The organism is Alteromonas sp. ABH4_453, from assembly GCF_056160665.1.
Genome location: NZ_JBSWXP010000009.1, coordinates 1 through 191470 on the forward strand (window position 1 = coordinate 1; position 191470 = coordinate 191470).

Annotated in this window: 174 protein-coding genes, 3 tRNA genes and 1 rRNA gene; 96 read left to right on the top strand and 82 right to left on the bottom strand. The window is 45.0% G+C overall.

Annotation, left to right across the window (positions count from 1 at the left end; all coding sequences use genetic code 11):
* Together rrf and ACXAGV_RS16825 are read left to right on the top strand one after the other, a co-directional pair.
* Positions 1-81: ribosomal RNA gene (gene rrf, locus ACXAGV_RS16820) — 5S ribosomal RNA — on the top strand; the annotation flags it as partial.
* Positions 82-583: 502 nt separating this feature from the next.
* Entirely contained in the window at positions 584-1585 is a 1002-nt protein-coding gene (locus ACXAGV_RS16825; protein WP_474805818.1) for a branched-chain amino acid aminotransferase, read from the top strand.
* A gap of 66 nt (positions 1586-1651) precedes the next feature.
* Here ACXAGV_RS16825 and gpmA read toward each other — a convergent pair whose 3' ends face one another.
* Positions 1652-2398, bottom strand: a complete 747-nt coding sequence (gpmA, locus tag ACXAGV_RS16830) for a 2,3-diphosphoglycerate-dependent phosphoglycerate mutase (RefSeq protein ID WP_474874239.1) — start codon at positions 2396-2398, stop codon at positions 1652-1654.
* A 177-nt stretch (positions 2399-2575) separates the two neighbouring features.
* On the bottom strand, positions 2576-3037 hold the full coding sequence (locus ACXAGV_RS16835) for a cupin domain-containing protein (protein WP_014947971.1): 462 nt from the start codon (positions 3035-3037) through the stop codon (positions 2576-2578).
* A 488-nt stretch (positions 3038-3525) separates the two neighbouring features.
* Between ACXAGV_RS16835 and acnA the strand changes: the two genes are divergently transcribed.
* Entirely contained in the window at positions 3526-6243 is a 2718-nt protein-coding gene (acnA, locus tag ACXAGV_RS16840; protein WP_474874240.1) for an aconitate hydratase AcnA, read from the top strand.
* A 79-nt stretch (positions 6244-6322) separates the two neighbouring features.
* On the opposite strand, the gene ACXAGV_RS16845 is transcribed toward acnA, so the two are convergent.
* On the bottom strand, positions 6323-6817 hold the full coding sequence (locus ACXAGV_RS16845) for an SEL1-like repeat protein (protein WP_474874241.1): 495 nt from the start codon (positions 6815-6817) through the stop codon (positions 6323-6325).
* A gap of 109 nt (positions 6818-6926) precedes the next feature.
* Positions 6927-9143 carry a GspE/PulE family protein gene (locus tag ACXAGV_RS16850; RefSeq protein ID WP_474874242.1) on the bottom strand — a complete coding sequence of 739 codons (2217 nt, stop codon included), beginning with the start codon at positions 9141-9143 and terminating at the stop codon, positions 6927-6929.
* A gap of 430 nt (positions 9144-9573) precedes the next feature.
* Between ACXAGV_RS16850 and rpsJ the strand changes: the two genes are divergently transcribed.
* The 11 genes from rpsJ to rpsQ are packed head-to-tail and all read left to right on the top strand — an operon-like array spanning position 9574 to position 14511.
* Positions 9574-9885: a 30S ribosomal protein S10 gene (gene rpsJ / locus ACXAGV_RS16855; protein ID WP_010179497.1), complete on the top strand. Its 312-nt coding sequence runs from the start codon at positions 9574-9576 to the stop codon at positions 9883-9885.
* A gap of 18 nt (positions 9886-9903) precedes the next feature.
* Complete coding sequence (rplC, locus tag ACXAGV_RS16860) at positions 9904-10542, top strand: 50S ribosomal protein L3 (protein WP_014947975.1); 639 nt, start codon at positions 9904-9906, stop codon at positions 10540-10542.
* Between the two features lie 18 nt (positions 10543-10560).
* On the top strand, positions 10561-11166 hold the full coding sequence (gene rplD, locus ACXAGV_RS16865; RefSeq protein WP_118490523.1) for a 50S ribosomal protein L4: 606 nt from the start codon (positions 10561-10563) through the stop codon (positions 11164-11166).
* Positions 11163-11462 carry a 50S ribosomal protein L23 gene (gene rplW, locus ACXAGV_RS16870; RefSeq protein WP_012516959.1) on the top strand — a complete coding sequence of 100 codons (300 nt, stop codon included), beginning with the start codon at positions 11163-11165 and terminating at the stop codon, positions 11460-11462. Before rplD ends, rplW begins: the two co-directional genes overlap by 4 nt.
* Positions 11463-11476: 14 nt before the next feature.
* Entirely contained in the window at positions 11477-12301 is an 825-nt protein-coding gene (rplB, locus tag ACXAGV_RS16875) for a 50S ribosomal protein L2 (RefSeq protein WP_012516960.1), read from the top strand.
* 15 nt (positions 12302-12316) lie between these two features.
* Positions 12317-12592 carry a 30S ribosomal protein S19 gene (gene rpsS / locus ACXAGV_RS16880; protein ID WP_012516961.1) on the top strand — a complete coding sequence of 92 codons (276 nt, stop codon included), beginning with the start codon at positions 12317-12319 and terminating at the stop codon, positions 12590-12592.
* Between the two features lie 11 nt (positions 12593-12603).
* Positions 12604-12936 (top strand): 50S ribosomal protein L22, encoded by a 333-nt coding sequence (rplV, locus tag ACXAGV_RS16885; protein ID WP_012516962.1) that lies wholly within the window; start codon positions 12604-12606, stop codon positions 12934-12936.
* Positions 12937-12945: 9 nt separating this feature from the next.
* Positions 12946-13650, top strand: coding sequence for a 30S ribosomal protein S3 (rpsC, locus tag ACXAGV_RS16890; protein WP_014947978.1), 705 nt, complete (start codon positions 12946-12948; stop codon positions 13648-13650).
* A gap of 2 nt (positions 13651-13652) precedes the next feature.
* Positions 13653-14063, top strand: coding sequence for a 50S ribosomal protein L16 (rplP, locus tag ACXAGV_RS16895; RefSeq protein WP_012516964.1), 411 nt, complete (start codon positions 13653-13655; stop codon positions 14061-14063).
* Positions 14063-14254, top strand: coding sequence for a 50S ribosomal protein L29 (gene rpmC / locus ACXAGV_RS16900; protein ID WP_012516965.1), 192 nt, complete (start codon positions 14063-14065; stop codon positions 14252-14254). The genes rplP and rpmC overlap by 1 nt, the downstream gene beginning before the upstream one ends.
* Complete coding sequence (gene rpsQ, locus ACXAGV_RS16905) at positions 14254-14511, top strand: 30S ribosomal protein S17 (RefSeq protein ID WP_012516966.1); 258 nt, start codon at positions 14254-14256, stop codon at positions 14509-14511. The genes rpmC and rpsQ overlap by 1 nt, the downstream gene beginning before the upstream one ends.
* 95 nt (positions 14512-14606) lie before the next feature.
* Here the strand turns inward: rpsQ and ACXAGV_RS16910 are convergent, their stop codons facing one another.
* Both ACXAGV_RS16910 and ACXAGV_RS16915 read right to left on the bottom strand, forming a co-directional pair.
* Complete coding sequence (locus tag ACXAGV_RS16910) at positions 14607-15713, bottom strand: glycosyltransferase family 4 protein (RefSeq protein ID WP_474874243.1); 1107 nt, start codon at positions 15711-15713, stop codon at positions 14607-14609.
* A 1-nt stretch (position 15714) separates the two neighbouring features.
* Positions 15715-16788: a glycosyltransferase family 9 protein gene (locus tag ACXAGV_RS16915; protein WP_474874244.1), complete on the bottom strand. Its 1074-nt coding sequence runs from the start codon at positions 16786-16788 to the stop codon at positions 15715-15717.
* Between the two features lie 129 nt (positions 16789-16917).
* On the opposite strand from ACXAGV_RS16915, the gene waaA reads away from it, so the two are divergent.
* Positions 16918-18228 (top strand): lipid IV(A) 3-deoxy-D-manno-octulosonic acid transferase, encoded by a 1311-nt coding sequence (waaA, locus tag ACXAGV_RS16920; RefSeq protein ID WP_474874245.1) that lies wholly within the window; start codon positions 16918-16920, stop codon positions 18226-18228.
* Positions 18229-18500: 272 nt separating this feature from the next.
* Here the strand turns inward: waaA and ACXAGV_RS16925 are convergent, their stop codons facing one another.
* Positions 18501-20309 carry a cation:proton antiporter gene (locus ACXAGV_RS16925; RefSeq protein WP_474874246.1) on the bottom strand — a complete coding sequence of 603 codons (1809 nt, stop codon included), beginning with the start codon at positions 20307-20309 and terminating at the stop codon, positions 18501-18503.
* 208 nt (positions 20310-20517) lie between these two features.
* Between ACXAGV_RS16925 and ACXAGV_RS16930 the strand changes: the two genes are divergently transcribed.
* A complete protein-coding gene (locus ACXAGV_RS16930) occupies positions 20518-21372 on the top strand; it encodes a hypothetical protein (RefSeq protein WP_474874247.1) in 855 nt (284 codons plus the stop codon).
* A gap of 199 nt (positions 21373-21571) precedes the next feature.
* The gene (locus ACXAGV_RS16935) at positions 21572-22159 is read left to right on the top strand and encodes a hypothetical protein (protein WP_474874248.1); all 588 of its coding nucleotides are present in this window, start codon (positions 21572-21574) and stop codon (positions 22157-22159) included.
* A 60-nt stretch (positions 22160-22219) separates the two neighbouring features.
* Here ACXAGV_RS16935 and ACXAGV_RS16940 read toward each other — a convergent pair whose 3' ends face one another.
* From ACXAGV_RS16940 to ACXAGV_RS16950, 3 genes are all read right to left on the bottom strand, one after another.
* The gene (locus tag ACXAGV_RS16940) at positions 22220-24130 is read right to left on the bottom strand and encodes a methyl-accepting chemotaxis protein (protein WP_474874249.1); all 1911 of its coding nucleotides are present in this window, start codon (positions 24128-24130) and stop codon (positions 22220-22222) included.
* Between the two features lie 382 nt (positions 24131-24512).
* Positions 24513-26702 (bottom strand): M3 family metallopeptidase, encoded by a 2190-nt coding sequence (locus ACXAGV_RS16945; protein ID WP_474874250.1) that lies wholly within the window; start codon positions 26700-26702, stop codon positions 24513-24515.
* A 69-nt stretch (positions 26703-26771) separates the two neighbouring features.
* Positions 26772-26957, bottom strand: coding sequence for a hypothetical protein (locus ACXAGV_RS16950; protein ID WP_474874251.1), 186 nt, complete (start codon positions 26955-26957; stop codon positions 26772-26774).
* Between ACXAGV_RS16950 and ACXAGV_RS16955 the strand changes: the two genes are divergently transcribed.
* Both ACXAGV_RS16955 and ACXAGV_RS16960 read left to right on the top strand, forming a co-directional pair.
* Positions 26956-27474: a YgjV family protein gene (locus tag ACXAGV_RS16955; protein WP_474874252.1), complete on the top strand. Its 519-nt coding sequence runs from the start codon at positions 26956-26958 to the stop codon at positions 27472-27474. The genes ACXAGV_RS16950 and ACXAGV_RS16955 overlap by 2 nt on opposite strands.
* Before the next feature lie 22 nt (positions 27475-27496).
* Positions 27497-27979, top strand: coding sequence for a hypothetical protein (locus tag ACXAGV_RS16960; RefSeq protein WP_474874371.1), 483 nt, complete (start codon positions 27497-27499; stop codon positions 27977-27979).
* Between the two features lie 81 nt (positions 27980-28060).
* On the opposite strand, the gene purU is transcribed toward ACXAGV_RS16960, so the two are convergent.
* Positions 28061-28915, bottom strand: a complete 855-nt coding sequence (purU, locus tag ACXAGV_RS16965; RefSeq protein ID WP_474809134.1) for a formyltetrahydrofolate deformylase — start codon at positions 28913-28915, stop codon at positions 28061-28063.
* 263 nt (positions 28916-29178) lie between these two features.
* Positions 29179-29832: an RNA 2',3'-cyclic phosphodiesterase gene (gene thpR / locus ACXAGV_RS16970; protein WP_474874253.1), complete on the bottom strand. Its 654-nt coding sequence runs from the start codon at positions 29830-29832 to the stop codon at positions 29179-29181.
* A gap of 185 nt (positions 29833-30017) precedes the next feature.
* Here thpR and ACXAGV_RS16975 point away from each other — a divergent pair, with 185 nt between their 5' ends.
* Together ACXAGV_RS16975 and ACXAGV_RS16980 are read left to right on the top strand one after the other, a co-directional pair.
* Positions 30018-32741 carry an ATP-dependent RNA helicase gene (locus ACXAGV_RS16975; RefSeq protein WP_474874254.1) on the top strand — a complete coding sequence of 908 codons (2724 nt, stop codon included), beginning with the start codon at positions 30018-30020 and terminating at the stop codon, positions 32739-32741.
* Positions 32742-32920: 179 nt separating this feature from the next.
* On the top strand, positions 32921-33733 hold the full coding sequence (locus ACXAGV_RS16980) for a DUF4198 domain-containing protein (RefSeq protein WP_474874255.1): 813 nt from the start codon (positions 32921-32923) through the stop codon (positions 33731-33733).
* Between the two features lie 87 nt (positions 33734-33820).
* On the opposite strand, the gene ACXAGV_RS16985 is transcribed toward ACXAGV_RS16980, so the two are convergent.
* A complete protein-coding gene (locus ACXAGV_RS16985) occupies positions 33821-35107 on the bottom strand; it encodes a lytic murein transglycosylase (RefSeq protein ID WP_474874256.1) in 1287 nt (428 codons plus the stop codon).
* A 268-nt stretch (positions 35108-35375) separates the two neighbouring features.
* Here ACXAGV_RS16985 and mrcB point away from each other — a divergent pair, with 268 nt between their 5' ends.
* A complete protein-coding gene (mrcB, locus tag ACXAGV_RS16990) occupies positions 35376-37727 on the top strand; it encodes a penicillin-binding protein 1B (protein ID WP_474874257.1) in 2352 nt (783 codons plus the stop codon).
* Positions 37728-37993: 266 nt separating this feature from the next.
* Here the strand turns inward: mrcB and ACXAGV_RS16995 are convergent, their stop codons facing one another.
* From ACXAGV_RS16995 to ACXAGV_RS17005, 3 genes are all read right to left on the bottom strand, one after another.
* Positions 37994-38278 (bottom strand): hypothetical protein, encoded by a 285-nt coding sequence (locus tag ACXAGV_RS16995; RefSeq protein ID WP_474874258.1) that lies wholly within the window; start codon positions 38276-38278, stop codon positions 37994-37996.
* Between the two features lie 372 nt (positions 38279-38650).
* Positions 38651-39574, bottom strand: a complete 924-nt coding sequence (locus ACXAGV_RS17000) for a DUF808 domain-containing protein (RefSeq protein WP_474874259.1) — start codon at positions 39572-39574, stop codon at positions 38651-38653.
* 211 nt (positions 39575-39785) lie between these two features.
* A complete protein-coding gene (locus ACXAGV_RS17005; RefSeq protein WP_474874260.1) occupies positions 39786-41429 on the bottom strand; it encodes an endonuclease in 1644 nt (547 codons plus the stop codon).
* Positions 41430-41657: 228 nt separating this feature from the next.
* Here ACXAGV_RS17005 and ACXAGV_RS17010 point away from each other — a divergent pair, with 228 nt between their 5' ends.
* Complete coding sequence (locus ACXAGV_RS17010) at positions 41658-42377, top strand: helix-turn-helix domain-containing protein (RefSeq protein WP_474874261.1); 720 nt, start codon at positions 41658-41660, stop codon at positions 42375-42377.
* A gap of 49 nt (positions 42378-42426) precedes the next feature.
* On the opposite strand, the gene ACXAGV_RS17015 is transcribed toward ACXAGV_RS17010, so the two are convergent.
* Positions 42427-43242 (bottom strand): hypothetical protein, encoded by an 816-nt coding sequence (locus ACXAGV_RS17015; protein ID WP_474874262.1) that lies wholly within the window; start codon positions 43240-43242, stop codon positions 42427-42429.
* Between the two features lie 281 nt (positions 43243-43523).
* Here ACXAGV_RS17015 and glnK point away from each other — a divergent pair, with 281 nt between their 5' ends.
* From glnK to ACXAGV_RS17035, 4 genes are all read left to right on the top strand, one after another.
* On the top strand, positions 43524-43862 hold the full coding sequence (glnK, locus tag ACXAGV_RS17020; protein WP_012516988.1) for a P-II family nitrogen regulator: 339 nt from the start codon (positions 43524-43526) through the stop codon (positions 43860-43862).
* Positions 43863-43894: 32 nt separating this feature from the next.
* The gene (locus ACXAGV_RS17025; RefSeq protein ID WP_474874263.1) at positions 43895-45142 is read left to right on the top strand and encodes an ammonium transporter; all 1248 of its coding nucleotides are present in this window, start codon (positions 43895-43897) and stop codon (positions 45140-45142) included.
* Positions 45143-45363: 221 nt separating this feature from the next.
* Positions 45364-47055 carry a gamma-glutamyltransferase gene (gene ggt / locus ACXAGV_RS17030; protein WP_474874264.1) on the top strand — a complete coding sequence of 564 codons (1692 nt, stop codon included), beginning with the start codon at positions 45364-45366 and terminating at the stop codon, positions 47053-47055.
* 184 nt (positions 47056-47239) lie between these two features.
* Positions 47240-48166: a Dyp-type peroxidase gene (locus ACXAGV_RS17035; protein ID WP_474874265.1), complete on the top strand. Its 927-nt coding sequence runs from the start codon at positions 47240-47242 to the stop codon at positions 48164-48166.
* Between the two features lie 87 nt (positions 48167-48253).
* On the opposite strand, the gene ACXAGV_RS17040 is transcribed toward ACXAGV_RS17035, so the two are convergent.
* The 4 genes from ACXAGV_RS17040 to ACXAGV_RS17055 form a co-directional block, all read right to left on the bottom strand.
* Positions 48254-49330 carry an adenylate/guanylate cyclase domain-containing protein gene (locus ACXAGV_RS17040; RefSeq protein WP_474874266.1) on the bottom strand — a complete coding sequence of 359 codons (1077 nt, stop codon included), beginning with the start codon at positions 49328-49330 and terminating at the stop codon, positions 48254-48256.
* Between the two features lie 168 nt (positions 49331-49498).
* The gene (gene hemL / locus ACXAGV_RS17045) at positions 49499-50779 is read right to left on the bottom strand and encodes a glutamate-1-semialdehyde 2,1-aminomutase (protein ID WP_474874267.1); all 1281 of its coding nucleotides are present in this window, start codon (positions 50777-50779) and stop codon (positions 49499-49501) included.
* 4 nt (positions 50780-50783) lie between these two features.
* Complete coding sequence (locus ACXAGV_RS17050; RefSeq protein ID WP_474830538.1) at positions 50784-51797, bottom strand: aspartate carbamoyltransferase; 1014 nt, start codon at positions 51795-51797, stop codon at positions 50784-50786.
* A gap of 138 nt (positions 51798-51935) precedes the next feature.
* Positions 51936-52589: a TetR/AcrR family transcriptional regulator gene (locus ACXAGV_RS17055; protein WP_474874268.1), complete on the bottom strand. Its 654-nt coding sequence runs from the start codon at positions 52587-52589 to the stop codon at positions 51936-51938.
* Positions 52590-52718: 129 nt separating this feature from the next.
* Between ACXAGV_RS17055 and ACXAGV_RS17060 the strand changes: the two genes are divergently transcribed.
* The 3 genes from ACXAGV_RS17060 to ACXAGV_RS17070 all read left to right on the top strand — a co-directional run bounded on the left by ACXAGV_RS17060 (position 52719) and on the right by ACXAGV_RS17070 (position 57864).
* Positions 52719-53858, top strand: coding sequence for an efflux RND transporter periplasmic adaptor subunit (locus tag ACXAGV_RS17060; protein WP_474874269.1), 1140 nt, complete (start codon positions 52719-52721; stop codon positions 53856-53858).
* The gene (locus tag ACXAGV_RS17065; protein ID WP_474874270.1) at positions 53858-57004 is read left to right on the top strand and encodes an efflux RND transporter permease subunit; all 3147 of its coding nucleotides are present in this window, start codon (positions 53858-53860) and stop codon (positions 57002-57004) included. The genes ACXAGV_RS17060 and ACXAGV_RS17065 overlap by 1 nt, the downstream gene beginning before the upstream one ends.
* 164 nt (positions 57005-57168) lie before the next feature.
* Positions 57169-57864, top strand: a complete 696-nt coding sequence (locus ACXAGV_RS17070) for a DUF2982 domain-containing protein (protein WP_474874271.1) — start codon at positions 57169-57171, stop codon at positions 57862-57864.
* Between the two features lie 41 nt (positions 57865-57905).
* On the opposite strand, the gene ACXAGV_RS17075 is transcribed toward ACXAGV_RS17070, so the two are convergent.
* Entirely contained in the window at positions 57906-61025 is a 3120-nt protein-coding gene (locus ACXAGV_RS17075) for a hybrid sensor histidine kinase/response regulator (protein ID WP_474874272.1), read from the bottom strand.
* A 352-nt stretch (positions 61026-61377) separates the two neighbouring features.
* Between ACXAGV_RS17075 and parC the strand changes: the two genes are divergently transcribed.
* The 3 genes from parC (at position 61378) to ACXAGV_RS17090 (ending at position 66444) form a co-directional block, all read left to right on the top strand.
* Positions 61378-63663, top strand: a complete 2286-nt coding sequence (parC, locus tag ACXAGV_RS17080) for a DNA topoisomerase IV subunit A (protein ID WP_474874273.1) — start codon at positions 61378-61380, stop codon at positions 63661-63663.
* A gap of 63 nt (positions 63664-63726) precedes the next feature.
* Positions 63727-64263 (top strand): heme NO-binding domain-containing protein, encoded by a 537-nt coding sequence (locus ACXAGV_RS17085; RefSeq protein WP_474874274.1) that lies wholly within the window; start codon positions 63727-63729, stop codon positions 64261-64263.
* 12 nt (positions 64264-64275) lie between these two features.
* Complete coding sequence (locus tag ACXAGV_RS17090) at positions 64276-66444, top strand: putative bifunctional diguanylate cyclase/phosphodiesterase (RefSeq protein WP_474874275.1); 2169 nt, start codon at positions 64276-64278, stop codon at positions 66442-66444.
* Positions 66445-66509: 65 nt separating this feature from the next.
* Here the strand turns inward: ACXAGV_RS17090 and ACXAGV_RS17095 are convergent, their stop codons facing one another.
* The 8 genes from ACXAGV_RS17095 to rpe form a co-directional block, all read right to left on the bottom strand.
* Positions 66510-67316, bottom strand: coding sequence for a DUF1338 domain-containing protein (locus ACXAGV_RS17095; protein ID WP_014948018.1), 807 nt, complete (start codon positions 67314-67316; stop codon positions 66510-66512).
* A 117-nt stretch (positions 67317-67433) separates the two neighbouring features.
* Positions 67434-68903 (bottom strand): succinylglutamate-semialdehyde dehydrogenase, encoded by a 1470-nt coding sequence (gene astD / locus ACXAGV_RS17100; RefSeq protein ID WP_474874276.1) that lies wholly within the window; start codon positions 68901-68903, stop codon positions 67434-67436.
* A gap of 13 nt (positions 68904-68916) precedes the next feature.
* On the bottom strand, positions 68917-69954 hold the full coding sequence (astA, locus tag ACXAGV_RS17105; RefSeq protein WP_474874277.1) for an arginine N-succinyltransferase: 1038 nt from the start codon (positions 69952-69954) through the stop codon (positions 68917-68919).
* Between the two features lie 20 nt (positions 69955-69974).
* Positions 69975-71183 carry an aspartate aminotransferase family protein gene (locus tag ACXAGV_RS17110; RefSeq protein ID WP_474874278.1) on the bottom strand — a complete coding sequence of 403 codons (1209 nt, stop codon included), beginning with the start codon at positions 71181-71183 and terminating at the stop codon, positions 69975-69977.
* Between the two features lie 529 nt (positions 71184-71712).
* A complete protein-coding gene (locus ACXAGV_RS17115; RefSeq protein ID WP_474874279.1) occupies positions 71713-72879 on the bottom strand; it encodes an HDOD domain-containing protein in 1167 nt (388 codons plus the stop codon).
* Between the two features lie 292 nt (positions 72880-73171).
* Positions 73172-73756 carry an anthranilate synthase component II gene (locus ACXAGV_RS17120; protein WP_474874280.1) on the bottom strand — a complete coding sequence of 195 codons (585 nt, stop codon included), beginning with the start codon at positions 73754-73756 and terminating at the stop codon, positions 73172-73174.
* A gap of 92 nt (positions 73757-73848) precedes the next feature.
* Positions 73849-74856 carry a tryptophan--tRNA ligase gene (gene trpS, locus ACXAGV_RS17125; RefSeq protein WP_334060219.1) on the bottom strand — a complete coding sequence of 336 codons (1008 nt, stop codon included), beginning with the start codon at positions 74854-74856 and terminating at the stop codon, positions 73849-73851.
* 38 nt (positions 74857-74894) lie between these two features.
* The gene (rpe, locus tag ACXAGV_RS17130) at positions 74895-75572 is read right to left on the bottom strand and encodes a ribulose-phosphate 3-epimerase (RefSeq protein WP_474874281.1); all 678 of its coding nucleotides are present in this window, start codon (positions 75570-75572) and stop codon (positions 74895-74897) included.
* Positions 75573-75877: 305 nt separating this feature from the next.
* Here rpe and ACXAGV_RS17135 point away from each other — a divergent pair, with 305 nt between their 5' ends.
* The 3 genes from ACXAGV_RS17135 to ACXAGV_RS17145 all read left to right on the top strand — a co-directional run bounded on the left by ACXAGV_RS17135 (position 75878) and on the right by ACXAGV_RS17145 (position 77395).
* Positions 75878-76705, top strand: coding sequence for a TorF family putative porin (locus tag ACXAGV_RS17135; RefSeq protein WP_474874282.1), 828 nt, complete (start codon positions 75878-75880; stop codon positions 76703-76705).
* Positions 76706-76879: 174 nt separating this feature from the next.
* Positions 76880-77188 (top strand): hypothetical protein, encoded by a 309-nt coding sequence (locus ACXAGV_RS17140; RefSeq protein WP_474874283.1) that lies wholly within the window; start codon positions 76880-76882, stop codon positions 77186-77188.
* 9 nt (positions 77189-77197) lie between these two features.
* The gene (locus ACXAGV_RS17145) at positions 77198-77395 is read left to right on the top strand and encodes a DUF2970 domain-containing protein (protein ID WP_474809090.1); all 198 of its coding nucleotides are present in this window, start codon (positions 77198-77200) and stop codon (positions 77393-77395) included.
* Between the two features lie 73 nt (positions 77396-77468).
* Here ACXAGV_RS17145 and ACXAGV_RS17150 read toward each other — a convergent pair whose 3' ends face one another.
* The 9 genes from ACXAGV_RS17150 to pilM form a co-directional block, all read right to left on the bottom strand.
* On the bottom strand, positions 77469-78353 hold the full coding sequence (locus tag ACXAGV_RS17150; RefSeq protein ID WP_474874284.1) for a Dam family site-specific DNA-(adenine-N6)-methyltransferase: 885 nt from the start codon (positions 78351-78353) through the stop codon (positions 77469-77471).
* 227 nt (positions 78354-78580) lie between these two features.
* Entirely contained in the window at positions 78581-80098 is a 1518-nt protein-coding gene (locus ACXAGV_RS17155; RefSeq protein ID WP_474874285.1) for an SPOR domain-containing protein, read from the bottom strand.
* 120 nt (positions 80099-80218) lie between these two features.
* Positions 80219-81286 carry a 3-dehydroquinate synthase gene (gene aroB, locus ACXAGV_RS17160; RefSeq protein ID WP_474874286.1) on the bottom strand — a complete coding sequence of 356 codons (1068 nt, stop codon included), beginning with the start codon at positions 81284-81286 and terminating at the stop codon, positions 80219-80221.
* 30 nt (positions 81287-81316) lie between these two features.
* On the bottom strand, positions 81317-81832 hold the full coding sequence (gene aroK / locus ACXAGV_RS17165) for a shikimate kinase AroK (protein ID WP_118490478.1): 516 nt from the start codon (positions 81830-81832) through the stop codon (positions 81317-81319).
* A gap of 268 nt (positions 81833-82100) precedes the next feature.
* Positions 82101-83876 (bottom strand): type IV pilus secretin PilQ, encoded by a 1776-nt coding sequence (locus tag ACXAGV_RS17170; protein WP_474874287.1) that lies wholly within the window; start codon positions 83874-83876, stop codon positions 82101-82103.
* A gap of 2 nt (positions 83877-83878) precedes the next feature.
* A complete protein-coding gene (locus tag ACXAGV_RS17175; RefSeq protein WP_474874288.1) occupies positions 83879-84406 on the bottom strand; it encodes a pilus assembly protein PilP in 528 nt (175 codons plus the stop codon).
* A complete protein-coding gene (locus tag ACXAGV_RS17180) occupies positions 84403-85014 on the bottom strand; it encodes a type IV pilus inner membrane component PilO (protein ID WP_474874289.1) in 612 nt (203 codons plus the stop codon). The genes ACXAGV_RS17175 and ACXAGV_RS17180 overlap by 4 nt, the downstream gene beginning before the upstream one ends.
* A gap of 2 nt (positions 85015-85016) precedes the next feature.
* Positions 85017-85595 carry a PilN domain-containing protein gene (locus tag ACXAGV_RS17185; RefSeq protein WP_474874290.1) on the bottom strand — a complete coding sequence of 193 codons (579 nt, stop codon included), beginning with the start codon at positions 85593-85595 and terminating at the stop codon, positions 85017-85019.
* Entirely contained in the window at positions 85583-86650 is a 1068-nt protein-coding gene (gene pilM, locus ACXAGV_RS17190; RefSeq protein ID WP_474874291.1) for a type IV pilus assembly protein PilM, read from the bottom strand. Before pilM ends, ACXAGV_RS17185 begins: the two co-directional genes overlap by 13 nt.
* 136 nt (positions 86651-86786) lie before the next feature.
* Here pilM and ACXAGV_RS17195 point away from each other — a divergent pair, with 136 nt between their 5' ends.
* The 4 genes from ACXAGV_RS17195 (at position 86787) to yghU (ending at position 92917) form a co-directional block, all read left to right on the top strand.
* Positions 86787-89450, top strand: a complete 2664-nt coding sequence (locus ACXAGV_RS17195) for a penicillin-binding protein 1A (protein ID WP_474874292.1) — start codon at positions 86787-86789, stop codon at positions 89448-89450.
* Positions 89451-89528: 78 nt separating this feature from the next.
* Complete coding sequence (locus ACXAGV_RS17200; RefSeq protein ID WP_474874293.1) at positions 89529-91220, top strand: NAD-dependent malic enzyme; 1692 nt, start codon at positions 89529-89531, stop codon at positions 91218-91220.
* A 309-nt stretch (positions 91221-91529) separates the two neighbouring features.
* Entirely contained in the window at positions 91530-91787 is a 258-nt protein-coding gene (locus ACXAGV_RS17205) for a hypothetical protein (RefSeq protein WP_474874294.1), read from the top strand.
* A 272-nt stretch (positions 91788-92059) separates the two neighbouring features.
* Positions 92060-92917: a glutathione-dependent disulfide-bond oxidoreductase gene (gene yghU / locus ACXAGV_RS17210; protein WP_474874295.1), complete on the top strand. Its 858-nt coding sequence runs from the start codon at positions 92060-92062 to the stop codon at positions 92915-92917.
* 135 nt (positions 92918-93052) lie between these two features.
* On the opposite strand, the gene ACXAGV_RS17215 is transcribed toward yghU, so the two are convergent.
* A complete protein-coding gene (locus tag ACXAGV_RS17215) occupies positions 93053-93580 on the bottom strand; it encodes a hypothetical protein (RefSeq protein ID WP_474874296.1) in 528 nt (175 codons plus the stop codon).
* 383 nt (positions 93581-93963) lie between these two features.
* Here ACXAGV_RS17215 and ACXAGV_RS17220 point away from each other — a divergent pair, with 383 nt between their 5' ends.
* On the top strand, positions 93964-95439 hold the full coding sequence (locus ACXAGV_RS17220; RefSeq protein ID WP_474874297.1) for a catalase: 1476 nt from the start codon (positions 93964-93966) through the stop codon (positions 95437-95439).
* A gap of 51 nt (positions 95440-95490) precedes the next feature.
* Here ACXAGV_RS17220 and ACXAGV_RS17225 read toward each other — a convergent pair whose 3' ends face one another.
* The gene (locus ACXAGV_RS17225; protein ID WP_474874298.1) at positions 95491-96069 is read right to left on the bottom strand and encodes a TetR/AcrR family transcriptional regulator; all 579 of its coding nucleotides are present in this window, start codon (positions 96067-96069) and stop codon (positions 95491-95493) included.
* A 124-nt stretch (positions 96070-96193) separates the two neighbouring features.
* Here ACXAGV_RS17225 and ACXAGV_RS17230 point away from each other — a divergent pair, with 124 nt between their 5' ends.
* Together ACXAGV_RS17230 and ACXAGV_RS17235 are read left to right on the top strand one after the other, a co-directional pair.
* Positions 96194-97609 carry an NAD(P)-binding protein gene (locus tag ACXAGV_RS17230; RefSeq protein WP_474874299.1) on the top strand — a complete coding sequence of 472 codons (1416 nt, stop codon included), beginning with the start codon at positions 96194-96196 and terminating at the stop codon, positions 97607-97609.
* Between the two features lie 16 nt (positions 97610-97625).
* Positions 97626-98738, top strand: coding sequence for a DUF2855 family protein (locus tag ACXAGV_RS17235; protein WP_474874300.1), 1113 nt, complete (start codon positions 97626-97628; stop codon positions 98736-98738).
* Positions 98739-98803: 65 nt separating this feature from the next.
* On the opposite strand, the gene ACXAGV_RS17240 is transcribed toward ACXAGV_RS17235, so the two are convergent.
* The 7 genes from ACXAGV_RS17240 to argC form a co-directional block, all read right to left on the bottom strand.
* Positions 98804-99700, bottom strand: coding sequence for an alpha/beta hydrolase family protein (locus ACXAGV_RS17240; protein WP_474874301.1), 897 nt, complete (start codon positions 99698-99700; stop codon positions 98804-98806).
* A 171-nt stretch (positions 99701-99871) separates the two neighbouring features.
* Positions 99872-101182 (bottom strand): amino-acid N-acetyltransferase, encoded by a 1311-nt coding sequence (gene argA / locus ACXAGV_RS17245; protein WP_474874302.1) that lies wholly within the window; start codon positions 101180-101182, stop codon positions 99872-99874.
* An 18-nt stretch (positions 101183-101200) separates the two neighbouring features.
* Positions 101201-102583: an argininosuccinate lyase gene (gene argH / locus ACXAGV_RS17250; protein ID WP_118490460.1), complete on the bottom strand. Its 1383-nt coding sequence runs from the start codon at positions 102581-102583 to the stop codon at positions 101201-101203.
* 74 nt (positions 102584-102657) lie between these two features.
* A complete protein-coding gene (locus ACXAGV_RS17255; protein ID WP_474809056.1) occupies positions 102658-103863 on the bottom strand; it encodes an argininosuccinate synthase in 1206 nt (401 codons plus the stop codon).
* Between the two features lie 37 nt (positions 103864-103900).
* Positions 103901-104812 carry an ornithine carbamoyltransferase gene (locus ACXAGV_RS17260; RefSeq protein ID WP_474874303.1) on the bottom strand — a complete coding sequence of 304 codons (912 nt, stop codon included), beginning with the start codon at positions 104810-104812 and terminating at the stop codon, positions 103901-103903.
* Entirely contained in the window at positions 104809-105639 is an 831-nt protein-coding gene (argB, locus tag ACXAGV_RS17265) for an acetylglutamate kinase (RefSeq protein WP_474874304.1), read from the bottom strand. The genes ACXAGV_RS17260 and argB overlap by 4 nt, the downstream gene beginning before the upstream one ends.
* A complete protein-coding gene (argC, locus tag ACXAGV_RS17270) occupies positions 105636-106649 on the bottom strand; it encodes an N-acetyl-gamma-glutamyl-phosphate reductase (protein ID WP_474874305.1) in 1014 nt (337 codons plus the stop codon). Before argC ends, argB begins: the two co-directional genes overlap by 4 nt.
* Before the next feature lie 653 nt (positions 106650-107302).
* Here argC and ACXAGV_RS17275 point away from each other — a divergent pair.
* A complete protein-coding gene (locus ACXAGV_RS17275) occupies positions 107303-107713 on the top strand; it encodes a methylglyoxal synthase (protein WP_474828188.1) in 411 nt (136 codons plus the stop codon).
* An 85-nt stretch (positions 107714-107798) separates the two neighbouring features.
* Here ACXAGV_RS17275 and ACXAGV_RS17280 read toward each other — a convergent pair whose 3' ends face one another.
* Entirely contained in the window at positions 107799-108629 is an 831-nt protein-coding gene (locus tag ACXAGV_RS17280; RefSeq protein WP_474874306.1) for a Spy/CpxP family protein refolding chaperone, read from the bottom strand.
* Positions 108630-108841: 212 nt separating this feature from the next.
* Between ACXAGV_RS17280 and ACXAGV_RS17285 the strand changes: the two genes are divergently transcribed.
* The 5 genes from ACXAGV_RS17285 (at position 108842) to ACXAGV_RS17305 (ending at position 113067) form a co-directional block, all read left to right on the top strand.
* Positions 108842-109585 carry a response regulator transcription factor gene (locus tag ACXAGV_RS17285; protein ID WP_334060253.1) on the top strand — a complete coding sequence of 248 codons (744 nt, stop codon included), beginning with the start codon at positions 108842-108844 and terminating at the stop codon, positions 109583-109585.
* The gene (locus tag ACXAGV_RS17290) at positions 109585-110943 is read left to right on the top strand and encodes an ATP-binding protein (protein WP_474874307.1); all 1359 of its coding nucleotides are present in this window, start codon (positions 109585-109587) and stop codon (positions 110941-110943) included. The genes ACXAGV_RS17285 and ACXAGV_RS17290 overlap by 1 nt, the downstream gene beginning before the upstream one ends.
* 60 nt (positions 110944-111003) lie before the next feature.
* Positions 111004-111972, top strand: a complete 969-nt coding sequence (locus ACXAGV_RS17295; protein WP_474874308.1) for an alpha/beta fold hydrolase — start codon at positions 111004-111006, stop codon at positions 111970-111972.
* Between the two features lie 66 nt (positions 111973-112038).
* A complete protein-coding gene (gene trmL, locus ACXAGV_RS17300) occupies positions 112039-112503 on the top strand; it encodes a tRNA (uridine(34)/cytosine(34)/5-carboxymethylaminomethyluridine(34)-2'-O)-methyltransferase TrmL (protein ID WP_039219267.1) in 465 nt (154 codons plus the stop codon).
* A 171-nt stretch (positions 112504-112674) separates the two neighbouring features.
* Entirely contained in the window at positions 112675-113067 is a 393-nt protein-coding gene (locus tag ACXAGV_RS17305; RefSeq protein ID WP_474874309.1) for an NAD(FAD)-dependent dehydrogenase, read from the top strand.
* 90 nt (positions 113068-113157) lie between these two features.
* Here the strand turns inward: ACXAGV_RS17305 and gpsA are convergent, their stop codons facing one another.
* The 4 genes from gpsA to ACXAGV_RS17325 form a co-directional block, all read right to left on the bottom strand.
* Positions 113158-114189 carry an NAD(P)H-dependent glycerol-3-phosphate dehydrogenase gene (gpsA, locus tag ACXAGV_RS17310; RefSeq protein WP_474874310.1) on the bottom strand — a complete coding sequence of 344 codons (1032 nt, stop codon included), beginning with the start codon at positions 114187-114189 and terminating at the stop codon, positions 113158-113160.
* A 10-nt stretch (positions 114190-114199) separates the two neighbouring features.
* Positions 114200-114709, bottom strand: coding sequence for a protein-export chaperone SecB (gene secB, locus ACXAGV_RS17315; RefSeq protein WP_012517046.1), 510 nt, complete (start codon positions 114707-114709; stop codon positions 114200-114202).
* A 61-nt stretch (positions 114710-114770) separates the two neighbouring features.
* Entirely contained in the window at positions 114771-115031 is a 261-nt protein-coding gene (gene grxC, locus ACXAGV_RS17320; RefSeq protein ID WP_014948069.1) for a glutaredoxin 3, read from the bottom strand.
* Between the two features lie 12 nt (positions 115032-115043).
* The gene (locus tag ACXAGV_RS17325; RefSeq protein ID WP_474874311.1) at positions 115044-115469 is read right to left on the bottom strand and encodes a rhodanese-like domain-containing protein; all 426 of its coding nucleotides are present in this window, start codon (positions 115467-115469) and stop codon (positions 115044-115046) included.
* Between the two features lie 253 nt (positions 115470-115722).
* Here ACXAGV_RS17325 and ACXAGV_RS17330 point away from each other — a divergent pair, with 253 nt between their 5' ends.
* From ACXAGV_RS17330 to ACXAGV_RS17340, 3 genes are all read left to right on the top strand, one after another.
* The gene (locus tag ACXAGV_RS17330) at positions 115723-116886 is read left to right on the top strand and encodes a murein hydrolase activator EnvC family protein (RefSeq protein ID WP_474874312.1); all 1164 of its coding nucleotides are present in this window, start codon (positions 115723-115725) and stop codon (positions 116884-116886) included.
* A 180-nt stretch (positions 116887-117066) separates the two neighbouring features.
* Positions 117067-117975, top strand: coding sequence for a divergent polysaccharide deacetylase family protein (locus tag ACXAGV_RS17335; RefSeq protein ID WP_474874313.1), 909 nt, complete (start codon positions 117067-117069; stop codon positions 117973-117975).
* 156 nt (positions 117976-118131) lie between these two features.
* On the top strand, positions 118132-118560 hold the full coding sequence (locus ACXAGV_RS17340; RefSeq protein WP_014948073.1) for a MerC domain-containing protein: 429 nt from the start codon (positions 118132-118134) through the stop codon (positions 118558-118560).
* A 122-nt stretch (positions 118561-118682) separates the two neighbouring features.
* Here the strand turns inward: ACXAGV_RS17340 and ACXAGV_RS17345 are convergent, their stop codons facing one another.
* From ACXAGV_RS17345 to rsgA, 4 genes are all read right to left on the bottom strand, one after another.
* On the bottom strand, positions 118683-119375 hold the full coding sequence (locus tag ACXAGV_RS17345; protein ID WP_474874314.1) for a glycerophosphodiester phosphodiesterase: 693 nt from the start codon (positions 119373-119375) through the stop codon (positions 118683-118685).
* A gap of 32 nt (positions 119376-119407) precedes the next feature.
* Positions 119408-120283, bottom strand: coding sequence for a DMT family transporter (locus ACXAGV_RS17350; RefSeq protein ID WP_014948075.1), 876 nt, complete (start codon positions 120281-120283; stop codon positions 119408-119410).
* Between the two features lie 3 nt (positions 120284-120286).
* Positions 120287-121234 (bottom strand): archaetidylserine decarboxylase, encoded by a 948-nt coding sequence (asd, locus tag ACXAGV_RS17355; RefSeq protein ID WP_474874315.1) that lies wholly within the window; start codon positions 121232-121234, stop codon positions 120287-120289.
* Between the two features lie 248 nt (positions 121235-121482).
* Complete coding sequence (gene rsgA / locus ACXAGV_RS17360) at positions 121483-122526, bottom strand: small ribosomal subunit biogenesis GTPase RsgA (protein ID WP_474874316.1); 1044 nt, start codon at positions 122524-122526, stop codon at positions 121483-121485.
* Between the two features lie 86 nt (positions 122527-122612).
* Between rsgA and orn the strand changes: the two genes are divergently transcribed.
* The 10 genes from orn (at position 122613) to ilvN (ending at position 132894) form a co-directional block, all read left to right on the top strand.
* Entirely contained in the window at positions 122613-123158 is a 546-nt protein-coding gene (gene orn, locus ACXAGV_RS17365; RefSeq protein ID WP_014948078.1) for an oligoribonuclease, read from the top strand.
* A 101-nt stretch (positions 123159-123259) separates the two neighbouring features.
* A tRNA-Gly gene (locus ACXAGV_RS17370) sits at positions 123260-123335 on the top strand.
* A 163-nt stretch (positions 123336-123498) separates the two neighbouring features.
* Positions 123499-123574, top strand: a tRNA-Gly gene (locus ACXAGV_RS17375).
* Between the two features lie 224 nt (positions 123575-123798).
* Positions 123799-124584, top strand: a complete 786-nt coding sequence (locus ACXAGV_RS17380; protein ID WP_474874317.1) for a hypothetical protein — start codon at positions 123799-123801, stop codon at positions 124582-124584.
* A gap of 467 nt (positions 124585-125051) precedes the next feature.
* Positions 125052-127523, top strand: coding sequence for a TonB-dependent receptor (locus tag ACXAGV_RS17385; protein ID WP_474874318.1), 2472 nt, complete (start codon positions 125052-125054; stop codon positions 127521-127523).
* A gap of 93 nt (positions 127524-127616) precedes the next feature.
* Entirely contained in the window at positions 127617-129185 is a 1569-nt protein-coding gene (locus ACXAGV_RS17390; protein WP_474874319.1) for a tetratricopeptide repeat-containing sulfotransferase family protein, read from the top strand.
* Positions 129186-129332: 147 nt separating this feature from the next.
* The gene (locus ACXAGV_RS17395) at positions 129333-129794 is read left to right on the top strand and encodes a hotdog fold domain-containing protein (protein ID WP_474874320.1); all 462 of its coding nucleotides are present in this window, start codon (positions 129333-129335) and stop codon (positions 129792-129794) included.
* 233 nt (positions 129795-130027) lie between these two features.
* A complete protein-coding gene (locus ACXAGV_RS17400) occupies positions 130028-130405 on the top strand; it encodes a MaoP family protein (protein ID WP_474874321.1) in 378 nt (125 codons plus the stop codon).
* 273 nt (positions 130406-130678) lie between these two features.
* Positions 130679-132397, top strand: a complete 1719-nt coding sequence (locus ACXAGV_RS17405) for an acetolactate synthase 3 large subunit (RefSeq protein ID WP_474874322.1) — start codon at positions 130679-130681, stop codon at positions 132395-132397.
* Positions 132397-132894 carry an acetolactate synthase small subunit gene (ilvN, locus tag ACXAGV_RS17410; protein ID WP_014975513.1) on the top strand — a complete coding sequence of 166 codons (498 nt, stop codon included), beginning with the start codon at positions 132397-132399 and terminating at the stop codon, positions 132892-132894. Before ACXAGV_RS17405 ends, ilvN begins: the two co-directional genes overlap by 1 nt.
* 79 nt (positions 132895-132973) lie before the next feature.
* Here ilvN and ACXAGV_RS17415 read toward each other — a convergent pair whose 3' ends face one another.
* Positions 132974-134035, bottom strand: coding sequence for a hypothetical protein (locus ACXAGV_RS17415; RefSeq protein WP_474874323.1), 1062 nt, complete (start codon positions 134033-134035; stop codon positions 132974-132976).
* A gap of 177 nt (positions 134036-134212) precedes the next feature.
* Between ACXAGV_RS17415 and tatA the strand changes: the two genes are divergently transcribed.
* The 7 genes from tatA to hemB are packed head-to-tail and all read left to right on the top strand — an operon-like array spanning position 134213 to position 139773.
* Positions 134213-134458 carry a Sec-independent protein translocase subunit TatA gene (gene tatA, locus ACXAGV_RS17420; RefSeq protein ID WP_474874372.1) on the top strand — a complete coding sequence of 82 codons (246 nt, stop codon included), beginning with the start codon at positions 134213-134215 and terminating at the stop codon, positions 134456-134458.
* Positions 134458-134757 carry a Sec-independent protein translocase protein TatB gene (gene tatB / locus ACXAGV_RS17425; RefSeq protein WP_014948087.1) on the top strand — a complete coding sequence of 100 codons (300 nt, stop codon included), beginning with the start codon at positions 134458-134460 and terminating at the stop codon, positions 134755-134757. Before tatA ends, tatB begins: the two co-directional genes overlap by 1 nt.
* Positions 134758-135513 carry a twin-arginine translocase subunit TatC gene (gene tatC / locus ACXAGV_RS17430; protein ID WP_474874324.1) on the top strand — a complete coding sequence of 252 codons (756 nt, stop codon included), beginning with the start codon at positions 134758-134760 and terminating at the stop codon, positions 135511-135513.
* A 25-nt stretch (positions 135514-135538) separates the two neighbouring features.
* Positions 135539-136078 (top strand): hypothetical protein, encoded by a 540-nt coding sequence (locus tag ACXAGV_RS17435; protein ID WP_474874325.1) that lies wholly within the window; start codon positions 135539-135541, stop codon positions 136076-136078.
* Positions 136079-136855 (top strand): TatD family hydrolase, encoded by a 777-nt coding sequence (locus ACXAGV_RS17440; RefSeq protein WP_474874326.1) that lies wholly within the window; start codon positions 136079-136081, stop codon positions 136853-136855.
* A gap of 12 nt (positions 136856-136867) precedes the next feature.
* Positions 136868-138766, top strand: a complete 1899-nt coding sequence (locus tag ACXAGV_RS17445; RefSeq protein WP_474874327.1) for a sensor domain-containing diguanylate cyclase — start codon at positions 136868-136870, stop codon at positions 138764-138766.
* The gene (gene hemB, locus ACXAGV_RS17450) at positions 138763-139773 is read left to right on the top strand and encodes a porphobilinogen synthase (RefSeq protein ID WP_474874328.1); all 1011 of its coding nucleotides are present in this window, start codon (positions 138763-138765) and stop codon (positions 139771-139773) included. The genes ACXAGV_RS17445 and hemB overlap by 4 nt, the downstream gene beginning before the upstream one ends.
* Positions 139774-139865: 92 nt before the next feature.
* On the opposite strand, the gene ACXAGV_RS17455 is transcribed toward hemB, so the two are convergent.
* Together ACXAGV_RS17455 and rhlB are read right to left on the bottom strand one after the other, a co-directional pair.
* Positions 139866-141377 carry a Ppx/GppA phosphatase family protein gene (locus ACXAGV_RS17455; RefSeq protein ID WP_474874329.1) on the bottom strand — a complete coding sequence of 504 codons (1512 nt, stop codon included), beginning with the start codon at positions 141375-141377 and terminating at the stop codon, positions 139866-139868.
* 35 nt (positions 141378-141412) lie between these two features.
* A complete protein-coding gene (gene rhlB / locus ACXAGV_RS17460; RefSeq protein WP_474874330.1) occupies positions 141413-142702 on the bottom strand; it encodes an ATP-dependent RNA helicase RhlB in 1290 nt (429 codons plus the stop codon).
* Positions 142703-142802: 100 nt separating this feature from the next.
* Between rhlB and trxA (ACXAGV_RS17465) the strand changes: the two genes are divergently transcribed.
* From trxA (ACXAGV_RS17465) to ACXAGV_RS17480, 4 genes are all read left to right on the top strand, one after another.
* The gene (gene trxA / locus ACXAGV_RS17465; RefSeq protein ID WP_012517074.1) at positions 142803-143129 is read left to right on the top strand and encodes a thioredoxin TrxA; all 327 of its coding nucleotides are present in this window, start codon (positions 142803-142805) and stop codon (positions 143127-143129) included.
* Between the two features lie 271 nt (positions 143130-143400).
* Complete coding sequence (gene rho, locus ACXAGV_RS17470; protein ID WP_014948094.1) at positions 143401-144666, top strand: transcription termination factor Rho; 1266 nt, start codon at positions 143401-143403, stop codon at positions 144664-144666.
* A 228-nt stretch (positions 144667-144894) separates the two neighbouring features.
* On the top strand, positions 144895-146193 hold the full coding sequence (locus ACXAGV_RS17475) for an amidohydrolase (RefSeq protein WP_474874331.1): 1299 nt from the start codon (positions 144895-144897) through the stop codon (positions 146191-146193).
* Between the two features lie 22 nt (positions 146194-146215).
* A complete protein-coding gene (locus ACXAGV_RS17480) occupies positions 146216-149047 on the top strand; it encodes an ATP-binding protein (RefSeq protein WP_474874332.1) in 2832 nt (943 codons plus the stop codon).
* Here the strand turns inward: ACXAGV_RS17480 and nhaA are convergent.
* Positions 149009-150283: a Na+/H+ antiporter NhaA gene (gene nhaA / locus ACXAGV_RS17485; protein ID WP_474874333.1), complete on the bottom strand. Its 1275-nt coding sequence runs from the start codon at positions 150281-150283 to the stop codon at positions 149009-149011. The genes ACXAGV_RS17480 and nhaA overlap by 39 nt on opposite strands.
* Before the next feature lie 278 nt (positions 150284-150561).
* Between nhaA and purE the strand changes: the two genes are divergently transcribed.
* The 6 genes from purE to ACXAGV_RS17515 all read left to right on the top strand — a co-directional run bounded on the left by purE (position 150562) and on the right by ACXAGV_RS17515 (position 154989).
* Entirely contained in the window at positions 150562-151056 is a 495-nt protein-coding gene (gene purE, locus ACXAGV_RS17490; protein ID WP_014948098.1) for a 5-(carboxyamino)imidazole ribonucleotide mutase, read from the top strand.
* Positions 151053-152189, top strand: coding sequence for a 5-(carboxyamino)imidazole ribonucleotide synthase (locus tag ACXAGV_RS17495; RefSeq protein WP_474874334.1), 1137 nt, complete (start codon positions 151053-151055; stop codon positions 152187-152189). The genes purE and ACXAGV_RS17495 overlap by 4 nt, the downstream gene beginning before the upstream one ends.
* Before the next feature lie 60 nt (positions 152190-152249).
* A tRNA-Thr gene (locus tag ACXAGV_RS17500) sits at positions 152250-152325 on the top strand.
* 66 nt (positions 152326-152391) lie between these two features.
* Entirely contained in the window at positions 152392-152937 is a 546-nt protein-coding gene (locus tag ACXAGV_RS17505) for a copper chaperone PCu(A)C (RefSeq protein WP_474874335.1), read from the top strand.
* A 186-nt stretch (positions 152938-153123) separates the two neighbouring features.
* Positions 153124-153597, top strand: coding sequence for a Dps family protein (locus ACXAGV_RS17510; RefSeq protein WP_014948101.1), 474 nt, complete (start codon positions 153124-153126; stop codon positions 153595-153597).
* Between the two features lie 210 nt (positions 153598-153807).
* The gene (locus ACXAGV_RS17515) at positions 153808-154989 is read left to right on the top strand and encodes a PQQ-dependent sugar dehydrogenase (protein WP_474874336.1); all 1182 of its coding nucleotides are present in this window, start codon (positions 153808-153810) and stop codon (positions 154987-154989) included.
* Positions 154990-155082: 93 nt separating this feature from the next.
* Here ACXAGV_RS17515 and ACXAGV_RS17520 read toward each other — a convergent pair whose 3' ends face one another.
* Positions 155083-157185, bottom strand: coding sequence for a S9 family peptidase (locus ACXAGV_RS17520; RefSeq protein WP_474874337.1), 2103 nt, complete (start codon positions 157183-157185; stop codon positions 155083-155085).
* Between the two features lie 281 nt (positions 157186-157466).
* Positions 157467-157799: an Mpo1-like protein gene (locus tag ACXAGV_RS17525; RefSeq protein WP_474874338.1), complete on the bottom strand. Its 333-nt coding sequence runs from the start codon at positions 157797-157799 to the stop codon at positions 157467-157469.
* 252 nt (positions 157800-158051) lie between these two features.
* Between ACXAGV_RS17525 and trxA (ACXAGV_RS17530) the strand changes: the two genes are divergently transcribed.
* Entirely contained in the window at positions 158052-158921 is an 870-nt protein-coding gene (gene trxA, locus ACXAGV_RS17530; RefSeq protein WP_474874339.1) for a thioredoxin, read from the top strand.
* 151 nt (positions 158922-159072) lie between these two features.
* On the opposite strand, the gene ACXAGV_RS17535 is transcribed toward trxA (ACXAGV_RS17530), so the two are convergent.
* Complete coding sequence (locus ACXAGV_RS17535; protein ID WP_474874340.1) at positions 159073-159492, bottom strand: hypothetical protein; 420 nt, start codon at positions 159490-159492, stop codon at positions 159073-159075.
* 264 nt (positions 159493-159756) lie between these two features.
* Between ACXAGV_RS17535 and ACXAGV_RS17540 the strand changes: the two genes are divergently transcribed.
* The 5 genes from ACXAGV_RS17540 (at position 159757) to ACXAGV_RS17560 (ending at position 165127) form a co-directional block, all read left to right on the top strand.
* Positions 159757-160935 carry an aminotransferase class V-fold PLP-dependent enzyme gene (locus ACXAGV_RS17540; protein WP_474874341.1) on the top strand — a complete coding sequence of 393 codons (1179 nt, stop codon included), beginning with the start codon at positions 159757-159759 and terminating at the stop codon, positions 160933-160935.
* A gap of 56 nt (positions 160936-160991) precedes the next feature.
* Positions 160992-161174 (top strand): DUF2065 domain-containing protein, encoded by a 183-nt coding sequence (locus tag ACXAGV_RS17545; RefSeq protein WP_474874342.1) that lies wholly within the window; start codon positions 160992-160994, stop codon positions 161172-161174.
* 504 nt (positions 161175-161678) lie between these two features.
* A complete protein-coding gene (locus ACXAGV_RS17550; protein WP_474874343.1) occupies positions 161679-162977 on the top strand; it encodes an adenylosuccinate synthase in 1299 nt (432 codons plus the stop codon).
* A gap of 315 nt (positions 162978-163292) precedes the next feature.
* Positions 163293-164699, top strand: a complete 1407-nt coding sequence (locus tag ACXAGV_RS17555) for an aldehyde dehydrogenase family protein (RefSeq protein WP_474874344.1) — start codon at positions 163293-163295, stop codon at positions 164697-164699.
* Positions 164700-164710: 11 nt separating this feature from the next.
* Positions 164711-165127: a VOC family protein gene (locus ACXAGV_RS17560; protein WP_049588357.1), complete on the top strand. Its 417-nt coding sequence runs from the start codon at positions 164711-164713 to the stop codon at positions 165125-165127.
* 126 nt (positions 165128-165253) lie between these two features.
* On the opposite strand, the gene ACXAGV_RS17565 is transcribed toward ACXAGV_RS17560, so the two are convergent.
* On the bottom strand, positions 165254-165961 hold the full coding sequence (locus ACXAGV_RS17565; RefSeq protein ID WP_474874345.1) for a PepSY domain-containing protein: 708 nt from the start codon (positions 165959-165961) through the stop codon (positions 165254-165256).
* Between the two features lie 89 nt (positions 165962-166050).
* Here ACXAGV_RS17565 and ACXAGV_RS17570 point away from each other — a divergent pair, with 89 nt between their 5' ends.
* Positions 166051-166521: a LabA-like NYN domain-containing protein gene (locus ACXAGV_RS17570; protein ID WP_474874346.1), complete on the top strand. Its 471-nt coding sequence runs from the start codon at positions 166051-166053 to the stop codon at positions 166519-166521.
* A gap of 128 nt (positions 166522-166649) precedes the next feature.
* On the opposite strand, the gene ggt (ACXAGV_RS17575) is transcribed toward ACXAGV_RS17570, so the two are convergent.
* A complete protein-coding gene (ggt, locus tag ACXAGV_RS17575) occupies positions 166650-168368 on the bottom strand; it encodes a gamma-glutamyltransferase (RefSeq protein WP_474874347.1) in 1719 nt (572 codons plus the stop codon).
* 76 nt (positions 168369-168444) lie between these two features.
* Entirely contained in the window at positions 168445-169821 is a 1377-nt protein-coding gene (locus ACXAGV_RS17580; RefSeq protein ID WP_474874348.1) for a Na+/H+ antiporter NhaC family protein, read from the bottom strand.
* 220 nt (positions 169822-170041) lie between these two features.
* Between ACXAGV_RS17580 and ACXAGV_RS17585 the strand changes: the two genes are divergently transcribed.
* Together ACXAGV_RS17585 and ACXAGV_RS17590 are read left to right on the top strand one after the other, a co-directional pair.
* Positions 170042-172015: a glycoside hydrolase family 3 N-terminal domain-containing protein gene (locus tag ACXAGV_RS17585; RefSeq protein WP_474874349.1), complete on the top strand. Its 1974-nt coding sequence runs from the start codon at positions 170042-170044 to the stop codon at positions 172013-172015.
* Positions 172016-172121: 106 nt separating this feature from the next.
* Positions 172122-173192 (top strand): mechanosensitive ion channel family protein, encoded by a 1071-nt coding sequence (locus ACXAGV_RS17590; protein ID WP_474874350.1) that lies wholly within the window; start codon positions 172122-172124, stop codon positions 173190-173192.
* Positions 173193-173351: 159 nt separating this feature from the next.
* Here the strand turns inward: ACXAGV_RS17590 and ACXAGV_RS17595 are convergent, their stop codons facing one another.
* Both ACXAGV_RS17595 and murQ read right to left on the bottom strand, forming a co-directional pair.
* Complete coding sequence (locus ACXAGV_RS17595) at positions 173352-174899, bottom strand: exo-beta-N-acetylmuramidase NamZ family protein (RefSeq protein ID WP_474874351.1); 1548 nt, start codon at positions 174897-174899, stop codon at positions 173352-173354.
* Positions 174900-174917: 18 nt separating this feature from the next.
* Positions 174918-175931 carry an N-acetylmuramic acid 6-phosphate etherase gene (gene murQ, locus ACXAGV_RS17600; protein WP_474874352.1) on the bottom strand — a complete coding sequence of 338 codons (1014 nt, stop codon included), beginning with the start codon at positions 175929-175931 and terminating at the stop codon, positions 174918-174920.
* 190 nt (positions 175932-176121) lie between these two features.
* Between murQ and alr the strand changes: the two genes are divergently transcribed.
* Entirely contained in the window at positions 176122-177198 is a 1077-nt protein-coding gene (gene alr / locus ACXAGV_RS17605; protein ID WP_474874353.1) for an alanine racemase, read from the top strand.
* Positions 177199-177623: 425 nt separating this feature from the next.
* Here alr and ACXAGV_RS17610 read toward each other — a convergent pair whose 3' ends face one another.
* The 4 genes from ACXAGV_RS17610 to ACXAGV_RS17625 form a co-directional block, all read right to left on the bottom strand.
* Positions 177624-178349: a YitT family protein gene (locus tag ACXAGV_RS17610; RefSeq protein WP_474874354.1), complete on the bottom strand. Its 726-nt coding sequence runs from the start codon at positions 178347-178349 to the stop codon at positions 177624-177626.
* A 222-nt stretch (positions 178350-178571) separates the two neighbouring features.
* Positions 178572-178883: a hypothetical protein gene (locus ACXAGV_RS17615; protein WP_014948122.1), complete on the bottom strand. Its 312-nt coding sequence runs from the start codon at positions 178881-178883 to the stop codon at positions 178572-178574.
* A 93-nt stretch (positions 178884-178976) separates the two neighbouring features.
* Positions 178977-179363, bottom strand: a complete 387-nt coding sequence (locus ACXAGV_RS17620; RefSeq protein WP_474874355.1) for a VOC family protein — start codon at positions 179361-179363, stop codon at positions 178977-178979.
* A 49-nt stretch (positions 179364-179412) separates the two neighbouring features.
* Positions 179413-179754, bottom strand: coding sequence for a Rho-binding antiterminator (locus tag ACXAGV_RS17625; protein WP_474874356.1), 342 nt, complete (start codon positions 179752-179754; stop codon positions 179413-179415).
* Positions 179755-180011: 257 nt separating this feature from the next.
* Between ACXAGV_RS17625 and ACXAGV_RS17630 the strand changes: the two genes are divergently transcribed.
* From ACXAGV_RS17630 to ACXAGV_RS17645, 4 genes are all read left to right on the top strand, one after another.
* On the top strand, positions 180012-181130 hold the full coding sequence (locus ACXAGV_RS17630; protein WP_474874357.1) for a hypothetical protein: 1119 nt from the start codon (positions 180012-180014) through the stop codon (positions 181128-181130).
* 19 nt (positions 181131-181149) lie between these two features.
* Positions 181150-181947: a substrate-binding periplasmic protein gene (locus ACXAGV_RS17635; RefSeq protein ID WP_474874358.1), complete on the top strand. Its 798-nt coding sequence runs from the start codon at positions 181150-181152 to the stop codon at positions 181945-181947.
* 181 nt (positions 181948-182128) lie between these two features.
* The gene (locus ACXAGV_RS17640) at positions 182129-183400 is read left to right on the top strand and encodes an NRAMP family divalent metal transporter (RefSeq protein ID WP_474874359.1); all 1272 of its coding nucleotides are present in this window, start codon (positions 182129-182131) and stop codon (positions 183398-183400) included.
* A gap of 233 nt (positions 183401-183633) precedes the next feature.
* The gene (locus ACXAGV_RS17645; protein ID WP_474874360.1) at positions 183634-184101 is read left to right on the top strand and encodes a hypothetical protein; all 468 of its coding nucleotides are present in this window, start codon (positions 183634-183636) and stop codon (positions 184099-184101) included.
* Between the two features lie 7 nt (positions 184102-184108).
* On the opposite strand, the gene glyA is transcribed toward ACXAGV_RS17645, so the two are convergent.
* A complete protein-coding gene (gene glyA / locus ACXAGV_RS17650; RefSeq protein WP_474874361.1) occupies positions 184109-185365 on the bottom strand; it encodes a serine hydroxymethyltransferase in 1257 nt (418 codons plus the stop codon).
* Between the two features lie 171 nt (positions 185366-185536).
* Here glyA and ACXAGV_RS17655 point away from each other — a divergent pair, with 171 nt between their 5' ends.
* On the top strand, positions 185537-186394 hold the full coding sequence (locus tag ACXAGV_RS17655) for a LysR family transcriptional regulator (RefSeq protein WP_474874362.1): 858 nt from the start codon (positions 185537-185539) through the stop codon (positions 186392-186394).
* 87 nt (positions 186395-186481) lie between these two features.
* On the opposite strand, the gene ACXAGV_RS17660 is transcribed toward ACXAGV_RS17655, so the two are convergent.
* The 5 genes from ACXAGV_RS17660 to ACXAGV_RS17680 form a co-directional block, all read right to left on the bottom strand.
* Complete coding sequence (locus ACXAGV_RS17660; protein WP_136783469.1) at positions 186482-186811, bottom strand: zinc ribbon domain-containing protein YjdM; 330 nt, start codon at positions 186809-186811, stop codon at positions 186482-186484.
* Between the two features lie 24 nt (positions 186812-186835).
* A complete protein-coding gene (locus ACXAGV_RS17665; RefSeq protein ID WP_474874363.1) occupies positions 186836-187291 on the bottom strand; it encodes a GNAT family N-acetyltransferase in 456 nt (151 codons plus the stop codon).
* A 50-nt stretch (positions 187292-187341) separates the two neighbouring features.
* Positions 187342-187770: a GNAT family N-acetyltransferase gene (locus ACXAGV_RS17670; protein WP_474874364.1), complete on the bottom strand. Its 429-nt coding sequence runs from the start codon at positions 187768-187770 to the stop codon at positions 187342-187344.
* A 97-nt stretch (positions 187771-187867) separates the two neighbouring features.
* Positions 187868-188302, bottom strand: a complete 435-nt coding sequence (locus tag ACXAGV_RS17675) for a hypothetical protein (RefSeq protein ID WP_474874365.1) — start codon at positions 188300-188302, stop codon at positions 187868-187870.
* A gap of 115 nt (positions 188303-188417) precedes the next feature.
* Complete coding sequence (locus ACXAGV_RS17680; protein WP_474874366.1) at positions 188418-188699, bottom strand: hypothetical protein; 282 nt, start codon at positions 188697-188699, stop codon at positions 188418-188420.
* A 379-nt stretch (positions 188700-189078) separates the two neighbouring features.
* Here ACXAGV_RS17680 and ACXAGV_RS17685 point away from each other — a divergent pair, with 379 nt between their 5' ends.
* On the top strand, positions 189079-189321 hold the full coding sequence (locus ACXAGV_RS17685; RefSeq protein WP_474874367.1) for a type II toxin-antitoxin system ParD family antitoxin: 243 nt from the start codon (positions 189079-189081) through the stop codon (positions 189319-189321).
* Positions 189318-189620: a type II toxin-antitoxin system RelE/ParE family toxin gene (locus tag ACXAGV_RS17690; protein ID WP_474874368.1), complete on the top strand. Its 303-nt coding sequence runs from the start codon at positions 189318-189320 to the stop codon at positions 189618-189620. Before ACXAGV_RS17685 ends, ACXAGV_RS17690 begins: the two co-directional genes overlap by 4 nt.
* Before the next feature lie 131 nt (positions 189621-189751).
* Here ACXAGV_RS17690 and ACXAGV_RS17695 read toward each other — a convergent pair whose 3' ends face one another.
* The 3 genes from ACXAGV_RS17695 to ACXAGV_RS17705 all read right to left on the bottom strand — a co-directional run bounded on the left by ACXAGV_RS17695 (position 189752) and on the right by ACXAGV_RS17705 (position 190848).
* A complete protein-coding gene (locus tag ACXAGV_RS17695) occupies positions 189752-190093 on the bottom strand; it encodes a hypothetical protein (RefSeq protein WP_474874369.1) in 342 nt (113 codons plus the stop codon).
* Between the two features lie 67 nt (positions 190094-190160).
* Entirely contained in the window at positions 190161-190418 is a 258-nt protein-coding gene (locus ACXAGV_RS17700) for a YrhK family protein (protein WP_474874373.1), read from the bottom strand.
* Positions 190419-190560: 142 nt separating this feature from the next.
* Positions 190561-190848, bottom strand: coding sequence for a hypothetical protein (locus ACXAGV_RS17705; protein ID WP_474874370.1), 288 nt, complete (start codon positions 190846-190848; stop codon positions 190561-190563).
* Between the last annotated feature and the right edge of the window lie 622 nt (positions 190849-191470).

The window sequence follows — 191470 nt, forward strand, 5'->3', positions numbered from 1 at the left end:
CATTCCGAACTCAGAAGTGAAACGTATTAGCGCCGATGGTAGTGTGGGGTTTCCCCATGTGAGAGTAGGACACTGCCAGGTCCCATTAAGAGAAACCCGCCTAACGGCGGGTTTTTTGCGTTTGGAAGAAAGAAAAATGCTGGGGTCAGAGTACATTAATCCCCATCACCCCAAACAAAACCTCAAAATGGGGTCAGAGTACTTTATTACTTTAAGCATCAAAACATAGTCATTCCCTTACCCCCAGTGCCGTTAAATCAGAGAAATGTACTCTGACCCCATTATTGTGGGCTAACTAAATAATCCGAACTCTTTAACTCTCTAGGGCATGTAATAGGCAGTTTGAAAATACGGTAGATAGGTACATGTAGGGTCAGTGTACTTTAAAGCGTTATCTTTTAAAAAGTACTCTGACCCCAATTTTCGGAATGTACTCTGACCCCATTATGTTTGTGTTGTCAGTATTTCTAGACATTCTTATTCGATAAAAGCCTTAATAGAATCGACTTACTTTTAGCAATGTGCACGTTTTTTGGTAAACTCTTGCGAATATTATTTAAGTTGAAGTAAATAGGACGAACTAATGGCCGTATTCGGTACAGTATTCATGCCACAAATGGCACTTGCTACCTTTGTCAACGATAAGTGGACTGACACCGAATTTGTCAGTGCAGATAGTATTCAGCTGCACCCTGGTGCACACGTGCTTCATTACTCAAGTACATGCTTTGAAGGATTGAAAGCATTTAAGCACGAAGATGGCAGCGTCAACATTTTCAGAATGGATAAGAATATTGAGCGCTTTGCTCAAAGTAGCCGTCTACTTAACTTGCCTGAAGTAGACAAAGCGCAAGTCGAAAAGATGATCATCGATATTGTTGCTAAATATGCGTCTGAAGTACCAGAGCCTCCAGGTTCTATGTATATCCGCCCTACGCATATCGGCACAGAAGCGTCTATCGGTAAAGCGGCAGCGCCATCGGCAAGTTCTATGTTATACGTCCTGTTATCGCCGGTTGGTGATTACTTTGCTGGCGGTTTGAAGCCACTTCGCTTGTTGTTAGACGAAACAGGCATGCGCTGTGCGCCGCACATGGGAATGGTAAAAAGCGGTGGTAACTACGCCAGTGCGTTGCCTCCTATTCTTAAAGCGCGTGCAGAAGTTCAGGCTGATCAAATTCTGTTTTGCCCTAATGGCGATGTACAAGAAACCGGAGCTGCTAACTTCCTGCTTATCGATGGTGATGAAATCATTACCAAAGGGTTAGATTCTAGCTTCCTACACGGTGTGACCCGAGCAACGATTCTTCAAATTGCCAAAGACCACGGCATGAAGGTGAGTGAGCGTGATATTACTGTAGAGGAACTACTAGAGCGTTCAGCTAAACCGAACACTGAAGCAGCGCTGTCTGGTACAGCGGCTGTACTTACACCGGTAGGTACTTTTATTCACAATGATAGAGAGTATCAGGTGGGTAACGGTGAAGCTGGCCCTGTAACGATGAAGCTAAGACAGGCGTTAAATGATATCCAATGGGGTAAGGCCGAAGACACTCACAATTGGTTGGTGAAAGTGCCAAACTAGTCTAATCAGACACCCATTAAAAAAGCCTGCGAACGCAGGCTTTTTCGTTTCTAAAAAGGCAATCGATTACTTCGCTTTGCCTTGCTTAGCGACTGCATCCATCATTGCTTTGATAGCGTCAGCATCGCCAAGATATTCTTTAGAGATTGGCTTAAGGTTTTCATCTAGTTCGTATACTAGCGGTACACCTGTAGGAATGTTTAGACCCAACACTTCTTCGTCTGACATACCATCAAGGTACTTAACAAGAGCACGAAGACTGTTGCCGTGCGCAGCAATAATTACGCGCTTGCCTGCTTGGATGTCTGGACGAATAACGTCGTGCCAGTATGGTAGTACACGTTCGATAGTTAGTTTTAGACTTTCACCACGTGGCAGGATGTCAGCATCTACATTGTTGTAACGTGGATCATGACCTGGGAAGTGCTCGCTGTCATCTTCAACGGCCGGAGGTGGGATGTCGAAGCTACGACGCCAGATTTTGACCTGATCTTCACCATGCTTAGCGGCAGTCTCTGCTTTGTCTAGACCTGTTAACGCACCGTAGTGACGCTCGTTCAGACGCCAGTGACGCTCAACTGGAAGGTAGTGCTGACCCATCTCTTCAAGTGCAATGTTAAGTGTTTTGATTGCGCGAAGAAGTACAGACGTATAAGCCTGATCGAATGTAAATCCAGCATCTTTAAGAAGCTGACCTGCGGTCTTTGCTTGTGCTACACCAGTGTCGGTCAAGTCAACGTCGTGCCAGCCTGTGAAACGATTTTCCAAGTTCCACTGACTTTCTCCATGACGAATAAGTACCAATTTATACATAGTTGGGTTACCTGCGGCGTTAGAGTGAAATAGTCTGAGATAATTCCTGAAATTGGACGTTCAGACGTATATTTAAAAATCTGCTGTTATCATCCTTGATTGGCGCTTAAAAATCCAGTTTATGCTGGTACAAAATCGCAGGTAAGACGTGTGTTTATCACTATAACTTGGGAATAATTATATAAAACGGGTAAGGTCTGGATGAGCAACTTTTATCCACTCTTGCATTGATGGCTCTTCAATAAAGCTAAAGTCTTCGAAGTCGAAGCCAGGTGCTACTGTACAACCGACAAGTGAGTAATCACCCATAGTTGCGGCTGCCTGAAAATTCCCCGCTTTAACAACTTCTACATAGTCAGTGCTTTGCCCACCAATGCGACGTTCCCACAACTGTTGTTTTTCAAGTTGAAACAGTTGTAGTGGGGCCCCTTCGTAGTGATTCCACACTTCATCATGTAACACACGATGAAAACGACTAACTTGTCCCTTTAACAGAAGAAAATAAATATGAGTAAGCGCGGGTCGACTAGCATTGTGCACAAACGATTTAGTTTCGTTTTCAGAACGGAAAACTTGACGATAGAAACCTCCCTCGGGGTGAGGTGCAAGGTTGTACTTCTTAACTAGCGGGTGTGTCATGATAACTTCGTTATTATTGTTATTGCTTACTACTAATGCTTGTATATCTCAAAGCTTTCCTAAGCATGTATTAAGACATTTAATGTTTAACCTTCTTTTAAGCATACCGTTTGGTGCGTTATAAGAAAATAGAAATGTTGCATATTTGTAAACCATCTTAATCAGCAAGTACTCTGTGCATACGCGAAGTTTTCTTACCAATTAGCCTCAATATAAAATGTGCCAAGCTTACTTACCAATAAGCGCTATCTGCCCTAGTCAGCTTTTTCCAACTGTTACAGCGCTTCTTCATAATCCGTCTGTTTAAACCAATAATGAGAAATAGCTAAAAAAGCGATGCCATTACTAATAGTAGGTGAACTTTTTTTCATGTTAAGGCCGTACAAATTGGAAAATAAGGCGACGAAAAACACGTTGCTCGTTTCTAGCGTTGGCAAAATTGAAACGTACACAATATTCACGAACAGGCAAAGAAGGATGGTGAGCGTATGACATATAAGTCTTTTTCGCAGCTTGAAGTTAACGGCAAAAACTTCAAGGCGGTTAATTTTGACGGTATAGGCAGTAAATATGCGCTCGACAGGCTTCCGTTTTGTATCAAAATTCTTTTGGAAAACCTGATTCGTCATGAAGACCAAGAGTTTGTTAACAGCAACGATATTGAGCAAGTAGCAAAGTGGGACACAGATAATCACGTTGATCACGAAGTGTCTTTTGTTCCCGCACGCGTCATCCTCCAAGATTTTACGGGTGTGCCTGCTATTGTTGATTTAGCAGCCATGCGCGATGCGGTTAATCGTTTAGGTGGCGACGCTCAGGCGATTAATCCACTCAACCCAGTAGAGCTGGTTATTGACCACTCAGTAATGGTAGATCATTTTGCTGAAGACGATGCGCTTGAAAAGAATACCGACATTGAAATCCAGCGAAATAGAGAGCGTTATCAATTTCTAAAATGGGGTCAGTCGAGCTTTGACAATTTCAAAGTGGTTCCCCCTGGTCGCGGTATCGTGCATCAGGTTAACCTAGAGTATCTTGCTCGTTGCGCGTTTACTAAGGAACAGGATGGGGAAACCTTGGTTTACCCAGATACCCTAGTAGGAACAGATTCGCATACCACTATGATCAATGGCCTTGGCGTACTAGGCTGGGGTGTGGGCGGTATTGAAGCTGAAGCGGCAATGCTTGGACAGCCAGTTACCATGCTGTTGCCCAAGGTCGTTGGATTTAGGCTGTCAGGTAAGTTACCTGCTGGCGTAACCGCCACCGACATGGTGCTAACTATCACACAACAACTACGTGAACATGGCGTTGTTGGAAAGTTTGTAGAGTTCTATGGACCGGGTCTTAAGCATCTTACTACGGCAGACCGTGCTACTATAGCAAATATGGCTCCTGAATACGGGGCTACTAGCGGAATCTTCCCTATTGATGATGTAGCGCTAGATTACCTGCGACTCACCGGCCGAGACGAAGATCAAATTGCCCTTGTGGAGGAATATGCAAAGTTCAGCCACCTATGGCACGACGACCACTCAAAAGATGCCCAGTATCATGAGACCCTGGAACTTAACTTAGATGAGGTGGTTCCTTCACTTGCTGGACCTAAGCGTCCTCAAGATAGAATTGCCCTTGATAATGCGGCCGAAGCATTTGAAGAATGGCATCGTTCGCAAATTGACGTGAAAGTACTTGATGAAGAAACCGATCTCATCGCAGAAGCGGGTTTGGGTACAACAGACGAGGTGGACGAAGAACACGACTCATTCGTGGAGTTCAGAGGAAGCAAGTTCAACCTTGAAGATGGCGCTATTGTAATTGCTGCTATCACCAGCTGTACTAATACGTCAAATCCATCAGTACTCGTTGGCGCAGGCTTGCTTGCGAAGAAAGCAGCGGAAAAAGGGCTAACTCGTAAGCCGTGGGTTAAGACTTCATTAGCACCTGGTTCTCAGGTTGTTACTCAGTATCTAGAAGATGCAGGTCTTATGGACCCGCTTGAAGCACTGGGCTTTAACTTGGTTGGCTACGGCTGTACTACGTGTATTGGTAACTCTGGACCGCTACCTGATGCCATTACCGACGCCATAAGAAAAGCGAAACTTACGGTTACCTCGGTTTTATCTGGTAACCGCAACTTTGAAGGGCGTATCCATCCCGATGTGGCTGCAAACTACCTTGCATCACCACCACTGGTTGTTGCATACGCGTTGGCTGGGAACATGAATGTAGATATCACTAAAGAGCCGTTGGGGCAAGCGAGTGATGGTTCTCCGGTATATCTAAAAGACATCTGGCCTACCGAAGACGAAATTCAGCAATATATAGCTGAAAACGTCACCGGTGATTTGTTTAAAGAAAAGTATGCAGATGTATTTAAAGGAAGCGGTGAATGGAATGAGCTGCAGGTGAGTAAAACATCGGTCTACGACTGGCCAGAATCAACCTACATTAAGCATCCACCTTTCTTTGAAGTAATGGGTAAAGAGCCAGAGGCTCTAACTGCAATTGAAAACGCACGATGCTTGGTTAAGGTGGGCGATTCGATTACTACCGACCATATTTCTCCAGCCGGCGCCATCGCAGAAGATAGCCCAGCCGGAGAGTACCTGCAGGCCCAAGGGGTTGAGCCTAAAGACTTTAACTCTTATGGATCGCGTCGTGGTAACCACGAGGTTATGATGAGAGGTACGTTTGCTAACGTGCGTCTTCAAAACCAATTAGCACCCGGCACAAGAGGCAGTGCAACCACACACTTCCCAAGTGGCGATAGTATGTCTATTTTCCATGCTGCTATGCGTTACAAAGATGACGGCGTACCAGCCATTGTCATAGGTGGAAAAGAGTACGGTACTGGCTCAAGTCGAGATTGGGCAGCTAAAGGCCCTTCTTTGATGGGGGTGAAAGCAGTATTAGCCGAGAGCTACGAGAGAATTCACCGCTCTAACCTTATTGGAATGGGGATTTTGCCACTTCAATTTAAATCAGGTGACAGTGCGAGTTCGTTAGGGCTCAAAGGGAATGAGTCGTTTTCTATTGATGCTGTTGTTCGCGGACAAGATGAGGTAGAGGTTAAAGCAATTTCTGATGATGGGGAAACCACTTCATTCATGATGGATATCAGAATTGATACATCGAATGAGTTTACTTATTTCGAAAACGGCGGGATCCTTCACTACGTTATTCGAGAGTACCTTAAGAAATAAGCATTTATTTTAAAAACGTAGTAAAGGCTGTGTTTTCACCGCAGCCTTTACTCCAGTTTGAACTGAATTTAGTTAACTATTAGTAGTAACGTTTTTCGCAAATGATTTCTTTTATATGTGAGCCGATAGCCGAACGCTTTTCACATCTTAAATCTTGCGCTTCCGCACCGTAAAGGTTGATATATTCTTCGACGTAAGGTTCTAGCGCTTTAATATACTCTTCAGGTAGGGCGTCTTTGATTTGACGATAAGAGCGATTCCACTCTGCTGTTTTCTGTTCCATAGCTACACTTAGCCATAGCCAGCCTTCTTCATAATTAACGGGTGTTCCCCAACCTTGGAAGTACATTTGCGCGAGATAGTACTGACCTTCTTTGTTACCCATCTTGGCAGACTCAGTAAGCTTCTCCAGCGCTTTCTCATACTTTTCTGCCTTTAGCGCATGTAGCCCTAAATCCAGCGTTGAAAGATACTCCGACTTCCAAATGTGATTCTTGGTTTTGGACTGCGCTAGCACAGGTGAAGACAAAGTAAGACAAGATATGGCCGTAAAGGCAACAATAAGCTTTTTCATTGGTTTCCCTCCCTTTTTTGCTTAGTTATACGATAATTTTTATTTTTTAACAAACCGTGTTTAAGTACAGATTATTAATTGTTTACAGCATGACTTTCTTAATAAAAAATTACTCACCGCCAATAATTTGGACTTGTGCTATATCAGTATCGCCTTTTAACACTTTGAAAATTGCATCTTGCACAAGGGTGCGCATACCATCTTTGGCAGCTTGTGATTTCATTTGTGAAACGCTGGCTTCTTTATAAACCATTGAGCGAAGTTCTGGTGTCATCCCCAATAATTCGTGCACACCTGTTCTGCCTTTATAACCTGTATTTCCACATTCTTCACAGCCTTTGGCTCTGTAGAGTTCAAGTGGGGCCTGAATGTTCAGTTCTGACAAGTGTTCTTGACCGTATTGGCGTTCGATAAACGCCATATCTTTCTCGTCAGCCACGTACTTCTCTTTACAGTTCCCGCACAAGGTTCTTATAAGTCGCTGGGCCAATATACCTACGCATGCGTCTGAAAAGTTTACCGGATCAAGACCTAGGTCAAGTAAACGGGTGATGGTTTCTGGCGCTGAGTTAGTGTGCAGCGTTGAAAGTACTAAGTGACCAGTTAGTGAGGCTTCAATGCCAGCGTGAGCGGTTTCCTTATCACGCATTTCACCAATAAGAATGATATCTGGGTCTGCACGTAAGAATGCCCGAAGGGCTGCGGCAAAGTTAAAGCCAATTTTAGGGCTTACCTGAACCTGCTGTAGCCCTGGCTGGGTGATTTCTACCGGGTCTTCAGCCGTCCAAATTTTCTTTTCAGGCGTATTCAAATATCCTAATATAGCGTGGAGCGTAGTGGTTTTACCGGAACCTGTGGGGCCTACAACAAGCAAAATGCCGTGTGGCTTTTTAATCATTTCTTCCAACCTAGTGCGGTTGGTAGGGGCCAGGTTCATCTTGTCGATAGGCATCGCACCGCCTGATGCCAAAATACGCATTACTACACCTTCACCGGCAACGGTGGGAATAGTAGCCACACGCACCTCTACGAGTTTACCGTTCATTCTGAATGCAAGCTTGCCGTCCTGAGGTACGCGCTTTTCGGCGATATTAAGGTTCGACATTATCTTAATACGCGCAATTACTGCGTTATGGTGCGAGTGAGGTACCTGGTTCATATCGCGACATACGCCATCCACGCGCATGCGAACACGAGTAGGAGCATTCTTTTCAGGGTCTATATGAATATCTGAGGCGTTTAAACGTTTAGCATCGTGCAATATACGACTTACTAAGCGGACAACTGCTGGGGCATCGTCTGAAAGCTCATCAATCTGATCTTCATTTTCGTCGGTGGATGAGCCAATTTCATCAAGGATGTCGCTCATTTCACCAGGGCCGCCACCTCCGCTATTCTCCCCCAGATATTGAAGAATAAGGTTGGGTAAGCTTACCGCGATTTCGTAGCTATCTATGCCCATAGCGCTTTCAATTTCCATTAAGAGCGCGGCATTGTTTGGCTCAGCCATTAGCACAATGGGTTTATCTTGTGCATCGGCGATAACTGCAACATAGTTTCGCTTAAGGTAAGAAACGTTTAGGCGACTTTCGTTTTCAAATCTGTGATATTTTTCCGGCAGGTAAGAAATGAACGGCACTTGATAGTGAATTGAAAGAGAGTTACCAATTTCATCTTCCGATATACGATGTTCAGATACTAACCGCTGCACCAAAGCGCGAATGTCTGGTGTGGTCGCTTGTAAATCTGCAAGGGTCGCTTCTTCTAGTAAGCTTTTGTGAACCAAAAGGTCAAATGGGTTATTGGTGCCGCCTAATTCAAACCTGAATTTATCACCAAGAATAAGCGCTAATGCATTCCCACGTTTGAGGTCCTCTTCGGTAAACCCGCCGCTTGCCTTATTGATGATCTGAATAACACCCATTAACACCCCAGCGTTCATTATTGGTACGCAAAGAATGTTTTGAGTTCTAAAGTCATTGTCTTTATCGAATTTATCGGCAAATCGAAGACGAGGGTGAATGCTTTGAAGTAGGGTAGGGTTGTACGGGTCATCAATGACAACAGGCTTTTGTGAAAGCGCAACGTAGCCAGCAATAGACATGGGGCTAATCGGTACTTTTATCTCTAGGGTTTCTTTACCTGTTTTAAATCTGGCGACTAGGTCTTGGTGTTGACGACGGCGTTGAAAAATACTCATGCGTGTGGCGTCAAACAAGCCAAGTATCATAGGTTCTAATAGGCCGTAGGCATCTAACAACGTAGAGTGGTTATTTAAGATGCGCTTTATTTGTGCATATGTTTGCTGGTTATTTACTACTTCCATATTCTCGCTACTAATAATGTTGGCGCCTATTCCTTTACGCTTTTGACGCTATAAGCATGTTTTACGCTAGGGTATCAAGATATCCTGTTACCATAAAACCAACAATACTACTTATAGACAGTTACATACACTGTTATAGCGTAAAAATATGTGTATAAAAAGCAAACTGCCTCTTGCATTGCCCTCTGCTTTCTGTATAATTCGCGCCCACTGCCCAATTAGGGTATGAAGTTTTTAGCCGCAACCTCACTGCTTTTAGGGTGGTTGCCGAAGTAACGGATTCATCATTACTGATTAGCCTGTTGCTGGCGTGCTAGAAAAAAGAACAGGGTTCCGATAGGGAACCATCGGTTTACGCACATCTTTTCTTTCCGGAATTAATGGAAGAGAAAAGGTGAATTTTTTTGTTCTTTCGATTGGAGCTTAATCGATGCCAAATCAAAGAATTCGCATTCGTTTGAAAGCGTTTGATCACAAGTTGATCGATCAGTCTACGGCTGAAATCGTTGAAACTGCGAAACGCACTGGTGCTCAGGTAAGTGGTCCTATTCCTCTACCTACTCGCAAAGAACGCTATACAGTTCTGATTTCTCCGCACGTTAACAAAGACGCGCGTGATCAATATGAAATCCGTACTCACAAGCGTTTGGTAGACATCATCGAGCCAACTGATAAAACAGTTGACGCGTTGATGCGTTTGGACTTGGCTGCTGGCGTTGATGTTCAAATCAGCCTGGGCTAATAAGAGAGGGTTATAACAATGGCGATTGGTCTAGTCGGTCGTAAAGTGGGTATGACTCGCATCTTCACTGAAGATGGTACGTCTATCCCTGTGACTGTTATTGAAGCGACCCCAAACCGCGTTACTCAGCTTCGTACTGAGGAAACTGACGGTTATCGCGCTCTTCAGGTTACTGCTGGAACTAAGAAAGCTAACCGCATCAACAAAGCTGAAGCAGGTCACTTTGCTAAAGCTGGTGTTGAAGCTGGACGCACTCTAGTAGAATTCCGCCTAGAAGAAAACGAAGGTGCCGATATTGAAGTAGGCAGTGAAATCACTGTTGAAATCTTTAACGACACTAAAAAGATTGATGTAACTGGTACATCAAAAGGTAAAGGTTTCCAAGGTGCTATCAAACGCTGGAACTTCAGTTCACAGCGTATGACACACGGTAACTCTTTGTCACACCGCGCACCTGGTTCAATTGGTCAAAACCAATCACCAGGTAAAGTATTCAAAGGCAAGAAAATGGCTGGTCAGCTTGGTAACAAGCAAGTGACTACTCAGTCTTTGGAAGTTGTACGTGTTGACGTAGAGAACGGCCTTATCCTAGTTAAAGGTGCCGTACCTGGCGCAACTGGCAACGATGTAATCGTAAAGCCAGCTGTTAAAGCGTAACGTCTGGGGAGTGAACTGATGGAATTAACATTGAAAGACGCGCAAAGCGCTCTTGAAGTATCCGAAGCGACCTTTGGACGTGAATTCAACGAAGCCCTGGTACACCAGGTAGTTGTAGCTTACGGTGCAGGCGCTCGTCAGGGTACAAAAGCGCAGAAAACTCGCGCTGAAGTTCGTGGTGGCGGTAAGAAGCCATGGCGTCAAAAAGGTACTGGCCGTGCACGTGCTGGTACAATCCGTAGCCCGATTTGGGTTGGCGGTGGCCGTGCTTTCGCAGCAAAGCCTCGTGACTTTGACCAAAAAGTTAACAAGAAAATGTATCGCGGTGCACTTAAGAGCATCCTGTCTGAACTAATCCGTCAAGACCGTTTGGTTGTTGTAGAGAAGTTCGGTGTTGACGCACCTAAGACTAAAGCTCTTATTTCTGCACTTAACGAATATGAACTAAATGATGTTCTAATCGTTACTCCAGAAGTTGATGAGAACTTGTTCCTAGCGGCGCGCAACTTGTACAAAGTTGACGTACGTGACGTAGCAGGCATCGACCCAGTGAGCTTGATTGCATTTGAAAAAGTGCTAATTACTGCTGATGCGGTTAAACAACTTGAGGAGGCGTTAGCATGAAAGAAGAACGTCTACTGAAGGTGCTAGTAGCACCTCACGTTTCAGAAAAGTCTACAATGGCTGCTGAAGCGAACAACACAGTTGTATTTAAAGTAGCTAAAGACGCGAACAAAGCTGAAATCAAAGCTGCAGTTGAAAAACTGTTTGAAGTTGAAGTTGAAGGTGTTCGTACTGTGAACGTTAAGGGTAAAACCAAGCGTCACGGCATGTCTTTCGGTAAGCGCAGCGACTGGAAAAAGGCCTACGTGGTTCTTAAAGAAGGTCAGGACATCGACTTTGTCGGTGGTGCTGAGTAAGAAGGGGATTAGAAATGCCATTATTGAAAGCTAAGCCAACTTCTGCCGGTCGTCGTCACGTTGTTCAGGTCGTAAATCCTGACCTGCACAAAGGTGCACCGTACGCACCTTTGCTTGAAAAGAACAGCAAATCTGGCGGTCGTAACAACAATGGTCGTATTACCACTCGTCACATTGGTGGTGGTCATAAGCAACACTACCGTGTAATCGACTTTAAACGCAACAAAGACGGCATTCCAGCCAAAGTTGAGCGTTTAGAATACGATCCAAACCGTTCTGCAAACATTGCACTAGTATTGTACGCAGACGGTGAACGTCGTTACATTCTGGCTCCTAAGGGTATGAAAGCAGGTGATGCAATCCAGTCTGGTTCGGGCGCTCCGATCAAGTCTGGTAACACGCTACCTATGCGTAACATCCCTGTAGGTACTGTTGTACACGCAATTGAAATGAAGCCTGGCAAGGGTGCACAAATCGCACGTTCTGCTGGTGCTTACGCTCAGATCCTAGCACGTGACGGAAACTACGTTACCCTACGTCTACGCTCTGGCGAAATGCGTAAAGTTCTTTCTGATTGCCGCGCCACCATTGGTGAAGTTGGTAATGCAGAACACATGCTTCGTTCACTAGGTAAAGCTGGTGCTACACGCTGGCGTGGTATTCGTCCTACCGTTCGTGGTGTTGCCATGAACCCGGTTGATCACCCACACGGTGGTGGTGAAGGTCGTACATCAGGCGGTCGTCACCCAGTAACTCCTTGGGGTGTTCCTACCAAAGGTAAGAAAACCCGAAGCAACAAGCGTACTGATAAGCTTATCGTACGTCGTCGAAACAAGTAATAGCGAGGATTCACCATGCCACGTTCTCTCAAGAAAGGTCCTTTTATTGACCTTCACTTGCTGAAGAAGGTAGAGGCTGCAGTGGAAAAGAACGAACGTAAACCAATCAAAACTTGGTCTCGTCGTTCTATGATCATCCCAGATATGATTGGGTTGACCATTGCGGTCCATAACGGTCGCCAACATGTACCTGTCATTATTAGTGACGAAATGGTCGGCCACAAGTTGGGCGAATTTGCGCCAACGCGTACTTACCGCGGCCATGTCGCGGATAAGAAAGCTAAACGTTAAGGGGTAGGAAGATGGAAGCATTAGCTAAACACCGTTTTGCCCGCACGTCGGCTCAAAAGGCACGCTTGGTTGCGGATCAAATTCGCGGTTTACACGTAGAGAAAGCTTTAGAAGTTCTTGCGTACAGCCCGAAGAAAAGCGCAGCGCTAGTAAAGAAAGTTTTGGAATCTGCGATTGCTAACGCAGAGCACAACGAAGGCGCGGACATCGACGAGCTAGTCGTTGCCAAGGTTTTCGTTGACGAAGGTCCAACTATGAAACGCATCAAGCCACGTGCTAAAGGCCGTGCTGATCGTATCTTTAAGCGCAGCAGTCACATCACTGTGGTTGTAGCGGATAACTAGGAGTAGATAATGGGACAGAAGGTACATCCTACAGGTATACGCCTGGGTATCAGCAAACCATGGACTTCTACCTGGTACGCTAATACTGCAGACTATGCAGACAACCTGTATAACGATCATCAGGTACGTCAGTATCTGACTAAGCAACTAAAGAACGCTTCACTTTCTAAAATCGTGATCGAGCGTCCTGCTAAGAGCATCCGTGTGACTATTCACACTGCTCGTCCAGGCGTAGTAATCGGTAAGAAAGGTGAAGACGTAGAGAAGTTGCGTAACTACGTATCTAAGCTAGCCGGTGTGCCAGCTCAGATCAACATCGCTGAAGTACGTAAGCCAGAGCTAGATGGCCAGCTAGTAGCTGACAGCATCTCTAGCCAGCTAGAGCGTCGTGTTATGTTCCGTCGTGCTATGAAGCGCGCAGTTCAAAACGCAATGCGTCTAGGCGCGAAAGGTATTAAAGTTGAAGTTAGCGGCCGTTTGGGCGGTGCAGAGATTGCACGTTCTGAATGGTACCGTGAAGGTCGCGTTCCTCTGCACACTTTCCGTGCGGACATCGATTACGCAACCTCTGAAGCGTCAACTACTTACGGTATCATCGGCGTTAAAGTATGGATCTTCAAAGGTGAAGTTCTAGGTGGTCTACCTACAACTCAAGAGCAAGCACCAGCTGCTCAACCTAAGAAGAAAGGCCGCAACGCTAAGCGAGAGGGCTAATCATGTTACAACCAAAACGCATGAAGTTCCGTAAGATGCACAAAGGCCGCAACCGCGGCTTCGCAGCGGGTAGCACTGTTGCCTTTGGTACTTACGGCCTTAAAGCAGTTGGCCGTGGTCGAATGACTGCGCGCCAAATCGAAGCAGCGCGTCGTGCTATGACTCGTCACGTTAAGCGTCAAGGTAAAATTTGGATTCGAGTTTTCCCTGACAAGCCAATTACTGAGAAGCCTCTTGAAGTGCGTCAAGGTAAAGGTAAAGGTAACGTTGAGTACTGGGTATGCCAAATTCAGCCTGGTCGTGTTCTTTACGAGATGGAAGGTGTTCCTGAAAATCTTGCACGCGAAGCGTTTGAATTGGCAGCGGCTAAACTGCCATTTAAAACAACCTTTGTAACTCGGACGGTGATGTAATGAAAGCGACTGAACTGAAAGACAAAAGCGTAGAAGAGCTGAACGCAGAGTTGATTAACCTGCTACGCGAACAGTTCAACCTACGCATGCAGCACACAACAGGTCAGCTTGAAAAAACTGATCAGTTGAGAAAAGTACGTCGTAACATCGCGCGTGTTAAAACCATTCTGACTCAAAAGGCTGATGCGTAATGACTGAGCAAAAAATTCGTACAGTACAAGGTCGTGTGGTTAGCAACAAGATGGACAAAACCATCACTGTTGTAGTTGAACGTTTTGTTAAGCACCCTATCTACGGGAAGTTCATCAAGCGCTCTACTAAGCTTCACGCCCACGACGAAAACAACGTGTGCAACCAAGGTGACGTAGTAACAGTACGTGAATGTCGCCCGCTATCTAAGAACAAGTCTTGGATGCTAGTTGACGTTGTTGAAAAAGCTGGCGTTTAATCGCTAACTTTTTTCAAAGTCTTAAAAAAGCCGCTTTCGAGCGGCTTTTTTGTTTTCTTTGACCTGTCCAAAAAAGCACTCACGCTTCCTTTCACTTACGCGTTCACAATCTGGTGGTAAAGCGCGGCATACTCTCTTGCCATATTCTCTATGCTAAAGTGTGTTATCACATGCTGATGAAGTGCTTTGCCTAACGCTATCTTTTGCTCGGGTTCCGCTATCAATGAGCTTACTGCTTGCACAAGCCCGCTGACATCTCCAGGACTTACCATTAAACCCGTTTCCTTGTGTTTTATAATTTCCGGAATTCCGCCAACGGGGGTTGATACAACAGCACATTTGCTTATCCCTGCTTGAAGAAGTATGACGCCAAGGCCTTCAGCGTAAGCGGGGTGAACCAGAGCGTCTATATTAGGCAATATGCTAGCAACGTCGTTTGTAAACCCGCACAGCTTTACGCTACTGTGCAGGTTGTAACTGTCGATCAACGACTTATAGTGCTCTTCTTGCGAGCCCTTACCAAAAAGAAGGCAAGTTAGGTTATTGAATTGCGTTGTTAGTTCCCGCATAGCGAGTATCAAATCGGCCTGCCCTTTACGGGGGATATATTGTGCAAAATTAGCGATAATGAAGTGATGCTGAGGAATATTAAACGTACTTCTTAACCACTGCTGGTCAACCGGCTGTCCGTATTCTTCTTGGTCGACGGCAGAGTGAATAACCCCTTGGTATTTTACTTTTTCGCAATGCTCTGAGACAACTCTGTACACACCCTCCGATATGCTTATAACAGCTTCGTATTCTCGATATTTAAAGCGAGCGAATATACTTTCAGTGTTATCTACACGTCGGGTACATACCGCCGGTATTCCAGTGAATTTTGCTGTAAGTGCGCCCCAGACATCAGCGCCTCGTCTACTATGTACGTGAATCACATCGGGCTTAGTACGTTTTACAGCATTAAGCAAACGCTTAAAGCCTATTAGGTCGGTATCGCCTTTGTAGCCTATAGGGTGGGTATTACAGCCGTGAAAATCGTAACGACTGATTTCGCTATTAGCGGCACAAACAAGATGTTGGGTAAACCTACTGTCTTTATCTAGCGCATCGATAAGATAAGTTACTTGCTTCGCACCACCGTATAAATGCCTTCCTAATTCGATATGCAACACGTTAATATTGAAAGAATGCCTGTTGCTCATATTAGTGGTTTATATATGGTTTAAGCTGATTAAAGACATGGTTAGGTGTCACTCGCTTCATGCAGTCAAAGCGCCCATTGCACGTGGGTTTTCGTTTGCATGGTGCGCAAGGCATATCTTCAAACAATACATGGGTATCTGCATTGTCAGTGATAGTGTAGGGTCTCGTAGAACCAAAAATGGCAATAGTAGGTTTTTTATAGCTTGTTGCTAAATGGGTAAGACCCGTATCTACACCGACAAACGCATGGCAAAGCGATAGCACGCTTACAGACTCCTCTAAACTAATTTTTCCTGCCAGCGAAACTACCCCGTTACATTCAAAGGTTAAGGCTTCAGCTTTTGCAGTATCTCCAGGGCCTCCCAAAATAGCGATAGGTAAACTAGAGTGTTTGCGTATCTTGTGAATTAAATTTTGCCAGTGTTCACAAGGCCAATGCTTTTGAGGGCGAGTGGTAAAAGGCGCGATGGCTATAAAAGGTTGTGTTAAACCTAAATGCCTAGTTTTTGATATCGCTGACTGCATGGCAGCGCTACTTGATCTAATGCACATTTCATAGCCTGAGCTATCATTATTTTCAGTGCTGCAAAGTGAATATAGTGTTTTAGCAAGATGTCGATATTCGCTGCTAATCTGTTGTGATGTTGGTTTATCTACCGCGAGCGTAAGTAATCTTTGGCTATTTTCCTTGCTTTTAAAACCTACGCGCTCTGAAGCACCACTGATGTAAGCGAACAAGGAACTTTTCAACAGACCTTGTGCTTCAATTGCCACTTTGAAGTTCTTTTCTCTGAGCTGCTGTCTAAACGCTTTTATAGTTTTAAAAAGCGCCCAGTATTTTTTAGCCTTTAACAGAGAGCGCCATTCGTTTTTGGGCCACAGAATAACGTGGTCGACATAGGGGTGGCTGCTAACTAATTCGGCATAGGGGGCTTCTACTAGCCAGGTTAATTCAACAGTCTTACCACTTTGGGAATAACTTTGCTTAATGCTAGACGGTAGGCCAGAAGCCATTACAATATCGCCAATTGCGCTAAGCCTGATAAAAAGAATTTGTTGTACGTCTTTAGGCATTAGAATAGGCTTTCGAAATTCACGTGAAGCTAACTAGCTAGCAATAACATCACAGTTTGACGACACTTTAATGACGCACATTGTATTAACGATTATGTATGCGTTTATTTTTACCATTAAGGACAATTTATGTTTGCTGCCGAGCGTAACGGCTACAAACCCACACTAATAGAAGATATATGCCGATGGGGATATTCGCTGATATTGGTGTTCATTATTCCCTTCGCCTTTTTGCAGCTGATGTTAAGAGGTGCTACCAGAAACAAAGACTATAACCGAAGAAGGTTTGAACGTTTTGGCTTCGTCGCCCATGCGCCTAAAAAAGACGGTTACTTATTTCACTGCGTTTCTGTGGGAGAGGTAGTTGCAGCTTCTTGTTTGATTAAGCGTATTATGCAAGAAGAACCCGATTGTCAGATTACGGTGACTACCACTACGCCTACAGGCTCTGCGCGTGTTCGGGCAATATTCGGTGGCAGTGTGCATCACTTTTATTTACCTTACGATTTACACATGGCCATGGCAGGAATGCTAAAAAGAATTCAGCCCAAAGCTGTGCTAATTACCGAGGTAGAGTTATGGCCTAATCTCATCCATGCATGCTGGAAACGAGATATACCTGTAATGGTCGTCAACGCTCGCATGACCGATAGGTCTGCCAGACGTTATAAAAAGATTGGTAAGTTGTTTAACCCTATGCTCGCTAAGCTTTACCATATATGCGCCCAAGGGCAGCGCGACTACAAAAATTACGCATGGCTTGGGGTGCCTGATAAAAAGCTTACGCTTACTAACAACATCAAGTTCGACCAAGTTGCCTCTGCTACAGTTCCGGGCCATTCGTTCTTAGGTTTGAATCAAGCAGATTACCCTATACTTGTTGCAGGAAGTACTCACGACCTTGAAGAGGAAGCAGTACTTAAAGCGGCCAAAGAGTTGTGGCAAAAAAGTCCTTCCTTAAAAGTAATTATTGTTCCGCGTCACCCCGAGCGATTCGATGTAGTAGCGAAACTTATTGAAGCTAAATCACTACCCTTTGTGCGAACTTCTCAGGTGCAATCTGTACCAGAAGATACCAATGTGGTGTTGCTTGATGAGATGGGGAAATTAAACGATGCCTATGCGGTAGCTTCTTTCGCTTTCGTTGGCGGCTCAATAGCTGATAGAGGGGGACACAATGCCCTTGAACCTGCAAGCTTTTCCATTCCGATAATAATGGGCCCTCACACTTATAATAATCCGGTTATCTGCAGTTACTTAGAAGAATGCGGCGCCTTGGTAAAAGTTGAAAGTGGAGAAACAATATCAACGGTTCTTAGTAGATGGTTACATAACCCGAGTGAGCGAGAAAAGGCAGGACGAGCTGGTCGTAAAGTCTTGGAAGAAAATAGCGGTGCTCTCGAGTCTACTGTTAAGTGTATACGAAAATACGTTAACTAATTGTTTTATGGTTAAAAAATGGGCCCCTAAATAGTGCGCATTGTGCACTTTAATGGGGGCTTCTTTGAGATGGCTGCAAAGCTAGAACGTGTAAATTAATATAAGTGGTTGTAAGATATGCTTTTTATTAGTTTGGTCTACTCTTTGCTATAGAGACAACGACAGTGTAACAACAGTAAAATCCAAATAACTACGCACTTTTAAAAAGGGCACTGTGTTACGTGTTCTCCAGGGAGAGACCTCCTGCCGGCTGGCAGGAGGTTTTCTTACTTTTACTCTTCTACATTTTGTTCAGGCTCTGGCTCAATCAAGCTGATAACACGCCAGCCAGCTTTCGGCTGAATGCTGTTTCCGTTAATAAAGGTGTAGCTTTTACCTTCGGCGTTAATGGCAATAAGTGGCGTAGCGCGCTCGCCATACTGCTTCGTATACTGCTCAAAGGTAAACTCTTCTGAAAGACGGGTAGTTTTAACCGCAGATTCACGGGCTATAGCAGACGCTAAGTAACCATAAGTTACACCTTCATCAAATAACGTTAGCTTTTTAGCGTACTGTTCGCTTACTTGGTGACTAGGTCGCGTTGACTGCTCGTTATTAGTAAGCGCCCACACTTTGTCCTTACCCATAGTGTATTCAAAGTGATAGGCAATAAGCGGGTTCAATTGTTTGTAGGGCGACATTATTAATACAGTGCCAAAGGTGTTTAAATCGAGGTGTCGGGCTGCATGATCGGACATAGGGTTTCCGAAATACACCGGAATATCCATCATGCGCGCTTCTCTAATGGCATCCCAGTTGGTATCTGCAATTGTCACGTCTAATTTTTGATTTAGCATTTCACACGCCAAGGCGCGGTTAAATTTGCTGCCACCAAAAATGAGGTAGCCAGTTGGAGCAGGGGCACGTACTTTAAGTAACGACGCAACGGTGCGTGATGTAAGGCTCTGTACCACAACTGTCGCGATAATCACCATGAATACGATAGGCACTATAATGCCCGCTCCTTCGTAGCCGATTTCTTCAAGCTTAAGAGAGAACAGGGCTGAGACTGCTGCAGCAACGATACCACGTGGGGCAATCCAACTTAGCAACGCTAATTCATTAAGCTTAAGCCCAGTACCAATGGATGATGCTAATACTGACAGAGGCCGAGCTACAAACATAATAGCGGCTAGCACCACAATCGAGCCCCATCCTACATCGATGACAGACTGTAAGTTCAGTCGGGTGGCAAGCAATATGAACAAGCCTGAAATAAGTAACACGCTTAAGGTTTCTTTAAATTCGAGGATGTCTTCTACATCAACATCTTTCATATTGGCTAACACCATGCCAGAGATGGTCACAGCCAAAAGGCCCGATTCATGTGCTACGTAATTTGATGCAGCAAATACACCTAAAATAACGGTTAACACAGCGGTGTTGAGCAAATAGTGAGGGATCCATTCCTTACGAATAGATAGACCCAGTAAATAGCCTGAGGCAAGTCCCAATACAGACCCAATACCAACGGTTTTTCCAAAGGCAATGAGCGTATGTGTGATAGCTGTTTCTTGTGACGCTACGATAAATTCGAATACCAGCACCGCTAGCAAAGCGCCAATAGGGTCGATAACAATCCCCTCCCAACGTAAGATATTGGCAAGGTTAGTTTTTGGTCTAACTGTCCTTAGCATGGGAACAATAACGGTAGGGCCAGTTACAGTAACGATAGCACCGAACAAAAAGGACAACTGCCATGAAAGGTCTAGGCTATAGTGTGCGGCTGTCGCGGCAACCACCCAGGTGACTAATACACCGATAGAGCATAGATTCCTCACCATATTGCCATGGCCGGCAATATCACCAAATTTTAGCGTCAGTGAGCCTTCGAACAGGATAATGGCGACAGAAAGAGAAACAACCGGAAACAGTAGGTCACCAAATAGATCGTCTGCATTAAGCACACCAAACACTGGTCCAACAACGATACCAACAATTAACAATGGCAGAATAGCGGGCAACCTAACTTTGTAAGCTAAGTATTGGCAGGTAATGGACAATAGCCCTACTGCAACGAGTGAGAGAAGCGGGTCTGACAAAGTGAATCCTTAAGAAGTTGTTATTATTCCATCGTATATTAGCTTAATCATTTATCATACTGAGACTTTAGAACAAGTTAAGCTTACAGCGATATACGCTTGGGTAAGAAGTTTAGACCAATAGACTGTCTTTAGCGTTGTAATATGCATGTTGATGTTTCAAGCTTTGTTATTATTTGTACTTATCGTTTATTCTGGAGTTATTTTTTTGAGCCGCTTTTTTAAACTTACGCTTTTACCGTTAGCGCTTTTGCTAATCTCGGCATGCGCGACTCAATATCCCACTCCAATTGCTTCATTGATCGTGAACAGTACTGTTAAATTACCTGAAGAACTGTCAGAAACCTCTGGTTTATTTTGCGACGTCGATAGCATGTTTTCGCTCAACGATTCCGGAAATGCGCCCGTTATTTATCGCATTAACTATCAAGGTGAAATAATTGAGCGCACGCGCTTACCGCTTACTAATAGAGACTGGGAAGCCATAACGGCTGACGACACGTCGTTTTATATAGCCGATGTCGGAAACAACAAAGGCAACAGAGAAAAGGTAGAGGTTCACAAAGTAAGTCGCCGTAACGCAAATGAAATTACCACCTTTACGCTAAAATATGCGGGTAATAACGCTAACATTAATATCCCATACGCTCATGATTTTGATTCAGAAGCAATGGTTAAGCATGGTGATGAACTTCTCTTGTTCTCGAAAAGCTGGAGAACGGGCATAACTCATGTTTACAAAGTTAACGAAGGGGAGATTGAACAAACTATCAGCCCTTTTACATCAATTGATGGCCTGCCTGGTGTGGTTACGGGCGTTGACTTCGACCGTCATCAAGGCAAGTTTGTTATCACAGGTTATAAATCAGACCCCTTTGGCAATTTTGCTACGTTTATCGCACAAATCTCGCAAGACTATGCGCTTCTTAATGTTTGGCCAATAAAACAATATAAGCAAGTTGAAGGTGTGTGTGTGGATACTAACGGCACCTATTGGTTTAGCGAGGAAGCGACGGAAGAGCGCAAAGCATCTCTATCTAGCTCACAGGTTGTATCAAGGTAAGCACCCCCTGATATGTCAGCGCGGCTAGCTTATCGTGTGCATACGTCGTCACTGGTTGTGTGACTTATCATCATTCCTTTAAAGTTATCTTTTAGTCCATGTTAGTAAAATGGCTAATACCCAACTGGCCGTACTACCGTCTATACTCAAATTGTGACTGAACAAGTTGTAGCCAACCACAATTTCAGAGGCAATCAAAATGAGACGTTTACACCAGTCCTTTTTAGTAATGTGTGTTTGCCCATGTCTATTAATGGCAGGAGCAGCTAATGCCTCTGTGGTTGAAAAGGCTCAGCAATGGCTCAACAAATATTCAGACAGCGATGATACCTTCTCTCTGACCCTCACCAAAAATAAGATTAAATTTAAAGGCTGTAAGCAGAAGCAATATCAATTAGCGTTCAGCCAAAAAATAGCGCCGATGTTTAACGTTGAAGCGATTGTGCACTACAACAAAGGTCTTCTTGACTACGGAGTTTTGTCGCAGCGTGTCAGAAGTCATGAATTTGAAGTAGTTAGCTGGTGGGATAGAGGGGGCTATCGTGTAGGATTTAGCCATAAAATACGCCCCCGCCATGAGATGCGTATACCGGTTGCCGATACGATAAGACTACCAACTAGCTCAACGGCTGGCTTATATGTTGAAGTTCCATTTAACGAAGATAAGCACTTACTCACCGTAGGCGCTATGCGAGAGTCGTGGGAGAGTGGTGATGCGTCACTTCAACTACCATGGCGTTCAAGCCGTGATAATCAAGTAAAACTGCAATACGCCATCACCTTCTAAATGATGGCGCATAAGGTTGTGTTATCTCAACGATTTGTACGTAATGCGGTTTAAGTAAACTTAAAGCTTAAATCGGCTTACTTCAGACGAGAGTTCTTGTGCCAGTTCGTCGAGCTTGTCACTCACGCTAACCAAAATTTTGGTCGCATTCAGGGTCTCTTCACTTGATGCACTAATGTCGTTAATGTTTCGACTAATATCTTCAACCACAGTTGCTTGTTCTTCCGTAGCCGTCGCTACTTGCGTATTCACATCATTGATATGAGCAATCTCTTCGGCAATATCTTGAAGCAGTTTGTCGATTTCATTGGTTGCGGTTACCACATCGGTTGTGCGCGCACGGCTTGACTCCATTTGCGAAACTGCTGATTTGGAGTCTTGCTGAAACTTATCAATTTTAATCTGTATCTCATCAGTCGCTTGAGCGGCACGTTGGGCTAGAGTGCGAACTTCATCCGCGACGACAGAGAAGCCTCGGCCATGATCGCCAGCCCGCGCTGCTTCAATAGCCGCATTAAGCGCAAGTAGGTTGGTTTGCTCCGAAATGCCCCTTATCGTGTCAAGGATTCCGCCAATGGCTGCTGTGTGTTCATCTAGGGACTGAATAACCCGTGATACATCTTGAATTTGCTCTGACAAGCCGTTTATCGCATGCACCGCTCGCTGGGTAATTTCACGACCATGAGCCGAGTTTGTGGTTGCTAAATTCGCATTTTGTGCCGCATGGGTCGCAGACTGGGCCACTTCATTTACCGTACTGCCCATCTCGGTTAACGCGGCTGCTGCCTGTAAGGTCTGATCGCGCTGGCTCTTGGTGGAATTCTCAGTTTGATGCGACTGTTTCGCAACGTCTTGTGCCGATGCTTTTAATGCATGGCTTGTTTTAGCTACCTTAGAAATAGTGCCGTGTAGATGATCGATAAAGTTATTAAACCCCTCTACTAAGCGGGCAATTTCTTTTTGTTCTGGCATAGGAATTCGCGAGCGCAAATCGCCTTGTCCTCTGCCAAGTTGCTGGAAAACATCGGCAAGTGATTCAAGTGGTTTAGTTAGGGTGCCAGCCAGCCATATTCCGATAAATGCAAAAGCACCGGCTATTATCAACGCCCAAATAATGATTTGGCGACTACCAGCATCTAAAGATGCATAGAGTTCGTGCTCGGGAACTTGAGCTACTACGTACCAACCGGCTTTTTCCACATAGGTACTGGCAAACAGTTGTGTGTCACCAGCAGAGTCGCTGGTAGACATGGCAAAGCTCTGACGGTTAAGTAATTGCCCTGCAGTGCTTGAATCGCTGATTGACGCTAATTTGGCTTTGCCTAATAACTCGGTATTGGGATGAGCGATAATAGTGCCGCTACCATCAACTAGAAAAACAAATCCGGTTTGCGCAATTTTGACGGCGTTGATAATACCCAGTAACTCATCTACCGACTTAGCGACACCCGACATACCTCTGCCGTTTACTTGTTGATAATTCGCAAACAGGCGGTAACCCTGTCCAGGTTCATTGTATAAACTCAGCGAGATGGGCTCGCCACTATTCTTATAAGCGAAAAACCATCCATCAAATTCGTCGTTTTGAAGTTCACGCAAAAAGCCATCTTGGTTCCAATATTTGTAGGTGGTTCTGTCTACAAATGAGGCTACGGTTAAATCATTAAATTCAACGATATTATTTAGATAGCCCAGTAGACGACGCTCGCCTGCCGAATCGGCGCCGGCTGATGACCAAGCAAGAATATCCGGGTTAGAGGCAATGCTGTGTGCTACGGTAAGCATCACGCTAGCCTCTCTGTCTACGCGGTTGCCAACCTGTTTCAGTAAAGAAGGAAGCTGTAGTTCTTCCATGTTCTCTTTAACGAGATCACGGGCAATCCATTGGCTAATTGAACCTACAAGAATAGCTGCGGCAAGTACTGCCACAATAAGAGAAATAATGAGTTTTTGTTTAATACTGAAAGTCATGACTTTCGACCACGTAAGTTAATGCTGAAAATTAATAGATTAAAGGTGACGTGGCATTGCAGGCACAGCAACGTCTGATACTGGATCCTAAGCTGGCCAGTACTACTTTATGATTCTTACGCTAATGCTTTTATTATTTTTAATGCGCAGAGAAGTTATCGACCTATTCCCAGCAAAGTTTATACTTTTTGCCGATAAATAAATCATAGTGATTGTGAAGCATAATTGACCAACAGGTCAATAGAAACATTATCCATTATATATGTAGGGGATAAATAAAAAGGCTCTCGTATTTGCCGAAACAAATACGAGAGCCTAACATTTAGAAAAAGGATTTGGTCAGTCGCAGACGTGACTTATCCCGCTGCTGTCGCCATTTCGCTTATTCTTTATTTTCCTTAGGAATAGGGAAACCGCGGTCACGCATTAGAGCGTCTACTTTGGCATCGCGGCCACGGAATTTGCGGTAAGCTTCGGCTGGGTCCATAGCATTACGTACGGCGAATAGGTATTTCACTAAGCGATCGCCTACTTCTTTATCGTAGAAACCACCCGGTGCTTCCATAAAGGCTTCTGCTGCGTCAGCTGTCAGCACTTCTGCCCACATGTAGCCATAATAGGCTGCGGCATAACCTTCGCCTGAGAACACATGCCCGAAATGAGGTGAACGGTGACGCATTACGATTTCTTCTGGCATATCAAGCTTTCTAAGCTCTTCACGCTCAAAAGTGTCAGGGTCAATCTTGCTAGGATCCGTTGTGTGATACTTCAGATCCATAATGGCAGAAGCCATGTACTCGGTAGTTTTAAAGCCTTCGTTGAAGGTTGAGGCCTTCTTAATCTTTTCAACTAGTTCTGCTGGAATTGGCTCGCCTGTTTCATGGTGAACCAGATAGTTGTTGATTACCTCATCGGTGGTCAACCAGCGCTCTAATAACTGAGACTGGAACTCAGTGTAATCGCGCACGCCAGAATGCGAAGACGGGTATTCAACATCAGACGCTAAGAAGTGAAGGGCATGACCAAATTCATGGAAGTAGGTTTCAGCGTCATCCCACGAAATAAGCGTAGCTTCGCCATCAGCACCTTTCACGAAGTTCGAGTTGTTTGAAGACAATACGGTCTTCTTGCCATCGAAAGTAGTGTAAGAGCGATACGTAGTTGCCCAAGCACCAGAGCGCTTACCTTGGCGTGAGAATGGGTCAAGGTACCAAAGGCCGATATGCTCACCGCTGTCTTTGTCAGTTACTTCCCATACTTTCACGTCTTCGTGGAAAACCGGTACTTTGCCTTCTTCAACAGGTGTGAAGTTGAAGTTGAACAAGCGACCTGCAACGTAGAACATCGCTTCGCGAAGCTTATCAAGCTGTAAATACTGCTTAACTTCGTTTGAATCTAGGTCGTATTTCGCTTGGCGCACTTTTTCTGCATAGAAGCGGTAGTCCCAAGGTTCAATCGTGATGTCTGCACCTTCTTTATCGGCAATAGCCTGCATGTCAGCCACTTCTTCTTCAACGCGAGCAATGGCGGCAGGCCATACTTTCATCATCAGATCCATGGCGTTTTCTGGGTTCTTCGCCATGCGATCTTCTAAACGCCACTGAGCATAATTTTCGTAACCTAGCAGCTCAACGCGCTCGTCACGAAGAGTTAAGATACGTTTAATAATGTCGTTATTATCAAACTCGTCAGCATTGTCGCCACGGTTGTAGTAGGTACGCCAAACTTTCTCGCGAAGCTCTCTGTTTGTAGAGTAGGTCAAGAACGGGTCCATCGATGAACGCGTATTGGTGATCGCGTAGTTACCTTCTTCGCCGCGAGACTCGGCCGCCGCTTTAGCTGCCTTTACAAACGAAGCGGGTAGGCCGTCAAGCTGGTCTTCAGTAATAAAAGTAACGTAGTTTTCTTCGTCTGCTAGCACGTTGTTAGAAAACTTGGTGTGCAGCGTAGCAAGTTCTTGGTTAATTTCAGCGTAGCGCTTTTTCGCTTCGCCATCTAACGTCGCACCGTTGCGCGCGAAGCTATTGTAAGTCATCCACGTAATACGCTGTTCTTCTGGCGTAAGTGAATCTAACTCGTCAGATTCGTATACCGTTTTGACTCTCTCAAAAAGCTTTTCATTTTGCGTAATTTGAGTGAAGAAAGCTGATAGCTTGGGTGACATCTCGGCCTGAATTTCGCGGAATTCAGGGCTAGACTTGTTCGAGCTCCAAATGCCGTAATACGTGAATACGCGTCCAAGCTCTGCACCTGCACGCTCCATTTCAACAATAACGTTTTCAAACGTTGGTGGCGCTTCGTTATTTGCGATGGCTTCAATTTCTTTAAGATTCAGTTCCATGGCTTTTTCTAGCGCAGGCTTCAAATCTTCCAAATTCATTTTATCGAAAGCAGGCACACCGCCGTACGGGCCTTTAAACTCTTGAAGCAGCACGTTATCAAACTGTGCTTGTTGAGATGTCGCTGTATTTTGAACATCTGTGCTGGTGGTCTCAGGTGCTTTTTGTTCTGAACATGCACCGAGTGCAACCACAACCGCCATAGCGGTGAGTGATGATTTAAATTTACCCATGAGTTTTCCTGTCTGTTTTTATCTATAGGTTTTTTGACAAAAACCATCTTAAGATAATGTAAAAATAAGTTAAATGCTCTTTAACGTAATTCCTTGCAGCACAGCGGTTTGAAGAGCAATCGCGCTGATATGCAATTCGTCGAAATTGGTCAAATTTTGATTGGCTTTATGCTGGTTGGAAATTACACTGCGCGCGTTCTGAATAGCTGTCTTCCGCAGCTCGTAAACCACTGACTTTTTTACTGTGACCATCATGTTTGAATTACTTCTTCACGCGTTTCCCGTTGCATTCGCTTTGGCCTCTTTTTGGTCGAACACTGAACGTAAATTACTGCTACTGAATTTAGGGTTATGTATTGCTATCGGCTCACTTTTGGTTTTCGAGCAAGCGTGGGGAGGTGCCGTAGTTATTACGGTGGCAGGGCTGAGTACCAGTTATCGTTTAATAAAACAAAAGCTACTGTCTCCTGTTGCAACCTACATTACATTAATCTCTATGATGGTTATTGTGCTGACGGTGAATAACCTAACCGGTAAAACATCGTTAGTTGAAGCTATGCCGGTGTTAACTTTTATGGCATACCGGTTTGGTGAACTTCACTGTAAGGAAGCGGGTTTAAGGGTATGCATGATTATTGGCTCCATCAACTTCACTGCGTACGGAATAATTACGCAAACGTGGGGATTAGCCATTACTGAAGCCCTGTTTGCAGCCTCGAACCTGTGGTATTACATGAAGCTAAGACGTGCCATGCGTACCAGCCCAATTTAGTTGAATATATAGTCGTTTTGTGATGTATTTATTGTCAAACGGAATTGAATCCACAGGCAAGGTAATGCAACGCAAACCCATCGACAAAGCTCTATTTTTCGGTGCTCCGGCTCTTTTACTCGCTCTTTTTATTTTTAACATAAATGCAGATGGTGAATTAAAGCTCCCGTCTACTATCGGTAGCGTAGGGTTATGTATTGGCTTTTTCTCTTATTTAAGAAGTAGACGCTTTGGTAATAAATACCCCATTGAAAAATTGATAGAAAAAGATGGTGATTTTGCAGTGTTTCACTTTTTACATGGATTTGATCGCCAGCCCCTCAGGGTTAACGCCAATACTATCTATGCACTTAACTTCTCTCACCATTACCTTGGCGTTATCTTGGAAAGCGGCAACGGCAAAGGGTTTGATTTTCACTATCCTCATAAGGAAGCTGTGATAAAAGCGAGGCTTTTAGAGGTGCTTGGTGAGGATGGGTTTAACAACGTCAAAGTTAACGTGTAGATAGAGCAAAGCTAGTGTTAAATAGAAAGCCCGTTAGTAACTTTGACTAGCGGGCTTTTTTAATTTCATCAGTGTGAAGACTTACGCGAATACCACGGTTTTGTTTCTGTGAATAATTACGCGGTCTTCTAAATGGTAGCGCACACCGTGAGCCAGTGCGGTTACTTCACAGTCTTTACCTTTGCGCACCATGTCAGCTGCGCTGTCGCTATGGCTGATACGTTTAACGCTTTGCTCAATGATTGGGCCTTCATCTAAATCTTTGGTGACGTAATGACAGGTTGCGCCAATTAGTTTTACGCCGCGATCATAGGCTTGTTGATATGGCTTAGCACCGGCAAAGCTAGGTAGGAAGCTGTGGTGAATATTAATGGCTTTACCTTCCAGCTCTTGGCATAGCGTATCAGGTAAAATCTGCATGAAACGGGCAAGCACGGTCAAATCAATTTTGTATTCTTGAAGTAAGGTAGTGATTTGCGCGAACGCCGCGTCTTTGCCTAACGCCTTAAAGTCTACCCAATGGAAAGGGACTTTATACCAGTCGGCAAACTGTTTCATTTGCGGGTGGTTGCCAATAATCACTGGAATATCACAGTGTAGTTCGCCAGTGTGCCAGCGGTGAAGCAGGTCAACTAAACAGTGAGATTCAAGGCTCGCTAACAAAGCAACGCGCTGCTTTTTGTCTGAATCACTGAGTTTCCAGTTCATCTGATACTCGTTAGCAAGTGGGGTGAACTCTTTAACAAAGCTTTGGTGATCTAACTTAAGCGAATCGGTACTAATTTCATGGCGCATGAAAAAGCGGCCGGTTTGTAAATCGGTATGATGGCTGGCTTCAACGATGGTTGCGTTGTGGTCGGCTAAAAATTGCGACACGCTGGCAACTAGCCCGATTTGGTCGGGGCAGTCTATAACTAATCTAAATGTTTGTTGCATGTGGGCAGTTTGAATAGAAAAACAGGCTATCTTTTTACCCGTGACGCTAGGCGTTGTAAAGGTTATAGGCAATTTAAAACCAGCTTAAATTGCTATAACTCATAATCACTCTCAGTCATTGCTCTCAGTCATTGCTCTCGGTCATTGCTCTCAGTCATCAAGGCTGCTTAGCTATAAAAAGGTATTTTTATAGCGGTACAGATGCGGATAACCCAGCTCGGCAGTACATTTTTCTTAGTTCGCCGCTCTTTACTAGCCTCTTTTTACTCATCTGTAATACCGCGGCGAAGTTTCTCTCTTACCGACATATTGTGTTTTAACGGCCAAGATTGACGAATAGGGTAGGTCACCCCCTGCGGCGTAGTCACAGATTCAAATAGGTGAAATGCCGAAACGTGAACGTCTACATTGGGGCTGTAAAGCGGTAGCGGCAATGTCGACGTAGCCTTTCTTACAAGCGTAACGTGAGGCTTATACTCTCTGCTTTCTATTTCGATTGCTGCTTTACGGGCCGCTTTTCTCGATAATTTAGCGAGTTCATTAAGTGCCTTTGGTGTTTCAGTGGGCGCAGCAAAGAGTATTTTAGGTCCATTCCATAACCCAGTGGCATTGAGAGTTAGAGAAAAGGGTTCACTGACGAGCTGATCGAGTTCATACACAAGCGCCTCGTGCTGACGGTGATTTATTTCGCCTAAAAAGCAAAGCGTGATATGAAAGTTTGCTGCTGGCACTGCATAAGGTATTGCAGGCCCTTGATTGTTGATGTGCTCGTTACGCTTGTTGCCAGACTTACGAGTACGAGTCACCTCGCTTTTCACCCATTGACGGGGCATTACTTCAGGCAACGCCTGTTGACGCCAGCTATCTAGAGCAAGTTTTTCTGTGGCGCTAAGATCTAAACCAATAAAGCTTCGCATAGCTTTCCTCCTTTAAATTTGCCCTATCTTTGTACATACGTAGTGATGCTGCCCATAAGCTTAAGAAGGCAACGAACGTCCGTACAATAATAAGTTTATCATGGCGCTGCGGACGAGTTCCAAAACAAGTCGCGCGTATTGAATATTTACCAAATTTAAAAAAATAGCTGTGATGTTCGAGTGCATTGTTTACATCAGGTACACTATACCCACCAACTTATAACACCTTTATGCCCTTTATGTTACAGCCGTTTTCTCACCTACCCGCTTATGAACTTGTTACGCCGCTACAAGAAGCCGTAGCTACTAACAACATCATCATAGGGGCGCCTCCGGGGGCAGGGAAATCTACTGTACTGCCTTTGTCACTGCTGCAATCTTCGCTAAAGGGAAAAATACTGCTTATGCAGCCACGCCGGGTGGTGGTAAGAAATCTTGCTGACCACTTAGCAAAACAGTTAAATGAAAGTGTGGGTGAAACAGTTGGTTATCGTATAAAGGGTGAGTCGAAAACATCGCCTGCTACTCGGCTTGAGATAATAACCGAGGGCGTGTTAACACGCATGATTCAGCAAGACCCAGAGCTTACCGGTGTGGATGCTATTGTCTTCGATGAATTTCATGAGCGCAGTATTCATAGTGACTTTGGTTTGGCACTGGCACTTGAAGTCCAGTCTGGACTTCGCGATGACTTACGCCTAGTGGTGATGTCGGCTACTTTGGATATTACGCCACTTCAAACATTGCTTGATGCGTTTAGCGTACTGCCAGTAGCGAACTTAGAAACTCAAGGTCGTATGTTTCCTGTTGATGTTCGCTACACCCAAGATGTGCAGGCTTATGAGTTGATACCGAAAACCAGTAATCTCTTAAAACAGGCAGTAAGCGAGCACGATGGTGATATTTTAGTGTTCCTTCCCGGCCGAGGTAGCATAAATGCTGTTGCCAGAGAAACAAAAGGATTAGCTGAAAGTGCGGACATAGCCGTTCACATGCTCTACGGTGCTTTAGGAAAATCAGCGCAACAAGCAGCCATTGCGCCAGACCCACAGGGCAAGCGAAAAATCATATTATCTACCAATATTGCAGAGACAAGTTTAACCATTGAAGGCGTGACAGTGGTTATTGATAGTCTTTGGGAAAACAGTGCTCAGTATCATCCGTCCAGTGATATAACTGCGCTTACCCAGCAGCGCATTTCGCAAGCATCTGCCATTCAAAGAGCAGGACGCGCGGGGCGTGTAATGGCCGGGACCTGCTATCGTTTGTGTAGCAAAAGCAGCTTCGAGCGTTTGGCGAAACACAATGCGGCGCAAATTGAAAAAGAGGATTTAAGCAGCTTCTTGCTTGATACCTTAGCCTGGGGCAGCAGCCCAGAGTCCTTGGCATTGTTGACGAAGCCTACACCAGCGCAGCAGCAGGTGGCACAACAGAAGCTTCAGCGGGTTAATGCTATCTCACAATCCAGCATCACTCCCTATGGAAGAGCGCTGGCCCAGCTACCTTGTCAGCCTCATTTAGCCCATTTATTGCTAACGACAAAAACAGGCATAGGCGGGTTAAGTGCTGATGACAACGACGCGCTTCGCCACGCTGCTCCCTTTGTTGTGGCAATGAGCGAAAGTAATATCAGTGTGGGTGGCGCAACAAATGTCATGAATGCGCTGCTCCACGCCAACAGCAACACGCGCAGTCAGCTTACACAGCAAGCTTCCCGTTATGCGCGCTACGTGCAAAATAATGAAGGAAAAGCACAACGCTTTAAGCCTGATATTAACGAACTAGACGAGCAAGCCCTTGGACTTTGTATCGCCATCGCATTTCCTTTGCAGGTGGGCTATAGGCGCAGTGCGCCGAGCGGTAATAGCGGTAACTCTGGTAATTCGAAAGCCGTAATAAAAGGAGCTACACGAAGCAGTGCTTCTCAGTCTCATATTATTGAGTACAAGTTGGCGAGTGGGAAGGGGGCTGAGCTAACCGCTACAGCCGGTAATACATTTTCCAATGAAAGCGAGAAAGATAATGAACCTTGGATAGCGGTGCTTGAGGGGCAGCTAATTAAAAGCACGGTGACAATACGCCTGGCTCAGCATGTTCCCGAACGCTTGTTGCGTTTAGCTTTTCCTGACGCATTTAGCGAAAAGCGTAGCGTTATTCTTAACAGCGACACTGGCGTAATGGAAGCCAGAGTAAGTACGGGGTTTTATGACATAACGCTAAATAGTGCGCCAGTATCCGGACAGGAAAAAAGTCGCGAAAAAGCGTTTTGGGACGATGCGTTATGCAACGCATGGTTCGCGTATCTTGATGCACTTCCTCTATCGAGCTGGCCGCTTTCTGACGCAGATTGGCAATGGTGGCGAAGAGTTCAAATGGCCGCAAAGCTAAATCTGCCGCAAGATAAAGCCTTCGATGAGCCAGATCCCTGGCCATTGTCATTGAGCGACCTGGTGCATAGGGCAAAAGATAGCCTAGCGCCTGTTTTAAAAAGCTGTAAAAGTATTAAAAACCTTAAGCAGTTACCGTGGAAGACGGCCTTAAATAATGGGTTATCTTGGCCTCTGCAAGACGCATTAGCCACGCTTTTGCCCACTCACATGACTATTCCTACGGGCAGAGAGGCTAGCCTAGATTATCGCGACAATGGAGATGTAGTGCTGTCGGTCAAAATGCCAGAATTGTATTCGCAAAGCACTCCACTAACCTTAGCGGGTGGGCGAGTGACTGTTGTGTGCGAGCTGCTGTCGCCAGCAGGCAGGCCACTGCAAACCACCAGTGATTTAGGTGCGTTTTGGCAAGGCAGCTACAAGGAAATACAAAAAGAGATGAAGGGACGTTACCCCAAGCACTTTTGGCCGGATGACCCTGCCAATGCATTGCCGACCAGTAAAACAAAAAAACATATGTAGCCGCTACTGCGGCCATACCTCTTACGGTTTTCAAATGATTGTTGTGTATTACAAACACCAGCCATTGCTTATACACCAGTTTCTTACACAGTCTGTTTTTAACGACAGTGGTCACACAATAAAAACTAAGCTAAGTTGATGGTAGCAATTACAAACTTTTATTCAGGTAACCTTACGCTATGAAATTATCCAGTTTAGCTACCGCGGGCTTTCTGTTTGCTACATCTTTAAGCGCTCAGGCTCACGATTTTTGGTTAGAGCCAGCAAACTACCGTTCACAAGAGCCAAATGCTGTTGCCTTGCAGTTTAAAGTGGGCCATAAAGAAGATACCTCTCATTGGAACCTTGCGTGGGATAGAATAGTCGCGTTGCGTACCTATTCATCTGACGGTGTGACTGATATGGCCGCCAGCGTAGTACCTAAAACGTCAATGCTACCGGGCATGGCTAAAACGGTCGAGCTTTCACCTGGCACTCACGTTATAGGGTTTGAGAGCTACCATGCTACTAGTGTACTAAAAGCGAAGAAATTTAATCAGTATGCAAAAGATGAAGGCTTAACTGAGATATTGAGCTATCGCGAGGCGAGAGGGCAGAGTGATATTGCCGGAAAAGAGCTTTATTCAAGGAAAGCAAAAACCATTGTGCAAGTGGGTGAGTCAACAACGGATAATGCGCTAAAACCCATAGGCCATACGCTAGAAATAGTGCCCCTTGAACACCCTTATAATCTTGAAGATAACACTCTATCTGTTCAGGTTTTGTTCAAAGGAAAGCCCTTAAGCAATGCACTTATCGATGCAGCATCATTGGTTGACCACAGCGCCGAAGTACAAGCGATTCAAACTGACAGTGAAGGGAAGGCGACGTTTAAACTTAATGTCGAAGGGCCGGTGATGCTAAATACGGTTTGGGGCGTACCCCTTACAAATAGTTCTGAAACAGATTTTGAAACTTACTTTTCAAGCCTAACGTTTGAATACGTTCAGTAACCAATAAGCTGAACGGTTTTTATCTTACCGGTCACTGAAAATACCAAATGATTAATGCGCCCCGAAAGGGCGCTGTTTTCATCAAGACTACGAGGTAGTCTTGCTTGCTAGGTCAATATTTAGTGCTGCCATCACTTCCAGGCCTGGAAACCCGTCTGCGATCATATTGTTACTAATTTGGTAGTTGCGAATACCTTCGCGAGTGGCAGGGCCAATAATGCCGTCGGGTTTGCCCACATCGAAGCCTAAATTATTCAGCTTACTTTGAAGCGCAATAATGTCTTTGCGACTGTAGGCGGGGAGATCAGGTAAGGTTGCTTTAATACCAGACGCCCCAGCTATGCGGTCAGCCAATACGCCAACGGCAATGGCATAAAACTCAGAGTTGTTCCAGCGCATAATAACGCGGAAGTTTTTGTAGGCGATAAAAGCGGGGCCGTTGTGACCTGCAGGGACGATTACATAGGCCGTAGTGTCGTCATCGCCCAACTTAGAACCATCAGCTTTTTTCACGCCTTGGGCATTCCATTCGCTAAGAGATTTTCTATTTTTATAGCCTGACACTTGGTAGTCAAAGTTCTCAGGCAATTGCACTTCACGTCCCCAGCGGAAGCTGCGCTCCCAACCCAAGTTGGCAAGGAAGTTTGCCGCAGAAGACAACGCATCTTCTTCACTTGCCCACAAATTAATTTGCCCGTCGCCGTCGCCGTCAATGGCATAGTGGGTATAGGCCGAAGGCATAAACTGAGTGTGGCCCATAGCGCCAGCCCACGAACCAATCATGTCCTCTTTTTGCAGCTTCTCTCGTTCCATCAGCTTCACGGCCACAAGAAACTCTTGGGTAAAGTACTTACTTCTTCGTTTATCACAAGCCAGAGTAGCAAGAGAATCGAGTACCGGCATTTTGCCTTTATAAGAGCCAAAGTTTGTCTCTAGCCCCCAGAAAGCAAGCAGGTAGTGGGGAGGCACGCCGTATTTTTCACTTAGCTTATGCAAAAGTTTTTCATGCTTTGCATACATCTCTTTACCTTTTTCGGTACGCCAATCGGTAACGCGCTTGCTGAAGTACCCTGGAAAGGTTTGTACAAATTCTGGTTGGCTTCGGTCTAGCTCAATCACACGGTCCTGGTGAACAAGACGAGGAAACACATCATCGATAGTCTGCTGGCTAACCCCTTCCTGCTTGGCTTTGTCGGCAAGCACTGCAGTGCAGCTAGCGAATTGTTCATTGGCTAGCGCTGAATTCATTGTCGCACCCGCTAGAAGCAGCGCCATAGACGTGCGAAGTGACGGTCGAAGAAATGAGGCGTAAGACTTGGCCCCTTTAGGCGAACGAGTAGAGAAAAAAGAAGACTTAAATGAAGCTAAGCGCATAGTACGGTTCCTGTGTTACTTGCCAGCATGCTATCGCATTGTGACCGTGAAACGCGAGTAAAATTCATTTTAGTCCTTCAACATATTAGCGCCATGGGACGTTTCAGAAGTATACAAATTCGGAGTGTGCATATTTGGAAACAGTTGTTGAGAGGTGGCCCGAATGGTAATGTTAACAGTATTAGAACTAACGTTTTAAAAGGCGTTCGTTAAATCCATATCGCAATATGTGCGATGTCATCCTCAATGATCTTCATGGCGTTTTCACGTGGCAAAAAGACAGACAAAAGACAATTCATCTTCAAAAAGTAACGCATCAAGCAATGGTAATGGCTCTGCCAAGCGCTCGTGGTTTTTCAAACTGTTCTGGCGAGTCACTTTAATTGGCTTGGTCGTGCTTGGGGCTTATGCCTTCTACCTTGACGCACAAATTAAGCACGCGTTCTCGGGGAACAAGTGGGAAGTCCCCGCTCAGATCTTTGCCCGCCCGTTGGAAGTCAGTAAAGGTGAAGAGATAACGCCCCAAGAAGTCATTGATGAGCTCAATTTGTTGGGCTACCGCAAGGTAACCTTTGCCGACAGTAGCGGTGAATATAGCTATCAAAATAAAGTTCTGACTGTGCAGCGCCGCGCCTTTCAGTTTCCTGAAGGCGCTGAGCCTCTTCGACACTTAGTAATAACGTGGGAAGGTGCACGCATTGGGGAAATCTATGACAAATCGCAAGGGCGCCCTTATGGCTCTGCAAAACTTGAACCTTGGTTAGTAACGCGTATGACAAGTGGCTCCCAAGAAGACCGAATGTTGGTGACCCTTGATACTATTCCTGAAATGTTACCTAAAGCGCTAACGCTAGTGGAAGACCGCAATTTCTATAATCACCATGGCGTTGCACCACTTTCAATATTGCGAGCGCTAATGGCGAATATTGCTGCTGGTCGTACGGTTCAAGGTGGCAGCACGCTGACGCAGCAGCTAGTTAAAAATATGTTTTTAACCCGTGAGCGCTCAATTGTGCGTAAGGCAAAAGAAGCCATTATGGCGGTGATTATAGACGCACGTTACAGCAAATCAGAAATTATCGAAGCGTATTTGAACGAAGTGTTTCTAGGTCAAAATGGTGACATGGCCGTACATGGTTTTGGACTTGCCAGCTATTTCTATTTTGACCGACCAGCTAACGAGTTAAGTACACCAGAGATAGCCACACTGGTTGCCATAATCAAGGGCCCTTCTTATTACAACCCACGCAAATATGCTGAGCGCACAAAAGAGCGTCGTGACTTAGTGCTGCGCATGTTGTTTGATGAAAATGAAATTGGCCGCCAAGACTACGAACGCTTTGTGAATATGCCGTTAGGGCTTGCCAGTGGTGCAAGCTTAGCAAGCGGTAAACACCCGGCTTTCATGGAGCAAGTACGTCGAGAGCTTAATGAAATTTTAGCAGAGCCAAGTTTAAGAGACTCGGGCGTAAAAGTGTTCACAACACTTGATATCGTAGCTCAGCGCCGTGCAGAAAGTGCATTGTCAGGCACATTAGACGGTTTGCAAAAAGATAGGAAAGTGCCATTACAGGGCGCAATGGTCGTCACAGACAGCGCAGTTGGTGAAGTACGCGCTATTGTTGGCGGAAAAGACTTTGCGTTTAAAGGCTTTAACCGAGCGCTTGACGCAAAACGCCCAATAGGCTCGCTGATTAAACCTGCGGTTTATTTAACCGCGCTAGAAGATCCAACACAATTTAACTTGGCAACACCGCTTAAAGACGAGCCCATTACCCTTGAAAGTCGAAATGGAAACACGTGGTCGCCGCAAAACTACGATAAAGAGTTCAGAGGCCAAGTGCCTTTACTTCAAGGACTAGTTGAGTCTTTGAACGTGCCAACAGTTAATTTAGGCATGCAAATAGGCCTAGATGCGTTGGCCGATACCATTGAGCGCTTAGGGGTTACTACTCCGATAGATAAAGTGCCGTCGTTGACCCTTGGCGCCTTCGAACTAACGCCGTTTAGTACCAATCAAATGTATCAAACCTTATCGAACGATGGGCGTTATATCCCTCTTCATACGGTGACTTCCGTAGTAACAGCAGATAACGCGCTGCTTTGGAAAAAAGCGGAGTTTTTTGCTCAGCGCACTGATGAAGCGGCGACCTATTTGCTCAACTATGCCTTGTATAAAGTAACTACCGAAGGTACTGCGAAGCGTATCGGCTGGAATTTTGGCAATGTGAATATGGCTGGCAAAACGGGCACCACAGACGATTATCGCGATAGCTGGTTCAGCGGTTTTGATAGAAACAATGTGGTCACGGTTTGGGTCGGCAACGACGATAACCAACCGGTTAATTTAACCGGTGCAGGTGGCGCCTTGCCCGTCTTTATTAACTATATGAAGTCTCAGTCGCCCAAGTCCTTATCAAGGCGTTTCCCCAAAGGCTTAGGTATCGCACACTTTGACGCCAAGACAGGTGCGGTTGTGGTCGCAGGGTGTGCAGGCAGTTTAAGCGTACCGGCTATTTTGGATGTGCTTCCTCCACCGCAACAAGACTGCTCAGGCCGTCCTGTAGATGAAAATAGCGATAAAGATGAAAAAAGTTGGTGGGAACGCATATTCGGGTAAAAAAACTCCAGTAAGAAGATAGAAAACACAATCACTTGGCTGGGATACTGTCAGTGCTTTCTATCTCCCTCTGGAGTAAAAGGCCCAGGGAGGCAAATTTGTTAGCGGTAGTCGGCAAGGTTCCTATTTGTTTTTATTGCGTTTTCAGTGACCTTTCTGAAGGAATAGGCGCGCTGTTGAAAACACCAGCGCACTGACTACAAACGCAATAACCGGACCGAGTACCACCATAAATAGGGTTGCGGCGGTTAACATGTGCATTCTCCTTATGCGTCGTTATCGTCTGAGCTGATAGGCTCAATCGGCGTAATAGTAATGTCAGCAACCAATGCATTTGCTTCTTCTACTTCTGGCTCAAACGTATGGCTTGCAGTTAACACGTCGTAAGTCACGCCTAGGTCCAAGTTCTGCTTTACGTCGTGCATGGCGCTTTCAACGAAAAAATCTGTATGCGAAACAATGTTGTTCTGAGTGTCGTCAGCGAACGCTGAAGCGCCCAATACGCTAGTTGCTAAAGTTAGTGCAGTGAAAGTTTTGCGACCGATAAACATAGTAATCTCCAAAAATTAAGTTAGACACTGCACTTGAACATACTGCGTGGCAGCTATCATGTTGCTAAAGGTTTCGATAATAAGTCGTTATCAATTAACAATTAGTTTATAGCGAGGGATGTGCCAACTCGTAAAAATAAGGTAAGTATATGAATTTAATGAATTTTAACTTTTAGTGAAAAATGAAGGTGAAATTGAGGAATTAAAGAAATACTAAAATTTAGCGAATTTAATGTAGAGGTGGTCAAAATGACTAACGCAAATTTTCTAACATTTGTGCAGCGACACTGGTGACCATGAGAAAGGTCAAAAATAGGGGCGCTAGTCTATAAAAAAGAACAGCGCCGCCAATGTATAAAAGAGTGAATAGGTTTAGGGCGCTTTACTTCTAAATTGTGAAACCATTGTCACTACTAGCGCAATGATCACACCAGCAGCAATACCAACAACACCATCAGCAAGTATAGACATAACCAGCGATGCGTCTGGGATAAGTGCAGTAAACCAGTCGGTAATAACGTGCAAAAAGCCAATGCTGTGTGTGAGGATGCCACCACCGACTAAAAACATAGCAACAGTGCCTACAACCGCAAGGGTTTTCATTAGTGCGGGGGCGGCAACTAATAACGCTCTGCCAATAAATCGTTGAAGAGTGTTCATTGAACCTGTTAACGACTTGCGAAGCATGTAAAGCCCAACATCGTCCATTTTAACGAGTGCCGCTACCAGCCCATAAACGCCAAGGGTAATCGCTAAGCTTAGTGCCACTAGTACACCAATTTGCGTAGTAAGTGTTGCATCGGTCACTGTGCCTAATGCAATTACAATGATTTCAGCAGACAGTATAAAGTCTGTGCGTATAGCGCCTTTAATTTTATCTTTCTCAAAAGCTACCATATCCACATCTTCGTGGGTAAGCGCTTCTATTCTGGCTTCTCGTTTTTTTTCTTCATCTTCGTGGGGAAGATATTTGTGCAGCAGTTTTTCTGCACCTTCAAAACATAAATATAACCCGCCCAGTACCAAAAGGACGGTTATAAGTGAGGGCACAAAAGCACTGATGGCTAATGCCGCAGGAACCAATATCGCTTTATTAATAAGTGAGCCTTTTGCTACTGCCCATACAACAGGTAGCTCTCGGTCTGCTTTAACGCCTTGAACCTGGTCGGCGTTTACCGCTAAATCGTCGCCCAAAACGCCCGCTGTCTTTTGCGCAGCGACTTTCGACATGGTTGCGATGTCGTCCATTAACGTTGCTATATCATCAAGTAGGGCAAGTAAGTTAGCTGCGGCCACGTCGAATATCCTTTGTTATGTATTACAGTTAGAGTAATCCCCAGTAAATAGCAGCTTAGCGTACTTAAAACATGGGTGATATACAATCAGGAATAATGCTGATAAATCACAGTTCTTTTTAGGCAATTTTCAGGGCTATCACCAACAGAAAAGGCGAAATCAGAGGAAGTGTGAGTTGAGAAGAGCACGCCGTGCTCTTCTCATGTTGAAGTTAATTACCCCAAATGTTGTTTACCAGTTCTGGATGATCAACGAAAGGGTTTCGATTGTTCTGGAAATTGAAGGCAGCGTCATTCCTATCGATTTCCTTTTGGCTTACAGGGTCTTGAGAATGCCAGCTTAAAAGCAGAGTTAAGAACCAGCTTTCGAATACTTGATCACTCGTACCATCCAATACTGCGTCACCATAGGTGCTATTTGTTTCCCAATTTGCAATGACGTTTTCATAACGTGTCGCCATGTAGAAATACGCTCTAGCGAAGTCACCTTTGAACTCGTCGATGGGCTCAAAAACGGTGCCTGTATATCCAGAAGCAGAAGAGCCAGCGCCCAGTTTGGAACCATTCGATGACGTATAAGTAGCACTTGCGACATCACCGTACGGATAGCTACTTCGGCGACCGTTAACGTAGCCGTCGGTTGCAAAAACGTGGTGAACATCAGTATTCATTGGTGAGATTGCACCGCCAAACCAGCTGCGCGGGAAGGCGTGTTCGCGGTTATAGCAACTGCCTTCTCCACTATAGCTGCCACACTGGTCAGAACCAGCCGTGTAGCTGTAAGCGTCACTGCCATTTGGGTTTTCTGAATACATGTCCAAAATGGAGCCGTCATTTTCATAGTAGCTGTCGCTTGTGTATGAAATATAGAATGTCCAGAGGTCGCCATAGCTTTGTGTATTATGATTTTTGATAATGTTGTAAAGCTCGGTTTTTAACGTATAGCCTGACAGACCGTTGGCACTTGCATAGTAACCAGTGAGTTCTGATGAACCACCACCACTGCCACCGCCACTCGTTGTGCCAACGCTAAAGTTGGTGCTTTCACTCGCGCCGAAAGAACCGCCATTAGCAACAGACACGCCCTCTATTAGCAAGTTATAGCTTCCAGAGCCATAGGAGCAGCAGATCCCATCGCCATAGGCATCACTTATGGTAAAGGTATATTCTCCATCGGTAAGGCAAACCGCTTCTGTGTAGCTTTGATTACTTGCGTAGCTGCTGCCAGAGGCTTCAACTTGGTTGTTTGAGTTAGTTATTTGCCAACTGGTTTCACTGCCGTAATTGTCGGTAGTTAAATTCAAAACGCCTGAATGGCTAGCACACGTGCTTCCACCGCCGTTATTGCCACCTGACCCAAGCGTAGTCGGCTCGAATGCGTCTACATAGACGGTTTCTGAACCATCAAAGCCAGTCTGATCATAAAAGCGTAAACCCACCTCAATCTCTTTTGACGCTGTAGCGGAATAAGAGAAAGTAAGCTGTTGCCAGTTTCCAGTTAATGAGTTGTCAGAATAACCTTGATAACCGTCTACATATAGGCGCGCTTTTACAGCACCTTCAGTGTGATATAGCCTCACTGAAAATTCATAATTTTGACCGGCGGTTACATTGATTGTCTGACGGAAGTCAGTTGAACCTTGCGTTGTCGTATTGACGGTAACTGCAGCAGACTTGCTTCCCGAGAATGAGTAGACCGAGTTTTCAACTACACTAATGCCGGAGTCGATAGTTGACCATGAATTAGGTGCGCCAGACGTCCATGTTTCAAAGTCTCCGTTGGAGACCTGACCCATGGCGATAGCGGGTAACAACGCACCTGCCAAGCCGACTATTTGACGTAAGTTTATATTCATTTATTTTCCGTTATTGTCTTTATTTTAAATGTATATTTATTCCTTAAACGTAGTGTTCGACGCCTTCCTAGGCGTATCAAATATTGCACGTATTTGTGACAAAATGAATAAAAGTGCTTAATCTAACGGCAGAGAGTACTGAGTTAACGGCAAGGAAATAGATGCAAATAAACGGTGAGTTAAGCAAAAGTTCAGTACTACCTTATATGGACTGTTGGGAGCAATAAAATGACTGATAGCCCAATTCCATCGCTATCCGTACGCTCATATACGAAGCAAACGTGCCGCCATAAACACAACTACTTTCAGTTAGTGCTGCCCATCAACGGACATATCTTGATAGAAATCGATAACTTTAGCGGGCGAGTAGGCGTAGGCGAAGGCGTATGCATAGCGCCGAATGAGGTCCATTATTTTAGCGCTAACGAACTGTCAAAATTTATTGTGGCGGACTTGGAGTATGTGCCAGTTAATTTAAATGACAGGTTGCACCCGATATTTCAGGTAACGTCAGCATTACAGGCGTTTTTATCGTTTGTAGAGATTCAAATTAGTCAGTTTGCTGACCAAGGCCACGAAGAAATACTGGCGCTATTTTTAACCTTGTTAGAAACATCCTTGAAAGGATGCAGCATGGATAAGCGAATGACTCCTGTATTAAGCCATATTCATCGCGACCTTGCCCGAGGCTTTACACAGGTGGAGTTAGCACGGATAGCCTGCATGGGAACAACGCAATTCAAAACACGCTTTAAAGAAGCCACCGGGCATAGTTTACGAGATTACCTTGTAAAAGTGAGGATGGAAAAGGCCAAAGCACTACTTAGAAATACCGATACACCAATGTTGGGTATAGCTCAGCTAACAGGGTATGAAGATGTTGCAGCATTCAGTCGCCGGTTCAAAGCGCATTTCGGGCAACCTCCTAAGTTTTTCAAAAGAAAGTAGCGGTGATAAGGGCTTACCTGATATGACGGTAAATCGTTGGTAGAGACAACTAGTTCATCTCTTCGTCTTTAGGAAGTTTATTGACTCTAGCGTCTATAAAACGTTTGTGGTCGTCCATTTTGGTGCATTCTAAGGTACCACCTGTAAAACCACTCAATATCGCCAAAGTTTTATTGGTCGTACTGCTACAGTTTACGCGTTTTGAAGGGCGTCTACTTTCATTGGCTTGTATTTGCTGTGTGCTTGGTCCGCTGAGCACCGGGCTAACTTTACGTTTTTGAAATGCTGTTGCTGCTTGTTCAGCGTCTTCAGCAACTTTGTCACTGTGATACTTTTCAAAGTAAAGAGCCGCGCCATCTTTTACCGATAGATTCAACGAGCCTGCGCGCCGATTTGCGTCTTTTGAAAGGGTAGGCGTTGGTGACGTATTTAATGGCTTATTTTCAACGGGTACCTGCTGTATATCGGGTTCAGTATTTTTCTTCTGCTTGGGCGCAGGGCTTTCCACAATTTTATTTTTATTATCAAGTGCTTCAGTGGCTTTGGTTGCGTCAGGCTTCAACTCAATTTCTTGCCTTTTAGGGGAAACATCGATTGGTTTAGTTTCTTGTGGTTTAGCTTGGGCAGGAGGGCGTGGAACGGGGGGATAGTACAGTCTGGCGCTTATCTCCGGCGTTCGCTCCAAAACATTTACTCGTGCTTTTTGGTTGTTGATGCCTATTTGAGAAAGTATGACCACTACGATGACCCCAAACACATGTGCACAGCCCGAAATTAATAGTGGGCGCCACGCCGTTTTCTTTGCAACGGAATGGTGTTCAATGCTGCGCTCAGGCGCAAAGAAAGATGGGGTGATAGTCGTCATAGTAAACAACAGACCATGGGCCCTATCGAATAGTTCCGTCCTAATTTCATCGCACTTTTTAGTCCTCTCACCTTACCGCAACCTCATACCGCTTCAAAATTGGGCAAATTTTTAACAGTGCACCATTAGTGTGCATTATTTTTGTGCGTTCATGAAGCGTTTGCATGTATGTATTTGATTTATTTAGCTAATAATTTGTGGCATGGCTCTTGGTTTATCTTCCCATAGTTGGAAACACGACCATAAATCACAGAATAACCAAAACAAACTGGGAGCAACTCATGAAACTAGTCACAGCGATCATCAAGCCGTTCAAGCTAGATGATGTTCGTGAAGCCATTTCAGAAATCGGTATCGACGGTTTGACCGTGACCGAAGTGAAGGGCTTTGGACGTCAAAAAGGACACACTGAACTTTACCGCGGAGCGGAATATCAGGTGGATTTTCTACCTAAAGTCAAACTGGAAATTGCTGTTCAGGATGATCAAGTAGAGCGCCTGGTAGAAGCCATCGTTGGCGCTGCCAAAACAGGCAAAATTGGAGACGGCAAGGTGTTTGTTTATGACCTTGAGCACGCCGTTCGTATTCGAACTGGTGAGTCGGATAGCGACGCGCTGTAAGCCACAACGATATATTTGCGGAGAAAACCATAATGGAAATCACTTTTGAACTTGGGTATGCGCTAGATACCTTTTATTTTCTAATCTGCGGTGCACTGGTTATGTGGATGGCTGCAGGTTTTGCGATGCTTGAAGCTGGTCTTGTTCGAGCGAAAAACACCACAGAAATTCTAACTAAAAACATGGCACTATTTGCAATTGCTTGCACCATGTACATGATTTGCGGCTACGGCATTATGTACGGCGGTGGCGACTGGGGTCCATTCCTAAGCGGTATTATGGGTGACGGCGCAACAGGTGTAGCTGAAGATCCAGCAACCTATGCACCTTCTGCTGACTTCTTCTTCCAAGTAGTATTTGTTGCGACAGCAATGTCTATCGTATCTGGTGCGGTTGCTGAGCGTATGAAGCTTTGGGCATTCCTAGCGTTCGCAGTTGTTATGACGGGCTTCATCTATCCAATGGAAGGTGCTTGGACATGGGGCGGCGAAGCAGTATTCGGTATGTATACGCTTGGCGACCTTGGTTTCTCTGACTTTGCAGGTTCAGGTATTGTTCACATGGCCGGTGCGGCTGCAGCGCTTGCTGGTGTACTTGTGCTTGGTGCTCGTAAGGGTAAATACACCGCTGACGGTAAAGTAAACGCGATTCCAGGTGCAAACTTACCGCTTGCAACTTTAGGTACATTTATCCTGTGGATGGGGTGGTTTGGCTTCAACGGCGGTTCAGTACTGGCTACTGCAACTGTTGAAAGTGCAAACTCAGTAGCGATTGTATTTATGAACACAAATGCTGCAGCTGCTGGTGGTGCAATTGCTGCACTTATCGTAGCACGCATTCTATTCGGTAAAGCTGACCTAACTATGGTACTTAACGGTGCACTAGCTGGTCTTGTTGCTATCACGGCAGAGCCATCTACTCCAACGCCTCTTCAAGCTACTCTATTTGGCGGCTTAGGCGGTATCCTAGTAGTGCTTAGCATTGTTGCACTAGATAAACTTAAGATTGACGATCCAGTGGGCGCAATTTCAGTTCACGGTGTGGTTGGTCTACTAGGTCTTATCCTTGTGCCTTTCACAAATGACGGTTCGAGCATTTCTGGTCAGCTAATTGGTGCAGCGACTATCTTCGTATGGGTATTCGTAGTGAGCCTAGTTGTGTGGCTAGTGATTAAAGCGGTGATGGGTATACGTGTGAGCGAAGAAGAAGAATTCGACGGCGTAGACATGAGCGAATGTGGTCTGGAAGCATACCCAGACTTCACAAGCAGCCGTTCGTAAGAGAGTCTCGATTAGGCAACGAAACAACAATAACAATAATGCCTTATTACTTCGTTTAAGCCCCGCTAATGCGGGGCTTTTTTCGTTTCATGCAATGTGTTTTAAGACCATTACTGAGCTTAGGAAAAGAGCCTAGGCGTAATGTGACAATAACGCTACACTATGAATCGATAGACTAACGCTAGATTTATTATCGGCAACGTTTTAGTAAAAGGACGGTTATGATTGCAAGTGTGCGACTTCTACCTTTGATACTGGCTTTCTTTAGTATCAGCTGTTTGGGCTATGACAGAATAACGGGGCATCCCTTTGCAAGTCGCTCAGAAGTTATTGCAAAGAACGGCATGGCAGCAACAAGCCAACCATTAGCTACGCAAGTGGCTTTGGATATTTTAAAGCAAGGTGGCAGTGCGGTTGATGCAGCTATTGCAGCCAATGCCATGTTAGGTTTAGTTGAGCCTACAGGCAGCGGTATTGGCGGCGACTTATTTGCCATTGTGTGGGATGCAAAAGAAGAAAAGCTAGTTGGCTTAAACGCTTCTGGCCGTTCACCCAGACAGTTAACCAAAGCGGTGTTTGCCGAGCGTGGTTTGCATCAAATTCCAAAATTTGGTCCGCTACCTGTTTCTGTCCCTGGCGCTGTAGATGGCTGGTTTGCACTACACGAAAAATTTGGCAAGCTGCCCATGTCTACGCTGCTTACGCCATCTATCAAATATGCCCGTGAGGGGTTTCCTGTTTCAGAAGTCATTGCCTATTACTGGCAGATGAATCAAGAGCGAATTGGTCACTATGACGGCTTTACAGAGACTTTTCTTATCGACGGGAAAGTTCCGCAAAAAGGCGATGTTTTTAAAAACCCTGGCTTAGCCGTGACCTATGAAAAGATTGCAACAGGCGGGCGAGATGCTTTTTATAAGGGCGATATCGCACGCACTATCGATGCTTACATGAAGTCCCAAGGCGGCTTTTTGTCATACCAGGATTTGTCATCGCATACCTCGGAGTGGGTAGAGCCCGTTTCTGCTAACTATCGCGGGTATGATGTGTGGGAACTTCCGCCCAACGGACAAGGCATAGCGGCCCTACAGATTCTTAATGTGCTTGAGCACTATGATATCGAAGGAATGGGGTTTAACTCAGCAGACTACATCCATACCTTTGTTGAAGCCAAGAAGCTCGCCTTTGAAGATCGCGCTAAGTTCTATGCGGATCCAGACTTCAACGATATTCCAGTCGACTGGCTAATTTCGAAAGAGTACGCGGCTAAGCGTCAGAAGCTCATAGATAATGAACGCGCAGCGAATCGCGTGGATGCGGGTATTTATGAAGGGGATACCATTTATCTGACCGTTGCTGATAAAGAGGGCAATATGGTGTCCTTAATTCAAAGTAACTACCGCGGAATGGGCTCAGGCATGACACCTCCAGGGCTAGGTTTTATTCTTCAAAATAGAGGTGAGATATTTACGCTTGAAGAAGGGCACTTTAATGAATATCGCCCAGGAAAGCGTCCATTTCACACCATTATCCCGGCTTTTGTAACCAGAAACGGTAAGCCAGTGATGAGCTTTGGCGTGATGGGCGGTGGAACTCAGCCCCAAATGCATGCACAAATTATTGTAAACATTCTCGACTTTGGAATGAATTTGCAGGAAGCGGGGGATGCTCCACGCATACTGCACAGTGGGTCGAGTAGCCCAACGGGTGCGTTGATGACTGATGGTGGCTATGTGAGCTTAGAATCAGGGTTCAGTGAAACCGTTCAGCGAGAGCTCATGGAGCGGGGGCATAAGCTTCAACGTGTGGTAGGCGCGTTCGGTGGTTATCAGGCCATTGCTTGGGACGAGCAGAAAGGTGTCTATTTTGGCGCTTCAGAAACGCGAAAAGATGGACAAGCCGCGGGCTATTAAGCACACTAGTGTAAATAATAAGCGGTGGAGTTAATTTGTTCCCCCGTTTGCTGCTTCGCTTTAAAGGGTTTCAAAGTTTGAAGCAGCCGCTACACTTTACAATAAGGTTCGCACAACAAAGCGCGGCGATTGATCGCCAGCAGCGAAACGTCAGAACAAGGCGTTAATAACAACAAGAGCGGCAATGACACAACCACAAAAAGGCCTCTGCGCTGAGCCAAATTTACATGCACAGTATTTGTTACTGAACGTCATTGATGACGATAGCCAAGCCGTGCGCGCCAAATTATCTCGCGTGCTGGATATATTCGAACATTTTGAGAATGAGCACTACGAGGCCATGGTAACTGGCGTTGTCGCTATTGGTACCGGTTACTGGGCTGAGGTATATCCTGGTCTTATCCCTGTTGAGCTTGCCCCTTTTCCTGACATGCAATGTGAAGATCGAAGCGCACCCACTATGCCTTGCGATCTCTTCATTCAAATTCGCGCTGATAGGTTAGATATTTGCCACGCCGTTGGTATTGAGGTCATGGATTTGTTACGCATACACGTGGAACTGGTAGAACAGATAAGAGGCTTTAGGTACTTAGATGGCCGCGACCTTAATGGTTTCTTGTATGGCGCAGATAACCCACGTGGAATGAAGCGCAGAGAAGTGGGTATTATTGGCGAGGATGACCCGGACTTTAGTGGTGGCAGCTACGTGCACATACAGCGCTATCGCCATGATTTAAGACGCTGGAACAGCCTTTCAAGTCGCCAACAAGAGCAAGTGATGGGCACAACACAAGAACATAACCTGGTAAGTAGCGAACAGTCTGAATCTTCACACAATGTCAGGGCAAGTACAGTTGCGCCGGATGGTGACGAGCCAAGACTTATTAAGCAAGGCATGCCATACGGTGATATGGCCTCTCAGGGCTTATTCTTTGTAAGCTGTAGCGCAAGTGCACGGCCTTTCAAACAGATGCTTCACAGCCAAATATATGGCAACGGAGAGGGCGACTACGACCGCTGGTTGGACTTTACCAGTGCTGAAACAGGTGCTGCGTTTTTTGCTCCTTCGATCAGCTTTATTCGTCGGCAGGCAAAGCTCTCAGAAAACTAAGAGCATTGAATAAGAGCAGATCTTCATCGGAAGAAGTAAATGCTTCAACACCCAGTCGACCGACGAAAAAAGTCAGTTTTATAAACGCTAGAGAACTAAAGCGCCGTCCCAATCAGGCGCAAGGTCTAAATTTCTATAAATTCGGCACACATCAACATGGTGGTGTACAAGAGAGTCATTGGGGCTAATCGCTAGCGCTGTCTCAAAGTACGCGATAGACTCGTCCCACTGCTGATTAATTCTACACGCCAGGCCCGCTGCAATCTTCGTTTGCACGGCAAGTTTTTTATCTTGCTCATGCTCTGGAAGGTGGCTAAGAATTTCATAAATTTCGATAGGTGCTTTTCGTCCTTTTACCCTCACCCAGTCAAGTAGTCGGGTTTTGATAGGAAAGCCAGGCCCTATCATTTGAAGTACTTGAGCGCTTACGATTATATCGGCCTGATACTTAGGTGTTAGGGCTTCTAACCGAGATGCGATGTTGACACTATCACCTATCACCGTTGTATCCATCCTATCTTCTGAGCCTACGGTGCCCATAATGACTTGGCCGAAGTGGATACCTATACCCATATTGATAGGTTCATAGTCACAATTTTTTCTGTGCCCGTTATAGATGGTTAACGCCTTGCGCAAATCTAATGCCGCTTGAACTGCATCCAATGCTTTTTGCTTAGAGGTTCCGCCTTGATGGTCGAACAGGGCCATGATGCCGTCGCCCATAAACTTATCAATAAAGCCTCGGTTTTGGTGGATAGGGTCATTCATTCGCGTGAAATATGAATTCAGAAAATTCATCAGTTCTTGCGGGGTTATACTTTCGGAAAAACCTGCAAAGCCACGAATATCACAAAACATGATAGCGACATCGTTTTCAGCTGCGTAGCCAAGCTCTAGTGAATCCATGTCGGTCGTAGCCATGTGCTCAACGAATTGACGGGGTACAAACTTTTGAAAAGTTTGAGTGAGCTTCAAGGCTTCGTCGGCGGCAGCCTGAAACCGAACCTCATCAGCAGCCTGAAGCGTGGCTTCATACTTACTGGTGTTGCGTGAAAGGGCTTTTCTCAGTCGATATTTGAAGCGCCTGCTGCGCCTGATGTAAAGAGTGCTTATAACAGCGCTATACACAATAAGAGCGCTTAACGCACTTGTTTGCCAATCCATTGTTAATCAAACCTTTCAATTTCCCACATAAAAAACAGCACAACGGGAGTCGAAACCTATGCTGCCGAGAAAGTATCAAAGAGGATTCGGCGTTAACACATTACTTTTGATTACATTTACGAAGCGTGTTAGCGCCGAGCTTGGATTAACAGTAAAGGGCAATTTAATTTATAGGGTTGAGAACACTTTATCTGCTGCAGCAAGAGTTTTTTCAATGACCTCTGCATCGTGCGCTTTAGAGACAAAGCCTGCTTCGTAAGAAGCGGGAGCTAAGTAAACACCTTGCTCTAACATACCGTGATAAAACTTATTAAACTGCTCTGTATTACAGTTAATCGCTTGCTTATAGTTGGTAACTTTCTCTACGTCCGTAAAGAATATCCCAAACATACTGCCGGCAATATTAGTAGTTAGACTAATATTGTGTTTGTCAGCCAGCGCTTGGAACCCATCAACAAGTTTTTGTGTATTCTCAAAGATAGAGTCGTAAAGATCTGGCTGTTTAATTTGAGTTAATGCAGCAAGACCTGCGGCCATGGCAACTGGGTTACCTGAAAGCGTACCTGCTTGGTAGATAGGGCCGGTTGGCGCGATATGAGTAATAATATCACGGCGACCACCGAAACAGCCCACTGGCATACCACCGCCAATCACCTTACCTAGACAGGTTAAGTCGGGTTTAACCTTGTAGCGCTCTTGTGCGCCGCCACGGGAGACACGGAACCCTGTCATCACTTCATCAAAAATAAGTACGCTGCCGTACTCGTCGCAGATAGCGCGAAGCCCTTCAAGGAACCCTTCAACGGGAGGAATGCAGTTCATGTTGCCAGCGACTGGTTCAACGATAATGCAGGCGATATCATCGCCGTGCGCTTCAAAAATATCTTTAACGCTATCTAGGTTGTTATATTCAACCGTTAGCGTATGCTCGGCAACATTGGCAGGGACACCTGGTGAGCTAGGCACACCAAGGGTTAATGCGCCAGAGCCAGCTTTCACTAAAAGTGAGTCTGCATGTCCATGATAGCAGCCTTCAAACTTAACAATTTTGTTTCTGCTGGTGTAGCCGCGAGCAAGACGAATAGCTGACATGGTGGCTTCTGTGCCAGAGTTCACCATGCGCACCATCTCCATGGATGGAACCAGTTCGCTAACCAATTCAGCCATAATCACTTCAGCTTCAGTAGGCGCGCCAAAAGAGAGGCCGCTGTATGATGCTTCAATTACGGCCTCGCGAATTTTTGCATTATTGTGACCTAGTACCATCGGCCCCCAAGACTGGATGTAGTCAATGTATTGCTTGCCATCCGCATCCCACATGTAAGCGCCGTCAGCTTTAGTAATGAAGCGGGGTGTACCGCCTACCGCTTTAAATGCGCGAACAGGTGAGTTTACGCCACCAGGAATGGTTTTTTGGGCGCGGGTAAATAGGGCTTCAGATTTTTGCATGTAATTACTTACTCTTATTGCTGTACCAAACTACGTCACGCTCATACTTAGTAAGAAGGTTTTCTACACCTAGAGTAAGCGCAAACAAAGCCATTCTTACAAGCACCCCATTGTCGGTTTGCCTAAAAATAGCGAGGTTTGGATTGAGGTTTAGATCGTTATCTAATTCATTGGCTTCCATACGTGAATCTCGTGGAAGTGGATGCATGATAACGGTCTTCGACTGAAAATGTTTCGTGTAGATTGACTGGTTTAAACGGAACTTACCTCGGTATTTATTCGCTTCTTCTTGAGAGGGAAAGCGCTCTTCTTGGATACGTGTTTGATAGCATATATCCGCATCCATATTTCCTTCGAGCGTGTCCGTGATAGTAAGTTGATGTCCAGCGTTTTCTATTGCGTCAATAATTGGTTGAGGCATGGCCAGCTCTTTCGGCGAAATGAGCGTAAAGCGAATGTTTTTAAACAAACATAACAAGCGAGATAATGAGTGTACCGTTCGACCGTATCGCAGATCGCCAATCATTGCGATATGTAAACCATCAATACCGTGACCGTTGTACTCCAGCTCACGTTTAATTGTGAATAGATCTAAAAGTGCTTGGGTGGGGTGTTCGTTTGCGCCGTCTCCCCCATTAATTACAGGCACTCGACTACCTTCTGCAAACTCAGCAACAGAGCCGGCTGCAGGGTGTCGCATGGCAATAATATCAGAGTAGCCGCTGAGCACGCGGGCGGTATCATAAAGTGATTCGCCTTTAGCAAGTGCAGAACTAGACATGCCAGTAGTTTCTCTTACTTCGCCGCCTAAAAGATTAAAAGCAGTGCCAAAGCTCACGCGGGTACGCGTGCTAGGTTCAAAGAATAGATTGCCGAGAATTGCGCCGTCTAATACGGTCGTGCGCTTTTGTCGCTTGGCATAAGGCTTCATGGAATTGGCGACTGAGAAGACTTTCTCAATGGCGTCGCGATCGAATTGATTAACCGAAAGAATGTGGTTACCGGTAAAGTCAGACATGCGCTTCTCAATCATCAACGAAAACGGCGCTAGTTTATAATACCGCTGATATTAAGTCATTAGGACAAGGTTAATCTTGTATCACGTTTTGCAAAGAATGGGCGACGGTAAAACGTCAGTTATGCTTTGCAAGAAGCATCAGCGTTTGCCGCTTTGCTCGGTATAGTGAGTGAAAAGTAAAAGAATCTTTTCAGCTGCGCTATTTACGTGCGCTGTAATCTCGTCGTCTTTCAGTGGAGATTGAATGCCGCATAGCATCATGGTGTGATACTCACCCTTTAGTAGTGCACAAAAGTCCACAGCAAGTTGTTGTGCAACCTTAGCGTTCAAGCTGCCTTGTCCAAATTTCTCTATGACTGAACTCAGGGTTGCGAGCGATGCTTCAGGGCCTGCTTGATAAAAAAGCGTAGCCACGTGCGGGCTGTTTACTGCTTCGGCTATAATCACGCGGAATATGGCGATGGCTTCAGGGTCTTGTAGTAAACGAACAAACTGGCACCCCACTTTTTGTAAGCATTCAAACAGTGAAAGTGAGCCGGAAGTGGCATCAATGAGTTGTTGAGTGTCGAGTTGATAAGATCTGCATTTAGAGGATATAGCAGCTTTAAAAAGTGCGTCTTTGCTCTCAAAATGAGAGTAAACGGTCTGTTTTGATACGCCCGACGCCTTAGCCACAGTGTCCATTGACGTATTTGCAAACCCTTCTTTTAAAAACAGGCAAGACGCTGCGTGCAATACAAGGTGGTATTTCTCTTCACTTTTAGGACGGCCTTGCTTTTTGTTGGTTGCCACGTGCGTTCTCGCTTTATTGCAGAATATTTAAATATCAAACTGGACGGTCTAGTATTTATATACTAGCATAGCACAATAAGTATGCAAATATAGCCTAAAGCATTCGCTAAACTGGTTAAAGGAACTATTATGACTGCTGTAAATACACCATCTAAAAGTGGCAAATTCACGTTACTTATTTCGATTGCCGTTTTTACAGCAGCACTGGTGGTATTGCTGATGACGGCCGGTTTGGGCAACGCAACACAAACGCCAGAAGCAAAGCTGCCGGTGGCCGTGTCTACTGGCCAAGTAAAGATTCAGTCAGGCTTTGAAACACCTATCAATGTGTTCGGCTTAGTTGAATCACCTAAGGCAACGTCGTTATCGTTTGACGTCGCTGGTCAAGTAACTCGAATGCTTGTTGAAGAAGGCGATGTAATAAAGAAAGGCGACATGCTTGCGCAACAAGACATTGCGCGTCTTACAGCGAGAAAAAGAGAACTTCAGGCTGCAATTGAACGCGCAAAGGCAGACCTTGCTCTTGCGAAAGTAAACAGCGATAGAACCACGTCATTGGTAGAAAGAAAGCTAGAATCTGCACAACGATTAGATGAAGCAAAAGCGAATTTAAATGTTGCTAAGGCCCAGTTGAGTGAGATGCAAGCCGCCCTCGAATCTCTTAATGTGGAGATTAGAAAAACCACACTTTTTTCACCGTTCGATGGTGTCGTAAATCGCCGCTTTTTCGATGAAGGCAGTGTGGTGAGTGCAGGCAGTCCAGTGTTTGGTATTACAAGCAGTGAAAATTATCAGGCGCGCTTTGCGGTGCCTGCTGACGTTGTAGAGCAATTTGAAGTAAATGAACCTGTGCTTGTACGCGTTGGAGATATAGATGTAGCAGGGACGGTATCCCAGCGCCTTCCTACGCGCAACGTGCAAACTCGAACCGTAGATATCCTTGTTACCCTTAATAGCAATAAACGTGTGCGCCCCGGCGATATGGCCATTTTGTCTGCGTTCCGCTCTCATTCTGAAGTGGGCGCATGGCTTCCAGTTAACGCACTGAGTAATGGGCTTAGGGGTCTATGGCGTGTCTTTGTGTTACCAAAAGAAGGAAACGCCACCTTGCAAGCACGTGTGGTAGAAGTGGTATACACCGATGGTAACAAGGCGTTTGTTCGCGGCGCACTTGAAGACGGTGATATATATGTTGATGAAGGGACGCATAAACTAGCGCCAGGGCAGATGGTAGCCATTCCCAGTCAACAGCAAGCTGGGGCGCGTTAATGAAGTCATTCAATGTCGACACCGATAAACCCTATCCTTGGTACACGCTGTTTTATCGACGTGGCCATTTGCTTATTTTAAGCTTGTTGATTTTGATCACCGCAGGCTTATCAGCATTGGGCTCTTTGCCACGTATTGAAGACCCTCGAATAGATACAAGAAATGCGTTGATCATCACTCAATACCCAGGTGCATCAGCCGAGCGGGTTGAAGCCTTAGTCAGCGATGTGTTGGAAGACAGGTTAAGAGAAATATTTGAGATTAAGGAAGTAAAATCTACGTCTCGTGCGGGTATTTCTATTATCTTAATTGAGACTCAGGACTGGATTAATAACACCAGTAACGAGCAGCTATTCAGTGAAATTCGCGATGCAATAGGTGCAGCCGCTCAGTCTTTTCCACAAGGCGCAATGGCGCCAATATTTGACGAAAAACGCGGGGCAACCGCCTTTACCCTGTTGCTTTCTCTTCGTGCAGACCATTTTGAAAATACCCCAATCACACTAACTGCTCGGCTGGCTCAGGAACTGACAGACCGCCTTCGCAACGTTAACGGAACTGAACTCGTGCGTGTATACGGCGCACCGCAGGAAGAAATCAGTGTCAATATAGACCCCATTAAGCTTGCCGCCACAGGACTTACACTACAGCAGGTTAGCAACACAATTAGCCGAGCCGATCCCAAGTTGCCAGCTGGCATGTTGAACACCGAGCAAAGCAACGTGCGCTTCACAGTGGGGGAAGGGTTAAATGGCGTCAATATGATAGCGTCAATTCCTCTGGTGAACGCGCAAGGCCGCTACTTGAGGGTAGAAGATGTGGCGTCGGTAGAGCGCAGTTACACCACGCCTAGAGGCGAGGTAGCCTTTTTAAACGGTGAAGAGTCAATCTTCGTAGCAGCCCGTATGCAGCCTTCGCTACGTTCTGATGTGTGGACTAAAAATGCGTTAGCAGTTGTCGAGCAATTTAATAAAGATTTCAGCGGAACTCTGACTGCGACAGCCGCATTTGAGCAAAACGAATATACGGCGAACCGCTTGGCTGACTTGTCGATGAACCTGCTTATGGGTTGTGCCGTTGTCATGATGGTCATTCTATTGTTTATGGGATTTCGAGCGGCGTGGATTGTGGGTTTAGCACTTCCATTGTGTGCGGCCTTTGCCCTGTTTTCGTTAAGCTTTTATGACGAGCAGATACATCAAATGTCAATTTTTGGGATGATTATTGCCATCGGCTTGCTTATTGATAACGCCATTGTAATCACCGATGAAATACGCATTAACCTACAAGATCCCAACTTAACTCGGGTGGGAGCAATGGCTAAAAGTGTTTCTCACCTATTTGCACCTTTATTGGCTTCTACACTTACTACCATTCTCGGCTTTATGCCTATTTTCCTTCTTGATGGAAATATCGGTGATTTTGTAGGGCCCATTGCGATTAGTGTGGTTATGGCGCTGATTGGTTCGCTGTTTATCTCTTTGACCATTATTGCTGCGTTGGCCGCTCGCTTTTTACCCAAACACGACAGTGACTCGTTCCGCGAAAAGACATCACAGCCTTGGTGGAAAGTTGGGTTACAAGCTCCCCAGCTTAGTCTGGCTTTCAAAAAACAGCTAGGTCGCTGGATTAAACAGCCTATTATTGTGCTACCTGTTGTTACCTTACTTTGCTTGTCAGGTTTTGTACTCTCTTCAACACTTGCTAACGTGTTTTTTCCAAGCGCAGATAGGGATCAGTTTGAAGTGTATCTGTGGACGAAAGAGGGAAGCAGTATCGATAACACTACACAATACGTTAAAAAGGTTGATACCGCTATTCGTGACGAGCGAGGGGTGAAGCAAGTCAGTTGGTTGGTGGGTGGATCAGCACCGTCAGTGTATTACAATCAAATGATGACCCGTGACAACATGCCGTACTTTGCTAACGCGGTTGTGTCAACACACACGGTAGAGGATGCCGTAGCGCTGGTAGGTAAGTTGCAACACTCCCTCGACAGTGCTTACCCAGAAGTACAAATTGTAGTACGGGCGTTTGGTCAGGGCCCCCCTATTGCCGCGCCTGTTGAAGTAGAAATCTTCGGTCCCGATCTTAATATACTGAACGACCTAGGCGATAAGGTGCGTATGCTGATGTCACAAGTTGACGGCATATCTCAGTCGATCACCAGTATTTCAATGGGTGAGCCTGAGCTTAAAATAAACGCTGATAGCGATAACCTGTCTTACCTCGGTTTAACGCTTTCTGAACTTGCCAATCAGATGCAAATTAACTTCTCAGGGATTACAGGCGGCTCTGTTCTGGAAAGTACAGAGGAAATTCCCGTTAGAGTGCGACTTGATGAGGCATACAGACAAAATGTAACGGGTGTAGATGCTATGCCCATACCCGTAGCCGGTGATCATGCTATTTCTTGGTCGCCTTTGGCCGCAGTGAGTAATTTAACACTCCAGCCTGCAACTAGCAGCATTACCCGTGTAGATGGAGAAAGGCTCAATCGCATCCAAGCGTTTTTGCTTCCTGGTGTACCAGCAATTGACGCCAGTAATCAGTTAAGAGATTTGCTTGAAAGTCGATTGGTGTTGCCAGAGGGCTATAGGATCCATTTGGCGGGTGATGCGGATGAACAACAGCAAGCGTTAGGTAAGCTTGCTACCTATGCACCGGTTTTATTAGTGCTGATGGTTACCACGCTCATTCTGACATTCACTAGCCTGCGTATGGCAGGCGTTATTGCACTTGTTGCCATTCTCTCGGTAGGGTTGGGAATGTTCAGCTTATGGATCTCCGGTTTGCCCGTAGGATTTAACCCTCTCCTTGGCTGCGCGGGGCTTATCGGCGTCGCAATTAACGGCTCGATCGTCGTTATCGCAGCTATTAATGCTAATCCTGAAGCAAAGCGAGGTGATACAAAAGCTATCGTTGAAGAAACCATGAGCTGTAGCCGGCATATTCTGTCGACAACATTTACAACGGTAGGCGGCTTAATACCGCTGCTGTTGTTCAGTGAAGGGAGCTTTTGGCCGCCGCTGGCTGTTGTCCTTGCAGGTGGTGTAGGTTTCTCTGTTATCTTATCGCTAGTTTTTACTCCGACTATAGTGGCGGCATTTCAGCGGTATCGTTATAGAAATAGCACATTAGCTTAATTTTAGGGTTAAACTAACCCTTTTTAATGAGCGTATAATAAGGGTGTATCAGCGTATGCGAAAATCAAACCCAATATTGCGCTGGTGGCATACTGACTGCGTGAAATGCAAGCGCGTCAGACTCTATATTGTTTGGGCCATAATTATGTTGGTGGTGTACTTGTATGTCTGGCAATAGTGTTGAACCTATCTATATCCGAGCTGCGTCAAAAAGTAACGGCATTACTAGCCTAGTATTGGGCTGTGTAGGTCTTTGTGTTGCAGCGTTATGGCTGGCATTTTTACCTGATTGGTTGTTCCTGGCGGGAATATTTTTGACGAGCGCTGCACTGGTGTGTTTACTGGTCGGCTATTTTAAGGTTCGCGAGCCAGACTTCAGCTTAGAGATAGCGAAAGATTATATTACTTATCGCCATCGCCTTGGCAGTTGGCGAATTCACTGGGACAACTTACAGCGTGCAGATTGCCCCCGTGTGCGGCATGGGCTTGACCATGTTCCTCTAGAAACAATCGGTTTTAAACTGAAAAGCTATACTGATTTTCTAAATACAATCTCACCTAGGCTCGCTACACACTTACTGATGGAGCAACGACCTTTGTTAATGCAAAATACCGATGAGGGGTGCGCATCGGGAAGCTGCTATGAACAATCAATGTTTGATGACAAACAGTATGTCATGGAGGACGGTACCGTTATTAAGGGAATAAAAGCCATGCTAGCACACCGCATGGTAGAGCTAAGGAAAAGGCTGGGTTTTGACATTTTTATCGCAAGCTCAGAGTTAGACAGAGACGCCAGCGAATTTGCTACTCTAATTACCCAATGTCAGCAAACACGCCAGTCTTCTCTAGACAGTTAATCAGCAATACACGCTTTACTTAAAGCTTAAGAAACGCACCGTTAAAGGCTAGATTTACTCTCTCGTAATATTTTTTCGGCTTCCGCGATAAGTGCAGGTAAATGCTCATTCACAAGGTTATGTTGGCCTAGTTTAAGCGCACTTTCGGTTTCATGTGCAAGGTGCTGCATAAGTGGAAGACCAGTATAGCAACACGCACCGTGTAGCTTGTGCACTTCGGTTTTAAGTTCGTCGTAATCTTGTCTCTGCCAAAGTGTTGAAAGCGTATCGATACATTCTGGTAGCAGAGCGACGAAGCCATCTAACATCTCTCTTGCGGTATCTTGATTTTGATTAGCACGCTTTAATGCGAGCTGCCAATCGAGAGAGGGCAATTCAATTTTTCCTGGTTCAATATTGTGACACCATGACTTAATAAGATTAATTAGCAATTCTACTTCAATGGGTTTAGGTAGGTAGTCGTCCATACCAGAAGCAAGTAAGCGCTCCTGTTCCTCTTTGAAAGCATGAGCAGTAACGGCAATGATGGGGGTGCCCATATTTATAGGAGACTTACGAATCTCTCTGGTAGCTTGTATGCCGTCCATCCCCGGCATCTGAACGTCCATCAAAATCAGGTCGAATTCTTGTGTTTGACACTGGTTGACGGCGTCTTGTCCGCTAATTGTCGTGATAAGCTCTACGGGTGATTGATCAAGCCATGTATGCAGGAGCTTTAAATTCATTTCCATGTCATCAACGGCTAATATTCTTACGTTAGGTAGGCTGCCAATCTTCTCCTGCATCGCATTTTTTGCCGGCGTCGTGTGCTGATTCACCAAACTATCTAATTTAGTCAAGGTAATGGGCATGCGCACTTGGGAATGGAAATGTTGCGAAAGGGTGGGATATTGAGCAAACGGTTCGGGTCCAGAGTACCAGAGAATTCGCTTTTGAGCCGGGAATTGTACAAATCGGCTAAGAAAAGTATCACGTAGCGGCATTTTACTTACCGGTACCGTTGCCATGAAAAAATCATACTGACCATCTAGTGTAGCTAGGTAGTCCAAAGACTCCACTGAAATAATATTCGCGCCCAAAATCGATAACATGTTAGCGCTTGAGCGACGGGTTGCAGGAATGGGATCGAATATCACAACGCTTTTCCCTTTCCAATCGTTGCTACTTATCAGCGAATACTTTTGGCTTAACTGATTCATGCGAAGGGATACGCTAAATGTTGAGCCCTGTCCAAGAACGCTTTTAAGGGTAAGGTCGCCGTTCATTAGACGAACTAACTCTCTGCTAATAACAAGGCCCAAACCAGTGCCTTGATAGTTGCGATTGAGCGCATCATCTACTTGTGAAAATGCGTTGAAAAGCTTTTTCCTGTCCTGTCGGCTAATGCCAATACCCGTATCTTCAACGGTAATATTTAACTCGTGGATGCCGTGCGGTAACGAGCGCCCACTTGCTGAGAATGTAATGGCTCCACTGGACGTAAATTTTAATGCATTACTGAGCAGGTTATTTAGCACCTGTTTGATGCGAAACACATCGCCAATGAGCTTTTCAGGTAGCGGGTTTAAGTTAAAAACGAATTCAATACGCTTACTGTGAGAAGATTTAGCCATGATGGTGACCATCTCTTCGAGCAATTTATTCGGTGAAAACGGTTGATTGTTTATTTGCAATTTACCGGCTTCAATTTTCGAAAAGTCGAGAACATCGTTAACAATAGTGAGTAAGTTTTCAGCGGCAGTATTGACGATTCGCACTTGCTCCTGTTGATCTGTTGGCAAAGGCGCGTTGTTGAGTTCTTTGCTGAAACCTAGTATCGCATTCAGCGGAGTTCGAATTTCGTGGCTCATGTTTGCTAGGAACTGAGACTTCACGTTGCTGGCTTTGATCGCATCTTTTCGCGCAATGTCTAAGCGCGCGTTCTGCTCTTCAATAAGCTCAACGTTGTTGCGCAAATCGTTAGTGGCTTGCTCAACTTCACTTTCAAGCTGACTTCTGCTTTTCTCCATAAGCGCGAAAGAAAAAAGCCCAGCCTCTAGGAAAACGCCAACCTGAAAACAGTAGGTAGTAAAATCATTAGAGGGCAACACGCCAATAAGGCTTAACATGCCAATAATAGCGCCGGTGGCAAGCATGCTCCATGCAAAGATAAAATAGCGTGCAGGTTTGAAATTGTTAAAGAAGGCTTCAAACCCTGCGTAGATATAGCTCAAAATAGCTACCAGGCCTACACCATATACAAGGTTGTTCTTCCATATAGAGGGGAGAAGGTCGACAAAGCACACTAGCCCTGTTAATACCTGGCATACCAATAACAGGTTGATAATGGGATGGGCAGTGGGGGAATGTTTTTCGGTTTCTAAAAACGTCATGGTAAATAAGCCTGAGCTTATTCCAATAATGACGAATATTAGCTCTGAATGACCAACCAGCCATGATGGAATGCCTTGTGTGAACAATAGGTGTGTATGCCCGCCCCACACAAACTGCCACAAAATTACCGCCAGTATATAGCCGACATACGCAAGTAGACTCTTTTCTCTTACGCCAAAAAACAGCGCTAAATTGTAAATCGCAAGAATGAGTAAGCCACCGTAGAAAAAGCCCCACAGCAAACTGTCCATCTGAAAGTAACTGCTATGAAGAGGTTCTGCTTGGATGCGAAGCGGGGCAATTAGACTGGATGAATGGCTTTCAATGCGAATGTAAAGGTCGACGGGGTCGCTAGTAGGAAGTTCAACACGAAAGGTCGGCACGCGAAAAAGTTGTTCCTTTTGTGCTTTTCCCTGATGACTTTGACTAATGACCTTTCCATCTTTTACTAAGTAAAAGTCAACGCTATCCAGCTGGCTAAAGTTGATTGAAAAGACCCAGTGTTTGTCGTTCGACACATTGGTTACTGACGTAAGCAGCCACATGCCGTTATTACGAAAACCAAAATTGGGGTTGCCGTGTGGATGCATCAAAAAGTCGCTTCGCCTTCTTGATACATCACCAATGGTAAGTTGGTAATCGGTTTCGAATAGAAAATACAGTGAATCTGACAAATCAAGCGTACTTTGTTCATCAAAAAGCTGCTCGATATGCTGGGCATGTAAGTATGAGGGCAAGAAGCTACCTAACAAAACAAGCAGGAAAAAGAATACGCGAAATATTGCCATATTAATCTGTACTTTAATTACTGTCTAAATAAGGGTTTTATTATTTTTAGGGTGAAAATTGAACGGCAATATTCACCCTTCCCTATTTAACCACTCTATGTACGTAATGACAAAATATTGCGCCACAGCAGTTAATCGCTAGGTTTGGTTTATTACGCAACAAAGGTAAACAGCCTTTTTGAGCGCTCAAATGTTATGACAAATGTTTTCAAGGATTGCACACAATTGCGGTTTACCCCACAATAGCTTTATTGCTCGCGTGAATTCAATATGTGGTGCGCTAAACCACCCATAAACGACCGCCTCACTAGTACGAGCCTATTGGTATTAATAACAAAACGAAAAAACTATCATGAGTGACGAGATCATCATTAATCGCGATGGGGTAGAGCAACTTCCTCTTCGACGTTTCACCGAAGACGCATATCTAAACTATTCTATGTACGTCATCATGGACCGTGCCCTTCCGCATATTTCAGATGGTTTGAAGCCGGTACAGCGACGCATTATTTATGCAATGTCAGACTTAGGCTTAAGCGCGAACGCAAAGTACAAAAAATCGGCAAGGACCGTCGGTGATGTATTGGGTAAGTTTCACCCTCATGGAGATTCTGCATGTTATGAAGCGATGGTGCTTATGGCGCAGCCTTTCTCTTACCGTTATCCGTTGGTCGATGGGCAGGGTAACTGGGGGGCGCCAGATGATCCTAAATCGTTTGCGGCCATGCGTTATACCGAAGCGAAGCTTTCTCGATTCTCGGAAGTGCTGCTTAACGAGCTCGGCCAGGGTACTGTAGACTGGGTACCAAACTTCGACGGTACGTTAGAAGAGCCTAGCGTCTTACCTGCACGCTTACCTCATATTCTCCTAAATGGTGTGACGGGTATCGCAGTGGGCATGGCGACCGATATTCCACCTCACAACGTAAGAGAGCTGGCTAACGCGTGTGCTATGCTGTTGGATAACAGCAAAGCAGAACTTAGCGATGTGTTAGAGCATGTGAACGGGCCGGACTATCCCACCGAAGCAGAAATTATTACGCCTAAGGCTGATATTCAAAAACTTTACGAAACTGGTCGTGGCTCAATAAAAATGCGTGCTGTATATGGCGAGGAAAACGGTGACGTTGTTATAACTGCCTTGCCACACCAGGCCTCCGGCGCAAAAATTTTGGAGCAAATTGCTGCCCAAATGCAGGCGAAAAAGCTGCCAATGGTGAGCGATCTTCGCGATGAGTCAGACCATGAAAACCCCACTCGCTTAGTGATAACGCCTCGCTCAAACCGCATTGATGTCACCCAATTAATGCAGCATTTATTCGCAACTACCGACCTTGAGAAAAACTATCGCGTTAACCTGAATATGATTGGTCTAGACGGCCGTCCGCAGGTTAAAGACTTGCGTACTATTTTATCTGAGTGGTTGCAGTACCGAAAAGATACGGTAACGCGTCGTTTGCAGTATCGCTTAGATAAAGTATTGGCGCGTCTACATATTTTAGAAGGTTTGTTAATTGCGTTTTTGAATATCGATGAAGTTATCGAAATTATTCGTACTTACGATAAACCCAAGCCTGAGCTGATGTCGCGTTTTGGATTAAGTGATAAGCAAGCTGAAGCTATTCTCGAACTTAAGCTTCGTCACTTAGCCAAACTGGAAGAAATGAAAATTAAAGGTGAGCAGGACGAGCTTGCCGCAGAGCGTGACAAACTACAGCAGTTGCTTGGCTCAGATCGCCGTCTTAAAACGCTTATCAAAAAAGAAATACTTGCAGACGCTGAAAAATATGGTGACGACAGACGCTCGCCAATTGTTGAGCGTGGCGAAGCTAAAGCCTTATCTGAAAAAGAGTTAGTGCCTGCCGAATCAGTAACGGTAGTGCTTTCAGAAAAAGGCTGGGCACGTTGTGCGAAAGGTCACGATATCGATGCGGAAGGTTTAAGTTACAAAGCGGGTGATGCCTACTTATCCAGCGCTGAAGGAAAAAGTAACCAGCCAGCCGTGTTTATGGACAGTTCTGGTCGCACTTTCTCTTGTGACGCTCACGGGTTGCCGTCTGCACGAAGTCAGGGAGAACCGCTAACAGGGCGCTTCAGCATTGTGGGGGGCGAATCCTTCCAGCACGTCATTATGGCGCAAGATGAAAGCAAATTCTTAGTGGGTTCTGATGCCGGTTACGGTTTTGTCGGCACATTTAAAGACATGGTAAGTAAGAACAAGGCAGGTAAGGCTTACCTATCTTTACCTACTGCGGCAAAAGTAATGAAACCCATGCCTGTGACCAACCCAGACTCCGATTGGTGCCTGAGTATTTCCAATGAAGGTCGCATGCTCATGTTTCCGCTTCGCGACTTACCAAGTTTAGGCAAAGGAAAAGGAAATAAGCTAATCAATATTCCTTCAGCAAAATCACAGTCCCGTGAAGAGTATGTCAAAGTGCTGACCGTCGTGCCTGACGGCGCGGCCATTAAGGTTGGTGCAGGGAAACGCAGCATGACGTTGACCGCTGAAGATCTTACCCATTATCAGGGTGAAAGAGGCCGTAGAGGGAATAAACTGCCACGTGGCCTACAGCGGGTTGATAGCGTGGATGTAGTGCCAACGAATAAGGGCGAAGCACCAGAAGATTTATCATAAAGTTTAGGTTGTTCTTGTGCTTAGGTGAACTACACTCATAATGTGAATGAATGAGGAGTTTACATGTTAGGCATAGTTTTTACATCGTTAATTGATATGCTCGAAGAAAAAGTTTCCCCTGAGTTTGCTGACGATGTCATCATGGAAGCTGAGTTAGAAAACGACGGCGCTTATACTGCGGTGGGGTATTACCCGTTTGAGCAAATGCAACGCCTGGTAGGCGTGCTAGTAGATAAAACGGGTAAATCTGCCAACGAGTTATTGTACGATTTTGGTGTCTATCTGTTTGGAAAGCTGGCTGCGGTGCATGGCGATGTACTGGCAAACACAGACGATATACTCGATATGCTGGAGCACTTAGACGGCGACATTCACGTTCAAGTAAAGAAACTCTATCCTGATGCAGATCTCCCTCGTTTTAAAGTGATATCTCGCAGCGATACAACCATGCGCCTACAATACTACTCAGAACGGGAGTTATATCCGCTAGCCGAAGGTTTGATGGATGCCGCCGCAGCTTTTTATAATTGCAAACTTGAAAGGGAAACTCACCAGCTACAAACGCCGCATACCTACGAATTTAGCCTGTCTCTTGTTTAATGAGGCCGCGTAATGTCAGGTGAAACATCACGCGGTACTTCGTATACCCTGGACCAGATTGCTCTGCTAGAGAGGCGTTTTAAGCGAGAGCGAAATGCCAGAGAGCAAGCTGAAAGGTTGCTTACAGAAAAAACCCAAAGTTTGTATGATTCGCTTCAAAGAAGCCAGCGAGCACAAAAGGACTTGGAGCTTGCTTTGTGGGCCTCACAAGAATCTTTTTGGAGTTGGGAAGCGCATAATGACATCATGGAAATTCGCTCTTTCTCGCTCTTTTCGGAAACTGTATCTACTTGGTCTGGCACGTTAATTACGCTTTCAGAGCGCGTTCATGAAGACGATTTAGAAGGGCTTCAGTTTCACTGGACTATGGCACTTCATGGCAATCGGGATCGGGTCGAATTCTCCTTTCGTTTGATGCTAGATGAAAGCTACCAATGGATAAGGTTACGTGGTCGCGTATTACAGCGAGGCAGTGCCGGTGAAGCGCTGCACATTGTGGGGACCACTAAAGATATAACGCAACAGCGAAAATCTGAACAATCTTTTCACCTAATGGCATCAGCTTTTGCCAGTTCACGAGAGCCAATGCTAGTACTCTCTCCTGATCTGGCTATCACGGAATGTAATGATGCTTTTATTCGGTTAATTGCTGTCTCGGTGAAGGAGCAATGCATTGGGTTGGACTTCAACCAAATATTCATTGCTGAAAAAGTGGATAAAGCCCAGTTGGCCCTCGATAAGCAGTTGCGATTTGAGTCAAAGATAAAAGCGCAAAGTGGCGAGATAAAGGTTGTAGATATTTCTATTGCTCTGTTCGAGACCTATCAACAAACCTCGTCCTATCTGATTGCGACCATGCGAGACATTACCGATAGAAAGCGCAACGAGGCCAAACTACGTCAATTAGCCTTACACGATGAACTAACGGGCCTATCCAATCGAAATTCGCTACGTGAGTCCATCGCTGACTTGGTACAAAAGAAGAAGCACTTTATTTTGGTCTTTATCGACCTAGATGGCTTTAAAGCTGTCAACGATAACGCCGGTCATGAAAAAGGAGACGTTGAGCTTCAGCGGGTGGGAGCATTACTTACGGCTATGTTCGGCCCCATTGGTGAAGTTGGCAGGTGGGGAGGGGATGAGTTCATTGCTGTATTACCAGAGCAGAATTTAGAGGGTATCAGCGAACGCGCAGAGCTGCTCATTAGCCAAATAGAAGAAGACGTTATCACCGTAAAAGCGGTTGAGTACGTGTTATCGGCCAGTATAGGTATTGCCCATTTTCCAGAGCACAGCGACAGTATAGAAGGCTTAGTGCAGTGTGCCGACGCCGCTATGTATCGCGCCAAAGAACTTGGTAAAGGACAAGCATTCATTTACGAGCCAGGGCTTTACGAAAGTATGACCCAGCAGGTCAGCATGATAAATGACCTGCGAAGAACAGTAGAAAATCATCTTCTCGATTTCTATATTCAGGGTAAATATGATTTACATGGCGAGTTAAAAGGTGGTGAAGTGTTGTGTCGCTGGATTTCAGGGTTACACGGTGTGGTATCTCCAGCCGTTTTTATTGCTATCGCAGAGGAGCGTAAATTAGATAGCGCCATAGGGATTCAAGCTTTGGATGCGGCGTGCGATTACATTTCTATAATGGAATCGCAGCAAGGTGAGGCTATTCCGTTGTCCGTAAACATAAGCGCTAATCAAATGCTTGACCCTAAGTTTCCTGATCAGGCCGTGTCTATTTGCATGGATAACAATGTTTCTCCTGAGTTTATCGAATTAGAGCTTACTGAGTCGGTCTTTATTCGCGACGAAAAATTAGCGCTTAGAGCCTTAAATACGTTAAGAGAGCATGGGTTTAGACTGTCTCTAGATGATTTTGGCAGCGGTTTTTCGTCCTTAAGCTACCTGCGAAGCTTTCAGTTTGAAGTAGTTAAGGTGGATAAAAGCTTAATTCAAGGTATTCATCAAGACAGTAAAGCAAACGCGCTTTTTAATGGCGTGATAGCCATGTTAAAGAGCTTGCAAATAGACGTGGTGGTTGAGGGCGTAGAGTTGGAGTCCTATCTACCATTTATGGTACAGGCCGATATTCAGTTAATGCAAGGGTTTTACTTCGATAAGCCGATGCCTTACGATCAGTTTTTAGCGAGACATACCACTGAACCTAATCGGTAACGTCTTCAGCTAAGCATAAACAAAAAAAGCCCTATCGGGCTTTTTTTAATGACTAAGCAAGCTCGTTACTTAGCGTTGGTGCTTTCAAAAATTTTATCTGCCGATGCGGCAACAAAGCCTTTGTAAAGCTTACCATCAGGCATTTCATAGCGTTGTGCAAACTCGTAGAAGCAGCTTGGAATTGCCACAGTTTCGTCGCTAAACGCTACGTCAGCACGGTCAGCCATCGTTGATGACTGCGCTAAAAATACGTCTGGACCACCTTTAATTTCGCCGCCAGAGGTGTTTAGCACAAAGCCTGCTTCTTTAAGCAATGTGTTTACGTCGGTAAGCTCGTCAGTACGGGTTAAGTGATTAACACTTACCGTAAAGTGGTTTGCACGAAAGCCCCATGCCGCCATCCAAGCCGCGTATTCTGATTCGCTAAGCAGTGTGTCGTATTCTGCTTTAGTAACGTCCCAATGCTTACCCGAGTACAAGAAGTTATCTGCATCCACTACAGACTCAGGCATTTGATCAACCATCTTCTTGATAATGGCTTGAGCAGTTTCAGAAAGCTCATTTACACGAAGCTCACTAATAAATACTTTTGGTTTAGTATCGTCAGGGTGCTCGAAATGCTTTGCAGTAAGCTTTTTCGCTTCAAAGTCATAGTCGCCTTTCGCTTCATAACCCAATGCTAAGAAGTGCGCAGCAAGCTTGTCTAAGCGGGTTTTATCAAGAGCAAAAGTTCGAAAAGCTACATGGTCGTTAACGATGTCGTTCGTGTTTTCTTCACCCGCTAAAAGTGCATGAATTTTATGCGCTGAGGGAGTGATGGTAACGTAATCGTCCCACATGTTGCTAAACAACGTATCGATGTTGCTATGCATGGTGGTAGGGTCCTTTCTGTCGTTGACTATTTTTAAACGAATAGTTCGTATAGGGTTGGTACTAAACTGGCCGACACAAAAATCATGTCGGCCTTTTTGTAACGTGAAAAGCTTGGGTTACATCGACAAGCCTGGGCTTAATTTGCCCGGCATAGTGACTTTATCAAGTTCAACTGACGCAACTGGGTATGCGCAGTAGTCGGCTGCATAAAACGCGCTTGCTCTGTGATTACCACTGTCGCCCACACCGCCAAACGGCGCAGCGCTGCTTGCACCGGTAATAGGTCTGTTCCAGTTTACGATGCCCGCGCGAATGCGTGCGAAGAAGTAACGATAATCTTCTTCGCTGTCGCCCAGAAGACCCGCTGATAAGCCAAAGCTGGTGTTGTTCGCTTCTGCGATAGCTGCGTCAAAATCGCTGTAACGAATCACTTTAAGTAGTGGACCAAAGTGTTCTTCATCAGGCAGTGAAGCAAGCATGTCAGTCACATCAATAATGCCTGGAGTAGCAAAACCTTTGTTTTCGTCTTTTTGTTCAAGGCGAACCAGTACTTTACCACCAAGGTTTTCAAGTTCTTGCTGTGCTTTAACCATAAGTGCAGCGGCGTTACTTGATATCATAGCGCCCATAAACGGCTGATCTTCAGCGTCATAATCACCAACGTTAATATTCTTGGTTACTTCGATTAAGCGAGCAAGAATTGCATCACCCTGTGCATCTGCTGGTAAGAATAGACGACGTGCACACGTACAGCGCTGACCGGACGTTATGAAAGCAGATTGCACGATATCGTGTACTGCCGCATCAACATCTGCCACATTTTTCACGATAAGTGGGTTGTTACCACCCATTTCAAGAGCCAAGATTTTACCTGGGTGACCTGCGAACTGCTCGTGCAAGATTTTTCCTGTGCGTGAGCTACCTGTGAAGAAAAGACCATCGATATCGTTATGCGACGCCAAGGCTTTACCTGTTTCAACTTCACCTTGTACTAGGTTAAGTACGCCCGCTGGCAGGCCAGCAGCATCCCATAGTTTCACCATTTCTTGTGCAACCATAGGCGTCAAATCGCTTGGCTTGAATACAACTGTGTTGCCCGCAATAAGCGCAGGAACTATGTGTCCGTTTGGCAGGTGACCAGGGAAGTTGTATGGGCCAAATACGGCAACAACGCCGTGAGGCTTGTGACGAATGAAGGCTTTACCTACAGGCATTGGGTTTTCAATGTTACCCGTGCGTTCAAAATAGGCTTTTTCAGAAATACCAATTTTGCCCATCATGGCGCCAACTTCAGTGGCAGTTTCCCACTCTGGTTTGCCCGTTTCTTTAGCCATAACTTTGGCAAGGTGCGCTTTAGCTTCTTCTAGCTTAGTGCCGTAAACCTTAATAATTTCAAGGCGCTCTTCAACGGTTTTCATGCTCCATGCTGGAAGTGCAGCACGAGCGGCATTAATTGCGTCATCAATTTGAGCGGCAGTCGCAGACTTACCTTCCCAAATTACTTCGTTTTTTGCAGGGTCAACTGACGTTAAGTCATGACCCTGTCCGGCAACCCATTCACCGTTGATAAAATGTGTATGTAGCATAGTGGGTGTCCTTTTAATCTCTGAATGTAACAGGGGCGAAGCGTACGTGCTCTCCCTCTTTGACATTCAATGCAGCAGCGGCTTGGCGAGATAGTACGGCAACTTGCTTTTCTTCGCTTACCGTCATCTCAGTGGCAACTGCACGAAAATCAGATACTGATGTATTAATGATATAGTGCGTTTGCCCTTGAGCAGCAGCGCTATCGTCAATCAAAACAGGCAGTTTTAAACTCGACTGAGCCGTGCGAATGTGGCTCAAGTTTGCTTCTACCGTCGGGCCTGCGTCGAAGATGTCTACGTAGCCGCGGCAAGAAAAGCCTTCTTCTTCAAGAAGCTGAAGAGCAGGGCGTGTTTTGTCATGGACTTCGCCAATGACTTCTTGCGCTTCTTTGCTAAGCAGATTTACGTATATCGGGTACTTAGGCATAAGTTCAGCAATAAACACTTTATTACCAATGCCAGTTAAGTAGTCGGCAGTAGGAAAATCCATAGAAAAGAAATGGGTTTCCAACCACTCCCAAAACGGTGATCGTCCTTCTTCGTCACTCACGCCGCGCATTTCAGCAATAACTGTCTCTGAAAAGCGTTCCCGGTGCTCCATCATGAATAAGAATCGAACTTTCGAAAGGAAGCGGCCGTTAATTCCACCACGGGCTTGTTCGCGAAGAAACAGCGTACATATCTCAGTAACACCGGTGTAGTCATTACAAAACGTTAGAATGTCTACCGTATTGTGAATGTTAAGCTCGCGTGAGGCGTGCACTACTTTGCTTAGGTGGTAATGATAGAACGCATCGTCTATACCAACAGCCGCTTCAATACCTGTTGTTCCCACTACCTGTCCGGAAGTGGTATCTTCCATTACAAACAAGTATGACTCATCGCCAGGTTCAGTTACGTTTGGTTTGTTAAACGCAGTTTCTGCACGATCAATTTTACGCTGCAGCAACTCGTCGTTGACAGGTAAAGACGTAAAGCCAATACCTGATTCAACGGCGATTTCTTTAAGCGCGTTATAGTCGGCCTTTGTGATAGGGCGAATGATATTCATGTTCGCTACTCGTGTTGTAATTATTCGGCGTTTACAACGGCAGCAACGGCGCGTTCAAAACGTGCAAGACCTTCTTTAATGTCTTCATCAGGGATAACCAGTGAAGGTGCAAAACGAATAACGTTCATGCCAGCAACAAGACACATTAGGTTTTCTTTGGTTGCAGCCATCATGAAGTCACGTGCACGGCCTTGGTATTTCTCATTTAACGCACAACCTAACAGCATGCCTTGACCACGTACTTCTTCAAATACGTTGTACTTTTCATTGATAGCACCTAGTAGTTCACGGAATAGGGCTTCTTTCTTAAGTACACCTTCAAGCACTTCTGGCTGGTTCACGATATCTAGCGCTTTTTCTGCAACCGCACAGGCTAGAGGGTTACCACCGTAAGTACTACCGTGGGTACCAGGCTTTAGGTGTGCAGCAATATCATTTGTTGTTAGCATGGCGCCAATTGGGAAGCCGCCACCGAGTGACTTAGCGGTAGTTAAAATATCAGGTGTTACGCCAAGACCCATGTAGGCATAAAGGTGACCAGTACGACCCACGCCCGACTGAACTTCGTCAAAAATAAGTAGTGCGTTGTGCTTGTCACAAAGTTCGCGAACGCCTTTTACGAAATCTACATCAGGTGGAATAATACCGCCTTCACCTTGAAGCGGTTCCATCATTACCGCACAGGTTTTGTCAGAAATTAGCGCTTCAAAGGCAGCTAAATCGTTGTAGTCACAGTGGTCAACAGCGCCAGGCTTAGGGCCAAAGCCATCAGAGTATGCAGCTTGACCACCCACTGTTACAGTAAAGAATGTACGGCCGTGGAAACCTTTGTTAAAGGCAATGATTTGGTTTTTATCTTCACCGTGCTTATCAAGCGCCCAGCGACGGGCTAATTTCAACGCTGCTTCGTTAGCTTCTGCGCCTGAATTTGCAAAGTAAACTTTGTCAGAAAATGTCGCATCGTTAAGTTTTTTAGCAAGACGAAGCGCCGGCTCATTTGTGAACACATTGCTTAAATGCCAAAGCTTGCTCCCTTGTTCGTTGAGAGCTTTAACCAATTCTGGGTGGCAGTGACCTAAAACGTTTACTGCAATACCGCCTGCAAAGTCGATGTACTCAGCTCCATCTTGATCCCATACGCGCGAACCTTCACCTCGAACAGGTACCATACCTGCTGGGTTATAGTTAGGAACCATTACATCATCAAATGTAGCGCGAGTTACGTTCATCTTTGTTACCTCTGCGTTGGGCGCCAATCACGTAATGTGAGTTTGCTTGTTGAATCAACGAGTACGTTTTATTCGTACTGTGAGTGATAAAAAGCATCAATTGGGCGCATAGAAACTAATCGGATTTGTTTTACAGTATGCCATTTTTTTTAACATTTGTCTTCTATGTAAAGGGCTGTAGCCCTTTATTTATAAGGACTGTGGCTTAATTTGCAGGAAAAGTGAATAACTATTAACTACTGGTCTATATCAATTAGTAATAATCATTTTTTACGCTAAGAAAAGCGCTGCTTGGTGGTTTTATTATGCTTCACGATAATTTTCATGCTGTAGTGGACGATACTCAAGTTACCTTTCAATAGCGCTAAAATCAGTCGAGTCGTTGAGTAATCGTCAATATTTCAGTGTATTTACTATGACTGCTAAATTAAGTGCATAACGAGTGCATGAATATCCACAAAATATTTGAGGTTCTCCGTGTTTTTATGCACGAAATTTGGCCTAAATGAGTGAAAAAGGCAAACTTAGCCTATCTTTCATCTTCGCTTTTTACCAACGGCAGGGTGAAAATATCCATACCTTTAAGTTTCTCAAGTGCACCCGCAGGATAGCGCTGTTCTGAAAAAAGCGGTTTTACCTCTTTTATATCGACGAGCTTCAGCTGGTGTAGCATTCTTATTTGTGTATAAGCGCGAGCTTGATGCAGAATTTTACTTAATGTTTTGGGTTGAGTAGGCTGTTTATCTGCACAGTCTCGCATGGGCTGTGCAATGGGTAAGCGTTTGAAGTGCATCCATTCTAAAATGTCAGCGCTTACCGCGTCGGCGAATTCTTGTTGCAGAGCGATAAGATGGTTAGCCGACGGCGCAATTTTTAATAAAGCCTCATGGCGCTTTTGTTCTTTGTCTTTCTGACACTCCTGTAGTAAATGCAGTTGAATTTTATCGAACAGTTTAAAATAAAGTCGTGTCACGGCACAGCGGCCTAAATTACTTATCATTGCCAGCGTGTACGCTTGATTCTTATTTAGGTCATTCAGTGCAGCTAGGCGCTTTGCAGTAAGCGCAACGCCTGTTGAATAATGCGTTAGTTTTTGTTTGATAAGCGGGTAAGGATCGGTAATTTGAGGCATAGCGCGCTTTAATATCAATGAAGGTATTAGCGTGCGCAAGTTTTCTATTCCCAAAAAGCTTAAAGCGGTGCGCAACGTCTCAACAACGATTATACGCCCTCGCGAATCTTTGCGTCTGAATTGAGGCGTATTTACAACAACTATTAATTCATCATAAAGCCATGGCATGGTGGCGGCTATAGGCTCTAACTTTGAAACTGAGCATGCTTTTACCGATAGAGCATCTAAAAGTTCGCCAATATTTTCAGGTAAGTTAAGCACGTTCTGAACGAGTTCGTCGGTATAACTTAGTTGCTCAGTCAATTCACCAAGTAAAGTCTCGTGAAGATGGTGACTTACAGATTCTAGGTAAGAGGCTTCAGTTTTTTCTTGCAGGCGCTTATTTTCAATTGCGACTTTCTCAACGTGGAGTAAAAGTCTGCGCGCGTCTCCTTGCTCTGACTGTTCGAAGCTAACTTGACCTATCTTTTGCTTTCCTAGCATTTCAAGAACACGTTCGGGTGATATGATCAGATTTTCGAAACGATCATCTATCGTGGGCGGTGTGGTTGCCCCCATTGTCATTTTAAAAGCACTCCTGCTCATAACTTTTCGGTGAACGGCAATATTATCGTACATCAGAGCCTTATAACTTTCGCTACGCTAATGGTGAAAATGATAGCTAATACTTGAAAGTATGGTTTTTGCTCAGCAACGTGAAGTATCGTTTATATTGCTCTCTCTTTAACATTAACTCAGCACAGTGACTGAATTGAATTATCAAAAGTTAAACGAAAAATCAGTGAATTGCGAGTTTAACCGGCTTTCAAGCGTAAGCTTTTATGCTATACGGTGTATCGGCACTCATTTCATTTCCTTAAACCGTTTTAACGCGAAGAAAGGCTTCAAGCACACTATGGCCGTGTTCGGTAAGTAGTGACTCTGGGTGGTACTGTACCCCCCAAATCGGATAGTGGCTGTGCGAAACCGCCATAATTTCTTTCGTGCCCTGAGCGGTTTCACACCATGCATCTACATGCAGCGATGGCGGCAAAGACGTAGGGTTTAATACCAGCGAGTGATAACGAGTTACATTAAACGAACTAGGTAGCCCGTTAAATAAGCCCGTATTGCCGTGTGATAATACGGACACCTTTCCATGCTTGATTTCTTGTGCGCCTGCCACTTCAGCGCCAAATGCTTGGCCGATTGCTTGATGACCCAAGCAAACCCCCAAAATTGGAATTTTACCAGCAAAGTGCTTAATCGCCGCTAGGCTAATACCCGCCTCGTTAGGCGTGCAAGGGCCCGGAGATATAACAAGGTGAGAAGGCGTTATGCGCGAAATATCGTCGATGCTGACAGCATTGTTTCGCACCACTTCGACGTCTGCACCAAGCTCTGTGAAATAGCGAGCAAGGTTGTGAGTGAACGAATCGAAGTTATCAATTAACAGCAACACAGCAGCGTTAATCCTTGGTATTTCTGTAAAACAACGGTTGTAACATGAAGCGTTCTATCAACGCTTCATGTCTTTTTAGTGCAACCTTTAACTTACGGCTTTGGAATGAAACCAACGGCTTTGTAAACTTTGGCAAGCGTCTCTGCTGCACGGGCTGATGCTTTCTCTGCACCTTGGCGCATAACGTCATCAAGGTACGCTCTGTCTGCACGAATTTCCGCGTAGCGAGTTTGAATAGGCTCAAGTAAAGATACCACTGCATCTGCAACATCACCTTTTAAGTGACCGTACATTTTATCGGTATATTCAGGCTCAAGCTCTTTTACGGTTTTACCCGTTGCTAATGAAAGCAGAGTAAGTAAGTTAGAGACACCAGGTTTCTCGGTTGGATTGAAGTAAATATTGGCTTGTTCGTCAGAGTCGGTTACCGCGCGTTTAATCTTCTTAGCCAGTTTCTTAGGGTCTTCAAGCAACCCAATAAAGTTATTTGGGTTGTTATCTGACTTAGACATCTTCTTTTCTGGCTCTTGAAGGCTCATGATCCGAGCACCGAACTCTGGAATATATGGGTCAGGTAAACGGAACACATCGCCATATAAGTTATTCACTCGGGTAGCAATATCACGTGTTAACTCAAGGTGTTGTTTTTGATCTTCACCCACAGGTACCTTATCCGCTTGATAAAGCAAAATATCTGCTGCTTGAAGAACAGGGTAGCTATATAAGCCCACATTTATATTGTTCTCGTTTTTCGCAGATTTATCTTTAAACTGCGTCATGCGGTTTAGCTCGCCCATTTGTGCATAGCAATTTAATACCCAAGACAGCTGTGCATGTTCAGGCACATGTGATTGCAAAAATAACGTACTCTTTTGTGGGTCGATGCCGCAGGCTAGATAAAGAGAAAGGCCGTCTAAACAGGCTTCAGCAAGCTGCTTTGGATCTTGTCTGACCGTAATCGCATGCAAATCGACAATCATGTATAAGCAGTCGTGATCGTCTTGCATGGAAACCCACTGTTTAAGTGCACCCATATAATTGCCAAGGGTAAGTTGTCCTGAAGGCTGACAGCCACTTAATACAACGGGTTTATTGCTCATTTCTATTTACCTGTAATACGTTAAATTCTGTTAAAAAACTAAGCTTGAGATAGCGATAAAAGTTCATCACGCATCTGCGCAATTACATCGCCATAATCGGGTTGAGAAAAAATGGCCGAACCAGCCACAAACATATCTGCACCAGCTTCTGCTATTGCGCGAATGTTATCGACTTTTACGCCACCGTCAATTTCAATTCGAATATCATAGCCGCTTTCTAGTACACGCTGCTTCACCGCACGTACTTTATCTAGGGTGCTGGGAATAAACTTTTGGCCGCCAAAGCCAGGATTCACCGACATTATAAGAATATGGTGTAGTTTATCCATAACATGATCTAAGTAGTGTAGCGGCGTGGCTGGATTAAATACCAAGCCGGGTTTGCAGCCTGCATCAATTATAAGCTGAAGAGACCGGTCTATGTGTTCAGACGCTTCTGGGTGAAAGCTGATATAGCTTGCGCCCGCGTTGGCGAATTTCTCAATAAGATCATCTACTGGCTTTACCATAAGGTGAACATCAATCGGCGCGGTTATGCCGTATTTTCTCAATGCTTCGCAAATCATTGGCCCAAACGTAAGGTTAGGCACATAGTGGTTGTCCATCACATCGAAATGCACCACATCGGCGCCTGCGTCTAATACTTTTTCTACGTCTTCACCAAGTCGAGCAAAGTCGGCAGAAAGTATTGATGGGGCAATTAAAAAGGGTTTCATTGCGTGTCCTTCAAGTCAAAAACAACAAGGTGCGTTGCCACTTACGGTATAAGGTAGCGAAAGTTTACCCAAAACCATGCTTCTTTACTATGTAAAGGGCACATCAAGGATGATTTGACATAAATTTAAGTCAGACAACCGTAAAGCGTGACGCTGCCCAATTTTGGTGAGCCTGCGTTTTGTTGGTGCATTTTTAAACTGCACTTCAACTGATTAAATTACAGAGGTATTAAGTGGCGAATTTATAAATTGTTTATTATCAATGCCTTATAAATAAATTGGCAAGCATTTTTAATGAACCATAAATGGGCATCAACTTTGCGTTACCCAGTCCAAAAAAGAAAACACAGACAGAAAAAACGAATTACAACAAGTTTGAATTTGACTGGAGAACACACATGAAAACATCTACAAAAAGAACTCTACTTGCCGCTGCTATTTCTTCAGCGTGTCTACTAACTGCTATGCCTAGCTATGCAGAAGGTGAATTTACTGCGAATGCTGGCGCGACCAGCAATTACATTTGGCGTGGTCTAACCCAAACTGTAAACGAAGCTGCTGTTCAAGGCGGTATCGACTATGCGCACGAAAGTGGTTTTTATGCAGGTACATGGGCGTCGAACGTAAGTTATGCATCAGATGATATTTACTCATACGAGCATGACGTATATTTTGGTTACTCGGGCGAGTCTGATGGTATTGCTTATGACTTCGGTTACCTGTACTACAACTACGACGCTGAAGCAGAATTTGATTTCGCAGAAATCTATGGCTCAGTTGGCATGGGTGGTGTGAGCGTAACAGTTTACCTACTAGCGCACACTGAAGCTGACGAAGCAGAAGGTCAAGATTTCGGCTTTGGCCAGGCTTACTACGCATCTCTTGACTATACTACAGAAATTTTGAACGGCACTGAGTTGACTCTACACGCTGGTTATCATGACGGTGACTTTGTTGATGCTTTTAACTTTGGCGACGGCACTGATAGCTATGCCGATTACGGCGTAACTATTGCGAAAGACGGTTTTAGCTTTGCAGTGACAGGCACTAACCTAGATGATGTTGGTGCTGACGCATTAGATAACGACGAGTTGAAATTCACTGTAGGTTATTCAGTAGATTTCGAGCTTTAATTTTTCAAAAAGAGTCCGATGGAACGAGCTCTTTATTAAAACGTTGAGTAGTAAAAGCCTAATGCAATTACATTAGGCTTTTCATTTTAAATAGCAACGCATTTTTAACTTGTTCGTTACCTGCTTTTGATTATAATGAGACTAAATTTTAGACGAGTGTAAGGGGTATTCAGGATGAAAGTTCTTCCTTTTTTTGCGATTTGTGGAGCCGTTGCCCTAGTGAGTGTCGCTGTTACAAACCCGCCAAGCTCTCGTTCGTCTGTTTGCGAATTCCAACCTGTTACTGAATTTAACCCTAAGTTGCCAGCAAGCCACATTCAAAATCAATGCGCCCGTCATCAAGAAGGAGTGGAAGAAGTTAGTTGGCTATCGTGGATAGCAGGGAATTCACCGTCCTTCCAGTTTCACTTTTTAGATTTACTAGAGTTGCTTCACAGCGACGATGGTAACCGCGACTTCACTTCACCCTCAAACGATTCTTAAGGGGAAATTATGCAATCTGGTACTGGTTTTTGGTCAGTTCTAGGTAGTGTAGTGGCAAGTTTGTTTGGTGTTCAAAGCCATAAAAATTATGAACGTGACTTTACTAAAGGTACCTTTATCAGCTTTGCTGTTATAGGTGTTATTTTAGTCGTGGTATTTGTGGTATCACTTTTCATGTTTGTAAAGTGGTATACAGGCTACGGCTGATAGCCCCCTCACACTGAGTAAAAGCGCTTCATTGCTTCTAATAGGTGTTCTCTAACCTTTCATCTCGCAATAATTATTCAGCAGAAGCCGACTGAGCTACTTTTTTCTTACGTGTTTTTCGCTTGGGAACAACTTTCGCGGGAGGGAAATAAGCCAATATCTCATCTACTGGCTGTCGCTTCGCGCCATTTTGGCTAATCGAGCGTTTAACTGACAGCATGCTAAAGTCTGCGCCTTGATATAAAGCACGGGTTAGCGGTAAATCGTGGTTTGATATCAACACAGGTATACCACGCTTTTTAGAAGCTCGGGTGGCCAGTTCTGCTAGCTTTTCTTGTGACTCTTGCCCAAAACTTCGTGCCGCATAACTGGTGAAAGCTGCTGTCTTGCTAATAGGTGCGTAAGGTGGATCGCAATAAATAACGTTGCCTCGCCTAGCCCTTGAAAAAACCTTTTCAAACGGTAAGCAGGTAAAAATGGCCTTTTGTGATTTTTCAGAAAACACAAACATTTCGTCTTCTGGAAAGTAGGGCTTTTTATAGCGGCCAAACGGCACATTAAAACGACCTTGTAGGCTATAGCGACACAAACCGTTGTAGCCGTGGCGGTTCAAATAGAGAAAAAGAATAGCGCGATAGTACTCGTCTTGTGTACCGTTGAACTCTTCACGCAGGTCATAATACATTTTCTCTTCATTGCGGCTTCCATCAAAAAACGCACGCGCGTCGTTAATAAGCGCATCGGGTTGCGCTTTTAAGAAGTTGTACAGATTAATGAGATCAGGGTTAATGTCATTAAGCAGGTAACGTTTGTATTGCGTATTCAGAAATACAGAGCCGGCACCAACAAACGGTTCTATAAGTTTGTTAGCTTGCGGTAATCTGGCCTGAATATGCTCAACCAAGCTGTATTTGCCACCGGCCCATTTTAAAAAGGCACGGTTTTTTTTCTGCATCATGCTTAAACGTTACTACCTAGACGGAATGAAGACGGTGGTTTTTCCGTGCGCCGCCGTTCCAAGGGAAAGGGTCGTCTTTATACTTTTATGCTGATCAGTATCAGATATCACCACGCTAAAGGTAGATTGTAACTTTCATCAGTAAAACGGACAACCAACAAGTGTCGCAAGAGTGGAATTTAGCTAAATAATCAGAACTAAATGGTTGTTTTTGACTTTGAATCGGCTTAATTTTGCGCGGTGTCTATTTCCGAGAGAATTTGAGCCCCACGCTTAATAAAAGCATTCTGTTTCCCCGGATATTGGGGTAACGCCGCTCGCGCTTGCTGTGCTTGCGATAGTGAGGGATAAACTTCTCGGAACACAACTACAAACCAGTCGCCACCGTAGCGTTCAGTTTTGTAAATGCGGGTTTGCTCTACAAGATTGTTTTCACGCAAGAACGCATTGAGCACCGACTCGCTTTTCATCGCTAACATCTGGATGGCGTAATCGTTATCGCTAATCCACAGGCCTGGCTGCACTGATGTTTGATTCGTACTTTCGCTACCAGACACTGTATCAGTGTTTTGCGGGTTCGTTACTGCTGGTTGTGCATTATCTTGAGCCCTTTGCTCACTGCTTTCACCTGAATTAGTATCGACGGAGAGAGAATTACCGCTTTGTGGCCTTGAAATAATATTGCTTTTGCTGTCTTCTGATTCAGTTAAAGAGCCTGCGTCAGGCAGCGATGATACTGCGCTTTCCCAGTCGGTAATCAGAGAGTCTTTGTCTGCTGTTTCATTTTTCGCTGGCGTATCAAGGGGTGATTGGCTCGGTGACTCAGGTGTGGCACTTGGTGTCGAGACAATTTCCACATTACCGGTTTGTGCGCTAACGTCACTTTGCATTTCAGCAGCTGTGACTTCTCTGCTTTTTTCCTCGTCAGCAGTAAGCCTTTCGTCATCATTGCCGTCAGCAATTAGCTTGTTATAGGCTGAACCCGGCTGAACCTGAGTTTCCTTAGCTTCAAGAGTTTGATGGCTAATAGGAGAAAAAATAGATGATAGTTTTTCCCCGTATTGCCAATAAATAAGGCCTGAGAATGTGACCAGAAAGACTAGCGCCACACCTAAATAAAACCACTTTGTTTTAAGTGGGTTAGTGAATGTCTTGGTGTTTTCACGTTGTCTATTTTCTAAGTGAGCCTGAAACGCTTCTCTTCGTGACGCGATCATTTTGTCGAGCTCTGACTCGAAATTTGGCTGCTCACTAATGACAGATTGGCTACTAATAATAAGCGGCGTTTCAGTATTTTTCGCAGGAAGCCACTGTTTGGCGCGCTCAGCCCACTCATTATTGGCAAATAAAAGCACGTTCAAATGTTGTTTATTGCCAGCAAATCTACTCTGTAACACCAAATCCCATAGCTCTTGTAACAGAGTATCAGGAAGGTTATGCGCTTGGGTAATAGCGATAAGGATGGGGCCTTCGTGATTATTTAAGCTAGACAGTAATTCGTTGAGGGGGCGAACAAAGCTACCCACTACTTGACCAAGTAGCTGCCGACAAAGCTGTCTACGATAGTCAGACGGCTCCATATTATCTTGCGCGGTTAAATACGCAATTTCGGTATCATCGTGCTGTTGGAAGACAAAGGCTTCAAGGGTTTTTTGCTGTTGAGCAATAGACTCACCGCTGACAAAGATCAGCTGAGAGGAATAGTTAACCAGATATTCCAAACGTTCATGCAGTTCACTTTGCATGGGAGTTTGCCCTTATTCACCGTTGCTTTCAAACTAGTCTAGCAACGCACTTTGTTATTAGTCCCTAAGTCTCGGGAATAATGAAAGGGCACGCTGCCAGTTTTTCGCGAACGCGATTGATTAAGAGAGAATGTCAGTAAGGATGGCGTCGGTGACGTCTTTAGTAACAACCGCTTTGCCAATGCCTTGAGGAAGTACAAATCGAATACTGCCTGCTTCCACTTTCTTATCGCGTTTCATGTGCTTAACATAGTCGTCTTTCGTCATGCTACCAGGCCCTGCAATAGGCAGTGCAAAAGCTTCAAATAGCGCTGACACGCGTCTTGTTTCTGACGCTTCAAACCATGATAATGCTTCAGCAGCTTTACAAGCAATTATAGTACCAGCGGCTACCGCTTCTCCGTGTAGCCAGTTACCATAGCCTTGTTCGGCTTCAATGGCGTGACCAAAGGTATGGCCAAGATTAAGAATGGCGCGTAAGCCACCTTCCCGTTCATCTTTCGCAACAACGTCCGCTTTTATTTCGCAGCAGCGAGAAATGGCGTAAGTAAGGATTTCAGTATCAAGTGACGTAAGTGCATCTACGTTATCTTCGAGCCACTTAAAAAACGGGGCGTCGTAAATAATGCCGTATTTAATGACTTCTGCCATGCCAGCAGCGAATTCTCTTTTCGGCAAGGTACCTAATGAATTGGTATCGATAGCAACATAAACCGGTTGGTAAAAAGCACCAATCATGTTTTTACCAAGAGGATGGTTTACCGCCGTTTTTCCGCCTACCGATGAGTCTACCTGAGAAAGCAGGGTAGTAGGTACCTGGATAAAAGGCACACCGCGTTGGTAGGTGGCTGCCACGAATCCTGTTAGGTCGCCAATTACACCACCACCAAGGGCTATCAGTGTCGTGTCTCTTGCCGCATTCAATTCGAGAAGACGGGTCATGACAACTTCGAATTGTTCTAAATTCTTATACTGTTCGCCGTCTGGCAGAACGATGGTTTCAACGCGAACGTCACCACAAGCTGCTTTGGCGGTTTCTAAGTAAAGTGGCGCAACGGTTTCGTTTGTTACGATAACGGCCAGTGGACCTTTAATATAGGCACTAAAAAGGCCGGGTTGCGAAAGCAGCCCAGCCTCTATCTGTATAGGATAGCTACGTTCTCCAAGTTCCACAGTTAAGGTTGACATTGGCGTAGCACCTCCTATTACATATTTAATTTATAGACCGATTTTACTGATAATTTGATTTGCTACAGCACGCGCGCTCTGGTCGTCTGTATCAACAATGTAATCAGCTACTTCTTCGTAAAGCGGGTTGCGCATTTCTGCAAGATCGCGAAGAACTTGTTCTGGATCTTCGTTTTGTAGCAAAGGGCGACGTTTGTCGCGTTGTGTACGTGCAACTTGCTTATCGATTGTGGTTTGAAGGTAAACGACAATGCCGCGAGCAGATAAACGATTACGCACCGCTTTAGTTACAATAGAACCGCCGCCAGTGGCAAGTACAATACCTTGCTTATCTGTCAAATCGTTAATGACGTTTTCTTCACGATTACGGAAACCGTCTTCGCCTTCTAAGTCGAAGATCCAGGCGATATCTGCACCTGTACGGCGCTCAATTTCCTGATCCGAATCAAAAAAGTCTAGGTGAAGTTCGTCTGCCAGATGTCTACCGATGGTACTTTTGCCAGCACCCATTGGGCCAACTAAAAAGATATTACGTTTTTCAGCCATATTTGCTTATATCACAACTTAATCATGTTAGGGGCAGTGCACTGTTGCCTTACCAGCCTACCCATTGACTCGTGCCTATTTAGTGTCCAATAAGCACCACTCCTTAAACCTCGCTTAAATTTCGAGGCGGGGATTATCTCAGTTTCATGCAAGGCGTTGCAAGTTTTGTTACTAACAAATAGCGTATACCTGTAAATTTAGTGATAAAAAAGGTCTAAAAACAAAAAAAGCGCATTAAGATGCGCGATTTTTGAAGATAAAACTGTTTTTATGGACGTTCAGTTACAATTTTGGGTGTAACAAAAATGAGTAACTCTCTCTTCTGCTGAAGTTGTGACGTATTTCTAAATAAGGCACCCACAACGGGTAAGTCACCAAATAAAGGTACCTTGGATACGCCATCAGAACTTGTTTGCTGGAAAATCCCACCAAGTACAATGGTTTCGCCGTTTTCAACCAATACCTGCGTTTTAATTTCCTGTGTATCGATAGCAACTGCATCACCGGTTGATGTAGATACAGTTTCACCACGGGTATCTTGGGTTACCACTAAGTCCAAAATAATGCGATTATCTGGCGTAATATGAGGGGTAACTTTTAGCGATAGAACCGCTTTTTTAAATTCAACCGATGTAGCGCCGCTTGACGTTGCCTGCACATAGGGTATTTCCGTACCCTGTTCAATATAAGCTTCATGTTGATTGGCCACAGTAATACGAGGACTTGCAATAATTTCTCCTTTGTTTTCCGACTCTAGTGCAGAAAGTTCAAGATCTAATATTGTACCGTCTACTAAGCTCGCAATTTGAAAGCCGATGCTTCCCGCAGCGCTGGTTACAGGCAGGTTCACATTAAGGCGATTATCAATGCTAGGCACTATGCCGCCGGCAATGGTGTCTGCGGCCTCAAGGCTTCCCGACACACCATTATCGTCTTGACGGTCGCTGAAACCCCAACGAACGCCAAGCTGCTCGTCTACATCGTCAAGCACAGTAACCATACGGCTTTCAATCAGCACTTGCTTCACTGGAATATCTAACGCATTGATGGTTTTTCTTGCTTCATCGATAGAGGCTAACGTGTCGCGTATAAGTAGGGTGTTGGTTCGCTCATCTACCGTAACACCGCCACGCTCGGAAAGAATACCGCCTTCGGCAGATTTCAGAATAGTAGCCAATGCAGAGGCTTTAGCGTAGTTAACTGAAATATTTACCGTATGCAAAGGGGCTAAATCTGAGACTTGTTTCTTAGATTGCAACGCTTGAGTTTCACGAGCAGACAATTCTTCTGCCGGCGCAATCAATAAGATGTTGCCCTCTAAACGCTTGTCTAGTCCTTTAACACGCAAGATCATATCTAAGGCTTGATCCCAAGGAACGCCAGATAAACTGATAGTAACATTGCCTGATACTGTGTCTGTCGTGACGAGGTTAAAGCCATTAACTTGCGCAATAATTTGCAAAACTTGTCTTACAGGTACATCTTGAAAATCAAGAGAAATAGGGTCGCCAGTATACTTCTTCTCTGCCTCAAGTGCTTCTTGCTGTTCACTGTCCATCGGTGAAATTGCTACGCGTAATACGCTATCTTTTACCGTGTTTTTGACGGTAACTGGGCCCGAGTAGTTTATCTCAATACGGGCGGCGTTTTCGTCTTCAAAGGTTTCTATGGTCGAAACGATAGTGCCGAAGTCCGCCACGCTTAGTTCTACTAGCTGATCTTCAGCTAATGCAGTATTGGTGAGTGTAAGTGTCACCTTTCCTTGAGATTCAATAAGCTGCGCCTTTGGTGCTGTGCCCACAAATTCTACTAAGGTAACTGCAGTGCTATTTGCTGCTTGGGTAAAGTCTATATTCGTAATGGTGGTAGTTGGGGCCGTTTCACTTCTCTTCGCGTTAGGATCTACCAGTAGTGGCTCTTGTGCTTTGACAGAATGAGAAACCAGAAGGGTGAACGAAAATATTGCAGCGACAACGAAGGCCAGCCAATACCATCTAGGCGCTCTACGATTGAGAGATTTGTTGAAAATATATCGTTCGGCCATGCTTACTCTCCCGCCTTCGATGCTGTAGTCATTGTTGTTGTTTTCCTTTGCCAGCAGCCTGCACCATCAGGTAATAGTTGTTCAATAGTAATTGAGTCGGTGTCAATTTGCATAATTTTGCCATAAAACAATCCGATACGGCTCCCTAATTTCGCTTTATGTAGCGCGCCGTCGTTGCTTTTTAGTAATGCCCATTTCACTCCTTTAACCGCAAAATTGCCGGCAAGCGCGAGGGCATCTACGCCATAGGCCTCCAATGCTTCCTTTGGACGTTGAAAGTTAGGCTGTAGACAATTTTCCACGCGAGCTTTAGCTACCGGGGCTGCATTGTTGCGCGGGCGATCAAACGGGCTCCTAAGTGCGCTTGCAGTGTAACTAAATGGCGGGTGGGTTTTAAACTCTGGGTAGGGCTCGATTTGAGGCTGTGCACGCGATTTCACACTTTGCGTGTAGGCTTGAAGGTCATTCAGTTTTGGCGAGCAGCCCGCAATAAGTAACAAGGCCAAAAGAGAAATAAGTGCACGAATCATTGCTCATCTCCTTCAAAATCAGAGGAGTTTTCAGAACGATAGGTTTTGGCTTGAAGTTTAAGGGATAGCCCGTTGGCTTCCCGTTTAATATCAAAGTCATGCAGAGTAACTATACGAGGTAAGTCCGCCACTTTAGACACGAATTCCCCAAAGTTGTGATATCCGCCGCTGACTTCCATTTCTATAGGTAGCTCAGTGTAGAATTCTTTCGGTACTTCTTGTTGCCAGTTAAGTAGTTCAAATGTCAGACCTGCCGATGTACCGACATAAGTGATGTCGTCAAGCAAACCTGGCGTTTCGTTACTGGTGGGTAAGCTCTTAAGCATGGAAGAAAAATCTTCTTTAATTTTCGCGAGCTGCGCTTCATAAGCTTCTAAATTCGCCGCGATACGGTACTTCGCTTCAAACTGTAGCTTAAGCTCTTGTTCTTTCAGCTCAGCTGCATCCTTGATAGGGAGCTTCGGGCTTACCAACGTATAATAGCTAAGGGCGCCTACTAATATTGCGACGAATGCAGCAACGACGATGCGAACCTCATTCGGCCAAATAGCAATCTGTTCAAAATCGAGTTCGTTTAATTCTTTAAGTTTCGAAACGTCAAACTTCATAATTATGGCGCCTCACTACTAGCGCTTTTTAGGGGAGCAACATTCGGCGCGATAGAAAATGTAAGGGTAAAGTTGCTAATAGCTCTTGCCGCGCTGCTGTCAGACTTAATCGTAGAGAGTTCTGCGCCCACAAATACTTTAGAGTTATCTAAGGCCCGCATAAAATCTGATAAGCGATTATTAGAGTCGCTTATCCCTTCTATTTTGATGCTGTTATTACTTCTTGTCATTGATTCAAACGCCACACCTTGAGGTACCAATTTGGCTAGTTCATCAAACACAATAGGCGCGACATTACGGCTGGCCTGAAGCTGTTCAATTAAGGTCATACGTTGTTCAACAGCGTTCTTTTTGTCTTTTAGTTTCTTGATTTCGCCGATCTGTGCATCAAGAGTTGCGATTTCGCGTTCAAGATATTGGTTACGTGAGTTTTGGTTATTAATCTGCTGGTCGATAGCTTGCCCTATAAACCAAAAAATTAAGCCTACAATAGCCGCAACGGCAATCAAGCCAACTAAGTATTGTTGTTTTTGATGTTGACGTTGCTTTTCTCGCCACGGAAGTAAATTTACATGTGCCATGGCGTAAAGCTCCGGCTCGCCAGACCCGCAGCAATTGCAAGCTGTGGCGCAATTTTGTTAAGTCGAGTAGTGTCAAGTTTTGGGTTTATCGTCATATTGCTGAACGGGTTAAAGCAATCTACCTCAAGGCCTAAGTCTTGTTTCAGAATATCTACCAATGGTTCGATGGTCGCTGCGCCGCCACTTAATAGAATCTTACTTGGGCGCTCTGAATGTAGCGTGCTCATATACATCTGAAGCGCCCGGTTTATGTTCTGCTGAAGGTTAGCTGCAAAGATGGGGAGGGTATCTTCTACCCAGTTGCCTGAAAGCGTGCCGTCTAACAGCTGACGCTCTGCCGCCTCTCGTTCTACCATATGGATGGCACTAATATCATTGATTAATTGGTTAAGCCCAAACGCATGCTCTTTTGTATAAATTACGTCACCATTTTTGATCACGCATATTTGAAGTAGCGAGGCACCCACATTAATGCAGCAAAGTGGCTCATCTTCTGGCTGAGGGGGGTGAAAAAAGTCTAACGCATTACCAATGGCGTAATTTTCCATATCAACAATTTTAGGCTCGAAATTGGCTTCTCTTGTTAGAAGCAAACGGCTATCTACCAAGTCTTTATGAGCAGCGGTCAGCAAGACGTTTACTTTGCCAGTATGGGTTGTACTTGGCCCCATTTCTTCAAAATCTAAATAGACTTCTTCAAGAGGATAGGGAATTAGACTGTCCGCCTCTATTTCTATTTGATTTTCAAGATCATAATCGTTTTGTTCAGGATCCATGTACACGATTTTGCTAATGACTGAAGTTCCTGCCACCGCAACATTCGCCAACTTTAATTTTGTCTTCAGAGATTTGCGAATTTTTTTCAGCGCAATGCTTACCGATTCATAATCTTTGATATCTCGCTCTGAAAAAGCGATCTTAGTGATCGGCTCGCAGGCATACCCTTGAAGGACAAACCCGTCTTTTGATTGTTCTAGCCATACCGCTTTTATTTGACGCGTGCCTATATCTAAGCCCACAATGGGCGGCAGCTTTTTTTTGAACAGCGATTTCATGTGCAAGTGTCCAGTTTCAAAGGTAGTCGCTCTAAAGTACAATATTACTCTATTAGTATTGTGCGTATGGTTCTACAGATAACACATACGTATAGAATATACGTCATTTCAACAAAATGTCTTGGTATCCGTTACAGTGAAGTACATTAAACCACTTATTTTATTTAGCTTTCTATCAGGCCTTCTTGGTTTTGCAGCACTGGTAGGTATTTACTTTTATATCAAACCTGACCTGCCAAGCGTTACTGTACTTAAGGATGTAAGGCTGCAAACCCCCATGCAGATATACACCAAAGACGGAAAACTCATTTCGCAGTATGGAGTTAAACGGCGGATCCCCGTAAAACTTGAGGAAGTTCCACAAGAATTAATTGACGCCATACTCGCTACCGAAGACAGTCGATTCTACGAACACCATGGTATCGATCCCATTGGTATAATGCGTGCAGCAGTAAGTTTAGTCTTAACTGGCGAAAAGCGTCAGGGAGCAAGTACGTTAACCATGCAGCTAGCGCGAGGTTTTTTCCTGAGCCGTGAAAAAACCTATATTCGTAAGATAAAAGAAATATTCATTGCATTGCACATGGAGCAGGAGCTTTCTAAGCAAGAAATTCTCGAACTATACCTCAACAAAATTGAGTTAGGTCATAGAGCTTTTGGTTTTGGTGCGGCTGCTCAAGTGTATTACGGTAAACCGCTTAACGAGCTTTCATTAGCTCAAATTGCTACTATTGCCGGCCTTCCAAAGGCACCATCAGTGCTTAACCCTATCAGCGGGCCGCAACGCTCTGTTGAGCGCAGACGAGTGGTGTTACTTCGCATGCTTGACGAAGGATACATCACTAAAGCGCAGTTCGATGAAGCTGCAAATGCGCCAGTTTCAGCAAAGAAACACGGTGCCGAAATTGAAGTTGATGCCCCTTATTTAGCTGACACCATTTACAATGAAATGGTCGAAATTTATGGAAAAGAAGAAGCGGAAACCGGTGGTTATCAGGTATTCGCTACTGCATCGTCGGACCTCCAACTAGCTGCCCAGCGTGCTGTGGTAAGAAACCTTCATGATTATGATGAGCGTCATGGTTATAAAGGCGCACTCGGGTATTTATGGAATATTCCTAAGCTAGAAGGTAAAGATGACGTAATTCCCCAGCTTTCGCTAAGTTTTGATGTAAGCAATAGAACATCTCGTGAAGAATGGGATGATGAATCACTTATACGAGTGCTTGAAGAAATCCCTCACATCAAGCCTTTGTTACCTTCTGTGGTAACAAAGGTAAATGAACAGTCAATCGATGTGCTTGCCGTAGATGGAAGAACGATTACGGTAGAGTGGGATGGATTGGACTGGGCTAGGCGCTATATTACGGATTTTAGGCAGGGTAGTGACCCTAAAACCGCGTCAGATGTTACCCAAGAAGGGGCGGTAGTTTATATCAGACAGCAAGAAGGGCAGTGGCGCATTTCGCAAATCCCCGAGGTAAGCGGAGCCTTTATTGCACTTAACCCGAAAAACGGCGCGGTTGAAGCCGTGGTTGGCGGTTATAGCTTCTACCAAAGCCAATTTAATAGGGCTACCCAGGCTAAGCGCCAAGTGGGTTCAAACATCAAACCTTTCGTTTATTCAGCTGCAGTAGACAATGGTTACACCCTTGCGTCTATTATCAATGATGCGCCTATTAACCAATGGAATGCCGCTACAGGTGTCGCCTGGCGCCCGCAAAATTCGCCGGCTGAATACGATGGCCCAATCAGAATGCGTAAAGCCTTGGGTAAATCGAAAAACGTGGTATCGGTTCGATTACTTCGTGGTGTTGGTCTTAGAGAAACGGCTGATTATCTAACGCGTTTTGGATTTAATAAAGACGACATTCCGTTAGATGAAACTGTGTCTCTTGGTTCGAGTTCGCACACGCCACTTGAAGTGGTAAGAGGCATGTCGGTCATCGCTAATGGCGGTTATTTAGTAAACCCTCATTTCATAAGCAAGGTACTTGACGAAAACGGTGACGAACTTTGGAAAGCAAACCCTGTGTGGGCGTGTAATCGTTGTGAAAGCCAAAGCGAACAAGAAATTCTGCCTGAAGACGAAGACGCGGATATTGAAGCCTTACTTGCCGCAGAATTAAATCAAGACATTTTGCTTGGTGACGTCGATGGTGATGAAAGCGAAGAAAAAGTGATAGCGCCACAGGTAATCACTGCACAAAACGCCTTTTTAGTAGCAGAGATGATGCGTACAGCGGTTAGAGCAAACGGGAATTGGAGTAAAAAAACCTATTGGCTAGGCACAGGCTGGCGTGCTCGCAATATTCTTCAGCGTACTGATATTGCTGGCAAAACAGGTACAACGAATGATTCACGAGATACCTGGTTTAGCGGCTTCCACAAAGACTTGGTGGCAACTACTTGGGTCGGGTTCGACAATATGGGTCGTCAGTTAGGACGTGCCACGCGTAATCAAAATTTGATTAATAAGGATCCTGAGAAGTTTAACTGGATAGGCAACGCGCTAATTGGTACCGAAGATGGTGCTAAAGCTGCAGGTCCTGCATGGATCAGATTTATGCAATTTGCTTTGAGAGACAAACCGCACACGCCCATGCCCGTACCCGAAAATATAGTACGTGTTCGCATTGATCGTACCAGTGGAAAGTTGACCAGACGAACAGACCATACGACACTATTCGAATATTTCCTGCAAGGTACTGAGCCAACTACTTACGTTCGCGATGACGAAGTGTTAGATCCAGCCACGCAGGACAAGACAACTGCGCCAGAGCCAGAAGAAATATTTTAATTATAAAAAAGCACGCTGTATGCGTGCTGCTTCAGGCGAAGGCGATGTATTTGCCCTGAACACATTATCGGAAAACCAATGTCAGAAGATTCACAGCGATATCTTTATATTCCTCATGCCGGCCCTTCACTGCTGGAAACACCCCTACTGAATAAAGGCAGTGCCTTCACTGCACGCGAAAGAGCTGCGTTTAACCTAACCGGTCTTGTGCCTCCACGGTACGAAACTATTGAAGAGCAAGTTGAACGTGCTTACATGCAGTACAGCAGCTTTGATGAAGCGCTAAATAAGCATATCTACCTGCGCGCTATACAAGACAACAATGAAACCTTGTTTTACCGCCTTATTCAAAAGCACATAGATGAGATGATGCCAATTATCTACACGCCAACAGTGGGTGATGCGTGTGAACAGTTCTCTGATATCTATCGCAGTTCTCGCGGCTTGTTTGTGTCTTATGAAGAGCGCCATCAACTAGATGATATCGTTCGCAATGCGACTAAACGAAAAGTGAAAGTTATTGTTGTGACCGACGGTGAGCGCATTCTAGGCTTGGGTGACCAAGGTATAGGAGGTATGGGCATTCCTATAGGAAAGCTGTCGCTATACACAGCTTGCGGTGGTATTAGCCCGGCGTACACGTTGCCTGTGATGTTAGATGTAGGCACTAACAACGAAAAGCTACTAAACGACCCGATGTACATGGGGGCGCGCCATCCGCGTATAGGACAGGAAGAATACGACGAATTCGTAGATATGTTCATTAACGCTGTGAAGCGACGTTGGCCTGATGTAATGATTCAGTTTGAAGATTTTGCGCAGCCAAACGCTATGCCGTTATTAAACCGCTATCGCAACGACGTATGCTGTTTTAATGACGATATTCAGGGTACCGCTGCCGTTACCCTTGGTACTATTCTGGCGGCGTGTAAAACCAAACAGCAAAAGCTACGCGACATGAAGGTGGTGTTCGTGGGGGCGGGTTCTGCGGGCTGTGGTATTGCTGAAATGCTTATTCAGCAAATGGTGTTTGAAGGCCTTACTGACGAACAAGCACGTAAGCAAGTGTTCATGATTGACCGTTTTGGCTTGGTATCAGAAGGCATGGAAGGTTTACGCGACTTCCAACAAAAACTACAGCAGAAGAATGCTGACTTGGCAGATTGGACATTCAGCGGTGACTACGCTTCTTTGCTAGATGTGATGCACTGCGCGAAGCCAGACGTACTTATTGGTGTTTCAGGTCAGCCAGGCTTATTCACTGAACAAGTTATTCGTGCCATGAAACAAGGCTGTGAGCTGCCAATCATCTTCCCGTTGAGTAACCCTTCTCGTCAGGTTGAGGCGCGCCCCGAGCAAGTAATTGAATGGACCGAAGGTGAGGTAATTATTGCAACAGGTAGTCCGTTCAAGCCTGTTGAGTACAATGGCAATATTATCCCTATTGCTCAGTGTAATAACTCGTATATTTTCCCTGGCATCGGCCTTGGTGTTGTCGCATCAAAAGCCAGGCTTATCAGTGATGAAATGTTAATGGCTGCAAGTAACGCGCTAGCGGCAGCGTCGCCATTAGTCAACACAGGTCAAGGTTCGTTGTTGCCACCACTTGCAGCAATTGCAGAAATTAGCCGTGAGATTGCTTTTGAAGTGGGCAGAGTAGCGATGGAGCAGGGACTAGCCTTGGAAATGTCTGACGACGCACTGCGCGCCAGCATTGAGCGAAACTTCTGGAAAGCAGAGTATCGTCCTTATAAGCGCGTTAGCATTTAGTAAAATGTAATGGCAACAAAAAAGCAGGCTAAGCCTGCTTTTTTTGTGCCTGTAGATTAGGTTTTCTTCATTACTTCTCTAGCATTAACAGAAATAAACAAATGTAATTTGTTCGCTTTTCATACATCTCGCGAGTAATCGTTAACAAATGTAAAATAGTGTTGCCTATGCGCAACATTTCCTTCATTCATTATACTGCCTTTACCGTCTCGCGTTTCTTAAAGTACTGATAAATATCGATTAATTTTAGTTGGCACAATGATTGATACTCTTCCTACTAGTTACAACAAGGAGCAAGAGGTGTTATTGATGACAAAGTTAAAGAGCAAGACTAATCCCTTCTGTGCGCAAGTTATGAAGCGCTCATTCTCTACGTCGTTAGTTATGGCAGCTCTTGCAACACTGTCTGCTTGTGATGCAACTAATATTGATGTGGTAGCACATGATGAAAAGGCTACGGAAAAAGCTACCGAACCTGCTTCAGAAAGTACCCTAGATGAACAAAGTGAAATGTTTGTTTATTTGGATGAATCCGACCTAATTGACGCCTATTACAAGGTCAAGTAACTCACGATTACACGCTATCGATATAGACACTGCTTTTTCCTTTGAAATCTTAACGGTGGGTATCGAATAGTTCCAGTTTGCGGGCAATGGACTGCTCGCCTTTTATTATTAAGGCCGTGCTTTGTATCTTAACAAAGTGCGGCTTTTTTATGTCAGTAACCGTATATCACCGTTTATTAGTCGACAGTGATGAGCTATAAGTCTTTAAAAGCTGTTCTTAGTAGCTATGTATTGCACTAACCTTAACGATAAAGTCATTTAAAGGAATTGCTATGTCGACAGAAAGTAACTACACGCCACCCGAGGTTTGGACTCAGGCTGAGGATGATGGCAACAAGTGGGCCAGTATCAATCGCCCTGTGTCGGGGGCTACCCATGAAAAGGCTCGCCAGAATGGCGAACATAGTTTGCAGCTTCACTCGTTAGCCACACCTAACGGTCAGAAAGTTACTATCATGCTAGAAGAGTTGTTGGCCGCTGGCGTGAACGAAGCAGAATACGACGCTTGGCTAATAAACATTGGTGAGGGCGATCAGTTTTCCTCTGGGTTTGTTGACGTTAATCCGAATAGCAAAATTCCAGCTATGGTCGATACTACAACGGCACCAGAAACCAAGCTTTTCGAGTCGGGATCAATCTTAGTTTACTTGGCGGAAAAGTTTGGAAAGTTTATTCCCCAAGACGCCCATGCAAAGGCAGAGTGCTTCAATTGGCTGTTCTGGCAGGTGGGGTCAGCGCCATATTTAGGTGGTGGTTTCGGGCACTTCTACAGCTACGCGCCGTATCCAATGGAATATCCTATCAATCGCTTTACCATGGAAACTAAGCGTCAGCTAGATGTGCTAGACAAGCACCTAGCAAACAACGAGTACATGGCAGGTAGCGAATACAGTATCGCTGATATGGCTATATGGCCGTGGTACGGCAATTTAGTGCTCGGAAATCTGTATGATGCAGCAACGTTCCTTCAAGTGCACGAGTACACCAACTTAATCCGCTGGGCTAAACAACTAGAGCAGCGCGAAGGTGTAAAGCGTGGCCGTATTGTCAATAAGACTTGGGGCGATGACGGCCAGCTAGAAAACCGCCACAGCGCAAAAGATATCGATGACGCCCTCGCCAACACCTAAACAATGGGGTCAGAGTACATTACTTTGGTTAATCGCCTTTTTAGCATCAGAATGGCTAACGAAGGGCATCAACATAAAACGGGGTCAGAACTTACTCTGGCCCGAAAGCTTAAAAAAGTACTCTGACCCCAATTTTCAGATGAGCTCTGCCACACTCTTTAAATAGGCTTGTTGAAGTGGAGTGAAATCCCATTCATTTAAGGCTTCATCGAATTCAAAGTCGCCCACACGACCACGCCACCTTTCTGTAGGTGCTGTTGTCCAGTTTTTCATATATACCAGCTTTCCATGAAGGCAGTGTAACACTTCAAGTTTTGGGGGTTCTGCCGAACTGTAAGCTACCCGCTCCGAGACAATGGCGCCTTCTTCACAGTCTTGGTCAAAAAATACAAAGCCGCGATAATTTCCGTTTTCAGTGATGGTAATAAGAGAAGCATACTCTTTACTCTCGGATACTTTTCTCATCGCAGGCAAATAACTGTCTGCACGCTTAATTTGAAGCCCTTGTGATTTGTTATGCCACTGCCAACCCGAACTGCCCATAAAAGTTAGTTCGTTATTTTTGTCGTTAAACTCCATAAGCGTTTCAAAAGTCTTCCAAGACGCAAAAGCAATCATGCACAACATTATGAAACCGGTGATGAATATGAGTGGCTTTGTCATGGTGCAAGCCCTTAGTCGATTGCGAATATTTAGTTTTCTATTTACGAAAAAAGCACATCGCTAGACTTTCATTGCAAAAAAGTAATTCGCTCTTTTTAGTCATACAAAGCTCGCCGACGCTGATTTTCGTTGTTCGATGCCCCGACAATATTAATAAATATGTAAAGGCTACCACCTGATAACGAGTGCCTCATTGTGATTTGAAATAACGATTAGCATTATCTATTTTGTTTACTTTAATTGCGTTGATGAATCAGGGATTATCTCTTTAAACGAAAAAGGTGATTAACAAAACATTGTTAATTGCGCATGTAGTGCCCAGTTTTAGCGAGACTATTAGTAAAGCTGAAAAGAGGGCGAGAAAAAACTAGAAGGAATTCGCAATGAGTAAGTGTCCATTTTCAGGTACAGCTATAAACCCTACCACGCTAACATCTAGCAATGGTGCGCCCGTTGCTAATGACAATCAAAGTCGAACTGCAGGCCCGCGCGGACCTGTTACTTTCGATAACCACTATCTATTCGAGAAGCTTGCGCACTTTAACCGCGAGCGAATTCCAGAGCGTGTAGTTCACGCCCGAGGTAGTGCAGCGCATGGGACTTTCACGCTAACTAAAAGTTTGTCTGACTATACTATTGCTGACTTCTTGCAAAAAGAAGGGCAAAAAACCGATGTGTTCTTGCGATTTTCTACGGTAGGTGGCGGCCAGGATTCAAGTGATTACGCCCGTGATCCTCGTGGTTTTTCGGTGAAGTTTTACACCGCGCAAGGTAACTGGGATATGGTGGGAAATAATACGCCTGTGTTCTTCTTGCGAGATGGTATTAAGTTCCCTGATTTTATACACAGCCAGAAAAAGAACCCACGCACTAACTTGCCAGATCCTCAAGCGGTCTATGAGTTTTGGGCGAACAACCCGCAGTCGCTACACCAATCAACGATTTTGATGTCTGACCGCGGTATACCGCTTTCCTATCGCCACGTGAATGGCTATAGCTCACATACTTTAAGCTTTTGGAACAACGCAGGTGAGCGCTATTGGGTAAAGTGGCACTTTAAAACTAACCAGGGTATTAAAACGCTCACTAACGAAGAAGCGGAAAAGATGCCTGCCTATGGCGCTCAGCAAGATCTGGTTGAAAGCATTGATAAAGGCGATTTCCCATCATGGACAGTAAACGTGCAGATTATGACCGAAGAGGAAGCACGTAATTATCATATCAATCCGTTTGATCTTACCAAGGTATGGCCGCACAGCGACTTCCCATTAATTGAAGTTGGACAGTTGGAGTTAAACCGCAATGTTGATAACTACTTTGCAGAAACTGAGCAAGCGGCGTTCGCGCCGAGCAATTTGGTACCGGGTATTGGCGCATCGCCAGACAGAATGCTTCAAGCGCGACTAATTGCCTATCAAGATGCACACAGATACCGCATTGGTGCAAACTACAACCAAATACCGGTAAATGCACCACGTTGTCCGGTACACAATTATCAGCGAGATGGCGCTTTTGCAGGGATTAACCCAGCACTTGCGGGAAGTGGAGCAAACTTCTATCCAAATAACCGTGCTCGCATTGGTGAGCCTGCTGAAATGTCAGAGGTGCAGGAGCCACCGATGCCATTAGAGCAAGATGCATGGTTAGACATTTATGATAACCGTGATGAAGACAACTACTCTCAGGCAGGTGATCTGTACCGCATTATGAGTGAAGACCAAAAGCAGCAGTTGGTAAACAATATCGCTGATGGTTTAAGCCAAGCGACTCAAGATGTTCAAGAAGCCATGTTCGTTCAATACGACTTAGCAGATAGCGACTACGGGGCTCGTGTTAGAAAGGCGGTAGCCAGCAGATAAAGTAAATGGGGTCAGAGTTAATTTTGGAAAATGTACTCTGACCCCGCTTTGTTACTGGGTAGCGACTAGGGCATAAACGTGTAAGCGAATGGCCTGAAGTGCGCGTTCTTTCCAATTGTTCCAAGTAATCCGGTTGCTAATTTCGTGCTGGTTTAAGGTAATGTACCCGTGATTAAGCGCCCAAACCTGCATAGCCACATCTTGCTTTTCTTCAACAGACAGATCTTTTTTGATTAACGCCGCGGTAAGCTTAGTTAGCGTGATAAAGGCTTTTTTACCTGCCTCGATAGCTTCATCTGATGGCGTATAGTCTTTCAAATTAGAGGCGAAAATTAACCGATAATGGGCAGCATGGGTTTCTGAAAACGTTAATATACGCTCACAGCCATTAATCACTTTTTCTGCCGCTGTATTGCCATCGGCTGCCAACATTTCACGCTCTACTAGTTCAAAGCCTTCAATGTAGAGTGCATCTAAAATACCCTGCTTACCTTTGAAATGGCTATAAATACCAATAGTAGACATACCTGCGCCTTCAGCAATGGCACGCACGCTCAGTGCATTTGTACCGCCCTTCAGAAACAGTGCAGAAGCCGCATCTAAGATCTTTTGTCGCGTATCTTTTTTCATTTACACATCATTTACATGTTGCGCAATATAACACCGTTATGTAAGGTGGCTTTATAACACTGTTATATCTCTTGGTTTAACATTCAACCTGCCTGCCCGCAGGTTACTCATAAGGATACTATATATGAAAACTGAGCAATTAACCTGCGATTATTTGATTGTAGGCGCTGGCGCGGTAGGGATGGCATTCGCTGATGTACTGCTTCACGAAACAAACGCTAACATTTTGATTGTAGATAAAAATGCGAAGCCCGGCGGGCATTGGAATTATGCCTATCCCTTCGTCACCCTACACCAGCCTTCAGCGTTCTATGGCGTATGCTCAAAAGAGTTAAATCGGGGCGTAATCGACAAGTGTGGAATGAATGAAGGCCTAATGGGGTTAGCGTCAGGCCAAGAAGTTAGCGCATATTTCGATGCCGTAATGAACGAAGCCTTTTTACCTTCAAATCGAGTGCAGTATTACCCGCTTTGCGAATACAAAGGAAATAAACAATTTATTTCCACCTTAAATGGCAAGCAGTATAACGTGACAGTGAACAAGAAAATTGTTGATGCCACTTATCTAAATACCAACATTCCGCTTACCCATACTCCAAGCTTTACTCGCGACCATGATGTAGCGTTTACGCCAGTTAATACCGTGGTCGAAAATATCAAAGGCTTTAAAAACTACGTGGTTGTCGGTGGCGGTAAAACGGGGATTGATACCTGCCTATGGCTGCTTGAAAACCACGTAGCGCCGCATAATATTCATTGGGTGGTATCGCGAGATGCTTGGTTACTCAACCGTAAAAATACGCAGCCCTTGGATGACTTCTTCTTCGACTCTATTGGGGCACAAGCAAATCAAATGGAAGCCATTGCTGCGTCAACCTCCATTGAAGATATGTTCGACAAGTTAGAGGAGCGCGGTGTTCTGTTGCGTTTAGATAAAAACGTAAGACCCAGTATGTTTCACGGTGCAACGGTAAGCGAACTAGAGCTAAAAGCCTTACAAACGCTTCCGTCTATCGTTAGAGAAGGTCGGGTTAAGCATATCAGCCGCGAAGAACTGTGTTTTGAAAGCACAACATGGAAAATGCCAGATAACGCGTTGGTCATTGACTGCTCAGCTTCTGCACTGACTAACCTAGAGATGAAAGCGGTGTTCGATGGCGACACCATCACCCCTCAAACAGTGCGCGCCTATCAACCCGTCTTTAGTGCAGCGCTTATTGCCCACGTAGAGGCGGCCTACAGCGATGAACAACAAAAGCAGATGCTGACACAAGTGGTCCCATTGCCTAATCGTGACGTCGACTGGTTACCCATGACTGCTGCCATGTTGCGAAACATGCAAATTTGGGGTGAAGACACAGCGCTGAAAGATTGGATCTACCATTGTCGGCTGGATGGCTTTTCAAAAGTAGTACACGGCGTGGCAAAAGACGATATGCAAAAAATGCAGGTGTTAGGGCGTTTGAAAGAAGCAGCGGGTCCGGCAATGCAAAAGCTGATGACCTACATACACGGCTTAAAAGCGAGTGGACAACTCTAAGAGGTTATAAATAACGATGAAACAGTTTCAAATAGACAAAACGAACCCAAACCGTTATCGAATAATGCAAACAGAAGCTAGCCTTGATAATGCGCAGATAGAGGGCTCTGGAAAGACAAAAAGCCTAGTAATCAAAATTGAAAGATTCGCGTTTACTGCCAATAACCTGACCTACTATATGGTGGGTGACAAACTTGGTTATTGGCAGTTTTTTCCACCTTTTAATACCAGTAGCAACGAAAACTGGGGCGTTATTCCAGTATGGGGCGTGGGGCAAGTAATTAGCTCTAATAACGATGCGGTAGAAGTAGGAAGTCGTTTTTTGGGTTACTTCCCACCCGCTGAATATTTGGTTATGAGTAACACTACAGTTAATAGCAGTAACCTTATCGACTGTAGCCCACATCGCTTGAAGTTGCCGCAAGGTTATAACGTATATCGCCCACTGCCTGCCCAAAAGAGCGATGCTAACGCTGAAGTAAACAATAAGCAGCACAGCCAAGAAAACTTTCAGATGTTGCTGTGGCCGCTATACGCAACGTCTTACTGTTTATCAGAAGTAGTCGATGCTATATCTGGAGCACAAAGAGAACAGTTATTAGTACTAAGTGCCTCAAGTAAAACCAGTTTAGGGCTTGCCTTTGCGTTAAATGAAGCCGGTATTAGCGCGATAGGCGTCACCTCTGAAAAGCGCATTGCATCACTTGAAGCGTTAAATGTTTACAGCGCTGTTATTAGCTATGAACAGCTGGACATGTTGCGACTAAAAAGCACCGTTGTTGTCGACATGTCCGGCAATGCCAAGGTTAAAGACTCAATAAAACATAAACTTGGTGTGCATCTAAGCAGGTACATTAACGTTGGGCTTACTCACTGGCAGGACGTTAAGCCCGCAAGCGATGAGGAGTTCTTCTTTGCGCCTGCTCATATACAGCAGCGTATGTCTGAGATTGGTGCTGCTGAGTACCAGAAGTTAAGTAGCGGGTTTGTCTCAAAAGCCATTGCGTGGAGTGCCGGTTGGTTAAACGTGAAAGAGCGTGAAGGGTTAAGCGCGCTACAAGATGACTTTAGCGAACATCAACAAGGTCATATTCCTTTAAATGAAGGGAGAATATACACACTTGCTTAGCGCGTAACCAGAGCACCCGTATCGAGTTCGAGCGCTTTGATAAAAGCGCTCGTTCGAAGGCGTTTTCACACGTATTGATTAAAGTAATCGGTGACTTTAGGCCATAAGTGCTGACATTTTCGTGAGAAAAACTTCATGTGGCCTATTTCTTTTACGTTATGAGCCTGCGGGTCGAGTTCCTCCACCTCGGCTTCCATATTGGGGAAAACGCTAATCATATCGTGGACGTTGTGAATATTAGCAATGTCATCGTCATTGGCGAGTAGCCACTTAGAAGGTATCAGAATGGTGTCGTAGTGGTGCTGGTTTACATCACTGCCAAACCCTGTTTTTACGTAGCCTTTACCGTTACACCATTTTTGCCATTGGCGCGCTACTTTTTTAGGCAGTGGCTCTCCCATGCCTACCCACTGAGATTTCGTATGGCCGAACAGTAAATTACTCACCGGGATATAGAAATTCATAAAGAAATGCGCTTTTAGCAAATAGCTTTTACGCATGTTCCGTAAACTACCTGATGAACTACCAAAGTTACAAAAAGCAGTGAGGTCGTGTACGTTGTGCATCAAACCCAGTAATTGACCACCTGCGCTATGGCCAACAAGAAAATAGGGTACATTAGGGAAATGAACCTTTAGTGTCTCTAGCACCGCCGGCATATCTTGTTCCCCCCAGGTTACTAGTGATGCATCACTTTGTTTAACGCTGCCCTTTACCGACTCGCCAATGCCTCGGTTATCGAACGTGATAACGCCAAACCCTTGCTCACACAAATAAGTAGCAAATGCGCTGTAAAACTGACGTTTGATGCCCGTAGCAGGACCAATCATGATAGCAGCTTTAGCAGTACAGGCTGGAGAGAAAAGGGAAGCGGCAAGCGGGGTGCTATCAGCACAGGTAACAGTGATATCTTTAACACTCGTATTCTTTATTGTGCCGTGTTGCTTTATTTTGCTCGACATTGGAGATCTCGAAAACTCATCTGGTCTAACCAGTAAACCTTCTGCACCAATAAAATGCAATATCCTGACTATTTATTTTGTTGATAGTTAGTGCTGAGTGATACGTGACGCGCAAATGCTACTGCTTAGCTGGGATGGTAAGCCATAGCATTCGCGATAAAACGAAATTTTCTACACCGCCAAGGTAAATACTTTAGAATTGCGCTGGAAGTTATATAGCTCTTTCTTTACGGCAGGTAGCGCACTAATGTCTGCAGGTTCAAACCCTTGCTCCAAAAACCAGTGTGCGGTAACTGTGGTCAGTACAAAAATACTGTTAATACCCGCTTCTTTAGCACGGGAGCGCACTTCATCTAAAATCCGTTCGCCACGGTTTTTACCGCGATAATCTTGGTGGGTTGCCACACAAGCTAGCTCGGCACAACCGTCTTCGGGGTATAAATACAAAGCTGCGCAGGCGATGATCATGCCGTCACGCACTATCACGATAAACTGGTTTATTTCGTTTTCTAAACGCTCACGAGAACGCTTCACTAACACGCCGCTTTCTTCTAGCGGTTTTATTAGCTTTAAGATCCCGCCCACATCTTCGATAGTTGCTGCACGCAGTTGTTCGTAATGATGTTCCATTACTAGCGAGCCAGTACCGTCACGGGTGAACAGCTCTTGAAGCAATGCGCCGTCCTTTTCAAAGCTGATGCAGTGGGCACGGGGAACACCTGCAGCTACGCTGGTGGTAAGAGCGCTTAACACCGTATCTTCGGTGGTAATGTCGCCCGCCATCATCAACTGTTCTAGCTGAGGGCGTTCAATTGTACGAAGTAAACGTCCGTCACGGTTGTATACGCCATCATAGTTTGAAAATACGATAAGTTTGTCAGCTTTAAGGGCTATAGCCGCCTGTGTGGCTACATCTTCGTGAGATAAGTTAAACACTTCTCCTGTTGATGAATAGCCCATAGGCGATAGCAGCACAATTGAGCCGTCGTTTAAATGATCGTTAATGCCGGTCGTATCAATACGACGCACTAATCCCGTGTTTTCGAAATCAACACCGCCTCGTACGCCCATCGGCTTGGCAACGACCAGGTTGCCCGAACACACGCGTATTTGAGAGCCGTGCATAGGTGAGTTGGGAAGCCCCATAGTAAGCAGAGCTTCCACTTGAGAACGCACCGAGCCGGCGGCATCTTTTACGCACTCAAGGGTTTGTTTGTCGGTAATTCGCACACCGCTTTCAAAGCGGCCTTCAATATTGCGAAGGGCAACGCGCTGATCTATCTGCGGGCGGGCACCGTGCACCACGACCACGCGCACGCCCAAGCTGTTAAGCAGGGCAATGTCGTGAATAATATTAGGGAAATTAGGATGCTCAATGGCTTCGCCACCGAACATCAACACAAAGGTTTTCCCTTGATGAGCATTAATATAGGGCAGTGAACTGCGAAACAGTTTTATGCCGTCATGATGCGCTAGTACCATCTAAGCAGTTCCTTGTCGCTACCCTTGCTTATCCAAGTCTTCCAGCTCTTGATACAGTGCTTTCGTCACAGTTTCTTTGCTGGTACCGCCCAAGATATTGCGCTGATTAACGCCGTACTCTAGCTGTAGGACCGGGTATACGTCGTCTTCAATTTTATCGCAAATCGCCTGCATGTCGCTTAATGGCAAATCTTCAATGGCACAGCCTTTGTCGATGGCCTGAAGCACAACGCGCCCTGCAATATCGTGGCCTGTTCTAAACGGTACACCTTTGCCTACCAAGTAGTCGGCAAGCTCGGTTGCATTAGAAAAGCCTTGAGTTGCCGCAGTACGACAGCGTTCTTCATTAAGTTGCAATGAGTCGAGCACTTCGCTGGCAATGCACAAACAAATGTGCCACTGATTTACCGTATCGATAGCGCCTTCTTTGTCTTCTTGCATATCTTTGTTGTACGCAAGTGGAAGGCCTTTCATGGTAACTAGCAGCGCTTGCAAAGAACCAAATACACGACCACATTTGCCGCGCATTAACTCTAGTGCATCTGGGTTTTTCTTCTGCGGCATAAGCGATGAACCAGAGGTTACGCTATCGCCTAACTGTAAGAAACCGGCTTCGCCAGAGTTATAGAAAATCATGTCTTCGGCAAGACGAGACAAATGCATCATGCTGGTGCTGGCTACAAATAAAAGCTCAAGCACAAAGTCTCTGTCCGACACAGCGTCTAGGCTATTTAGGCAGGGAGAGTCAAAGCCCAGCTCTTCAGCAATGGCATGACGGTCTACAGGGAAAGTAGTGCCTGCTAATGCACCAGATCCTAACGGGCACTGGTTCATACGGACTTTCAAGTCGTCTAAACGGCTTAAGTCACGCTTTAGCATTTCAACGTAAGCTAAGCACCAGTGTGCAAAGTGAATAGGCTGTGCACGCTGTAAGTGAGTGTAACCTGGGATGATCGCTTCTTGATGACGGCTTGCGGCATTTAGAAGAGATTTAATAACACCTAAAACATCAGCACGAAGTGAGGCAATATGTTCTCGTACCCACAGGCGAAAGTCAGTAGCCACCTGGTCGTTACGGCTACGACCTGTGTGTAGTTTACGGCCAATATCGCCAAGCTTTTCAATAAGCGCAGCTTCTACAAAGCTGTGAATATCTTCTTCGCTCGATGCGTTAAAGTCTAATTCTCCAGCATCGGCTTTCGCTTTTAACTCGCTAAGTGCTGCTTCAAGCTGTGCTTGTTCGTCAGCAGTTAGTACGCCTGCCTTTTGCAGCGCACGAGACCAGCTGATAGAGCCTTGAATATCTTGGCTTGCCATAACTTGGTCAAACGGCAGTGAGTCGTTAACCTGTTTAAACATACTACTTGCACCGGACTCAAACCGGCCACCCCACAACGCCATGCGATGCTCCTTAAATACTGTTTGTTGCCTTTGATACCTGCGCGTAGCTGCTAAAAGCTACGCGCGGTATATCATTAACCTTGATTTTTTAGTGCTTCAATACGACTTGAAAGGCTGAATAGGCGGATAAAGCCCTCAGCGTGCTTCTGGTCGTAAACATCGTCTGCACCAAAGGTAGCAAAGTCTTCAGAGTAAAGGCTGTTGGGCGATTTACGCTGGGTAACGGTAGCTTGGCCTTTATAAAGCTTAACCACGATATCGCCTGTCACTTTCTTAGCAAAAGACGCAGCACCAGCAAGCAGTGCATCGTTAAGGGCAGTAAACCAACGGCCATCGTACATAACATGTGAGAACTCAAGGCCAATTTGCTCGCGGTATTTAAGCGCCGCTTTATCTAGCACCATAGTTTCTAGCGCTTTATACGCTTTAAGTAGTACAGTGCCTCCTGGCGTTTCATAACAACCACGTGACTTCATGCCTACAAGGCGGTTTTCAACAATGTCGATACGCCCAACACCGTGTGCCGCAGCAACAGTATTAAGTTTAACTAGCGCTTGATAAGGCGATAATGCTTCACCATCAACGTGCGTAAGCTTACCTTCGTCAAAAGACAGGGTAACGCGCTCAGGCGTGTCTGGTGCATCTTCTGGGTCAACCGTCATGGTCCACACTTGCTTGGTAGGCTCTTGCCATGGATCTTCAAGCTCGCCGCCTTCGTGAGAAATGTGCCATGCGTTGGCATCACGGCTGTAAATCTTTGTTGCTGACGCTGTAGTCGCAATATTGCGCTCGGCTAGGTACGCAAGTAAGTCTTCGCGGCTTACCATATCCCACTCACGCCACGGCGCGATAACGGTAAGATCTGGAGCAAGGGCGGCAAAGGTGCTTTCAAAACGCACCTGGTCGTTACCTTTACCAGTACAACCGTGACATAGGGCGTCGGCACCTACTTTACGGGCAATCTCAACTTGCGCTTTTGCGATTACCGGGCGCGCCATTGACGTACCAAGTAAATATTCCCCTTCGTATACTGCACCTGTCGTGATAGTAGGGAAGATATATTCGCTTACGAACTCTTCTTTTAAATCAACAATGTGGCACTCGCTCGCGCCAGACGCGATAGCTTTCTCGTGAAGGCCTTCTAGCTCTTCATCACCTTGGCCCACATCTGCCGCAAATGCTACAACTTCACAGCCATAGTTTTCTTTAAGCCATGGAATGATAGCCGATGTATCAAGCCCGCCTGAATAGGCCAGCACGATTTTTTTAACGTTTTGCATCTAAATAATCCTTCTAAGCGTCTCTTTAGGCGTCTTTTTAAGCGTTAAGTAATTGAGTAAGAATGGCGTTTTGGCCATGCATTCTATTTTCGGCTTGCTGCATTAATAGCGACTTATCGCTATCAATTAACGAGCCTGTAATTTCTAAGTCGCGATGGGCTGGTTGGCAGTGCATAACGTAGCTAGCGCCAGTTGCTTCCATCAGTTCTTCATTTACCTGATAAGGCATGAACTTCTCTTTGATCACTTCAAGTGGCGTATCGTCACCCATTGAAAGCCATGTATCTGCATAGATAACGTCTGCGCCGTTAGCGGCGCTAAGGTCCGTGCTTTCTACAATCGATACACCCGTTTTCTCGGCAATCGCTTTCGCTTGCGCCACAATTTCAGGTGCCGCTTCGTGGCCCTCTGGCGTGACTACAACTTGGTTGCAACCTAAAAGCGCCCCAACAATTAATAGTGAGTGAGTTACATTGTTGCCGTCGCCTACATAGGCCATGGTAAGACCTTCGGTTTTGCCGAAGCGTTCAAACATAGTGAGGTAATCAGCAAGGCCTTGGCATGGATGATATTTATCACACAATGCATTAATAACCGGCACATTTGCAGCCTTAGAAAAGGTTTCTAGCGTCTCGTGAGAAAATACACGAGCGACTATGGCGTCAGCCCAGCACGCAAGGTTTGCAGCGGTGTCTACTGCGTCTTCACGGCCGGCTAATTTTCCCGACTGCACATCTAAATACACCATGTGGCCGCCAAGCTTGTTAATTCCAATATCGAAGCTTACGCGGGTTCGCAAAGATGGCTTTTCAAACAGGGCAACAATTGATTTCCCCGCTAGCACGTTGCTGTAACTTGCTGGGGCTTGTTTAATTTCTACAGCCAATTGCAGCAAGTTTTTCATTGCGTCGGGTGTCCAGTCTGCAAAGGTGAGTAGGTCCTGTTTCATTGTACTTCTCCGGCATTGCCTTTTGTTAATTCAGCGTTTATTGGCTTTGTGTTTGCCAGCGCTGCGGGCAGAATTTGTGTACCCGTTTTTTTATTTAAAATGTCGTTGATATCGGCTGTCCAGCTTGCGATGTAAACCGCGCGGTCTAGGCTCTCTGCAGACGCAAGTGCCGCATCTACTTTCACCTTCATTCCGTCAGTGATCACGCCTTCGTCTGCATATTTCGTAATACTTGCAGCGTTAAGTTCGCTAATTAGCGACTTGTCACCGTCCAATACACCTTCAACATTGGAAAGTAATAAAAGTTCTGCGTTAAGCAATTCGGCGATAACCGTAGCAGCTTGGTCGGCATTGACATTCAGCAGTCTACCTTGTGGGCTTGAGCCAATAGAGCTAATTACCGGAAGTGTAGATTGCGCTAGTACGTTTTTCAGAAACGCAGCGTCAGCAGTTGAAGGTACGCCTACCGCACCGTATTGATCAGCCAGTGGCTCGCATACCACCATATTCCCGTCTAGCAGAGATAAACCAACAGGAGTAATGCCTGTGGCAAGTGCCGCTGCGCAAAGTTGTTTGTTAGCAGAGCCTGCAAGTGCGCCGCAAATATAAGGCATGTGCTCGTCGGGCGTAACGCGAAGGCCATCAATTTTAGTGCTTTGAAGACCAAGGCTCGCCATTAGGGTTTCCACTAGCGGTCCACCCCCATGAACTACCACAACTGGGCGGGTGGCTTGAACGTCTTTTACGCTTAAAAATAAGCGCGTCATTGCTGCTGCATCATCAAGCAATGCACCGCCAACTTTAATTACAATTGCTGAAACACTCATAGTACTAACCCTGTCTCTACTGGCTGTTTCGTCATTATGTTTAGGCACTGTATTGCCTGAGAGGCAGCACCTTTCATTACGTTGTCTATTGCCGCTGTTACTACAGCGTATCCAGATGTTTCGTCTAGCTTCCAGTGAAGATCAACAAATGGAGTATGAGCAACGTCGTCAATTTTTGGAAAACTGGTGCGCAAACGCACAATAGGTTTATCAGCATAGGCGTCAGTGTACGCTTGTTCAAGTTGCACGCTGGTGGTACCAGCTTTAACCTTAACGGTGACCGTTGCCAAGATACCCCTTTTGAAGTTGCCAAGGTGCGGCGTGAAGATAACGGGCGTGCCTAAATACGCTTCAATTTCAGGGGTATGACGATGGCCAAGCACGCCATATGCTTGAAGACTGACCTCAAAAAAGCTGGTGGTTAAGCTGGCCTTTCTACCTGCACCCGATACGCCAGATACAGCGTTAATAACAGGACGTACGCTTTCATCTAACAAGTCATTTTCAGCAAGTGGTTTCAGTGCACTAAGGCTCGCCGTGGGGTAGCAACCCGGAACAGCAATAACATCTGCATTGGCAATTTGAGTTTCGTGCCACTCGGCAAGACCGTAAACCGCCTGAGTTAGACTTTGTTCTTGCGTATGGGGAAAGCCATAAAACTGTTCGAAAACTTGGGTGTCTTTTAGCCTAAAAGCGCCGGATAAATCGAGCACTTTTGCTTTGCCTGAAGATAACACCGGCATCCAGTCGTGGCTTGCCTCATGTGGCGTTGCAAGAAAAATAAAGTCGACGTCATTAGCCATCTCTTTTAGGGCAGCTTCTGATATGGGCGTGAGCGTAGCATTAACATGGGCTAAGTTGCCATGAAGCTGTGCAATATTTTTACCCGCATCGCTACTTTTCTCAGATACATAAGTACCCGCTAACGTAAGTTTTGGATGTTGAATTACCAACTGAACAAGTTGTGCACCTGTGTAACCACTGGCACCAATAATTGAAACGCTATACATAATTTAAAATTCAATAAAAGGAGAAAAAAATCACTTTTTACCTTTGTAAACTGGTTGGGCGTAAATCCTTGCCTAACCGCGACCACATTACAAAGGTAAAAAGTGTGCTACCGAATAAGCATAGATGTGCACACGCATCGTCGTGCGCTATGCAAGGTGTAGCCAGCCAGGGGAGAGGTAAACTCTTTGTCGTTGCTAGTGGTTGAACCAACAACGCGAGTTGGTTGTGTCATCATCAATTCCTATCATGTTACAACCCAAATTTCAGGGCTGGATGCCTTAACCGTGGACTAGTGTATCTAATTTGAATGATTATGCAATAAAAATGTATAAATATTTTATCTTGTATTTATGCTGTTTAGCCTGTAACAAGATACTTAATAATATATTTATAGTTATGACAGTAAGTTGACAACAAGACTAATAGAACTGAATATTTATATTTAGTAGCTAATAAATAGTAGTCGTACTTACTTATGGCAGCCTTGGTGCTTAATAAGCTAAGAATAAAGTCTGTTTTTGCAAAGAAAAACGGGCCCTAATTGTAAAGCGCAAGTAGCGCATGAAATCAGACAGTGATAAGTGATAGGTTGCTATAGACCTAAGCAGAAAGCTGTAAAAATACGTTGTTGGGATTAAACTCGGAAAATAAAATGAGCAAACTTACTTTAGCGCTGGTGGCGCACGACCATAAGAAGCCCGAATTACTGGCATGGGTTAAACAGCACATTGACGTGCTTAAGCAGTGTAATTTAGTAGGAACAGGAACAACAGGCGGTTTAGTTGCCAGTGAAACCGGATTAGACGTTACACGCTATAAAAGCGGCCCGCTTGGTGGAGATCAGCAAATAGGCGCGTTGATAGCAGAAAACAAGCTAGACGCGCTATTCTTCTTTTGGGACCCCTTAAATCCAGCGCCCCACGACCCCGATGTAAAAGCGCTATTGCGTTTGTGTTCAGTATGGAATGTACCTGTAGCCTGCACGCCAGCCACGGCCGATTTGGTTATTACGTCACCGCTTTTCTTATCACCTGATTACAAGCCAGTTAAACCGAACTTCTAGAAAGTATAACTATCAACTAGCCAAAAAATGCTGGCCGAAGCCAGCACTCTTTACGGTGGGTAAGATGGGTGAGAAGCGCTACACACTATGGTTTAAATAGCTCATGCAGCTTTCGCTCTTCTTCTCGTAAGGCCTTTATTTGCCCTTGCTGCTCAGATGTTAGTACTTGAAACATGGCCTGATGCTGTCTAGCTTTTTCCAACCCAGCATTAACAAGGCTATCTTTGTATTGAGCGATAAGCGCGCCCCAAGCGTCTTCAGAAAAAGACTGGCTGCGAATTAAATCTCGCTGTGCGTCTTTAAAATTGCGTAGCGTCTCTCTATTAGTTTTCGATGTCTCTTTGAACGACTCGCGAAGCTCAGCAAGGCTTGCTATTTGTGCGTCGGTTAATTCAATGCCTTCGAACAAAAACTCCCTAGGCTTGGGTTTAGGATCTTGACCCTCACCATCCATTCGTTTGGCAAAGCGTGCTTCTTGTTTTCCGAAAGCATCATGATGTTTTTGTCTATCTACTTCTCGTTTAGCGTCTCGCGCTAAGAGAGTTGCTCGCTGCTCTTCACTCAGCACCTTGTAGATGTCGTGACGTAGTTGAGCAAAAGCAAAATGTTTTGCTTCGCGCTCTTCAATCAGTGTTTGAATAAACGCGTTTAACTGGGCTTCAGTGGCGGTAGCAAAGTCAAAACTAGGCTTTTCAATGTCACCAAATTCAGGTCGGGGGTTTGTGTCTTTAAATGCGCTTACCAGTGTTTTTATCTCTTCGCGCTGGGCGTCGCTTAAACTGACACCGCGAAGATGTTTCACAATTTCTTTAATCGGTTCGTGGTGACGCATACCAGGTCCTGCTGTTTGCGCCAATGCAAAGCCACCTAAGCCAATCGCTGCTACTGTTACACTAGCAATTAATAACTTTTTCATTGTCGTCTCCTTTTGTTCGGACAGGCTAATCGTAGCGTGCGCGTCTAAAAAAGCAGTCAACGCAGTGTAAAGCTTATGTAAAGGTAATGCCGATTTGTGATTGTAAAGGTCTGAAAAGATATAGTACGCGTTTCCGTCAGTGTTTTTCGTTAGCTAAAGGCGATTTACACCATGAACGTAGGTTGAGTTTCTTCCAATTTACAGGCATTTTCATGAATCTAGCAGTTAAAGAGTTTAATACCATGAGTTCAGATTTTCACTTGCAGTCTATTCTTGTTATTGATGATGACCTAGAGCTGACAGAAATGCTTTGTACGTACTTATCGGGTATGGGTTATCAAGTGCAAGTGCGCAACAATGGCGAAGAGGGACTATCAGAAGCGGTCTCTGGGCGTCATTACGATCTGATATTGCTTGATGTGATGATGCCTAAAATGGATGGCTTCGATGTATTAAAGAAACTAAGAGCAAGTCACAGTACGCCAGTGCTTATGCTTACAGCAAGAGGCGATGACTATGACCGCATTTTAGGCCTCGAGATGGGGGCCGATGATTACCTACCTAAGCCCTTTAATCATAGAGAGCTCGTAGCGCGCATCAAAGCGATAGTTCGGCGTCATAATTTGTCATCCACGGGCGGCGCTGTTGAACAGGACTTATTCGTCAACGGTATTTTTTTAAGCCCCAGCAGTCAGCTGGCGAAAGTGGATGATATCGAACTAACGCTTACAACAACGGAATTTTTGATTCTGCGCCTATTAATGCTTAATGCGGCCCAGCGAGTAACGAAAGAAGAAATAAGTTTAAAAATATTGGGTAAGCCATTACAGGCTTTTGATAGAAGTATTGATATGCACGTGAGTAACTTGCGCAAGAAAATAGGCGCAGTGGCTGCGGATGAGAAAATTAAAACCATCCGAGGTGTGGGATATATGTTAATTGTTGGAAGTCATTGATGGTAAAACTGTTACGCAGTATAAGCCCAACGCGGGCCATCATGGGCCGATTGTTTCTTTGGTTTTGGGCTACATTCATTGTAACCGCCTTATTGGCTATTTGGGGCAGCCGCCTTTTCTTCGAAGACCTTGAAATCGTACCCATAAAGCCACCTGAAGTGGCTGCTCTCAATCAAGTGGTGGAGCGCATTCAAAACGATCGTTTTCAAGATGCGCCATTACGCGGTGCGCTTGATCGCCATTCCAGAGCTGGGAGGGGGCGAATGGTGGCTGTCGATATTAGTGATAATCGTGTTATTTCAGGTGGAGGGCCTCCGCTTCGTAACGAAGACAGAGAGGATTTACTTAGATTAGTAACACAAACGTCACCCATAGCTGTGAAGCGTGGAGCATTTAAAATATTGGGTCCGGTTTTCTTTGAGCGCAACGGCACCCGATTTGCGCTTTTTACGGTTAGACTGGAAATGCCTGAAAAGCAAACGCCACCGGTTTTACTGTTTCTTTGTATCGCGTTGATCACCACCATATTATTGAGCTGGTTGTTTGCCAAATCACTGACAAACCCTATTTTGCGTATCCAAATCTCAGCGAAACGCATAGCAAATGGCGACTGGCAGGCGCGGGTAGGGCGAGCGGCTAAACGTCATGACGAGCTAGGGCAGCTTTCGCGCGACTTTAATAAAATGGCTGAGCAATTAGAGTCTATGTGGGGGGCGCAAAAGCGCTTATTAGCCGATGTATCACACGAACTTCGCTCACCGCTCGCACGGTTGCAAATGGCGCTTGGTCTTGCCCATCAACAAAACGTAGACCCAGAGACTTTAGTGCGGGTAGAGCGAGAAGCTGACCGTATGGAAACGCTGGTAAGTCAGTTGCTAACATTAAGTCGTGCCGAAGCTGGTCAAGCTAAGATGGAAAAACAGATGCTATCGTTAGTGCTCAACGAAGTTTTTACCGATGCGAATTTTGAAGCAGCAAATAAAAACAAACAGTTAAAAATTGATGATATACCTAAAAAAATTGTTGTCATCGACAGTATGATGCTCTGTCGCGCTGTGGAAAATGTTCTGCGTAACGCCATTCGTCACAGCAGCTTTTTAACGCATATTTCGTATAGTGAAGACGATGAGCAGTGGAGCATTCATATCACCGATGACGGTGAGGGGCTGACGGTAGAGGAATGTGAACGTATATTTTCGCCGTTTTATCGGGCTACCCTTGCAAGGGAGCGAGAGTCAGGAGGCGTTGGACTAGGTTTATCCATTGCAAAAGCAGCTGTTGAGTTGCATCATGGGCGAATTATAGCTGAACCTGTTGAGCGCGGTGGGCTGCGAGTAACCCTGTCATTTCCAAAGTAGTAACTTTGACGATGCTCTGCAGTCTTACCAAGAGCGCCTATTAACTTTAATAGGGTATTTATGAACTGGATGTTCACATCAGAAAACAATTTAGCCAGCACCTTCGCCTCACACATTAATCCTTTTTGGCAGGACAGTGTTACTCAGGGCCATTTCACTGGCAAAGATGGTATAAAGGTGCGCTACGCCTACTGTATTCCTGAAACGCCGCAAGCCACTATTGTTATTTGTTCGGGTCGCATAGAGTCCTACTTAAAATACAAAGAGTTTATTTACGACCTTTATCAGAACGGCTTTGCCGTTTTTATTCTCGATCATCGAGGGCAAGGCTTGTCTGACAGAATGACACGTGATCCTCAACACGGGTATGTTGCGGATTTTGATGACTACGTTGATGACTTTGTCATGTTCGTAGAAACAATAGTGAAACCGCTACAGCAAGGTCCGTTACAGCTGGTTTGCCACTCGATGGGCGGCGCTATCGGAGCGCTTACACTGTTGCGTTTGCCTAACTTGTTCTCCAAAGCTGTGCTGGCTTCGCCCATGTTCGGTATTAAACCTTCCTTGCCTAATTGGCTAGCGAATGGCTTAATCCGAACCGGCCTAGCGGTAAATAGAATGAAAAAAGCAGACGCAGGGTATTTTTTCGGTCAAACACCGTATATTGCGTTTCCTTTTTCATTGAATAAGCTTACCCACAGTAAAACTCGCTATGCGTTGTTTCGCGAGTTATATGATGAAGAGCAAGAAATCCAGCTTGGGGGCGTAACTACTGAATGGTTGGCCGCAGCCCATCAGGCTATGAATAGGATTGAAGATAGTGCCGCGGCAATCACCACTCCAGCACTAGTTTTAAGCGCCGACGATGACGCCATAATAGATAATAAGCGCCAACGAAGGGTGGCGCACCTAATGCCAAATGCTGAGCTTGAAATTATACCAAGGGCTTATCATGAACTATTCACCGAGTCAGACGACATTCGCGAGCGCTCTCTTTCGACAATTCTAGACTTCTTGGCGGCAGAATAGATGATGAGTTGCTGTGTTTCGTTGTAGAATACATCAGTTACTAACAGTGAAGGTCGTTTAAAAAACATGCTTGATGTCGTACTTTATCAACCAGAGATCCCGCCTAATACGGGCAACATCATCCGTTTATGCGCTAACAGTGGGTTCACACTACATCTAATCGAGCCCTTAGGTTTTGAGTGGGACGACAAGCGAGTACGACGTGCAGGTTTAGATTATCATGAATTTGCCCACGTTAAGCGCCATGCAAACTTAGAAGCCTACCTTGAAGATGCAAAACCAAATCGAGTGTTCGCATGCACAACAAAAGGCAAAGCGTTTCATAGCGATGTATCGTATCAAAAAGGTGATGCACTTATATTTGGTCCTGAAACCCGTGGTTTACCCGACGATTATATTCAATCGCTTCCTCCAGAGCAGCGTGTTCGCATTCCCATGTTGCCAGACAGTCGCAGTATGAACCTATCTAATGCCGTGTCTGTTTTTGTGTATGAAAGCTGGCGTCAATTTGGCTACGAAGGGGCACGCTAGCAGAAGGTGTTAAAAGCAGCCCGAAGACATTCACTTTTACGAAGCCCCCTTTGCTGGGGCTTTTTTGCACCATGTGTAAAGACACTGTAAAGCCTGCCTGAGTCAGGTTTCGTTCAGCTTCACTCATTAATATAGCCTGTGAACATGCAAGAATGAGTTAGGAGAAGCAGTTTGAAACGTATCACACTGGGTATTATCACCGGCGTTTGCTTGATGATTGCGGGGCAAGCAAGCGCCCATTCAAGTCATCATTCTCACTCGAATAGAGGGGCGAATGAAAAAGTCACTATTATTACGCAACCTGCTCGTCCGCTTATCGACGTAGCCATACGCGTTCCCGAAATTGGCCTGTACGTTAACGTCTTGCCAGGTGCGCATAGGGTGGAGGTTATCGACAATCATCGTTATTACGTTGCTAATAATCATTACTATCGCAAGCATGGGAATCGCTATGTGGTTGTCGATTCACCCTACAAAAAGGTGAAAAAAGTGAAGCATCACAAGCGCAGTCACGCTAGATATCACAACAACGCTAAAGTGATCGTGGTAAGAGAAGGCCGCTAAGACAGGTTAATAGGCTGGATATAGATAGATTAAGTGGGGCGTTAAAGGGTTGATGGTTTTTGCTACTAAGCAAAAACCATCAAGTATTCGCTAGGCTTCTTTTTTGAGGTCTCGACCAAGCAGAGCTAAGGCCGCCTCTTTAGGGGATTTTCCGTGATAAAGCACAGCATAAATTTGTTCACAAATAGGCATTTCTACGCCTACTTTTTTCGATAATATATGAACTTCTTCGGTATTGCGGTAGCCTTCAACAACCTGACCAATTTCTTCGATAGCCACATCTACACTTTTGCCTTGGCCTAATGCCAAGCCGAAGCGTCGATTACGCGACTGATTGTCAGTACAGGTTAATACTAAATCGCCAAGCCCGGCCATACCCATGAAGGTTTCTGGGTTGGCTCCTAGCTTTACGCCCAAACGGGTAAGCTCTGCTAAACCTCGGGTGATAAGCGCCGTTCGCGCGTTTGCACCAAAGCCAAGGCCATCGGCTAAGCCCGCGCCAATAGCGATAACGTTTTTAACCGCACCACCCAACTGCACGCCAGTAAAGTCTGAGTTTTTGTATACTCTGAACGACTTTGCGCAATGCAGCTTTGCTGCAAATTCGTCACTCAGCGTATCGTCAGAGGAAGACAGCGAAATTGCGGTAGGTAAGCCCGCTACCATTTCTTTAGCAAAGGTAGGGCCTGATAACACGGCTAGGGGATAGTCGGTACCCAGTATTTCCTCTGCCACATCGCGAAGCAAACGGCCAGTTTTTGGCTCAAGTCCTTTGGTCGCCCAAATAATACGTTGATGCGGTTTAAGCAATGGCTTTAAGCTTTGAAGCATAGCTGCAAACGCATGGCTAGGTACAACCACTAAAATATCTTGGCTGGCAGCAACAACGTCTTCTAAGTCGGCATTAACCACCAGTGCATCTGGAAATGTTGCGCCTGGAAGATAACGAGCATTCTCTCGGTTCGCTTCCATTTCGGCAATGTGCTTTTCATCACGGCCCCAAAGCAGTGTGGGATTGCCATTTCTGGCAAGACAAAAAGCAAGGGCGGTGCCGTAAGACCCCGCCCCCAATACCGAAACTGACTCTGAAACCGAATTCGACTTCATGTCCACGTGTTTCATGTTCACCTAATTAGGCGTCCATTTTTGGCGCTTCGCCCTGCGCTTGCTGTGCACGTTTTTGCACGTAAGCGGCAAAGATAGCGTCGAAGTTTACAGGTGCTAGGTTAAGTGGAGGGAATGTTCCACGGTTAACCAAGTTAGAAATGGTTTCACGCGCATATGGGAAAAGCATGTTCGGGCAGAACGAGCCCAGCGTGTGCGCTTTGTTTTGGTCTGGCATTTCGCCTATAGCGAAGATACCTGCTTGTTGCACTTCACAAAGGAATGCTGTTTCTTCACCAAGCGTTGCCGTTACGGTAACTGAAAGTACAACTTCAAATACATTTTCTTCTAGCTTGTTAGTGCTAGTGTCGATGTCTAGTTTAATCTCAGGTTTCCACTCTTTAGTGAAAATAGCTGGCGCGTTTGGAGACTCAAAAGAAATGTCTTTTGTGTAGATACGCTGAATATTGAACTGAGCACCTTGTTGCGCTTGTGCGCCTGCTGCTTCGCCGTTATTTGTCTGATTTTCGTCAGCCATGGTATTTCCTATTTAATTGTCGTTTTAATTTAATGTAGTGCGTTGCTGTATGCGCTGACGCTTACGCTAAACCCAACATTGGGTTAAGCTTGCTTTGTGCTTCTAAAGCCATCATATCGTCACAGCCACCAACGTGCTGATCGTCAATGAAAATTTGCGGAACAGTCCAGCCGCCGTTTGCGCGCTCAATCATCTCGTCGCGCAGTTCAGGCTTAACATCTATTGGGTATTCAATAAATTCTACACCTTTTTGCGTTAGCAATGCTTTTGCACGGTGGCAGTAAGGGCAGTGGCCCTTGGTGTAAAGTTCTACTTTGCTCATAAAGGTTACCTGTTATTTAGAAACGGGAAGGCTGGCACTTTGCCACGCGTTCATTCCGCCTTTTAATACACTCACATTCGCGAAGCCGTCTTTAAGCATCGCATTTGCTGTACCACGAGCCTGATTACCCATAGCGCATACTACGATAATGGGTTTGTCTTTACTGTTTTCAAGTTTCTTGAAGTTTTTCTCACGCAACTCTTCAGGTTTAATTTGTCTGGCACCCAAAATATGGCCAGCTTTAAACTCTTTCGCAGGGCGTGTATCTAGCACTATCGCATCGTCTTTATTCATCAAAACCGTTGCTTCGTGCGTGCTTAATTCTTTTACTGAAGATGTCCATGCACTGATATAGCTAAATACCAACATGGCAATCAGCGCAACCCAAATACCAGCAAGAATAAAGTTGTTGCTAGCAAATTCAATTAGTTGATCCATTACCTCTAACCCTGTCTACAGACCATGAAAAGAGTGCAAAGTATATAGAAAAATGGGCGAGAAACCAGCTTACCTTTCAGTATGATGAATGTCAGTCATAGCGGGTTTGCGCCAAATACTTTAGATGATTGATATTACGAACAAATTGCACTGGGCATATGGAGGAGCGTCAGATACACTGGAAAACGTTGTTAACAGCAACGATGAAACACATTAAGTCATCAATGAAAAAGTTAAGGTTCTGGGCGCACGTATGTCAGTACGATTATTTCTTTCAATCATTGGGTGCATAGTTGCCCTTGCAATTATGCCGATTGGAAGTAGTGCTATTGCACAAGAAGGCGGTGCGAATAGTCAAAAAGAAAAATTAGCTGAGTTACAGGCCGAATTGCGCGCTCGACAGCAAGTATTAGAGAACAATAGAGCCAGTGCTCAGGAATTAGAAAATGTTCTGAAGGCCTCTGAACTCGAAATCGCTAACGTGGCGAAAGCACTAAACAGCACCCGACAGTCACTTAAAAACATTGAGCAAGAACAAGCTAAGCTCGAAGAAGAACAAGAAGGACTTAAAACGGCTATCCGTAAACAGCAGTCACTTTTATCGAGCCAGCTTAAAAGTGCATTTATGGCGGGGCATTACGACTACGCGAAAATGCTGTTTTACCAAGATGACGCGCGAACCTTCGAGCGTGTCATCACCTATTATCAATACGTGGCTAAAGCGCGCCAAAAAGAGATTGATAGTTTTAGGGGAAATGTTGCTAGGCTTGAAGAAGTTAACGCAGAGCTTAGCGAAAAAGCCTTGTCACTTGCTGCTCTTAAAGATGAGCAGGAGGGGCAGCGTGCAGTACTTATAACCCGCCAGGACGATCGTAAAACAACACTCAAGAAAATAAATAAAACCATCGCTTCGGAAAACCAGCGTATTGCGTCTTTGCAAGCCGACGAAAAAGCATTAAAAGGTGCGATTGAGGCTGCGCGTATCGCTGCCGAACGTGCGGCTCGCGCAGCTGAATTTAGCATGAATGGCCTTGCTAAACTCAAAGGTAAGCTTCCTGCACCTGTAAAAGGCAGAATACGTCATTTGTTTGGTAGTCGCCGCCAAGGGCAAGTTTCTTGGAAAGGTATAGTAATTGATGGTGCTGAGGGCGATGCGGTTAACAGTATCGCACCCGGACGAGTATTGTATGCCGACTGGCTGCGTGGTTTTGGTTTGGTCGCTATCATCGACCATGGCGAGGGTTATATGAGTGTCTACGGACACAATCAAGCATTGCTGAAACAGTCGGGTGATGAGGTTCGGCAAGGGGAACGCATTGGTCTTGTAGGCCGAAGCGGTGGTCAAGAATACCCGAACCTTTACTTTGAAATTCGTCACAAAGGAAAAGCGCTAAACCCGAAATCCTGGCTGGATTAGTTCGTCTCGGCCACAATAAGGTTTTCATAGTGGCCTCATATGTTGGCATGTAAAGTCACAACCGGCGAATAAAGACTTAGTTTTGTTGAAAGAACTTCTGTTGTTGGTATGCTTAACGTTAAAGTGAATTCATTCACACAGTGCGCTTAATAATAATGATGAAAAACGGATGTGACTTAGATGCTTTTGCGTCTGCTAATGCCTTGTATAATCTTTGTTTTATGCGGGCTAATTAGCCTTCAAGTAAAAGCAAAGTCAGACATAATAATAATATTAGATGACCTGGGTTACAGGCCGTCTGATTTCGCTGCTTTTTCTCTTCCTAAAGAAATTACCTTTTCTATACTTCCGCAAACGCCGCTGGCTTCTGAAATTGCGCTCCGCGCTGAGCAAGAAGGAAGGGCGGTTATGCTGCATATGCCTATGCAGGCGAAAAGTGGAAAAAACATGGGGCCCCTTGGATTAACCACTGACATGTTTGCAGGTGCCATTACTCACAACTTGCGCAAGGCAATGAAGAGCGTGCCGAACGCGGTTGGTGTGAATAACCATATGGGAAGTGCGTTCACGGGGCAGCAAAAAGGAATGGAATCGCTCTTAAAAGAGGTGAAACGCCAAGGCTTATTTTTTGTGGATAGTCGAACCACGGTACTCACAAAAGGTGAAGAAATTGCCCAGCGGTTAGGTGTGCCTAGCGCAAGCAGACAGGTGTTTCTGGACCATAAGCTCAAGCCTGCATTCTTACTTAAGCAGTTCAACCACATGAAACGTATTGCTAAAAAGAATGGTCACGTTGTAGTGATTGGTCACCCCCACCCGGAAACCGTCGATTTTTTGAAAACTCATTTACCCTCACTTGAAAAAGAAGGTTTAACCCTTACCTCAGTAGCCGACTATTTTTCACATGCGCCGAAAGTGGCAAAACAGTTTGGCCAAGAACGCGATCAAACAGCTTCGCTTAATAACGCCGATGTGAAGGATAGCAAGGTAAGCATGACCGAAGAAAATGCCATACACAGCAGTGGGCTAATGCACAACTTGGCAGAGAAAGGCGTTGCTGAGCGTTTGGATACAGCGCCAAACGAATAGCTTTTTTGCCCCATTTTATACGTAGTTAGTTCATTTTCATCTCGTTAAGATCAAAATTTAATGTGGGAACGTTTCTCATTTCTGTGATTCTGTTATAATATAACGTCTCTGGCGAATAGTTCGCGAATTCATTTTTTCACGGTGGTAATTAGAGTAATGACTCCAATTGACGAGAATCCAACAAAACTAGACAAACTTGGCATCTGGGTGTCGAGCTTGTGTGCGTTGCATTGCCTCGCGCTACCTGTTTTGGTGCCTCTGCTGCCGCTGATCGGTTCTAGCTTTTTTGCACAAGTGTGGTTTGAGAGAACCATATTAACTTTTTCGTTAATTGTAGGTGCGGTCGCCTTGGTTAGCGGTGCAATTCGCTATCATGGCAAATACTACCCGCTGGCACTGTTGTTTACGGGGGGCGCTATTTATTGGCACAAAGATATTTTTGGGCATCACTACGAACCCTTTACCATCGCGATAGGTGCAGCGCTAATTGTAGCCGGCCACTGGGTGAATATGCGATTGTGTAGACAATGTAAGTGCTGCAAGAATACGGTGTTTTCAGACCACCTTTCAACTGAATTTAAGTAGTCAACTAAGCTGCATTTCAAGAAAAGCATTATAAAAAAAACGAGCCAATGGCTCGTTTTTTTATAGTCTAAGTATGTATCAGATACGCGCTCTACAGACTTTTCGCATTGAAAAAGTAGGGTTTAATTCGACAACACACTAAGCGCTACATCGGGCTCGTTAGTGAATATGCCCGTCACTCCCCACTCTTTAAGCATAAGCATGTCTCTTGGCTCATCTACGGTATAAACGAATACGTCAAATCCGTCTTGCTGCGCCGTTTGCACAAACTGCTTATCAACGGCGTCTAATGCAATGTTTACGGAATAAGCGTTCAGAGCTCGGGCGCTTGCCGTACAGTCAAGTTCGTAGCTTGCAGATAAGGCGCCGATCTTCACTTCGGGCCAATTAAGCGCAATAGCTTGAAGCCAGTGATGGTTAAATGAAGAGATAAGTAGCTTATCAGCATTAATACCGCTTTGCTGTACCGCTGCTTTAACGTCTTCAACCCAGCTGTCTACGTCGCGTAAGTGTTTTATCTCAATATTGCACCACTTGTCTTTGGGAATACAATTAAGTGTTTCGGTCAGGGTCGGTATGCGCTCTCCATCCCCAATGTCCATTTCTGTAAGGGATTGCCACGGTACGTCAAGTAAATAGCCGGATTCCCGTGCTCTGCGCGTAAGTGTTCTATCGTGAAAAACAATAATGCCGCTTTCGTGCTGATAGGTATCAAACTCAATGCCATCGGCACGTTGTTCGAAAGCCAGCTTAAATGCCTTTACTGTGTTTTCTGGGGCGGCTTTACTGGAACCTCGGTGAGCAAAAATGAGCATAGACATCTCTTCCTTAAAGATCACAACACGGCTTAATCATCTTTTGCATTATGCAATTTATGCGTGTTGAGCGTTTCATAAACTGATGCTGACGTAATAAGAATTCCACCTAACAACGCACTTAAACCAGGTTTTTCGTTAAGCAGAATAATAGCAAGGAAAACGCCATAAAGAGGCTGCATGCAGGCTATGAGCGAAAACGTTTTTGCCCTAAGGTGACGTAGGCTCGCAGCAATAAGTGCATGAGGAAGCGCAGTAAATACGGTACCTAAAAGTAATAGCATTAGCCAAGAACTAGTAGACGCTGAGGTTATTGCTGCACTGCCTACCGGCAACATTAGAATGCTGATAACCAAGGTCTGCCACGCCATGGCCTGCGCACCGCTGTAGTGCTTAAAGTGCTTACGGTGAATAAGGTTTCTAAACGAATACAAGATGGCGGAGGCAATACCGATGAGAACACCAAGGGTAATGTCATTTTCCAGTGATGTCTCTGGCACTATTAAATAAACGCCAACGACCACCGTAACGGTAGATACGATATCCTGCCAGACCAGCCTTACCCGCTCAAAGAAAGGCTCGATAAGTACCGTGATTACAGGAAAGGTAAAAAGGGCAATCATGCCAACAGACACCCCTGCATATTGCATGGCGGCAAAATAGGTGACCCAGTGCAGTGCCATAAGCACGCCTAAACCGAGGGCAACGCCGTAGTCTTTTTTTGAATTCAGCTTTATTTTGTTCTTCGCCAATTTCAAAAAGGCAAACAACGCTATGCAGGCAAATACTGAACGAACAAGAGTGATATCACTGGCGCTAAGTGGTACAAGCCGAGAGAAAAGGGCTGTACCACCAAGTAAAATTACCGTGAAATGAAGTGAGATCAGGCTTTTTTTAACAGCATCCATAAATTAGCTGTCAGCGCCCTCTAACGAAGCCTCGCTCTTTTCGTCACTGGCTGTTTCATCGCTAACGTGCGTATCTTTAGCCGTAGCCTGTGCGGTTGATTTAAGCGCCATAGGCTCACCAAGGCGTGTGACCATACCAGGGGCGAGGTCTTCAAAATCAATCATGTCTTTTTCGAAACACACCACAATGGTCGAACCTAGCTTAAAGCGGCCTAGCTCAGCACCTTTTTCAAGGAAAACTGCTGCTTCACTGTCTTTCTCATATGACCAGTGCTGAACGTTTTTACCCGCAGGTGGCGTAACCGTGCCTGCCCAAACAGTCTCAATGCTTGCCACTATGGTAGCGCCTACAAGCACCATCGCCATTTTGCCTACAGGCGTGTCGAACAGCGCGACAACACGTTCGTTACGTGCAAATAGACCAGGTATATTTTGTGCAGTAAGCGGGTTTACTGAAAACAACTCGCCCGGCACATACAACATATCAGTAAGCGTGCCCTCAACGGGCATATGAATTCTGTGATAATCGCGAGGGGCAAGGTAAATGGTAGCAAACTTACCATTTTTAAATGGCGCAGCTACATCAGGCTTGCCACCTAATAATGTAGTTAGGCTAAAGTCATGGCCTTTCGCCTGAAAAATACTGTCGCTACGGATATCGCCAAACTGACTTACCGTACCGTCAACAGCATGAATGAGTACGTCATCGTTTTCGTCGATGGTGCGCGCTTCAGGTTTAAGCGGGCGGGTGAAGAACTTATTAAAGCTTCTATAATGCTCTGGTTTCTCATGCAGCGCTTCTGACATATCAACATTGTATTGCTTAATAAACGCCTTGATGAAAAATGTCGTAACACTACCCATTTCTGCTTCTGCAAGTTTGCCTACAAGGCGTGAAAGCAGGTGCTTTGGTGTAACGTATTGTAAATTAACTTTAAGCCAATCTAACACAAAATATCTCCGTTTCTTTTATGCAAGCAATAACGCATTGCATAGATAGCGTTATTGTATAGTAAGTCGTGGTATTAAGAGCAACTTTAGGGTTATGAGTGCTTACACAAAAGCATAAGCACGTGGTTCACACCAAAAGAATAAATCGCCGAGTTAGTGACGGCTATTACGCGTAAGTAGCGCGTGTACTTATTCGGTCGCTCCAACGGGTTTAGCGCTCCAGTGAGGTTGAAACCCAGTGGCAGTTGTTATGCCCCGGGAGGCTGGCTGTGACTAGGGCGCTGCTCTTCCATGGTGGTTAAAATTCTATGGTAGCTGTCGAAGCGTTCTGCGCTAATTTTTCCTTCATCAACGGCTTCTCTTAGTAAACAACCCGGATCATTTAAGTGCTTGCAATCTCTGAATTTGCAGCCGCCCAAATAATCTCTGAACTCAATAAAGCCCCATGTAATACGTTCGGTAGGAATGTGCCACAAGCCAAATTCACGTACTCCTGGGGAATCAATTAAATCGCCGCCGGCCGGCAAGTGAAGCAATTTGGCCGCCGTCGTTGTGTGCTGACCAAGCCCTGAGTTATCTGAAATATCGCCGGTTAATTCATCGGCGTCTGGCAGAACTTGGTTAATAAGGCTCGATTTGCCTACACCGGACTGCCCTACGAAAACGCTGATGTTATCGTTAAGGTATTCATTCAGTTTGCTAATGCCTTCACCGGTTTTGCAACTGGTGAAAAGCACTTCGTAGCCTAAGTTTTCGTACGTCTTAAGCTGCTCTGTAACGGTTGCGCGTTCCTCTTCACTGAGCAACTCAACTTTATTAAGGACAATCAGCGGCGTGATGCCAATGTCCTCGCACGCCACGAGATAGCGGTCAATAATATTGAGGGAAAGGGTTGGTAAGATTGCGCTGACCACTATAATACGGTCAATATTCGCGGCGATGGGCTTAATGCCGTCGTAATAATCTGGGCGAGTCAGGACAGAGTGCCTGTCTTTTACAATTTCAATAACCCCACTTACACCTGACTCAGCGTCATCCCCTTTACTGAAAAACACCTTGTCACCACACACTACAGAGTCTACCGTGCGGCGAATGTGGCAGCGAGATACTGCGCCGTTTGCGTCTTCAACGTCGGCGTGTTTACCAAAGCGACCAATCACAGTACCGCTTTCTAGCGTGCTTTCATCAAGGTTCGCCGCGCCCTTTGACGCGTGCTTTTCACGCAAGCGCTTGCTTCTGTTTGCTGCAACTTGTCGTTTCTGTCGTTGTGTAAGTTTTGGTTTTTTCGCCACGATTCTTTTCTAGTTTCACGTATACTATGTCAATAATACCGTTTGTAGGGCATGGTTGCCATGTCTGTAGCGCAAAGAGGAAAGTAATGAGTAAACACGACAGTAACCTTGTTTGGATAGACATGGAAATGACAGGGTTAGATCCTGAAACCTGTGTAGTAATGGAAATCGCGACCATTGTTACCGACGCACAGCTGAATATTTTGGCTGAAGGGCCTGTAATAGCGGTACATCAAAGTGATGACGTGTTAAATAATATGGACGAGTGGTGTACACGAGTTCACGGTGAAAGTGGATTAACTGCACGTTGCCGAGAAAGTAAAATAAGTGTTGAAGAAGCATCAGCGCAAACCATTGCCTTTTTAGAGCAATGGGTAGATGCAGGCAAATCACCGCTATGTGGAAACACCATTGGGCAAGACAGACGCTTCATGGTTAAGTACATGCCCGAGCTTGAAGCTTACTTCCACTATAGAAATATTGATGTAAGTACAATAAAAGAACTAACGCGCCGCTGGAAGCCGGAAATTTTAGACGGTTTCGAAAAGAAAGGCGTACACCTAGCGCTTGATGATATTCGCGAGTCTATTGAAGAAATGCGCTATTATCGTGAGAAAGTGTTTACGATTTAGGCATTCAAGCATCGAGGTGCAAAAAAAGTCGAATTAAAGGTTGCGTTACCCCAAAATTTTTGTAAAATGCGCACCACTTCAAACGAAGTACCTCTTTTGTTGCGGGAATAGCTCAGTTGGTAGAGCACGACCTTGCCAAGGTCGGGGTCGCGAGTTCGAATCTCGTTTCCCGCTCCAAATTTTAAAAGCTGATAGTAAACTTTACTTTCAGTGGGCGTGAAAAGCGTGACCCCTAGTGGGCCCGCGACCGAGTGTCGGCCAGTTGGCAAATCTCGTTTCCCGCTCCAAATTTTAATCTAGGTCTCTAGATTGCCTATAAGATGCACAGCATCGACTCTATGCGGGAATAGCTCAGTTGGTAGAGCACGACCTTGCCAAGGTCGGGGTCGCGAGTTCGAATCTCGTTTCCCGCTCCAAATTTTCAAACATCACGAAAATCTAAACATTAGCAGATGTATTGATGCGACTCCTTGATGGGTTCGCGACCGAGTGTCGGCCATTGCTTCACAACGAGAACAAATCTGTTTCCCGTTCCAAATTTTTCTTCAGTATTCCTGTCCCATAATCGCAGTTACTTTGTAAGCGAAAGCTATCTGAACTTTCTGCTTTGTTAATGCTCAACTACTAGGTGCTTTTATGGATGGATGCATTAATGTTAGAGCCAAGGGTTGATAGATATGAATTTGAGAATAGCTGTTTTACTCAAATAAGCCTGCCGAAACCTTCTACTCTTCGTGCGCTTATACTTTCACTTGGTATCAATGGGGCATTGTTACTAGCGTTGGCATTCACCACAGATAACGAGTCTGTGAGTCAGCAACACTTTCCACCCGTATTATTAAAAGCAGTATTAGTAATGCCAACGACTGCCGCTCAAAAGACCGAAATTGATTCAGAACCAGTGAATGAGAAAGGTAGCGACCTAGATCATAGCGTTGCTATTAAAAAAGCGAAAAAGGCTGAGAAAGTATCGATCGCTAGCAAAGTGGTTGGCAAACCTAAAGAGCAACAGAAACTTTTGGTAAAAGAACCTTCACCACAATTTAAAGCAAGAACAGAAGAAACCGGGCTTAAAATTCGGAATGCGACACAAGATTATATCAATCGTTTGAACGCACAACGTTTGCATGATATCGCCAATCAATCACCTTCAAACAAAACCCATTCTAATGTGAAAAGAAACCCTAAGCTTTCTAACTCCATCAATACTGAAAACGAAGATTTTCTAAAAAGCATTGAAATAGTCGTTGATTGCAGTTCAATAAAAGGAAAGTTATTTAGCGCCCTCAGTAAAAATAAGGGGATTACGATTGAAGATCGCGATTTTCCTTCTTCACCCGACTCTATAGCTGTCCAGGGAACAGTAAAGTGTAGAGATAGCAGCCGTTTTAACGATTATATTAATCGGCGAGTAAACAAAGAATGACGCTTAAGTTGCTGGTTTAAACAGTGCTCTTTCTGATTCTGGGTATTAATTCTAACTCATGTGCACTAAAGTTGTGCGTTTTTGGCTGGGCTATGCGAAAAAGTCTTTAACTTACTAATTATTAGATGGAATTTTGTTTTTAGGTGAAACCTTAATAAGTGCGTCTATCTATTGCTGTTATATAGGTTGGGATTCTTTGCACTTAAAATGAATAAATATCCCGTTTTTCTATCGCTTTTGCCATATTTTATATTAGAATGCGCGCAAATTCCGGCACACATTCTGCTGAGTAAAGCCTTCTAGGCCCTTTTCAGTGAATAGCTTCGAATAATAATAACGCTACCAATAACGAGCCGGTGCGCATATTTACCTAATTCACGCTAGAAACGCTTAATTCAGAAGGACTCTGTTTTTCCAATGGAACGGGCTAGTGACTTTTTAGCAATATCCATTTTAAGAGAGAGAACATGCAGATTAAGAATGCTCCTTTCCATATTTCTGCCGTAGCAGGTGCAGTGTTAGCCGCTTGCTCAAGTCCAAGCGTCTATGCCCAAACGGTCGCTGTAGACGAAAAACAAATCGAAAAAGTAGAGGTAACTGCAACTCGCAGAAGTGGCACGTTACAAGAAGTACCAATTAATATTTCTGCGCTAACGTCAGACGTTTTGGACCAACAGAATATTGAAGATCTTGATGGCGTAGCCCGTTGGGTACCTGGTCTTACTGTGACTGATCAAGGCGGGCGAAACGACTCTCCGATTATCGTACGTGGTCTAAATACTAACTCATCAGGCCCCGGTTCAAATGGCGGCACGGTAGCCACCTACTTTGGCGATATTCCTCTTTTCCTGAATATGCGTCTTGTAGACGTCGATCGCGTTGAAGTCCTTATTGGTCCGCAGGGTACGCTTTATGGGGCTGGTACTTTAGGCGGTGCTATTCGTTACCTTCCAAAGAAAGTCGATTTAGAGTTTATGTCTGGGGAAGTAACGGGTGACGTGTTCAGTATTAGCGAGAGCGACTCACTAGGCGGAGAAAGCAGTATTGTCTTTAACGCACCGATTATTGATGGTGAATTAGCGGTACGCGCGTCATTGAACTATTTCAACAACCCTGGCTTTCTTGACTACAACTATGTGGTAAAAGAGGGCGGTGTGTCACTGCCAGATCCAGATTGGTCTAACGAAGAAGAGGTGAATAGTAACCTACGTCGTGTTGAAGATGCCAATGGCGAAGATACGCTAACAGGCCGTATTGCAGTGCGCTGGGCGCCGAACGATTGGTTCGACAGCACATTGACTTACTTTTACCAAAAGCAAGACGTTGAAGGTCGCTCTATTACACATTACGACGCGCTTTCGGACGAAAATCCTTTGAGCGATGTTATCGGCAAGTACGAGTCAGCCTATCGCTACGAAGAGCCGCGTGAAAAAGAAGACGAGTTATTAAGTTTAGAAGTAAGTGCCGACTTGGGCTTTGCAGAATTAGTATCTGCAACCGGTCTATCTAACTTTGATGCTAACGGCCAACGTGACCAAACCGATCTGCTAATTCGTTTAGACTACAGCTATGAAGAATTTCCAGCGTTCTCTGCTTACACGGAAGAAGTGGAAGAACGGGAAGTTTTCACGCAAGAACTGCGCTTAGTTTCTCAAACTAGTGGGCCTTTATCATGGATCATTGGCGGCTTTTATTACGACTTAGACAGTGAAGGCAGCAGTAAAGAATTTACACCTAACTTCGATGTTTATGCCATTGACGTGTGGGGTGTAGACGGTAACTACCGTCCAGATGCACTTGAATATTTCTCAGTAGACGAAAGCGAGGTTACTGAAAAAGCGTTATTCGGAGAACTTACTTACGAACTAACAAGCGACTGGGACGTTACCTTAGGTTTGCGCGCGTACCAATATGATGTCTATTCGCGTTCGGCTGTAGATTTACCTCTGTATAACTCTGTATTTGAAGGCAGGGCGTCTGATTCTATCGTACTAGATTACGGTGAGACAGAAGCTGACGATAGCGGCACGTTATTCAAATTCAACACTAGCTATCAGTTTACGAACAGCACAATGGGTTATTTGACCATCAGTGAAGGCTTCAGAATTGGTGGCGCGAATAGCGTTGGAGCTTGCCCAGATAATGTCGATGATCTGAATAACCAAATTGTTTGCGCTACTCCCGAAGAACAGCTCTTTGAGGCAGATACCACCACTAACTACGAGTTAGGCGTTAAAACCAGTTTCTTTAGAAACAAACTTCAGCTTAATACAGCGCTATTCTATGTTGACTGGCAAGACCCTCAGGTATCAGGTGCTACCATTAATGGCCAGCAGCCAATTATCGTTAACGCTGAAGGTGCTGAGTCGAAAGGCGCTGAATTCTCCGTTCGAGGCATAATTGGCGACAATATCACGACTTATGCAACATATGCCTACACACAAGCAGAGTTAACTGCAGACGCACCTTTCTTATTCGGCGTGTTTGATGATCAAGGCACAGAGCTTCAAGACTTTTACGATGGTAAAGATGGTGACCGTTTACCGGGAACTGCAGAGCATCAGTTCTCATTCGGTATCACATACAGCCAAGAAGTATTTGACGATAAAATGTTGAATGTGAATTACGGTATCACTGCGCAAAGCGATGTGTATACCACTGTTGGCCTTCGTCAAGACGGTGAGGCGCTACCTGGCTATGCGGTAAGTAATTTGAATGCGACGATTTCAGATGAAGATTGGTCGGTTACCCTATACATCGATAACTTATTCGATAAGTATGCGTTTACTTCAACTCGTCGTAACGTAGGCGATATTGGTTTAGGTCAGTTTAACGACACCCTTGAGCCAAATGGTACCGAGTTACAGCGAAACTATGGCCACTATGTGCTAACACCACGTACTGTAGGATTGATGTTTAAGTATCAATTTGGCATGTAGTATAGTTATTGCTACACGATACAATATAAGGGCGCTTACGCTTAACGTGTAAGCGCCTTTTTCGTATTAAAACGGTTTTAAAAAAAGCTAAAAATGAATACAAGTCACACTCGCTTAGACGACGCCGTAAGGTTTTTATCACAACGTGATTATCAGCAAGCGCACCGCTGTTGTGTAGAAGTGATTCAACAATTCGGACCGCATGCTCACGCCTATTTTTTACTTGGCATTATTCATATTGAAATCGGACAGATAGAAAAGGCAATCGCCTTGTTAACGAAGTCTAACGAAATCGAAAACCGTCCTATTACCTTTGCCTATCTAGCCAAGTGCTTTGCGTTAAAAGGCGATATGCAGCAAGCACTAGAGTGTGTGGCGAAAGCACCAGTAGATAGCCTCACCCGTGCTCTCGACTTAGATACGGTTGGCGTTTCATTATCGAGAGTAGGCCTACATGAGGGTGCTATCGCCTATTTTGAAAAGGCCCTTGCTTTGGCGCCATCAAATCCGCAATACCACTACAACTATGCAGTTAGCTGCAAGTTTGCGGGAAAATTTGAGCTGGCAAGAAAGCATTTTGAACAAGCCATCGATAGCGAACCTAATTTCTTTCAGGCGCATTTTGCCCTGTCTGATCTCGGCGGCATTTCGCGTGAAAATAATCATTTAGCGCGACTTGAGCCCTTAGTGGAAAAAGTAAAGGCAAACCCCGATGCACGTCTTCACATAGGGCATGCACTCGCGAAAGAGTACGAAGTACTAGGTGATTACACTGGTGCTTTTGAATCCCTGCAACACGCGAAAGCGCCTCAGAAGGCACGTAGCGAAAATACGCTGAAAGATTATCAGGCAATATTTAATACTCTTCATGCTAATTTGCAATCACAGGTTAGCTCGGACGCTTTTTCCACCGATCTTTCTCAAAGCGACGCCCCCATTTTTGTAGTGGGCATGCCGCGCAGCGGCACAACACTGGTTGAGCGTATCTTAAGTCATCATTCGTTAGTTGCCTCTGGAGGAGAGCTACAAGACTTTGGCGTTGCTGTTAAACAGGTAACCCAAACTAGCAGCCAACTAGTACTTGATACGCCTACCATTGAAAGTGCATATAAGAGTGACTTGGCCCAAATTGGAGAGCTTTATCTTCAGCGTACGGCTTTCTTGCGACAAGATGCAAAGCACTTAGTCGACAAACTGCCCTTCAATTTTTTCTATATCGACCTAATTCGACAGGCACTACCTAATGCAAAAATTGTTTGTTTGCTGCGTAATCCAATGGATACCTGCGTAGGTAACTTCAGACAGTTGTTTTCTATCCACAGCCCTTACTACGCTTACGCCTACGACCTTGAGGTGATTGGACAGCTTTATCAAAGCTTTGAACAGTGGGTGAGGAAATTTGCTGATACATATCCGAACGCTATTCGCCTGCAATCATACGAGCAACTTGCTCAGAATCCGCAAGCTCAAGTCAAAGATCTATTGGCTTTCTGTAACTTGCCTTGGGAAGCGCAATGTCTACAAGTTGAAAACAATACGCTCCCTGTTTCGACCGCCAGTAAAGTGCAGGTTAGAGAGCCAATAAATACCCGTTCAATAGGTCGCTGGAAACGCTACGAGCTGCAAACCGAAGCCTTGCAGAAGTCGTTGGGGATTATTTAATGGAAAAATCGTAGATTCGTTTGCAACCTTTAAACGTAACGATTATGTTAACGCTACACTTACTGGTCTAACCAGATTGCATGAGAGCCGAATTATCATCACCGCTTTCCCGCAATAGCACTTTCTAGAAAATGAGCGTGAACAACTATGTCAAAGAATTACGTACTAAATACATATAACAAATTTATGAAGCTGCCCTTTGGCAAGAAGCTATTTAGCTGGTACTCAGCGCGTAGAGCACCTTATTTTTCTACCGTTTCACCACTTATCTCAGACATTAAACCTAACTATTGTGAAGTGCTCATTAAAAAGCATAAAGGGGTTGAAAACCACATTGGTACGGTCCACGTTATTGCGATTTGCAACGGGTTAGAAATGGCCATGGGCTTTATGTGTGAAGCATCCATACCTAAAAACCTTAGGTGGATCCCAAAAGGTATGGAAGTAAAGTATCCGGCGAAAGCAGACTCAGATATTCGTTGTGTAGCAGAAGTGCCAGTCGACGCATGGAAGCCCGGTGATTTACCTATTTCTGTTAAGGCATATAACGCTGAAGGCACCGTGGTCGTCGACGGAACCATTACGGTTTGGGTAAGCGAAAAACGCTGATATCCCACTTATATTAAAAGGCCGCGCTTGCGGCCTTTTTCATGCTCTTTTAAAACATTCAATATTAAGTTTTTACTACAGCTACTTTTCTGTTTGACAGAAAACAATAATCCAACTAAGAATAACCTTGAAAGCGATTAAGGCGCTATATCAGTAGTCTATTTCATTCAACAGTTGGTGTTGCAATTTTGTCTGTGTTTACAACGCAGGTATTAGCGGTGGAAGAGGTTAAGATGTCTGTAATCACAAAAGAGCAAGTCGCAAGAAAACCCTTTATAGATAAGAAAAATTACCCGTACGGCTTTGCCCGTTCAGGAGATTTTTCCATTAATGAAAGTAAGCTTCTTCAGGCTCATGGTAGTTTGTTCGCTGCACTAGTGGACGGGAAAATTACGCCAGAGAATGATGAAGAACAAGCCTATTTGGAATCGGCTCTTGGTCATCGTGACCCTGCAACACCGCAAGAGAAAGCGTGGTTGAAATACCAAGCCAGAATAAACCGTCCAAAAACAGCAAGTATTTATGGTTCCAAGCGTGCTGCTGAACAAGATGTTGACGATGACGACGATATGAGCGATAACAGTGATCTTGATATCGACCTCGGTGATTGAGCTTATGCCTTTATGCATTTAAAACGTGTAAAGGCGCCTTTCTTAAAGCAATCATCTTTATTGTTTGTGCTGTTAATATTGTGTAAATAAATATCCTATTTTCTGTCAAAATTACACTCAAGTCGAAATGTTTATCCTAATTATTGCGAATATTGGGATATATATCTCACTTTTACTCAATTTGGTGTTTTATCTTCCTATTACCTTAGTTATAGTCGGGGCATCGTCAACGTACGCTGACAAACCCCCCAACCCATTACAGGAGAAAGCACTGTGAAAATGATGTCGGGCGCAGCCATGGTGGTTGAAGCGCTAAAAGATGTAGGAGTGACACACGTGTTCGGTTACCCAGGTGGTGCCGTACTAGACATTTATGATGCGTTATTTGCGCAAGATGATGTCAAACACGTCCTCGTACGTCATGAACAGGCAGCCGCCCATATGGCGGATGGTTATGCACGTTCAACTGGCAAAACCGGCACAGTGCTCGTCACATCAGGTCCAGGCGCTACGAATACTATTACAGGTATTGCTACTGCGTACATGGACTCTATCCCGATGGTAATTTTATCGGGACAGGTGCCGTCGAAGCACATCGGTGAAGATGCATTCCAAGAAACTGATATGGTAGGGTGTTCGCGTCCTATCGTTAAGCACAGCTTTTTGGTTAAGCGCGCGGTTGATATTCCAGAAGCGATTGCTAAAGCCTATTATATTGCTAACACAGGGCGTCCTGGCCCGGTGGTTGTAGATTTACCAAAAGATATTGTTAACGTAGCGGAAGAGCACCCTTATGTGTATCCAAGTGACGTGACCATGCGTTCTTACAACCCAACCGAAAAAGGCCACCCTAAACAGGTTAAGAAAGCGGTCGAGTCGCTACTTAAAGCAGAACGTCCAGTATTATATGTAGGTGGTGGTGCCGTAGCCTGCGATGCATCAGCAAAGGTTATTGAATTAGCTGAGAAGCTAAATGCACCGGTAACTTGTACGCTAATGGGCCTTGGCGCTATGCCAGGTACACACAAGCAATTTATCGGCATGCTAGGTATGCACGGTACGCTTGAAGCGAACAAAACTATGCATAATGCCGATTGCATCATTGCACTAGGTGCACGTTTTGATGACCGTGTTACCAATAACGTTGATAAGTTCTGCCCTCATGCAGACATTATTCACGTTGATATTGACCCAGCCTCAATTTCTAAAACCGTAAATGCTCACATTCCTGTGGTAGGTTCGGTAGATAAAGTACTTGATCAAATTTTAAGCCAGGTAAATAAGAAAGACTTATCAGCTCAGAGTGAAAAGCTGGCGGATTGGTGGCAGCAGATAGAAACCTGGCGTTCTCGTGAGTGCTTAAACTACGCACAGGGTGAAGAGGTAATTAAACCTCAGCGCGTTATCGAAGCTTTGTACAAACACACAGACGGTAAAGCCTATGTAAGCTCTGACGTAGGTCAGCACCAAATGTTTGCTGCGCTTTATTACCCTTATGATAAACCGCGTCAGTGGATTAATTCAGGTGGTCTTGGCACCATGGGCTTTGGTTTACCTGCGGCAATGGGCGTACAGTTTGCGCACCCGGGTTCAACGTCTGTGGTAGTGACAGGTGATGGCAGTATTCAAATGAATATTCAAGAGCTATCTACTTGTTTGCAGTACAACTTACCTATCAAGATTATCTCATTGAATAACCGTGCTTTGGGTATGGTTCGTCAATGGCAGGATATGATTTATAAAGGGCGTCACTCACACTCGTATATGGATTCAATGCCTGACTTTGTGAAATTGGCAGAAGCTTACGGACATGTGGGCATTAAAGTAGACAAGCTTGACGAACTAGACGCAGCAATGGAGAAATGTTTCAGTTACACAGATCGCTTAGTGTTTATGGACATAGCAGTAGACCAAAACGAACACGTATATCCAATGCAAATTAAGTTTGGCGCAATGGATGACATGCGCTTAAGCAAGACGGAGCGAACCTGATGAAACGTATTATCTCTGTATTAATGGAAAACGCCCCTGGCGCACTATCTCGTATCGTTGGTGTATTCTCACAACGCGGTTACAACGTCGACTCTCTGTGTGTGGCACCAACCGACGACGCGAGCCTTTCGCGTCTAACGATTATCACGCACGGCGATGACAAAGTCATAGAGCAAATTACTAAGCAAGTGAATAAGCTTATTGATGTGCTAAAAGTGGTAGACCTTACTGAAGGTACGCACATTGAACGCGAACTTATGCTGATTAAAGTCGCGACTCGCACAGAGTCGGTACGTGCTGAAGTGAAGCGGAACTCTGATATCTTCCGTGCGCGTATTGTGGATGTGAACGTAAACAACTACACCATTGAAATTACGGGCACCACAGATAAGCTAGATGCATTTGCCACGACTATGGGGCAGTGTGCTGAAATTATCGAATCATCGCGCACCGGTGTGTGTGGGCTTGCTCGAGGTGATAGGGCGCTTCGTCCTTAAGTTTTTTCTGAGTTTTTGCGCAAAGCGTTTTTTCGAAAGGCTGTCATTAGACAGCCTTTTTTCATTCTAGGGAATTACCCTAAGTATCGCGCCCATAATAGGCTTCTACGCGCAGGGCTACGCCGTATGAGGTTTTAAAATCCTCTTCACGTAGCCATAAAACGAAGGGCTCTACCTCAAAGAATAGCCAATCGCGCAGCATGTTGTTACGCCACCTAAATCCGCCATAGACTTCTTCTACGCGAAAATTGGGTTGGCTGAGCCCTTCCACCATAAGGTGAGGAATAACGGCGTTATGTCGATCCACCGAGAACAAATGATGGACCTCATGCCGCCATAGCCAGTCATTGGTATCGTCGCGGTAGTAGTAGCGATTATTTTGTCGAACCAAGTGCTTTTTATTGATTTCGTATTGAAAAGCGACGCCCACCTCCGCACCCAAACGGTCACGGGTGTAATAGTAAAGTTCGGCGTCGTATAGCATGGCCCATTGATTAGAAAAGGCAAAAGCATCTCTGTATCGGGTCATCGCATATAGTTGGTCGCGGCGACCAGCGCCAATTCTAAATGAGTAGTGCGAGTCTTGCTCAGGACGAAAGCGAAGCGCAATGGTCGTTCGATCGCGGTTGTTATTGCCGGTATCTCTCGCGGCTCGTATTGTGTTGTTCTGTGTTTCGTCTTCGTTATCACTCAAGAGTAAATCAACGCGTTCTTTTAATGCCGGTAGGCGTACTCGTACCCTAAAACGAAGATCCGTATCAGAAAGCATGCCGCTTCTGGGTTCCCAAGCTAGCTGAACACGGCCTTCGGCCCGGGCCTCTTTTTGTCCGGGAGCCTTGAGCTCTTGAGAATTTTCGAACAAGCCGTCGAGCTGTTTAACAGTAAAGTCCATGGTGTCAGTAAAGCTACGTTGCCACACATCAAACCATTGTTCATTGTGTGCCGCTACTGAAACGGCAGGTGAAGCTTCTGCAGACGCGTAAGACGGCAGATTTTTAGTGGTTGCGGGCCCACTAACATCGCTATACCCGCTACTTCCACTGGTCGTGTTTACGGTGGGGTTCACCTTGCTATCGGTGATGTATAAATTCGAAGGGGCAGTAAGTAATAAATGGCAATAAATAACAGTAAGGCACAACATTACTCACTAACTCCTTGTAAAAATGAGAATAGTTGAATGTTTCTACTATTCGCTTTTAAGATATAGAGAGCATGGAGTGTCATTAGTAAAACGTCAATCTTTATTCATTCAGGCAAATATTCAGGTGAAAGCAACAGCGGGCAATGGCATACTGTGCTCAACTATGTAAGGGAGATTATTTTTATGGGTGGTATTAGTATTTGGCAGTTGCTGATTGTACTGGTTATTGTAGTGCTTTTATTTGGTACAAAGCGCCTTAAAGGTATAGGTACTGATTTAGGCGGCGCAATCAAAGGCTTCAAAAAAGCAGTCACCGAAGAAGACAAAGACGCAGACTTTGAACAAAAGAAGCAAGTTGAAGAAAAGTCAGCAGCAGAGCCTGTTTCAACTAAGACGCAGAGCGACGTTAAAGAAAAATCCTAATGTTCGATATCGGCTTTTGGGAGCTATTGGTTATCGGTGTACTGGCGCTGCTTATTTTAGGGCCAGAAAGATTGCCGGGTGCCATGCGCTCAACTATAAATACAATTCGTAGCGTACGTAATGTGGCAACAGGCTTTAAGCAAGAGGTTGAGCATCAGTTGCGCGTGCACGAATTGCATGAAAATTTGAAAAAAGCAGAGCAGCAAGGGCTTAAAGATCTTTCACCTGAACTTGAACAGAGCGTCGATGAGCTGAAAAAAGCTGCAGAGTCGGTTCAAGAACCTTATAAAAAGCAATAGATGTCTGACGCTAATAACCTTATTTCTCATTTAATTGAATTGCGCAGTCGTATTCTCAAAGCACTTTTGAGCGTATTGATTGTGTTCGTGTGTCTTGCCGCATTTGCACAGGATTTATATAAGCTGTTGGCCATGCCTCTGCTTGAAACACTTCCTGAGAACGCGAGCATGATTGCAACCGATGTTGCTTCACCTTTTTTCGCACCTTTTAAACTTACCTTAGTATTGTCATTTTTCATTGCTATTCCCTATGTGCTCTATCAGGTTTGGGGCTTTGTTGCTCCAGGCTTGTATCGAAATGAAAAGCGTCTGGTTGCGCCACTGCTGCTATCAAGTACTTTGTTATTTTATGCCGGTATGGCTTTTGCCTATTTTGTTGTTTTCCCCATCGCTTTTGCGTTCTTCACTAGCGTTGCCCCTGAAGGGGTTACTGTAAGTACCGATATTTCAAGTTACTTAAACTTTGTGTTGAAACTCTTCTTCGCATTCGGAGTCTCATTCGAGATACCTATAGCTATTATTCTTATGTGTTGGACTGGGGTAACAGATGCCAAGTCGCTACGAGCAAAACGGCCTTATGTGGTTGTAGGGGCCTTTGTTGTTGGCATGCTGCTCACACCGCCTGACGTGATCTCTCAAACGTTACTGGCTATTCCCATGTGGCTGTTGTTTGAAGTTGGTATCATCGTAGGAGGTTTTTATGCAGGTAAAACGCCAAAAGATGAGGGCGAAACGCAAACCCCTGACAACACATAAAAGTTCAGAAGAGAAAGGAATAAAAATGAAAACTCAACTGCTTTCTATTGCCACTTTACTGTGTGCTTTTAGTGCACCTCATGTGCACGCTGAGTCTATCGGCGATGCGATGGAAAAATGCCGCAAAACCGATAACAGCCTTAAGCGCTTAATGTGCTATGACGGCGTGGCGAAGTCGTTAAATCAATACGATGGCGTTAATGCGCAGGTTGGCCAACTGAAGGCTTACAAACCAAGTAATAGCGCTCAGGCTAACTCGCGTCCTGCGCCTGCTGCTCAGCAAGCTCAACCGTCAGAGCCAAAGAATGATTTTGGTTTGGAGCACAAGCGCGACTTGACTGAAGCGGCCTCTGAAATTGCCGTTACTATTAACGCAATCAAGAAAAACCTGCGCGATAAGTATGTGCTTACGTTCAGCGATGGTTCTGTTTGGCAGCAAACTGATCAAACTTACTTGAAGCTAAAGGAAGGGCAAGTTGTGTCTATCGAACGCGGCCTTCTTGGCGCCTTTTACTTGAGCGTTGAAGGCCTAAATAAGCGCATTAAAGTGAAACGCGTAAAATAAATGTCTTGGTTTGATGCTGGTGTCAACTTGCTTGATAAGCGGTTTGACGCTGATGAAGTTATTCAACGTGCAAAAGATGCAGGGGTAGAAAAACTCTGCATTATCACTACGCATCCTAGTGAATGGGATGCCGCAGCGGCGCTTTATAACAAGTATCCAAGTCAATGTTGTTACACTATTGGTGTGCACCCGCATAACGCCAAAGACGTTACAGAAAGCGATTATAAGCGGTTACGCGAGCTCGCTAAACAGGAAGGATGTGTTGCCGTAGGTGAATGCGGGCTTGATTTTAACCGTAACTTTTCACCTAAGGACGTTCAATTAGCGGTTTTTGAGGCCCAGCTGGATATAGCGGTATCGTTGAATCTCCCCGTATATCTGCACGAAAGGGATGCCTTTAGCGAACAAGTCAGCTTGTTAACTCGATATATGCCGCGCTTGGAAGGGGGAATAGCCCACTGCTTCACAGGCACAGCGGAACAGGTAGAAGCGTATTTGTCCCTAGGCCTTTATATCGGCATAACAGGGTGGGTGTGTGACGATAAACGTGGCGAAGATTTACGTGATGCCGTAAAACACATACCGCTTGACAGACTTGTTCTTGAAACCGATGCACCGTACTTATTTCCGAAGACGTTGCGCCCTCGAAAACGCAATAATGAGCCCGCATTCTTGCCTCATATCGCTCAGCAATTAGGCGAATATCTGCAAGTTGAGACTGATAAATTACGTATTAGCAGTTATGCTAATGCCTGTGAGTTATTTTCTCTCAGCTAACCATAGGTTAATATGCAGACAAATCTAAAAGCGATGCGCAAGTATGATGCGGGTCTTATTCTCATTACAGTTCTTGCTGCTGTTGCATTTGTCTTTGTATTGATGAACTTGTCTCCAGCGACAAGCCTATCATCCCGTTATTCTCAGTTAAGTTACTTAAAAGAGGAGAGCGGAAGAACGTTCGACTTTAATAATATTATACAAACGCCCTCGAATGATTGGTCTCCAATTTCCTCTCCAGTAAACTTAGGAATGGATACCGGTGTCTATTGGTTTTCGATGATAGTTGAGCCAACGCAGAGCAACCAAAGTCGCGCACTTTTGCACATCGACTACCCATTAATAGATAAACTTGATGTGGCCGTATATAGCCAAGTGGGCAGTAAACCCATTGTGACTTACTCGAGTGGAGATGGGCAAAGCTTTGACGATAGGCCCATCACACACGTTAAGCCCTTGTTCCCTTTGCCTGCCAGTGCGCAGTCTCAGCGCGTTATTATCAAGATGCAAACATCGGGCACTATTCGCCTCCCTATCCGTATCTGGGAAGAAACTGAGTTTATAGAATACACATCAAGTAGAAACTTAGTACTTGGCATCTTTTTCGGCATTTTAATCGCTATGGGAGTGAGTAATGCGTTTTTGACTTTAACCACAAAAAACGTGTCTTTCTTATTTTATGCAGGTTACGTGGTCAACCTCGCACTTACGTTGATGACGCTACACGGCTACGGATTCTCCTATATTTGGTCTGCAAGTACATGGTTTCAAAGTAAGGCAATTATCGTTTTTGCAAACGCTACTATTATGTTTGCCGCGTTATTTACCCGTAGTCTTTTGCCTATAAAGGAGTACAGTGAAAAACTAGACCGCGTGACCAAAGCGATTAGTTGGGTATGTGGCTTAAGTATCATCGCAGGTCTCATCCTTCCTTATTGGTTAATGATAAAAGCATTTCTTTTCTTGCTAAGCCTCGTGGTTATTTTTACTTTGTCTCTGGGCCTGTGGCTTTCACTTAAAGGAGAGGTGGTAGCCCGTTATTTCACAATCGCTTGGGGTTTTCTATTAGTGAGTGGATTAACGGCCAGTCTAGATAATGTAAATATCATCCAGTTGCCTATTTCGTCTAACAACTTGCTGATTGTTGGTGGCACGGTTGAAGCGCTTATATTGGCGCTCATTCTTGCTACTAATTACAGTCACAGTCGAGACGACTTAATTAATGCCCAGCAGTTTGCCCTTGAGCAAGAAAAGCAGGCAAGCACCGCTAAGGAAAAGCTGTTGGAAGTGCAAAAGCGCTACCAAGACGATTTAGAATACAAAGTTCAGGAACGAACACTTGAATTAGAGATAACCCTGCGTGAGCTTTCTGAGGTTAATCAAGAGCTAGAGCGACTTAATGCGATTGACCCACTCACAGGCGCGCACAACCGTCGACACTTCGACAAACGATTACGCTCAGAGGGAAGACGAAGCCGCCGTGAGCAAACGCCTTTATCGCTGATTATTATTGACGTGGATCACTTTAAGAATATTAACGACGAGTATGGTCACGACGGGGGAGACGCATGTTTAATCCACGTGACAGAGGTTTTTCAAAAACTCATCCATCGCCCAACAGATGACTTGTGTCGAATAGGGGGTGAAGAATTTGCCATTATATTGCCTAATACAGACTTGGATGGCGCGTATCACGTAGCCGAGAGTATTCGACATAGCCTTGAAAACAGCCCTCTTGAATACGAGAGTGAAATCATTAAGCTAACCGCGAGTGCAGGTGTATCTACCACCATTATTGCTGACGAAGAGCACGCGCAGAGTCTTTTTAAATTTACTGATGAGTGCCTGTATGAAGCAAAAGCTTCAGGGCGCAACACGGTAATACACAAACATTTACAGGAAAAATTATGATGTCTTCATCTTTCCCTCACCGTCGTATGCGTAGGTTGCGTGCTAAAGATGCGCTAAGAGGGCTTGTTGCAGAGCACAGGCTCACTACGGATGATTTAATCTATCCCGTGTTTGTATTGCCCGGTGAAAATACGCGTGAAGCCGTACCTTCTATGCCGGGTGTGGAAAGACTTTCTATCGACTTGCTAGTGCAAGAAACGGCGAAATGGGTAGAGCTGGGTATTAGAACGATAGCGCTTTTCCCTGTAACACCCATGTCGCTTAAAACCGAGTGTGCAAGTGAAGCGTTCAATCCAGAAGGGCTTGCTCAACAAGCTATGAGAGCGCTTAAAAAGGCGTTTCCTGAAGTGATGCTGATGTCTGATATTGCACTTGACCCATTTACATCTCATGGTCAAGATGGCCTTTTAGACGGAACGGGCTATGTGATGAACGACGAAACAGTCGAAGTGCTTATTAAGCAAGCGTTATCGCATGCTGAAGCTGGCGCTGATATTGTTGCGCCTTCTGATATGATGGATGGACGTATTGGTAGCATTCGCAAGGCATTAGAAGAAGCGGGGCACATCAATACATGCATTATGGCTTACTCGGCAAAATACGCCTCTGCTTACTATGGTCCGTTTCGCGATGCCGTCGGCTCCGCTGCAAATATAAAGGGCGGCAACAAGAAAACCTATCAAATGGATCCTGCCAACACCGATGAAGCACTCCACGAAATTGCGCTTGATATAGAAGAGGGTGCTGACATGGTAATGGTGAAGCCAGGTATGCCGTATTTAGATGTAGTTCGCCGCTGTAAGGACGAATTTAAAGTGCCCACATTCGCCTATCAAGTGAGTGGTGAATACGCTATGCATCAAGCTGCTTTTGCTAACGGTTGGCTAAATGAAGACGCAGTGATCCTTGAATCATTATTAGCGTTTAAGCGCGCTGGCGCCGATGGAATTCTGACTTATTTCGCTCCGCAAGCTGCTGCGCTTCTAGCGAAGCAAAACGACAAGTAATATCAAAAATCAAAGGTTCGACAACAAAAAAGCCGTGCAATGCACGGCTTTTTTCATATTACTTTTTTGTTCCTCTAGCTGTTTGTAAGTAGTTACTTACAAACGAGCTCGCAGCCAGCTTTATGCTGAAGCCAGCATTCGTTTGCTAGCTCTGCATTAATTAGTGGGTGCGACTTTAGCCAGCCTTCAGGGAAAGTAAGCGTCCACTTACTTTCTTCGCAATATAACGAAACTTCGGGAATGTGCTTGTTTTGGCGGCGTAGACAAAGGACAACGGCTATCCGTAGTACACGAAGCAAGCCTTTTAGCATTGGGCGGTAGTCTTCGTGATACTTCGCGAAAATTTCCGCGTTAATGGCTAAGCGATGTTGCGCCACTAAATCACGAATAGCTGAACGCTGTAACCGAGTGAAACCGGGTAAATCAATATGGCTAAGAATATATTCCCCATGCTCGTGGTGGCGCTTGTATTCAATATGAAGGCCGATTTCATGTAGCTGCGCAGCAGCACCTAAAATGGTTTCCGTATCTAAGTGACAAATATTTTGTTGAGCACAAAGCTGATGGCATAGCGCAAGTGCCACATGGCGAACGGAATTCGCGTGATTTTTGTCAATATGATAACGCTGCTTTGCTTGGTTAAGCGTTTGCTGGCGTCTATCGTTTTCTGTGACATTATCTAACATTCCATAGATAAGTCCTTCACGCAGGGCTCCGCCAGAAATGTTCATGTGCTTAATATTTAGTGCTTCAAACAGGCTGATTAAAATGGCTAAGCCTGAAGGGAAAATAGCTTTTCTGTTGTCTTCTAATCCGTCAATATCAAGGCTTTTAATACCGCCACATTCAATACATTGCTTTTCAAGGTGATACAGGTAGTCTAAGCGGATTGCGTCGCTAATGCCTTGGGCCACCAAAATTTCGGTAATGGCCTGCGGCGTGCCAGATGCTCCTAAACAGTTTTCCCAGTCAAAGCATAAGAAAGCGTTCGATACACTAGCAATGAGCGAATGCGCTGCTTGCTTAGCGTTTTTGAAATTACCTTCAGTTATTTTACCGCCTGTAAAATAACGCTCCATAAAAGTCACGCAGCCCATATCCAAACTTTTCAGATGAATCGGTTGCATGTCGTTACCGATGATGATTTCGGTACTCGCGCCGCCAATATCAATAACCAAGCTATTGCCTTGGTTGGCGGATGTATAGGCTACACCAAGGTAAATTTGTCGGGCTTCTTCTTCACCGCTAATCACTTCAAGTTTGTGATTAAGGATCTCTTCTGCTTTACGAATGAAAATATGTGCATTAGTTGCTAGTCGCAACGTAGCGGTAGCAACAATTTTTATGTTTGAGGGAGGGATGTCCTGCAGGCGTTCCGAGAATACCTGCAGGCATTGCCAGCCGCGTTCCATGCTTACGTCATCCAGTGCTAGGTCATCATCTAAACCTGCCGCCAGGCGCACTTTCTGCTTAATTTTCCCTATTATTTGCACACTGCCATTAACAACGTGAACAATCACCATGTGAAAGCTGTTAGAGCCCAAATCTACAGCGGCGTAGTACTCGCCGTAGGTCTGTGCGTCGTGCTGGAGTTCTGCCTGCATAAAATCTCGTTTCTTATAAAATACCTTACGCTTTATTATTGCGCTCTGTTGTTTCGGCTTTGGGGCTTTCCTCGGCCTCTACCGTTACCACGGCGTGAAGTGTTTCTATTGTTAGGCGTACGTCTTCTACGTGGCTTAGGTGGTGTTACATCGTCAAGTAGGGCGCTGCGGTCGTAATCGGTAACCGGAATTGCCTTTTGAATGTATTGCTCAATAGCAGGTAAGTTTAGTGCGTATTTTTCGCACGCGAAACTAATTGCAACACCACTTTGTCCTGCACGGCCAGTACGACCAATACGGTGTACATAGTCTTCGGCGTCGTCAGGTAAGTCGTAGTTAAATACGTGCGTTACCGCGTCAATGTGGAGACCGCGCGCTGCAACGTCGGTTGCCACCAGGATATCAAGGTTACCCTTGGTAAAGTCTTCCAGTATCCCCAGGCGCTTCTTCTGTGGTACATCACCGCTTAGCAAGCCCACGCGATGTCCATCAGCGGTTAGCCAGTCTGTGACTTTTTCACAGCTGTTCTTCGTGTTTGCGAACACAATCGCTTTTTCTGGCCACTCCTCTTCAAGCAATGTTAGAAGAAGCAGCATCTTGTCATCATCAGATGGATAAAATAGCTCTTGAGAAACGCGAGTTGCCGTTGTTTGCTCTGGCGCTACCTGAACGTGGGTCGGGTTGTTCATGTGCTCGTAGGCAAGTTCTTGTACGCGATAGCTTAGCGTTGCTGAAAATAGCATGCTCAAACGTTCGCTTGCAGGAGGCATACGACGGAATAAAAAACGGATATCTTTAATAAAGCCTAAATCGAACATGCGATCGGCTTCATCAAGTACGGCCACCTGAATATTCTTCAGTGTGAACACATTCTGCTTGTAGTAATCAAGAATGCGTCCTGTCGTACCAATTATAATATCCACCCCTTCTTCCAACGTTTCACGTTGACTTTGGTAACCTTCGCCCCCATAAATCAAACCAAGCGACAATCCAGTATGCTCACTAAGCAGTTTGGCGTCGTTATAGATTTGTACGGCAAGCTCTCTGGTCGGCGCCATTATAATTGCGCGAGGGCCATTTGATTTGCTGTTATCTGCATTTTCTGCTTTGCTTAGCAAATAGTGAAATGTAGCCACCAAAAAGGCAATGGTTTTACCGGTTCCGGTTTGAGCCTGACCTGCAATGTCGTGACCTTCCAATAAAGGAGGCAGTGCAAGTGCTTGAATTGGTGTACAATGTGAAAAATTAGCTGCCGCCAAGGCGTCAACAACCTTGCCGTTAATCGGCAGGTCAGAAAAGTGAGTATCAGTTAAGTGAGTAGGCATAGCTTATAGCTTATCAGTGCTTGCATTAAAAAACAGTTTCTATATAACACTTATGGTCGGGCTGAGACAAATCAGCGACAGACCAATAATGGAGAAAAGAATGAGCGACAAAATTATCCAGTTATCTGACGATAAATTCGAAGCAGATGTTATCAATGCTGAAGGTCCTGTACTGGTTGACTTCTGGGCCGAATGGTGTGGCCCGTGTAAAATGATCGCACCAATCTTGGAAGAAGTTGCGACCGAGTTTGATGGCAAGTTAACAGTTGGCAAGTTGAATGTCGATGAAAATAACGAAACTCCACCTAAATATGGTATTCGTGGTATTCCTACATTGCTACTTTTCAAAAATGGTAACGTTGCAGCAACTAAAGTTGGCGCGTTATCCAAAGCTCAATTAACAGAGTTTCTTAACGAAAATCTTTAATTGCTATAAAACAAAAAACCGGTGCGAATAAAGCACCGGTTTTTATTTAAAACACAGGCACTTGCATTCCATCTCAGAAAAGGGCGCAACAATTTATTTAACAATTGGGCGGTAAAACGCTGGACGTTGGTTAAATATAGTGCTAACTTTTCTACAGCGCTCATCCGAGCAGCATTCTGCTTACGCCCATATCCGGGTGATATCAAATCTAAACTAGAACAGAGTGACTTTAAGTCCTGTAAGCGAAGTTCAAGCACAAAGACCCACCAGTATGAATTTAACTGAATTAAAGAACAAACCAATAAGCGAGTTGGTTAACCTGGCCGAGGAAATGGGCCTGGAAAACATGGCGCGCGCCAGAAAACAAGACATCATTTTCTCAATCCTAAAGACGCACGCAAAAAGCGGTGAAGACATCTTTGGTGATGGGGTATTAGAAATTTTACAGGACGGTTTCGGCTTCCTACGCTCAGCTGATTCATCGTATCTTGCAGGACCAGACGATATTTACGTATCGCCAAGCCAAATCCGACGCTTTAACCTGCGTACAGGTGATACGATTGCTGGAAAAATTCGTCCACCGAAAGACAGTGAACGATACTTCGCCCTGCTAAAAATCCGCGAAGTTAACTTCGACAAGCCTGAAAATTCACGTAACAAAATCCTTTTTGAAAACCTTACACCGCTTCACGCAGCAGACCGCTTGCGTATGGAACGTGGTAATGGCTCAACAGAAGACATTACGGCTCGTGTACTGGATTTGGCGTCGCCAATCGGTAAAGGCCAGCGCGGTCTTATCGTAGCGCCACCTAAAGCCGGTAAAACCCTTCTTCTTCAGAATATTGCCCAGTCAATTGCTGCTAACCACCCAGATTGTGAGTTAATGGTATTGCTGATTGACGAGCGTCCAGAAGAAGTAACCGAAATGCACCGCCTTGTACAAGGTGAAGTAGTAGCATCAACGTTCGATGAACCTGCAAGCCGTCACGTACAAGTGGCTGAAATGGTTATCGAAAAAGCGAAGCGTCTTGTAGAGCACAAAAAAGACGTGGTTATCTTGCTTGACTCAATCACTCGACTTGCGCGAGCGTATAACACGGTTATTCCTTCATCAGGTAAAGTACTTACCGGTGGTGTTGACGCAAACGCACTACACAAGCCTAAGCGCTTCTTTGGTGCCGCACGTAACGTTGAAGAAGGCGGTAGCTTAACTATTATCGCAACAGCGCTAATCGATACCGGCTCTAAGATGGATGAAGTTATCTACGAAGAGTTTAAAGGTACAGGCAACATGGAATTACATCTTAACCGCAAAATCGCGGAAAAACGTGTATTTCCGGCTATCGACTTTAATCGCTCAGGTACCCGTCGTGAAGAACTGCTTACGGCACAAGACGAACTTCAGAAAATGTGGATCCTTCGTAAAATCGTTCACGAAATGTCAGAAATTGACGCTATGGACTTCCTTATCAGTAAGTTGTCCATGACCAAGACAAACGATGAGTTCTTTGACGCGATGCGTAGACAAAAGAGTTAATGAAAACTTGGTAACAAGTTGATATTAAAAGAAAAGGCGCTATTCGGCGCCTTTTTTATTTTTTGCACCGGCAAATGGCTTTTCTTATACTTCAGTCTAATACCTTCTGGCCTGTGATTAAGGTATTTTCACTTGCCTATTGATTTTTAACAGCAATCGTTAGTTCAGTGGTGTGTTCTCTCCTGAGATGATTTACTCTGTTTAAAAACACCAAAGGAAATAAATGTTATGTATCAGAAATTGCTGTCACTTGCATTTGCAGGGCTGGTCTGTGTGTCTGGTTCGCATGCTACTCAAATCAATGTAGATGAATTAGCCAATAAAGTAGAACCTGACGTAATCAAATGGCGTCACCACTTTCATGAATTTCCTGAACTGTCGAATCGCGAGTTTAAAACCGCTGAATATGTAGCTGACTACCTTGAAAGCTTAGGTTTAGAAGTGCAAACCGGCGTAGCAAAAACTGGTGTCGTAGCTATTTTAGACTCGGGTAAGCCAGGTCCAGTCGTTGCTTTACGTGCAGACATGGATGGACTCCCTGTAAAAGAGCAAAACGACCTAGCCTACCGCTCAACGCAAATGGGCGAATATAACGGAAAAGAAGTACCGGTTATGCACGCATGTGGTCACGACACTCACATGGCAATGCTTATGGGCGCGGCGAAAATTCTCACGGAAATTAAAGGCGACCTAAAAGGCAAAGTGAAGTTTATCTTTCAGCCTGCAGAAGAAGGCGCACCGGCTGGAGAAAAAGGCGGGGCTGAAGTTATGGTCGCTGAAGGTGTACTTAAAAACCCAGATGTAGACGCTATTTTTGGCCTGCATATCAATGCTAATACCGATGTTGGTAAAGTACGTTACAACGCGGGCGGTACCATGGCCGCGGTAGACCCATTTAAAATCGTCATTCACGGTAAGCAAGCTCATGGCGCTTATCCCTGGAAGAGCGTAGACCCTGTGGTTACAGCCGCGCAAATGATCATGTCTATTCAGACCATCGTCAGTCGTGAACTGAAATTGATTGACGATGCAGCTGTCGTGTCTATTGGGTCTATTCATGGCGGCAACCGTTCAAACATTATTCCTAATGAAGTAGAAATGGTTGGCACAATCCGTACGCTCAATGAAGCCGCGCGCGATCACATTTACGAGTCGCTTCCGCGCAAAGTAAAGGCTATAGCAGAGAGTATGGGCGCAGAAGCAGAACTTACGCTACCCCTAGATTACTATTACCCCATTACGTACAACGACCCAGAGCTGACAAAAGCTATGCTGCCTACTATGCAGCGTACCGCTGGCGTTGAGAACACATTGCTTTCTAAGCCGGTCACGGGTGCGGAAGACTTTTCATTTTTCCAAGAACAAATTCCAGGTTTATATGTTTGGGTAGGCGGTAAGCCATTAGACGTCTCTGAAGAAGAAAGCCCTGCTCATCACACACCGGAATTTTATGTTGACGATGAAGGCATGAAATTAGGTGTGAAGCTTCTTACGAACTTCACTCTAGATTACATTGCTCAACACTAAATCGACTCGCTGGAGACATGCGTTGAAAATAGGTAGTAATGCATTTTCTTTTTCATGGTCTCTGGCCTTTCAAGCACTACTTGTATGCATACTTGGCGCTGGGTTAAACGCGCTCAATCCGCCTTTTGATAGTTCGGGTATTGCGACTTTTGGCGTGGGTGCTGCGGTATACGCATCGCTTCGTTTTTCCCCATATTTATCTATTCCCATTGCGCTGTTAATAAGCCTTCCAATGTGGCTAAACGACGGGAGTATTGTGGGGAAAGAAAGCCTCACCTTACTGCCAATAGTGTTAAGTTTTTTCGGTTATGACAAATCGCTGAGGCAAGTGATCAAAGTCGGCGCAGGTTTTTGGTCTATTGTCTTTTTGCCAATTTTGCTTTTAGAACACTCTCTTTACGATAGTGATAACGCTAATATGTTGTTCTCAGGTGTTTTAGTGACCTGGGTGAGCGGTGTATTTGGCCTGGTTATTGGTCATTTTGCATATTTGGCCATATACGGTCTTAAACAGCAAACCTCTAACAAATCGGAACGTATTACACTTCATTTTCTTTTCGGATACTTCTTTGCGGGTTGCTTCTTCGTTGCCTCTATGGCCGTCATTTATCTATCAGTCAGCTTGTTCCAACATCAGCAAGAACAACAAATCCATAGCTACATGAAGCAGCGGGTGAAAGTGCTTGAGTTTCAGCTCTCAAACTTTATACGTCATCATCAAAACGCCATAATCAGTACAGCGCAAGTTCTTTCAAATTCTGCATCGAAAAATAGCTTAGAAACAACGGCCAGCGCTAATTTACAAATTGTTGCGTCGCACAACCCTGAGTTTTTAACCTTTCTAGTAGCAGATGAAAGCGGCGACATCACACACGCTTATCCGCCAAGTATGCTGGAAAAGGCGAGAAAAAATGGCTTACCTAACGTGTCTTATCGTCCTTATTTTTACGAAGTAATGCAGTCAGGCACGCCATTCTTGTCCAATGTTTTTCAAGGCCGAGGTTTCGGTAACGACCCCATTGTCGCTTTATCTGCGCCAATCTTAGATAGTGACGGAGTACCCAAAGGTATTGTAGAAGGTTCACTATCTTTAAAAAGCTTTAACGCAATTGATGACCTGAGCCTTGGCGGATTTTTGATGCTGATAGAAGATCAAAAAGGAGAGGTGATTTATGCATCTGATGCGCTAGCGATGAAACCGCTGACCAAAGCGCCGTTTTACTCGTGTGAACCTAATTGTGGCGTCGAAGTTGAAGAAGCTAAGAGCGATTCCGGTTCCCAAAGTAGAAAGTGGCTAAGGTTCACCGAAAACCTTTCTTTTGCCAATTGGAAGGTTAGCTATTACTTCGATAAGCGGCTTTTACACGCCTCCATGAGCAGTTACTTGTTAAAGGACCTCCTGTTGTTATTGGCTTTGTCTGCCTTTGGGACATTTACGGGATATGTGGTGGCCAAAATGGTAGGTGCGCCTATTCGCCGACTTGTCCGTTACATTGCTGAGTTCGATCCTAATCAAAAAAATGGAAACAAAGCGCCGCAAAGAGCGTTGCACATCCAAGAGCTTTCGTCACTAAGCGATGAGTTTATGGGCTTGGAGGCTCGCCTGCTTTGTGCGTTTGACGAACTTAAAAAAGCGAAGGAAGTGGAGCAAGAGTTAAATAAAGAACTTAATGAATTAAACCAGTCTTTAGAGCAGCGCATAGAGGAAAAAACCGAGCATTTAGCGCTAGCTTTGAAAGAGGCTGAAGCCGCAAATGTGGCCAAAACTCAGTTTCTTGCCAATATGAGTCATGAGATAAGAACGCCAATGAACGGTATCGTTGGCTCGTGTGATTTAATGCTAGACAATGAGTTACCTGAGCATGTCGCTGTGAGGGCAAAAACTATCTCTCGCTCAGCGACGAATCTTCTGATTATTTTGGATAGCATTTTAGATTGGTCTAAAATCGAATCTGGGAAAATGCTCTGTGACATTCAGCGTTGCGACATCCGAGAATTATTAACAGCGTCCTGTGAGCTTTATCGCCACACTGCACAAATAAAAGGCTATGATGTTACGCTTCGTATTAGCAGCGATGTGCCAGAAGTCTTGAACATTGATGCTGGCAAAGTCGCTCAAGTACTTAATAATTTACTAAGCAACGCCATAAAATTTACCAATGAAGGTGAAGTATCAGTTAACGTGAGTTATGCCCATCAAGGGTTGAAAGTTTCAGTCCTTGATAGTGGAATCGGAATTGCACCCGACAAATTACACCTTATTTTCGAGAAATTCGAGCAAGCAGATGCATCGACTACGCGCCACTATGGGGGAACCGGTCTTGGCCTGGCCATCTCAAAAGGGCTGATCGAATTGCTTGGTGGTGAACTCTACGTTGAAAGCCAGTTAGATGTAGGAACTAGCTTCACTTTCCATATCCCAGCCACAATCTGTGAGGACGGTATTCAAGAGCAGCGTGAAGCGCCTCCATCCTTGCCTAGCGCAATTCGTGTGCTACTTGCAGAAGACAATGACATAAACGCAGACATCGTCATGGAAATGCTCAAGTCAGAGAATATAAAGTGTCTTCGAACTAAAAATGGGCAAGACGCAGTGGCCGCAGAAAAAAAACACGATTTCGATGTGATTTTAATGGATTGCCAAATGCCCATCATGGACGGGCATACTGCATCGAAACTTATTCGTAGTGAAGGCAGGAATAAAGACACGGTCAGGATCATCGCTTTAACCGCCAATGCGTTTATCGAAGACAAAAATGCCTGCTTAGAAGCAGGCATGAATGCGCATTTAAGTAAGCCTATCCGCAAGCAGGTTCTATTTGACTGTATTGCCCGTGAACTTGCTCGCGTTTGAGGCTACATCAGTGTTATCGCTCGGCGCTTTGCTAACGAATCGCAGTACAATATACCCTAAGCACGCCGAGACGAGAGAGCCGGTTAAAATGCCCACACGCTCGTCAAAAATTTGATTGATACCTGTCTGTGCAAAGGCCAGTCCCCCAATGAATAAGCTCATTGTAAAGCCAACGCCGCAAAGTAGCGCACAGCCATAGATATGCTTGAAGTTAAGATCCTCTGGTAACTTAGCCAGCTTTAACTTCACCATTAAGTAGCAAAAACCGAATACGCCAATTTGTTTACCCACAACCAAGCCAAGAAAGATCCCAAAGGTAACAGGGTGGAAAATACCCTCCGGACTGATGTTACCAAAACTTATACCGGCGTTAGCGAAGGCGAATAAAGGTAGGATTGCGAAACTCACCGAGCCATTCAAACCGTGCTCTAGTCGCGTTACAGGAGAATAAGACTCGTCTTTCTCATCCCGCATAGGAATAAAGCCAGCAAGTACGACACCTGCCAGTGTGGCGTGAACGCCTGACTTCAACATGGCTACCCACAGTATTATTCCCACAAAAACATAAGGCGGAATATCTACCACATTGCGTTTATTCATTTGCCACAACAGCAATAAACAACCTGCAGCAATATACAGCGCACCCGCTGTAATGTGCTCGGTGTAAAACAGGGCAATGATTACGATAGCACCGATATCGTCAATAATAGCTAGGGTGACTAAGAAAACTTTCAGGCTCGTAGGTACTCGACTACCTAGTAGCGCCAAAATACCTAATGCAAACGCTATGTCAGTAGCGGCGGGAATTGCCCACCCTGCAATGGCTACGGGGTTGTCCCAGTTGATGCCTACATATATCAAGGCGGGTAGTGCCATACCACCTACAGCACCCGCTGCGGGTAAAATAATATTTTGGGGATTGGCCAATTCACCTTCGCAGATTTCCCGCTTCAGCTCTAAACCCACGTGAAAAAAGAACACCGCCATTAACCCGTCGTTAATCCACAGCAATAATGGCTTATCGATAGCCCACGTACCGGCTGATATTTGTACCGGCATACTGATTAAATGATCGTAAAGCGTATCTAGGGGAGAATTAGCAATAATGAGCGCAAGAATCGTTGCACCCATTAACAATATGCCGGGAGCGGCTTCGCGATTTAAGAAGTCAGAGACCACGTCTTGTACTTCTTCTATCACCTCATCAAGTACGTCGGGTTCGTGCTTATCTGTCATCAATAACCTCTAACGCCCGTTCATGGTCAACGTCGCAACGTGTGGAAATAAAAGCGTTCGTTAATCCGTGTAGTCAGGCAGCTTTTCTACATAAATTAATTATAGTTAATACGACTGACAGCGAAGAGATAGATCACCCTTACAGGAGAGTAACCTCAACAACCCTTAAGTGAGTGGCGCTATAATTGACGCCATTTACGGTGGGATTTTGAACGGTTTTACGCTACAATCGCGGCCTTTCCAAGGTTGTCCACTTTACCTACCCCGAGGATCTCTAGATGGCAAAAGTCGCGATTGTAATGGGTTCAACTTCAGACTGGCCTACTATGCAGCAGGCCGCAAAAATGCTGAAGTCGTTTGGTGTTGAATTTGAAGCGAAGGTGGTGTCGGCGCACCGTACACCCAACTTGCTAGTAGAGTTTGCAGAAAGCGCTGCAGATGAAGGTTTTAGCGCAATCATTGCTGGCGCAGGCGGCGCAGCTCACTTACCGGGTATGATTGCTGCACACACGCATTTGCCTGTGTTTGGCTGCCCGGTTAAATCAAAAGCGCTCAACGGATTAGACTCACTGCTTTCTATCGTTCAAATGCCGAAAGGTGTTGCGGTAGGTACACTGGCAATAGGTGAGGCTGGTGCAGCAAATGCGGGTCTTCTCGCGGCACAAGTTGTTGCGCTGCAAGATGAAAGCGTACGCAATGCCGTTATCGCTTTTAGAAAATCGCAAACTGATACGGTACTTGCTTCAAGCAATACGTTGGAGCTAGATGAATGAGAGTAGTCGTTTACGGCGCAGGCCAACTTGCTCAAATGATGTACCTGGCGGGAAGCCCGTTAGGTATTGACGTTCAAGCTGTGGACGTAAACAACGATACCGTTGTACATCCAGTTAGCAAAACCCCTCTTGAAATCTCACTTGCTCAAGCACTAGAAGGTGCAGATGCTCTTACCGTAGAATTTGAGCATGTACCTGAAAGGCTTCTTGAAGACGCGGCGAAAACAAACAAGTTGATGCCAAATATTGACAGCATTCTTGTTGGCGCCGATCGCGTACGTGAGAAAAAGCTGCTTGAAAGCATGCAGGTGGCAAATTGTGAGCACCAAATAGTTACCGACCTTGCCCAGTTAGACGATTGTGTAATGCAGTTGGGTAGTAAACTTATTCTTAAGGCTAGCCGCGATGGCTATGACGGATATGGTCAATGGCGTCTAAGTGATGAGGCTGATTTACCTGAACTAAAAAATGCCCTTCAGGGATTAGATTTGCAGGCCGTGCCTTTAGTGGTTGAAAAAATGGTGGCTTTCGACAGAGAGTTGTCATTAATCGGTGTACGCAATGCTAATGGCGACGTACGCACCTATCCACTTGCTGAAAATTTGCATCACCAAGGTCAACTTCATGTGTCGGTTGCACCAGCGACTAACGTTGATGATGCACTTCAGGCCCAGGCTCACGATATTTTTGTGAAACTTGCTGAGGGTATGAACTACGTCGGTGTGCTGGCTGTGGAACTATTCCAAGTAGGCGACAAGCTACTTGTAAACGAACTTGCTCCTCGTGTACATAACTCTGGGCACTGGAGCCAGTCGGGCGCTGTAACCAGTCAGTTTGAAAATCACTTGCGTGCAGTCTGTGGATTGCCTCTTGGTGACACGTCAGCCATTGGCCCAAGCGCTATGGTCAACATTATTGGTTGCAGCAGCTTCTCGCGCGATTTGCTAAGCATCGATGGCAGTCATCTTCACTGGTACGGAAAATCTGTTCGTGAAAAGCGCAAGATGGGACACATCAATGTCACCACGAATAGTTATGAAAGCTTGGGTGAGAAGCTCATGGCATTGAGCAAATATTTACCACTGGAGTACTTCCCAAAATTAGTTGGTGAAGCAACGCGATTAAAAGGTTGACACCCACGCGTTTATCGCTAGAATACGCATCCGCTGTCTAGGCAGCGGTTTTTAAAGTGTGCCGACTTAGCTCAGTTGGTAGAGCAACTGACTTGTAATCAGTAGGTCGCCAGTTCGATTCCGGCAGTCGGCACCATTTTTCTTTTTTCCTATGCCAATCTTACGTACACTTGCTTACGATTATTCATTCGGAGCAGACTGTATGTCATTTTTTTCCAAATCACTTAAACCGTTAGTTATCGTAACTGGCTTATTTTCTTTAAGCTTGTCTGCGACTATTTACGCGCATGGCAACGACCATGATAACCATCACATGCCAAAAGAGCAGCACAAGCACGCCAGTAAGCAATCAGATGTAATGGTAATGAATGGTTATGCCAGAGCGACCTTTGCTTTGGCAAAAACCGGCGCAGTGTACTTTACTTTGCATAATCATAGTGACAGCGATAAAACACTGACGTCTGTTTCAGTATCGAGCGATGTAGCAAGTGAAGCGCAAATCCACACAACGGTGATGGAGGAAGACGTGATGAAAATGCGTGAGCTAACTGACGGCGTTAAAATAAAAGCGGGCGAAATGGTCTCTTTTGAATCAGGCGGCCGTCATATCATGTTGATGGGGCTGACCAAAGGATTAGAAGAGGGAGACGAAGTAGCACTAACCCTCACATTTAGCGATGCGAGCGAACAACAGGTTTCGCTACCTGTTAAAAAAGAAGCGGGCGAAAGCCACCATCACCACCATTAATAGAGTGGCTGAGGCAGAATGTATAAAGTCATCAATTAATGCGATGAATGCAATCAACTAAACCGTTAATCTAAATCAAAATTTCTGTAGTACTATTAACTTATATTATTTAAACCAAGATTTTTCAGCGCCGATGAATGGACTGAAGGTAAATCTAAAAAGGGTTTTAACGTTAAGGAGTGTGACATGAGCAAGATTGATATTGGTATTTCTGAGAGCGATCGTAACGCAGTAGCAGAAGGCCTTAAAAAGCTATTGGCCGACTCTTACACTTTGTACCTTCAAACGCATAATTTTCACTGGAACGTAGAAGGTCCACAGTTCCGTGAATTGCACCTAATGTTTGAAGAGCATTACACAGAGCTTGCCGAAGCGGTAGACGAAATTGCAGAGCGTATTCGTACTCTAGGTGTTGCTGCACCGGGCACATATAAGTCGTTCGCTGAGCTTAGTTCAATTGAAGAAGTGGAAGGTGTACCTGAAGCGACGGAAATGGTGAGATTGTTAACTCACGGTCATGAGCAAGTTGTGAAAACCTGCCGTGAATCGTTAAAGCTAGCGCAAGACGCAGACGATGAGTCATCTGCAGCGTTAATTGGCGATCGTATGCGCGTTCACGAAAAAACAGCGTGGATGCTTCGCGCAACATTACCGAAGTAAATCGCGTGATAAATGAAGCATGTATATAAGTGTATCAGCTGATGTTCATCATGCGTCTTAAAGCGAGTCGCTTTTATCGCATAAGCGAGTAAAACTATCACAAAGGGTACAGCAGCGCTGTGCCCTTTTTTGTATACTGCCTACCACTAAAAATAATAGAAGAAGCCTGTGTTAACGCGTACACGGCTTTTTAAAATGAGGCTCCTAGCGATGAAACCATCAACTATTTTAGCTTTACCATTCAAACCTGTGAGCGCGCTAGCGCAGTCACTTACTTGTGTATTGGCGCTTACGATCAGCCAATCCGCTTTAGCTCACGGAGACCATAAACATGGCGAAGCGCATGAAATCACCGACAGCGATATTACCGTAACCACGCTCGCTGAAGGGCTTGTTCATCCTTGGGGAATGGCATTTTTGCCAAATGGCGATCTGCTAGTTACGGAACGTGAAGGTGGCATTCAGCGCTTGTCGAAAGACGGTAAGTTATCAGGGCGTTTAAACAATGTGCCTGAAGTGGTTGCGCAAAACCAAGGTGGTATGTTGGACATCGCTATCGACCCGGATTTTGCCAGCAACAACACTATCTACTTCTGTTACAGCAAAGCGAGTGAGGTTGAGGGCAAGCCGGGCAGCAGTAGCAGTGTTGCAAAGGCTAGGCTTACCGACTCAGGCCTTGAAAATGTTGACGTTATCTTTAGTGCCGACTCAATCGTCGATAACGGCTTTCACTTTGGCTGTCGTTTAGCGTTCGATGCTAAAAAGCATTTGTACGTCACTATGGGCGATCGCTATAAGTATATGAAAGAAGCGCAGAACACCGATAACCACTTCGGTAAAATTGTACGCATAAACCGTGACGGCAGCGCAGTAGAAGATAATCCTTTCACAGACGGCAAAGCCCCCGAAATATTCAGCTATGGTCACCGCAACGTGCAAGGCGTTACTATTCACCCTGAAACCGGCGCGGTATGGGCGATGGAGCACGGCCCAAAAGGTGGAGATGAAATCAATATCCTTGAGCGCGGTGCAAACTACGGTTGGCCTGTGATTACCTATGGCGTTGACTATAGTGGCGATATTATCAGCGACAAAACCCATATGGATGGCATGAAGCAGCCATGGGTGTACTGGGACCCGTCTATTGCACCAAGCGGCCTAACTTTCTACCAAGGTGAAATGTTTAAAGAATGGAACGGGGATGTACTGGTGGGGTCATTGAAGTTTACGCACCTTCGCCGTATCAAGGTAGAAGATGGAAAGCCCGATGAGCAGTTCGAGTATGTTCGCGACAATCACGACCGCATTCGCGACGTAGAAGTGGGGCTAAATGGTGCTATTTACTTACTGACCGATGCACCTAACGGCAAAGTATTAAAGCTGACTAAATAGCGTAAGACGTGGAATGAGAAAAGGCGCCACTTCATTGTTCATTGTGAAGTAAGCGCCTTTTTTATTTATAAAGACTGCGGGCTTGGTATTTACTTATTCGCTGTCGTTATCTTTCTTGTAGCGCTCAAACCACGCCACAATATTTCCTACTTTCTGTATTAAGCGAGAAGGGCGACTTGCAATGCCGTGTGAAGCCCCTGGAATTCGCACCATCGCAGCATCTACACCTTGTAACTTCAACGCTTGATAATACTGCTCTGTCTCGCTGATTGGTGTACGATGATCGGCTTCACCGGTTAGCAGCATAGTGGGCGTTACCACGTTGCCCACTAAGCTCAAAGGGCTACGCTGCCAGAGTTTATCCGCGATAGTCCACGGCATATCTGCCATCCAGTAGTTGCTAAAGTACGGGTATGCGTCGGCAGTCAATGAAAAGCTCATCCAGTTAATAACCGGCTTAGCGACAACAGCTGCACTAAAGCGATCAGTCTTACCGATGGACCATGCGGTAAGGGTTCCGCCGCCTGAGCCGCCAGTAATAAACAAGTTCTCTGAATCTACATAGCCTTGCTTAACGACAGCGTCTACCACATCCATTAGGTCGTTATAATCTTCTGATGGGTAGTTATGGTGGATCAAATTACCAAAGTCTTCACCGTAAGAGCTACTGCCCCTTGGGTTGGACCATACAACCACATAACCTTGCGCCGCCATCAGCTGAATTTCCATGGCAAAGTGAGGGCCGTAGGCAGCATGTGGGCCGCCGTGAATTTCTAATATAAGCGGGTATTTTTTGCTGCTATCAAATCCAGGGGGCAATGCAATCCATGCGTCGAGAGATAGCTCGTCAACACTCGATACTATTGAAAGATCTTGTACTTCTGCCAGCGTTTTATGACCAAGTGCGTCGCTGTTTAAATCGGTAAGTTGTGTATCGTCTTTGCCTTTTCTATAAAGCGCCAGGTCGCCAGGTACAGTACGGCTTGCCGTGGTGTAAACAATGTCGCCTTTATCACTAACTGCAAAATCACCCGACGTGTAAGGGCGTCCAAAAGCTTGTCCACCTATGCTAACGTCGATAGGTTTCACATCGCCTTTCAGGTTCACTGTAGCAAGTTTAGTTTCGCCATGATCAAGGTAAGAAAAGATTAATCCTCGGCTGTCTTTGCGCCACTCAAATTTGCCTAAGCTTCTATCTAGTGACGTAGTTAAACGGGTGATGTCGCCACTTTCAAGCTCAAGTACCACAAGGTCGCCATTCTGATAAGAAAGCTTTCTGTCGTTGAGCTGAGTAAACGCAAGGTATTTTCCGTTGGGACTCAAGGTTGGTCTACCTTCAGGCCCTTCGATATCGGTAACTTGTTCAACTGCCGCTGTATTCACATTCACTTTATAGATGTCGCTAAACAAAGGGTGCAGCGCGTAGTCTTCTCGTTGTGGTGTGGCGAAATAAATCCAGTCATTCTCTTTAGAGAAAGAAAGGGTGCCGCCGCTAGGGAATTTCCCCGTTGTTAATTGACGCGGCGTACCGCCTTCAACAGGCAGAATAAATATCTGGTCAAAGCCTTCACGCAAGTAGCCTCGTCCGTCACCTCTATACTGCACCGCATCAATATAGGTGCCTTGCTCAGCCCACTTTGCTCCTTTAGGCTTACTCGGCATGCCGGTAAACAACGGCTTTCGTTTTTCTTCGGTAAACAGGGTGAAGGCTAAGGTTTTGCTGTCATGAGACCAGGTTAACTGACGAGGTGCTTCGCTGGTGTTGGTCAAGCGCACAGACTGCATGGTATCTAAATAATAGAGATGGATTTGTGCGCGGCCGTTGACCGATTTTGTATATGCCACCATTTTACCGTTGGGCGATAAGGTAGCCTGTGACAAGTTTTCATCTACACCAATAAACGGCCGGTGCTCGCCGGATTTAATATTTACTTGCCACAGCCGGCTTTGTCTCCCGTCAGTCATGATATCCATGCTCTGACGAGAATAAATAACCGTTTCCTTGTCGAGGAATTGAGGATTAGTGACAAACTCTAAGTTAAAGGTATCTTCGTACGTTAACGCATTCACGCTATCTGGATCAGAATCTTGTAGTGCACAGGCCTGGCTCATGCCTAAGACTAACAGTGATAACGCTGTCGAGGTAGCTAATAAGCCTTGTTGTATAGGGCGAAGGGGGAAACGAGACACAAACATGTTTGTTCCTTTTGTTATTCTTTTTGCGCTAAGCGCGATAGGTAATGTGTTCGCAGTCGTGCTTTAAATGTTAACGCTAGCGCTAATTTAGTAAGTGCGAACCTTATTCTCAACCATATCGCTTTCGTTTCTTATATGTAAAGTGTGTGCGATGAAGAGGCTGGATTGTCCGTTAAAAGAATATACCCACCATTAAGCGCAACGTTTAACAACGCTGGGCGCTAGCAATGGCGGTTATCAGTACTAATAGAAGGCAGGCCGTCTTTCTAGTCACTTGAGTTTTATTCGCCTTTAAGGCTAATTTTGCCCACAAGAATATCTTTAAACATGACCCAATCGCCCATCAAGCTATAGAAGGGATGCTTAAATGTCGCGGGGCGATTTTTTTCAAAAAAGAAATGACCTACCCAAGCAAAGCCGTAACCTACCAGAGGAATAAACCACAGTAGCGACCAGCTTGCCGTAAATATCGCTAGCGCTATAACGCTAAGTACTAGCCAAGAGCCGATAAAATGAAGCGTGCGGCATGTACTATCCTTGTGTTCATTTAAATAAAACGGGTAAAACTCTTTGAATGAAGCAAACTGAGTGTCTGTACTTGTTTGTGTAGTCATAAAACCCTCTCGGCCAAATCTTATAGAAGTAGGGTGGCATAATAATAAAGCAGCCCAGTTCAGCAGCTTTACATTACATTAACATTTGTTGAAGGTACATATTGTCGTAAAAGCGACAAATGCGAAATAACTGCTTTTAAAAAAAGGAGTATGCCCGCTCATTCTAAACGGAAAGATAACTCCCCTTAACCTTGTAATTTTACAGCACCTGCCCCATATTCCTCTCAATACAAGAAATCAAAGGCCTGCGTTATGGAAAATCTCGTTGCGAATAGCCAAGCAACCATCGTAGATATTACGGTAGAAAACTTTCAGCAAATTATTGTAGAAGCATCGCAAGAAAAGCTGGTACTTATCGATTTTTGGGCAGATTGGTGTGAACCCTGTAAAGACCTTATGCCTATTCTGGAAAAGCTGGCAGGTGAATATAGTCAGCATTTGATTCTGGCCAAAGTAGACTGTGAAGCGCAGCAAGAAGTAGCTGCGCAGTTTGGTATTAGAAGCCTGCCAACGGTAATGGTGGTGCAAAACGGTCAGCCTGTCGATGGTTTCGCTGGTGTACAGCCAGAGCCGCAAATTCGCGAAATGCTAGCTAAATATTTACCTAATCCAGAAGATGATTTACTTGCCACAGCGGGTAAAGCAATTCAGCAAGGTGAGTATGCAGAGGCGCTACCGGCAGCAAAAGAAGCCTTAACGCTCAACCCAGAGAACGTAAACGCGAAATATATGCTTATTGACTGCTACGTTGAGACCGGCTCTGTCGATTTAGCTAAAGCACTGCTCGAAGAGATTAAGCTGGTAGATCAAGATTCTCGCTATAAAAGTTTAGCAGGGAAAATTGAACTGGCAGAGCAAGCGGCAGACACGCCTGAAATACGCCAGCTTCAAGCGGCAGTAGAGGCGAACCCTGATGACCTACAGCTTAAGGTGGACTTAGCTGTACAGCTGCAGCAGGCAAATAAAGCGCAAGACGCACTAGAGCTTCTTTACACTGTATTAAAGAAAGAGCTTGGCTTTGGCGATGCCAGAAAGTTAATGATGGATATGATGAACGCACTCGCTGACGGCGATCCGCTTAAGTCAGAGTATCGTCGTAAGGTGTACAGCTTGTTGTACTAAGCTTATTCGGGTTTTAGCGTTCACCGTAACGCTAAAACCGTCTCCTTAGGCTTAGAAGTTTGTTGTATGGTCAATCAACTGGTTCTTACAACTACCCCGATATTTTTGAAAATAAAGATATCTTTGAGTCGACCGTCGTGTTCGTTAAAAACTAGCGAATAGGTGAGAAACCTTCCTTGTGTAGCCAGTTAATCGCCTCAAAGTATTTTTCAAAATACTCCCGTTCATAGTTGCTTGCTTCAATGTCACGTTGCTTGGAAGGATGGGTACGTTCTAGCTGGGCACGCTTAACCATTCCGCTATCTAGCACATAGGCTGAGCGAGTAAGCCCTTTCGAAATATTCACCTTTATTGCATCCGCCAATCGGGTCTGACATTCCGGCGTAGATAATACCCAACGGCGTCCGTCCATTAAGGCAGCCCAAGGCTTATTGTCGAACTTAGCGATAAGTTCATGCATTTCTTCTATAAAAAACTCTGTCGTTTTCAGGTTCCACGCCCCGGTTGCAAACACCTCAAGTACGTTACCTGAGACATCCAATGAATAATTTCCGTATTTAGGAAAACGCATAAAATACCTTTAATGTTTGTCTGCGTGGAACAGACGGAGCTTGCTAACTCGGCTAACAAAAACATCCTGCCTCTATAGGGTATAGCAGAGTTCTTAAAATTTGCTGTGGTTGTGTTTATATAAGAAATATCACTAAGCACGTCGATTTGGGCAAAACAATTTACACTTAATTTGTAAATAAATGTTTTGTTGCAGGCGCAGAATCATGCGAAAAAGGTAGAAATTTGATAGGGTTTACGCAGTTTTTATATTGGGCAATAGAGCATGGCATATCAGCATTTTTATACGGGTTTTCTTAATGCGAACAAAGGTAAACAGCATTATGCATGTCACAGCCACTACTTTTGGCCCGACTGCACGCGTGATGCAATGCTCAACTACTGGGATGACAGCGCTAAGTATGTTGACGAAAAATGGGGATATTTCTTCCAAACTTTGGTGCCAGAGCTACAGCAGCGCATTAGCAACATACTGAACACTGGTGCACCACAGCAAATCGTTTTTGCGCCCAATACCCATGAGCTGCTTTATCGCGTAATGAGCTGCATCGATAGTGCTGCGCCTTATAAAGTAGTGTCGACAGACAGCGAGTTTCACAGTTTTCAGCGCCAAGCGAGTAGGCTGCAGGAGCAGGGGGCGATAGAACTTATTACCGTACCTACTAAACCCTACGATACGTTTGCGTCGCGCTTTAAGGCCGCCATTGCCGAACACGATCCCGAGCTAGTTTTCTTTAGTCAGGTGTTTTTTAATTCCGGATACGTGGTGAACGATGTTACAGATATCGTAAATAGCGTAACTAACGACAATACTCTTATTGTGGTTGATGGCTATCACGGGTTTATGGCAAAGCCTACCGATATAGCGAACATTGCCCAGCGAGCCTTTTATCTTGCCGGTAGTTACAAATATGCTCAGGCAGGAGAGGGCGCATGTTTTGCGCACGTACCCGTGGGCTGTGAGCTAAGACCCGCATATACAGGCTGGTTTGCAGAGTTTGGCGAGCTAGATAAGCCTCGCAAGGTTGGCGGCAAAGACAGCGTTCAATATAGTCTAGATGGAATGCGCTTTGCTGGTGCGACCATGGATTTTACCGCGCTCTACAGATTAAGAGCCGTGCTTCGTATGTTCGACGACAATGGCATTGATGTAGCCACAGTTAACGAATACGTAATGGGCATGCAGCGCACATTTCTAGAGAAGCTTGCAGCTTGCAATCATCCCTTGCTAAACGAAAAACATCTAGCAGTAAGTGATGAAGCACACCGGGGACATTTCCTTACCTTTGAATTAGATAGTGCCGATGAAACAAAAGCCCTTGCTTCAGCGCTTAAAGAGCACCATATCCTTACCGATTTTAGAGGAAACCGCTTACGGTTTGGTTTTGGTCTGTACCACACCCCTGAGTACATTGATTTAACCGCACTGAATCAGAAAGCGTAAGTCGTTGCTTTAAACATACGTAAACATTAACGTCACACTTATTTAAGGATAGTTTTATGGAGTGGCTATTACCCGCTTTAGCGTTGGTACTTATTATAGAGGGAATAGGGCCGCTTCTTTTTCCGAATAAATGGCGCAATTATTTACTTCAGATAAGCCAGCAGCCCAGCAATCAACTGCGTCAAATTGGCGGAACCCTTGTGATAATAGGCACACTACTGCTGTTTTATTTCAGTTGAGTTAGCGCCCAGATCTAGGCATTAAGAGGCGTGAAGCGGTGTGAAAACGGACCTCATCAAACACTGCCACACGCTTTACCATAATACATAGTACGAAAAGGAGCGCGACTTTACCGTTGACTGAAAAGTGTGCTCTTAAACCTGTATTCAACATTCAGAGGTATATTTTCAGCCCTTTGAATACCTCATTGGCTTTTAAGCAATCCAATGCCCGCGAATAATAGCAAAACGTTATATAGATGGGCGTAGTGCAGACTGCGGTAGACCGTCTGTTCAGCTTTAATACCAGGTAATGTTTAGAAAGCTTTAAAAATTAGCGTCTTAGAATATTTGTGCTGAAAAATAAGAAGCCAAGCCTTATTTCAAAAAGGCTCGAGTGGCAGTGAGTCATCTTTGTGATTTCAAAAATAAAAATAAAATAGTCGTATTTTTGTTCGAAAAAGAGGTGATCCTTGCCCTAGAATTTTGTAGAATCCCCGCCTAATTTTCTTACACATATGATTCATGGCAAAGAACGTTGTGGTACTCGGCACTCAATGGGGTGACGAGGGTAAAGGCAAGGTCGTAGACCTACTCACTGATCGCGCAAAATATGTTGTTCGTTACCAAGGCGGGCACAATGCAGGTCACACTCTAGTAATCGACGGTGAAAAAACCGTACTTCACTTAATCCCATCAGGCATCCTACGCGATAATGTTACCTGTATTATTGGTAACGGTGTTGTGCTAAGCCCTGACGCACTAATGAAAGAAATGACTATGCTTGAAGAGCGTGGCGTTCCAGTGCGTGAGCGATTAAAGATTAGTGAAGCTTGTCCGCTTATTCTTCCTTATCACATTGCACTAGACGTAGCGCGCGAAAAAGCCCGCGGCGCAAAAGCAATTGGTACAACTGGTCGTGGTATCGGTCCAGCGTATGAAGATAAAGTAGCCCGTCGTGGATTACGCGTTGGCGACTTGTTTAATGCAGAAGACTTCGCAGCAAAGCTGAAAGAAGTGCTAGACGTGCATAACTTCACGCTTACTCAGTACTATGGCGAAGAAGCAGTAGACTTTGATGACACCTTAAAAGGTGCAATGGAAGTTGCTGACATTCTTAAAGCAATGGTTGTTGATGTAACTGACGAACTAGACAAAGCACACAATGCTGGCTTACCTATTATGTTTGAAGGTGCACAAGGTACACTTCTAGACATCGACCACGGTACTTATCCTTATGTTACGTCGTCAAACACTACCGTTGGTGGTGTAGCAACGGGCGCTGGTTTTGGCCCGCTTAAGCTAGATTACGTATTGGGTATTGTAAAAGCATACACCACGCGTGTAGGCTCAGGCCCTTTCCCTACTGAGCTAGATTGTGAAGTAGGCCAACACTTAGGTGTTAAAGGTCACGAGTTTGGCGCGACCACAGGTCGTAAGCGCCGCACGGGTTGGTTCGACGCAGTTGCGATGAAACGCGCAGTACAAATCAACTCTATTACAGGTTTCTGCTTAACTAAGCTTGACGTACTAGACGGTCTTGAAAGCCTTCAAATTTGTGTAGGCTATAAAGATGCAGACGGTAACGTGAAAGACGTTCCACCTATGGCGGCTGACGGTTACGAAAAAGTGACACCAGTTTATGAAGAAATGCCGGGTTGGACAGATAACACCTTTGGTGTAACTGAGTTTGAAGCGCTACCACAAGCGGCGAAAAACTACATTAAGCGTCTTGAAGAGCTAACAGGTGTGCCGGTTGATATCGTATCAACAGGCCCTGACAGAAACGAGACTATCGTTCTACGCAGCCCTTACGACGCGTAGAGGCAAAGCGTTACATACCTTCTAAAGCCCGGTGTTTACCGGGCTTTTTTGTTTGCTTACGAATTTTATTTCTTTTTCACTTACTTCTATCACACCTCATTTTCGGCATCTGAATTTCACGAATGTAAATCCGACGATTAGCGTGTAAAAACGCGAACGCATTAAACATTAATTAACAATTTAGTTGCGTTGTCTTCGAACATCCCTATTAATATAAGATAGTATCAGTTAATTATTACGCTGCTTTGCCCGACAACAATCTTACGATGAGCCATAGAATTGTTGCATTGGGTGTTATGCTATCGGAGCCTTCTTATGCCAAATAGACCTTCTCTTCACGCAGTGGAAACTGGCGTGTGTTTCGTTGACGTCGTTCACAAGCTTAACGACAGTTTCGATACAGGAAAAACCCAGTCTTTGGAGTGGCGTAAAAGCCAGTTAAAGGCATTAGAAACCCTGCTTAAAGACAACCAGCACGACATTTTACAGGCCCTTAAAAATGACCTGGGCAAATGTAAGACCGAAGCCATGGTAGCGGAACAAGGGTTTCTGCTTTCTGATATCAAGCATACGCTCAAGCATTTGGACAAATGGGCAAAACCACGCAAAGTATCAACGCCCATGGTGGCATGGCCAGGTAAGAGCTTTCGCAAGCCTGAGCCCCTTGGCACTGTGCTTATTATCGGAGCGTGGAATTACCCGCTGCAGTTACTACTAGCTCCTTACATTGCTGCCATCGCAGCGGGCAACTGTGCGGTATTGAAACCCTCTGAATTGGCTGAAGAAACTTCGTCGCTGGTGGCTAAGCTTATCCCTCAATATATGGATAATTCATGCGTTGCAGTAATAGAAGGCGGTAAAGATGAAGCGACGGCGCTTCTTGCCTGCAAATGGGACCATATTTTTTACACCGGTGGTGAAGTGGTGGGCAAAATTGTCATGAGCGCCGCGGCCAAACATTTAACGCCTGTAACCCTTGAACTTGGCGGTAAGAGTCCTTGCTTTGTTGATAAAAACACAAACCTTGCTGTAACCGCGCGCCGTTTAGTGTGGGGTAAATGGATGAATGCAGGCCAAACGTGCATTGCGCCTGACTATGTCATTGTTGAAAAGGGCTTTGAGCAAAAGCTTATTGATGCGGTTAAAAAAGAGCTGAAAAAGCAATACGGCAAAGCGCCTTTATCGTCACGAGATTACGGCAATATAATCAATCATCGACACTTAAAACGTCTTGAAAGTTACCTTGAAAACGTCAATGTGGTGTATGGCGGCGAGCTAGATGAATCTCGTCCAGCAATGGCGCCTACCCTTGTTCTGGAGCCATCGCTAGATAGCCCGCTAATGAAAGAAGAGATCTTCGGCCCTATTCTACCTATTATCACTGTTGACAACATGGAGGCGGGTATTAAGTTTGTGAACAGCAGGCCTAAGCCACTCGCACTTTATGCATTTAGTGATAAGGATGATGTGCTTGGTAATATTATCAGCAAAACCAGTTCAGGCAGTGTGTGTACTAACGACACTATGCTGTTTATGACTAACCCTGAGTTACCGTTTGGTGGCGTAGGAAATAGCGGCATGGGTAACTATCATGGCCAAGCAGGTTTTGATACATTCAGTCATATTAAAACGGTAATGAAACGTTCATTCGCCCTCGACGTATTCTTTCGTTATGCGCCGTTTTCTAAGTTTAAGCTGTCGTTGCTTAAGAAGTTTTTATAACAGGAGTTTTCATGGTTCAACCTTTTCATCTTGCCATTCCGGTCACTAATTTAACCGACGCAGAAGCGTTCTACGGTGAGTTGTTAGGCTGTGAAAAGGGCCGCAGTGACACCCAGTGGATAGATTGGAACTTCTTCGGCCATCAATTAGTGACGCACTGTGTAGAGGCCATGCCGTCACCGCCTGCTTATAACGGGGTAGACGATCATGCTGTGCCGGTGCCGCACTTTGGCGTTGTGCTAACCATGGACGATTGGCAAGCACTGGCAAGTAAATTAGAGGCTGCCGATACCGAGTTTGTTATCGCACCTTATATTCGTTTTAAAGGCAAGCCGGGTGAACAAGCCACCATGTTTTTCAAAGACCCTTTCGGCAACGCCCTAGAGTTCAAAGCGTTCGCCGATATTTCTCAGCTTTTCGCTTCATAATATTTAGGGTCTTTACTCTTTGTTAGCGTCCTGTAGCGCAGCTCTCTTTGTGGTCAGCATTGTTAAGCGCTTTAAAAGACTTCCATCTAGACCAAAGTTAGTACGTTAAAGATTACAGGCTCTTGGCTAGTGCTTCTTCTTTTTCGGTTTGAAGCGTTTATATAAAAGCGCAACGCCGGTAAGAGTGAATAAAAAGGCGCAGCCCGAAAAAGCAATTAACCACGGCGTGTTAAAGTTACTCCTGTCTTTATAATCCATTATGTGCAGCATCCACATGAAATCAAACAGCCGCCATGTGTCGGTTCGTACGCGAAGAACACTGCCTGTGTTTGGGTCGATATAAAACCGCGAATTAAGGTCATCATTGAAGTTTACCTGCCATAATGGCGCAGACAGGTTTTGCACTTCTTGAGGTAAAACGCTTAATAGCTGAGTCTCACCAATATCGCCAGTACCTGCGTATTGCCCTTTTGCTGCTTTACGAATAGCGCTTTCTTGCATGGTTTGCAAAGCTTCACCTGTTAATGCGCTGTAGCGATAGGCAATGTTGTCATCTACGACATGATAAACAGGAATAGCATCAAGCGTGTTTGGGTCAGCATGGCCTACTTCATTTATGCGATGGGTGAGTGATAGCACCGCAGTGCTGCTGTGGCGGCGCAAAATGTCGGAAGGGGTAACCGTAACTTTGTGCCACGACGTTGTGACGGCGTGTTTTAAGTGGTTGCCTCTTACTTCATCTATGGGTAACCAAGCCATAACCAAGCCGCTTATAAACCATAGGCCTATTTGAGCAAACAGAATTAAGCCCAGGTAGTTGTGCGCCTTGCGCATAAATTTCATCATCAGGTTTTTTGGTTTTATTATCAAAAGGCTATAACATCAGAAAACAATAACTGAGTAAACCGAAGAAGAGGGTGGTTTTGAATAAAGCATTAGTGCTGGTAGACGTACAAAACGTGTATTACACCTGCCGTCAGGCGTACAAACGTAACTTTAATTACAACCGGTTTTGGCGTGAACTTACCTACAACTTGGATATTGCCCATGCTTTTGCATACGCCATAGACAGGGGGGACAGCAAGCAGCGTGAATTTCAAAACATTCTTCGTGCTATTGGGTTTGAAGTAAAGTTAAAGCCTTTTATTCAGCGCGCTGACGGCTCGGCGAAAGGCGACTGGGATGTAGGTATAACGGTAGATGCACTTGAACACGCCAACGATGTTGATGAGATCATTCTGGTGTCTGGCGACGGCGATTTCGATATTCTTGTAAACGCCCTTAAAGGAAAAGGGAAAACCGTAACAGTGTACGGCGTTCCCACATTAACGGCTGAAAGTATTCAAAAAGTGGCGTCTAAGTACGTGCCTATCGACGCCACGCTGTTGTTGTAGTTTTCAGCTTGTACCTTGTTAAAGGCTGAACTAATAACGCTGAGCCCCCAAAGCTACACTAATGGAGCTCAACTAATGTGGCTCAGCTAACAGCCCTGTGCTAATAGGGGGATGCTAATACGGTCGTGCTAATACGGCTGAATTAGGCTTTTACCCCGACCGCTTTTTTCCGATGCGGCTTCTACACCCTCTTTAGTGCGCTTAATTAAATGCACATCACCAAAGCGACGATTATCCACGGTATAGCCCATTGCTTTAAGCTCATTTACCGTTGCCTCTGTAAACCCGTCGTGCATACGAATGGTGTCTTTGGGCAATAGCTGGTGATGAAAACGTGGTGAGTTCACGGCTGCTTCAGCGCTCATATCGTAAAGCAGGGCATTCAATAGCGACTGAGTTACTGATGAAATAATGGTAGTGCCGCCCGGAGAGCCCGTTACCAATACCACTTGGTCGTCTTTAGTGACCAGCGTTGGTGTCATAGAAGACAGCATGCGCTTGTATGGTTCAATAGCATTCGCCTCACCACCCACTGCGCCAAAGAAGTTAGGTACGCCAGGCTTGGCACTAAAATCGTCCATTTCATCATTCAACAAAAAGCCAGCGCCAGTCACAACAACACCGCTACCAAAAGTAAGGTTGATGGTTGTGGTATTGGCAACAGCGTTACCCCATCTGTCCATAATAGAGAAGTGTGTTGTATCTTCACTTTCTTTCAAGCCAGGCTTAACGCTTGGAGTATCAGAAATGCTGGTAGGCTGAATATCTGCTGCGCGCTCAGTAATATAGTTAGCGTCAGTGAGCGCTTTTACCGGAACACTAACAAAATCAGGATCGCCCATGTATTCAGCGCGATCGGCAAACACGCGCTTACCAATTTCTGACATAACGTGAATGTATTCAGTACTGTTTTGCGCTGGCAAATCGTGCGTTGCGTCATAGGCTTCTAGCATGCCAATCCACTGGGCAACGGCAACACCACCAGAGCTTGGAGGAGGTGCGGTCACCAGCTCATAACCTTGCCAGTTTAGGTGAAGAGGTTTTCGCCACACTGCTTTGTAGGCCAGTAAGTCTTCATAGGTAATAAGGCCGCCGTTTTGCTGCATAAAATCAACAATATGATTTGCTACATCGCCTTTATAAAAGCCATCCTTTCCCTGTTGCTGAATAGCTTTAAGCGTTTTCGCTAGCTCTGGCTGTTTGAAAGTAGTGCCTGCTTTTGCATCTGCAAAGTATTCACTGAAGTTGTTATTGATACCTGTTTCTTTGGTACGTTCAATATAGTGCTCAATGTTATTCGCCAGCTTCTCGTGAACCACAAAACCTTGCTCGGCCAAATCAACGGCTGGTGCAAGTAGACGCTCCCAATCCAATGTGCCGTATTTTTTATGCGCGGCCCACATGCCTGCTACGGTACCGGGAATGCCAGACGCTTTAGCCCCAAACAAGGATTCGTAAGGTTTTACATTACCTTGCTCGTCAAGATACATATCGCGATGGGCATTTTCAGGTGCCATTTCACGGTAATCTAAAAAGTCGGTGTTATCTTCAAACTTTATTGTCATAAAGCCGCCACCACCTACGTTGCCCGCCTCAGGTAGGGTAACAGCCAAGACAAACTGTGCCGTAATAGCAGCATCAATTGCGTTACCCCCTTCTTGGAGTACCTGCATTGCAGCATCGGCACTGTAACTGTCAGGCATAGCAACGGCCTGTTGGCTAAGCCCTACTGTATTGTTGCTAGCACTATCAACAGGGGCATTTGGCCCATGGGAACACGCTGCCACTACTGAAATAAATGCCACTATTATCGAGATAAACCCGACGTTAGCTATCCGCTTTTTCATTACAAACTCCTTGTTACAGACATTGCTAAACCTTTGCGATTAGCAACTGACTTCCAGCAAACTTTAACCAACGGCATTAACCAAGCATGACCAAGCTTGCTACAAAATAGGCAATAAGCGTAAGTGCGCCCGCAAATAGTGCGTAGGGAAACTGAGTTTTAACGTGCGTTAATACGTCAGTACCTGCTGCAAGCGAAGATACGGCAGTAGTGTCGGAAATAGGTGAACAGTGATCACCAAATATGCCGCCCCCCAAAATAGCGCCAATGACCAGTGAAGGGGGTAACCCTAAACTTTGAATCAGCGGCACACCAATAGGAATTAGGATAGCGAAGGTGCCCCATGACGTGCCTGTGGTAAACGACATGATCGCTCCGGCAATAAATAGCATGGGAACAATAAGAACTAAAGGAAGATACTCTCCCACTATGCCCGCGACAAACACGCCTGTTCCAAGCACCTTAAGGCTATTGCCTAAGGTTAACGACAGTAACACTATAGTTACTAGAGGAAGTAGTTCACCCATCCCTTTAAAACCAATTTCTACCGCTTCCTTATGGGTAAAACGTTTGTGTACGAGCAGCAACCCGTATGCAATAGCAGTGGCTAAAGCCGTAGCGTAAAGTACAGATTTGCTCCCGCTGCCTTCAGACAATACGCCATTACCTGTCCAGAACATGAAGCCAACCATGCTTAATACCATTATTATCAGCGGTACTAACATGAAACGTGCCTTGGTGGCAGGTTCCGTAGTTTGGTTAACCTCTACATGCGTGAGTGCTTTTTCTTCCTCAGCCATTGGGCCGTGTACTTTGTCAGCGGAAATAGTGTAGGCCACAATCAGTAAGGTGAAGACAGCGTAAAAGTTAAAAAATACGCTGCCCCATAAAATTGAAGCTGACGAAGCGGGTAGTTCGTAGGCATCGAGCAGGCTGAGTATAAATGCCCCCCAGCCGTTCAATAAAATCAAAATACAAACGGGCGCGCTGGTGGAGTCGATGATGTAAGCTAAGCGCGCGCGGCTCATGCCGAAACGGTCAAACAGACCTCGGGCGAATATGCCGGCAGTGAGCACGCTTAAGTTTGATTCTATGAATACAGCGATGCCAGTAAACATGGTCAAGCCGCCAACTTGTTTGCGACTCTTCGCTACCCCTTTGTTTACTAGAAAGTTGACCGTTGCCGTTACGCCACCAGAGTCACGTATAAATGCGAGCAACGCGCCCACTAGTACAGAGAAAATAAGCACCCGTGTATTGCCTGGGCTGGCAGCGGTATCAACCACACGCTCTATGGCATTAATCGGGGCCATGTAGCTGGTTGCGATATCAGCATTTACCAGAATTAAGGCTTCGGCAGACAGAACGGCTAGCGCCAATGCTAAAATGACTTCTTTTTTCCAAAAAACGACGGCAATAGCCACAAGAGGGGGGATGACTGACATCCAATCCATACTTCTTTCCAAACTTAAATTTATGTGTGCTTAGGACCTGCTGCTTAAGATTTTTTTCTTAAGTTCAGCGTGCCCTACAGGTATGTCTTTTCACGTAGCAAATTATATAAACTAACGCGTAAGAGAAGGTGTGATTGCAGTTCAAAGTTGGCGAACATGCTTCTCTCATTTATGCTAGCGTACCGTATTGTGCTTCGTGTTACCAAGGATTAGATAAACATTGTTATTCCAGCAAGTTATTTGTAAAAAACGTGCTTCGTTGATGGGCCTTAGCGCTATCTTGTCAGGCATACTCATTTTATTAAGTGCTTCACTGTTTACGGCTAGCGCAACCGCTCAATCTGGAAGTGCTAACGCTTCGAATAATCCTAAGCCCAGCGCTGATGCCGAAACAATTCGCGCTGTAAAAAACATGCTCGGGCAAAAAATCATTTTGGATTTTCGCTATTTCTGTGAAGACAATACGTCGTCTTCGCGCTGCCGTACGCCCATGACCGTAATTCCACCGTCGCTTTTAAATGTGCTCAGTACGCACAACATCGGCGGTGTTATTTTGTTTTCAGAGAATATTCAAAATACCAAGCAGTTAATTACGCTCAATTACACCATGCAGCAGCACATGGTAAAAGCAGGGCGTCAGCCGTTATTCATTGCTGTCGACCAAGAAGGGGGCAGAGTAGCAAGGTTGCCCTCAGACATGCTCTCGCCGTTTGCAGGTAACATGGCCATTGGCGCCACTTTTCACCAGCGAGGCAGCGCATTTGCACAAAGTGTGGCATCGCATATTGGCCAAACGCTTTTACCGCTGGGAATAAACACCAATTTTGCGCCTTCGATTGATGTAAATAGCGAGCCGAAGAACCCCGTTATTAACGTACGCAGCTTTTCGGAAAACCCAGAGCAGGTAGCCGCACTCGGGCAGACATTTGTCAGTGCTATGCAAAGTACAGGTGTAATGAGTGCTATCAAACATTTTCCAGGCCATGGTGATACCCATGTAGATAGCCACAGCGGCTTGCCGCAAGTAACACATAGCAAAGCGCAAGCTATGGCGGGTGACATCCTTCCTTTTGCGAATATCATTAATAGTGCAACACCTCCTGCAATGATAATGAGTGCACACATTCAGTACCCGTCTTTAGACGATACAACAATTATTGATAAGCATGGTAAGTCACAAATAGTTCCTGCTACTTTGTCGAAGAAGATACTAAGTAATTTGCTTCGCAACCAATTAGGATATCAAGGCCTTATCGTTACTGACGCGTTAGACATGGCAGGTATTACTCAGTTCTTCTCTCATGAAGAAGCATTAGTCAGTGCATTCAGCGCAGGTGCTGACATTGCGCTTATGCCGTTCACCATAAGAACCCAAGACGACATAAAAAAGTTCGCGTTACTTTTGGATAATGCAGCAAATCGAATGTCAGAAAGCGCTTTCTTGAAAGCATCTCATAATCGTATTATTAAGGCAAAACAGCGCTTTGCTCTGCAAAATTTTATTTCCAAGCCCATGTCGTGGTGGCTCAGTGAAGCGAAAGAGAATGCTTCAATGAATAACCCTAACAGTTTGAAAAACCGAGGAATTCAAATTGAGAAAGCGCTTTCCAAGTCGTCGGTATCTGTACTCTTCGGGAAGGAAGAGTTGCCAATAACTTCAAATCGCTGGTTGGCGCTTATGCCAGACGCAGCAAGGTGTTTAGCATTTGAAGCCGCGCTTACACGCGCACGTTCCAACTTCAACAATACGACTCTGGAGTTTGCGTGTTTGCCGTTAACTGCGTTACCTAAAACCCAATTAGCAATGAATCTATTAAAACAAGCTGACGTGCTGGTGGTTGGTAATATTAGCCCGCTCCATGCTAACTATGAATTAGGAGGAGTCGATTTACCTGAGCATGTAAAACGACGCGCAAGCGAAACTGAGGTGATGGCATTTAGCAAGAAAATAATGGTTGCTGCGAAAGCACAGAATAAAACCGTGGTCTTTACGCCACTGCGCATGCCATACAAAGCGCATGACGTGAAAGAGCTAGCCGATGTTGCTATTGCTACATTTAGTTATGCGGTGAACATTACACAGCAAAGTGACAAAGAAAATCAGCACGTTACGAGCTATAGTCTTAATGCTTTGGTTGATGTATTACTGGGTAGCGCGCTCGCTGAGGGACGTTCACCTGTTTCGTTGAAATAGGTGGCCACGCGAAAGCAGAGACCAAAACCAAAGATATTGCCCATTTAAGTGCGAACTAAGAGCCAAGCCAAAAGCCATTTCAAAAGCCATTTCAAAAGGAAGTATCGTGAATACAACAAATACATCAGGCGCTACGCAAACGTCATTAGTCGATACGGTATTAAGTGCGTTGTTCCCTTTTATTCCGCTCCTTGTCGCTATTGTATTGGTAATAAGTGCGCTCATCGCACTGCACTACCTTCTGCTAGCCAAGCAAAGCCATCTTACTAGTGAGCAAAAGTTACCTCGCCAAGTTGGAATGTTGGTACTTACTATCATTGGCGCTGTCGTAATTGCTATGACGCTCCCTGTAAGTGAGAGTACTAGAAATCAGGTTATTGCACTTATCGGCGTACTTATATCAGGTGTGATTGCCTTTTCTTCTACCACTATGGTTGGGAATTTGATGGCGGGGATCGTACTTCGTGTAAACCGTCCGTTTAAAGTGGGTGACTTTATCAAGGTAGAAGGCTACAGCGGTCGCGTTACCGAAATGGGCTTGCTCGATGTGGAAATTCAGACTGAGAGCAGAGAGCTTATTGCCTTTGCCAATACACTGATGGTGAATTCGCCCGTTTCTGTGACCAGAGCGTCTGGCGCAATTGTTAGTGTGGATATCAGCTTAGGTTACGATATTCATCACAGCATTATTGAAAAGCACTTACTTGTGGCAGCTGAAAATGCCCAGCTGTCAGAGCCATTTGTGCAAGTAGTTGGGCTAGGCGACTTTTCAGTAAGTTATCGCATTTCAGGTCTACTAACTGAAGTGAAGAGTTTGCTGAGCGCGCGCTCAAGGCTTCACAAAGACGTACTCGACGCTTTGCATAATGCCGATATTGAAATTGTTTCTCCTAGCTTTATGAACCAACGCCCCCAGCCTGACGGTTTGAAAATGATAGCTAAATCGCCTGGACACACTAAGCAAGAAGAAGCATCTCCTGAAGACGTTATTTTTGACAAGGCTGAAGAGGCAGAGCAAAAAGAAAAAAGTAAAGAAACGCTGATGCAGACGATCGCCGATATTGATGCAAAAATCGCTGAAAGTGACGGTGAAAACAGAGATGAGCTTAAACATCAAAAAGCCACCGCTGAAGCTCAGCTCGCAGCTTTGGTAAAAACAAAAAATGAAGAAGGTTAGTTTTTACTAACTTTTTTGGATTTGAATAAGCCTGGGTTTATGCGGGTGTGAGTGCTTACTTACATGTCGTGTGTTAAGTTTGGCATCGCTAACGCTTCCTCCACATTTACCTTGATAAGATACCTAAAATCCTCAAGGGTAAAGGCGTTTATCTGTACATCAATCCGTGTCTTCGTAAAGCAGGTATGCTTTTCGTTTTTCTCTAAATTTGCTTAACTCTTTCTGCCAACTTTGGCGAATTTCTGCAGGTGTTTTGCCGGCTTGAATTTGAAATCGTAGCGCATCGGTACCCGCTAATTTGTCGAAGAAATCTGGGCGAGTAAAGAAGGTTTCTTCAGAGGCATCACTGGCGCTGATCATCTTGTTATAGTCAGAAAAACGAGAATAGGCATCTATCAATGTAGTGATATCTAAGCCACTAATTGGTGAGCGCTTGTGAGTTGTTTGCTTAGAGTCAGAGCCTTCCAAGATCGTAGGATCAGCATAAGAAAAGACATGTGCACTTAGCAGAGTATTTTCATGTTTAGGGTGGGGCGCTGCACTATTTGCATTTACCGGTATCTTGCTTTTACCAAACTCAACAAACGGGTGGCCAATAAGTTGAAAAGGAAAGTCAGTACCGCGACCTATACTCACGTCGGTGCCCTCAAAAAAGCACAGCGTTGGGTAAAGGCGTATCGATAAATCGTTTGGCAGGTTAGGGCTAGGCGCTACGGGCAATGAATAATGTGCAGTGCGTTGATAGTCCTGCACCGGGACAACGGTAAGCTTAGCGTTGTCATAACTGCTCGCGTCAATATCTAACCACTGTTCCCCCACAATCATTTGAGCAAGTTCGCCCAAGGTCATACCGTGTAAGACGGGGATAGGATGCATGCCAATGAACGACGAAAATTCAGATTGTAGTATTGGCCCGTCAACAAAGCGGCCGTTAGGATTTGGCCTATCTAACACGATAACGTCGATATTACGCGCAAAGGCCGCCTCCAACACATAGTGCAAGGTGCTTAAATAGGTGTAAAAGCGTACGCCTACATCCTGAATATCGAAAACAATCACATCGATGCCATCCAACGTGTCGGGGGAAGGCTTTTTGGTTGCGCCGTAAAGGGAGTGAATAGGTATACCGGTTTTAGCATCAATATTGCTATCTACCTTTTCGCCAGCACCTTTGTCTCCTCTAAATCCGTGCTCCGGTGACATAATACTTACAACATTAATACTGCGTTGAAGTAGGGCATCAAGCAGATGCTGATTGCGCTGGCTTGTATTTATCTTATTTTTTTGTGTAGCCAAGCTGTTGCTTGATTCGCGCTCTTCAGGCTCAACTTTGCTAGAAGGCAATGCGCTGTGGCTCGAAACCAACGCGCTTTGGTTTACCACTAAACTAACCCGTTTACCTGCTAGCAAGTGCAGGTATTTCGAATAGCGTTCAGCGCCTACAGTAAACTGCTTAGTGCTTGATACGGGCTGCTTATCCCCTCTTGATACGGACTGCTTAGTCCCTGGCGCAGGCTGCTTTTCTATTAATGTAGGATGCTTCGCGTTGCTACCTGTATCACTTGTATATACATGTGTAGATAGGCTTTTTTGTGCACAGCCGTTAAGTGATAAGCCAATTAGTGCTGGAGATAGTACTGCAATGAATGCGCTCGACGTTAGGCGTCTAAATACCTTGTTCAATGTGACCGAAGTTAAAACCTTCATAGCATTAGTTTACCGTGGTTACTCGCTTCTATTCACGGCGGAACGTAAATACCCACCGCTAGCATCTAATTGAGCGGCGGCCTGCTCGGCAGATTGCCCCGTTAATACCATTAAAATAGCAACTTTAGCTTTGTTATTACACGCACTAAGCGCTGCTAAAGCAGCATTTTCACTGCAGTCCGTAGCCTGCATAACAATGCGAAGCGCACGGGCTTTTAGTTTTTCGTTAGTGGCATTCACATCTACCATTAAGTTTTGATAGGTTTTCCCCAGCTTAATCATTGTGCTGGTGCTAATCATATTAAGAATTAGCTTTTGCGCCGTACCCGACTTCATGCGCGTACTGCCAGTAAGTGCCTCGGGCCCAACAACTGGGCATATAGCTACATCAGCATTGGTAAAAATAGCGGCGTTAGGGCTACATGCAATAGCGCCGGTAAAGCAGCCAAGCGAACGGGCATATTCCAGTGCGCCACTTACATAGGGTGTACGACCGCTTGCCGAAATACCAATAACGGTATCGTTTTGGTTTAGGGATACCGCTTCAAGATCAGCACGCCCCGCGCTGAAGTTGTCTTCAGCACCTTCAACGGCGTGCTGAATGGCTTTTTCACCGCCAGCTATCACGCCAATAACCAGTTCATCAGGTACGCTAAACGTGGGGCGGCACTCCACCGCATCAAGTATGCCCAGCCTGCCGCTGGTCCCCGCGCCTATATAAATAAGCCTGCCACCATTTTTAATGCTAATGGTTGCAGCATCCACCGCTTTTCCAATTTGCGGAATTTGCGAGGTAACTGCGTTTGCCACTTTCGCGTCTTCGTTGTTAATGCGGGCAAGAATACCTTCGGTGCTTAGCGTGTCTATATCGAGGGTGTCTGGGTTTCTGCCTTCTGACACAATTTTATTCAGTGACTGGGCTAATTCGTTAACGGTGGGTTTATTACCTGTCGCTTGATTGTCAGTACTGACTGTATTTTTAATACTGGCGTTGGCAGACGATTCTGAACTAGAAAGATTGTGCGAAGACATTGAAAACCTTGGGGCAACGAAAATGTGATAATGAGCTAGCGCAAAGCATAACGGTATTTTATGCCATAAGAAACCTTGCGTTAGACAGTAGGTTTTTCAATATTAATCCTGCGCAGCTAATATGCTTCTCGTGGTACACTTTGACTTTCGATATTCTTTCTCATTAAACATTTAAGGAACGTGTTTTTCTGTGAGCCGACAAACGCAAGCTATCATTCATGCTGATTCCCTTTTAAGTAACTTTAAAGCCCTTGCTGCTTTAGCGCCCTCAAGTCAGTCTATGGCGGTAGTAAAGGCCGATGCTTATGGTCATGGAGCAGTAAATTTAGCGCGCATTCTTCAGCATGTTTCTTCGCGTTTTGCCGTAGCAATAATTGAAGAAGCCATTGCGCTTCGCGACGCGGGAATTTCTGTGCCTATTGTGGTGTTAGAAGGGGCACATCAGGCAAAAGAGTGCCAAATGGCGTTTCAGCATAACTGCATTTTGGTTATGCACTGCGAAGAACAGCTTAGGTGGTTAGAAAGCTGCCCCGAACAGCAGCGCCCGCATATTTGGCTTAAAGTGGATAGCGGCATGCACCGGTTGGGTTTTGCCCTTTCCGATATCGAGGGGATTGCTGTTAAGTACAATCATTTACTTAGCGAGCAAACGGTTATTGCTACGCACTTTGCGTGCGCTGACGATGTAGATAATAACTTTACCAACACGCAAATCGATGCGTTCAATCAAGTAGCGAGTAAATTGGGCTTGCCAACCAGCGTGGCTAATTCTCCCGCCACGGTAAACTGGCCTGCAAGTCGAAATGCTTGGAACCGTTTAGGTGTGGGGGTTTATGGCGGTGCCGTTTCTACCTCACAAAATTTCGACATTGAAATCTACCCTGCCATGACACTTCGCTCCAGTGTATTAGCGGTACGAACCATACCGGCAGGCGAGGGAATTGGTTATGGTCAAACCTGGGTAGCAAGTAAGCCCAGCAAAATTGCAACCGTAGGCATTGGTTATGCCGATGGCTATCCAAGACACTGCAAAAACGGCACGCCTGTAATGATTAGAGGTAAACGCGCCTATTTAGCTGGCCGCGTTTCTATGGACATGATCACAGTCGATGTAACTCATATCGACAACGTCGCGGTGGGCGATGAAGTTGAACTCTGGGGGCAGAATGTGCCAATTCAGGAAGTTGCGGCTAATGCTGACACTATCGACTACGAGTTAATGACCCGCGTTTCTCAACGGGTGCCGCGCATTGTAAAATACCTTTAACTTTCAAAGCAGTGCCAATTTGGCCAATCTTTATATAAGTTTTAATAAAGCACTATTCATTAAAAGAATGAGACTTTCACCCCCATTTTGAGCCTATACTGTATTGGCTTGGTTGCGGGATTGCGGTGAATGTTTCGCCTCCAACTGTGCTGAGCAACAACTCATAAGTGAGGTTTGTATGCGTACTTCGTTTTCTCGTCCAAGAGTGAACCGTGGAGTAGTAAGTCGACCGTCAAGACCTGTTCAGAAGAAGCAATAGGTTTGTTGTAGGCGTCTAGGAATACAAATAAAAGATACAAGAAAGCCCGGTTAGGTTGTGCCTAACCGGGCTTTTTATTTGTATTCCTAATCATCGCTGCTGTCTCTTTTTGAGGGGAGTAACAGCGAAAATTTATGACCGAATGACAAAGACTGGCTGAGTAAATTTAGCCGTTTTGTGCGCGAAGTTCGCTGTCTAAGCACTGTTCTAGGCTGTTTTCAGCACGATTTTCCATGTGATTGGTCTCGGCATTGTTTGACTCAGCGTTTGCCTTTTTTGATTCAGATTCGCCTTGCACTGGGAAGTAACGCTCTGGTCTATGGTTAAGCGAAATAACCATGTTCAAACAAAATGCCGCTAAAATTGAAATCAGCACTAAAGGCCAAGCGATGAAAAACAGAGCACTAAGTAATATACAGCTATCTACGGTCAGCTGGAATGTACCGGCTCTAATATTGAAACGCTGTTGTAAATAGAACGCCATAATACCAACGCCACCAAGGCTTGAGCTATGACGAAACATCATCAGCATACCTACACCAATTAAAATACCGCCAAATACCGCCGCAAAAAATGGGTTTACGTGGCTAATATCCACAAACGCTGGAATTTGCTCGGTTAGTACAGAAACCGTGGTGACGGATATGAAGGTGTTAATGGTGAAACGCTTGCTAATTTGCGTCCAAGCTAGGGTGTAAAACGGTAAGTTAATCAGAAAGAATAGCAAGCCGAAGTCCATATCTACGGCATAAGTACCTAATAGCGCTAAGCCTGCCGCGCCACCTACCATTAAGTCTTGAGACTGAAATAAATATACGCCAAAAGCAACAAACAAGCCGGCGCTTATCAGGGCGAAAACATCCTCGATGACACTGTGTTTTGTTTTTTGCATAAGAAAAAGTTTGCGTTAAGAAGACACAGCGTAATTATACGTTTACAACACAGTAGGTTACAGCGAGATGAAAAGTTAACTCGGTGCGATAAATGGCGGAAGGTAAGTTTGCCTTTACGACTTTTAGCGCACCGGTGAATAGGGTGTTGCGTCGATGTAAACGTTGCACCAACCTGGTTCACATAAAACGCAAAAAGTAGAGGAAGCTGCTAGGGAGTCTGATTACTCAACAATAGAGAATACAACGGTATCTTGCTTATTAAACTCTACACTGCATTTCATAATGCCTAGGTGTAGAGGGCTATATGCTTCAATTTTGCTGCCATTTGCAACAAACTCTGTATCCCACAACAATAAGTTTGCAGTATCTAGCTGGCGTTCGACACTTTTTTTCGATACGCCAGGCGTAAAATTGTCGCAGAGAATTATGACTTCGCGCCTTGCTTCTATCCAATAAAACGTCGTAGTGATCAAAAGTGCTATTGCCGCTATTGCAACAACATCAGCAATAATGGAACGCTTCATCGCCTGCACGTGCTACTTCTCCTCTACTTTCTTTCACTATTCACTTAAAACCTTGCCGCGAAAAATATCGCAACGACAAGGCGCACTTAATATAAAGTGCAATTAGGTGGTTTGGATCAAATCCCACTTATTGCCAAACTTATCTCTAAAGATGGCTACCGTACCATACACTTCTTCCCGAGGGGTTTCTAAAAATGCCACCCCTTTGCTTTGCATGGCATTGAAGTCGCGCCAGAAGTCGTCAGTATTCAAAATTAAAAATACTTTATCGGCGGCTTGGCTGCCAATGAGTGCAATTTCTGTGTCATTTTTTGCTTGCGCCAACAACAAGCTCGTAGCACTGTGTGGTGGGGTTACCAGAACAAAACGCGAGTTTTCGCCGGTTACTTTGTCTTCGGTTAAGGTAAAGTTTAAAACCGTGGTGAAGTATTCAATGGCACTGTCGTAGTCGTCTACAAAAAAAGTAATGGCCGAGAGGTTTTGCGTCATAAATCAGGATCACGTCATAAAGTTAAGCTAAGTTAGCTGCGCATACTACCTAAAAGCTGACTGAGCTGAAATGCGGGTTGTCAGTTATTGCATGAAGTTGAGCGATTTCATTAAGCGCAATATTTTGCTTGGTTTGGTCGATGGACATTTGAATACACTCTGTGGCCACGTCGTTGCGTTTATCGATAACTGTGGTCAGTGCTGTACCCTTTACCGTATTCCCGTCTTTTAATACTACGCTCACCTCAAGCTCATACATGCAGGCAATTTCGATGTAGTCGTAAAGCTGGCACGCTATGTTCACATATTCCCCTATTCGCTGTTCAAGTGGCGACCAATTAGTAGAGTAGACCTGACGTTCACAGCAAAACTTTCCGCATCTACCGCGCATACATAGCGCTTCACTTTCCACCGTAAAGGACCAATGTTTAAATGCCTCCGCCTTGCGGGGGGCGATTAATTTGCATGAGTCACTTCACAGAAGTCTGACCTTAACAAATGATCTTTTTTTAAGGTTTGCTCAGTATTGTTAGTACTGAAGGATTTATTTTGGTGCGCTATACATCTAAGCGCTTGAACGCCCCTTATGTTTCTTAGAGGCATTTTTTAGCAAAGGGTTCCCGCCAAAAATTCAATACAGGAACAGTAATGAACAAGCTACTATCCGCATTTTCTTTAGTTTCAATAGCCTCGTGCACCTCAAGCTTCGCAAATGCCGACGAACTACCCTTTAATTTGAGCGGTCATGTTAGGGTTAACTACGGGCATCAAGACTGGCAAATCCCCGAGTTTAGAGATGGTTTCGAATTTGAATCATTCAAACTTGGCGTGTCGGGTGAGTCAGAACAATTTAGCTATAAGGCCGAATATAGATGGTACGAAAACACTGATTTCGATACCGTACGCTTCGCTGACCTTACTTATCATTTTGATGATCAAACCGAAATCACCGCAGGCATAACGCAAACCCCGTTTGGCCTACAGCCCTTTGCCAGCAACAACTTTTGGTTCTCGGTAAATTATTATCTTGGCTTCGAAGATGATTACGATGCTGGGGTGAAAATAAACCACGATTGGGGCAACTGGGATTTTCAAGCCGCCTATTTTATGAACGACGAGTACAACGATGCCGCTGAGTTTGGGCGCTATTCGTTTGACGTGGCGGATGACGGTGAATATCGAAACAAAGAAGACGGCCAATATAATTTGCGGGCTAATTATTCAGCGAACTTTATTCGTGGTGCCACTACCGACATTGGTGTGTCGTATCAATACGGCAATATTTTAAACTTGGATACCCTAGATGATGGTGATATGAATGCCTATGCCGTGCATATGCGTCATACCCAAGGCGATATAAAGGTCGAACTACAGTATATCGACTATGAGTACGATTTAGCTGCACCAGAAGGTCAAGCAGACGATCGCATAGCGCTATCCTCTTTTACCTTTCCATTTTTGGCGGCTGCCGACGGTAAAACCTATTCAGCAAACCTTGTGTACTCTGTGCCTTATAAGTTTACTCACATAGAATCACTTACTTGTTACTCAGAGTACAGCGTGGCAAAAGGTGAAGGAAGTGAAGGGAAAAACTCTTCGCAGTGGATAAATGGCTGTAGCTTTGGCTGGGATAAATTGTTTGTATATGTAGATAGTATTCAAGGCAAAAACATGTGGTTCTCAGGCGGCCCAGGCGTGGGGCTAGACTTAGGTGGAAGACAAGAAACCACCCACCGCTTGAACATAAACCTTGGCATTTACTTCTAATCACTTACAGGACTTTGACATGCGATCATTACTTATAGCGACATTTATACTAGCGCTAATTCCAATGCAAAGTTTTGCCCATTCATGGATGAAACTGCGCATTGCGACCACAGAATATGCGCCTTATACGTCAACTGACATGCAGCACGAAGGCTATATAAATCATATTATCGCCGATGCGTTCTTAGAGACAGGTGTTGTAGTGGAGTTTGTATCCTTGCCTTGGGAAGAAGCCTTGGAAGCAACCTTAAAAGGCGAATATGACGCCATTTCATACGGCAACTTTGTACGTTCTCGAGAAAGCGAATTTTTCCACAGCAACCCAATAAGCGCAGAAAGCTTGGTGTTCTATGTTAACGCCGAAAAAGGCCCTGATAGCTGGAGTGACCTTAGCGATATACAAGACCTCAAAATGGGTGTTACGCAAGGGTATTTATATAACGATGAGCTTGCTACCTTCATTAAAGGTAACGAAAGCGTAGTGGAGCGCGAGACTGATAAAGCGAACTTAGAAGCTCTGATAAACGGTGATATCGATGTTTTCCCCATTGATGAACTTACCGGCTGGTATTTACTTCAGCGCGATTTCACCAGGGGAGAGCGCAGAGATGTAATGCCAATCAAGCCGTTTATTTCTACCGTCACCACGCACCTTCTAGTACCTAAAGGTCAAGGGGACAGTCAACTTATACTGTCTTTATTCAACAAAGGGTTAGAAGAACTGACGCTAGACGGGAAGTTAACGCGCTTCAAGCGTCTGCTGAAAGAAGGTTATTACCAGCACCCTCAGAAAAAAGTGAATTTCGACCGACGCTAACATAAAATTTTTAGCCAAACCCTAGTTAATTCAGGTTGTTTTAAATCGAAAACTAGGTTGCGAACCAGCAGTGTTCGCAACCTACCCTCCATTCTATTTTCCTGCCGCTTAGTGTCTTTTCTGCTGATTATTAAACTGATATGGTTAACGGCTATTTTCTAATGCCCATTTAGAGGTTGCCTTGTCGTACACAGCTGAAACACCCTTCTTTGCCCGCGCTATCACCTTACTAAAATTACTTGGGCCTGGTGTGCTGATGGCAACGGCGGCGGTAGGTGGAAGCCATTTAGTGGCATCCACTCAAGCAGGGGCAAAGTTTGGCTGGCAATTAGCGCTGCTAATACTATTGGTAAACCTTCTCAAATATCCGTTTTTCAGGGCAGGCGTAAGTTACACCATCAGCACGAAGCAAACCTTGCAGCAAGGTTATCTAGAAATGGGCAAACGGTATTTAGCCATTGCCTTGTGCCTAAATAGTATCGCGTCGGTAGTTAATGCTGCCGCGCTGTTACTTTTTGCAGCTAGTTTATTGTCGTACTTTATTCCATTTGATATAGCCATAGCGGTGTCTGCCTCAGTAGTTTTAGCACTTATATTACTGATTTTACTGGCAGGGCATTTTGAAGGCCTGGACAACATTGCCAAAGGCATAATGGGTGTGCTTGTGGTGGCAACACTTGCTGTATTTATTGTTGCCCTTAGCAATTACACCGCACCGGTCACCCCCGCTGATTCGCAGCCCTCTCCATGGACACTCGCCACCTTAGGCTTTTTAGTGGTAACAATGGGGTGGATGCCTGCACCAATTGAAATCTCCTCCATTACCTCACTTTGGTTAAAGCGCCAGTGCAAAGACCAGGCGGTTACGCCTAAATCTGCGCTCTTTGACTTTAATTTAGGCTACGGGGTTACGGTTATTCTAGCGTTATTGTTTTTAGGGTTAGGCGCATTAATCTTATATGGTAGCGGCACCGAGTTGAGTACAAGCGGCATTGGCTTTTCTCATCAGCTTATCAGTATGTACTCGTCAACCATTGGGCAGTGGGCGCACTTGCTTATCGCCGTTGTCGCCTTTCTTTGTATATTCGGCTCGGCGTTAACCGTGTATGACGGCTACGCTCGGGTAGTCGCTGAGGCGATAGCGTTACTGCTTAACAAGAACAAAGCGGCCCGTACTACACTTGTTACGCCAGTTTTACTGTCCATGGCAGTATTCAGTTTTATTATTGTGCTTTTTTTCAAGTCTGCGTTATTGGCCATGCTAGGCTTCGCAATGACGCTAGCCTTCGTCACGACGCCTATGTTTGCTTGGCTGAACCATAGACTAGTGGCGCGAACTGAATTACATAAAGATGCCGCTCCCAATATTGCTGTAAAGCTACTGAGTTATTTAGGCTTGGTTTATCTGTTTGGCTTTCTAATGGTGTTTATTTGGTGGAAGTGGTCTAGCTAATGGCTTCTCTTGTACCAAACTTTAATAGGCAAGTGGGTTGCATTGGATCATTCAGCTGCGGACGCCCTACGAAAAAATCCGATGCCTGCGCACAATAGTTATCTAGTCATATTAATAGGTTTACCTAGCGTACTCTTAAGTTAGTAAATTAGGTTAATAACGCATACTTAAGCATGTAATCATGTAAGACTCATCTATACTTACCGCAATGCTGTTAAGGAGGGCGCGGCTAAGTGCGTAACGTAATCCTGTTCTCGTCACAATTTTCTCGTAAATTCGCAAACTTTTTATTCCTTAGCCTCGTGTTCATGGCGATGTGGGGGTGCGCAGAAGATACGTCGAAATCTATTCAATGGAACAACGCTTACGACATCGAAAGAGAGCTTCATCTTTTAGGGCAGCAAGAAGATCCGCGAGAAATTTACAGGCGGTTACAAGGAATGAAGCAGCAAGCATCGCTTCAATTGTCGCAGCTGCGTCAAACAGGGCGACACGACCCGCTATTTATTGAATGGCTTGAGTCATTGAGAATCAGTTTGTCTCTAGCCCCGCTTTACGGCAACGCAATCGAGACTTGTAACGTATGGCAGAACGCCATGGAAGAGGCATGGGGTGCGAGAATCAGTAATTTGAACGAGCGAGCTAAACTCGTGTGGCGGGTGATGGTGGCTACTTGCAACACACGAGTTCGCTCTTTATAAATAACTCTTACTTAATGTAAACAGGGCGCGCAGCTGTCAGTGCTGCTACATTACCTTTAACCTGTCGAACCACTGCACTATCTTCCGGCGAGGTTAACACATCGCAAATCCAGTGGGCCAGTTGTGCGCAATCTTCTTCGCTAAAATTGCGTGAAGTGACCGCAGGGGTACCAATTCGAATACCACTTGTCACAAATGGCGACTGCGGGTCGTTGGGTACTGTGTTCTTGTTTACCGTTATATTTACGCCATTTAATATCGCGTCGGCTTCTTTCCCGGTCATTCCTTTGTTTACAAGACTTAGTAGGAACATGTGGTTATCGGTTCCATTAGATACTACGTCAAACCCACGCGTCATAAATACATGGGCCATAGCGCGTGCGTTGGTAATCACTTGCTTTTGGTAAGTTCTAAACTCTGCAGTCATGGCTTCTTTGAACGCCACTGCTTTGGCCGCAATAACGTGCATTAGCGGGCCGCCCTGAATCCCCGGGAAAATAAGTGAGTTAAACTTCTTTTCAAGTTCAGGGTTTGTCTTACACATAATAAGCCCGCCGCGAGGGCCACGCAGTGTTTTGTGGGTAGTGGTAGTAACCACGTGCGCCGCGTTAATTGGAGAGGGATAGACCCCCGCGGCTACAAGACCTGCAACGTGTGCCATATCTACCAGCAAATACGCGCCAACGCTGTCGGCAATTTCTCTAAACTTTTGCCAGTCGACAACGCGAGAATACGCTGAAAACCCTGCCACAATCATCTTTGGGTTATGCTCGTTAGCTAAAGCTTGTACTTGGTCGTAGTCAATCTCACCGGTTTCGGTGTTTAGCCCATATTGAATGGCATTGTATAGCTTGCCTGAAAAATTAGGTTTTGCGCCATGGGTTAGGTGACCGCCGTGATCAAGACTTAACCCGAGTATGGTGTCGCCTGGGTTTAGCAACGCCATGTAAACCGCAGTATTCGCTTGCGAGCCAGAGTGGGGCTGTACATTTACATAATCAGCTTCAAACAGGGCTTTGGCTCTGTCGATAGCAAGCTGTTCAACTTTATCCACGGCTTCACAGCCACCGTAATAGCGCTTGCCCGGATAGCCTTCTGCATACTTATTAGTTAGCTGACTGCCTTGCGCCTGCATAACAGCTTTGCTGGTGTAGTTCTCCGATGCAATCAGTTCAATGTGATGTTCTTGGCGTTCGTTTTCTTGCGCAATAAATGCTGCGATATCTGGGTCTTGTTGGTGAAGGTGCTGGTTAAGTGGGTTCATGCTGGCTCCTAAATGTCATTATTTTGTATCTGATACTAGGAGTGTAAAAAGAATAAATAAAATTAATAAAAAATATGGCACTATAATTTTATTAAATGGCTTTGTGAGCAAGTTTGGCATCAGTAAGGCAAAACAGCAGGCAAAGCTAATAGAGAGGTGTACAGCAAAATAATGAAGAACTTGTCCATAGATTTCCTACGCTCGTTCGTGCTTATTGCACAGACGGGTAGCTACACACAATGTGCCGAGCAGCTTCAGCGCACACAGCCTGCCATTAGCTTACAGATAAAAAAACTAGAAGAAATGATTGGGGAAAAACTATTTTCTCGTGACAAAAATCGCTTGGCACTAACTGGCGCTGGTAGTCGCTTATTGTCATATGGTGAAAAGATAGTGGCACTGAACGATCAGGCGATGGCCGAATTCGGCAAACCGCAGGTTACTGGAAATATTCGGTTAGGCATTCCCAGCGAATTTAGTACAACGCTTATGCCTAAAATTATTCGACGGTTCACCCAAACCTACCCGGAAATATCGCTAGAGGTACATTGTGCACTAAGTAAAGACTTACTTAGTGAGCCGCTTAAAAGTCAGTTCGATTTAATTCTTTCGCTACAAGAAACACCAGAGCCTCAGCAAGACGGCTACATCATTTCAGATCAACTTGTATGGGTGGGAAGTCAGCGCTTTGTAAACAGCGTACCTGCAAAACTGCCTATTATTGCTGCACCGTCGCCGTGTATTTACCGCAAGCGAGCAACTAATCTGTTATCGGCTATCAAAAAACCGTGGCAGGTAGTGTATACCATCGCCGACTTAAACGGCATACAAACAGCCATTAATGAAGGGCTGGGAATAACTGTACTTGCAAAAAGTTCGGTGCCGCCTGGGCTACACGTTTTATCTAATTCAGAAAGTTTACCCGAGCTTGGGCATGTGGGTGTTTGTTTAGTTAACCCTCAAAAAGTGTCATCGAAAGCGATTAGCTTGCTTACTGAAACCATTACCAACGAAGTCGCAAACTTTTAACAGGAAGTAGCAGGGGATAGCTAGCGCGCCTGCTAAACAACAGGGCAAGCGCACCGAAAGGAGTAACAGCTTTTCAATAAAGGCCGTCTATGCCTTTTTAACAAATTGTGCAGTCAGCATCATTTCGCCAGCACCATCTACTTTACAATCTAGCTGGTGGTCTTTGGCATCTTTCACATGACGGATAACGGCTTTGGTGCCAATTTTAAGTACCAATGAACTGCCTTTTACCTTCAAATCTTTTGCTAGCGTAATTTTGTCGCCGGCTACTAACGGTGTTCCGTTGAAGTCTTTTGCTGAGACTTCCTCTTCTACCTCGTTCGGGTTCCACTCGTGTCCACATTCAGGGCAAATGAGTAAAGACTGGTCTTCGTATACATATTCTGATTGGCAGTGCGGGCATGGAGGTAACGACATGTTGGATTCTCTTAAAAAACTAAATTAAAGCGCTCGGGTCATAAAATGGCTGTTAGGGTCGAGCGAGTAACTACCAAAAGGGCCACAATCAACAAAACCAAACTTTTTGTATAGCGTTCTGGCTGCTAAAAAATAATCTTGGGTTCCCGTTTCTAAACTTACCGAGCTAAACCCTCTCATTTTCGCATGTTCTAAAGCAAAAAGTAACAACTGAGACGCTACGCCGCCCCCCCTGAAGGGCTTTGCAGTGCGCATAGACTTAAGTTCAGCGCTATGTGTATCAAGGGTTTTAATAGCCACACAACCAGCAAGCTGTTGCTGTTTCCAGCCACTAAAAAAAGTAATGTTGGGAGCTTTTAGTGCATCAACGTCTAGCGCATGCACGCTTTCTGGTGGTGACGTGGCATACATATCAGATAAATGTTCTTCTAAAAGCGCCAGCACTTCTCCCCCTGTGAGGTCATCAATAATGATCTTCATTTTTTTGCCTGTGGTTAGTTTTCCGTTAGGTGCTTGTAAATGACGTATTTTCAAGGGGATACTGGTTTAATCATGTTGAAAAAACGGTCGTCTTCGCTTTGAATGACAAAACCTACTTTTTTATAAAGCGAAACCGCCGGGCTTATTTTGAAAACCCGTAACGTGAGTAAAGTGGCGTTAGCCCTCAATGCCAGCTTTTCAGCTTCTTCAATGGCGGCGCTCCCTATGCCTAGGTTTTGTGCGCCTGATGTAACTTGAAGGTCGCGCAAAACACAATTGCTTTGTTCAAATTGTAGGCGCATCAGCCCAACTGTTTGCCCATCTAGTTGAATATCGTAGTTAATAAGCTCTGCCGTTACATCAAGTACTTTGGATGCATTCCAATCAGGAGCAAATTGGGCGTAATAATCGCGCATATTATTAAAGGTAAGTTCGGCAGCACGCTTTAAGTTCGAACTTGGTACAAAAGTAATTTTCATGAGAACCTCCACTTTCCATGCATCAGTCTGGTCCTTCGCCATCTTTAGGCGCGCTAGCGAAATAGTCACAAGCGAGCAGAGCGAGTGATTTAATGCGTTAGTTTTGCTCGTTTGCAGAAAACTCTTCAAGAATTCTCATAGTGGGCGTAGGTTTTGAAACCCATTCGCCATTTTCCATGACCTGCATAGTTTCATTGAAGCCACCTTGTGAATAAAAATATTCCGCAACTTCTGCATAAAACTCTTTGATAAGCTGGTCTTCTCGCTCACTTGTGGGTGGCAGCCTAAAGGCATCTGTAATGAGAACTTTGTGAGATATATGACCTCTTAAAGCTAATCTAGCTTTTTCAACTTCTCCATTTTCGATATTTCTTAATGCATATAGCATAAATCTGCCGTTATCTACGTGTTCTTTGGTGTAGCTAGCTGAATTTATTGAAGTCGTTAAATAAAGTGAAGAGAAGAAGCCAACGCTAAATACGGTGATGGTGAATAGCCCCCCAAAAATTCCTATTAAAACCTTCGATTTCATAAACCTTCCTTGTGAACATAGCTATTCAATAACTGGCACAGGCGCGTTGGGCATAATCACGAAGTACCGCTGCGTTATTATCCTAGTGAAAAGAGTGAAAGTATTAAGCACTTTGTTACATTTCAATTTTTCTTACAGAGTGTTCAGCCTTTTTCCTAAAGCTTTCCTCTATTGCCACAAGAAAAGCCAAGATAGCAGACCCAAACAAAGCGTACATAGATAAGGACAAAATGGTCATTGTTGATATTAGACTAATACTATCGATACTTTCGATGTATTTACTAGTAGCCACAATGAGAGATAACAGTAAGAGCACAAAGCCCAAGTAGGCGAATAGTCGTGCAATAACAAGCACTAGCTCTAAATTTTTTGTGGTTAGGTTTGAATAAGGTCTCATTAAAACTCCTTTTTTGTAATTGTCCCGCTTGCTAGAAACATAGAAGACCAAATTAAACACTTTGCGTCAATTTCTTATAACAGGTGAAAAAGTGGTGAGGCTGAATACGACCTTGAACGCCTTATATCAGAACTAGATCGTGATTTAAGAGAGTTAAGTTTATTGTACTCGCAAAACCTGATTTAAAAGATATTGCGTTATTTACGTAACAGAAATGGGGGCGGGAACATGTGGGCTAAAATCCGAGCGAAGCGCTGGGAGCCTGCGTGTTTTTTGTCCCTAGCGAGCGCAGAGAGTGTATTGCGTTTGTTACGCGCTATTGACTTACAGTGCGCAAATACCATAATTGGGTATATATTGGTACTTGGAGAAAGCGAAAATGGCTAAAAATACCAGCATTACCCTTGGTGAACATTTTGATGGCTTTATTGCTAGCCAAATTCAAACTGGTCGATATGGTTCGGCGAGCGAAGTAATTCGTTCAGCTCTTCGCTTGCTAGAGACACAGGAGACCAAATTAAACACTTTGCGTCAATTACTTGTAGCAGGTGAAGAAAGCGGCGAGGCTGAATACGAGCTTGAGGACCTGATATCAGAACTAGATGGCGAATTAAAAGAGTGAAACCATTTAAGTTAACTGTACTCGCAAAATCCGATTTAAAAGATATCGCGTTATTTACGCAGCGGAAATGGGGGCGGGAACAGCGTAATGTATACCTAAAACAGTTCGACGATTCATTTTGGATGTTGTCTGTAAATCCTGATATCGGTAAAAGCTGCGACGAAATAAGAGACGGATACAGAAAGTTTCCGCAAGGAGGTCACCTTATTTTCTACAAGCAAATTGGTAGCCAGGAAATTCTGATTATAAGAATTCTTCATAAAAGTATGGATGTAAATCCCTTACGCTTCGGCGCATAACAATAAGCTAAGCGGCGTAGTTGCGTGGGGCATAATGGCGAACCCTCCCCGCGTGTATGCGTCCCAGCGAACGAAGTGAGTGACTTAATTTTTTTGTTATGTGCGTCCCTAAAATTACCTAGAATTTGCATTTAATCTGATACTCCTTTTCTCCAGTTTTCCATTTTGCTGACTAAACCTGGATAGCGCCAGTCCATGATATATATAAAAGGCGACAAAAAAAGAACAACCAAACTCAATAACAACAAAGATTCTCTAATAGAGCTGATACCCAATTGGTTAATTTTGGTTTGAATAATAGATAGGAAGACCAGCATGCCGAAAATAAAAGGTAGCATTAAAAGATAATGCTTAATCAAATTAGAAACTGTTCTTTGTTTAGCTATATGGCGAGTTTGAAGCCTGCAATGAAACTCTACAGTTAACGCATTTAGGATAGTTGCAATTACTGCTATTAAAGCTAATTCAAACAATTAAAATATCCATATCGTAGAAGCACATAAACGAAGCAACGTAAAAGGCGTCCCTACGATGGCTTTATTATGTTGGTTTTTTGAGCGCTTTACTAACATGAAATAGGCTGATTAGTTTAATCAAAGGTTTTATGATTAACTGCGCACTACCCACGATAAATAACCAAGTACCGCTTTCAACAAGCGACTCATTTAAAAAGAAAAAGCTACCGATCAGAAACCAGACAGCTATTAGCAAATCATTGAATGCGCCTAAAGCCTCATAGCGACGCTGGATCACTATATGGACATTGCTGATGTCCCCGTCCAGTTCTACACCTTGCATCACTAAATCTCCCTAGCTCGATTTATTCTTGAACATAACTTCCCACTAAGGGGCGGTAACACATGGGCTAAAATTAGGAACGAAGTGACGCAGCCCATGTGTTAGCGTCCCAGCGAGCGAAGCGAGAGCCTTGAGTGGTTTGTTATATTGCAACATGCTCAAAAAGCTCTTTGAGGCTGAACACTAGAATAACAGATACGAAGCTTACCCCTGCAATCCTTACAGCTGGCGGCGCGTCTGCTTTAATTTTTAGTTGATTGGCAATTCCAAACTCTTCTTTGAGTGAGAAGAGAACTACTTTATCAATACACCAAATAACTAAAAAACAGTAGACGCTGAGCAAGGAGTAGAACTCAATATCTAAAAAAAGCATGATCAGCATCGTTAAAAGCGATGCGGTTTGAATTAGTAGCGAAACTTTTTTTACCAAGCTAAATCGTCCTTGCAATATAACACCCACATAAGGGGCAGTAACACGTGGGCTAAAATCCGAACGAAGTGAGTCAGCCCACGTGTTAGCGTCCCAGCGACCGGAGGGAGTGCCAACAGCGTTTTGTTAGGCGTACAAAGGAACGTATGCAGCTTTGCTGCCACCACTAGCCAAATAGACCGCGTGTTTAAATTATTGAATTTAAGATAAAACAACCCTGTGCGAAAAGCCAGATGTTAACGGTAATGCTGGATAAAAGAGCGAGTTTAGACAACTTGTAGTGTTAAATGTTGGCGTTGTGATGCTGACGAAAAGCGCGTTGCTAAAGCCGTTGAAACAGCAACAAGAGCTAGCCGCAAAGACAACCTAGCGAAACAACCTTGATGCTGGAATGTCACGGTTAAACCCACTTTTTTATGCTGTAAGTAAATGACGCCTAACGCCCTGCTTAAGGGCACAAATACGGCGGCTATAATCGGAACGAAGTGACACAGTCGCCGTGTTTGTGTCCCAGCGAGCGGCTACATCAGATTGTTAGAATTCATAGCTGGATAAGAGCTAGCATATCGTCACCGTCTTCATCCAAGCAGACTTCTTGAAACCCAAAGCTGGAATAGAAATC

Excerpts from the sequence above, each read along its gene's own strand:
- ACXAGV_RS17455 (WP_474874329.1), bottom strand. The coding sequence starts at position 141,377 with ATGCAGGCAGAACTCCAGCACGACGCACAGACCTACGGCGAGTACTAC.
- tatB (WP_014948087.1), top strand. The coding sequence starts at position 134,458 with ATGTTCGATATCGGCTTTTGGGAGCTATTGGTTATCGGTGTACTGGCG.
- ACXAGV_RS17435 (WP_474874325.1), top strand. The coding sequence starts at position 135,539 with ATGAAAACTCAACTGCTTTCTATTGCCACTTTACTGTGTGCTTTTAGT.
- ACXAGV_RS17065 (WP_474874270.1), top strand. The coding sequence starts at position 53,858 with ATGAAGTCATTCAATGTCGACACCGATAAACCCTATCCTTGGTACACG.
- ACXAGV_RS17400 (WP_474874321.1), top strand. The coding sequence starts at position 130,028 with ATGTCTGTAATCACAAAAGAGCAAGTCGCAAGAAAACCCTTTATAGAT.
- ACXAGV_RS17280 (WP_474874306.1), bottom strand. The coding sequence starts at position 108,629 with ATGAAAAAGTTATTAATTGCTAGTGTAACAGTAGCAGCGATTGGCTTA.
- ACXAGV_RS17675 (WP_474874365.1), bottom strand. The coding sequence starts at position 188,302 with ATGAAATCGAAGGTTTTAATAGGAATTTTTGGGGGGCTATTCACCATC.
- ACXAGV_RS17350 (WP_014948075.1), bottom strand. The coding sequence starts at position 120,283 with ATGGATGCTGTTAAAAAAAGCCTGATCTCACTTCATTTCACGGTAATT.
- ACXAGV_RS17510 (WP_014948101.1), top strand. The coding sequence starts at position 153,124 with ATGAGCAAGATTGATATTGGTATTTCTGAGAGCGATCGTAACGCAGTA.
- glyA (WP_474874361.1), bottom strand. The coding sequence starts at position 185,365 with ATGAACCCACTTAACCAGCACCTTCACCAACAAGACCCAGATATCGCA.
- rplC (WP_014947975.1), top strand. The coding sequence starts at position 9,904 with ATGGCGATTGGTCTAGTCGGTCGTAAAGTGGGTATGACTCGCATCTTC.
- ACXAGV_RS17555 (WP_474874344.1), top strand. The coding sequence starts at position 163,293 with ATGCCAAATAGACCTTCTCTTCACGCAGTGGAAACTGGCGTGTGTTTC.
- gpsA (WP_474874310.1), bottom strand. The coding sequence starts at position 114,189 with ATGAAACACGTGGACATGAAGTCGAATTCGGTTTCAGAGTCAGTTTCG.
- ACXAGV_RS17110 (WP_474874278.1), bottom strand. The coding sequence starts at position 71,183 with ATGAACGTAACTCGCGCTACATTTGATGATGTAATGGTTCCTAACTAT.
- ACXAGV_RS17660 (WP_136783469.1), bottom strand. The coding sequence starts at position 186,811 with ATGTCGTTACCTCCATGCCCGCACTGCCAATCAGAATATGTATACGAA.
- ACXAGV_RS17095 (WP_014948018.1), bottom strand. The coding sequence starts at position 67,316 with ATGCATAGCAACATCGATACGTTGTTTAGCAACATGTGGGACGATTAC.
- gpmA (WP_474874239.1), bottom strand. The coding sequence starts at position 2,398 with ATGTATAAATTGGTACTTATTCGTCATGGAGAAAGTCAGTGGAACTTG.
- hemL (WP_474874267.1), bottom strand. The coding sequence starts at position 50,779 with ATGCAAAAATCTGAAGCCCTATTTACCCGCGCCCAAAAAACCATTCCT.
- ACXAGV_RS17565 (WP_474874345.1), bottom strand. The coding sequence starts at position 165,961 with ATGCGCAAGGCGCACAACTACCTGGGCTTAATTCTGTTTGCTCAAATA.
- ggt (WP_474874264.1), top strand. The coding sequence starts at position 45,364 with ATGATTGCAAGTGTGCGACTTCTACCTTTGATACTGGCTTTCTTTAGT.
- astA (WP_474874277.1), bottom strand. The coding sequence starts at position 69,954 with ATGAATATCATTCGCCCTATCACAAAGGCCGACTATAACGCGCTTAAA.
- ACXAGV_RS16950 (WP_474874251.1), bottom strand. The coding sequence starts at position 26,957 with ATGATGGTCACAGTAAAAAAGTCAGTGGTTTACGAGCTGCGGAAGACA.
- rho (WP_014948094.1), top strand. The coding sequence starts at position 143,401 with ATGAATTTAACTGAATTAAAGAACAAACCAATAAGCGAGTTGGTTAAC.
- ACXAGV_RS16935 (WP_474874248.1), top strand. The coding sequence starts at position 21,572 with ATGAGACGTTTACACCAGTCCTTTTTAGTAATGTGTGTTTGCCCATGT.
- ACXAGV_RS17665 (WP_474874363.1), bottom strand. The coding sequence starts at position 187,291 with ATGAAGATCATTATTGATGACCTCACAGGGGGAGAAGTGCTGGCGCTT.
- ACXAGV_RS16835 (WP_014947971.1), bottom strand. The coding sequence starts at position 3,037 with ATGACACACCCGCTAGTTAAGAAGTACAACCTTGCACCTCACCCCGAG.
- rpmC (WP_012516965.1), top strand. The coding sequence starts at position 14,063 with ATGAAAGCGACTGAACTGAAAGACAAAAGCGTAGAAGAGCTGAACGCA.
- argB (WP_474874304.1), bottom strand. The coding sequence starts at position 105,639 with ATGAGTGTTTCAGCAATTGTAATTAAAGTTGGCGGTGCATTGCTTGAT.
- ACXAGV_RS17525 (WP_474874338.1), bottom strand. The coding sequence starts at position 157,799 with ATGACTACACAAACAAGTACAGACACTCAGTTTGCTTCATTCAAAGAG.
- trxA (WP_012517074.1), top strand. The coding sequence starts at position 142,803 with ATGAGCGACAAAATTATCCAGTTATCTGACGATAAATTCGAAGCAGAT.
- argA (WP_474874302.1), bottom strand. The coding sequence starts at position 101,182 with ATGGTACTAGCGCATCATGACGGCATAAAACTGTTTCGCAGTTCACTG.
- ACXAGV_RS17005 (WP_474874260.1), bottom strand. The coding sequence starts at position 41,429 with ATGAATATAAACTTACGTCAAATAGTCGGCTTGGCAGGTGCGTTGTTA.
- ACXAGV_RS16850 (WP_474874242.1), bottom strand. The coding sequence starts at position 9,143 with ATGGAAGTAGTAAATAACCAGCAAACATATGCACAAATAAAGCGCATC.
- ACXAGV_RS17075 (WP_474874272.1), bottom strand. The coding sequence starts at position 61,025 with ATGGCAATATTTCGCGTATTCTTTTTCCTGCTTGTTTTGTTAGGTAGC.
- ACXAGV_RS17050 (WP_474830538.1), bottom strand. The coding sequence starts at position 51,797 with ATGTCTGACTTTACCGGTAACCACATTCTTTCGGTTAATCAATTCGAT.
- ACXAGV_RS17625 (WP_474874356.1), bottom strand. The coding sequence starts at position 179,754 with ATGCGCGGTAGATGCGGAAAGTTTTGCTGTGAACGTCAGGTCTACTCT.
- ACXAGV_RS17515 (WP_474874336.1), top strand. The coding sequence starts at position 153,808 with ATGAAACCATCAACTATTTTAGCTTTACCATTCAAACCTGTGAGCGCG.
- ACXAGV_RS17635 (WP_474874358.1), top strand. The coding sequence starts at position 181,150 with ATGCGATCATTACTTATAGCGACATTTATACTAGCGCTAATTCCAATG.
- hemB (WP_474874328.1), top strand. The coding sequence starts at position 138,763 with ATGATGTCTTCATCTTTCCCTCACCGTCGTATGCGTAGGTTGCGTGCT.
- ACXAGV_RS17225 (WP_474874298.1), bottom strand. The coding sequence starts at position 96,069 with ATGAAAAAAGATACGCGACAAAAGATCTTAGATGCGGCTTCTGCACTG.
- ACXAGV_RS16960 (WP_474874371.1), top strand. The coding sequence starts at position 27,497 with ATGTATTTATTGTCAAACGGAATTGAATCCACAGGCAAGGTAATGCAA.
- ilvN (WP_014975513.1), top strand. The coding sequence starts at position 132,397 with ATGAAACGTATTATCTCTGTATTAATGGAAAACGCCCCTGGCGCACTA.
- orn (WP_014948078.1), top strand. The coding sequence starts at position 122,613 with ATGAGTAAACACGACAGTAACCTTGTTTGGATAGACATGGAAATGACA.
- ACXAGV_RS17260 (WP_474874303.1), bottom strand. The coding sequence starts at position 104,812 with ATGAAACAGGACCTACTCACCTTTGCAGACTGGACACCCGACGCAATG.
- ACXAGV_RS17140 (WP_474874283.1), top strand. The coding sequence starts at position 76,880 with ATGAAAGTTCTTCCTTTTTTTGCGATTTGTGGAGCCGTTGCCCTAGTG.
- ACXAGV_RS17550 (WP_474874343.1), top strand. The coding sequence starts at position 161,679 with ATGGCAAAGAACGTTGTGGTACTCGGCACTCAATGGGGTGACGAGGGT.
- ACXAGV_RS17630 (WP_474874357.1), top strand. The coding sequence starts at position 180,012 with ATGAACAAGCTACTATCCGCATTTTCTTTAGTTTCAATAGCCTCGTGC.
- ACXAGV_RS17220 (WP_474874297.1), top strand. The coding sequence starts at position 93,964 with ATGAGTAAGTGTCCATTTTCAGGTACAGCTATAAACCCTACCACGCTA.
- ACXAGV_RS17085 (WP_474874274.1), top strand. The coding sequence starts at position 63,727 with ATGTTAGGCATAGTTTTTACATCGTTAATTGATATGCTCGAAGAAAAA.
- tatC (WP_474874324.1), top strand. The coding sequence starts at position 134,758 with ATGTCTGACGCTAATAACCTTATTTCTCATTTAATTGAATTGCGCAGT.
- ACXAGV_RS17115 (WP_474874279.1), bottom strand. The coding sequence starts at position 72,879 with ATGACAATGGGGGCAACCACACCGCCCACGATAGATGATCGTTTCGAA.
- rpsS (WP_012516961.1), top strand. The coding sequence starts at position 12,317 with ATGCCACGTTCTCTCAAGAAAGGTCCTTTTATTGACCTTCACTTGCTG.
- grxC (WP_014948069.1), bottom strand. The coding sequence starts at position 115,031 with ATGAGCAAAGTAGAACTTTACACCAAGGGCCACTGCCCTTACTGCCAC.
- ACXAGV_RS17170 (WP_474874287.1), bottom strand. The coding sequence starts at position 83,876 with ATGGCCGAACGATATATTTTCAACAAATCTCTCAATCGTAGAGCGCCT.
- ACXAGV_RS17700 (WP_474874373.1), bottom strand. The coding sequence starts at position 190,418 with ATGCAAGGTGTAGAACTGGACGGGGACATCAGCAATGTCCATATAGTG.
- rpsC (WP_014947978.1), top strand. The coding sequence starts at position 12,946 with ATGGGACAGAAGGTACATCCTACAGGTATACGCCTGGGTATCAGCAAA.
- aroB (WP_474874286.1), bottom strand. The coding sequence starts at position 81,286 with ATGTCAACCTTAACTGTGGAACTTGGAGAACGTAGCTATCCTATACAG.
- ACXAGV_RS16995 (WP_474874258.1), bottom strand. The coding sequence starts at position 38,278 with ATGTTTATCGGTCGCAAAACTTTCACTGCACTAACTTTAGCAACTAGC.
- ACXAGV_RS17175 (WP_474874288.1), bottom strand. The coding sequence starts at position 84,406 with ATGATTCGTGCACTTATTTCTCTTTTGGCCTTGTTACTTATTGCGGGC.
- ACXAGV_RS17090 (WP_474874275.1), top strand. The coding sequence starts at position 64,276 with ATGTCAGGTGAAACATCACGCGGTACTTCGTATACCCTGGACCAGATT.
- ACXAGV_RS17185 (WP_474874290.1), bottom strand. The coding sequence starts at position 85,595 with ATGGCACATGTAAATTTACTTCCGTGGCGAGAAAAGCAACGTCAACAT.
- ACXAGV_RS17205 (WP_474874294.1), top strand. The coding sequence starts at position 91,530 with ATGACAAAGTTAAAGAGCAAGACTAATCCCTTCTGTGCGCAAGTTATG.
- yghU (WP_474874295.1), top strand. The coding sequence starts at position 92,060 with ATGTCGACAGAAAGTAACTACACGCCACCCGAGGTTTGGACTCAGGCT.
- thpR (WP_474874253.1), bottom strand. The coding sequence starts at position 29,832 with ATGCGAAGCTTTATTGGTTTAGATCTTAGCGCCACAGAAAAACTTGCT.
- ACXAGV_RS17295 (WP_474874308.1), top strand. The coding sequence starts at position 111,004 with ATGAACTGGATGTTCACATCAGAAAACAATTTAGCCAGCACCTTCGCC.
- rpe (WP_474874281.1), bottom strand. The coding sequence starts at position 75,572 with ATGAAACCCTTTTTAATTGCCCCATCAATACTTTCTGCCGACTTTGCT.
- ACXAGV_RS17070 (WP_474874271.1), top strand. The coding sequence starts at position 57,169 with ATGTCTGGCAATAGTGTTGAACCTATCTATATCCGAGCTGCGTCAAAA.
- ACXAGV_RS17540 (WP_474874341.1), top strand. The coding sequence starts at position 159,757 with ATGGCATATCAGCATTTTTATACGGGTTTTCTTAATGCGAACAAAGGT.
- ACXAGV_RS17025 (WP_474874263.1), top strand. The coding sequence starts at position 43,895 with ATGGAAATCACTTTTGAACTTGGGTATGCGCTAGATACCTTTTATTTT.
- ACXAGV_RS17380 (WP_474874317.1), top strand. The coding sequence starts at position 123,799 with ATGGATGCATTAATGTTAGAGCCAAGGGTTGATAGATATGAATTTGAG.
- ACXAGV_RS17010 (WP_474874261.1), top strand. The coding sequence starts at position 41,658 with ATGACTGATAGCCCAATTCCATCGCTATCCGTACGCTCATATACGAAG.
- ACXAGV_RS16985 (WP_474874256.1), bottom strand. The coding sequence starts at position 35,107 with ATGCGCTTAGCTTCATTTAAGTCTTCTTTTTTCTCTACTCGTTCGCCT.
- trxA (WP_474874339.1), top strand. The coding sequence starts at position 158,052 with ATGGAAAATCTCGTTGCGAATAGCCAAGCAACCATCGTAGATATTACG.
- ACXAGV_RS17595 (WP_474874351.1), bottom strand. The coding sequence starts at position 174,899 with ATGAAGGTTTTAACTTCGGTCACATTGAACAAGGTATTTAGACGCCTA.
- ACXAGV_RS17015 (WP_474874262.1), bottom strand. The coding sequence starts at position 43,242 with ATGACGACTATCACCCCATCTTTCTTTGCGCCTGAGCGCAGCATTGAA.
- rpsJ (WP_010179497.1), top strand. The coding sequence starts at position 9,574 with ATGCCAAATCAAAGAATTCGCATTCGTTTGAAAGCGTTTGATCACAAG.
- ACXAGV_RS16955 (WP_474874252.1), top strand. The coding sequence starts at position 26,956 with ATGTTTGAATTACTTCTTCACGCGTTTCCCGTTGCATTCGCTTTGGCC.
- ACXAGV_RS17680 (WP_474874366.1), bottom strand. The coding sequence starts at position 188,699 with ATGAGACCTTATTCAAACCTAACCACAAAAAATTTAGAGCTAGTGCTT.
- argH (WP_118490460.1), bottom strand. The coding sequence starts at position 102,583 with ATGGCGTTGTGGGGTGGCCGGTTTGAGTCCGGTGCAAGTAGTATGTTT.
- ACXAGV_RS17335 (WP_474874313.1), top strand. The coding sequence starts at position 117,067 with ATGCTTTTGCGTCTGCTAATGCCTTGTATAATCTTTGTTTTATGCGGG.
- secB (WP_012517046.1), bottom strand. The coding sequence starts at position 114,709 with ATGGCTGACGAAAATCAGACAAATAACGGCGAAGCAGCAGGCGCACAA.
- argC (WP_474874305.1), bottom strand. The coding sequence starts at position 106,649 with ATGTATAGCGTTTCAATTATTGGTGCCAGTGGTTACACAGGTGCACAA.
- ACXAGV_RS17345 (WP_474874314.1), bottom strand. The coding sequence starts at position 119,375 with ATGCTCATTTTTGCTCACCGAGGTTCCAGTAAAGCCGCCCCAGAAAAC.
- ACXAGV_RS17240 (WP_474874301.1), bottom strand. The coding sequence starts at position 99,700 with ATGTCGAGCAAAATAAAGCAACACGGCACAATAAAGAATACGAGTGTT.
- ACXAGV_RS17440 (WP_474874326.1), top strand. The coding sequence starts at position 136,079 with ATGTCTTGGTTTGATGCTGGTGTCAACTTGCTTGATAAGCGGTTTGAC.
- rhlB (WP_474874330.1), bottom strand. The coding sequence starts at position 142,702 with ATGCCTACTCACTTAACTGATACTCACTTTTCTGACCTGCCGATTAAC.
- glnK (WP_012516988.1), top strand. The coding sequence starts at position 43,524 with ATGAAACTAGTCACAGCGATCATCAAGCCGTTCAAGCTAGATGATGTT.
- ACXAGV_RS17495 (WP_474874334.1), top strand. The coding sequence starts at position 151,053 with ATGAGAGTAGTCGTTTACGGCGCAGGCCAACTTGCTCAAATGATGTAC.
- murQ (WP_474874352.1), bottom strand. The coding sequence starts at position 175,931 with ATGTCTTCGCACAATCTTTCTAGTTCAGAATCGTCTGCCAACGCCAGT.
- ACXAGV_RS16945 (WP_474874250.1), bottom strand. The coding sequence starts at position 26,702 with ATGGGTAAATTTAAATCATCACTCACCGCTATGGCGGTTGTGGTTGCA.
- waaA (WP_474874245.1), top strand. The coding sequence starts at position 16,918 with ATGTTTGCTGCCGAGCGTAACGGCTACAAACCCACACTAATAGAAGAT.
- ACXAGV_RS17285 (WP_334060253.1), top strand. The coding sequence starts at position 108,842 with ATGAATCTAGCAGTTAAAGAGTTTAATACCATGAGTTCAGATTTTCAC.
- ACXAGV_RS17330 (WP_474874312.1), top strand. The coding sequence starts at position 115,723 with ATGTCAGTACGATTATTTCTTTCAATCATTGGGTGCATAGTTGCCCTT.
- rplB (WP_012516960.1), top strand. The coding sequence starts at position 11,477 with ATGCCATTATTGAAAGCTAAGCCAACTTCTGCCGGTCGTCGTCACGTT.
- ACXAGV_RS17655 (WP_474874362.1), top strand. The coding sequence starts at position 185,537 with ATGAAGAACTTGTCCATAGATTTCCTACGCTCGTTCGTGCTTATTGCA.
- astD (WP_474874276.1), bottom strand. The coding sequence starts at position 68,903 with ATGCTACATACACATTTTATCAACGGTGAATGGGTTGCCGGACAGGGT.
- ACXAGV_RS17395 (WP_474874320.1), top strand. The coding sequence starts at position 129,333 with ATGTCAAAGAATTACGTACTAAATACATATAACAAATTTATGAAGCTG.
- ACXAGV_RS17520 (WP_474874337.1), bottom strand. The coding sequence starts at position 157,185 with ATGTTTGTGTCTCGTTTCCCCCTTCGCCCTATACAACAAGGCTTATTA.
- nhaA (WP_474874333.1), bottom strand. The coding sequence starts at position 150,283 with ATGACAGATAAGCACGAACCCGACGTACTTGATGAGGTGATAGAAGAA.
- ACXAGV_RS17545 (WP_474874342.1), top strand. The coding sequence starts at position 160,992 with ATGGAGTGGCTATTACCCGCTTTAGCGTTGGTACTTATTATAGAGGGA.
- ACXAGV_RS17560 (WP_049588357.1), top strand. The coding sequence starts at position 164,711 with ATGGTTCAACCTTTTCATCTTGCCATTCCGGTCACTAATTTAACCGAC.
- ACXAGV_RS16915 (WP_474874244.1), bottom strand. The coding sequence starts at position 16,788 with ATGCCTAAAGACGTACAACAAATTCTTTTTATCAGGCTTAGCGCAATT.
- trmL (WP_039219267.1), top strand. The coding sequence starts at position 112,039 with ATGCTTGATGTCGTACTTTATCAACCAGAGATCCCGCCTAATACGGGC.
- aroK (WP_118490478.1), bottom strand. The coding sequence starts at position 81,832 with ATGGCTGAAAAACGTAATATCTTTTTAGTTGGCCCAATGGGTGCTGGC.
- purU (WP_474809134.1), bottom strand. The coding sequence starts at position 28,915 with ATGCAACAAACATTTAGATTAGTTATAGACTGCCCCGACCAAATCGGG.
- ACXAGV_RS17155 (WP_474874285.1), bottom strand. The coding sequence starts at position 80,098 with ATGCAAAGTGAACTGCATGAACGTTTGGAATATCTGGTTAACTATTCC.
- ACXAGV_RS17150 (WP_474874284.1), bottom strand. The coding sequence starts at position 78,353 with ATGATGCAGAAAAAAAACCGTGCCTTTTTAAAATGGGCCGGTGGCAAA.
- ACXAGV_RS17235 (WP_474874300.1), top strand. The coding sequence starts at position 97,626 with ATGAAACAGTTTCAAATAGACAAAACGAACCCAAACCGTTATCGAATA.
- rplW (WP_012516959.1), top strand. The coding sequence starts at position 11,163 with ATGAAAGAAGAACGTCTACTGAAGGTGCTAGTAGCACCTCACGTTTCA.
- ACXAGV_RS17385 (WP_474874318.1), top strand. The coding sequence starts at position 125,052 with ATGCAGATTAAGAATGCTCCTTTCCATATTTCTGCCGTAGCAGGTGCA.
- ACXAGV_RS17180 (WP_474874289.1), bottom strand. The coding sequence starts at position 85,014 with ATGAAGTTTGACGTTTCGAAACTTAAAGAATTAAACGAACTCGATTTT.
- ACXAGV_RS17445 (WP_474874327.1), top strand. The coding sequence starts at position 136,868 with ATGCAGACAAATCTAAAAGCGATGCGCAAGTATGATGCGGGTCTTATT.
- ACXAGV_RS17275 (WP_474828188.1), top strand. The coding sequence starts at position 107,303 with ATGAGCAAACTTACTTTAGCGCTGGTGGCGCACGACCATAAGAAGCCC.
- rpsQ (WP_012516966.1), top strand. The coding sequence starts at position 14,254 with ATGACTGAGCAAAAAATTCGTACAGTACAAGGTCGTGTGGTTAGCAAC.
- ACXAGV_RS16940 (WP_474874249.1), bottom strand. The coding sequence starts at position 24,130 with ATGACTTTCAGTATTAAACAAAAACTCATTATTTCTCTTATTGTGGCA.
- ACXAGV_RS17505 (WP_474874335.1), top strand. The coding sequence starts at position 152,392 with ATGTCATTTTTTTCCAAATCACTTAAACCGTTAGTTATCGTAACTGGC.
- ACXAGV_RS16980 (WP_474874255.1), top strand. The coding sequence starts at position 32,921 with ATGAAATTATCCAGTTTAGCTACCGCGGGCTTTCTGTTTGCTACATCT.
- ACXAGV_RS17580 (WP_474874348.1), bottom strand. The coding sequence starts at position 169,821 with ATGGATTGGATGTCAGTCATCCCCCCTCTTGTGGCTATTGCCGTCGTT.
- rplV (WP_012516962.1), top strand. The coding sequence starts at position 12,604 with ATGGAAGCATTAGCTAAACACCGTTTTGCCCGCACGTCGGCTCAAAAG.
- ACXAGV_RS16910 (WP_474874243.1), bottom strand. The coding sequence starts at position 15,713 with ATGAGCAACAGGCATTCTTTCAATATTAACGTGTTGCATATCGAATTA.
- trpS (WP_334060219.1), bottom strand. The coding sequence starts at position 74,856 with ATGAGCAATAAACCCGTTGTATTAAGTGGCTGTCAGCCTTCAGGACAA.
- parC (WP_474874273.1), top strand. The coding sequence starts at position 61,378 with ATGAGTGACGAGATCATCATTAATCGCGATGGGGTAGAGCAACTTCCT.
- rplD (WP_118490523.1), top strand. The coding sequence starts at position 10,561 with ATGGAATTAACATTGAAAGACGCGCAAAGCGCTCTTGAAGTATCCGAA.
- ACXAGV_RS16825 (WP_474805818.1), top strand. The coding sequence starts at position 584 with ATGGCCGTATTCGGTACAGTATTCATGCCACAAATGGCACTTGCTACC.
- ACXAGV_RS17135 (WP_474874282.1), top strand. The coding sequence starts at position 75,878 with ATGGGCATCAACTTTGCGTTACCCAGTCCAAAAAAGAAAACACAGACA.
- ACXAGV_RS17620 (WP_474874355.1), bottom strand. The coding sequence starts at position 179,363 with ATGACGCAAAACCTCTCGGCCATTACTTTTTTTGTAGACGACTACGAC.
- ACXAGV_RS17230 (WP_474874299.1), top strand. The coding sequence starts at position 96,194 with ATGAAAACTGAGCAATTAACCTGCGATTATTTGATTGTAGGCGCTGGC.
- pilM (WP_474874291.1), bottom strand. The coding sequence starts at position 86,650 with ATGAAATCGCTGTTCAAAAAAAAGCTGCCGCCCATTGTGGGCTTAGAT.
- ACXAGV_RS17325 (WP_474874311.1), bottom strand. The coding sequence starts at position 115,469 with ATGGATCAACTAATTGAATTTGCTAGCAACAACTTTATTCTTGCTGGT.
- ACXAGV_RS17255 (WP_474809056.1), bottom strand. The coding sequence starts at position 103,863 with ATGCAAAACGTTAAAAAAATCGTGCTGGCCTATTCAGGCGGGCTTGAT.
- ACXAGV_RS17060 (WP_474874269.1), top strand. The coding sequence starts at position 52,719 with ATGACTGCTGTAAATACACCATCTAAAAGTGGCAAATTCACGTTACTT.
- ACXAGV_RS17290 (WP_474874307.1), top strand. The coding sequence starts at position 109,585 with ATGGTAAAACTGTTACGCAGTATAAGCCCAACGCGGGCCATCATGGGC.
- ACXAGV_RS17685 (WP_474874367.1), top strand. The coding sequence starts at position 189,079 with ATGGCTAAAAATACCAGCATTACCCTTGGTGAACATTTTGATGGCTTT.
- ACXAGV_RS17390 (WP_474874319.1), top strand. The coding sequence starts at position 127,617 with ATGAATACAAGTCACACTCGCTTAGACGACGCCGTAAGGTTTTTATCA.
- ACXAGV_RS17415 (WP_474874323.1), bottom strand. The coding sequence starts at position 134,035 with ATGTTGTGCCTTACTGTTATTTATTGCCATTTATTACTTACTGCCCCT.
- ACXAGV_RS17040 (WP_474874266.1), bottom strand. The coding sequence starts at position 49,330 with ATGGATTGGCAAACAAGTGCGTTAAGCGCTCTTATTGTGTATAGCGCT.
- purE (WP_014948098.1), top strand. The coding sequence starts at position 150,562 with ATGGCAAAAGTCGCGATTGTAATGGGTTCAACTTCAGACTGGCCTACT.
- ACXAGV_RS17215 (WP_474874296.1), bottom strand. The coding sequence starts at position 93,580 with ATGACAAAGCCACTCATATTCATCACCGGTTTCATAATGTTGTGCATG.
- ACXAGV_RS17535 (WP_474874340.1), bottom strand. The coding sequence starts at position 159,492 with ATGCGTTTTCCTAAATACGGAAATTATTCATTGGATGTCTCAGGTAAC.
- rplP (WP_012516964.1), top strand. The coding sequence starts at position 13,653 with ATGTTACAACCAAAACGCATGAAGTTCCGTAAGATGCACAAAGGCCGC.
- ACXAGV_RS17475 (WP_474874331.1), top strand. The coding sequence starts at position 144,895 with ATGTATCAGAAATTGCTGTCACTTGCATTTGCAGGGCTGGTCTGTGTG.
- ACXAGV_RS17610 (WP_474874354.1), bottom strand. The coding sequence starts at position 178,349 with ATGCAAAAAACAAAACACAGTGTCATCGAGGATGTTTTCGCCCTGATA.
- ACXAGV_RS17035 (WP_474874265.1), top strand. The coding sequence starts at position 47,240 with ATGACACAACCACAAAAAGGCCTCTGCGCTGAGCCAAATTTACATGCA.
- ACXAGV_RS17200 (WP_474874293.1), top strand. The coding sequence starts at position 89,529 with ATGTCAGAAGATTCACAGCGATATCTTTATATTCCTCATGCCGGCCCT.
- ACXAGV_RS17145 (WP_474809090.1), top strand. The coding sequence starts at position 77,198 with ATGCAATCTGGTACTGGTTTTTGGTCAGTTCTAGGTAGTGTAGTGGCA.
- acnA (WP_474874240.1), top strand. The coding sequence starts at position 3,526 with ATGACATATAAGTCTTTTTCGCAGCTTGAAGTTAACGGCAAAAACTTC.
- ACXAGV_RS17340 (WP_014948073.1), top strand. The coding sequence starts at position 118,132 with ATGACTCCAATTGACGAGAATCCAACAAAACTAGACAAACTTGGCATC.
- ACXAGV_RS17670 (WP_474874364.1), bottom strand. The coding sequence starts at position 187,770 with ATGAAAATTACTTTTGTACCAAGTTCGAACTTAAAGCGTGCTGCCGAA.
- ACXAGV_RS16845 (WP_474874241.1), bottom strand. The coding sequence starts at position 6,817 with ATGAAAAAGCTTATTGTTGCCTTTACGGCCATATCTTGTCTTACTTTG.
- ggt (WP_474874347.1), bottom strand. The coding sequence starts at position 168,368 with ATGAAAAAGCGGATAGCTAACGTCGGGTTTATCTCGATAATAGTGGCA.